We start from the raw sequence: 230,686 nt of genomic DNA, 5'->3' as shown, positions 1-230,686 counted from the left end.
CAAAAGCCATAAACAGGCCAACAGCAAAAGCACCTGCCGCAGAACGGCGATTTAGGCACCACAAATTGGGGTTGTATAAAACGTTACCAAACACTTTCAATGCTTTTTGACGTTTTATCAGCTCATGGTCTGGCATGAAGCGTTTGATCAGCTTTCTTGGCATAGGACAACATGACTCTCTTAGGTAACAATTGGTTCTTGGCTTCGTTCTCAGCGACCCTTATCTCGGCGAATTATTGGCCGATCATGCCTTCCTGGCGGTGGTTATTGCTAATCGTGATTGCCATCTTATTAATTATGAGACTGAAAAGGTGGCGGAGCTCACTCGGTATTGGCTTGGCGCTTGTGGTTGCGATTTGTTCGGGAAATCTAATCCAGCGGAAAGCGGACACCCTGTTTCAGGCAGGGGGGAATATTATCATAAATGGGCAAGTTGACAGCCCCTTTAAACAAATAAGTCACGGCTATGAAGGTATTATTTATATTACGCACATTAATGGTCAACCTCTGCGATTTTTTGATCGGCCAAGAATTCGCCTGATTGCGCCAATTTTGCTCACTCAGAATGATGTCTTTGCAGGCTGGGTAAACATCAAACCCATTTATGGACTGTTGAACCAAGCTGGATTTGATAGTGAAACGTTCGCTCTCAGCCAACAAGTCTTAGCCAGAGCGACACTCGATCCACAGCATTCGTGGCGGGTTACTTCGGCCTACTCGGTAAGGCTGGCGCTGATTGAAAAAGTCTCCCTGCAATTGGCGGAGGCATCGCACTCAGCTTTGCTGATGGCACTCAGTTTTGGCGTGCGTGACCAGATCGAAGCTGAACAGTGGCAGCAGCTCAAACAGAGCGGATTGATTCATCTTCTTTCGATCTCTGGTCTACATATTGGTATGGCGTTTGGATGTGGCTATTGGCTCGGACATTGGATGCGGGCAGGGCAAAGACCGCTTCTTTTCGTGCCGACCATGCTCGGTTTGGTGTTTGCTTGGGCTTATGCTTGGTTGGCCGGCTTTACCCTACCGACTCAGCGAGCGCTGATTTTTTGTCTCTTGATGGCATCGTTTTCGCTGATGAACTGGCAGATAAGTCGTTGGAGTACCTTACTTTGGGTGCTGGCATGCTGTCTGGTGTTATCGCCTTTTTCCCCGCTATCTTCCAGTTTCTGGCTATCTTTTCTCGCCGTCGGTGCCGTTTTTCTCACCATCAACCGAGGCCATTTTCATGCATCATGGCGAAAAAGAGTAACAAACCTGCTACTCACGCAAGCCTTGTTACTACTCTTTCTCGCGCCAGTGACTGGGCACTTCTTTTCCGGTTTTAGCTTTGCAGCGCTGATATACAACTTAGTGTTTATCCCGTGGTTTACGCTGGCGGTGGTTCCTTTGGTGTTGGCTGGTTTGTTGTTTTCGGCCTTGTCTTTGTCAAGCGTCGCCACGCTCATTTGGCAACTGGCAGATTGGTCTTTACAACCGCTCAGCATGCTATTGCCTTATGCACGTCACGGCTGGTGGCCACTCACCGACGGGCAGATCGCCGTGATTACCCTTTTGGCTCTGCTGATCCTGTACGGACGCCTGTTTACGCCCAGTTTTGCGTTGACTGTATTTGGGATAAGCATTGCGATGACGATAGGTTATCGCCAGCAGGGTGAGGTCCGTATTGATCTATTGGATGTCGGCCATGGTTTGGCGGTATTGATTGAGAAAAATGATCACTTGCTGCTTTATGATACTGGCAAAGGTTGGTTTGACGGCAGTATTGCTCAGCAGGTCATTGAACCGGTGATGCTTAAACGGGGGCATCGCGGCTTGGACGGTTTAATTCTTAGCCACCTAGACAATGACCACGCTGGAGGGAAAGCGTATGTCGAGGCCATGCTATCTCCGAAATGGCGCATGAGCAGTTCGCAGCAAGAGCACTATTTACCCTGTCTTCGCGGTGAGCAGCATGAATGGCAAGGGATGAAGCTTGAAGTACTGTGGCCACCGAAACTGGTTAAACGGGCCTATAACCCTCACTCGTGCGTAATTCGGCTCAGCGATTGGGAAAATCAGTTTTCAATCTTACTCACGGGGGACATTGATGCCGTTGCCGAGTGGATCTTGGCTCGAGAGCCTGAAAAGGTGCGAAGCGATATTATGTTGGTTCCGCATCATGGCAGTTTAACCTCGTCCTCACCCGATTTTGTCGCCGCCGTAACGCCGCAGTTGGCGTTGGCTTCTCTTGCTAAAGGCAACCAGTGGGGCATGCCGAGAAAAGAGGTGTTACGCACTTATCAGCAACACGAGGTACGCTGGTTAGATACCGGAGAAGAAGGGCAGATTACCGTTTTGGTTCACCAAGGTCGTTGGTCAGTAAAAACGCTGCGTAGCAATAGTTTGCAGCCTTGGTATAGGCAGATGCTACGGAACCAAGTAGAATGACCGCTTGATTAAAGAAAAGAATCTCTTATCTATGTCGATTACAGCAGATGAATCAACTTGGCGCACTTTTAAGCGTCTGTGGACTTTTATCCGTCTTTATAAATCTGGATTAGCCGTTGCCGTCGTTGCACTGGTGATTAATGCCGTTTCTGATACCTACATGGTTTCTTTGCTCAAACCGCTTCTTGATGAAGGGTTTGGCAGTGCCGAATCAGACTTCCTTCGTACCTTGCCATTGATTATTTTCGCCATGATGTTCATTCGTGGTGTCAGCAGTTTTATCTCTGCGTATTGCTTGAGTTGGGTCTCTGGGAACGTGGTGATGCAAATCCGTCGCATGGTATTTAACCACTATATGCAAATGCCGGTCTCGTTTTTCGACCGTGAGAAATCGGGTAGTCTGCTGTCACGCATTACTTACGATTCAGAGCAAGTCTCTGCTGCAACCAGTCAGGCCTTGGTGAGCATCGTGCGCGAGGGAGCCAGCATTATTGGCTTGTTAGTACTGATGTTCTACAACAGCTGGCAGCTTTCTCTGGTGTTGATTTTAGTTGCCCCTGTTGTGGCATGGGGGATCGGCGTGGTGTCTAAGCGCTTTCGTAAGATCTCCAAAAATATGCAAACCATTATGGGCGTTGTTACCAGCGCAGCGGAACAGATGCTCAAAGGGCATAAAGTGGTGCTGAGTTATGGTGGTCAGGATGTAGAAAAGCAGCGCTTTGATAAAGTCAGCAACCAAATGCGTCAGCAGAGCATGAAGCTCGTCACGGCGCAAGCGGCCGCTAACCCGATCATTCAGATGATTGCATCGGTTGCCATTGTTGTGGTGCTTTATTTGGCGAGCGTTGACTCAATAAAAGAGCAACTGACGCCCGGGACTTTCACCGTGGTTTTCTCTGCGATGTTTGGTCTCATGCGCCCGTTAAAAGCGCTGACAAGTGTCACTTCGCAGTTCCAACGTGGTATGGCCGCGGCGCAGACGCTGTTTGCGTTGGTGGATATTGAACCGGAGAAAAACCACGGGACTCATACGGTAGAGCGTGCCGAAGGGGTAGTAGCGGTAAAAGATATCTCGTTTACTTATCAAGGCACGGAAAAACCGGCGCTGCAGCACGTCTCTTTTGATATACCGAAAGGCAAAACGGTGGCGTTGGTGGGCCGTTCTGGTTCAGGCAAAAGTACCATAGCGAATCTGTTCACCCGTTTTTACGATGTCGACGAAGGCGCAATCGAGCTGGATGGCGTTGATATTCGTGACTACGAACTGAAAAATTTACGTACTCACTTTGCTCTAGTATCACAAAATGTTCACCTGTTTAACGATACCTTGGCGAACAATATTGCCTATGCCGCGGAAGATAAGTATACCCGCGCGGATATTGAACGTGCGGCTGAATTGGCTCATGCGATGGAGTTTATCTCCAAAATGGAGCATGGGCTAGATACAGTTATCGGTGAAAATGGCGCCAGCTTGTCTGGGGGGCAGCGTCAACGGGTTGCGATCGCTCGGGCATTGCTGCGAGATGCGCCAGTACTGATCCTCGATGAAGCGACTTCTGCTTTGGATACCGAATCGGAAAGGGCAATTCAATCCGCATTAGATGAGTTACAAAAAGACAAAACCGTCTTGGTCATTGCGCACCGTCTGTCAACCATTGAACAAGCAGACCAAATCTTAGTGGTCGATGACGGAACCATTATCGAACGAGGCTCGCACGCTGAGCTGATCGCCAAAGATGGCGCTTATGCCCAGTTGCATAAGATTCAGTTTGGTGACTCCTAGTGGTCGAAAAAATTTGGTTTGAGAACCATCCGATCAAATATCTATTGTGGCCGCTGTTGTGGCCACTCTCTTTGCTGTTTGGTGTTATCAGCCGTTGTAAGAAACAGGCCTATCTGCACGGCAAAAGGGCTGCCTATAGAGCACCCGTGCCAGTCGTCGTCGTGGGCAATATTACGGCTGGCGGCAATGGTAAGACTCCAGTGGTGGTTTGGCTGGTGGAAGCGTTGCAGCAACAGGGTTTCAAACCCGGTGTTGTTTCACGCGGCTATGGCGCCAAAGCGCCAAGCTATCCCTTGCTCGTCGATGAAACGACTTTAACTGCACATTGTGGTGACGAACCCAAGCTGATTTTCCAACGCACTGGTGCTCCTGTGGCGGTTGACCCCAATCGCCCTCAGGCAGTAAAAGCGCTTCTAAGCCAAGAGGTGGATGTCATTATCACCGATGATGGCTTGCAACATTATGCCTTACAGCGTGACGTTGAAATCGTCGTGGTTGATGGGCTCCGACGCTTTGGCTCAAAGCAGTTGATTCCACTTGGCCCACTACGCGAACCCGTTTCACGCCTACTTAGTGTCGATTTTGTCATCACCAATGGTGGCAAGCCCCATCCAGGTGAAATTGGCATGACGTTGGTGCCGGGAAAAGCCATTAACTTGCTTACAGGAGAGCAGGTAGAAGTGCAATCGCTAGCCGCTCTGGTCGCTTTTGCTGGCATTGGTCATCCGCCGCGTTTTTTTGTCACGTTAGAGCAGTTAGGCGCTAAATTGGTGGCTATCCAAGAGTTTGCTGATCACCAAGATTTTGAGCAGAAAGCGTTGGATAAACTGGTTATTCAGGGTGAAAACGTCATAATGACAGAAAAAGATGCGGTCAAGTGCCGCCAATTTGCCCAGAAGAATTGGTGGTATTTACCGGTATCGGCGCAGTTTGATTTGCACAAAGAACAACAGATTTTACAAAGAATAACAGAGGTTATAAGAAAGTATGGATCACCGTCTGCTTGAGATTGTTGCGTGCCCAGTATGCAAAGGAAAATTAACATTCGATAAAGATAATCAGGAGTTGATCTGTAAGCTCGATCGTCTCGCCTACCCAATTAAAGAGGGCATTCCTGTATTACTTGAGCCAGAGGCTCGCAGTATGGCCATGGACGAGGGGCGCTAATGTCATTCACGGTTGTTATTCCTGCTCGTTACCAGTCTAGTCGTCTGCCGGGCAAGCCACTGGCGGATATTGCCGGTAAACCAATGGTTCAGTGGGTTTACGAACAAGCGATCCAAGCAGGTGCGCAAGATGTGATTATTGCGACCGACGATGAGCGTGTTGCTGATGCCGTTGTTGCTTTCGGTGGTAAAGTTTGCATGACGTCACCGAATCATGAATCGGGTACAGAGCGTCTTGCGGAAGTGGTGAAAAGCATGGGGATTGCCGATGATCACATTATTGTGAATGTGCAGGGTGACGAGCCGCTGATTCCACCAGCGATCATTCGTCAAGTGGCGGATAATTTAGCCGCGAGCACTGCGCCTATGGCGACTCTTGGCGTGGCGATAACCAACGAAGAGGAAGTGTTCAATCCCAATGCGGTGAAGGTCGTAACAGACAAAGAAGGCTATGCGCTTTATTTTAGTCGCGCAACCATTCCTTGGGATCGCGATGCGTATGCGCGCGGTGAAAAACTGTCGCCTCAAGCATTGATGCGTCACATTGGCATCTACGCTTACCGCGCAGGTTTTATCAATACCTACGTTAACTGGCAACCAAGTTCATTGGAAAAGATCGAGTGCCTTGAGCAACTTCGCGTGCTCTGGTACGGCGAAAAAATTCATGTTGCACTGGCAAAAGAAGCGCCACCTGCGGGCGTGGATACCCCCGCGGATCTTGAACTTGTAAGGCATATTGTTAGCCAAGCAAACAAGTAAAATCAAAAAAGCCTAATGTGCATTACGTTAGGCTTTTTGTTATGGTCGTCGCTCTTTTGGCTATGCTAAGTGGAAAGGAAACAGGAAGTGTCGCAACAAGTAGAGCATTTGCATGCACCCACTTAGAATCAAACGCCCATCTCGTCATGCTTCGGTCATCGCCCTTAGCATGTTTGCTTTACTCAATGTGACCAGCTTTGTGTCAGCTCTCGGCGTCGAAGATCAAATTGACGTATTCACCGAATCGGCTTATTTCTGCATCTTACTTTACATCCGTATTGCACTTTCACCATCGATTTGTGATTACAAACTGATCGTTTGGGGCGTCAATCTGGTTCTCGCTGTCGCGATGTACGATACCTTGACTGAAATCCGAATTCTGGCTGACTGGAGTCACGATTATGCGTTGCTAGACAACGTAATCGAGCAAGGTGGTATGTTCATCGCGGTTTCCTTGATCGCACTGGGAATTGCCAGGGCCATGCGTGCCAAAGATTATGAGATAGTACGAGATGAACTGACTGGGCTTTACAATCGACGCTATTTAGATAGTTTTAGCGATGAAGATCTCTCCTTGATTTATATCGATCTTAATGGCTTAAAAGAGATTAACGATACTCAAGGCCATGCTAAAGGTGATGAACTGATCGTCCGTTTTGCCAATAAATTGTCGCATGTGGTTGAAGAAGATGAATTTGCTTTTCGGGTGGGAGGCGACGAATTTATTCTTTTGCTCGACCCGCAAAGAGTTGACCAAGTGATGAATCATCTCCAGGCACTGGCTTTCGCAGCAAAAATCGCCTTCTCTTTTGGTATTTCGTACGTAAATGAAGGCAACATTAGTCAGCGAGTTCGTTTAGCCGATGAGCGCATGTATCAAATGAAACGTAACCTTGATTGACAGACACGAGTGACGCTGGGGGAAAATAACACCCGCCCCAACATAGCGGGTGTTAAGTAGATTACTGATCGCACAGTGTCCCTTGTGCCTATTCTTTGGCGGGACACGTGGCCAGAACTTCGCGATGCCCGGACTCTTTTACTTCTTCCAAAATGACTTCAAATCCCCAAATTCGGTATAAGTGTTTTAGCACTTCTTCATAGCTTTTATCCAGCGGGATCCGATTGTGCGGCACATATTGCAGTGTCAGCGAACGGTCACCACGCACATCGACATTGAAGACCTGAATGTTGGGCTCTAGGTTCGACAGATTATACTGTGCGGCCAAGGCTTCTCTGATTTTTCGATATCCGCTATCGTCATGAATCGCATTCACCTCAATAAAGTTTTTACGGTCGTCATCTTGAATAGCAAACAGTTTAAAATCGCGGATGATTTTAGGCGACAAGTATTGGCTGATAAAACTCTCGTCTTTAAAGTTATGCATTGCAAAATGAACGGCGTCTAGCCAGTTGCTGCCAGCGAGTTCCGGGAACCACTCACGGTCTTCATCGGTGGGTTCTTCACAGATACGTTTGATGTCTCTGAACATGGCAAACCCGAGTGCATACGGATTGATACCACTGAAATATGGGCTGTTATAGGAGGGTTGAGCGACCACACTGGTATGACTGTGCAAAAATTCCAGAATGAATTTATCGGACACTAGCCCCTCGTCGTAAAGATGATTCAAAATCGTGTAGTGCCAGAAAGTTGCCCAGCCTTCGTTCATCACTTGAGTCTGTTTTTGCGGATAAAAGTATTGGCTGATTTTTCTCACGATACGCACGATTTCACGCTGCCACGGCTCAAGCAATGGCGCATGCTTTTCAATAAAGTAGAGGATGTTTTCCTGCGGCTCACTGGGGAATCGAATCTGATTGCGCTCTTCTTTGGCTTTTGCTTTCGGCACAGTGCGCCACAGTTCATTGACCTGTGATTGCAAGTACGCTTCACGTTCTTCTTGGCGGGCTTTCTCTTCGTTGATCGAAATCTTCTCTGGCCGTTTGTAACGATCAACGCCAAAATTCATCAGGGCATGGCAGGAATCGAGCAGTTTTTCCACTTCGGTTTCACCATACTTGATTTCGCACTCAGCAATGTAATTTTTGGCAAAGAGTAAGTAGTCAATGATAGAACTGGCGTCGGTCCAGGTTTGAAATAGATAATTGCCCTTAAAGAAGGAGTTATGCCCATAACAAGCGTGCGCCATGACCAAGGCCTGCATGGTGACGGTGTTCTCTTCCATCAAGTAGGCGATGCAAGGGTTGGAGTTGATCACAATCTCATAGGCTAAGCCCATTTGTCCGTGTTTGTAATTTTGCTCAGTTTGAATAAACTTTTTACCAAACGACCAGTGGTTGTAGTTTATCGGCATACCGATGCTTGAATAAGCATCCATCATTTGCTCTGAGGTGATCACCTCGATCTGGTTAGGGTAAGTGTCCAGACGATAGTGCTCTGCAACCCGCTTTATCTCTTGATGGTATTGATCCAGCAGTTCGAAAGTCCAGTCAGGGCCATCTGGTAAGGTTTTACGCTTTTGCTTAGTTTTGGTTGTCATGCGCAGTCCTCCTATGCAGTCTCTTTCTGGAACAGCTCTCTAAATACCGGGAAGATATCTTCTACTGAGCGGATATTCTTCATCGCAAAGTTGTTGAAGCTTTCTTCTAATTTTTCATATTCGTGCCAAAGAGTTTGGTGAGAACGACGTGTAATCTCAATATAAGCGTAGTACTGGCAGTTAGGCAGTAACTTGTTGGTTAACAGTTCACGACAGCGTGGAGAGTCGTCCGCCCAGTTATCGCCGTCTGAAGCTTGTGCCGCGTAAACGTTCCATTCCCCAACGGGATAGCGTTGCTTAACAATGTCATCCATCAACTTGAGAGCACTGGAAACAATGGTCCCTCCAGTCTCCTGAGAGTAGAAAAACTCATGCTCATCCACCTCTTTGGCCTGTGTGTGGTGACGAATAAAGACCACTTCAACATTCTCATAAGTGCGAGTTAAGAACAGATAAAGCAGTACATAAAAGCGCTTTGCGATGTCCTTAGTCGCTTGATCCATTGAGCCTGAAACGTCCATCAGACAGAACATGACGGCCTGGCTCGAGGGCACGGGTTTTTTCTCATAATTCTTAAAACGCAGATCAAAGGTGTCAATAAAAGGGACCGCATCGATGCGCTTTCGCAACTCTTCAATTTCTTGTTTAATGCGCATCTCTTCCAGTTTTTGCGCCGGTTCCCTATTTTGGATGCGTTCTAGTTCCTCTTCCAATTCTTGCATTAGGCGCTTTTTGCCAGCGGTCATCGCGGTGCGACGAGCTAAAGACTGTTGCAGAGAACGAACAACAGAGATGTTGGATGGAATGCCAGCAGTTTGAAAACCTGCTCGGTGCTTTTTCCATTCGGTGATTTTATTGACTTGGTTTTTCTTCAGGTTGGGCAGCGCCAGATCTTCAAACAGAATGTCGAGATACTCGTCTTTTGAGATCTGAAAGACGAAATCATCTTGCCCCTCACCGTCCGCGCTTGCGTCGCCTTCACCAGAACCGCCACCGCCTTGCCCACCTTTGGGGCGTTCGATCTTATCGCCAGTGATAAACTGGTCGTTTCCCGGGTGTACACGCTCGCGTAATCCGCCTTTCCCCTGATGAAAAATAGGTTCCTTGATATCTTTGTGCGGAATGGCAACATCTTCACCGGTCTCGGTATTGGTGATCGAGCGGCGATTTACTGCATCCGCAACAGACTCTTTGATTTGCTCTTTGTAGCGTCTCAAGAAGCGCTGTCTGTTGACAGCGCTCTTATTCTTGCCATTGAGCCTCCGGTCGATAAATTGCGCCATGAAATTCCCCTCTTCATGTTCCACAAGACCTAACTCATTTCTCAAGGTTAGGACGATTTACGTACACGCAGGTACCACTCGGAAAGCAGGCGTACTTGTTTCTCGGTGTAGCCTTTTTCCATCATACGAGCTACGAAGTCATCGTGTTTCTTCTGATCGTCAGAAGAGGTTTTCGCGTTGAAAGAGATAACCGGAAGCAGATCTTCTGTGTTGGAGAACATTTTCTTCTCGATGACGGTGCGCAGTTTTTCGTAGCTGGTCCAAACCGGATTTTGCCCATTGTTATTTGCTCGGGCACGCAGCACAAAGTTCACAATCTCATTGCGGAAATCTTTCGGATTGGAAATGCCCGCGGTTTTCTCGATTTTTTCCAACTCGCCATTCAGAGCAGAGCGGTCGAATAACTGGCCAGTTTCCGGATCACGGTACTCTTGATCTTGAATCCAGAAATCGGCGTAGGTGACGTAACGATCAAAGATATTCTGGCCATATTCAGAGTAAGACTCGAGGTAGGCAGTTTGAATTTCTTTGCCAATGAACTCCACGTAGCGCGGTACGAGGTAGCCTTTGAGAAACTCTAGGTAGCGATCAGCCGTATCTTGTGGGAACTGCTCCCGTTCGACTTGCTGCTCAATCACATAGAAGAGATGAACAGGGTTTGCCGCCACTTCGGTATGGTCAAAGTTAAACACACGCGAGAGGATCTTAAAGGCGAAACGGGTTGAAAGGCCTTTCATCCCTTCGTCGACACCAGCGTAGTCACGATATTCTTGATAACTCTTCGCTTTTGGATCGGTATCTTTTAAGGTTTCACCGTCATAGACGCGCATTTTTGAGTAAATCGACGAGTTTTCTGGCTCTTTCAGACGAGAAAGAATACTGAATTGGGCCAGTAAATCGAGCGTGCTTGGTGAACAAGGTGCTTTGGAAAGTTCTGAGTGCTCAAGGAGTTTCTGGTAGATTTTGACTTCTTCTGAAACACGCAAACAGTAAGGGACTTTGACGATATAAACCCGATCGAGGAATGCTTCGTTGTTTTTGTTGTTTCTAAAGGTTTGCCATTCCGATTCGTTTGAGTGGGCGAGAATCATGCCATCAAATGGAATCGCTGACAGCCCTTCAGTGCCGTTAAAGTTCCCTTCTTGGGTCGCGGTCAAAAGTGGATGCAGCACTTTGATAGGTGCTTTAAACATCTCGACGAACTCCATCAAACCCTGGTTCGCTTTACACAACGCACCTGAGTAGCTGTAAGCATCCGGATCGTCTTGCGAATAATGTTCAAGACGACGAATATCGACTTTACCAACCAAAGAGGAAATGTCTTGGTTGTTCTCATCGCCCGGTTCGGTTTTGGCAATGCCAATTTGGTCGAGAATGGAAGGACGCACTTTCAGCACTTTAAATTTGCTGATATCCCCCCCGAATTCGTGCAAGCGTTTTGCCGCCCAAGGCGACATGATGGAGCGTAAGTAGCGTTTTTCAATGCCATACTCCTGCTGTAGGATATCGCCGTCTTCATTGACATCAAACAAACAGAAAGGATGGTCGTTGACCGGGCTACGTTGCCCGTTTGCGCTCAAGACGTAAATGGGCATTTGCTGCATCAAGGCCTTGAGTTTTTCCGCCAGTGAAGATTTACCACCGCCGACCGGACCGAGCAAATAGAGGATCTGTTTGCGTTCTTCTAACCCTTGCGCAGCGTGTTTTAGGTAAGAGACGATCTGCTCGATCGCGTCTTCCATGCCATAAAAATCTTTAAACGTTTTGTAGCGTGAGATGACACGGTTAGAAAATAGTCTGCTGAGGCGAGGATGATGTGAAGTGTCGATCAGCTCTGGCTCTCCAATCGCCATAAGAAGTCGTTCTGCTGCATTTGCATAGGCACTTTTGTCATCTTTGCACAGCGCAAGGAAGTCTTGTATCGACATCTCTTCGTCTTTTGCTGCTTCATAGCGAGCTTGATAGTGGTCAAAAATACTCATGTCACATTCCCCTTCTTATTCAGTCTGCTGACGAACGTTGGCAAATATCGTCCCTTCTCAAGGATAAGCCTAGACCGCGATTTGCAATTTTGCTTAACAATTATGTGTTTATTTAAAAAAATACTTGTTGAGATGCGGGGTTGATCGCCTCTTTCCATGGCGCTCAAATAGATTGAATTCAGGAATAATATGCCTTTCTCTATGTGGCATTTGTGGTGAAAATGAGTTTAATATGAAGAGCAATTTAATATGAAGAGCAATTTAGTATGAAGAGCAAAAAGCGACGTTTTAAGCCAACTAGAATAGAGAGGAAATGTTTCTTGATGGTAAAGGCAAAGGAAAGTGGCTAAAGAAACAAGGCCGGCCTATTCGCCAGCCTTGGAGGAAACGGTTTGAGTTCGCTTATGCACTGAAGATTTGGCGCAGCTCCGTGGCAGACAGATGGTACTGGCGAGGACATTTTTTCCAGCTCGCCAGCATTCGGCGGTATTTTTCCAACATCGGCATTTGACTGTTGAAATGGTGGTCTGCTTTATCAAATTGAGGATACAAGCCTTCGGAGTCGACTAAGAAACGCACGTAGTGGACCAATTGAGCTTCTGAAGCGATGTCGAAACCTAGGAACTGTAGTCGACGCTGATCCACCTCTGCACGTTCGCTATCAGAGAGCATTTTGTTGGATTCCTGCATGGCGTGATACATCTCCATAATGTCGATCACTTCTTTGCAGTGTGATTCCGAAATACAGCCAAAATCTTTGTTTAACTCGCGCATTTGTAGCTCATAACCGCGTTCAATAATGGTTTTTAAACGTTGGTATTTTGCCGCATTGGTTGGGTCGAGCTGTGACATGAGTTTGTACTGATTTGATAGGATCAAACGCTGTGTGTTTGACATTTCCATGGTGACCTCACTGAAGATAATTTTATTGTGTTGTTGCAGTTAGGTTAGCGGAACATCACACGATGAAACATGATCTCAATACAGATTTAATTCGAAAAGTACAAATTATGTTTGTCGATTTGTTCAGTGTTTGTGGTAATGGTTGAAAATGTAATCATGGTCGGAGAAGACCCTTAACCACTCAGGCTTGAACACACAAAGTACGGCAAGTGACATGCCATTTAGCAAGGCTTCTGGAAAGGCGAGCAGAGGGACCAAAATGAAATAGTTGTCCCAAATGGTTTGCCAATCATAATGACCAGACCAAAGGTGGTAGAGCGCGTTAACCATCAAATGCAAGCTGCCAGTGATAGCCGCATTGAGAAAACCAGCGATAAAAATAAAGACAAAGATATTGCGTGGCAGGTAGTGGTAACTTAGGCAAAAAATCAGATAAGAAATGGTGATAGGAAACAGCACTGACAGCGTTAGGTATTCGGGAATGGCTGAAAGTGGCATGTCACTGGTTAAGGCTAGCCCGAAGGTGACAGGTAGACAAATCAGAAAAGCCATTCGCCAACCGAACATCATGGTCAGAGTGGTGAGAGCGAGAAAATGAACCTGCAGCCCATCTTTGATCCCAGCTTGTGTGCGCCAGAGCAAAAACAGGATAAAAATAACGGCAAAAGTGAGATGTTGAAAACTCTTTTCATTGAGCAGCTTAGGCAAAACAACGCGCTTGAAATCTGCCCAGCAGAAACGCCAGCCAATCAAAATCGTTAGGCCTGAGCAGAAAAGAGTGAATACATCCATGTACTAAAATCCGTGAGAAAGGAATGTCTGTGCGGCGTTAGTATTTAACGTTGCTGTGGTATTGAGACAAAATGGCCACCATCGCATCCATCGTCTCTTTCGGCGGTGGATTGACCCCTTCCAGAGGATAATCTTGTCCCATCGCTTCCCATTTGTGCGCGCCGAGTTTGTGGTAGGGCAATAGCTCTACTTTCTCAATATTGTCCATGTCTTTGATAAAGGCACCAAGCATGTGTGCGGCTTCAGGATCATCGGTATACCCGGGTACGATAACGTAACGGATCCAAGTCTTTTGGCCGATTTTGTGCAGGTAGCGGGCGAAATCCAGCGTGCGTTTGTTCGATACGCCGATGAAATCGTGGTGAATTTCATCTTTCATGTGTTTAATGTCCAACATCACCAAATCGGTGGCGTCCAGCACCTCATCAATAACTTCCGTATGTTTGCGCACATAACCGTTGGTATCTAAGCAAGTGTGAATACCTTCCGCTTTAGCCGCACGGAAAAAGTCGCGCACAAACTCAGGTTGCAACATGGCTTCGCCACCTGAACAAGTAATGCCACCGCCAGAAGCGTTCATAAAATGTCGGTAGGATTTTGCCTCGCGGATGATCTCTTCCACAGAGACTTCTTTACCAATGTGAGTGTCCCATGTGTCACGGTTGTGGCAATACTTACAGCGCATTAAACAACCTTGCATAAAGACAATAAAGCGAATACCAGGGCCGTCTACGGTACCGCAGGATTCAAATGAGTGAATACGACCAGTTGTTGACATGAGTTGCTCTCAATTCTTACCAAATTCTGGCTGTCATTTTATTACAAAAACTAGGGTTAAAACAGTCTTAGTCGGGAAGTGCGCATGGCAGCAAATTTGCTTCATGAAGATGACAGTTTGCGGAATTGTTATTATGTTATAAAAGTAACCGCTTTTGGGTGTAAAAATAAACAACTATGCTGTAGGGATGTAAACCATGAATACGCTTGCGCTTTCTCAAAAACACAAGATTCTGTCGTTTTTGAGTGTACTTATTTTGGGATTTGTTGCTCTTGCTTTTTACACGTCCAAACAACTTGGCTCAATGACGGAACAGTATGCGAAAAGCAGTCTAGTTTCCGAGGGGGCCAGACAAATCGCCAAAACTCAGGTTGAACTGCTTTTGTTGTCGGGGAAACTGCGTCAAATGAGCTTAAGTCAGGTGGCTGAAATCCGCGCGGATGTACAGGCGCTGAATAAAAATGTTCAAGGTGCGAGCGATACGCTCAGTCAATTTGCACTGAATTCACAAGCCGGCTCGATGAAAACGGCGATTCAAGAGTTTGAGCAATCGCTGACCCCTTGGTTGGAACTACGCTCTGAAGTTGGTTTTTCCGTCGATGAAGGCAAACTTGGGCGAATGAAAGAGTTAGCTAAAATCATTGAAGCAAAAATCGCGGAAACGGGGATGGTGACCATCAACTCGGATTTTCAAGAGATGATTAAGACTCAGCAGAATTACTTGTTGCAAGCAAATGAACAAAACTTAAAGCTGTTTAACCGCTCTATGGCTATGTTTGTCAATGTTTCTAACAGCTACGGTATGTTGGACTTGTATGAGAAAGAGATAAACGAGTTCAAAACCACTTTTGCAAGAGTCAGTGAACTGTTGCAGCAACTAAGCTCGATTGAGCAGCAACTTGCGTCCACTCAGCAGGCCTCTTTACAGCAGATCCAACAAGCGTCTGAAACGTTAAGTGGCATGGCATCCGAGTATCAAAAGAGAGCCGCTAACTATTCTGACAGCACCAAATGGTCGGTGTTGATTGCGTCCGGCGCATTGGCTCTGTTGACCGTCCTTATTTTTGTTAACTTAAGTGCATCTTTGACAAAAGCACTCGATAGAATTAGCCAGATGATCCAAGCGATTGCGCAAGGCGATTTGTCTCGACGTTTGGAAACTAGCCAAAACAGCCAAGATGAATTTAACCTGCTCTCTCAGGCGGTGAACAAAAGCTGTGAGAATTTGGGTGAACTGGTTTCTGGCGTACAGCAGAGCAGTTTATCTCTTGCCAATTACGCGGGCGAACTGAGAACTGGTTTGGATAATCTTGTTCGCCATCAAGCGGACATCATGGGACAAACGCAGTTGATCGCCTCTGCTACCGAGGAAGTCAGCGTTACAACTAGCGAAGTTTCCAGCTCGCTCGAATTTGTTTCTGAGATCAGTAAAGCCTCAAACCAAGCGGCGGAAGAAGGCGGAAAAGTGATTGCAGAAGCGATCGGTTCTCTTGAGCAGGTGGCAGACATTCTGCACTCTGCCTCTGGACACATTACCCAGCTTGAAGAAGCTTCGGCGAAAATAGATTCTGTGATGGATATCATCAATGGCATTGCAGAGCAAACGAATCTGTTGGCGCTCAATGCCGCGATTGAAGCTGCTCGCGCTGGTGAGCAAGGGAGAGGTTTTGCGGTGGTGGCTGATGAGGTACGAAGCCTTGCGGTAAGAACCGTTGATGCCGTCAGCGAAATTTCGGGCACGATTGAGACGATGAAAAACGAAAGTGCTGAGGTTATTCAGTACATCAGCAACTCAGGCAAAACCATAGAGAAAGGGCAGCAGAAAGGACACGAAGCGATCAACGCGCTCAAACACATCACCGACAAAGCCGATGAGGCCAGCCAGCAAACCGAAGTGATCTTTAGTTCGATGAAAGAGCTGGCGACGACCAGTCAATCCATGGCCGATAGCATGACCCAAATCTCCCATGCGATGCGAGAGCTGGAGACCAATAACCAAGAGTTGCGGGAAGTGAGTAAACTGGTTGACAGCCACTCCCGCACACTTAGTAACGAATGCCAGAATTTTAAAATTTGAGCTTAGAAAAAGGCGTACATAGAAAGTGCGCCATTTCCATAGATGGTGTGAGGCGACTCCATGTAGTCTGGTGTTTTCACTGCCAATGTGAAGCTAAAACCCAAGGTGCGATTGTACATGGCGATCCCCGCAACCGCAGTGCTTTGCCAGGGTTGTAGTGTGACATCGAACGCTTCACTTGGCTCCGGAATGCCTGAACGCTCACCCTCAATACTCAGATCATTGAAACGGTATCGACCAGTAATACCAGAGAAGAGAAACCAGCCAGACGAGGTGTTGCCCATCATGCCGGCGTTAAATGGCCGCTCCACACTGATGTCGGCCGCTCCCATAGACTGGCTGAGCTCCGAGCCATAACGGAACATTATCCCCGCAGAGAGATCACTGCGAAAGTTGCTGGCGTTCACCTCAACTAGATTAGAGATTTCCCACTCTTTGCTGTCCTGAAGTGGTTCACGCAGTAAGTTATCGAAACGTTTATAACCAACCCCGACAGTAAACTGATTATCGACTTGATACTCCCATCCTTTGGGTTCAGTCGAGCCGGTAATGCTATGCACTAGGCGCTGCGCTTTTTCCGATAAAGCGTGCTCGCCTGTGGTTCCAAGCGTTAGGTTATAGCGAACAGATTGCTGCGGATTCAGACTGAGGTAATTGATTTCGGTATGAAAAAAACCAGCGTAGGGGCGATCATTGGCGATCGGCTCTGTGGCACCAATGTCTGATGGCGTCCACATTTTGTGGCCGATTAACCACTCAAATTTATCAATTGAACTAGCATACTTCTCCGACATACTCATCCAAGCATACTGACTCTCGCGGCTTAACGCTGGTGTGGTATAGGAGAGAAAGAGGCCATTGGTATAGTCTTGATCGACGCCGAAAATGCCATCGTTGTCGAGACTAAACGAGAAAGTGGAGTTGACGGAAGCGAGAGCCGTTGGAGAGAGTAGTCCAAGCGCAAGGTAAGTAAGTAATTTCATAATGTCACAACAGTTTTTCGCCTCATAATACTGCAATATCCAGCTATCTCCCAGAGTTAGCTTGCCTGTTGGTAGAATTCGTAACCAAAAACAAAAAGCCGGCGCATAGTGCGCCGGCTTGGATGTCACATTGAAATCTTATAGAGATTCAGTGAAAGTACGAGCGATAACGTCTTGCTGCTGTTCCGCAGTCAGAGAGTTAAAGCGAACTGCGTATCCAGATACACGGATAGTTAGCTGAGGGTACTTCTCTGGGTGCTTCACTGCATCAAGCAGAGTGTCACGGTTTAGAACGTTAACGTTCAGGTGTTGACCACCCTCGATGCCTGCTTCGTGATGGAAGTAACCATCCATCAGACCAGCCAGGTTAGCACGCTGTGAGTTCTCATCTTTACCCAGTGCATTTGGCACGATAGAGAAGGTATAAGAAATACCATCTTTCGCGTGAGCAAATGGCAGTTTACCGACTGAAGTCAGAGATGCGACCGCACCTTTTTCGTCACGACCGTGCATTGGGTTTGCACCTGGTGCAAATGGAGCACCTGCACGACGACCGTCTGGCGTGTTACCTGTCTTCTTACCGTATACCACGTTTGATGTGATAGTTAGGATAGACTGAGTAGGAACAGCATCACGGTAAGTCTTAAGCTTACGGATCTTGTTCATGAACACTTCAACAAGTTCACAAGCGATGTCATCAACGCGAGCATCGTTGTTACCAAATTTAGGGTAATCACCTTCGATTTCGAAGTCGATTGCTACGCCATCTTCGTCACGGATTGGTTTCACTTTCGCGTACTTGATTGCAGAAAGTGAGTCAGCTGCGATAGAGAGACCTGCGATACCACATGCCATTGTACGGTATACGTCACGGTCGTGTAGTGCCATTAGTGCAGACTCGTAGCTGTACTTGTCGTGCATGAAGTGGATTGCGTTTAGTGCAGCAACGTACTGCTTAGCTAGCCAATCCATGAAGTGGTCTAGGCTGCTCCACACTTCGTCGAAGTCTAGTACTTCTGAAGTGATCTTAGGCATTACTGGGCCAACTTGCATTTTCAGCTTCTCATCAACACCACCGTTGATTGCGTAAAGCATCGTTTTCGCTAGGTTAGCACGAGCACCAAAGAACTGCATTTGTTTACCAACAACCATTGGAGATACACAACATGCGATGGCGTAGTCGTCAGACTTCATGTCTGGACGCATTAAGTCGTCGTTTTCGTACTGGATTGAAGAAGTATCGATAGATACCTTCGCACAGAACTTCTTGAAGCCTTCAGGTAGCTGCTCAGACCAAAGAACCGTGATGTTTGGCTCTGGAGAAGGACCCATAGTGTATAGAGAGTTGAGGAAACGGAAGTTTGAACGCGTTACTAGCGTACGACCGTCAAGACCCATACCACCCATAGATTCTGTTGCCCAGATTGGGTCACCAGAGAATAGATCATCGTACTCAGGAGTACGTAGGAAACGAACCATACGCAGCTTCATAACGAAGTGGTCGATCATTTCTTGTGCTTCATCTTCAGTGATCTTGCCTGCTTTCATGTCGCGCTCAATGTACACGTCTAAGAAAGTAGAAGTACGACCTAGAGACATCGCCGCGCCGTTTTGAGACTTAACTGCCGCTAGGTAGCCAAAGTAAGTCCACTGGATCGCTTCTTGCGCGGTTTCTGCTGGGCGAGAAATATCGTAACCGTATTTCGCTGCCATTTTTTTCATTTGGCCTAGAGCACGGTGTTGCTCAGCGATCTCTTCACGAAGCTGCATGGTCATTTGCAGATCTTCGCCATTTTCGAATTTTCCTTGCAGAGAAGTAAACTGAGCCAGTTTGTCCTTCATTAGGAAGTCGATACCGTATAGGGCAACACGACGGTAGTCACCGATGATACGACCACGGCCGTAAGCATCTGGAAGACCAGTCAGAACACCAGACTTACGACAAGCTAGGATATCTGGAGTGTAGATATCGAACACGCCAGCGTTGTGCGTTTTGCGGTATTCTGTGTAGATTTTAGAGATTTGAGGATCGAGTTCACGGCCGTAAACTTTACAAGAACCTTCAACCATGCGGATACCACCGTTAGGGATGATCGCACGTTTCAGAGGAGCGTCAGTTTGTAGACCAACGATCTTTTCAATATCTTTGTTGATGTAGCCTGCATCGTGAGCAGTGATGGTAGAGATAAGAGAAGTGTCGAAGTCAACAGGAGCGTGTGTTGAGTTTTCCTGTCTGATGCCTTCCATTACCTTGTCCCAAAGCGCTTTAGTCGCTTCAGTACCTTCAGAAACTAGGAAAGATTCGTCGCCTTCGTACGGAGTGTAGTTCTTCTGAATGAAATCACGAACGTTTACTTCGTTTTGCCACTCACCTGCCGCAAAACCTTCCCAAGCTTTAGCAAATTGCTCTGCCATGACATACCTACCTTTTTAGTAGAAAAAACACGTACTGCTGTGACTGTTGAGCCAGCCATCCTCTTGTAGAAGAGGCCCAGTACACTCTTATTAATAACAATATCTATCGGTTTTTGAGTTCGCTAGAAAACGATAGATATTGTCACTGTTTTTGTTGGGTATCTTGATGACTTGGCTTTAGGTTAAGCTAAAAAATTTTTGCAAACCTTAAACTAAATCAATAAATACTCAAAAAACTCAATAAAATTTGGGTGGTGACCAGCACCACCCACACTTTATTTTAATCTTACAGCCAAGCTTTGATGCCATACTGGCTTTCTAGCATACCCACTGCAAGCATAGCAACCAGACAGATAATCAGTACGCCTCCAGGGATCACGACTTTGTCAACAAAAGAGAGTTTAGACGCACGCTTTTTGTCACCAATCAGGCCATTGTTGTCCAGAAGCATAGTCAACGCCCAAGCCAGCACAGGGTTAACCACCGCAGAACCGAAGATACAGATACCCGCAGCTTGTGAATCTTTGGTGTCTCTCACCATCTGCATACCTGCTTCAAGCAGCGGTAGGAACACACCCACGAGAAGTGCGCAGCGCATCACAGGTGGCCATACTGCAACGTCCATTGGGAATCCAAGAACGGCGATAGTCATAACCAAAGTACCCAGGATGATCGCGCCGGCAGGGATTGGACGTTTTGCAATCGCTGCTGGAATCATGTACGTCCCCCAAGACGAAGTGATGTTGCCGCCGCCCAGTGCAGTACCAACCATCTGGCGGATAGAACACATGGTCATGGTGTCGTCCACATCCATCAGTACTTTTTCTGTCTTCTTAGGATAGTTCAATTCTTGGAAAATACGGTGGCCAAGGAAATCTGGAGACCACATCGCTACCGCTAGAATCGCAAATGGCAGAGAAGCAATAAAGTGCTGCAGATTTGGCAAGCCAAGTTGCCAGCCAGTCTCAGTGCTACCCCACCAGTAAATTGGGTTTAGGTTAGGTAGGCCCATCTGGGTTTCAAACTTCAGATCAAAACCCGCGCCTAGCGCAAGTGCAATCACCAAGCCAGTCAACGCGCAGACAGGAATGGCTAACCAACGTAGGTTGAGTTTAGCGAGCAGCGCGTAGATAACGATGTTAATGCCAAGTACTACCAAGCCAATGTAACCTAGGCTACCCGCCGCAATGTCTGCGGATTGCAAGCCGACGGCCCATTCTTGGATTGATGTGATTTGGCTCATGGTTCCGGTGAAACCGAGGAAGATCAACAAACCGCCAGCGGTGCCTTCCGAAGTGAGATTGACCAGCTTAGAACCGCCTTTGAAGTAGCTCAGAAGCAGACCAAAAACGCCGAGTAACAATGCCAATGCAAGAGGGTGCGCACCGGCAAGAGCAATCGCGCCGATAAGAGGAATCATTGGGCCGTGGTTACCGGCTAGGTTGGCTCGCGGATTGACAAAGCCAGAAGCGATCACACAGAAGAACAGGGCAGGGAACAACATTTCTACACGAGCAACTTCGATAGCGAATTCTTTACCTAAGTTGATGTGATCCCAAGCTTGAGTTAGGCCATCAGCCCAAGACATCATCACCGCTGAGTACATCGCGATGATGCCGATAGTGCCTGCGAGTGCTGGAACAAGGTCTTCAAGTTCAAAACGGAAGTCACGACCAGGAAGGTTTAGACCGAAGCGACGTGGCTTCATGATCTGCAGTTCGTGGTCTAGATAGTCTGAGCGGCTGGCAAATTCAGACGCGGGACGATGAAGCTCTTGATAGCTCTTTGTCTCGATATCTGAATCAGAGTGCACTTTATTCACTGCGTCTGACATAGATTCCTCATATATTTAAAAAGTTAGTAATTCTTTCTCAATTCCACACGCCGGCTTTTTTGCAGGCCGTTTATGCTAGCTATTATTCACTTAATTGTTGCACGAGTACTACGTGCCTAAGCATAGCTAAGTTTTTAATCAATGATGGCTTGAAAGCAGCCTCATCTTTGCCGCGAGTCTAACAAGTTAACCCTTTAGGATGATTGATTTAGATCACTGAAAGAATTGATGTGAAAGAAAACTACGGAAAGTATCTCAGTTGCGAAAAAACCATGCTTTTTATATGTAATTTGCTTTCATAAGTTACGTTTTTTAGAAAATTTGAAACAAATATGCATCAAGGTGAGCTTGTTTGTTCACAAATCAGACATTGAAGTGCAAGAAGTTGGCGCTAATTTTGCTATTGTTCGTTGAGTGACGTTTAATTGGCGAAACTTTGCCGTATCAGGAAGAGAATATGAAGAATCTAAAACTATTGCCGCTTGTAGCGATGATCTCTGGCGTATTGGTTGGCTGCGGCGGTGGAGGCGGTGGAGGCGGTGGCGGTGGTACACCAGTCGCTACGTATACTTGGCAAGTTGTTGATGTTTACAAAGAAGAACGTTCAAAAGTCTTAACTGGATGTGCAATATTTGCCAATATGAGCGACGGTAGTGGAGATGTCATTGCGTCGCGCGTCGCAAATAGGGACTATCGTATTCTTTTTCACAACTCAGATGGTTCGGTTGTGATAGACAAGACTATTGAAGGGGCAGACCTTCCCTCATCAGGAATTATTACGTTTAAAGAAAGCGATGTTCCTGACGGAGGTTATGTTGCGTTAGAAGAGCTCGATGGACGATCGATAGGACAACGGGATAGCTATATGTTTGGTGTCCACAAGAGCCTACTCCAAAATATGACGTTAGCGATTAGTTCGCCTCAAACAAATAATAGCTGTTACAAAGGTGAGCAAGAGCCGAAAGATTCAACGAAGAATGACGCAGTTATCGCTGTTACAGCAAACGGAAATCCAGCTTTCTTTATGACAAGCTCGTCAGAGTCTAATACTAAAGGTGGTACTCAGCCTGTAGGTCTTTCTGTTCATTCAGGAATTCCATCAGTAGAGAAGAAATTGGTTACTGCGTTTTCACAGTACTCAAACAGTGAAGCCAATAATCTAACGCAATATGCGATTGTGCCTGTCAACGCGGTATATGACGTGACCAATCCCCCAACCAATCCACCTGTTTCCATTCTAAGTGACAACCACATAGTCTCAACTGGCTTTACAGCGACAGATCTGAATCTTAGCAACAGCGGTGTAGAAGTTGTTTTGAGCGGGGGTGTTTACCAATGGCAACCCCTTTTTGATTCTAGTATTACGTATTCTATAGCTAAATCTGAAGTGGACTTGTCTAGCTGGAGCTTTCGTCTCAACGGAACCACGCCTGATATCAGTGGAAGTTGGATATATACGGCACAAAAAGTGGCTGATGGTAATGACGTCAATATTTCATATCCTAACGTTCACGATTTTTCTACGACGACGATCGGAGCATGTGGAAACAGTTATTGTGTCAATTCAGTAGGTTATTCCCCTTCTGACTTCCAAGTCCAGAGAACTGCTATTCGTTCAAAGACTGATGCTGATAGAGACTTTTTCCAAACAGTTTATTCAATACCATCGCGGTCTCAGGTGATCTTAAAGAGTCCTAGTGAGCAAATAGTGCCAAAAGCGACGGATAGAGTTGAAATCCAAGTTGTAGATTCTAATGCGTCTCTGCGCGATAAAGCTAAGTTTACGATGGCTTTAGGGATGAACCTGCAAAACTTAGGAACAGACACAACTTTCAAAGATTTCAACGGTGTTGTCATGTTACCTAGTGAGCAACTTAAATATAAGAAGCTGATGATGAGCCAAAACTACCAAGCCTTATCAAACAAAGTAAATTAAGTGCATTTGTTGCACTAGTTAACGAAAATCAAACACAAACTAGCCTCCATCTCGGAGGCTTTTTTTACTCTCTATGCAGGCTAAAAAGAATAATTTGCTAAATGGTGAATAAAAATACATTATTCATTTCTATTTATTCGAATTTTTCAGGTTAATAAATTGTTGCAGGTAAATTGATAGAATGCTAGCTTGTAACTCAATAAGAGGGCGGAATGCCCCGGCAGTGACAAAAAATACAGGGAGTAGAAGCGCATGCAAGATGTACCAGCGCTGGACATTAAACAACTGCACAAAACGTTTGGTCAGAACGAAGTGCTCAAGGGTATTTCACTTTCTGCGCATAAAGGGGATGTCATTTCTATCATCGGCTCTTCCGGTTCCGGTAAGAGTACTTTTCTAAGATGCATTAATTTGCTTGAAACGCCAACCGCAGGGGAGATTTGGGTTAACGGCGAATTGATCCAGATGAAAAACAACCGTGCAGGCGAATCTGTCCCAGCCAATGAGAAACAAGTGCAACGTATCCGTTCACGTTTAGCCATGGTTTTTCAAGGGTTCAATTTATGGTCACACATGACAGTGCTGGAAAATGTGATTGAAGCGCCTGTGCATGTGCTTGGTGTGCCAAAAGCGCAGGCGATAGAAAATGCAGAAATACTGCTGAAGAAAGTCGGCCTGTATGAACGCAAAGATTACTACCCGGGGCATTTGTCTGGTGGTCAACAGCAGCGTGCCGCGATTGCTCGCGCTCTAGCGGTGGAACCAGAAGTGATGCTGTTTGATGAACCGACTTCCGCGCTCGACCCAGAACTGGTCGGCGAAGTATTAGGGGTAATGCGAGATTTGGCCGCGGAAGGGCGAACCATGCTCGTCGTGACGCACGAGATGGCGTTTGCTCGTGATGTGTCAAACCACGTGATGTTCCTTCATCAAGGGCTGGTGGAAGAACAGGGGAACCCAGCTAAACTGTTTACAAACCCAGATTCAGAACGGTTAAAACAGTTTATCTCGTCAATTTATTAAAGGTTTTGCTTGCTAATTGAAGCAAGAAAGATAGTGGTTGCTAGAACCTAGAACCTAGAACCTAGAACCTAGAACCTAGAACCTAGAACCTAGAACCTAGAACCTAGAACCTAGAACCTAGAACCTAGAACCTAGAACCTAGAACCTAGAACCTAGAACCTAAACACAACATCGCAACATAAAGAAAACAATCACAGGAGTATGGATATGAAAAAGTGGTTACTCGCAGCAACTTTGGCCGCGACAGCGGTATCGGGTATCGCACAAGCGAAGGATTGGAAAACCGTGCGTTTCGGTATTGAAGGGGCTTATCCTCCGTTTAGCTGGACAGAAGCCGATGGTTCTCTGAAGGGGTTTGACGTGGATATGGCAAATGCGCTGTGTAAAGAGATGCAGGTGGAGTGCAAAATTGTTCCGCAAGATTGGGATGGAATTATTCCTTCGCTGCTTGCTCGTAAATATGACGCGATTATTGCGGCGATGTCGATTACCGAAGAGCGTAAAAAGAAAGTCGATTTCACCGGCAAGTATGCGCAAATTCCCAACAAGTTTATTGCCAAAAAAGGTGCAGGTTTAGATTTCGCTAGCCTAGACGGGGTGAAAATTGGCGTGCAACGCGCAACCACTCACGACAAATACCTCACTGATAATTACGGCAGTAAAGTGGATATCGTCCGTTACGGTTCATTCGATGAGGCGTATCTGGATCTGGCCAATGGCCGTGTAGCGGCGGTACTGGGTGACGCGTCGGCACTTGAAGAAGGTGTGCTGAACAAACCGGGCGGTGACGCTTATGAGTTTGTCGGCCCGTCGCTGACAGATCCAAAATGGTTTGGTGAAGGTATGGGCATCGCTGTACGTAAACAAGACAAAGATCTCACTAAGAAACTAGACGCCGCTATCGTCTCTCTGCGTGAGAAAGGTGTTTATCAGCAAATTGCAGCCAAGTACTTCAAGTACGATGTTTATGGTAACTAATACCAGCCGATAACACTGCTCCCTGATTGCCGGTTCGTTCCTGGATGTACCCGGCAATCAGGACTCTGGATTCTAGGGATTAGGAACTCACCTATGCTGGATTTACAAGGATATGAAGCCTCAATTCTAAAAGGGGCGCTGCTCACTATTGAAGTGGCACTACTCTCCGTGCTCTTAGCGATGATACTTGGCATGCTAGGTGCCTTGGCGAAAATGGCCCCGTATCGCTGGGCAAGAGCAATCGCGACACTCTACACCACCATCATTCGCGGTATTCCCGATCTGGTTCTGATGATGTTGATCTTCTTCGGTGGACAGATCTTTCTCAATAATTCCCTTTACGCCATCAACGAATGGCTCAATGGCTGGTTTGCCTCCAGCGATCCGAACCACGAATGGGTCTCCTACGTCCCTGATTACTTAGATGTCAGCCCGTTTATTGCGGGTGTGCTAACCATTGGATTTATTTTTGGCGCCTACATGGCCGAGACATTTCGCGGTGCCATCATGGCGGTGGATAAAGGTGAGCTCGAAGCCGCCAAAGCCTACGGCATGAGCGCAACCTTGGCATTTCGCCGCATCTTGTTGCCACAAATGATCCGTCACGCACTGCCCGGTTTTGGCAATAACTGGCTGGTGTTGCTAAAAACCACCGCTCTGGTGTCGATTATCGGTTTGGAAGACATGGTGCGCATGAGCTCTCTCGCCGCGGGATCAACAAAGATGCCGTTTACTTTCTACATGGCGGTGGCGATTATTTTCTTGTTCTTTACCAGTGTTTCAACCGGATTGTTGAAAATTGTCGAACGTAAATTCAGCATTCATGCGAGGTAGAATATGGATTTCTCTTTAATCGTAGACAGTTTTCCCGTTTATCTTGAGGGGCTGTGGAACACCGTGTGGCTGGTTTCTCTCTCGCTGGTGATTGGCTTGAGCTTGGCTATCCCACTTGCGGTGGCAAGAAACAGCCATAACCCATTGTTGCGCTTGCCAACTTGGGGTTATATCTACTTTTTCCGCGGTACGCCGCTCTTGGTGCAGCTTTACTTGATCTACTACGGAATGGATCAGTTTTTCCCAGTCAAAGGGACGTTGTGGGAATACGCTTGGTTCTGTGCACTGGTCGCCTTTGTGCTCAACACCTCGGCTTATACCGCCGAGATCATTCGCGGTGCGATCAACGGCTTGCCGAAAGGCGAAGTCGAAGCGGCAAAGGCGTATGGCATGAGCACATGGAAAACCTATCGTCGAGTGATTCTACCGAGTGCTTTGCGACGCGCACTACCGGCTTACAGCAACGAAGTGATTTTCATGCTGCATGGCAGTGCCGTGGCGGGGATTGTCACCATCATGGATTTGACTGGCGCGGCGCGTCTGGTCAACTCGCGCTATTACGCACCGTTTGAGTCGTTTTTGACCGCAGGCTTTTTCTACATGATGCTGACGTTTTGTATTTTGTGGTGTTTTAAAAATGCCGAAAAACGCTTTTTGGCCTATTTACGGCCATTGAGTTAAGAGTTTGAAAACGGCGCTTGTAAGTGCCGTTTATTTATTCTGGTTACACTGGCCCTAAACATCGGGCCTTGGTCAGAGACTATTTGGTTACCTCAAATACGTGATACTGCACCAACGAGTTTGCCAACCGATGATCAATGTTGATGGCACGACAGCTTGGCCACGCTAGTGCTCAATAGAAAGAGAAGCAAGAGGGAGCCGTTGGGCTCCCTCGTTGTTATTCATCACTTGGAATCAGTTAAACACCGCCCAAATTGGCGCATGATCTGACGGTTTATCGATACCGCGCAGCTCATAGTCGACATCCGATTCCACACAACTGCTGGCGAGGGAAGGCGTTGCTAAGATCACGTCGATACGCAGACCGCGATTATCATCAAATCCGCGTGAGCGATAGTCGAACCAAGAGAACTTGTCGTTGACAGCTGGGTGAAGTCGACGGAATGTGTCTTCCAATCCCCAATCGAGCAAGGTTTTTAGCCATTCGCGCTCTTCTGGTTGGAAAGAGCACTTGCCTGTTTTTAGCCAGCGCTTGCGGTTAACTTCACCGATGCCGATGTCAGCGTCAATCGGACTGATGTTGATATCCCCCATAACGATCAGTTTTTCGTCGGTATTGTGGTGGGCGTTTAAGTAGCCCATGAGATCTTGATAAAACTGGCGTTTGTAAGGAAATTTAGTCTCGTGTTCAACGTTGTCCCCTTGCGGAAAGTAACCGTTGAGAATGGTGACTTTTTCGCCATTTTCATGCAAAAAAGTGCCGATAATCATACGCTTTTGGTGATCATCATTGTCCGTTGGAAAGCCTTTTTGCACCGACAGCGGTTCTTGTTTACACAGCAGAGCCACACCGTAGTGCGCTTTCTGTCCATGAAAATAGACTTTGTAGCCCATGGCCTCAATATCGGCGACCGGGAAGGCTTCGTCGTGTACCTTAATCTCTTGCAGACCGATGACATCGGGCTGGTGTTTATCGATAAGGGCTTGCAGTTGATGGAGGCGGGCACGCAAGCCATTGATATTAAAGCTGACTACTTTCATTGTTGTTCCTGATTCGCTTGTTTTATCTGATGTTACCACTGATACTTTCGACATCAAGTCATGTGTCGGTTTGAACGCCACTTTTCTCTGTCGCTCCCTTACGGGACACAATTGTGTAACAAATGTAATTGATATTGAGGTCGGTTATGCTTTAATGAAACCGAAATAAACCATTTCCTTCCCTCCATTGTTTGCGAATAAGGATGTAGTATGCGAACTCTTTCTGTGCAGTGGAAAATTACCCTGCTGTCCGGTGTCTGCTTGTTGCTCACCTCTCTCTCTTTAATCGGCCTTTCGGTCTATAACGCGATTACCAATCAGCAAGTGCTCAAAGCGCAAAGCAGTTTATCGGTGAGTGAAAAATCGGAGCAATTGGTTCAAACCCGTGCACTACTCAATGCCACCGAGGTGTCGGAATACCTCACGGAATCTCTATACCGCGCTGAGATGCTGGCGGCGAACGCCCTCTTTTATAAGACCAACACCGAAGAAAATTTTGGAGAAAGTGAAGCGCTGCGTACCGCGTTAGATGAAATGGTGCGTAAATCAGTCATCAATTTTAAAACCATGCAAGGCGCGTATTTGGTTTTCAAACCTAACATGCTTGATGGTGAAGATGCGAACTACGTCAATGCTGAGTACGTCGGTTCCAATGAAAAAGGGCAGTTTGCTCCTTATTGGAAGCTTGCCGCGAATGGTGAGAATGTGTTGGCCAATGTTCTGTCAGAGAAGGTGCTCAGCGCCGATGAAAACAGTGAGCGCTTTTTGTGTCCACTCAATTCTGATGCACCATGTATCACCTCGCCAAGAATGGAAAGCTCACAAGAAGGGAACTTCCTTACCACCTCCATTTCGGTGCCGATTCTTCTGGATGGAACATCGATTGGTTTTATGGGCATTGATGTTCGTTTAGATCCTCTGCAACAAATCGCCAATGACTCTGACGCCAGTCTGTTTGGTGGAGCAGGACGCGTGAGCATGGTAAGTTTGGATGGCACCTTGCTCGCCAGTGATGATGCCGACAAGCCAGTCGGACAGCCATTTTCCAGCCAATACGTTTCTGCCAATTTGCTCACAGATCTGCTTTATGGCGGCGAGGCACAAACAAATTGGAGCGAAGACAGCCAGTGGTTGATTGTGTTTGCGCCGTTGACGATTGCAAACCAAACGTGGGGCGTGATTTTTGAGATGCCACGATCGGCGGTATTGGCAGACGCCGTTACTTTGGATGAGATGATCAGCCAGAAAGTATCCGAAGGCATCAAGTTTGAACTGCTGGTGGGTTTATCACTGGTCATCTTAGGTTTATTGACGGTTGCATTCGCCGCTTCACGTCTCGTGCAACCGATCAAGTCGGTGGCGATGAGATTGGAAGATATCGCCTCGGGTGAGGGAGATCTCACTCAGCGTCTCGAAGTGAAAAGCGGTGATGAGATAGGCCAACTGGCCGGCAGTTTTAATGCCTTTTTAGAAAAGCTACAGCGGACGATTCGTCACATAGTGCAAACCTCTGAACAGCTAGCCGAGCAGACGCAGGGCGCAATGCGGGCGGCGGTTGAAACACGTTCAAGCAGCGAGTCGCAATTTCGTGAAGTCGATTTAGTGGCGACAGCCGCAGAGCAAATGACGCAAACCGCAGGCTTGGTGGTGCACAATGCCGAAATCGCCGTAGACGCGGCCAATCGGGCCAGTGAATCAACCAGTAATGGTCAGCAGGTGATCGAACGCTCGGAGCAGGAGATGGGGAAACTGGTAGAGCGGATGATGCAGGCTGTGCCGGTTGTTGAGGAGCTGGCGCGCAACAATGGCAATATCACCGAAATTTTGACCGTGATTGAGGGCATCTCAGAGCAAACGAATCTACTGGCCTTGAATGCGGCGATTGAAGCGGCTAGGGCGGGAGACCAAGGGCGGGGCTTCGCTGTCGTTGCCGATGAGGTGCGCAATTTAGCCAGCCGAACGCACGACTCGGTGGGCGAGATCCGCCAAGTGATTGAGCAAGTACAAACGGGCACGACGGCGGTTGTTACGACCATTACCCAAGCCAATGAGCTGGCGCGTGAAACCTCAGTGCAAGTGAAAAATGCCGTGGTTGAACTGCAAAGCGTGTTTGAGTCGATTGCCGCGATCAACGATATGAATAGCCAAATCGTTAAAGCGGCTGAAGAGCAGCAACAAGTCTCGGCAGAAGTGAATCAAAACGTGGCCAATATCCGCGATCTCAGCGGACAAATTTTATCTCAGGCGGGGGAATCCGAGGCCGCAGGGGCATTGATGGAAGATCTTTCCCGTCAGCAGCAAAAGTTGATGTCGCAGTTTAAAGTTTAACGATCAAGCGAGGTGGAGCTTACTCTCCCTCGCGTTTATCGCTGCTAAGCCTGCTGGGTTTGCAGCTTACGCTCGATATCCTGTTGAACGATTTTCAGTGCCGCTAGAGCGATTTCCGGAGCAATTTCGTTACTTTCTAATAAGTAGATCAGGTCAACCGCCAGTTTGATCTCTTCAGGTGCCTGTTCAAGGGGGAGATTAGTATTGCTCATTGGTTGTCTTTCTCTTGGTCAGTTATCTGATTTTCAATCTTCAATATTGCGGCTTGGCAACGTGATAGACGCTGCTCCGCCACCAGTAACGCTTGCTGCGCTTGCGCTCTGCCTGGAGCTGAGGCCATAGCCAGCGCACGTTGCTTTTCCGTCACTAACTCTCGCAATCTCCGTCTCCATTCTTGATGCTGAGCTAACTCTTGGTAAAGGAGGTTGATGGGCTTACGAGAATAGCTCATCGGTGCTATTTCATCTTTGCGAGTGACAGTATCAGCAAGAAGTTCACGTGATATCGCGGCAAGTTGGGTCAGTAGTCGTTCTGAGAGAAACTGTGCCCGCTGGGAGGTTAGCATCTGTTCATTTTGCTCGCGAATCAGAGTCTCTAGCGTCGCTTCGGCTTCTTCGACACAATGTGTGAGCAAGTGTGCACGGCAGCTAAACAGCCGTTCATCAAACAGTGGGGCGTGATGTTCGCCACGCAGACGATCAAGCTCGATAGCCTGCACGGCCATCTGTTCAAGTTTTCCTGCCACTTCCTTTAACGTCATAAGCTAACAAACCACGCGTCATAGGCGAGTTTAATTGCCAAAATGCTGACCACAGTGACAAACACCGGACGAATAAATTTTGCGCCAAAGTGAATAGCCGAGTGGGCACCAACAAACGCACCGGCCATGAGACAAACGCCCATAATCAGGCCCAACCCCCAATTAATATGACCCAGCATGGCGAAAGTCACCAAAGAGGTCAAATTGCTGGTGAAGTTCATTGCTTTGGCAAGCCCAGAGGCCAACAGAATATTGAGTCTGTAAAGCGCCATGGAGCTGACTGTCCAAAAAGCGCCTGTTCCAGGCCCCGCCACGCCATCATAAAAACCAAGTACGAATCCTTGCCCATACTGCTTCTTATTGAGCATAGGGCAGGGGGCAGGGGTTGCGCTGTTGCGGTTGGCATCAGGCGTTTTGTGCCAAATGGTATACAAGGCGGCAGCAAGAATGATCAGCGGTAGAATTTTTTCTAGCCAATCAGTACTGATGGCATCAACGACGAGGGTACCTAAAGTTGCACCCAATAGAGTCGCTATAAAGGCTCTTAGCCAACATCGCGGCTTAAAGAGACGTTTTCGATAATAAGTAAAAGCGGCCGTCGAAGAGGCGAAGGTTGCCGCCAGCTTATTGGTGCCCAGCGCTATGTGCGGCGGGAGCCCAAGAGAAAGCAGCGCCGGGACAGTAAGCATGCCGCCCCCGCCAGCCACCGCGTCAATAAATCCTGCGACAAAGGCCACCAAGGCCAGCACCGCAAGCACGGTGGGATCCAAAAATTCCATAGGGTCTTTTACTCATCTTTTTTATTTTGTTTGTCATGCAGCAAGTATGGTTACTGATCTTTATTCAATAACTCGTTTAAAAGGTGGTAGAGAATCAAGCAACGCTTTGCCATAACGCTTAGAGACGATCCGTCTATCAAGGATGGTGACTGTACCAGAATCCCGCTCTTTGCGCAGCAATCGGCCAACCGATTGAATTAACTTCTTACTCGCCTCCGGAACCGTGATCTGCATAAATGGGTTGCCGCCACGAGATTCTATGTATTCTGAATGCGCTTGTTCAACGGGTGACGTTGGCACGGCAAACGGTATCTTGGTAATCACTAGATTCGAAAGCAGCTCTCCCGGCAGATCAAGCCCTTCCGAAAAGCTGCCCGTGCCAAAAAGAATGCTGGTTTTACCTGACTCAACCAACTTTTTATGTTTTTTTAGAATCTCATTGCGTGAGCTGGAGCCTTGAACTTGCAGTGCCCAACCCTGTTTTACAAACAAGGATTCGAGATTTTCAGCCACTTGATTCATCTGCTTATAAGAAGAGAATAAAACCAGATTCGCCTGTTTGTCTTTTAAATACTTAGGCAAAATTTCGCTAAGATATTCCGTAAACTGCGGGGCTTGTGGTTCATAGCGAGTCGCTGGAACAATCAGTTCAGCTTGGTTTTGGTAATCAAATGGAGAAGCCAGTGCCAGAAATTGGGTGCCGGAGTCTGGGCTTTGATCGATGCCTGCTTGAAAACAGAAGTATTGGAATGAGTTCAGCGCTCGCATAGTGGCAGAAACCAATACCGCACCGACGCAGCGACTCCAAAGCTGCTTCTCAAGCTGCCAGCCCACTTCCAATGGGGAAACACTAACAATGAAATCGCCTTCACGATCTGGGTGGACTTCCAACCATCGCGCAAGTGGTGCACCTTTCTCACGTGTTGGCTCGGCCATGAGCTTCCAAACTTGGGCGAGATTCTCTGTCCGTTGAATATAAAAGCCGAGCTCTGCCAAGGCAGGTTCGGCCAGTTTTGCCGAAAGTTCGCCATCTTTAACTCGCTCAGCGATAAGATCGGCGATTTTGGCAACGGATTGATTGGCTTTTTGACTAAAGGTTTTAAGTTCTTTCGACTGCTCTTCCAACCAACTTGGTAAGATGCCGTGTTCAAAACGATAGATACCATCAATAAAATGGCTCGCATCAAACTGTTTGACCAGTTGGCTTAAACTCGGAATCAGGATCTGTATTGCTTGCTGAAGCTCGTTGTGAAATCGACCGACTCTTTTTTCATCCGCCAAAGAGGTCAGTTTTGTCACCGACTGGTTAAGGCGCTCTAACCATGTCGCGGCCCCCTTCAAGCTTGCGGCGGCAGAGGCATGGTCTCGTGCAACATGGGGCAAATGGTGTGCTTCGTCGAACACATAAATCGTGTTTTCAGGTTCAGGTAAAATCACTCCGCCACCGAGATCGGCATCGGCCATTACAAGGCTATGGTTGGCAATAATGACGTCGTTTTTTTCCAGCTCAGAACGGGCTTTTTGAAACGGGCACTGGCGATGGGCCGATAAACTATTGTTACAGCTATGCTTATCGCTAACGATACTTTGCCAGAGCGAATCGTCTATTGGTTTGGGCCAACTGTCTCTGTCGCCATCCCATTTCCCCTCAGCCAAGCAGCGGAACATGATCTCAAGAAGTTCAATGTCCTTTTTCTTTGGTTTACTTTCAAACATCGCCAACTGACTTCCGTTCGATCCACTGGCCGCTGCAAGTTTCTCTGCGCAGCAGTAGCGTTGGCGGCCCTTCGCTAATATGAAGGAAAAGTTCTGATCCGAAATACGCCTAAAAAGTGGTAAGTCTTTATTGATGAGTTGTTCTTGTAAGGCAACGGTGGCGGTCGAAATGACCACCTTTCGGTTATTCATCACCGCAACGGGAATAGTGGCCATCAAATATGATAACGATTTACCAATCCCCGTTCCGGCTTCCGCCACGATGATACGATTAGACTTGTGATAGCTTCCACAAAGTGTTTTTGCAATTTCTGCAACGAGGTAGTTTTGTGCCCGTCGAGGGATGAAGTTTTCCAGTTGAAATTGCAGGTTTTGATAACTAGTGCGTATGGATTTTTGTATTTTACTGGTTAGCATACTGTGACCTGTGTTCAGACCAACGGATAGTAGCACACATCTCTAATAGAGTCGCACTTCACGAAATTCGCTGCTTTTGGAGCAAATGTCGATCTTCTTCACAAAAAAAAACTGAACCTTCATAAACTTATAATTAATTTGTCTAACAAAAAATATAAATCTCCATTTCTGGTGTTTTTGTCGAATGATAGCCTGACTTTATTGTTATAGATGTTAATATTTGGTTTTTTATTCCAAATTTATTGGCTATTTCAAACGTTGGTGATACAGGGTAAAGGCTTAGAACTGCCTCGAAAAACAATCACAAAAATATGTAAAATATTGATTTTTATTGTTATTCATTTTTGTTGATGATTTTTTGTAGTGGATTTGACAGGCAGAATAATCTTTTGCAATCTAGCTTATGAAATTTACAGATGCCGACCATGGGCTTGCTTAGGTCGGCATCAATTACAAAAGGGAATCGGGCAAGGATATCCCAAACTAAGAAAAGGCAGTGGATTAATTATGAAAAAGACTCTAGTAGCACTAGCTGTTCTAGTAGCAGCAGGTTCTGTAAATGCAGCTGAAGTATTCAAGTCTGACGAAGGTTCTGTAGATTTCTACGGTCAACTACGTCAAGAACTGAAAAAGAATGACGACAACGATGCGACACTGAAATCGGGTTCTTCTCGCGCTGGTGTTAAAGTGAACTACAAGGCGTCTGACGACCTTAGTGTTCTTGGCCTGATTGAGTTCAATATCAACGACACTGCTGCATTCACAACTCGTAAGCACACAGTCGGCCTAAGTGGTGATTTTGGTACAGTAACGGTTGGTAAAGACAGCATCCTGACTGATGATGTGTGGGGCGTTGAAAACTCATACTTCTACGGTGGTACCAGTGTTCTGCCAGAAGCGGATGGTTTCGGCGTAAACTGGCTACAACAAGCAATGGTTAAATACGTTCTTGAAGCTGAAGCTGGTTGGTTGAAAGCAGCGTACTCTTACGACAACGGTGATGCTAACCCAACTACATTTGAAGTCTTTGCAGGAACAACGTTTGATGCTATCTCTGTATACGGTGGTTTAGGCTTAATTACTGACAAAACTACTTCAACTACCGGCTATAGCACTACAATCGATCCTAAGACAGGTATGGGTACTGCTATCAAATCTACTAAAGACAGCGAAATCAAGCATGTAATGCTGACTGTTTCCTATGCTGCGGACAAGTTTGATGTTGGTGCAACTTACTGGCACGCAGAGAATGAAAACAAAAAAGCGAACTACACGCTGAAGACTGACTCTCTAGTTGTTGCTGGTTCATACATGGCCGCTGATAAGACCAAACTTTACGGTGGTTATGAGTTTGTTGGTGACTACCAAGCAGCAGATAAAGACTTCACCAACCTATACGCTGGTGTTGAGTACAAACTGTCTGGTTGGGCTCGTGTGTATGCAGAGCTCGCACTGCAAGATGATGACAACAAAGCAGATAAAGAAAACAACTACGGTATCGGCGCTCGCGTATACTGGTAAGATTGTTTAGTTAGTTTAGTGAAAGCCCAGTGTATACTGGGCTTTTTGTTTTGGAGGTTTGAATGTTTTATCGGTCATTCGCAATGCTAGTAGCATTAGTTTCGTTTAATTGTTTTAGTAGCGTGCAGCTCCGTGTTCCTGATAGTGTTGATTTGCTTTCTGTTAATATGAGCGAACCAACAACTGAAGGGGGGCTTTTTTCCAGTTTCAAAACTATACAGCTAGAAAATGGTATCAACCAAATTGTATTCCAGTATAAACCCTCCTACGACGTGAAAGACGAAGTACGCAAGGTGTATAGTGACGTTATCATTGCTTCGTTTAGTGCCGAAAATGAAACGTTAACATTGTCAGTGCCAAAGTTTAGGAGCTACAAGCTTGCAAAAGAGAGCATCTCTCCATTGCAATGGGAATTGCTAAATAGTCATGATCAGGTTGTTTCTGTGGCAGAAGATGTACTCCAGTCGGATGGGATTCAATTGGGTCGAGATTATTCCGAGGAGGCTAAGAACTACAACATCGCTGGGGGGATAGCCAGTGTTGCTGTTACGTATGTGACGGCAAACCAGCATCAGCAGTCAGTCGTTAACCCCAAGCTAGTGAATAAACAACAAGCGGTAACGCAGAATGGTACAGACAGTACAGTGCTGGATATTATGAAAGCCACGTATCAAAAAGCATCACCGAAAGATCAAGAAGCTTTCAAAAAGTGGCTATTAGCACAGTAGTCTCTTAACTCTTGGATAGTTCAGTCCACTCTCCAGGCTGTAATTCACCCAGTGTCATCTCACCGATTGAGTAACGAATTAGACGCAGTGTCGGAAAGCCAATATGTGCCGTCATGCGTCTGACTTGTCGGTTGCGTCCTTCGATGATGGTAATCGCCAGCCAAGTGGTAGGAATCGAGGCTCGAAAGCGCACAGGGGGATGTCTTTCCCACAACTGAGGCTCTTGCATAATCTCTACTTTGGCGGGTAAGGTCATCCCATCTTTAAGTTCAATGCCTTGGCGAAGAGGTTCGAGTTGTTCCTCTGTCGGAGCGCCTTCTACTTGTACCCAATAGGTTTTCGGCGATTTCGATTGCGGTTGAGTTAACTTGGCTTGTAAGATCCCATCGTTAGTGAGAACCATCAGCCCTTCACTGTCCCTGTCAAGTCGACCCGCGGCATACACCTCTTTAATCGGGATGTAGTCAGCGAGCGTTTTTCTTCCGTCTCCGTCGGTAAATTGACTCAGAGTGTCAAAAGGCTTGTTAAACAAAATCACTTTGCGTTCGGTAGTTTTTAGTGCGCCTTGAGTCTTTTTACCCGAACGACGCTGTTTCAATGAATCAACTGCCATGCCTTTCTTGGAGTGTTTAAATCGCGATTCTGCCCGTTCACCCTTAGAGTGAGATGAATGACGACTTGAACGGAATGACATGTTAACCACCTTGCAAAAATGTAAATGAACTGTGTGTATAAGTTCCAACTTATCCTGAAATCAGCTATGATTTGCGCGCCTTAGACTAGCAAAAGCGTCAGAATGATAGACTAATTCGCGCGATTTGTTTAATTATAAACGTGCACTCATGGATTTAGAGCGACAAACTCAAATGAGCATTTTCGAAAAGAACAATAGAGTGCCAAACGGCGATTTGTACTTGGGGAGATACTGATACTCAGTTTAGTGCAAAGCGCGTCAATTCCACACGCCATGGCTCACTGTGGCGTACCGAAATATAGGGAAATTTCATGCCTACAGAAAAACCTACAATCGTCTATACCATTACCGATGAAGCACCAGCACTAGCAACCTATTCTCTGTTGCCTATCATCCAGTCGTTTACCGCATCGTCGGGTATTAATGTTGAAACCCGAGACATCTCTTTGGCTGGACGCATCATTGCAAACTTCCCTGAGCATTTAAAAGCCGAGCAGCAAATCGGCGATGCACTGACAGAGCTAGGCGAACTGGCACAAACAGCAGAAGCAAACATCATCAAGCTGCCCAATATTTCTGCTTCGATTCCTCAACTGAAAGCTGCGATTAAAGAGTTGCAGGACAAGGGTTATGATCTGCCAAATTACCCTGAAGAGCCAAGCACATACGAAGAAGAAGCGATTAAAGCAACCTACGATAAAATCAAAGGTAGTGCTGTAAACCCAGTGCTTCGTGAGGGGAACTCCGATCGCCGTGCACCACTTTCGGTGAAGAACTACGCGAAAAAGAATCCACATTCAATGGGCGCATGGTCATCTGACTCAAAATCGCACGTTTCCAGCATGGACGAAAAAGATTTCTTCGGCACTGAAAAGTCGGTCACGGTGAATGGTGCAACCAAAGTAAAAATTGAGTTTGTTGGCCAAGATGGCAACAGCAAAGTGTTGAAAAAAGAGTTCGCACTGCAAGATAAAGAGATCATCGACAGTGCCGTACTGAGCAAAAATGCCCTAGTAACTTTTTTTGAAAGAGAGATCGCTGAGGCAAAAGCGCAAGATGTGCTCCTTTCGCTGCACATGAAAGCCACCATGATGAAGGTCTCCGACCCGGTTATTTTCGGCCATGCAGTGAAGGTGTACTACAAAGAGGTTTTCGATAAGTACGGAGAACTGTTTGCTCAGCTCGGTGTGGATGTGAACAACGGTTTAGGTGATGTTTACGCTAAGATCGCCTCTTTACCGAATGCGCAGAAAGAAGAGATTGAAGCTGCTATCGCAGCCGTTTACGAGAAACAACCTGCACTGGCTATGGTTGATTCGGATCGTGGCATTACCAACCTTCATGTACCAAGCGACGTCATTGTGGACGCTTCAATGCCAGCGATGCTGCGTGCTTCAGGGCAAATGTGGGGACCAGACGGCAAACAAAAAGATACTAAAGCGATGATCCCAGATCGTTGTTACGCTGGCGTATACCAAGCAGTCATTGATTTCTGTAAGCAGAATGGTGCGTTTGATCCTACGACAATGGGCAGTGTACCTAACGTCGGTTTGATGGCGCAGAAAGCGGAAGAATACGGCTCACACGACAAGACCTTTATTCTCGATGCAGCGGGTGTAGTACGTGTGGTTAACGAACAAGGTGTTGTGCTTCTTGAACAAGAGGTTGAGCAAGGCGATATCTTCCGTATGTGCCAAGTTAAAGACGCACCTATCCAAGATTGGGTGAAGTTAGCGGTCACACGTGCTCGCGCGACAGGCGTTCCAGCGGTCTTTTGGCTTGATCAAGCGCGTGCTCACGATGCAGAACTTATCAAGAAAGTGACTACCTACTTGGCAGAGCATGATACTCAAGGTTTGGAAATTAAGATCTTGTCGCCAGTAGAAGCTTGTCAGTTTTCGTTACTAAGAATGAAGGCGGGTCAAGATACCATCTCAGTCACGGGTAACGTGCTACGTGACTATCTAACGGACTTGTTCCCAATTCTAGAACTAGGTACTTCGGCGAAAATGCTCTCAATCGTCCCATTGATGAATGGTGGTGGCTTGTTTGAGACGGGCGCTGGCGGCTCAGCACCAAAACATGTGCAGCAAGTGCAAAAAGAGAACCACTTACGCTGGGATTCTTTGGGTGAGTTCCTCGCGCTGGCAGCATCGCTTGAGCATTTGAGTGTGGTCACTGGCAACAAAAAAGCACAAATTCTCGCCGATGCGTTAGACAAAGCGACGGGTGAGTTCCTTGATACCAACAAGTCGCCATCGCGCAAAGTGGGTGAACTTGATAACCGTGGCAGTCACTATTATCTTGCCGCTTATTGGGCGAAAGCACTCGCACAGCAAACGGCAGACGTTGAGTTAGCGACTGAATTCGCTCCGATTGCCAAGGTGTTAGCTGAGAAAGAAGAGCAAATAGTTTCTGAGTTAAATAGCGCGCAAGGTGTTCCAGGTGATTTAGGTGGTTACTATCTGTTTGATGAGAGTAAAACGTCGGCTCTAATGCGCCCTAGCCAAACGTTCAATAGTGTGATTGGTTGTTGAAGCATGACCTGTAGCCAATAAACTAAAAACCCGCTCAAATGAATGAGCGGGTTTTCTAATATTGGTCGAGCACTTAGAGAACCAGCAGTGCTGCAATAGCAAGTAAATTACTTGCTAGCGAGCGCCTCTAACGGTACGACGCTGCTTGCGTGGCACCCTTTAGGGCCTTTTTCTAACTCATATGCGACTTGTTGGCCTGCTTTCAGAGTACGATAACCGTCCATCTGAATAGTGGAGTAATGGGCAAAAATATCACCATCCTCTTCATCTGAACAAATAAACCCAAATCCTTTGGCGTTATTGAACCACTTTACTGTACCTGTAGCCATGCTATACATCCCTCATGCATTTTTGTTACTGATGTTGTTAAACCAATCTAAGCCCACTAAAGACAGATGGCTTATTTAGCGTTAACGCTAAATGTAAAAAATAATGGTGAATTTTTTCAAACTGATGTTGCAGGATTTGCGTTTTGCGAAACCAAACACAAAGTGAAGAAAAAATCACCACCACTCGACAATGTAGTCAATGATTGGCTCTAGTCAATAGTAAAAACGTATAAATAACAACAGAATTGCAAACAGGTCACCTTTATGGTTAACATTTTTGCAAATGTCTCGTGTTCAAAAACCGAGCAAAAACCGTATTTTGTGTTGACGGTTGCTTTTTTTATCATCAAACAGCTTGAGCTATCACGCCTCTCTTCTTCTTTTTATTTGCAGCGGTTCCAGAGGTGCATTAGTCTCTAAATAAGGAATACGAATTCGCACATCCTGACTTGCTACAACCGACTTGCAGCTTATGATAGAGTGTTTCAGGTGTCTGATTTCTTATAAAAGTTCCCAACGTTGTGTTTAGGTCATGAGTAAAAATTTTGAATGGGTCACTCCAGACTCAGATCTTCTGGAGTTAGAAAAAACCAAAATCCAACCACCAAAAATGTATAACGTGGTGTTAAATAACGATGATTACACGCCGATGGATTTCGTTATTGAGGTACTTGAGCGATTCTTTTCGCATGATCTGGATAAAGCGACGCAAATCATGCTCAAGGTCCATTATGAAGGAAAAGCAATTTGTGGCACGTATAGTGCAGAGATCGCTGAGACGAAAGTTGCGCAGGTTACGATGTACTCAAGGGAAAATGAGCATCCGCTTCTGTGCACCATGGAGCAAGCATAACAATAAGACTTGCTCGAGCAACCAAGTTGTTCTTACGGGAGGTACTTATGCTGAATAAAGAACTGGAGTCGAGCCTAAATGGCGCTTTTGCTCGTGCTCGTAACAAACGACATGAGTTCATGACTGTTGAACACCTCCTGCTGGCATTGCTAGAGAACGATGCTGCTAAGGAAGCCCTTATTGCTTGTAAAGCGGATCTAGACGCTTTACGCCATGAACTCGATATATTTATCGACCAAACTACACCCCTTATCCCTGAGAGCGATGAAACTCGCGAAACTCAACCTACTCTCAGTTTTCAACGGGTTTTGCAACGTGCCGTCTTCCATGTTCAATCATCAGGAAGAAGTGAAGTCACTGGGGCGAATGTGCTTGTCGCCATTTTTAGTGAGCAAGAGTCTCATGCCGCTTACTTGTTGAAGAAAAATGACATCTCTCGTCTGGATATTGTTAACTTTATATCCCATGGCATTACAAAAGCCACAGGGGCTAGTGATGATTCATCTTCGGATTCCTTTCACTCAGATAGCACGGAAGAAACTGGCTCCGATGAACGTCTCGAGAGTTTTGCCACCAATCTGAATCAGGTAGCGAAAGAAGGAAATATTGATCCACTGATTGGCCGAGATAAAGAGTTGGAACGAACCATTCAGGTGTTGTGCCGTCGTCGCAAGAATAATCCTTTGTTGGTTGGTGAAGCAGGGGTTGGTAAAACGGCCATTGCGGAAGGACTCGCTTGGCGAATCGTTGAAGGCACGGTGCCAGAAGTGATTCAAAACAGCGTGATTTATTCGTTGGATATTGGCTCCTTGCTAGCGGGCACCAAATATCGTGGTGATTTTGAAAAACGCTTCAAAACTATTTTAAAACAGCTTGAGCGTGAGAAAGACGCTATTCTGTTTATCGATGAAATACATACTATTATTGGCGCAGGTGCCGCTTCTGGTGGTCAGGTCGATGCGGCGAACTTAATTAAACCCTTGTTAAGTAGTGGAAAATTACGCTGTATTGGTTCGACAACTTACCAAGAATACAACAATATTTTTGAGAAAGAGCGTGCGCTTTCGCGTCGCTTCCAGAAGATTGATGTTGTTGAGCCATCGCTCGATGACACGACCAAGATCTTGATGGGCTTGAAAGCGAAATACGAAGCGCACCATGATGTTCGTTATACCAACAAAGCACTTCGAGCAGCGGTGGAATTGTCTGCCAAATACATCAACGAACGCCATTTGCCAGATAAAGCGATTGACGTGATCGACGAAGCTGGCGCGAGAAGTCGTTTAACACCAGCCAGCCGCCGTAAAAAGACGGTCGGTGTGGCCGATATCGAAGCCATGGTGGCGAAAATGGCTCGCATCCCCGAAAAGTCGGTCTCCTCATCGGATAAAGACATCCTAAAAAATCTGGATGATAAGATGAAGATGCTCGTGTTTGGTCAAGATGCTGCCATTGACGTGCTATGTGAAGCGATCAAACTGACTCGTGCAGGTCTCGGTGCCGATCACAAGCCAGTCGGCTCTTTCTTGTTCGCAGGCCCCACTGGTGTCGGTAAAACCGAAGTGACCGTACAGCTATCGAAACTTTTAGGGATCGAGCTGCTGCGTTTTGACATGTCAGAGTATGGTGAACGCCACTCAGTCAGTCGCCTAATCGGCGCGCCTCCGGGTTATGTAGGCTACGATCAGGGCGGCTTGTTAACGGATGCTGTGCTGAAACATCCTCACTCAGTGGTGTTGCTGGATGAGATTGAAAAAGCGCATCCAGATATCTTCAACTTGCTGCTGCAAGTCATGGATAACGGTACGCTGACGGACAACAATGGACGTAAAGCCGATTTTCGCAATGTCATCTTGGTCATGACGACAAACGCAGGTGTGGCTGAGACTGAGAAGAAGTCTATCGGTCTTATTCAACAGGATCATAGCCCTGATGCGATGTCGGAGATTAAGAAAGTCTTCACACCCGAATTTCGTAACCGTCTCGATAATATCATCTGGTTCAATAGCTTGGATGAAGCGATTATCCATCAGGTGGTCGACAAGTTCATCGTTGAGCTGCAGGTACAACTTGATGCACGCGGTGTCTCTTTGGAAGTCTCTGAAGATGCTCGTCATTGGCTGGCTAATAAAGGCTATGACAAAGCGATGGGGGCTCGCCCGATGGGACGGGTGATTCAAGACAAGCTGAAAAAGCCGCTGGCAAACGAGCTACTGTTTGGCTCGCTGATCGATGGTGGTACAGTGAAAGTAACGCTTGAGTCCGATGAACTTCAATTCGAGTACTTAACCACGCGAGAAGAAGCAGTTCATTAAGCGAAAGAGTAAGTTAACCAAGCAGGCTCCGGCATGCTTTTTCTTTGTTGTGGAATGTTGAAGAAGCGTTCACTACTGTGCATTAGACAAACAAACTGTGCATTAGATAAACAAAAAGCGGAGCTTCTGGCTCCGCTTTTTGTTTGTATCCGATAATCGTGATTAACGGGCACGGAAGACGATGCGGCCTTTGGATAGGTCGTATGGAGTCATCTCTACAGTTACTTTGTCACCCGTAAGGATACGGATGTAGTTCTTACGCATCTTGCCGGAAATGTGCGCAGTAACAACGTGGCCGTTTTCTAGCTCAACACGAAACATAGTGTTAGGTAGAGTATCAAGGACGGTACCCTGCATCTCAATTACGTCTTCTTTAGCCATTTAATCCTCTTAGAAACTTGGCGATTTTTTAACGGGCTAATTCTGCCGTCAAAAAGCAAATATGTAAACTTGGGCCGTATTCTACCCTTGCCAACGCTGATTTACTAGTTTTTGGTGACGCTCAAAACGAACTTTATAGTTCATCGCTTCGCATTCATCAATCTGATAACCAAGGTAGAGCCACTGTTTATGTTCCTGCTGACAGTACTCAAGCTGAAATAAAACCGCAAGGGTGCCAAGGGAAAGTGGATAATCGGGATCAAAAAAGGTGTAAAAGGCGCTAGCGCACTGCTCCATGATGTCGGTAACCGCAATGGCTAGGAGCCGTTCTCCTTCATAAATATGAAGATACTGGGTGGTAACCCACTGACTGCGGGAGAAGTGGGCGAAATCCTTTTTCTGTGGCGGATACATAGTCCCGTGTTTGTGACGAGCGGTAATGTAGCGGCTATACAAACTAAACCAGTTACTATCCATGGATTTTTTTAGGCACCAGCTCAGTTTTCGGGACTTTTTCCTCAAGCGTTTCTGGCTTTTCGACAGCACGAAATCGGGGATCGCAACACGAATAGGCTTGCACGCTTGGCAAAGATCGCAGTGTGGCTTGTAAATCGTGTCACCACTGCGGCGAAAACCGTTTGCTAGCAATACTTCGTAGCTTTCTGCGGAGTGCATTTCTGGCTCTAAGGCGACAGCGACACGTTCTTGACGCTCTGGCAGATAACTGCAGGGATGGTTGTCTGTGAGCCCTATTTTTATTTGGTGAATATCTGAACTCATTTATCGGGTTCCTCCAACCATTGTGGCAAAAAACAATTTGCTGCAAGCGACTGTTTCTTTAAGCATAGCAGGCGTTTTAGAAATTCCTCGCGGTGAAGACTAAAAGCGCCGAGTGAGCGAAGGTGAGGGTTCATTACCTGGCAGTCAATCAATTTGCCGTGATGACGGGCGAAATGGTGACAGAAATACCACAGGGCAATTTTGGACGCGTTGCTGCGAGTGCTAAACATGGATTCACCACAAAAAAGCTGTCCCACTGAAATACCATAGAAACCGCCGATCAGTTGGTCATCTGACCAAACCTCTACCGAGTGACAAGCACCTTGGTGACTAAGTTGCGTATACGCCTCGCGCATTTCTGCGTTAAGCCAAGTTTCATCAACGGCGCGAGTGGTGCCACATAGGTCGATAACCTGTTCTGTCGCCTGATTGATACTGACGTGGTAAGCGGCTTTTCTCTGGAATTTTCTCAGGCTTTTGGCCGGAGAGAAGGTCTCTGGGTCAAACACCGCTCGTGGAGAGGGGCTCCACCACAGAATGGGTTCACCTGGGCCATACCAAGGGAAAATACCGTGCTGATAAGCATTAAGGAGTCGTTGTGGTTGCAGGTCACCACCAAAAGCTAACAACCCATTTGGGTCAGCAAGTGCACTCTGTGCTGGAGGAAAGTCTAAACTTTTTGTGTCGAGTTCGGTCAGATAAATAGCCATAAACGGTGTGTCATCAGAAGTTGGGGGTCGGTTATGCAAAAATGGTTATGGTGTCTATTCTTCTTTCCTTTGTTGGTAAATGCGTCCTATGAGAGGAATGTAGCAAAGCCCGTGAACAAAGTCATATATGGTGAGGTGCAATCCGTTCGTTACATCACGCATCAGGAGGTAAAACGTTCACAAGGTAATGGCTGGAAGACGCTGCTAGGAGCAACCATTGGCGGGTTAGTGGGTAATCAGTTTGGCGGCGGCAGTGGCAAGGAGGTGGCGACTGCGGTTGGAGCACTGGCGGGCGCGGCAATTGCACATAATCAGAGTCGTAGTGAATACCAAGTGGACTACCAGTTGGTTGAACTGCTGATTCAAAGCGAGCAAGGTGTTTTGATCAATGTTATTCAGGATGTTGATAAAAACATGCTTTTCAATCCGGGAGCGAAGGTGAGAATTCTCTATTTTGACCAAGGTGTGCGGGTAGATCTGGCGATGTAAGAATGAGTATTTATTCACGGCTTAGCACTGGTTTTATGCGGGCTTTTTGGTTAGTCTGAATCCACGAAGAATAAAGTGATGCTCTCAGTTGAAGGCAACTGAAGCTCAAGGATCGTCTCAATTAATGGAAAGCCTTACGTTACAACCAATTAAGAAAGTTAATGGTGAAGTGAACCTGCCGGGTTCTAAAAGTGTTTCAAACCGCGCGCTTCTACTCGCCGCGCTTGCGCAGGGGACAACCAGACTAACCAACCTGCTTGATAGTGATGATATTCGTCATATGCTCAATGCGTTGAGCAAGCTTGGCGTCGATTACCAACTCTCCGACGACAAAACCGTTTGTACTGTGAATGGATTGGGGCGCCCATTTACGGTGACAGAGGCAACAGAGTTGTTTTTGGGTAATGCTGGCACGGCGATGCGTCCACTTGCCGCCGCTTTGTGTCTAGGTCAAGGTGAGTATGTACTTACTGGCGAACCCCGTATGAAAGAGCGTCCCATTGGTCATTTAGTGGACGCGCTTCGAGCGGCGGGAGCCGATATTCAGTATTTGGAGAATGAACACTTTCCACCGCTCAAAATTAAGGCGACTGGATTGAAAGCAGGGACAGTCAGCATTGATGGCTCTATTTCCAGCCAGTTTTTGACGGCTTTTTTAATGTCAGCGCCGTTAGCTGACGGTGAAGTGATCATCAAGATTGTAGGTGAGCTGGTTTCTAAACCGTACATCGACATCACTTTGCACATCATGCAACAATTTGGTGTGCAGGTGATCAACAAGGAATACCAAGAGTTTGTTATTCCAGCGGGGCAAAAATACCTGGCGCCGGGGGATTTCTTGGTCGAGGGCGATGCTTCTTCTGCTTCGTACTTTCTGGCTGCCGCCGCGATAAAAGGTGGAGAGATTAAAGTCACGGGCATCGGTAAAAATAGTATTCAAGGTGACATTCAGTTTGCGCACGCGTTGGAAAAAATGGGCGCGGAAATTGAGTGGGGCGACGACTATGTGATTTCACGCGTGGGTCAATTGAAAGGCATTGATATGGATTACAATCATATCCCTGATGCGGCTATGACCATCGCCACCACTGCGCTGTTTGCACAAGGGACGACGGCGATTCGTAACGTTTACAATTGGCGAGTAAAGGAAACGGATCGTCTTGCCGCCATGGCAACAGAGCTGCGTAAAGTGGGGGCGGAAGTCGAAGAGGGCGAAGACTACCTGATCGTTAAACCCACCAAGCAACTCAAGCATGCGGCGATTGATACTTATGATGACCATCGAATGGCGATGTGTTTTTCTCTTGTGGCTCTCAGCGACACGCCTGTGACGATCAATGATCCTAAATGTACCTCGAAAACGTTCCCAGATTACTTCGATAAGTTGGCGCAATTAAGCGAACTGGCGTAAAGCCGCCGGGAAGAGGTTTTGTCATTTCTAAAAACAGAGCCTTGGTTTAAACGCCAAGGCTCATTGTTATTTTATTTGAGGGTGAATTTTTTTGACAACTCGTGCGCTAAGTATTTGAACATATTAAATACAGCGGTCGTTTGCGGTGTTGGTAGGCCATCTGAGTCTAAAAAATACTCTCCCTTGAAGACCAAAACGTCTTCTTTTTCTTCCACACTTGTTGCGCGCATGCCTGCAAAATAGTCTTCATGTTCCTGAATTAAGTGATTTGCGATGAGTAGCAGCTCGAATTCTGAAATGGGTTTCTTCTCGGTCATTTAGTTTTATCTCTTGGGAAACAGCAATGTGAATAGTCTAGAGTGTGCTGAAACGATTTCAACGTTTATTCCGAACGAGGATGGCCAATAGTGGTAAAGAACATGGCTCTTACAAGCAAGGTTTTGTGATGTGCAACATAAAAATCACTTTTATATTCGCATAGCTATTTATCAACTGCTTAGTATACGGACCTAAATTTAGGCACTTGTCGATTCTGTTGTGCCCAGAGCGATGGCGACCAATTGTCGACCAATCGGATCTGAAATGTAAAAAAGCAGTTGATCTTCTTTTGATATCGCACAATAGTAAAAAAAGAAGTTTCATAATGGTACAGCGTACCGATTGTTGTTAGCTATCACTGACAATAATGACATCATTTTTAAGGGCGTTAGAGTCAATATGGGTAAATCTCTCGTTATAGTGGAGTCGCCAGCCAAGGCTAAAACGATCAATAAGTATCTTGGGAAAGACTTTGTCGTGAAGTCCAGTGTCGGTCACGTGCGTGATCTACCAACTGCAGGACAAAGTACGGGTGAAAAAGCGGCTGCCATTTCAACCAAAGGCATGAGCGCAGAAGAGAAAGCTCGTATTAAGCAAGAGAAAGATCGTAAATCGTTGATCAAAAAGATGGGGATTGACCCATATCACGATTGGGAAGCGAATTATCAGATCCTTCCAGGCAAAGAAAAAGTGGTGAGCGAACTACAGAAGCTCGCGAAAGATGCTGACTTTGTCTATCTCGCAACCGATTTGGACCGCGAAGGGGAAGCTATTGCGTGGCATCTTCGTGAGATCATCGGTGGTGATGAAGCGCGTTACAAACGAGTGGTGTTTAACGAGATTACCAAGAATGCGATTCAGCAGGCGTTCCAGCGACCTGGTGAGTTGAATATGGATGGCGTAAATGCCCAGCAAGCTCGACGTTTTATGGACCGAGTGGTGGGCTTTATGGTTTCGCCATTACTGTGGAAAAAAGTCGCTCGAGGCTTATCCGCTGGCCGAGTTCAATCGGTAGCGGTGAAATTGCTGGTAGAACGTGAACGTGAAATCAAAGCGTTTGTCCCCGAAGAGTTCTGGGATCTGCATGCGAATACCATGACCGCAGATTCGACCGCGTTCAAGCTGTTGGTGGCGCAAAAAGCTGGCGATACTTTCCGTCCTGTGAACGAAGCGGAAACACAAGCTGCGATGGCCGTTTTGCAAAAAGCCCAATTGGAAGTTTGCAAGCGTGAAGATCGTCCAACAAGGAGCAAGCCATCCGCACCTTTCATCACCTCCACCTTGCAGCAAGCAGCGAGCACGCGCTTAGGTTACGGGGTAAAGAAGACCATGATGCTCGCGCAGCGTTTGTACGAAGCGGGCTACATTACCTACATGCGTACCGACTCGACCAACCTAAGTAGTGAAGCCGTTGAGGCCGTGCGCGGTTACATCGTATCTCAGTTTGGTGAACGTTATTTGCCAGCCAATCCGCTGGTTTACGGTAGCAAGCAAGGGGCTCAAGAGGCGCACGAAGCGATACGCCCATCCGATGTTCAGATTAAATCTGATGATTTAGAAGGGGTTGATAGTGATGCGCATAAACTCTATTCGTTGATCTGGAACCAATTTGTCGCCTGCCAAATGACAGAAGCGGAGTACGATTCTACTACCGTGAGTGTCAAAGCGGCAGAATACACGTTGAAAGCCAAAGGGCGCATTCTCAAATTTGATGGTTGGACACGCGTACAAAGACCGTTGGGTAAGAATGAAGACACAATTTTACCCGCGGTTCAAGTGGGTGAAAAACTGACGCTCGAATCTCTTGATCCGAAACAACACTTCACTAAGCCACCTGCGCGGTTTACCGAAGCGGCGCTAGTGAAAGAACTTGAGAAGAGAGGCATTGGCCGTCCATCAACCTATGCATCGATCATTTCAACGATTCAAGATCGCGGCTACGTCAAAGTGGATCAACGTCGTTTCTATGCAGAGAAAATGGGTGAAATTGTCACCGATCGCTTGGATGAAAGCTTCAACGATTTGATGAACTATGATTTCACCGCTCGTATGGAAGAAAAGCTTGACCAAATTGCCGAAGGTGATGTGCAGTGGAAAGCGGTGCTTGATCACTTCTTCTCTGATTTCACCCAAGATCTTGAGAAAGCAGAGCAAGAAGAAGATGAAGGCGGTATGAAGCTGAACCATATCGTGATGACCGATATTCAGTGTCCGACCTGTTCGCGCCCCATGGGGATACGTACCGCTTCAACAGGTGTCTTTTTAGGCTGCTCAGGCTATGCACTTCCGCCAAAAGAGCGTTGCAAAACGACCATAAATCTCGGTGATGAAGACGGCATTATCAACGTTCTTGAAGAGGATGTGGAAACTGCTGCACTGCGCGCGAAGAAACGTTGCCCGATTTGTGAGACGGCAATGGACGCGTATCTGATTGATGATAAGCGTAAAATGCACGTATGTGGTAACAACCCTAACTGCGAAGGCTACCTCGTTGAATACGGTGAGTTCAAAGTAAAAGGGTATGATGGCCCAGTGGTTGAGTGCGATAAATGTGGGTCTGATATGGTGCTGAAAAATGGCCGTTTCGGGAAATACATGGATTGCACCAGTGAAAGTTGCAAAAATACGCGTAAGATCCTGAAAAATGGTGAAGTCGCACCACCGAAAGAAGAGCCAGTACATTTCCCTGAGTTACCTTGTAGTACCTCAGATGCTTACTTTGTGCTGCGTGATGGTGCGTCGGGTCTGTTCATGGCGGCGAGCAATTTCCCTAAATCTCGTGAGACGAGAGCCCCATTGGTTTCTGAATTAGCGCGTTTTGTTGAGCGCTTACCCGAGAAATATCAATACTTGGCGACGGCACCGACGCATGATCCCGATGGCTTAGAAGCGGTAGTGCGTTTTAGTCGTAAAAGCAAAGAAAATTACGTTCGAACGGAAGTGGACGGTAAACCGACCGGATGGACTGCGCTCTACGAAAACGGGAAATGGGATATTTCCGATAAGCGTAAAAAAACTAAGTAAGTCGATCGTCGGTTGAATGAGAAAATTAAAGAGCAGCATTGCTGCTCTTTTTCGTTTCAACTCTGTTTCCTGCTCACAACGTGCACAACATCCTGTGTGTCTTGTTGTGCTAGCCATTCTCTGCTTGCTCGCTGTCATTTCTTTTTAACACCGATTTCTTATCTTGTTCATCATCGAGTAAACCGCTAGGTGTCGGTAATCTGTAAGTCAATTGTTCCATTTGTGTAACTAAACACTCGTTTGAGTGTGACTTAGCTAACGTCTTCCCAACGAAACGGTTGTACTGTACACACAATACCGCTTTTGAAATTGTATTTTACCGGCAATCAGATACCTTATACAAAAGCATGAAATAGGTATGTAACCCTTGAGCTTATTGATAAGAATGAATGATAAAGCTCAGGAAAAATAAATTTAAAACAAATAATTACGCTCAGTTACTCCCCCCATAGACTATTTAAGTAACTGGGCCATCTTTCCAGACTATAACGAAATGGAGAACAACGAATGGCTGGTGTTTTGGGAATGATTCTTGCTGGCGGTGAAGGCTCAAGATTACGTCCGTTGACGGAATCGAGAAGTAAGCCTTCCGTCCCTTTTGGCGGTAGCTATCGTCTTATCGATTTTGCGTTAAACAACTTCGTTAACGCCGATCTGATGCGTATCTACGTACTGACTCAATTTAAATCACAATCTCTTTTCCATCATTTGAAGAAAGGGTGGAATATCAACGGTATTACGGATCGTTTTATCGACCCGATCCCTGCACAAATGCGGACAGGGAAACGTTGGTACGAAGGAACGGCAGACGCGATCTACCAGAACTTACGTTTTATGGAGCTTTCTGAGCCTGATCAAGTGTGTATCTTTGGTTCAGATCACATCTACAAAATGGACATCAAGCAGATGCTTGATTACCACAAAGAGAAAAAAGCTTCGTTAACGGTTTCGGCATTACGCATGCCTCTTTCTGAAGCGTCACAATTCGGAGTCATCGAAGTGGATGCCGACGGTCGTATGGTTGGATTCCAAGAAAAACCACAGAACCCGAAATCAATACCTGGTGATCCTGATCATGCATTGGTTTCAATGGGGAACTATGTGTTTGAAGCAAAAGTGCTGTTCTCTGAACTGATTGAAGATGCCGATGATGAAGAGTCATCGCACGATTTTGGTAAAGACATTATTCCGAAAATGTTCCCACGTGGTGATGTATTCGTCTATGACTTTAGCTTAAACCGTATTCCTGGTGAAAAAGAACAAGTGTACTGGCGAGATGTAGGCACTATTGACTCTTACTGGCAAGCGCATATGGATCTTTTGAAACATGACGCGCCGTTTTCTTTGTATAACCGTAAATGGCCGATGCACACCTATCACCCGCCACTTCCACCAGCGACGTTTACCGACTCTGCTAATGGCCGTGTGCAGATCATTGATAGTCTAGTCAGCAATGGTAGCTATGTGCGCGGTTCGAGAATTGAAAAATCTGTATTAGGTTTTCGCAGCAACATCGCTTCAGCATGTGACATTAGTGAATGTATCCTGTTAGGTGATGTGAAAATCGGCGAAGGTTGCGTACTACGCCGCGTTATCATGGATAAAGAGGTTGACGTAGCGCCTGGTACGCAGATTGGGGTGAATCTGCAAGAAGATAAGAAACACTTCCACGTGTCGGAAGAGGGTATTGTGGTGATTCCAAAAGGAGCTCGTGTTGGCTACTAGCAACTTGTCTGTTTTGTTTGTTGCTTCCGAGGCCGAAGGGTTGATCAAGAGCGGTGGCTTGGCGGATGTCGCCAAGGCACTGCCAGAAACCTTGGTTGAACTTGAGCAAGACGCGAGGCTGGTTATTCCTGCCTATACAGCGATAAATGGTCTTTCTGACGATGAAGTCGTGTTGGAGAGTCAGTTGGATTTCTGGCCCCATACCTCTTATCAAGTTAAGATGCGTATGTTAGGTGATCTCCCCGTCTATCTGATTGCGTGTGCAGCGTATTTTGATCGACCAGCCATGTATGCGGAAAACAATCAGTCTTATGCAGATAATGGCGAGCGCTTTGCCTTTTTCAGTGCTGCCTGTTTGGACATGTTGCCTAAGATCGGTTTTCGTCCACACATAGTGCACGCCAATGACTGGCATACTGGCTTAGTCCCGTTTCTGCTCAAATATCGTTACGCCAACAACGAGTTTTTCGCCGAAACACGCAGCGTCTTGTCTATCCATAACGCCGTGTTTAAAGGTGTTTTTAGTTATCAAGAACTTCAGTGCTTACCTGAGTTCCATAGCCGATATGTCCCTGAAGTGGCGGTAAGTGCGACTCACATCACGATGCTCAAAGCGGGAGTGATGACCGCAGATAAGATCAATGCGGTCAGCCCTACCTATGCAGAAGAGCTTAAAACCGAACTGGGTAGCCATGGCATGGCTTGGGAGTTTCAATATCGCGCAGCAGATTTGGTGGGTATCCTCAATGGCTGTGACTATTCGGCTTGGAATCCTCAGACAGACGCCTTTCTGCCGACGCGCTATGAAGCGACCTTGCACAGCATGGAGCAAGGCAAACGCGACTGTAAAGCGGCACTGCAACAACAAGTTGGGCTTCCCGTCAAAGATGTGGCGATGTTTGGCATGGTGTGTCGGTTGACGCATCAAAAAGGGGTGCACTATCTGCTGCCGATCCTGAGTGAGTTTTTAAAGCATGAAGCTCAATTAGTGATTGTCGGTACTGGTGATCCACTACTGGCGATGGAACTCAGAGATGTAGCTGCGCGTTTTGCTGATAAGCTTGTCTTTGTTGAAGCATACGATAACCAGCTTGCGCACTTGGTTGAAGCGGCTGCAGATTTCTTTCTAATGCCTTCTGAGTTTGAACCATGTGGTTTAAATCAGATCTACAGCATGGCGTATGGCACCTTACCAATCGTTCGTGGTGTGGGGGGGTTGAAAGACAGTGTGAATGATTACGACGCAAATCCTGCTGATGCAACCGGAATTGTTTTCCAAGATCCAACCCCTCAAGCTCTGTTGATCAGTATGCAGCGCGCGTTGCTTCTCTATGCGCAAAATCTAGCGGAAGTCCGCCGAGTACAAGTGCAAGCGATGCAGCAAGACTTTTGCTGGAGCAAAGCTGCTCAGCAATATTTAAATCTGTACAAAGCGGCGCTCAGGATTGGTTAACAAAGCGAAAAATTGAGTCAAAGGCACGGTTTTACGTGCCTTTTGCTTTTTTTATTCCAGCGCAAATCGCTATTGAGTCTTTTTATGGTAGGATTTCAGCCCTATATTTAGCTAAGAGTGAATGAGCGGTATAATCCATGCCTCAAACGTTACTGTTTCATAAAACCTATTTACATCCAACCAGTCAGGAGTGGGTGGTTTTTGTCCATGGCGCTGGAGGCAGCTCCTCAATATGGTTTAAACAGATCAAAGCGTATAAGCAACATTTCAATCTGCTATTGGTGGACTTAAGGGGACACGGAAAATCGAATCAGTTGTTTAAAGAGCTGATGAGCAGCCGCTACACGTTTAAAGCGGTGACGCACGATATTCTTCAGGTGCTAGATCATCTTAAAATCCACTCAGCCCATTTTGTCGGTATGTCTCTTGGCACCATTATTGTTAGAAATCTTGCGGAGATGGCAAGTGAACGCGTGAAATCGATGGTACTTGGTGGCGCTATTACTCGCTTAGATGCCCGCTCGCAGTTTTTGGTATCACTTGGCAATGTGGGTAAGCACATTCTCCCTTACATGTGGCTATATAAACTGTTCGCCTATATCGTCATGCCGCAAAAGAACCAGCAAGAATCCCGACACCTATTTATCCGTGAAGCAAAGAAATTGTGTCAAAAGGAGTTCAAGCGTTGGTTTATTCTGGCGGCGGAAGTTAACCCTCTGATGCGCTACTTCAAAGAAAGAGAACTGCCAATTCCAACGCTCTATTTGATGGGTGATAAAGATTACATGTTTATCAAACCAGTAAAAGAGATGGTTGCGGTTCATAAACAGAGTGAACTGTTGGAGATCCGAGATTGTGGGCATGTTTGCAACGTTGAACGCCCAGAAGAGTTTAATCGCTATTCAATCAATTTTATTCGCAGACAAATTCAAATTTAATCTATGTTTAACTGCTGGTGTCATGTTCGCCACAACACCAGCAGAGAGCAAATTGGCCCTCATTTTCCTCACCGCAGTTTGAACAGTACCAATGAGTAGCAACGCAGGGCTTCTGCAAGTACTCACTCACGATTTTCAGTGCTGCCTGGTATTGCTGAGGCTCATGTAGCCAAATATAGGGGTCACTCTCGCTGGTCGCGGGTAGCTCGCCTTTCAAGCCGAATAGCCCCTCTCCGTGTACTTCACACCTGATATTCTCATTTCGCAACAGTTGACAGACGATATGCGCCTCGACAGGGGAATTGGCAGTAAATACACGCATGACTTACCGTTCACTCTGTACAGTAGACTGAGGGCGATATTTGTTCATCAACCATTTCACTACGATAGGAAAAAGCCCGAGTAATAGAAACGACAGCAAAACGGCAGGCGAAACGATCCCAGAGAGTGAATCGATCTCGGCGATTTGTGTCCCCGCGTTGAGATAGACAACGGTGCCGGGTAGCATGCCAACTTGACTGGTTAAGTAAAAGCGACTGGCTGTCATTTTACTTAGCCCCATCAGAAGGTTAATCAGAAAAAAAGGAAACACAGGGATAAGTCGAAGTGATAGAAGATAGAAAGATCCATCTCGCCCAACACCTTGATTAATGGCTTGTAACTTGTCAGCAAATTTCTTTTGCACCCACTCTCTGAGCAAATATCGACTGCTTAAAAAAGCTAATGTAGCGCCTACCGTGCTCGCGAAAGAGACGAGCAGTAAACTAAACCAAAACCCGAACAAGGCAGCACCGAGTAAGGTAACGACAGTGGCGCCGGGGATGGAGAAAGCAGTCAGAGCGACGTATAGGACAAAGTAACTGATTGCGGCCGTTAGCCAGTGTTGGCTGATATAGTCGCTAAGGAGCTGCTGTTGAGCTTTGGCATTTTCTAAAGTGAGGTAGGGAGCAAAATGGTAGACCAAAATAGCCATCACACTGACTAAAATAAGGCCAAAAAGCATTTTTCTATTCATCGCATTTTTCCAAGTTTAATTCTCTAATCTAAGACAGGGAAAAGCACAAAAAAATTTCAGGCAAGGCGAAAAAAACTAAGCAGAGTAAAGAGGAAGCGGAGTAAAGAAAAGCCACTTCGTTGCAGAGGTGGCTTTCAGAAACTTACTCAAGCTTAAGAGGAAAGCTTATTAACTAACTCATCTCGGCGTTTTTGAGGGATGACGCTCCAGTGAGTTCCATTGATAGCGCCTTCTAACGCCCACAACAGCTCAAGGCTAACACTTCCACTGTGCGTGTTTTTGATCGCTTCATAAGCCCCAACAGAACCGTGCATTTCCAACTGCTCAACCGTTTCAATACCTGCTTTTTTCAGCATGCGCTCAGTCGCCAGCCTTAGATTTGGCAAATCTTTCAGACGATCGGGTTTGGCAACGGCTTGAAGCTCTTTCTCTTTTCGGGCGCTGTCCAAAGCTTGTCTTGCGACGCTCATCAGTGCAGTCTTGTTATCCCAAAGGGAATCGGTTACCGCGTAGTATTTGGTAACAACAGGGAAGCCACGTTTTTTGTAAACATAAGGCTTAAGGCCCTGTTTTTCGAACAATGAGGTTGTGTTTTGATCCGCGCGAATATGAAGCTGATCTTTGACGACCAATGCAAACATGGTCTCATCTGCAAAAAGGCCGAATCCGCCAAACATAGAGCGAGATTTTATCGCACCAAGTTGCTCAAAAAGCTTCATTGAATCTTTGAGTATCGGTTTATCCATGATGTGTTATCTCGGTGTAATTATAATTACGCCACCCATAAATCAGGTCCGAGAGATTAGCAAACCAATGCATACAAGATGTCATTAGAGAGTCAACTCAATGTAATGCATTTTTGCCATCGGGAACCCCGCTACCTACCAAACAACATTTGGTTTAGGCCGGAGGCTTTGCGTCCCACCTTTTCAGATGGTTTGCCCTGTGCGTGACAGCTAAAGGATACGATTTCTATTGGACTAACATCACATTTTAGAATTAAAAGTGTGATCTTGGTTCAGGTAATAGTTTGCGGAAAATGAGCCAAAACTCGTGTACGAAAATATCTTGTTATTTGTCACAATAATGATTTTGTTTTGACACAAAAAAATAGACGCCGAATAGCGTCTATTTTTTAACAATGTCAGTTCAGTTTTTTAACTGTGTCGCGAATAACGATTTCTGGATGCATCTCAAAAATGCGTTTATCGTGCTCTTTGTCTTTAATGCGCTCAAGTAGAATTTCAAATGCATTTTTACCGACACGACGTTTTGGTTGGTGAATGGTGGTAAGCGGCGGAGAGAAGTACTCGGCCAGTTCAATATTGTCGTAACCGATCACCGACATGTCTTCAGGAATACGGATACCGAGCTGTTGCAAACGGCTCATTAGGCCAAGTGCCATGGTGTCGTTAAAGCAGAAAATGGCCGTTGGACGATCGTCCCAAGAGGCGATCTTATCAGCGACCAATACGGCTGTATCACATTCAAAGTTACCTTCTAAGATCCAATCTTGATTGACCGCTAGGTTTGCCTCTGCCATTGCGCGTTTAAAACCAAGAATTCGCTCCTGACACGCGGCTTTTTCGAAATGACCGCTCAGGCAGGCAATTTTGCTGTGACCGTTATCAATCAGATATTTGGTTGCGAGATAGCCACCTTCTTCTGAGTTGTCGATGATCTTGTCGGCTTGCGAGCTAATCGGGCCCCAGTCCATGATTACTTTTGGAATATCGGCGTGTCTATCGAGCATTTCACGCAGCTCTTCGGTCAAATCTGAACACATCACCAAGATACCGTCGACGCGTTTTTCAGCCAGCATGCGGATATAGTCGCGCTGCTTTTCATAGATGCCACCAGTGTTACATAGAATCAAGGTATAGCCTTGGCGGTAGCAGTAGCTTTCTACGCCGTCAATCACTTCAGAGAAAAAGAGATTGGTTGACTGAGTAACGAGCATGCCAATAGTACGAGTCGTATTGCATTTCAAGCTGCGTGCGACGGCGCTAGGCGCGTAATTGAGTTCATCCACCGCCTTCATCACTTTTTCTTGCGTTGTTTCTGCAACAAAGCGGGTTTTATTGATCACGTGTGAAACTGTCGTGGTTGATACGCCGGCTAAACGTGCGACATCTTTAATTGTGGCCATAATTTTGTCCTGTCCAAGGTTACCGCGGGGAACATTGAGCCGGGTAACGCTCTTGCTACCTTTCTTCGAATCGGTCTTGAACATGGAGAGACCCAAGAAAAGCAGCAGCTTAGCTAAAAAAACACAAAAACCGCTGTTTTTCAGCGGTTTGCATTAAATTCATATTTTATCGTTTGCGGTCTCAATTTTATATCGAGATACGTCAGCAGGCAACCAGCTCAGCACGCGAATATTGTATCCGTGTTCACACTTTATTGGTTAATCTTCAGTCGAGTGATTGCTCTATTGATAGGCCTGTAATTATTATCCAAGTAAATAGTCACTGTCCAGTTTACAAAATGCAATTAATAGTTTTGCAACGCTGGTGTAGAAGTCAAACTGGTCGTGTTGAAGACACTGCTGGTGAAATTGCGGCAGCCAAGACAGCAGCATATCTTCAATGAACTGTTGCTGCTTGGCAAAGGCGGCTTCCATATGGCGCTCTTGCTCCAGCTCATTCGAACGGATAATCAGATGGCCTAAAAAATCCAGTTGAATAGCGAGATGATCCGCAGGTTCATTGAGAGTGTCGCTCACTCTCACGCCGTGCTCTGTCATCAGCTTTTCCATCATTCTGGCTGGTTCGGCGTTGAGTAACCCTGATTGGTCGAGGTAAACGGAAGCGTAGGGTAGAGCGCCATGTTTTGCGCTTTTCAGAAACAGATCGCAAAAGTCTGCGGCCAGTTCAAGTTGAGCATCTTTACGCTCAAGCAGTTTATTCAACGTTTGTACCAGTTGCTGCACTTCAACCCGCAAACGGTCATTTTCTGCTAAACCACAAAGAAATGAGCGAATCTCTGCGCTGTGATATTTGTCCAGTTCCACTTGGCTCAACTCTTTGGCGAAAAGGCTTGAAAGCCACCAGTAAATTTCGGCACGCTTTTCGTTGAAGGCTTTGATCTCTTGCATTTTCTTTGTGCTCCTCAAGGTTTCTCTTATTAGTTTAACCAATAAAAATGAACAGCGGTCACCCTGATTATTAATGGATTATTTAATTATATGTCGGCTTGTAAATGGGTGAAAAATAAGCTTGTCTTGAATCAATAAAAGCCGAGATTATTGTGCTAACTTTGCTCTGACGCTAGAAATGTGACTGTTTATGAATAGAATGAATCGGCGTAGAGAAGAATGACAGAAAGTGGTGTAAATGAGCTATCACGTATTAGTCGTAGAAGATGATGTAGTGACACGAGCCAAATTGGTGGGTTACTTCCAAAATGAAGGATATACCGTCAGTGAAGCAGAGAGCGGCGTAGAAATGCGTGAGGTATTGAACAGCCAAACCATCGATTTGGTGATGTTGGACATTAATCTCACTGGAGAAGATGGCTTGCTTTTGACGCGGGAACTGCGTGGCCAATCGGATATCGGCATCATATTAGTAACAGGCCGCACGGATAGCATAGACAAAATTGTCGGTTTGGAGATGGGCGCGGATGATTACGTGACCAAACCGTTTGAGTTAAGAGAGCTGCTAGTTCGGGTGAAAAACCTCTTGTGGCGGATGTCGTTAACCGATACGGCTAAGCAAAAAGGGCGTGCTGACGAACAGGAGCAGCACGTTGTGCGCTTTGCAGATTGGACGTTTGACATTCATCGTCGTGCATTGAGCCGCAATGGCGAACCGGTAAAATTAACCAAGGCCGAATATGAGTTATTGGTGGCACTCTCGTCGTACCCAAATCAGGTGTTAAGCCGTGAGCGTATTCTAAACATGATTAGCCATCGCGTTGATGCGCCCAATGATCGCACCATCGATGTGTTGATTCGCCGCATGCGTGCCAAAATGGAGTTTGACCCGAAGAACCCGCAAATTTTTGTCACGGTTCACGGAGAAGGCTATATGTTTGCAGGGGATTAAGAGCCATAAATGCGCCAAAGCAGAGCGCTTGATCTCAATGTCGAACAATAAAAAACGAGCTGCGCAGACAGCTCGTTTTTTATGGATAGAATTTTATTTTCAAGCAGGACTTTTCGCGGCGACTTTTTCGTTGTTGGGAGTGGTGGTCAACAAGTCGCGCAAAGATTGCCAAATGAGACCCAAGGTTTCATACCAATAGCGTTCGGTCTGCTCTAAATAGAGCGCTTTCGGCGCGTATTTGTCCCAAGCCTGAGTGATCTCTTTTTGCGCCAAATAGTTGGTTGGTGCTGGCAAAGGGGTTAAGCCTGCATCGTTAAACTCTTTCAAAGCTCGGTTCATATGGCTAGCTGAGGTAACCAGCACCAACTGCTTCTGCCGAACAAAAGCGGCAGCCTGACGCGCTTCTTCCCAAGTATCTTTGGCATCTTCCAATAAGATAATATCGGATTTCGCTACCCCCAGCGCTAAAGCGACGTTTGCCATCATCCGGGCATGACTAATTTCAGAGCCGCCAGCGTAACCAGACAAAATCATTTTTGCCCCAGGGTACATGCGCAAAATACGAATACCTTCAGCAAGGCGCATCAATGCGGTGCGACTGAGTTCAGAGGTCGGAGGAATTTGGTCGTCCACCACATGACCATTACCCAATACCATCACATAATCGACACTTTGTACTTCAGGTAAAAAAACCGAGTATTGGCGCTCTAAAGGCATTAAAAGTTTGCTGGCAACGGGTTGGAATGAAACCAGAAAAATACCGATAAAAGAGAATAAAATGACAAAGCAACCTGTTTTTTGCCTGGTGGTAAACATAATCAACATCAGGCCGAGCAGGCCGATGATGAGTAGTGCAGGCAAAGGCATGAGAAGCGCCGATACCGCTTTTTTCAGCTCAAACATACAGAAATAGTCCGAAAAAACATCACTTGACAGTAAAAAAGAGAGAATCCCTCTTTATTCCTGCTTTCCTTATGACAGAATAGCAGCACGATTCGATATGATAACCCAAGCCGCAGTGAACCAAGACCGTAATTTCGACGATATTGCCCACAAATTTGCAAAAAATATTTACGGATCAGATAAAGGAGAGATCCGCCAAGTGATTGTTTGGGAAGACCTTGAACGGGTTTTAACCGCAATCGATGGTGACAAGAAGGCGCTGACTATTCTCGATGCGGGTGGTGGCTTAGCGCAAATGTCGCAAAAGCTTGCTAAGCTCGGACATCAGGTCGCGTTATGTGATCTATCTTCTGAAATGCTGCAATTGGCTGAACAGGATATTGCAAAAAACGGTTTGCTTGCGCAGTATCGCCTGATCCATTCTCCGGTGCAGTCCATCGCTGAACATTTGGATCAGCCAATAGATTTATTGCTGTTTCACGCGGTGATGGAGTGGTTAGCCGATCCGAAAAGCGCGTTAGAGACACTGCTTGCGCAAGTGAAACCGGGCGGGGCGGCATCCATCATGTTCTATAACCATCATGGCTTGGTTTATAAAAATGTGGTGTGCGGCAATATTCCGCATGTTTTACAAGGCATGCCACATCGAAAACGCTTTAAACTGCAACCGCAGCAAGGTCTGGATCCACAACAGGTTTATCAGTGGATTGAAGACGCAGGATTTGAGATTGGTGGAAAATCCGGTATTCGCTGTTTTAGCGACTACATAGGTAACCGGCAGAATATGGGTGACTACCAGTATGAAGACGTGTTGGCACTGGAAAGGCAATTGTGCCGACAAGAACCATACCTCTCGCTAGGCCGATACATCCATGTATGGGCGAAAAAGAAAGAAAAGCAGGAATAACAATGAGTGAGACAACTCTCAATGCTGCAGAGCAACCAATCGATGAATTGGTGAGCTGGGTTAAGCAGCACGATTTCTCATTGAACCTGACCACAGAACGTCTGGCATTTTTGATAGCCATCGCGGTGTTAAGTAACGAAAGGTTTGATGAAGAGTTGGGTGAAGGTGAATTGCATGATGCATTTACTATCGTCACTCGATTATTTGAAGAAACAGGCGAGGCGTCGGCGTTTCGAGCCAACAACGCAATTAACGAACTGGTTAAACAGCGCCTTATTAGCCGATTTACCAGTGAAGTGACCGAGGGAGCCAGTATCTATCGTTTGTCACCACTGGCGATAGGCATCACTGACTATTACGTCCGTCACCGCGAATTTTCCAAACTTCGCCTCTCGATTCAGCTCTCTATGGTGGCTGGTGAAATGGCCAGAGCCATTGACGCCGCTCAGAAGGGGGGAACCGCAGGGCATTGGAAGAAAAATGTCTACGGGGTGCTCAAGTACTCGGTCGGTGAGATTTTTGATCAGATCGATCTCAACCAGCGTGTGATGGATGAACAGCAGCAATCGGTTAAACAGCAGATTGCCGACTTGCTCAACAAAGACTGGCGTGATGCGATCAACAACTGTGAGTCTCTGCTGTCTGAAACCTCCAATACACTCAAAGAGTTACAAGATACGCTACAAGCGGCAGGCGACGAGCTACAAACGCAGATTTTGGATATCCAAGAGCTGGTTTATGGCGATCCTGAACTGGAGTTTATTGAGGAGACGCTGTTTGGTTTGCAGATGAAGCTTGATCGCATCGTCAGTTGGGGACAGCAGGCGATTGATTTGTGGATCGGCTATGACCGCCACGTGCACAAGTTCATCCGTACGGCTATCGATATGGATAAGAACCGCGCCTTTAGTTCGCGCCTACGCCAATCGGTGAAGGACTACTTTGATCTGCCTTGGTATCTCACCTATGCCGATGCAGAGCGCCTGAGCGATCTTCGCGATGAAGCGCTGATGCTGCGTGATGAAGAAGTCACCGGACAAGTCCCCACAGAAGTGGAATATGAAGAGTTTCAACAAGTCAATGATGAGCTTGCTGAGCGCATTGGCGGCATGCTTAAAGCGCATAAAGAGCAGGGCAGACCGATTGATCTCGGCACAGTACTGCGCGATTACCTCGCGCAACACCCTCAGACTCATCATTTTGATTTAGCACGAATGGTTATCGACCAAGCGGTCCGTCTTGGTTATTCCGAGTCGGATTATCAGGCGATTCAGCCCGATTGGCAGGCGATCAACGATTTTGGTGCAAAGGTACAAGCAAATGTCATCGACCGATATTAATGAATACATGCCAGAGAATCTGGCCAAAGCGATTTGTAACCCGCTTTTTCCCGCTTTAGATAGCATGCTGCGTGCAGGCCGTCACATCTCCAGCGAAGATCTGGATAACCACGCGCTACTTTGTGACTTTGAAGTCGAGCTATCGTCTTTTTATCAGCGTTACAACACCGAGCTGGTGAAAGCGCCCGAAGGCTTTTTCTATCTGCGTCCGCGCTCGACCTCGCTGATTGGCCGCAGTGTTTTGTCTGAACTGGACATGCTGGTGGGCAAAGTGCTCTGTTTTCTTTATCTCAGCCCAGAACGTTTGGCGCACGAAGGCATCTTCACCAATCAAGAACTGTACGAAGAGCTGCTAGCGTTGGCAGATGAGAAGAAGCTGATGAAGTTGGTCACTAATCGCGCTTCGGGCTCTGATCTTGATCGCGAAAAGCTGTTTGAGAAAGTGCGCACCTCACTTCGTCGTCTGCGCCGTCTTGGTATGATCATCCATATCGGTGATACCGGTAAGTTCAGCATCAGTGAAGCGGTATTCCGCTTTGGCGCTGACGTTCGCCTTGGCGATGACATGCGTGAAGCGCAGCTTCGCCTCATCCGTGACGGTGAAGCGGTGGTGCACACCAAAGAGCCAACACAAGGCAGCTTATTGGCTGATGAAGACGATAGTGAATTTAACGAGCAAGCAGAATTAGAGGGTGAAGCATGATTGAAAGAGGTAAGTATCAATCGCTGACCATGGTCAACTGGAACGGCTTCTTTGCTCGTACTTTTGATATCGATGGTCTGGTGACGACTCTCTCGGGCGGCAACGGCGCGGGTAAATCGACCACCATGGCGGCATTTATCACCGCTTTGATCCCTGACCAAAGCTTGTTGCATTTTCGCAATACCACTGAAGCAGGGAGTAGCCAAGCTTCACGTGACAAAGGTCTCTACGGTAAATTGCAGCCAGGTGCCTGCTATGCGGCGCTGGATGTGGTGAACTCGCGCAATCAACGTTTGCTGTTTGCAGTGAAACTGCAGCAAGTGGCAGGTCGCGATAAAAAAGTCGACATCAAACCGTTTGTGATTCAAGGCTTGCCGAGCCATGTGAAGCCGACCGATGTGCTGATCGAAACCGTTTCGTCAACTCAGGCTCGCGTGCGCCAATTGAATGACGTGAAAGAGTGTGTCGGCCAATTTGAAGGCGCACATTTTAAATCGTTCCCATCGATTGTCGATTATCACTCGCAAATGTTTGAGTTTGGCGTAATCCCGAAAAAGCTGCGTAACTCGAGCGACCGCTCTAAGTTCTACCGCCTGATTGAAGCCTCGCTTTATGGTGGTATCTCAAGCGCAATCACCCGCTCTTTGCGCGATTATCTCTTACCGCAAAACGGTGGGGTGAAAAAAGCCTTCCAAGACATGGAATCGGCTCTGCGCGAAAACCGCATGACGCTGGAAGCGATAAAAACCACGCAGGCGGATCGTGATCTGTTCAAACACCTGATCACCGAATCAACCAATTACGTGGCTGCTGATTACATGCGCCACGCCAACGATCGCCGCAACAAGTTAGAACAAACACTTTCTCTGCGCTCTGAGCTGTTTGGCTCACGCGAAATGCTGATTGAGCAAAATAGCTTACTGACTCGCGTTCAGGAAGAGCTGGCGCTGTTGATCGAGTCGGAATCAGCATTAGAACAAGATTATCAAGCGGCGTCGGATCACTTGCAGTTGGTACAAAACGCCTTGCGTCAACAAGAGAAGATCGAGCGTTACCAAGAAGATCTTGAAGAACTGAACGAGCGTCTCGAAGAGCAGAGCATGGTCGTTGAGGAAGCGCAAGAGCGCGTATTGATGGTCGAAGAGCAAGCGACGGTTGCCGAAGAAGAGGTCGACAGCCTCAAGACTCAGCTCGCTGACTATCAGCAGGCGCTGGATGTGCAACAAACGCGCGCGCTTCAATACCAGCAAGCGGTGCAAGCGCTGGAAAAAGCCAAACTGCTGCTTGGCAATGATGAACTGAGCGCGGAAAGTGCACCGTCATTGGTTGCACAGCTCAAAGAGAGCGAAGCGCAGCAAACCCAAGCCCTATTAGCGCTTAAACATAAACTGGATATGTCTTCGGCCGCTGCGCAGCAGTTTGAAACGGCGCTCAAGTGGTTACAAAGTATCACCGGCCCCGTTGAGCGTGCGTCAGCAGCAGAGAAAGCTCGCAGCGTCATGCAACAAGCGCGTGAGGCGCAGCAGTTGCTGAGCAATGAATCGCAGTGGCGCGCACAGCATCGTGATTTGGAACGTAGCCTGAACGCACAGCGTCAAGCCCGAGAAATGGCGGATGAATATCGCAAGCAGCACAATGTCTCGCTAAGCGATGAACTGGTGTTCGAGCAGGAGCGTGAGCGTCACCACGAGCTGATTGATTCTCTGGAGATGAGCTTAGAAGAAGCCCGTGAACAGCGCAGTGAGCAGCGCCGTCTTGAACAAGACACCCGCGCTGAGATCGAACATTTGCAAGCGCTCGCGCCGAGTTGGATTGCGGCCAATGATGCGCTGGCGAAACTCCGAGAGCAAAGTGGCGCCGAGCTTGCCGACAGCCAATCGGTAATGTCACAGATGCAGATGGTGCTCGAGCGCGAAAAAACGCTGTCAGTGAGCAAAGACAAATTGGCAGAGCGACGCGCCAAACTAGAAAGCGAGATTGGGCGTTTGGCATCGCCGGGCGGCTCGAACGATCCGCGCTTGAAAGGTCTAGCAGATACGCTTGGCGGGGTCCTGCTATCGGAGATTTACGATGACATCACCATCGATGATGCGCCGTACTTTAGTGCCATGTACGGCCCAGCGCGTCATGCCATCGTGGTGTCTGATCTGTCCGGTATCGAAGAGAAATTAGTTGAGCTCGACGACTGTCCCGAAGATCTCTACATCATTGAAGGAGATATCGACGCCTTTGATGACAGTTCATTCAACGCCGAAGAGCTGCATGGTGCGGTATGCGTGCGCTTGAATGAGCGTCAAATGCGTTACTCGCGCTTACCGGAAATTCCACTGTTCGGCCGTGCGGCGCGTGAGCAGCGTTTAGAATTGCTGCGAAGCGAGCGTGAAGAGGTGGTTGAGCAGCATGCTAAAGCGGCGTTTGATGCGCAGAAAATGCAGCGTCTGTTCCAAGCCTTCAACCAGTTTGTTGCTGAACATATCCAAGTTGCGTTTGCCGCTGACCCTGAGCTGGCGCTGAGTAAAGCGCGTGATACGCACAACCAGTTGACTCGCACCTTAAGCGAGTTAGAAGGCAAAGAGCAACAATATCGCGCGCAGATCAGTAGCAGTAAGCAAGCCTTGGTGCTACTAGACAAACTTGCGCCGAACATGCGATTGGTTGACGACGAGACGATCGAAGCGCGCTTTGCCGAAGTTGAAGCGCAAATCAGCCAACTTACTCAAGCGAAAGCCTTTATCAGCGAGCATGGAAAATCGGTCGCGGAACTGGAAAAAATGGCGTCGGTGTTGGAGGCTGATCCAGAGCAGTTTGACGCGCTTGAGGCCCAGGTTGCGCGCGCCGATCTCGCTCTGCAAGATCTGAAAAAGCAGATTTTTGCGCTGTCGGATCTGGTGGAACGTCGCCACTACTTTGCTTATTCCGATTCGGTTGCTCTGCTTAACCAAGGCAGCGAGTTCAGTGAACAGCTTCGCGCCAAGTTGGTGGAAGCGGAGCGCAGCCGTACACGTTATCGCGAAGCGCTGAAACAAGCCCAAGGGCAAATGAATCAGTACAATCAGGTGCTGGCTTCACTTAAGAGTTCGTATCAAGCCAAACTGGAAACGGTACAAGAGTTTAAGCAAGAGTTGGCAGAGTTTGGTGTGCATGCCGATGACGGCGCGCAAGAGCGAGCCATTCGTCGTCGTGATGAACTGCATGAGCGCCTGCACACTTCGCGCAGTCGCAAGAGCGAATACGAGCGCACCATCACCTCGACCGAGCTTGAAATGAAAGGCCTCGCCAAGCGTCTGAAAAAAGTGCAGAAAGATTACAGCGATCTGCGCACTTTTGTTGTGGCCGCCAAAGCAGGTTGGTGCTCGGTATTGCGTTTAGCACGCGAAAACGACGTTGAACGTCGTCTGCACAAACGTGAGCTCGCTTACCTTTCGGCCGATGAGCTGCGCTCAATGTCGGATAAATCGCTCGGCGCGTTGCGTTTAGCGGTGGCGAATAATGACGATCTGCGTGACGCGCTGCGTTTGTCGGAAGATAACTCGCGTCCAGAACGCAAAGTCCTGTTCTACATTGCGGTGTATCAGCATCTGCGTGAGCGCATCCGCCAAGACATCATCCGTACCGATGATCCGGTGGAAGCGATTGAAGAGATGGAAGTGGAACTGGCTCGTTTGACTGAAGAATTGACGCTGCGCGAAAACCGCCTAGCGATCAGTTCGGAATCGGCCGCGAGTATCATCCAGAAAACCATTCAGCGTGAGCAAAATCGTATCCGCATGCTTAACCAAGGCTTGTCCAACATCGCCTTTGGTCAGGTGAAAGGGGTGCGACTGAATGTCAAAGTGCGGGAAAGCCATGAACTGTTACTGAACGGTTTGGCAGCGCAGCAAGAACAGCACAAAGATCTGTTTGAATCGCCGCGTTACACCTTCTCGGAAGCGATGGCGAAACTGTTCCAACGCGTTAATCCACACATTGATATGGGCCAACGCTCGCCGCAAGTCCTTGGTGAAGAACTGCTCGATTACCGCAATTACCTCGAGTTGAGCATTGAGGTCAACCGTGGTTCAGATGGTTGGTTACAGGCCGAATCGGGCGCGCTATCGACCGGTGAAGCGATCGGTACTGGTCAGTCGATTTTGCTGATGGTGGTGCAAAGTTGGGAAGAAGAGTCGCGTCGTTTGCGCAGCAAAGACATTGTCCCTTGTCGCTTGCTGTTCCTAGATGAAGCCGCGCGTCTCGATGCGAAATCGATCTCGACGCTGTTCGAGCTGTGTGATCGTCTCGACATGCAACTCTTGATCGCCGCGCCTGAGAACATCAGCCCGGAGAAAGGCACAACCTACAAACTGGTGCGCAAAGTGTTTAAAGATCATGAACACGTGCACGTGGTTGGACTGCGCGGATTTGGTCAAGAGAAGAAGCCAAAGAGCGAGGCTCAGGAGCTGCTGGAAGCGTTCTAATCCTTCCAATGTAAGTTAAACACCCGCCCGATATGGCGGGTGTTTTTGATTTTGGCCGAAATTAAAAGCAAAAAATGCCGATCATCACCGCATGTTCGCTACCAATTGCAACTGTTCGTTATGTGAACGGGATGTTAATATAAACCAGCGATGACAGAGGAAGATGCAATGAATGCACTGGTGAAACCTGAAACGGAAATCCATCTTGAAGCAACACCCGCTCAGGCAGTCAATGAGCTTGAGTCTTGGTTTGATGCGCTCAAACGCGCTTATCAGCAAGATCCAATGCCAAGCTTTAGCCAAAGAAAGCAGTGGTTGCTGGCGCTGAAAAAACAGTTAAGCCGCTATCAAGACCTCCTTGCGCAGGCGATGAGTGACGATTTTGCTGGCCGCAGCGTGACCGAGTCGAAAATGGCTGACGTACTCGCGCCGATTTTAGACATCAACCACGTTGTGCGCCATTTAAAAGGTTGGATGAAAGTGCGCCGCCGTGCCACAGAGCTGATGTTTAAGGGCAATAAACTTGAGTTGCGTTATCAGCCCAAAGGGGTGGTCGGGATCATTTGCCCGTGGAATTTTCCGATTTATCTTTCTGTTGGGCCACTTATCACCGCCTTGGCGGCAGGCAATCGCTGCATGATAAAAATGCCGCCAAACTGCCCGAGAACCAGCCAAATCTTAAGGCAGATGTTGAGTGAAATTTTCCCGCAAGACTTGGTTTGTGTGGTGGATGGCACTCACCCTCAAGCGATGCAGATCTCTCACCTTCCGTTTGACCATTTGGTGTTTACCGGATCGCCAGCCAGCGGACGGGTTATCATGGCGAATGCGGCTGCCAATCTCACCCCAGTGACTTTGGAGCTCGGTGGTAAATCGCCAGCCATTGTGCTGGAGGATTTTGATATCAATCAGGCGGCGCAGCGTATCGCCCATGGCAAAGGGTTTAATGCAGGGCAGATTTGCATCGCACCTGACTACGCCTTTGTACCGCAAGCGAAAGTGGCCGCGTTTGTGACGGCACTGAAACAAGCGCACAGCAAAATGTATCACCAGCTTTCTGGTAATCAGGATTACACCTCGCTGGTGGATGAGGCGCAATACCAACGTTTTCATGAGCTTCTGGCGGATGCCCGTGAAAAAGGCGCAGAGATAACACAATGTCTTGAGTATGGCGATGGCAGACAGACGCCGCTTTATGTGGCGACGCAACTAACGCCACAGATGCGCATTTGTCAGGAAGAGATTTTTGGTCCACTGCTTCCCGTGCACGGCTATCAAAATGTGGACGAGGTGATTGACTATATCAACCAACGTCCACGGCCGCTGGCTTGTTACCTCTTTAGCCACGATGAGGCTCAGCGCGAGCAAATCCTAGAGAAGACCCATAGCGGCGGCGTCACCATCAACGATTGGGGCTGGCATGTGATGAACCATTCGGTGCCGTTTGGCGGGATTGGCAATTCCGGCATCGGTAACTATCACGGTGAAGAAGGGTTTCGTGAGCTAAGCCATGCGCGCAGCGTTTTGCTGATGCGAGATTGGTTCCCGATCAGTCTGTTTTCCCCACCCTATGGCCGTTTGATTCAAAAGCTGGTTCTTAGGCTGTTTGTCGGCAAGGCCGATAAGCATTTATAAGGTCGATGGCTGATGTGACTTGTCCGCTTGCATCTTAGCCCAGTCGAAAACAGCCAGTCGAAAACAGCCAGTCGAAAACAGCCAGCCGAAAACAGCCAGCCGAAAACAGAAAGTGAGATAGGCAGAAAAAGGCCCACATTGGTTGTGGGCCGTTGTAGCGACTAATCGCGTGATTTGATTACGCTGAACTGCCGAACAGAGTAGGCGACACGCTCTGCCGGTGTTGGATACGTGAGCTGAGTACCTAAATTTTCAATATGGTGCAGCCTTGGTAGCAAGCCGCAGCCATTGGCTATCTGAATTGCTAACCCCGGACGAGCGTTGAGCTCCAGCACCATCGGTCCTTCTTCTTTATCCAACACCATGTCGGTGCCAATATAGCCAAGCCCGGTCATTTCCCATGCGCTGGCGGCCAATGTGAGTAAACGCTCCCAATGGGGGACCTGTAGCGTTGCCAGCTCTTTGCCGGTATCTGGGTGATGGGTGACCGGCTGGTTAAATTGCACCGCGCGCACCGCTTTACCTGTCGCAATGTCGATACCCACTCCGACAGCGCCTTGGTGCAAGTTGGCTTTGCCATCGGATGCGGCCGTCGAGCAGCGCATCATCGCCATGATCGGATAGCCTTTGAAGACAATAATGCGCACATCCGGTACCCCTTCAAAACTGAAACCGTCGAAACAGTCATCAAATTTGATGAGGTTTTCCACCACCGCAACGTCGTTTTTTCCGCCCAGAGAAAAGAGTCCGGCCAGTGTATTACTTAAATGGCGCTCGACTTCCTCTTTATTGATGGTGGCCCCAGAGGGTTTGGTATACACGCCATCTTTGTGCGAAGTGACCACCAAAATGCCTTTACCCCCGCTGCCACGCGCTGGTTTGATAACAAAGCCAGGCCAGCTTTTGACCATCTCATGAATGGTTTTAACTTCAACTTGATTGCTGATCACACCAATCAATTGCGGCACCGTACACCCAGCGCGCTGGGCGATGATTTTGGTTTGCAGCTTGTCATCCACCAAAGGGTATTTTGAACGATCGTTATAGCGCCCAATGTAGCTATGGTTGCGCTTGTTCATACCCATAATGCCTTTGCGGCGCAGCTTAAACGGCGAGGTGTAGTTGGACAAAATCGATAGCATCAATTAGTCCTCCACCAGAGGCTTGAAGCGGCGCAACTCGGTGATACGGTAACCTGTGTAAGTACCCAACAGCAAAATAGCGGCAAGAACGATCAACTGTAGGCCGATAAAATTAAAGGTCAGATGCTGCACATAGCTGTTGGTCATACCAAGGTAGACCAATACGGCGGTAAAGAGCGAGCCACCACCTTGCAAGATAACCTCTTTGGCGCCTTCCTCTTCCCACAGAATGGACATACGTTCAATAGTCCAAGACAAGATAATCATCGGGAAGAAGGTGATTGAAAGCCCTTCTGTCAAACCGATCTTAAACGCCACCACGGTAAAAATGGAGATGATTAAGATCACCGTTATGATCACCGCCGATATCCGTGCGACCAACAGTAGGTTGAGCTTGGACAGATAGCTGCGGATGATTAAACCGGTGCCGACGATCAGCAAAAAGCCGACAATGCCTGTGACCAGTTGCGTCTGTACGAACGCCACTGCGATAAGTACTGGCATAAAGGTGCCGGAGGTTTTCAGGCCGATAATCACCCTGAGGAAAACGACAATCAGCGCGCCAATCGGGATCAACATGATGGTTTTAAACATCGCCTGCTCTTCAAGCGGCAAGCTGTGAATAGAAAGGTTTAGCAACCCATCAGCTTCAACCTTGTTGTTGGTCGCTTGCTGCGGAGAGATGTCCTGAGCAATCATCGAAAAGTGCACTTGGCTGTTCTGACCGCCCATCAAATCTAACAAAGAGATGTTGGATTCATCCCAAACCAGTAGGTTGGCCGATGTCGCGTGTTGCACTGAATTGGGTGAAAACAGCACCCAATCTTGGCCATTCCATACTTGGACCATCGGTTGAATCATTTGGCGGCGACGCCCATCTTCGAGCTCGATGACGCCGACAATTTTGCTCTGTACTTCGGCACTCGAAAGCAGTTTATATAACGTCGTGGTTTTGTCTTGGTTGTTGAGCAGCAGTGCCGCACTTTGGCTATCGGGATCATTGAGCGTTTTGATCAGTTCACGCGTAAACGTCACGTTGTCTGAAGAACGGCTCATTGCTTGATTGATCAATGCATCGGCCGCGGTTTGCTCGGGGCTGGTAAACGTGGGCTTTTCGATGGTTTCTGCCGGAGGGTTCGGCGTGGCTTTGGCGTGCGGGTCAACCAAAAACTGGGTTTTGTAATAAATCGTCTGTGCGCCAGAAGCTTTGCGAATCGACCACTCTGCGCGGCGGCCTGAATCCGTATTAACGTAGGAAACACCGTAACCCGGCGAGGAGGCCGTTTCACTAATCAAGGTAAAACCGTTTTGCGTATTTGGAGCGGCAAGAGAGGCTTTTACCTCCTGGCCTTGCGCGTTAAATTCAATTCGCGCCTCAATATCCCAAATTTGCCGGCTTTCGCCAGGAGTCCAAGGAACACCATAAGTCTGGTGTCTAAAAACGCTTAAAGTCACGCCGGCGACAATAAGCAAGACAATGGATAGGTAAAAAGGAACTCGGGAAGTCATAGTCTACCTTATTTCTTATTTGTTTCGCTCTGAATGTACGCGCGACTGACGTCCACCAGAGCGATATCGCGAATAAACTCGCGGCCAAGCAGGACCGGATGGCTCATCTGTGAGCGGTCTGCCAATGTAAATTGTGCTTTTTCATGAATCGCCCCCACTTTCACCCACAGCTCAACGACCGCGCGGCGTTCGGTTTCATCATTGGTGGACTGACGGATTTTGACGAAGCGAATAATCGGCGCTTCAATCCAATTTTCCTCGGTTGCGGGTTGGGTGCTGTCGGCGAGATGAAAACGTACCCACTGCTTGCTATTGCGCTCAAAGATTTCAATGTCAACTGCATTGAGTGAAGAGGTTGCCGCACCTGTATCCACGCGCGCATCAAAAGACTGTTTAATCGAATCAATCGTCACTTTTTCAATCGCACCGAGGACTATCTCCGCTTTGGTTGGTACGTGCTTGACTGTAACCACTTCGGGCTTGGCAACTTTAGGCGCAGGAACGGTAATTGGTGCTTGAGGTTGCGGCATTCCCGCGATTTTTTTCTCTAATTCGAGGATTTTATTTTCCAAGCTTTCGATGTAATCGGATTGGTTGGATGATTGCAGAGTCAGGTTTTCGATTCGGTTGCTGATACGCGCTTCAGAATTGTGCAGGGCGGAGAGCATTTGTTGTTGATGTTGCTCGCTGTTGGTTAAAGTGCAGCCAGATAACAGAACAAAAGCGAACGCTGGCGTCAATCTTAGTAACATTGAATGCCTTATGGTTATGAGGATTAAGTAATTGTATTTGTGAGTGTAGCTCAATAAAAAGGATGCGTGAAGCATCCTCGTGTAAGGGTATGGTGATACTCAAAATTCTGAGTCAAGAGAGTGTCAATTATGGTTTCTTCGCAATCAACACGGCGCGGCGCGGCGCTGGATAGCCTTCAACCGTTTTGCTCGGATCGCTCGAGTCCAGATAATCTGGCAGTGAATTGTGAGTCATCCAATCGGTGCTACGTTGCTCTCCAATCGAGGTGACATTTTCATCGACAATGCGTACTTGTTCAAAGCCGACCAACTCCAGCCACACTTTCAATGCGCGCGCAGAAGGGAAAAAGTAGACGTTGCGCATTTGCGCGTAGCGCTCTTTCGGTACCAAGACAGCGTTTTCATCGCCCTCGATGACCAGTGTTTCCAAAATCAACTCACCACCGGAAACGAGCTGATCCTTCAGTTGAATCAGATGATCGAGCGGTGAACGGCGATGGTAGAGCACACCCATACTGAACACGGTATCAAAGGCTTGCAACTTTGGCAGTTGCTCAATACCAAGTGGCAAAAGGTGAGCGCGTTGATCTCCACCCATCAGCTTGCGAATCGCTTCAAACTGAATCAAAAACAGATGGGAAGGATCAATCCCCACGCACAGACGTGCCCCTTCGCCCAACATGCGCCACATGTGATAACCGTTACCGCAACCGACATCAAGCACGCTGCGGTTTTTCAGTGGGGAAATATGGGGGAGAACACGATCCCATTTCCAATCACTGCGCCACTCGGTATCGATATGAATACCGTGCACATGGTATGGCCCCTTGCGCCAAGGGTGGAAAGTGCGCAGTAAGCTTTCGAGCTTTTTAAGCTCACCAATGGGCATAGGTTGGTGATTTGAAATGGTCACCGATTGTTTGATATCGATGTTGTCCGGCGTGTCGGCAGAGATTTTGTTGAGTGCACGTAACCAGCGATCAAAATCACCGTGCTCCGCATTTTGCCAATCTGTCAGTTGCTGTGGCAGTACATTGAGCCAAGGTTGCAGACGAGTGTCTTGAGCAATAAGTTGATAAAAATTTGCAAAGTTAAACATGGTTAATTGATCACTGTTGGTAAAGTCATTTTTAGTTGTGAGTTTGAATGGCAAAGCCGACCGCTATGGCACGTGGTGACTATTTGATGGCAAACATTGAGCCAAAGTTAAAGCATTGAAACCACACTTCGAAACTGGAGAAGCCAATTTCAGCGAAACGTGCTTTGTGCACTGCGATAGAATCTGGGCGCATCACATTTTCAATGGCACTGCGTTTTTGGCTGATTTCTAGTTCGCTGTAGCCGTTGGCGCGTTTGAAGTCATGGTGCAAGTCGATCAGCAGTTCGTTCGAGACTTTGTCTTCAAACACGTATTTTTCTGACAAGATCAAAATGCCGCTTGGGCGCAGCCCCTGATAGATTTTTTCCAGTAGCGCTCTTCTGTCTGCGGGAATGAGAAATTGCAAAGTGAAGTTAAGCACCACCACAGAGGCATTTTCAATATCAATATCGCGAATGTCCGCTTCAATGACTTCAACTGGCGTATCGCTGCGATACGCGTTGATGTGCAGTTTACAACGCTCTACCATCGCAGGTGAGTTATCGACCGCAATGATTTGACACCCTTCTTGTTTGATGTGGCGACGCATTGACACAGTCGCGGCCCCCAGTGAGCAGCCCAGATCATACACCTTGCTGTGCGGTTTGACGAAGCGCTCAGCCAACATGCCGATGGCAGAGATGATGTTGCTGTAACCTGGCACCGAGCGTTGGATCATGTCCGGGAAGACTTCCGCAACCCGCTCATCAAAGGTGAAATCCCCAATTTTATCGATTGGAGCCGAAAAAATAGTGTCTGGATTGCTTTTGGGGTTCATAACCATTCTCTGCATACAACTGGCCTACAACGACGCAGGCACTAAAAAGGCGCGTATTTTAGGGGAAATTGGCTCGTGTGTCATGTTTTGCCGTGCCCTGTTTAGAACATCGATATTTGCGATTGGTTGTCGTTTGCTGGAAAATTTGCCAAATCAGGTAATTGCACCATTTGCTGCAACTGTTGGTAGAGTTTCAGCGCGAGCTCGGGCGCTAAGATGTTATCGGGCGTATGGATCATCAAATAGGGCTGTTTTTCTTCACTTATCCACTGTGGAAGCTTTGTCAGCCAAGGCTGAAAAAAGGGCAGATTCGCCTCAAGATCTGGATGGCCAATAAAACGGATCATCGGATGATGGGCGGTGGAAATCGCGTGCACAGGGACGCGCGGCTTTTTCTGCTGTGCATCAATGATGACATCGCTGGTGGGAGCAGCGGCAAAAACCGGACGGCTATCCATGATAATGCGATTAATGCCTGCCTCAATTAACCAGTGGTTGAGGCGTTTTTCATCATCACCTTTGGCAAAAAAGGCCGGATGGCGGACTTCCACGCTAAGTGGAAAATCACGCGGGAAAAGCTGACAAAAGCGTTGCAGCCTGGGCAAATATTCGGGAGCAAAGGCGGCAGGCAATTGAATCGTCCATTGACCGATGCGTGCATGCAAAGGGGCCATAATGTGCAGAAAATCCGCCAGCATTGCTTGGCAGCCTTGCAGCATTTGTTGATGGGTAATCGCTTTGGGCAATTTGAAGGTAAAGCGAAATTCATCGTGTGTCGCCGCATCCCAATTGATTACCGTAGATGTGTTAGGCGTGGCATAAAAGGTGGTGTTGCCCTCGACGGTATGAAAGACTTGCGCATACTTTTCCAACCGCTGTGCAGGCTTAGTGCCGGAGCCATAAAAGCTCTGTTGCCACTGGTTGTGCGACCACATCGTTAAGCCGAGTCGAATAGGGAGTTTATTCATCATTTACTTTGCTCTAATTCCACCTGATTACTTTACGGTAGTTTTGCCCCAATAGGTACTTTCACGCTATAATTGCGACCCATTTTCCTGCTTTGCTGTGCTTTTGAACAGTTGTTGTATTAAAAAGCGCCAATGCATGATAAAACGCAATAAATTGTATTCTGACTAGTCGATTTTCTTAGACTTTCAGCGTATAAATGGACCTTTGCTCTGCGGAGAAATTCACCGGCGGAGTCGTTATCAATTTAAGAGAGATTGGGAATTTCATTATGCGTACCCATTACTGTGGTCACCTGAACAAGTCCCTTGCAGGACAAACTGTAGAGCTATGCGGCTGGGTTAACCGCCGTCGTGATTTAGGCGGTCTGATTTTTATCGATATGCGAGATCGCGAAGGTGTCGTTCAGGTAGTCGTCGATCCGGATATGGCGGACGCGTACGAGATCGCAAGCCAACTGCGTAATGAATTCTGTATCAAACTCACGGGTGAAGTTCGTGCGCGCCCAGAAAGCCAAATCAATGCGGAGATGGCAACGGGGGAAGTGGAAATCTTGGCCAAAGGCCTTGAAATCATTAACCGTTCTGACGTTTTGCCATTGGACTTCAACCAGAAGAACTCTGAAGAGCAACGTCTGAAATATCGCTATTTGGACCTGCGTCGTCCAGAAATGAGCGATCGCATTAAACTGCGTGCTAAAGCGTCTAGCTTTGTTCGTCGTTTTCTCGATACCAATGGTTTCCTCGACATCGAAACTCCAGTGTTGACTAAAGCAACACCAGAAGGTGCGCGTGACTACTTGGTGCCAAGCCGAGTACACAAAGGCAGTTTCTATGCGCTGCCTCAATCGCCACAGTTGTTTAAACAACTGCTGATGATGTCTGGTTTTGACCGCTACTACCAAATCGTCAAATGTTTCCGTGACGAAGATTTGCGTGCAGACCGTCAGCCTGAATTTACTCAGATCGATATTGAAACGTCATTCATGACGTCAGACCAAGTGCGTGCCATTACAGAGAAAATGATCCGTGAAATGTGGCTGGAGTTGCTGAATGTTGACTTGGGCGAGTTCCCAGTGATGCCTTACAGCGAAGCGATGCGCCGTTTTGGTAGTGATAAGCCAGACCTACGTAACCCGATGGAATTGGTTGACGTTGCTGATCTGCTGAAAGAGGTTGATTTCAAAGTCTTCTCTGGCCCGGCGAACGATGAAAAAGGTCGTGTCGCAGTTCTGCGTGTTCCTGGCGGTGCGGCTTTGACGCGTAAACAAATCGATGAATACACGTCGTTTGTGGCGATCTACGGTGCGAAAGGCTTGGCATGGCTGAAAGTCAATGATCTTGCCGCTGGCATGGAAGGCATTCAGTCACCAGTGGCCAAATTCCTTTCTGATGACATCGTGGCTGCGATCATTGAGCGTTCAGGTGCGCAATCTGGCGATATCATTCTGTTTGGCGCCGATAAAGCCAACGTGGTTGCCGAAGCGATGGGCGCGTTGCGTCTGAAAGTGGGTAAAGATCTTGCTATCACTAACGAGTCCGCTTGGGCGCCGTTGTGGGTGGTGGATTTCCCAATGTTTGAAAGCGATGGTGAAGGTAATGTTGCAGCGATGCACCACCCATTTACCTCGCCGCTCAACATGACGCCAGAAGAGCTGAAAGCTAACCCAGAAGGTGCGTTATCTAATGCATACGACATGGTTCTAAACGGCTACGAAGTGGGTGGCGGTTCGGTGCGTATTCATGATGCGAAAATGCAATCAGCGGTGTTTGATCTGCTGGGTATTGAAGCCGAAGAGCAGAAAATCAAATTTGGCTTCCTTCTGGATGCGTTGAAATTTGGTACACCGCCTCACGCAGGTTTGGCGTTTGGTCTCGATCGTCTGGTGATGTTGCTGTGTGGCACTGAAAATATCCGTGACGTGATTGCCTTCCCGAAAACTACGGCGGCAGCGTGTCTGATGACCGATGCGCCAAGCCTTGCGAATTCGGCAGCGTTGGAAGAGCTGGCGATTTCGGTTACGCTAGCAAAAGAAAAAAGCGCTGAGTAAGCGTTAAGTTTGTGAAAAAACTCCCGCCTTTGCGGGAGTTTTTGTTTTCACACTGGAGCCATCTTTTCTAAGATGAAGCCAGTTATTCACATGACAAAAATAAAGTGGGAAGGTCATGTCTATTATTCTTGGGATCGATCCGGGTTCGCGTGTCACGGGATACGGTGTGATTCGTCAGAACGGCCGCCACCTTTACTACCTTGGCAGCGGCTGTATTCGCACTTCGGGAAAAGATCTGCCCGGTCGGCTGAAACAGATCTACGCTGGAGTAAGCGAAATCATCACTCAGTTCCAACCGGATGCTTTTGCGATTGAACAAGTCTTTATGGCAAAAAACGCCGATTCTGCGCTGAAACTGGGTCAAGCTCGGGGGAGTGCGATCGTGGCCGCGGTGAATGCAGAGCTACCAGTGTATGAGTACGCTGCGCGTCTCATTAAGCAGGCCGTGGTGGGCAATGGTGGGGCAGACAAGGTGCAAGTTCAGCACATGGTGCAGCATATGCTCAAGTTACCCGCCAAGCCGCAGGCCGATGCGGCGGATGCGTTGGGGGTGGCGATTTGTCATGCCAATACCAATAAGACCTTGATTGCATTAGCAGGCCAAGCAACCAGTGCCAAAAAAGGTCGTTATCGCTGATAGCCAAGCGATGCAGAAAAATGAGACAGCCGAAACAGAATCAAAAATGAGATTTGTTATCCAAATGTTACGTAGATATAGTGGTCGGAGGTCATAACAGTTTCGATCAGGAAGATTGAGCATGAATCCAGCCACCTTATGGCGTCAGTTTTTTGTTCCCTCGCAAAGCGAGTGGACAAGCGCTCAGCAGCGGCAAGCTGACATCTTATCCCTCTTTACGTTCATCGCGTTTCTCGTTGGTGTTTACAGCTTAATCAAGTGGAGTAAACACGGCAGCGAAAGTCTTGTCACCACGTCAATCGCGTTAATTGTACTCGAGTTGCTGGCTGCATTTTGCCTCAAATGGTTTAAGAATCCGACCTTAGCCCTCAACTTGGGATTTGTCGGTATGACGCTGCATGCGCTCAACATCATCTATCAAAGCGGTGGCGTGGTGGATTCGACCCAGACCTATTGGGTCCCTCTGCTGGTGGTGGCTTTTTTCCTTTCAGCGACACGTGTCATGGCACTCACCTGGAGTGGTATCGTCATCGCGATTTCCGCCATCATGACTTATCAACATATCGCTGGGAGCTCCTTTCCCCATTTAACTTTATCCGCTGGTGAAACACGTGTAGAGATTTGGTCGGGAACCATTTTGCCGCTGGTGGTGATTTGTATTGCCCAGGCGTTTACCGCCCGACAGCGTGACAACGCGATTGAAGGGGCTGAACGCGCGAAAGTGCAAAGTGAAGCGGTGGCCTTGCAAGCGAAGGAGGGTGAACAAAACCTGTCGACTGTGTTGGCGCATGCCACCACCAATGCCAATCAACTGAACACTGTCTCTCAAGCGCTGGAAAGCCAATCGACGACGCTCGATAGCCAAGTCACTCAACTTAACCTCAACTGTGAGTCGCAAGCCAGTGCCGCAGAGCAAATGAGCCAGCAGGTACACCAAATGGCGCAGGGGGTTGAGGAATCGGGCCGTTTCGTGCAAGAGCTGCGGCAAAAGAGTGAGCTGGTACATCATCAGGCAGAAAAAAGTTCAGAGCTGCTTAATGCCTCGACAGAGGCGATCAGCCAGATCTTAGAAAGCCACGAACAGATCATGAAAGTGGCGGATTTGATCACCTCAGTTGCGGAGCAAACCAATCTATTGGCGTTGAATGCGGCGATTGAGGCGGCGAGAGCGGGTGAGCAAGGCCGCGGATTCGCTGTGGTTGCCGATCAGGTACGTGAACTCTCTTCGCAAAGCAGCCACTCGGCTGTTGAGATCCGAAATTTGCTTGATCGCAGTGAGCAGGAAGTGAAGCATGGGCAGCATGTGATTCACTCCAGTGCCGAGCGAATGAGTGAGATCATCGAACAAGTGACAACGATTTCCTCTGACGTTAACAGCTTGGCCGATATCATGAGTCAGCAAATGACGGCGCTTAACGAGTTGGATCAAGCCAGTAGCGAAGTCGCGTCAGGCGTAGTGAACACGAAAAGTATCTCTGAAATTGTCGCGGCGAATGGCACGCAACTAAGGCAGCAAGTTGACACGGTTCGTCAGTTAACATCCCAGTTAGAACAAGTCGTCTCAAAAATCTGAACGCTCCCCAATAAAGAACTGGATGTCTATCCAGTTCTTTATTATTCTGTCGCAAATTCATTTCCAAAGAGTATTTAACGTGATCGGACGTCTTCGCGGCATTTTGCTGGAAAAACAACCTCCTGAAGTTTTGATAGAAGTTAACGGTATCGGCTATGAAGTGCAGATGCCGATGAGCTGTTTCTACGAGTTGCCTCATGTGGGTGAAGAAGCCGTGATTTATACTCATTTTGTGGTGAGAGAAGATGCGCAGCTGTTGTATGGTTTTAACACGGTCAAAGAGCGTGCTTTGTTCCGTGAAGTGATTAAAGCCAATGGCGTAGGGCCAAAACTGGGTCTGGCCATTTTGTCCGGCATGACGGCCAGCCAATTTGTCGCATCGGTTGAGCGCGAAGATATCTCGACCCTTGTGAAGCTGCCAGGTGTTGGCAAGAAAACCGCAGAGCGATTAGTGGTTGAGATGAAAGATCGTCTCAAAGGTTGGGGTGCAGGCGATCTCTTTACCCCGTTTACGGATGTCGCACCAGCAGACAACGGCGCGACGGCAAGCAACAATGCCGAAGAAGAAGCGGTGAGCGCGTTGTTAGCGCTGGGTTACAAACCTGTTCAAGCGTCGAAAGTGGTCGCGCAAGTGGCTAAGCCGGACATGACCAGTGAGCAGGTGATCCGCGAAGCGCTGAAATCCATGGTCTAATGGTGCTATAAAGGTATTGATATGATTGAAGCAGATCGCTTAATTGCACCGGAAAACCCTACATTTCGTGACGAAGATGTGATTGATCGTGCCATTCGTCCGAAAAAACTGGCTGATTACCAAGGCCAAGATCACGTGCGTGACCAGATGGAAATCTTTATCAAAGCGGCCCAGTTGCGCAGTGAAGCGTTGGATCATTTGTTGATTTTTGGTCCTCCAGGCTTGGGGAAAACCACCTTGGCTAACATCGTCGCCAACGAAATGGGCGTCAGCATTCGTACGACTTCTGGGCCAGTGTTAGAAAAAGCGGGGGATTTAGCCGCGCTACTGACCAATCTCGAAGAGAATGATGTGCTATTTATTGATGAAATTCACCGTCTTAGCCCAATGGTTGAAGAGGTGCTCTATCCGGCGATGGAAGATTATCAACTCGACATCATGATCGGTGAAGGACCTGCGGCGCGTTCGATCAAAATCGATCTGCCGCCTTTTACTCTGATTGGCGCGACCACGCGAGCGGGCTCCCTTACCTCGCCGCTACGCGATCGCTTCGGTATTACTCAGCGTCTGGAGTACTACAACATTCCTGACTTGCAAAATATCGTGCAGCGCAGTGCCAGTTGTTTGAATCTCTCAATGGATGCAGAAGGTGCGCTGGAAGTGGCGCGCCGCGCACGTGGTACTCCTCGTATTGCCAACCGTTTGTTAAGACGTGTACGAGATTATGCCGAAGTGAAAGGTGATGGGCACATTTCAGCTGAGGTTGCTGATCTTGCGTTGAACATGCTGGATGTCGATTCGCAGGGCTTCGACTATATGGATAGAAAACTGTTGCTCGCTATCATGGAGAAATTCTCTGGCGGCCCCGTCGGGCTAGACAATATGGCTGCTGCGATAGGGGAAGAAAAGGATACGATTGAAGATGTGCTTGAGCCGTATCTCATTCAACAAGGTTATTTACAAAGAACACCACGAGGGCGGATCGCTACAGACAGAGCTTATCTCCATTTCGGAATAGAAAAATAAGTTTTCAGAGCCAGATCGCGAGATCTGGCTCTCTACTTAATGTGACTTTTGTCACGTTATTAAAAATCTCACTACCACTTCCTAGGTAAGAAAAAGTGGTCAAATGTTAATCCTTGGTGTTACTTATTTTCCCTTTGATTCTCTATGGTTACCTTCATTTAACAAATCCTCTATCTGAGAGTTGATTTAGATCAGTTTGATGCTTTTTTGTTCAGAAATGAGCCAATTATATTGATTTGGATCAACGCAGAATCTCCCTATAAATTTTTTGAAACAAGATGGGTTTAGCAGTAGTATTAGCTGTAGCTATATTAGCTGACGCTTAACAATTAACTAACCAATACGGTACATTTTTGCAACAAACACTTGTTTGATTTAAACAAGTACCAAGCTTTCTCAACACTGGTGAGTTGTAAAATGTAGAGAGTGTCATTCAGCCGACACATAGGAGTTGCTATGATTGACGTAGTTGATCTATCGCGGTTGCAGTTTGCACTAACAGCGATGTATCACTTCCTGTTCGTACCTCTGACTCTGGGCATGGCTTTTCTTTTAGCCATCATGGAATCACTGTACGTAATGACCGATAAGCAGATCTATAAGGACATGACAAAGTTCTGGGGTAAGCTGTTCGGAATTAACTTTGCTCTTGGTGTGGCGACTGGCCTAACCATGGAGTTCCAGTTCGGTACCAACTGGTCTTACTATTCGCACTACGTAGGTGACATTTTTGGCGCACCTCTCGCGATAGAAGCCCTGATTGCCTTCTTCTTAGAATCCACTTTTGTTGGTCTTTTCTTCTTCGGTTGGGATCGTCTATCGAAACGTCAACACCTTGCGGTAACTTGGCTAGTTGCGCTGGGTTCTAACTTCTCTGCATTGTGGATTCTGGTGGCGAATGGCTGGATGCAAAATCCAGTAGGTGCAGAGTTCAATTTCGAAACCATGCGTATGGAGATGGTGAGTTTTGCCGAAGTGGTACTTAACCCGGTAGCGCAAGTGAAATTCGTCCATACCGTGGCTTCTGGTTACACCACTGGCGCAATGTTCATCTTGGGTATCAGTGCTTACTACTTGCTTAAGGGCCGAGATATCGCTTTTGCTCGCCGCTCTTTTGCTATTGCCGCTTCATTTGGTATGGCCGCTATTCTCTCTGTTATCGTGCTTGGTGATGAATCAGGCTATGAGCTTGGTGAAGTGCAGAAAGTGAAACTAGCCGCTGTTGAAGCCGAGTGGCACACAGAGCCAGCGCCTGCCGCTTTCACGCTGTTTGGTCTGCCGAATCAGGATGCGATGCATACTGATTACGCCATCAAGATCCCTTATGTGATGGGTATTATTGCCACGCGTTCATTTGATGAACAAGTGACGGGTTTGCGCGATCTGCGTGATCAGCACGTTGACCGCATTCGTAACGGCATGTACGCCTATGAACTATTGGAAAAACTGCGCGCTGGCGATAAATCACCTGCCAACATGGCGGCTTTTGATGAGGTCAAAGGTGACTTAGGTTATGGCTTGTTGCTGAAACGCTACACAGACAAAGTGACCGATGCGACAGAAGAGCAGATCCAAGCGGCTGCGGATGATTCTATTCCAACGGTTTGGCCACTGTTCTGGTCATTCCGCATCATGGTTGCTTGTGGTTTCATTATGTTGTTCGTGTTTGGTGCCGCGTTTGTACAAACTTGTCGTCAAAAGATCGAACAAAAGCAATGGATACTCAAAGCGGCGCTATTCAGTATTCCACTTCCTTGGATCGCAGTCGAAGCAGGCTGGTTTGTTGCTGAATTTGGTCGTCAGCCTTGGGCCGTCGGCGAAATCTTACCTGTCAATGTGGCAGCCTCTGCGCTGAGCGCTGGCGAAATTTGGACATCGTTGTTCGCTATTTTAGCGCTTTATACCGTGTTCTTAATCGCAGAAGTTTACCTCATGGTGAAGTTTGCCCGTAAAGGCCCAAGCAGCCTGAAAACAGGTCGTTATCACTTCGAACAAAATGCAGACTCTGTTGCAGACAAAGTCAGTCGTCAGGTCGAAGCGTAAGGTCAAGGAGATACAAGATGTTTGATTACGAAATCTTGCGATTAATCTGGTGGGTACTGATCGGTGTACTACTCGTTGGTTTCGCAATTACCGATGGATTCGATATGGGGGTGGGTGCGCTCGTCCCTGTGATTGGTAAAAATGACAATGAACGCCGCGTGATGATCAACTCGATCGCGCCACACTGGGATGGTAACCAAGTTTGGCTTATCACCGCAGGTGGTGCCCTGTTTGCCGCTTGGCCACTGGTTTACGCGACATCGTTCTCTGGTTTCTACTTAGCGATGATCGTGACGCTGGCCGCGCTATGGCTGCGTCCGATTGGTCTCGATTACCGCTCAAAAATTGAAGATGCCAAATGGCGCAACACTTGGGATATCTGTATCTCGATCAGTGGTTTTGTGCCGCCTGTCATTTTTGGTGTGGCGTTTGGTAACTTACTGCAAGGCGTGCCATTCCAACTGAGTGAATTCTTGATGCCAACCTATCATGGCTCATTCTTTGGTCTGCTGAACCCGTTTGCATTGCTTTGTGGTTTGGTGAGCTTGTTTATGATCCTGATGCAAGGCGCGACTTGGCTGCAAATGAAAACCACAGATGCGGTTCACGTTCGTGCACGCAATGTTGCACAACTGACTGGTATGCTGACAGCGCTTGCTTTCGTGGCAGCAGGCTTTTGGGTCCAGAGCATTGACGGTTACGTCATTGTTGGCAGCATCGATACCATGGCCGCATCAAACCCCCTAAACAAAGAAGTGGTTCGTCAAGCGGGTGCTTGGATGAACAATTTTGAAGCTTATCCACTGCTATGGGCTGCACCAGCTCTCGGTGTAGTGATGCCGCTGTTGGCGGTGATTGCTTCTCGTCTTGAAAAAGGGGCGTTGGCTTTCTTAGCTTCAAGCCTAGGAAATGCGGGTGTGATTTTTACGGCTGGATTTGCCATGTTCCCATTCATCATGCCATCGGATCTGATGCCAAGTCACAGCTTGACGATGTGGGATGCGACTTCATCTGAGTTGACACTGAATTTGATGACGGGCGTTGCCTTTGTGATGGTGCCGATCATTTTGGCCTACACTGCGTGGTCTTACTACAAAATGTTTGGCCGCTTAGACAGCAAGTTCATTGAAGACAACAAAAACTCACTTTACTAAGGAGCAAAGACTATGTGGTATTTCGCATGGATTCTCGGTGTACTGCTTGCGTGTGCATTTGGCATCATCAACGCTCTTTGGCTAGAGCATTCAGAAATGATGGACAAAGACAGTGAATAAACTAGCAGAACAGATCGCGACACTGCATGAACCGTTCGACAGAACGTGGCTGAAAGCATTCACGCTAGTACTCGGGTTTGTTCATGTTGGTTTAGTGATGTGGGAGCCTCACGCCTACGCAACTGCAATCGGCGGTTTTAATGTGCTGATTGGCCCAGCGCTCATTTGGGCGGTGTGTTCGAGCATGGTGTATGGTGTTGGGTTTACGCCGAAAAATTGGTATTGGCAGCTATTGTTCAGCCCCTATTTTTCAATCCCAATTCTGCTGTTTTTAACCGCTTTACACATTTTGTAACCAAGATGGTTAATAATTGAGCCAGGCCAAGTGCCTGGCTTTTTATTTTCTCCACACAATTCAAAAAAAGGCAGGCGTGTGGTACCAATTTATGTGACTTAAGTTATAGTAATCGCTTTGATCCATGCACTGAATCGGTACGACATTGAACAGCAATAACCACGCTTTTACTTGGCCAGTGACGGTTTATTATGAAGATACGGACGCAGGAGGGGTGGTTTATCATGCCAACTACCTCAAGTTTTTCGAACGCGCTCGAACAGAATTACTGCGCTCGGCTGGGATTTCACAAGATGCGCTACTGAAACAAAATATCGGTTTTGTGGTCCGACATATGGATATCGATTTTATACATGCCGCCAGACTCGATGAAAAGTTGACCGTACGAAGCAAAATTGGCGAATTTAAGCGCGTTTCGATGACCTTTTGTCAAGAGTTGGTCAATGAAGAAGGGCGGTTGTTGTGTAAAGCAACAGTTAAGGTAGCATGTATCGACAATTTAAAAATGAAACCTTTTGCCATTCCCACGTCTATTATTGCGGAGTTAACAAATAGTGACTGCTGATATTTCTATCTTAGATCTTTTTCTACAAGCGAGCCTGTTGGTTAAGTTGGTCATGTTAACTTTGCTTGGTATGTCAGTCGTCTCTTGGGCCATGATCATCAAGCGCAGCAAGGTGTTGTCGAAGGCGAGCAAAGACGCCGAAGAGTTTGAAGACAAATTTTGGTCTGGTATCGACCTTTCTCAGCTTTATCAGCAAGTGAAAGCCAGAAAAGAGAACCTCTCTGGCGCAGAAGAGATTTTTTATGCCGGTTTTACCGAGTTTGCTCGATTACGTAAAACCAATGCCAATTCACCGGCTTATGTCATGGAAGGGACGGGCAGAGCAATGCGTGTGGCCGTTTCCCGTGAGGTGGATGATTTAGAAAACAGTCTGCCATTTTTGGCAACGGTTGGCTCAATCAGCCCTTACATTGGCCTATTTGGTACCGTTTGGGGCATCATGCACGCCTTTATTGCGCTAGGTGAAGTTAAACAAGCCACCCTTTCCATGGTAGCGCCTGGTATCGCTGAGGCTTTGATTGCCACGGCTATGGGCTTGTTTGCCGCTATTCCTGCTGTTATGGCCTATAACCGTTTGAGCAATAAAGTGACGAAGCTGGAGCACAACTACGCCACCTTCTCAGAAGAGTTCCACAGTATTTTGCACCGTCAAGCCATGGCAGGTAGCCACTGATGGCGGGTTATCAACCGAAAAAGCGCAAGATGACTGCGGAGATCAACGTGGTGCCGTATATCGACGTCATGTTGGTTTTGCTGATCATCTTTATGGCGACCGCTCCTTTTGTAACTCAAGGGGTGGATGTTGAGCTGCCGAAAACCTCCACCGCACAGTCTATGGAACAGATGGCTGGTGAAAGTAACAGCAGTTTTATCATCATCGAAGTTGATAAAGACGGCAACTTAGGGTTGAGTGTCAATAATGATGAGGTGCAACGTGGTCTATCGTTGGCCGACGTTATTTTGCGAGTTAAAGCAGAGCTTTCTCTCAAACCTGATTCGCCTATTGCTGTTGGTGGTGACGCCGCAACACCGTACGCGGAGATTGTGTTATTGCTCGATGAACTCAGTAAAGCCGGCATCCCCAAAGTTGGCCTGCTAACCGACATAGAATAAGTCAGACGCGATCATGAGAGAAAAGAAAAATAAAAAGAATGATTTCGTAGTCCCCATTGTGGTCTCACTACTCCTGCATGTCGCCTTAGTCGTTGCTTTGCTTTGGAGCACCGATTTTAATATGCCTAAACCGCAAGCTTCCGGGCAAATGGTACAGGCTGTGGTGATTGACCCTAAGTTGGTACAGCAGCAAGCGAATGAAATCCGTCAGCAGCGGGAAAAAGCAGCGAAGAAAGAACAAGAGCGGCTGGACAAGTTGCGCCGTGAAGCGGAACAGTTGGAAAAGAACCGCAAAGCAGACGAAGAGCAACTGCGTAAGTTAAAAGAGCAGCAAGTTCGAGAGGCGAAAGCGGCACGTGAAGCAGAAGAGACGCGCAAAAAGAGAGAGCAAGAGCAAAAAGTCGCAGAAGAGAAGGTGCGACAGGAAAAAGATCGTGCCGCTAAGCTAGAAGCTGAGCGGAAAGTGAAAGAAGAGGCGATTAAAAAAGCCGAACAAGAGCGCGTTGCGAAAGAAGCGGCTGCCGCTAAAGCCGAACAAGAGCGTCTAGCAAACGAAAAAGCGGCGAGAGAAGCCGAAGAAAAGGCTCTCCGTGAGCGCGAAGCTGCGCAAAAAGCAGAGCAAGAGCGGATTGCTCAACAAAAAGCCGCTGCAGAGGCAGCGGAAAAGGCGCGCAAAGAGAAAGCACGTTTGCAGCAGTTGGAAAAAGAACTCAAAGAAAAAAAAGAAAAAGAAGCAGCGCTCAATGATATTTATTCTGGGCTAGAGACGGAAGCGAGTCATAACAATGCCGCAAAAAGTCAGTTTGTCACTGACGAGAAAAATCGATACGGACAAATATATCAGCAGCTAATTCAGCAGAAGCTGATAAAGGATGAATACTTACTGGGAAAGTCTTGTCGAGTTAATATTACTCTGATCCCGACCGGAGTGGATGCGATTGTCAGTTCAGTAAGTGTTCTTGAAGGTGATAGCCGCGTTTGTACGGCAGCAAAGAGCGCGATTGCTCAGGTCGGCAATTTCCCTATGCCAGAAGATGAAGCAGTCAGAAAAGAGCTGCGAACTATTAACCTCACTGTTGCTTTAGAATAAAAGGATTATGACGTGATGAAACGCCTTTTACTGGGTTTAGTACTGCTGGTCAGTAGTGCCACAAATATAGCTCATGCAGCCTTGGAGCTGATCATTACTGACGGTATCGATTCGGCAAGGCCTATCGCTATTGTTCCGTTTAAATGGCAAGGGAAAGCCGCACTTCCAGCCGATGTCTCCGCGGTGATTGCGTCCGATCTGCAACGTAGCGGTAAGTTTAGCCCAATCGCAACCAATAAAATGCCCCAGACTCCTTACAACGAATCTGAGGTTAACTTTGACGCGTGGACGGCTTTAGGCGTTGATACGCTGGTGACTGGCAGCATTAGCCAAAATGAGAAAGGTGAGTATGTCGTCCGCTATCAATTGATTGATGTCGTGCGTGGCATGCTTACCAAAGGCCAAAGCCGGGCATTGGAGGATGGCCAACTCGTGCTATCAAAAGATCATGTGCTGTTTACTAAAGTCGCAACCGTCGAAGGGGAACGTCTGCGCGAATACGCCCATCGTATCTCCGACTTGGTCTATGAGCGTTTAACCGGAGAGCGCGGTGCATTTTTGACTCGCATAGCGTATGTGGTGGTCAATGACAACGACAAATTCCCCTACCAACTGAGAATCTCAGATTACGATGGTTTTAATGAACGTTTGGTGTTGCGCTCAAAGCAACCACTGATGTCACCAGCTTGGTCTCCTGATGGTCGACAGCTGGCTTATGTGAGCTTTCAAAATGGTCAGGCGGAAATCTTCATACTGAATATTTATACTGGTGAACATGAGAAACTAACATCATATCCACGTCATAATGGTGCGCCACGCTTCTCTCCAGATGGGAGTCAATTGGCGCTTGTCTTGTCCAAAACGGGCTCTTTACAGCTCTACACGCTGGACTTAAAAACTCGCCAGTTAACCCAAATAACGCGGGATAGATCAAATAATACGGAGCCATTCTGGCATCCTGATGGCAAATCGCTCATCTTTACTTCGGATCGGGGTGGTAAACCACAGATATATAGAGTAAATTTGAGCGACGGGTCGACTAGCCGTCTTACTTGGCAAGGTAGCCAGAACTTGGGTGGACAGATTACTCCGGACGGAAGATTCCTGATCATGGTTAATCGTAGCGAATCCGGCTTTAATCTGGCCAAACAGGATTTGGAAACGGGTGCGGTTCAAGTATTGACCAAAACCTTACTTGACGAGTCACCGAGTATTGCGCCGAATGGAGGTATGGTGATTTATAGCTCCATTTACGATAAGAAAAATGTACTGTCGATGGTGTCTATCGATGGTCGCTTTAAAGCTAGATTACCGGCAACGAATGGGCGTGTCAGAGCTCCCGCATGGTCTCCGTTTTTGTAGCAACTAAGTTTGATTAATAAAGGAAAATAAGATGCAACTTAACAAGGTTCTTAAAGGGCTTCTAATCGCACTCCCAGTAATGGCTGTTACAGCGTGTAGCTCAAGTGATGACGCAGCGTCTAACGCTGGCACCAGCACTGAAACTAACCAAACAACGTCTGGTGGTTCAGCGACGACTGGTGGTACTGATACCACAGTGATCACGCCGATCAACCAAAACGGTCAGCTATCTGAGCAAGAGCTTAAAGAACAGACTCTGCGTGAAACTCAAACCGTTTACTTCGCGTTTGATAACGCAACTATCTCAAGTGACTACGAAGAGATGCTAGCGGCGCACGCGGCGTACCTAAGCAAAAACCCGTCTCTGAAAGTGACTATCGAAGGTCACGCCGACGAGCGTGGTACACCTGAGTACAACATCGCGCTGGGTGAGCGCCGTGCACAAGCTGTAGCGAAATACCTGCAAGCGATGGGCGTTCAAGCGGATCAAATCTCTATCGTGAGCTACGGCGAAGAGAAACCTCTTCTTCTTGGTCAAACCGAAGAAATCTACGCGAAAAACCGTCGCGCAGTATTGGTTTACTAATTGAGGGAATGCCTCATGTTCAGTAACACTAAGCGAGCGGTTACGCTTACGTTACTGGCAAGTGCAGCGAATATTGCATTCGCTGCACCAGCCCCAGTATCTGATCTCAATAGCGAGCCCGTGACAGCGTCTGTTGTCAACGCTAGCCCATCTGCCGTTAACGCTGCTCCCGAAACGGATGTTCAGCGTCTTGAGCGTCTTCTGCAAAATCGAAATCGAGTTCAACTGCAGATGCAGCAACAAATCGATCAAATGTCGCTAGAAATCGCTGAGTTGCGTGGCAAACTTGAGCGCAATAGCTACGATATGCAGCAAATGCTGGAAAGACAGCGTGAACTGTTCATCGAGTTGGATCGCGTACGGGGCGAAATTAAGTCCGTAGGGAATACGAGCGTACCAGCGGCCGATGTGGATTCGGGTGCAGATAAAGGTGTGTACAGTACCAACGTGGATGAACAGACCGCATATCAAAATGCAGTTGACATGATTTTGAAAAAGCGCGATTACGCTGGTGCGATTGCTGCATTTATTCAGTTTCAAAAAGATTTCCCAAGTTCGAGTTATGCTGCGAATGCAAGCTATTGGCTAGGTCAGCTTTATTTTGCGCAAAAGCAGGATAAAGAGGCGGCGAAGAGTTTTGCTGAGGTTGTTACCTACCGTGATTCCAACAAGCGTGCTGACGCTTTGGTCAAGCTGGGTGATATTGCGGCTCGCAACAACAATCAGGCGGAAGCGAAGAAGTTTTATCAGCAGGCGATTGACGAACATCCCGGTAGTGCTTCGGCCAAGGTCGCTAAATCAAAATTGCAAGAATAAGGAGCTCAGGCTCCTTATTTTTTGCCAGTTTTCTGCATGCTATGGCTTTTGCATCTTCTATTCGCTTGAGGTTACAATACGCGAACTATAGGAAGTTGCGTAGAGCACGAGCAATGAGCCACATTTTAGACAAGATTGACACGGTTTATCCTTTCCCTCCAAAGCCTATCCCTTTGACGCAGGAACAAAAAGAGCAACATCTTTCCAACATCAAGGCATTGTTGAAAGAGAAAGATGCCGTTCTGATTGCCCATTATTACACTGATCCTGAAATTCAAGCCCTCGCGGAAGAAACGGGTGGCTTTGTCGGCGACTCTCTGGAGATGGCCAAGTTTGGTAACCGCCACCCAGCGAGCACCTTGATTATTGCTGGTGTGCGCTTTATGGGTGAATCGGCAAAAATCCTCACCCCAGAGAAACGTATTTTGATGCCGACATTGGAAGCCGAATGTTCTTTGGATCTGGGTTGTCCTGCTGACAAGTTCACGGCGTTTTGTGACGCGCATCCAGACCATACGGTCGTGGTGTATGCCAACACGTCTGCTGCGGTGAAAGCGCGAGCTGACTGGGTGGTGACGTCCAGTATTGCACTTGAAATTGTCGAGCATTTGGACGCCGAAGATAAGCCGATCATTTGGGGACCAGATCGCCACTTGGGCTCTTACATCGCAAAGAAAACTGGTGCTGACATGCTACTTTGGCAAGGTGAATGTGTCGTGCATGATGAGTTCTCTGCCGATGCGTTACGCAAAATGAAAGCAGTTTATCCCGATGCCGCTATTTTGGTGCATCCCGAATCGCCAGCCAGTGTGGTTGAACTGGCCGATGCCGTGGGTTCAACCAGCCAACTGATCAAAGCGGCCAAGGCATTACCTCAGCAGAAGATGATCGTCGCGACCGACAAAGGCATTTTCTTTAAAATGCAGCAGCTCGTGCCAGAGAAGGAGCTGATTGAAGCGCCGACAGCCGGTGCCGGCGCAACATGTCGCAGTTGTGCCCATTGCCCTTGGATGGCGATGAATGGCCTGCAAGCCATTGAGACCGCTTTGCGTGATGGTGGTGAACGACATGAGATTTTTGTAGATGAAGAATTGCGTGTTAAGTCTTTGATTCCATTAAACCGTATGTTGGACTTTGCCGAAAGATTGAACATGCAGGTAAAAGGAAACGCCTAATACTGCGCACAAGATCACAAAATGGAAACCAGCCTAACCGGCTGGTTTTTTTATCTCAAATAATTGGCTTATATTCAGCACCCTGATGAATAAAGGGGTTCACTATGTCGATTTGGCTGGTGCTAAAAAAGTGGTTTCAAACCCATGTATTTAGGCTAAGCAACCGCAATTTACTGTTACTGGTTGGCGTGTACCTGAGCCTTTGCTGGGGACTATTACGTTGGGCTGGTGAGGATGCGATTACCCGTGATCTCTCGGTATTTGTTTACTATTTGATGGTGACGGCATCGACAGTGGGGTATGGCGACTTATCACCCAGCACCACTTTTGGTCGCTGGGTTGTGGTTCTCGTTGTTATTCCAGGTGGATTGAGTCTGTTTGCTGCGTTACTCAGTCGTATCGCGGCTGGGGCGATTGATTACTGGCGTGCTGGCGTCTTGGGTAAAAGGAGAGTTCGAGTGGAAAATCATATTCTTTTATTAGGCTGGAATAACCAGCGAACGATTCATTTGATCCGCATGCTGCAACATGAAGAAGCGGGTAAGCGGCCGATTGTGCTCTGTAGCCGTTCAGACATTGAGAACCCATTACCCGGCGAGATAGGTTTTGTCAAAGTGACCAGCTATACCGATGGTCAAGAGATGAACAACGCCAACGTGGAGCAAGCGAGTTGCATCATCGTCGATACCCAGCAAGATGACATTACCCTGTCCGCCGCGCTCTATTGTGCGAGCGTCAACCCGAACGCCCATTTGGTGGCCTATTTCAAAGATGATGCGCTTGGCCGTTTGCTTAGCCAGCACTGCCCAACCGCAGAATGCATTCCTGCGGTGGGTGCGGAAATGCTGGCCAAGGCGGCCGTTGACCCTGGCTCTAGCACTTTGCATCAAGAGCTACTCGCATCGACCAGAGGGATGACGCAATACTCAGTGTTGTACCCGAAAACGCAACCTGAAACCAATGTCGCCAGTGTGTTCACCTTTATTAAGCAACAGCATCAGGCAACGCTAATTGCCGTTGATGTCGGCCAAGGGATTGAACTCAATCCACCACTCAACAAGCGCATTCCATCCGGCAGCAAGCTCTTTTACATTGCAGACGAGCGGGTGGAGTCGTTCCACTGGAAAACAATGAATCAATTAAGGTAAACATCTAGGTAAAATCATGGACATGCTCTCTAAGTTGTTGGCAGGATTCCCCAACTTTCTCCTCTATTTTTCACTGTCGTTGGCTTTTGTGCTGGCTTTTAAATTTATCTATGTCCGACTGACACCATATGACGAGTGGACGCTGATAAAAGATCATAAAAACACCGCTGCGGCGATCGCCCTTAGCGGCGCGTTTTTGGGGTACTGCTTGGCCATCTCAGGCGCGGCGAAAAACTCGCTCAACATTGCTGACTTTGCCGTTTGGGGCGTTGTTGCCTTGATGGCGCAATTGGTCGCGTTTGCCATCGTTCGTTTGGTGTTATTGCCGCGCATCGGTGAGCGAATTGAGAACGATGAAGTGCCAGCGGGCATTGTTCTGGCAACGGTTTCGGTGTCTGTGGGTGTACTCAATGCTGCGTGCATGTCTTACTAGGAGTCGAGATGAAACGCAGTTCTAACGTGAAAAAATCGTCTTTTGAGAAGGTCATGCCTGCCCTTCCTTATCTTCTCTTTGGTGGTGTCGCTGCCTACTCATTCTATGAGCCCAAGACAGAAGGCTATATTTACCGAGACAGCGAACAGTGCAAAAGAAACCACGCCAGCTATTCAGAGCAGTGCGAACTGGCCTACAAAGAGGCAGTCGCGCGCGCGGAGTTCAGTGCGCCGCGCTATCAATCAGAAAGTGAATGTAAAAGAGAGTTTGGCTATGATTCTGATGACTGCTACTACAGCAGCACCTACCACTCTTATATGCCACGCATGAGCAGCTTCTTTTACACACGAGACACCAGCGGTTTAAAGTCTCGCTCAAACGCCTTTTTCTCTGAGCCGCTCTACCGCTATCGTAGTGGTTACTACTCTGGCAGTGGTGTTTCTTATGGTACGAAATTGGGCCAAGCGATGAAAATCAACACCAGCTCGATTAAGTCAAGCGGCGGCACGATAGGCAAAGTGATGTCGCGCGGCGGGTTTGGTAAATCGGTCTCTATCAGTCGAGGCGGCTAAATGTTTCGTCGCGAAATAAAAGAACGTGAAGATTGGCGCGCACTTGCCGAGCGCTACGGCTTTGGCTTTCATACCATGTACGGACAGCCCTATTGGGATGAATCGGCCTACTATCAATTTAATTTGCAGCAGATTGAACACGATCTCGAAGCGCCGACGGAAGAGATCCACCAAATGTGCCTGTCCATCGTCGACAAAGTGGTGCATGACGAAGTGCTTCTGGCTCGTTTTGCCATACCCGAAACGATGTGGGAGGCGGTGCGCCGTTCATGGTTGATGCAAGAACCATCGCTTTACTCACGGCTTGATTTCGCCTATTCAGGCAACGGCCCAGCCAAGTTATACGAGAACAATGCCGACACCCCGACATCGCTGTTTGAAACGGCCTTTTGGCAGTGGATATGGTTGGAAGATGTGGTGAGTCGAGGCGTGATTTCTCGACGCGCCGACCAGTTCAACATCTTACAAGACTATCTCATCGAACGGTTAGCCCATATTGCCCGTTTGCAGCCGGGGCAAACCTTGTACTTCAGTTGCTGTAAGGAGACTGAAGAAGACCGGGCGACCGTGCAGTATCTTGAGGATTGTGCAAGAGAAGCCAGACTTTCCACTGCGTTTGTCTATATCGAAGACATTGGTGTCGATGAAGAAGGGCAATTTGTCGATCTCGAGAATCGGGTTATTCGCTGGATGTTCAAACTCTACCCTTGGGAAGAGATGTTCCATGATGAGTACAGCCAGTTTCTCACCACGTCGAAAATCAATTGGTTGGAGCCGATGTGGAAGTCGGTATTGTCGAATAAAGCGTTGTTGCCCTTGCTATGGCAAGAGTTCGAGGGGCATCCCAACCTTCTGCCGGCCTATTTTGCCGATGATACAAAAGCGAGCGCATTGAGTGATTTTGTGCGCAAGCCCTTGTTTTCTCGTGAAGGAGCGAACATTGAGATCGTACGTAATGGGAAATCTCGTCATAAAACCGACGGGCCGTATGGGGAAGGGCGTTTTATTGTCCAACAATATTGCCCGTTGCCAAAGTTTGCTGATAACCACACCTTAATCGGTAGTTGGTTAGTCAACGACAAAGCGGCGGGTATTTCGATTCGTGAAGATTCAAGTTTGATCACTCAAGACTTGGCTCGTTACCTGCCGCACGTGATCGTGTAACGTCCTGTCAGCAAAAGGCACCGAGGCCGCCCTTGTGGGTTTTCTCCTCAGTGCCTTTTCTTTTTCGCGAGTTATCTTGCTATTGCATCTTCATCATGGCAGGCGGTATTAGTGAGTGTGAGTATGCACATGGCCCGCTTCTTCAATCGCCATCTCGACTTCGATACTGCCCGCTTTTTTAAACGTCAGCGTCATCGGGAAGCGTTCGCCTTTCTTATAGCTCTGGCTTGGTTTGAAGATCATCAGGTGATAGCTGCCGGGTTCGAACATCACGCTTTGCATGCTGCCGACGCGAACCGCGTCAATTTTCTTCATCTGCATCATACCGTCAGCCATTTCATGAGTATGAATTTCCACTCGCTCAGCGATTGGGGTTGACGCGCTGAGCAAGAAGTCGTCGCTAGTTGCGTTGTTCTTCAATTGGAAAAAGCCAGCAATCACCGTCGCCGTTGGTGGCGCTTCACGGCTCCAAGGGTGATCGATTTGTATGCTGCCTTGATGGTAGTCATGGGCAAAAACGCTGCTAGCGGCCAAGGACAGCAGTGTGATGAGCAATGTGTGGATGGTTTTTTTCATCTTAATTTACCTTGTGGTTTTTCTTGGTTTACCAGTTCAGGTTGCCCTGATACACCAGCCAAAATGCGTTTTGGCTAAGGTGAGTGATTTCTTCGTAGTTACCTTGTAAGCGCAGCGTTTGCGCTGGCGCAAAATGCCAGTTGAGCACCGCGCTAATGCGTTGAGGACGCAAACCTTCGGCATTGAGCGCTTGACTAAATTCACTGCTCTCTCTGCTGACTTGGTTGTCGCTGATGAGAGCGTCGTAACGCAGCGCCAGTTCAAACGTCTCTCTTTGCCAAACAATCTGCGAGCTCACCCCATACTGAAAGGCATCGAGGTCGGTTTGCATCTGCTGAGAGTCGCTAAGACGGGCATCGATTTGTTGCCCCATCCATTGCGCTTCAATGCTAAATTGTTGCCACTGCCATTGAGCGCCGAGAGCAACCAAGGTGGTGGTGCCATCAAAGATAATCGCGCTGCTCGTGGTCGTATGGCTATGACCTTGGTTGGTTTGTGCGCCGCGTTGGGTTGCATCGAAGTGTGCCAGCGAGCCGACGACTCGCCACGAATGCGCTTGTTTAAAACCTTGCCATTGATAGCTCAAGCCAAGCGCTGCGGGTGTACTTTCGCTTGCATCCGCTTGGGCGGGGTAGCCATTGCCACGACCAACCCAAGCGGTAAGATCATGCATACCACTGGCGTAGGTGAGCTTGATGCTGTCGTCTTGATACTGGTTGGCGAGAAATGCTTGCTGTGACAACGATGCATCGACAAATCGCCAGTCGTGCTCATGCACGTCATTGTACAAACCAATGGGCGACAGTTGACGGCCTAAACGTAAGGTCCAGTTTTGTCCGAGATGAGGTTGTAACCAGACCTCTTCGACCTCGACATTCTCTCCGTGGTGGCTACCGAGGATGATTTTTCCGGCTAACACTTGCGGCCAAATGGCTAATAGCCCCAGCTCACCGTGCATCAATTGCACGCCTTGCTCTTGGTGCGCCGCACCTGCGCTGTTCAAAATACCCGGGATAGCAAATTGCTGATCGCGACTTTGATGGTAGTAGCCGAGTTGAGCGAACACGTTGCTTTTTACTTCAATGTTTGACTCATGGTTCGGGTTGGCATAGGCAATATGGCTAGAGAGCAAACTAACTGCCGTGAGTGTGAAAGCGTGTTTCATTGGTTATTCTCCGGCAAAAATGGGTTGGCATAGCGCGGGTTGCGAACAAAGGCTTCATCGTTGAGCGCCCCCAAAAAGGCCAGTACGTCCTGCTTCTCTTGCGGACTCAGAGTAAAACCATTGACAAACTCACTTTTGTTAGGGTTGAGTCGCCCATCGCCTTGGTAGAAACCGCTTTCGATATGACGACCGCCTGCGGCGTAAAAATCCAGCACTTCAGAGAGCGTGGCGATGCTGCCGTCGTGCATGTATGGCGCGGTATAAGCAAGGTTGCGTAGCGTGGGCGGGCGAAATTTGCCTTTGTCCACTGCGTTTGCTGTCACTGTATACAGGCCATTGTCTTGCGCTGGATAGCTGCCTTGCTCATCTAAGTTGTACAGGCCGGTGTTAAAAAATGGGCGACTGACAAATACCGTATCGGCGTGCAAGGTCGAATCGCTGAAATTAAAGCCGCTGTGACAATGAAAGCACTCCATCTTTTCGCTGTTGAACAGTGCCTGACCGCGTAGGGCCGCACTGCTCATCGTCCCTTGATCAAAATCGCTCTCTTTGGAGATCAAGGCGCGGTTAAACACCGCCAGCGCTTTGATGATGTTGGGCAAAGTCACGGGTTGCTGCTCGTTCGGAAACGCTTGGTTAAACAGCGTCTGATATCGGGGATCTTGCTCAAAGCGTTGTAAAATCTCGTCACGATTCGCATCGTTAATCCCCATCTCAACCGGAAACTCACCAAACAGCGGGATCACCAGTTGTTGCTCTATGGTGTGCAACACCGGATTGGCCCAAGTGTAGGAGGCGTTGTAAGCCACATTGGTTAGCGTTTGCGAGTTGCGGTGGAGCACCTCGCCGGTCGAACCGGTTGGAACCGCCAGCCCATCGGTAAACGCGAGCGCCTGCTGATGGCAAGATTCACACGCAAAGGTCTGATTGCCCGATAAACGCTTGTCGTAGAACAGGTGTCGTCCCAACTGGAATTTTTCTTCACTGGCCGGGTTATCGTTTGGCTCTCTCGGCATGGGAAGAGAGCCCGTTTGAAAGTCAAAACCACTGTGGTTGGTTGAACCCGCCGCAGTGACTTCGTAGCTTGATTCGCCGTCACAGCCCGTTACTGATGTCAGCACGAGCAGTGTCAGCAAACCACTCTTGAGGTTTGCTGACATCGGTATTACTCCACGCTCACCCAAGATTGTGAAGTCGAGCAGTTGCCTGCAATGCACTCACCAGTGATGAGATCCAACCCTAAGTTATCAAACACGCCTTGGCAATCAGGGTCGCTGCTCGCCGACATACAGCCCAATGGCGTTGCATCCGTATTTTTAGAAATATCGCTGTTGGCGACCAGTTTTTGATAATCGAACACCACCTTGTTGGTGGCTAGGTTGAAGTTATCCAACTGATATTGTGGGCGGTTCGGGCGAGAGCCTGCGCAGTCGACGACTTCTGCGTTGGCATCGGTCACTTCACAGCCTGTGGTGCCAAGGTGGATGTTCCAACCCGCCACATCCATGCGTAAATGTTTGTGCCCTTTTTGCCAGCTCCAGTTCATCCCCGTGACATCAAGAGGAGAGACAGCATCATCACCGTCAATGCCGTAGTGGTTGAGATCTGCTGGCACGCCGAGGGTAAAACGAAGGCTTGTGTATTTGCCTTGTGGAACTTTGCCGCGAATCGTGTGGTTGGTGTCTGGATTGCCGTTAGCACAGCTGTCCGAGCCCGTTTCAAAATCCAGCAGGGCGACATTTTGATACTGCCATTTGCCGTCTTGGGTAAGTTCGACGGATACCGCTTCGCCTTGTTCGTTGATCAGAGTAACTTCAGAGATATACACACGAACATCGCTAAAAGTGGGTTGGCTGTTGGCTGTGCCTACGACACTGTTGTTCATCGCTTCGCAGCGAATTTCTTCATTGCCGACTCGTGCCGCAAACTGAATTGCTACCTCTTGGCTGGTTTTGCTATCGGTGTTACTTGCCCCCGCACTGCTGTTGTCACTGCCGCCACATGCGGCCAATAAGCTACAAAGAGTGATAGATACGAATGTTTTAGCGCTTAATGATGGGTTAAACATGATTCTTCCTTCTGAATTTTTAGTTAGCGCGCGCCGTTTAACGGATAGCATTAACGGATAGCAAACAGCACGCGCGCACCATCCCGTTAAGGGTGGCGTTTTTTTATGTTGAGCGTGAATGACTCAGCTGAGCCGATGGCTCAGAGATCAGGCGAAGAAAGAGTGCGGTGGAGATTGCTTCGGGGCGATGGAGAGATACACCTTTTGTAAACAAAGAAGGTGTTGATAGAAGATACGTGTTGGGGCGGGGCGAGACAGCCACGCCAAGATGACGGCTAAGCAGAGAACGGCTAGGCTTAAAGAAAACTGGCATGCTTTGAGCAGTGGGCAGTGAAATTTAAGGTTTTCATGGCCGCTGTCCGCATTGGGTACTTCGAGGTTGTTGGCTTCAATCAGTTCACTGATATCCACCCACTTAAAGCCTTGCGCGGTACATAGCAGCACTTTGCCGCCTTGGCTGTCTGATAGCCAGTTCTGTCGATTAACTTGAGAAGGGTTGAGCGCCATGGTCGCCAACAGATAAATCTGAAACAACAAAGCAATAATGACGTAAAACGCCACTACTTTTTGTTTGGTTTGCGGATTTATGCGTAGGTACATTGCAACATAGGGTTAACCGAAATTGGCACGGATACTAACAAATAACCGCTAGAGATGTAATGCTATTTTTACCAGCTGGTAGAATTTATGTGATTGTTATTGCGTTTGATTATGAAAAACGAGCTGGATATGTGTAATGTGTTGGCTAAAGCCGATCAACAAGAAATGGGTAAAACAAACAGGCATGCACGGCGAGTGAGGTGCCACTCGCCGCAGGAAGAGGATTTATTGCTGCTCAGCGAGCATCACACCACGTTGGGTTAGGCCGCAAAGCATCACCGGCATGGCGTTAAAGATCTCCGCAAACTGCTCAAGCCCTTCAAAGCCTTGTTCGCTCAATGTCGCAATGGTGGTTTCTGGGTCGTAAAGCATCGTTAAAGAGAGCAACACACCGCCGAGTAGGGCATTTTCCTCACTCTCTTCAGGCATTAAGGTTTCCCAATCATCGCGCGCCAGTTGCCAGCCTTGCAGTACACCTTCACAAAAGTCGCGAGTGGCTTCGTTAACGATTTCCGCTTCATCCAACTTGCAGCTTTCTGGCCACTGCCAAGAGCCATCAAGTAGCGCTGGACGCGCCTGATTCCAAAGTTGCACTACCGCATCAATGTAGGCTTCAAGCTGTTCACCGTCGGAAAAAGGTGCGGTTTCTTCACCTCCCCATAAGAAAGGCAGCCATTCATGTGGGTCGAGGATATTGGGCGCTGCCGCCATTGAAGTGACAAAGCCCTGCGTTTTAGCAAGATTGAGCAGCTTACCGTCTAATTCCTCAAGGGAAAGAATGTCAAATAACGTCAAAATAGAATACCTTGGATGTTAAGGGCGAGTGAATGGGCGGATCTTACCAATCTCGGCCGCCATTAAAAAGGGCAGAACGCCAGTTTCAGTGATTGTCGGTCTTTTCCGCAGTTTCGTTGTAGGGAAGAAAAGTAAGTCATTGATCCCTGTACCTTGAGCGGTGCCGGGTATGGTAATACACTAAAGTGAGCTAACAGGGAACGCTGTCATCGTATGGAAATTCGCTCATCACTTCGCAACAAAAGCATTCTCGCCTTGAGTTTGTACCTCTGTTTTTTCCTCGCCATCATCGGCAGCGTCACCTATTTTGTGGTTGAGCCTTTAGTGCGCAGCAAAATCGAGCAGAATCTGGATTTGAGAACCGAGCTGCTTGCCGCGCAAATTGAAGGGCCGCTCAATAGCTCGCTCGGGTTACTCGACAGCCTCGTTGGTTTCGCTCAAGGTAATCCACCGCCATCGCAACTTTCCCGTGGTATAGCCAATATCATCGCTGCCAGCGGCAATATTATCTCCAGTGGTGGACTTTGGCCTGAACCGGAACTCAACCAAGCGAAACCAGTCTATCGAAGCTTGTTTTTTAATAAAACCAAGCAAGGTGGTGTCGATCAGGTGCATCTGTATAACAACCCGGAATCCGATGGCTATCATCTTCAGCCTTGGTATCAGTCCGTTGCCAATCAACCTTCAGGCCAACTAAGTTGGTCGCAGGTGTATATCGATCCTTATACGCAAGTGCAGATGATCACGGCGTCGAAACCTTATTACCTTGATGGGCAGTTTGCTGGGGTGGCAACGGTTGATCTCTCCTTGCAAGCACTATTTGATTTTATCCGCAAACATACCGAGATTTACCAACTTGGGGTCACCATCAGTGCATTAAACGGCAGCTTGATCACCGAGCACAACTACACTCTTGTTCGAGGCCGTTACGTTAGCCAGATTGAACTCAGCGATTTTCATTGGCAAATGAAAGTAGTGAGTGCCCGCCAGCGAATAAGTGATGAAGTGTTCAATAAAGTGCTACGGGTGGAATGGGGTATTTTGCCTTTCTTACTCATCTGCGTTTTAGCAGGTTACTACTTGCTCAACCGTTATTTGATTGAACCGATCATCACGATTGCGCAAAGCGTGGACAACTCAAAAACCGGCGGTATCGTTGATATCGATTATCAAAGCGATGACGAGATCAAACATCTGATCGATGCGTTTAACGAGAAAACCGTCTATCTAGAGGCAGAAAAAGTCAAAGCACAAGCGTCAACCAATGCCAAAACCGCCTTTTTGGCCACATTGTCGCACGAAATTCGTACGCCCATGAATGGCGTGTTGGGCACGGCGCAGTTGTTGCTGAAAACCCCATTGACCGAAGAACAGAAAAAGCACCTAAAAACGCTATACGATTCCGGTGATCACATGATGACTTTGCTCAACGAGATCTTGGATTACTCCAAAATCGAGCAAGGACACATGGAATTTGATCTCGCCCCATTCCCGTTTGACTCCATTATTGGCAGCGTAAACAGCATCTACTACACCTTGTGTGCGGAAAAAGGACTGCAATTTCGCGTCTATTCACAGGTTGCCAGAGATCGTTGGTACCATGCAGACCGTGCACGCCTGCGGCAAATACTATTCAACTTACTCAATAATGCGGTGAAGTTTACTTCCCACGGTGTGGTTGAAGTCTACTTGGAAGAAGTGTTCAAAGGAGGGCAGAACTACCTTGTGATTAAAGTTAAAGACACAGGGATAGGTATTCCTATTGCAGCACAAAAACGTATTTTCCGCCCGTTTGAACAAGCAGAATCCTCGACCACCCGACGCTATGGCGGTACTGGCCTTGGTCTGGCAATCGTTAAAAAAATCGTTGAAAAGTTAGGTGGTAAAATTAGCGTTTCCAGTCAAGAAGGGCTTGGCAGTTGCTTTAACGTCGAGTTGCCAGTGCAGGTGTGTGACGTTGGCAGTGTCGAGCAAGAGCCAAATTATCATCTCGATTATCAAGGTTTGACCGTTCTGATTGTTGAAGACAACCGCACCAATGCCATCATTCTTGAAACGTTTATGCGCAACAAAGGCTTTATTCCCACTTGCGTCGAAAACGGCCAAGAAGCGTTGGATCTGTTACCACATCAATCATTCGACTTGATCTTGATGGACAATCACATGCCCGTACTGGATGGCATTGAAACCATTCGCGCCATTCGTGCCATGCCAAACTCGATTAACCAAGTCTTGATCTTCGGTTGCACTGCCGATGTGTTCAAAGAAACACGTGTTTGTATGTGTGAAGCTGGTGCCAATCACATCATCGCCAAACCGATTGTAGAGAAAGAGCTCGATGATGCGTTGTTTCGGTACGCAGACTTGCTCTACCAATACCGTCGTGAGGCATAAAAGGTCTTCTTTCTCTTCTAACAGTAAAGACACTTATGTAGTTAAATTACATCTCATAGATCATTGAAATGAGGTTTTATCCATTTTTGGTGACTTTATCTACATTTGGTGCGTTTTTTGGTCATAAATTTACAACTCAATTTCAAATACGGTATCTAAAACTACAAATTATTTGCTCTAATAGCGCCATGAACTGCTCTGGTTTTTACATCCAGTTCATGATGTCGTTAAATTGCCATTTTTATAGTTATATATTTTAGAGGACGTAAATGAAATCTCGTGCGCCATTTTGTATCCGTCATGCAGCAGCAGATACTTTTGCTATGGTGGTTTTTTGCTTTATCTCAGGGATGATTATCGAGATTCTGATTTCTGGAATGACCTTCCAGCAATCATTGGCATCACGAACGTTGTCGATTCCGGTCAACATCGCCATCGCTTGGCCTTATGGTCTATTCCGAGATTGGGTACTTCGCCAAGGTGCGCGAATTTCGACTGGCGGTTTGATGAAAAACGTCTCCGACTTAGTGGCCTACGTACTTTTTCAATCTCCCGTCTATGCGGGTATTCTGCTGGCGGTTGGTGCCTCGACAGAGCAGATCATTACAGCCGTGACCAGTAACGCCATCATTTCCTGCGGCATGGGCGTGCTCTATGGTTACTTTTTGGATATGTGTCGCCGCTGGTTCAAGGTTCCGGGGTACTATCAACAAGCTTAGTTGCTGGTAGAGTGCGCGATTTAGTCAATAACTGACCAACTGAACCGTTTGGGGCGCTTTTTTTCAAAACTTGGCTTGACCAAGCCTAAGATAATCATTAAATTAGCGCCTCGTTGATAGGGGAAACCCAACAACAATTCGGTGAGTTGTCCGAGTGGCTGAAGGAGCACGCCTGGAAAGTGTGTATACGGCAACGTATCGAGAGTTCGAATCTCTCACTCACCGCCACATTCAAGTCTAAAGACGTCCTAGGGCGTCTTTTTTCTTATCTAAAATTCCTAAAAATCAATAAGTTATGGTCCGTATTCTTCCGGGTTCATCCAACCAAATCCACTGTTTCAAGTAATACCCAAAGTAATACCCAAGCCGTTTTTCTGATGCTAGTATTACTTTAGAACACAATTCTGGTATTACTTTTAGCCCTTTCTTATGGTGATATTTTAAAGCTAACTCTTTGTTTTAATTTTGAAATGATGGGGGTAAGTAATACCGAGATTTTGAGGTTCTTCTGCGTTGTTCAGGTATTACTTGAGGGATAAATGATGGCCTATAAATTGACAGCAAGACAGGTACAAAGCGCAAAACCTAAGGACAAGGTTTATCGATTATCGGATGGAGGCAATTTGTACTTTTGTGTACGGCCCAATAATTCCAGATCTTGGCAATTTCGCTATACAAGGCCAGGACAAGATAAAGTGACTTACCTATCTTTCGGCACTTACCCTGATATGAGTTTGGCGGAAGCGCGAGATAAAGCCTTAGAGTCACGAAAGATGCTTGCAGAAGGTATCGATCCTCAGTTAGCGAGAGAAGAACAAAAAGCCAAAGCGATTCTCGAGCAAAATGCGACTTTCCAGTTTGTTGCTGAACAATGGAAAGCGACGAAAGAGGGAAGAATCAAAGAAAAGACATTGCTTGGCAATTGGCGCAAGCTTGAACTGTACGCATTTCCAAAGTTGGGCTCCATGCCCGTCAATAAAATTTCCGCACCGCTTGCAATTTCCGCTCTTCGTCCTGTAGAAGAGCAGGGCTTACTTGAAACAGTGAAGCGAACCGCTCAGTTAATGAACGAGGTCATGAATTACGCTGTTAACAGTGGTGTAATTCATGCTAATCCTTTGTCAGGTATTCGAGATGTGTTCAAAAAGCACAAAGTGGTCCATATGAAAGCACTACAGCCTCATGAGATGCATGAGCTGATTCGAACAGTCGCCACTGCAAACATCCAGCGTGTCACGCGCTTTCTTATTGAGTGGCAATTGCACACCATGGTTCGGCCCAACGAGGCTTCTGGCGCTCGTTGGGAAGAAATAGACATAGCAAATAAGCTTTGGATTATCCCCAAAGAGCGCATGAAAATGAATCGAGAGCATGCCGTCCCGCTCACTGAGCAAACGCTCGCTATACTTGAAGCTATCAAACCAATCAGCGGACATCGAGAATACATTTTCCCCTCTAGCCGTAATCCCAAGGTACCAACGGACTCCGAAACGGCGAACAAAGCGTTGGGGAGAATGGGATTTAAAGACCGAACGACTGCCCATGGTTTGCGCGCATTAGCTAGTACGACACTCAATGAGAAAGGCTTTGACCCTGATGTGATTGAGGCAGCATTGGCGCATACCGACAAAAACCAAATTCGTAAAGCCTACAATCGCAGTGATTATCTGGAGGCGCGGCGAAAGTTAATGTGCTGGTGGAGCGAACACATCGAGAAATCAAGTTATGGAAGCTATAGCGTTATAGGAAAAGACTATTTAAGAACGGTCAATGTAAGATAAATTTGCCTGGACAAGGATGAGGTGATTTTATAACACGTTAACACGTTAACACGTTAACACGTTAACACGTTAACACGTTAACACGTTAACACGTTAACACGTTAACACGTTATTATTATGATACGGCAATATAGTAATCGTGTAACATGTTATAAGTGTTATTTTTTCGTTGATCTCTTAGTATTAATTAGAATAGATTTTACTTCCTGAATTTTAAATAAGGAAAGTAAGCTTATGTCTCAAAGAAAACATTCTAGTTCTGGTGAATATAGGGAAATGAAATTGTTCCCCCTGCCTTATTTTTCATTGGATATGGCAGCTGAACAATTGGACGTCCCGGTTCGGTTTTTCGAAGAGGCTGTAAGATGTGCTTTGGTCCGACCATGTGTGTTAGTTGATGATATTAAACCACAAAAGTCGTTTTCAATCTTAACTGGGAATAAAGAAATCCTAGAAAGTGCTGAAGCCTACTGTCCTTCAGGACTGTCTCAATCCGACTTGTCTCGTCAGCACTCTCCATTGATTCGTCCTAGGCTCTCAAACATTGATGACTATCTTTCCAGCTCTGCATCGCAGCTTAATGTCACTTATTTCGAACCCTATTCTGAGGGAGAAGCAGGTGTCGAGGGATATTTAATGGGTTTTTGGCAAATCGAAAGCGTTGACGATGCTATTAGGCTGTTATCCTCTCTGGATGAAATTGATATTGAAGTTGTTCCGTATATTGATGATTGTTGGTATCAAGATAGACCAATAGATAAAGCACAAATAACGATATTAGGTTTTCCTGTGACAGTGAGTGCTAAGAATATTGTTATTAGCTATAAGGATGTAAAAAAAATATTAGATGCATATCAAAAAGGTGTTCCTATCGATCAACGAACTCTATACGGCTTAGCCAAAAAGCAGACAGAAGTAAAAGAACCAGTTGCTAGAGCTTCACAAAAAATGATGGCGGTATTATGTGCTGTGATCGCTACTCACCCTAAGCTTGGCCCTAGTTGTTTTGACAAAAAGGTGAACTTGCATGAAATACTTTCTGCTCATTTTGCATGTGAGGGAATATCCCTTGGTTTATTCGAACCTGATCCGAGCACCGTGCGCAGATGGAAGCAAATTATAGACTTCGAGAAAGCAATTCTGCGTAAATAAGAAGTAACATTCTAGCACCACTGCGCGCGCATCTAGCTCACATGCGCGCGCATGTTTACCTAATGCGCACCATTCCAATCCCTTCCGGATTAATCTCATTCCGTCCTGAGAACAACGAAAAAGGAAATCAGTGAATGAAGATTATTCGTCTTAAAGAAGTTATGTCCATTACCGGCTTATCACGTTCGACTATTTATGAGCGTATATCGGTGGGAGAGTTTCCTCCTAGTGTGAGTCTAGGTGGTTCCGCCGTTGGTTGGTTGGAGTCTGAAGTACATGCGTGGATTGAAAAGCGAGTTACTGAGCGAGATGAACGTCTAAGTCAACCTACTTATCGCAAGCGGGGGTAGTTATGAATGTAAGCCGCGAGATATTAACCACTAAGCAAGTATGCGCAATGACCAATCGCTCGGTATCGACAATTAACCGATGGTGGAAAGAGAGGCGCTTCCCGAAACCATTACAGTATCAGGGGAGATCTTACGGTTGGGATTCAGATAAGGTGAAAGCATGGTTTGAGAGTCAATTTGACGCAAAATGACGCTGTTTGCGTCATTCTGCTCACTTTTGAAGTATCAATACCCAGTTTTGTTGAGCTAAATTTAGACCTTATTGCATCGCCCATCCCTTATGAGACGAGGGGTTCGGTATAGAAGGTAAAGCAACGGGAACTGGGTATTTCATATTATCTCCCGTTATTCTTAATACCCTTATCAATAATCCTTGTATGAGAAAAAACCAGTCAACTTCACCATACTATCGTTATTTAGATAGTGTGTACCATGTGAATGCAGGGGAAGGTAAGCCAATCTTCACTCATCAAATGGGCAAGATGATAGAACAACTCGAGATCATGCTGGGTCATCATCGGAAAGTCTTGGTAGTCAGATTCGATTTACATCTCCCCAGTCACGGTCACTCAACAGACAATCAGGTGATGTCGATGTTTCTCAATCACATTCGATATCGAGTCAAGAAGAGATATAAAATGGTGCGTCTAGGCTACGCGTGGTGTCGAGAGCGGAACCATGCTTCAGCTCAGCACTATCACGTTGCTCTCTTGCTAAATGGCTCTCAAATACAATATCCAGATAAACTGCTTAGTCTGCTTACACAGTGGTGGGGGACGGTATCAGACGGAGGTCATTTATTTATACCGGAGAATTGTTATTACCTAGTCAGTCGTCAGAGCGACGGGCGAGTGAAAAGGGATGCAATTTACCGTTTGTCTTACCTTGCTAAAGTGAATAGTAAACAAAGTCGAGAAGGGTTCGCCAATGATTACGGTACCAGTCGGCTAAAAATGGAAAGTGATCAATAAAAGTGATCAGTAAAAGTGATCACTAGCGCTGATCACTTTTACTGATCATGTTTTATTTACTTTATATTCAGTTAGTTAATGAGAATTGCGCATGTTGACCGTTGCGTTTCAAGAATTGACTAGGAGCCATCGCCTTTCTATGTTTGCAAAAAAACGGCCATTTTCAGGCGCTTTTCGACCCACAAAGTGGTGGTGAAAGTTTAATTTATTGCATTCACTTGGGGATTTGTCTCATCAAATATGCAACTTTAGGCGGATATAGGCAGGTACGGCTAGTAACGCCTCTCTGTCTGTGGCTGCAAGAAAATCCAGGTACTCCCGCAACTCACCGTCGGTAACACTTTCAAGCTCTTCATAGCTTACACCGAGCAACCTAGCACCATGCATCAATCCATTAAGGTATTGTTTACGTTCGTTTTTGCTTTGTTCATCTTGAGCATCCATCCGGTGGTACTCATGTAAGATTTTTTTCAAATAATCCAAGAAATCGGTTGAGTCCATAATGACTTCCTTTCCCTAATCGCAATTGAATACTGCTCAGCCACCAGCGAGACACAAACGGTCTCTGGGCATCACTTCTCATCCGGTTTGTTTCGGTACACTTGCCAACTGCTTGGTATTACACTAATCCAGTTATCACGAACGTAGTTATCATGGTCTTCTGCAGAGCCTTCAGGGTACCGTTGATAGAACTCTTCAGTGAGCTTGAAGTAAAGAGACCACTTTCGAAGTATGTAATTGTCTGCGTATCCCAAGTGTTTGGCGGCAGCGAGATTACCATGTGCAAATCGGCATACTGGGTTGGGATTACCGCGATTACCTTTTACAAAGCGGCCTTTGGCATCACGTTCGGGCATAATCATTCCTTGTCGAAATAGACAGTTCGTAAAGTATCCACCACAGGTTATCAGTGACCTAGCGAACAATGCAAACACTAGGCGCTCATAACAACAGTAGATAGTTTCTTTAGATCTCAATCACTAACCATCATACTTAGTCATGTAAACTAGGTTTCACTAATCGATATTGTATCACGCTCATAAAGCTATAAATCAGATGTCAAAATTACTTCTTAGACCTCATTTTCTTGCTAGATTGTTCGGAGCAACATCCTTTATCGAAATTTACGATGAAGGCATAACATTTGTAGGTAAACATGAGGCTGGCCACTTTTCATGGCAACAAATTGACTCCCCACCCAAGGTAAATCTTGGTTTAACCGGTGGCTCTATCACGTTCTCCGTAAACCACAAAAACTACACTGTCTCGGCTTTAAGCTACGCTGCTACTCGCAAGCACCAGCATAATCTATTCGCATTCTGGGCGAACCAAAATGCCGAATACCTTGCCAGTTTTGTTCGCGATGTTGAACTTCATTGTCAGAGGGCTTATCTAAAAGATTCATCTCGTGAGTCAATCCAAGCCAGAGCGCAGAAAGAAGCCCAGAGGTGGTCCGGTTGGCAATCGGCAAAAGGCCTCAATGCCGCTGTTACTGGCGTGGCTCTATGCGTTCAAGAGTTCAGTAATTGGAGTGATGAGCAAGTTGCCTCGATTAGAGAGAGGTTCGTGACAAACCAGCTTAATCAATACAAGCCATTTTTTGATGAAGTTGAGTCGAACCCTCTTACCGATAAACAACGCATCGCTTGTGTCACTGATAATGACAATAATCTACTGCTAGCAGGCGCTGGGACTGGAAAAACAAGTGTAATGGTTGGCCGAACGGGTTATTTGGTGAAAAGTGGCAAAGCAAAGCCTGAGGATATTTTGTTGCTTGCTTTTGGCGCGAAAGCGGCAGAAGAGATGGATGAGCGTATAAAGCAACGGCTCGGGTTCGATTCTGTGCGGGCCAGCACCTTTCACAGTTTGGGATTGAAGATCATAGCAGAGGTGGAAGGTCATGTACCCAAACTTTGCCCCTTCGAGTTAGACGCCAAAATCAAAGCGCTCTGGATGCATAAAACATTAGAAGCTTTGATGCATGATGCTCACTATCGTCGACAGCTTTTGGAGTATTTCAGTGCTTACTACTATGTCGATAAAAGCCCGTTTCAGTTCAACAGTTATGGTGACTATTTACGTTATTTAAATGATAACGACATACAAACCATCAAAGGTGAGGCGGTGAAGAGCTGTGGTGAAATGGTCATTGCCAACTGGCTCTATCGCCATGGCCTGAACTACCAATATGAAGCAAATTATCGTTTTGATGTCAGTACACAAGAGTACCGACAATATCAACCCGATTTCTACTTACCAGACTATGACATATATATTGAATACTACGGCATAGACAAGGATGGAAACACGGCGCCGTGGATTGATAGAGAAAAGTACCATCGCGGCATAGAATGGAAGCGCGCGACTCATGAAAAGTATCAGACGGGTTATATTGAGTTGTTCTACCACCAACATAGTGATGGCATTATGCTTCCTTCGCTTGAGAATCAGCTCAGAGATAGGAACGTCGAGCTTTCTCCGATTTCTCAAGCAGAGCAGTTAGCGAAGCTTGAAGAACTAGGACAAGTCACGCAACTGGCGAAGTTGCTTGGTATGCTGGTGGATATGTACAAAGCATCGTGTTTAGATCAAGTAGCGTTAGATACGCTGATTGCACAGTCAGTCGATCCTAAACAAACGGCCAAAGCCTTTGGTTTGCTAATGCCGCTTTACACGAAGTATGAGCACTATTTACAACAAGAGAAGCTGATTGATTTCAATGACATGATTGTCAAAGCGTTGCACTATATTCAGTCAGGGCAGTTCAGGCCCAATTGGAAATATATTCTGGTCGATGAGTTTCAAGATATTTCTGAACCACGAGCTCGGTTGGTAAAAGCTTTGCGAGATACCTGCACAGGTTGTTCACTTTTCTGTGTAGGAGATGATTGGCAAGCTATCTACCGTTTTACGGGGGCAGATGTGAAGTTAACCACTCATTTTTCAAACTATTTTGGCCCCACATCCCAAACTCATTTGGATTTAACCTTTCGGTTTAATAGTTCGATTGGTGATGTCGCATCTCGGTTTGTTACCCAAAATCCAGTGCAGATTCGCAAAATCATACGGTCGCTCAATCAAGTTAATCAACCTGCCGTTTCTTTACTTCGTCAAGGTCAAACCGAGCCAGGAGTAAATCCTCTCGAGAAGGCTCTTGAGGCAATCGCTTATCGGGTCAAGAGTTCAGGAAAGTTCACGCAGAATAAAGTCTATCTTTTAGCGCGCTTTTGGCATCAAATGCCTCGCAGTCAGGAGCTTTTGGCCTACCGTAAACAGTTCACTTCACTCAATATAGAATGGTACTCCTTCCACGCATCAAAAGGTAAAGAAGCAGACTATGTTGTTATTCTTGGGCTGACATCTGGTACTAACGGTTTCCCATCTAAGAAAGTCACACCGCCTCTTCTCGATGCACTATTACCCAAGGGAGACAGTTATGAGTTTGCCGAGGAGCGCAGGTTATTCTATGTGGCTATCACTCGTGCTCGCCACCGAGCGTATTTACTTGCAGATATGACCGATGTCAGTGAGTTTGTTGTTGAGCTACTTGAGTCAAAATACCCGATAGAAACGGACGAATTTGAAACCTCTTTCGTGCAGAAGCTTTTTGAACAAATTTCATGTCGCCGATGTAAAGCTGGGACGCTGCAGGAGAGGGTCAGCGAGTTCGGAAAATTCTACTCATGTTCTTTGTATCCACGGTGTAAACACAAAGAAACACCGTGTGACTGCTGTGGCCAGCCAATGAGTTGCAGCAAAAAGCAAGGCTATCAAGTCTGCATTAATGACGCGTGTGGTGCTGTTCGTCCACTCTGCCAACGCTGTGGAAGTGAAATGAAGCTACGAGATGGCAAATATGGTCCATTCTGGAGCTGTACCAATTATCGCCAAGGTGCCGATTTGAACTGTGGATATAAGTTACAAGTGACAAGTAATTCATAGCGATGCCAAACAAGTTCAGTGAGCATCAATCGGCCAAGTGCACGAACCTCGTTTCAGTGGCAATACCGACAATCCTGTCATTCTAAGACGGATGTCAAGCTATTTTACATGTTTATATACTCAGTATTTACCTGTCGCCATTAAGTAGACATTATGAGTTTAGTTTCAATCTATGCATAGTCTTGGTGAATCAAAGTCTAGAACTTTGTGGATAAGGTAGAGAGATGGTTTCCCCTAAAAGTCTTGTTTTTCAATTACACCGTCACTGGGAAGTGGTTGAGCAGTTAACCCGGCTTTCACGAGAGTTCCCTGCATTTGAGCTCCGTATCCTCGAACAAGTGATAAACCAGTACAAAAACAAAGATGCAGATACTAACAGCGTGCTGACGAGTCTTATCAACGCGGACATCTTGCAGCCTATCTGCCGAAGTAGTGACTATCAGCTCAACACGCTGGTGATGGATTTTGTACGTGGATTGACTCATGAGCATGAGCTTGGTTTGTCCGCGGTACTTAAAGCTCGCGTTGAGGCTATCAAAAACGCCACCAGCCAAGTACTAAAGGGACTTGAAGATACCGATAATGATTTACTCCGTTCAGGCGCTAACCAACTGTCAGAGCTGACGAGAAAGATTGCTCAACAATTAACACAAGACAAGCAAGCCATTTTTGACATTGCTGAAGCGGCTAAATCAGCAGACACCAGTGTGCCAATTGAACGCCGCTATCGTGAAGTACTAGAAGTGTACGACCAATACGTTGAACCCATGAATGAAATGATGGATAGCGGTCTTGGAGGCAGTTTCTACCCATTGTTGGAAAAAGCAGAAGAAGCACTAGACAAAGCCGTTGATACGCTGGCTATTCGCGGCTCTTTGTATCAACAAAGGTTAGCAATGCGTCAGATTGCTTATCAAGTCAAAGATCTTCGTTACCAAGGGCGGGTCATCGCTCAGCAATGTGCAGATACCTTGTTACCGCTGAGAGAGGAAGCGAGGCTACATAACCAGCTTTCTGCTGTGATTAGCAAGCAAATAAGCCAAGTTCGTAAGAAAGGCCTAGTTCGAGGGTTAAATGCAGTCGGCTTACCATTATGGAAAGCCAGTCGTACCAGTAAAATTCAGATTGGGAACGAAGTGCGTGAACTGATGGCTGAATTTTTGAGTTTTGAACCCAATTCAATTCCTTTTCCGGATGAAGAAGAGCTCTCTGATAGCCTCTTAGTGAATTGGATCGATGAGCAGCGATTGCGTGAACAACTTTCAGCAGCATTGCCGGTTGAGAATCTCATGACTTGGTTAACGACACACTATCGCTATTTACCTGATACGGAATTACTCCGTCTCTATCATGAACTGGTGCGAGAACCACAATGGCAAAGCTTGTTGAGCACAAATCCTTGTACCACAACGCTCAGTACCGTCTCTGTCACTTATCATCCTCATCAACTAACGACCTTGACTCGCTCAACAAGTGCAAAGGATATGGATAATGCAAAATAGCAAACTCGACTTAACTGAGCTGACACATCTCACAGAACTGTTCAACTTATTCAATTCAGGTCGGCACCTGAACCGTTCGACAGATGCAGCCCTGTGGTATGAACTCGAACAGAAATCGGAACAGTATCGACATCTATTTTCTAACCTAGGGTTTGAGCTACGTATCGATGGCCGTGGTTTTGCTTGGTTTCATGACGATGAAGGGAATCAAAACATCAACAAGCAATCGCGACAGTTGGCGCTTTTGCTGATGGTGATTTTTGACTACCAAGCGGACAATGGTCGCTCTTTGAGTCAGTTTTATCAGTGGACCATTAACAATAAAGTGCTAAATGAGGTCTATGAAAAGCATCAAGGATTGTTGGATGCAGAAGAGTTAGATCAAGGGGGATTGGTAAGAGTCCTCGAAAATGCGGTGCGAAAAGGCTTTGCGATTCAAGAAAACAACCACTGGCGCTTATTGCCTTCGGTATATCGTTACTTAGACCACTTTGAGGCGATTACCGAACAAGCCTCTGTTAGCGATGGAGTCACGGATGAGGAGGATGAATCATGCTAAATTACGGCTTCCAACGTCTCGCATTAATTGGCAGTGCTGGATATCAGCGAGCAGAGCTGCCACTGGATGATTCTGTGTCATTAATCGCACCAAATAATCACGGTAAAACCAGTTTAATCAACGCCCTCCAGTTTCTACTGATCATTGACCAAAGAAAAATGGACTTTGGCTCTCATAGCGTCGAAAAAGCACGTCGTTTCTATTTCCCAAACAACAGCGCATACATCCTGCTTGAAGTCATACTTCCTCAAACCGGAACCGTTGTTTTCGGCTGCGTAGGTAAAGGCGTAGGCCACGATTATGAATACTTTGCCTACAAAGGAGAATTAAACCTAGATGATTACCGTTTGGCGGATGGTCATATTGTTACTCAACCCAAACTGGTTAACCATCTAGCTAGCCACCAGCACAGGGTCTATCAATACAATGAAAGAGATTTTCGTCATTTGATTTACGGTGGTGCAAAGAGTAAGAAGACCAATGATCTCGACTTTACGGTATTCAAGCTTGAACACGGAAGCGATGCACGCTCTTACCAGCAAGTGCTCACCAAAACGCTTAGATTGGATAAGCTCAATTCCAGTGATGTAAAAGAGTACTTACTCAAGATATTTAGCCGTGAGCTGCCTAATGCGAGTATCGATTTTAAGCAAGAATGGGAGAAGGCATTTCAAGATATCAACTTAGAGCGGGAGCAATATCTAGCGGCGGTGAATAATCTTGCGACCATTGAAGAGCTGGAACATAAGTTTCAACGTACATTGTCCCTAAGAGGCAAAATTGCGTCGGCACAACCCAAAGTGAACCAATTATTGCAAGATTGGCACGGACACGTTCAAACAACGAGAGAAAAATTATCAGCACAAAAGCATCAGCTTGAAGAAGAACAAAATGAGTTACATCACCAAGATATTGCTCGTGCTGAAGCACGCAGTGGGTTAAACAACAAGCTCGCGGATCTAAAACGTACCGAAGAGCAGTACCAAGAGCTTCAAGCTCGCTTTGCGTTGATTCCGAATCACGCCTATTTAGAGAGCCAGCTCAATCTAGCAAAACAAAGTTATGAAGAACAGGCCGCGCTATGTATTCAATCGCAACGCTCTTCTTCATCAGATTTAGCCAGGCAGTTAAAAGAACGGACAGAAAAACGCCAAAGGTTGGAAACGCAGCGGCAAACCCTAGACAATAATTTGTACCTTCATCTCTCCAAATTGCTCACAGCGCATGAGCTAGAAAAACTGAACAAAGTACTGAGTCAGCAAGTGATGCAGCGTTCACCTTCGCACTATTCACTCGATATCAATCAGCTTCGAGACGTGCTGAGTGGTGAAGCGGCCCCGACGCTCACTCTTTCTGGTTTAACCATATCCCTTGATGAGCTCATTCCTCAACATGTTCAAAAGACCGAACAAGAGCTGGTGGAAGAGCTAGATAGTGTTAATCAGCAGATAAATAGCCTCACAGAACTGCTAGAGGTCAGTCAGCAAAGGGATTTGGCGGAAAAGAAAAAGAACGAGTTACACCGAGCCGTGAAAGAGTGTGAAAGGGCGCTCATCGATTATCAGCAACTTGAGCAACTCACCGCGAATCAGTCTCAACGTAGAGAAGAAAAAGCCAAGATCGAGCAAGAGATCACAGCGATTAATCATGCTTTAGCCAGTGCGAAAGACCGCTATCAAGCGCTGAAAGAACAAATCAACAAGACTTCGGAAAAGCTCAGTAAGTTAACTTCAGATAATAACCGTGTTGAGTCGCTCAAAGAGCAAAGAATGGATGATCAATCCCTGTTTACGGCGCTATCGGAACAACCTCATACCCCATGGATAGCGACCGAAGAATGGAGCTTGGAGTTTCTCCCCATTCGTCTTGAACAGTTCATCAACGATTGCCGGGAACTGGATAACCTTTCTAAAGAGCTACGCCAAATGAAAAATGAGTTGGCTCAGAAAGGGCTCACAAAGTTTCAAATGGCACCCACTCAAGACGAAGAGCTAAAAGGCATCATTCAATTTAGCCATTGTTTGGATGCCGAAAAGCAAGCGTTAGAGAGAAAAGCACGTTCTGCGGTGGTTAATGTGACAGCGAGCTTAAGGGAGTTACGCAGTGGTCTGCTTGCTTTGCAAAGTAAAATGAAAGAGTTCAATCGGCTAATCAGTCACAGACAGCTATCTGATTTGAAAACCTTCAAAATCGAACCTGTCGAGGAAAGCTTGCTTGTGAATGCGATGAATGTGTTGATACAGCAAGCAGAGCAGACAGATTCGGGGCAAAGTTTCGATTTGTTCGATCAAACGAGCATTTTAGATGATGCAGATCTAGAGCGGGCGAAAAATACGTTAATTGAAGAGGGCAATGCTCGCCAAGGATTAAGAGTCGCAGACTTATTCAGGCTTGAGTTTGTCGTGGCAAAGCAGGGGCAGCAGCAAGAGTCTTTTGAAGATATTGATAGCGCAGCGTCTAATGGCACGGTATTGATGGCAAAGTTAGTCACCGGCCTTGCCATGCTGCACCTAATGCAAGACAAACGTCACCAAATGAAAGCGGTCTGTTATTTGGACGAGGCGTTAGCATTGGATACCAAGAACCAAGCCAACTTAATCGAGATAGCCGAGCAATTTGGCTTCGCGTTAATTTTTGCCTCGCCGGCACCGTTAACCACCGCTCGGTATTGTGTGCCAATTCACCAAGTAAATGGTAAAAACGTCATAAGCCGTCATAGCTGGCAGCTATTGTCGCCCATCGAAAGTCGTATGGTGACTCAGCCAATCGCGGAGACATCACAATGAGCCAGCCATTGATTGCCGCCTTAAAACGGCTCATGAATGCACATCCAGAGGCGATTGCAGCGAGCACAATGACGACTGCGCAGAAAAGGCAACTCGACGAATTTTGCCGAAAGACTCACAGCGTACGAATGACGCCTAGCGGCAGAGGCGTTGCCTACCGCATTGAAGACTTAGCCGTCGTGACCGTGACTCTACAGCAATTGTCGCCACATCAAGACTTACCATTGTCGATTCCGCCAAGAGCCGCGAACATCGCCAGCACTCGAAGCAGTAAACAGGGAAGAATCACCCACGATGTTACTCATGTATTCATTAAGACCCAAGCTCAGCCGAACTGGTTTGACGGAGATAGGCCAACAGAACAGTTACAACGGGCGAGCGAAGAGTTTGGCGTTGCCGCGCTAGAAATCGGCGGCGACAAAAATCATTCACTGTATAGCGAACATCCTATCTGGCTTGTGGAGAACCAAGATCTGTTTGATAGGCTTGATTGGCTGCCGACTTCGGAGCCCACCAGCGTAATTTGGTATCGTGGCCAACTGCACAATAAGTTGATCGATTGGCTGGCAGCCCCGCAGCGGTCGCCATTCATCTATTTATTTGCTGATTATGATGGAGTAGGGCTGAACAATTACCGCCGCTTAAAAGAGCGGCTCGGAGAGAGAGCCACTTTTTGGCTGATGCCGAATTGGCGCGCCTTATTAACTCGCTATGGCCAAAATAAACTCTGGATTGATACTGCACGAGAGTTTGAATCCTTTGAGCGTAATGCTGGCCAATGGCTCGAACAGGAAAATGAGTTAAAAGCACTTGTACAAGCAATGAAGAGGCAGGGGTTGGCCTTAGAACAAGAAGTGGTTTGGCTAAATAGTGCGCTTTAACTGAGTAATACCGACAAGTTCAGCATTTTTGAGCAGAGATTAAGCGCACAATCTCATAACCATACCTAGAACATTGCCCACGGATCTGTTTTTTCATATTCTCTCACCAAGAAATTTTTCGACTTTATCGTGTAGAGCTAACATGTTGGAAATGTAGCTTAATTTTCATCCAGTGAAATTGATAACCACGATTTTAAAACGCAATCTTGGTTGATAATGATCAAAATTTATACGGTGTCGGCATCCTTGAGCTTGGTTTCGATGACGGTATAGCATAGGAAATAATATGAATAATGTAGAACAGCAGTTCCTAAATGAACTCGACGATAAGCTTTGGAAATCAGCAGAAAGATTACGTAATGCTTTAGACGCCGCCAACTATAAACACGTCGTACTAGGGATCATCTTTCTAAAGTATGTGTCAGACGCTTTTGAAGAGCGCCAACAAGAACTGCGCACTTTGTTTACCGAAGACAGCAGCGACGACAATATTTATTACATGCCTCGTGAAGATTACGACTCTGACGAAGAATACAACGAAGCAGTCAATGCAGAGTTAGAACTGCACGAATACTACCAAGAGAAAAACGTGTTCTGGGTGCCCAAGCAGTCGCGCTGGGAGTTTCTGAAAAGCACCGCAGCAAGGTCCATCGGCGATGACATTGAGTTAGAGAATGGCGAAACCTTCAAGCTTACCTCTATATCTAAGCTAATCGACAATGCCTTAGAAGCCATTGAAACGTATAAAATCGACGACAGGCTGGCAAATCCTAAGCTAAGGGGCGTATTGCCACGTATTGGCCGTTTTGAAGTCGACAATTACAACCTTACTGAGCTCATCAATAAGTTTTCCGATACCAGCTTCCGCAACCCCGAGTACAACGGCGAAAAGTTAGATTTGCACAGCAAAGATATTTTGGGCCATGTCTATGAGTACTTCTTAGGGCAATTCGCTTTAGCCGAAGGCAAACAGGGTGGCCAATATTACACCCCCAAAAGCATCGTTACCCTGATCGTTGAAATGCTTCAGCCTTATCAAGGCCGAGTCTATGACCCGGCAATGGGGGCGGGTGGCTTCTTTGTGAGTAACGATAAGTTTATTGAAGCGCATGCCGCTGATAAACATTACAACGCAGCAGAGCAGCGCAAACATATTTCTGTTTATGGCCAAGAAAGTAACCCAACGACTTGGAAGCTCGCTGCCATGAATATGGCTATTCGCGGCATTGACTTTAACTTCGGAAAAAAGAACGCCGATACCTTCTTAGATGATCAACACCCCGACCTGCGTGCAGACTTTGTGATGGCCAACCCGCCGTTTAATATCAAAGACTGGTGGCACGCCAAACTTGAGGGCGATATTCGCTGGAAATATGGCACACCGCCGCAAGGCAATGCCAACTATGGTTGGATACAGCACATGCTGCACCACCTGAACGATAACGGCTCAATGGGCTTATTACTCGCTAATGGTTCTATGAGTTCCAATACCAACAACGAAGGTGAGATCCGTAAAGCGCTGATCGAGGCTGATCTAGTTGAATGTATGGTGGCACTACCAGGCCAGCTATTCACCAATACCCAAATCCCTGCCTGTATTTGGTTTTTAACCAAAAACAAGAAAGGCGGCAGCTCAGCAACACAGAAAGGCAAGCGTGATCGCCGTGGTGAAACCCTATTTATTGATGCGCGCAACCTTGGCTTTATGAAAGACCGCGTACTGCGCGACTTTACCAGCGATGATATTGCCAAAATCGCCGATGTTTTTCACGCTTGGCAATCTGGAACAGGCTACGAAGACGAAAAAGGCTTTTGCTTTAGCGCCAAACTTGAAGACATGCAAAAGCACGATTACGTACTAACGCCAGGGCGCTACGTGGGCGCAGCCGATGCCGAGGAAGACAGCGAGCCATTCGCCGATAAAATGCAGCGCTTAACCGCGCAATTAAAAGCGCAGTTTGAAGAGTCTGACCGATTAGAAAAGGCGATTAAGGAAAATCTGGCGGGGATTGGTTATGAGCTCTGAGCTGTCAACGCTTGAACAACAGCTTTCCCCCCTGTTTGAACGAGTAGTGAGCATACTTGAACAGGCGCGTAGCAATGTCGTTCGTTCCGTCAACCACAATACCGTACTGGCCAATTGGCTGATAGGGCGAGAAATTGTCCTGCAATTACAACAAGGTCAACAAAGAGCAGAATACGGCAAACAAGTGATCGAAGCCTTGTCAGCCCGTTTAAATCGCAATTATGGCAAAGGGTTTTCGGCCACCAATCTTTGGTACTTCCGCCAATTTTATTTAACCTACCCAAACAGAATACCGATCCCTCACCCAACGGGTGGAGAATCTACCCAGTTGCTCGCCATTACCCACCCAGCGGGTGGAGAAAATGCGTTTTCGGCAAAGCTGTCATGGTCGCATTATCGCGCCTTAATGAAGGTGAAAGACGCCCAAGCGCGTGACTTTTATGAGCAAGAAGCCGCAGAGTCTGGCTGGGATAAGCGCGATTTAGAGCGGCAAATAAATTCGCAATATTACCAGCGCATACTGGCCAGCCAAAACCCTAACGCCTTAATTACGCAAGGGCGAAAGCAAATCACCTCAGCCACCCCAGCCATTGAAGTGCTTAAAAACCCGTATGTATTAGAGTTTTTAGGGTTGCCAGAATTACCACAATTACACGAATCGCACCTAGAAAGCGCCATAATGACTCAGCTACAAGTTTTTTTACTGGAGCTCGGCCAAGGCTTTGCTTTTGTAGCTAGGCAAAAACGCCTACAGTTTGAAGATAAAGACTTATTCGTAGACTTGGTGTTTTACCACTGCATTTTAAAATGCTACGTACTCATTGATTTAAAAATGACCGAACTTACCCATGCCGATGTAGGGCAAATGGACGGCTATATTCGTTTATTTGACGACCAATACACCAGCGAAGGCGACAACCCAACCATTGGCCTGATTCTCTGCGCTGAAAAAAACGAAGCCGTGGCCAAATACTCGGTACTCAATGATCGCAAACAGATTTTTGCCTCAAAATATATGCTGCACCTGCCTACAGAGCAACAACTGCAACAGGAAATTCAACGCGAACTCAAGCTGATTGAAAACTTACAAGGAGAGCAGAATGAAGGTAATTAAGCAGAGCTTAGGGTTTGAGTTAGAAAAAGCGTTTGAGGATAATTTAGTGGGGATTGGTTATGAGTTCTAATTGGCCTCTTAAAAAAATTTCTGATGTTGCATATTTTCGGAACAATAAACGCATACCACTAAAAAGTTTAGATAGAGCTAAACGACAAGGTGAATTTCCCTACTATGGGGCATCCGGTATCGTTGACTATATTGATGATTACGTATTTGATGGTTCTTATTTATTAATCTCTGAAGATGGAGAAAACCTTAGAACAAGGAAAACACCAATTGCTTTTCAAGCTCACGGTAAGTTCTGGGTAAATAACCACGCGCACATACTGGAAGAAAAAGAAGAGGGAATCTTAGATTACTTAGAGTACTATTTTTCAACTTTAGACCTTACCCCATACATAACAGGTGCGGTACAGCCTAAGTTAAACAAAGCTAACTTAGACACAATTGGAATACCAATTCCGCCTAAAGATGAGCGTAGATCGATCAACCGAACCCTTAACCATCTTAGAGATAAAATTGAACTAAACACCCAAACCAACCAAACCCTAGAACAAATGGCGCAAGCCATCTTCAAAAGCTGGTTTGTCGATTTTGATCCCGTCAAAGCCAAGATTGAAGCGTTAGCAGCGGGTGGTAACGCTGACGATGCAGAACTCGCTGCAATGAGTGTAATTTCTGCCAAAACTGTTGATGAACTGAACAGCTTAAAGGCCAGCAATCCCGAGGCATTTAACAAACTCGCCCAAACCGCCGCGCTGTTTCCTGCAGCAATGCAAGACTCTGAACTTGGTGAGATACCGGAGGGGTGGGAGGTTGGAAAGCTAGCAAATATTATTGACTTTAATCCTCGGCGCACCCTCAAAAAGGGTACATTGGCTCCATATCTTGATATGAAAAATGTTCCAACAACTGGCCACCTTGCTATAGAGGTTGTTGATAGAGAAATGGCTAGTGGGACTAAGTTTGTAAACGGTGACACATTATTAGCACGAATTACGCCCTGTCTAGAAAATGGCAAAACTGCTTATGTTGATTTTTTAAAAGACAATCAAGTGGGTTGGGGTTCCACTGAGTACATTGTAATGAGACCAAAGGAAGGCTACCCAACATCCATAGGATATTTGCTAGCTCGAGATACTAATTTCAGGCAGCAGGCAATTCAAACTATGACTGGAACAAGTGGTCGTCAAAGAGCTGACGCAAAAGCCTTAGCCGAAACTGCTTGGCTTATCTATCCCAAAGAGCTCGTGAGGGCATTTGACAAAACGGCGAAAGGATATTTAAGTCTTGCCAAAATTAATGGTGATGAATCGAAATCGCTATCAGAGATTAGAGACGCTCTTCTTCCTAAACTCTTGTCAGGCGAATTAGTTGGGGAATAACAATGGACTATTTAATTCCTCAGTTTCATGACTACCTCAATGAAGATGGTGAGGTCGATGTAGCAGGATATACATTTTCTCGTGACAACATCCTCAAGGAGCTTGAGGAGGAAGGTTATAAAGAAGCCTTTGCCGATTGGTTGCAGCAGCGACAGATAGAAAATCTAAGTCGGGCTGATGAAATACTTAATTTGCATGACAATCGCGCACGCTTTAACAGGCTTAAAGAAATATACGCTCGAGGCGCAGTTATTCCTTTTGTTGGTGCTGGTATGTCAATGCCAAGTAACTACCCTGGCTGGACAAAGTTTCTTTATCAAGTGCTAGATGAAACAAAAGTCAGTAAAGTGGATTTTGATGAGGCGATAGCAAAAGGACAGTACGAAGAAGCGGCGCAAATGCTTAGTGATGCTTTACCAGCGGGCTGCTTTCTTGAACATGTAGAAAATGCATTCGGCGGGAATCAAGATATTTATGGAGTTGTTCAACGCTTGCCGCAAATATTCAAACAAGCAGTGGTAACAACCAATTTTGATAACGTGCTAAATCGTTGCTACGAAAACGCTAACTTTAACTTTGATGAGGAGTTACTTGGCCCAAATGCTGAAGATCTACCAAGGGCTTTGGGAGAAAACAGACGAGTTCTGGTAAAGCTGCATGGCAAAGCAAACTCCTCCCGCAATCGCATACTAACCAAAGACGAATATGACAAGCACTATCAAAATGAGCAGGCATTAGAATCTGTCATAGAGGCGATCAGCAATCGTACACTATTGTTTTTGGGTTGTAGCCTGACCGTCGACCGAACGATTCAATGCTTAAAGCGTATTATTGGTAATAAAGATCCTGAAAATGTGCCTCGTCACTATGCTTTCTTAAAGCTCAATGAGGGTGAAGATAGGATTGCAAGAAAAAATCAATTAGGTGAGGCAAATATTTTTCCTATTTGGTATACCGATGATCATGATGAATCATTAGAAGCCTTACTGGAAAAACTCACAGAGGGAGTAAATCAATGAACGAAGAACAACTCGAAAGCCTCTGTTTAGACTGGTTCCGCGAAGGTGGCTGGGATGTTTTGTATGGCCCTGATATTGCGCCAGATAGCGACAACCCACTGCGTAATGACTACGTGCAAGTGGTATTGGATGGTCAACTTCGAGCGGTATTTGAAACGATCAATAAACACCTTCCTGCCGCACAGATAGACCATTGCTATGAGCAGTTTAAAGCGATAATTTTAAAGCCAGAAAGCTTGGATTTAGTCACCAATAACCGCGCATTTCACCGATTGTTATTGGAAGGCGTGCCGGTTGAACACAAAAAGGATGATGGAGAGTCTGTTTCCGATCATGCTTTTATCATTGATTTCGATAACCTAAGCAACAACACCTTTTCAGTCGTCAATCAGTTCACCATTACAGGCACTAAACAGCCACGCAGACCTGATGTTATTTGTTTTATCAACGGCTTGCCAATTGCTGTGCTTGAGCTGAAAAGCCCAAGCGATGAAAACGCCGATATTTGGGATGCCTTTAATCAGCTGCAAACCTATAAAGATGAGATTTCTGATCTGTTTGTTTTCAATGAGGCGTTAGTCGTCAGTGATGGTTATACCACTCGGGTAGGCTCACTAACGGCCAACCAAGAGCGGTTTATGCCTTGGCGCACGATTAAAAATGAAGATGATAAACCGCTACTGGAGTGGCAGCTAGAAACCATGGTTCGCGGTTTCTTTGACCGCGAGTTGCTGCTGGATTACATACGATTTTTTGTATTGTTTGAAACAGACGGTGAGACGATCATCAAAAAGATTGCCGGTTACCACCAGTTTCATGCCGTGCGTGAAGCGGTAAAGGCCACGGTCATTGCGGCGCAGCACATCGATGGTGTAACTGAGAAAAGGGCAACTTATGCTGATGAAGTTGTACCTGGCAGTAAAAAAGCCGGTGTGGTTTGGCATACTCAAGGCAGCGGCAAAAGTATTTCAATGTGTTGCTATGCCGGTATGTTACTTCAGCAAAAGGCTATGAATAACCCAACGCTGATAGTCGTTACCGACCGCAACGACTTAGATGGCCAGCTGTTTGCCACGTTCTGTAATGCCGTGGAGCTGTTAAAGCAAACCCCTGTGCAAGCCAGCGACCGTGACGCGCTGCGCCAATTACTGGCAGAGCGTGAATCGGGCGGTATTATTTTTACTACAGTGCAAAAGTTTGCGCTTCTGGATGATGAAAATCACCACCCAGTATTGAATGGCCGACACAATATAGTTGTTATCTCGGATGAAGCACACCGCAGTCAATATGGCCTTAAAGCAACACTGAGTGCCGATGGCCAATATAAGTTTGGTTATGCCAAGCATATGCGCGATGCCATTCCGTATGCTTCTTTTATTGGTTTTACTGGCACACCTATTTCAATCGATGACAAAGACACCCGCGCTGTATTTGGTGGTTATGTGTCTATCTACGACATTCAAGATGCCGTAGATGATGGCGCAACTGTGCCTATTTATTATGAGTCACGCCTTGCCAAGCTTGATTTGAACCACGCTGAAATCGCCGAGTTGTCCGCTCAAGTTGATGAAGTGGTCGAGGATGAAGAGGACGTTAGCAACCGTGAGAAAACCAAAGGGGAATGGAGCCGTCTTGAAAAGCTTGTTGGTGCGACGCCTAGATTAAGCCAAGTTGCGGCGGACTTGATCGAGCACTTTGAGACACGCAATGCCACTATGGATGGTAAAGCCATGATAGTGGCCATGAGCCGTGATATCTGTGCCCACCTCTACAATGAGATTATTGCATTGCGCCCCGAATGGCATTCGGATGACCCTGAAAAAGGGGCGATTAAAATTGTGATGACGGGCAGTGCATCAGATAAGCCATTGTTGCAACCGCATATCTACAACAAGAAAACCAAAAAACGTTTAGAAAAGCGCTTTAAAGATATGAATGATCCACTGAAGCTCGTCATTGTCAGGGACATGTGGTTAACGGGGTTTGATGCGCCTTGTTGTCATACCATGTATATCGATAAGCCGATGAAAGGCCATAACCTGATGCAGGCAATTGCTCGGGTTAACCGCGTGTTTAAAAACAAGCCTGGCGGTCTAGTCGTTGATTACATCGGTATAGCCAATGAGCTTAAGCAAGCTTTAAAAACCTATACAGACTCTAAAGGTAAAGGCGAGCCAACACTCAATGCAGAAGAAGCGTTTTCCATTCTTTTAGAAAAAATGGATGCTATCCGTGGCATGTTCGGTAAAACACCAAAATCCGATGGTTTGGACATATCGGGGTATGAAACACAAGCGCACAAACTATTGGTGCCTGCCGCTAACTATGTGCTCGGCTTAGACGATGGTAAAAAGCGTTTCTTAGACTTAGTGTTGGCAGCGACGAAATCTTACTCACTATGCAGTACGTTGGATGAGGCTAAAGAGCTAAGGAAAGAAATCGCCTTTTATTCAGCCATTAAGGCCGCTATCAGCAAATTTACCAGCGTAGATAGAAAGCGCACTCAGATCGATAAGAACTCGGCACTGAAACAGATTCTAGATAATGCAGTGATAGCCGAAGGCGTTGCTGACGTGTTTGCACTTTGTGGCTTGGACAAGCCCAATATTGGCTTGCTATCGGATGAGTTTTTAGAAGACGTGCGACAGATGCCGGAGCGCAACTTAGCCATTGAGTTACTTGAAAAATTACTCAAGGACGACATTAAGGCGAAAACACGTAATAACGTTGTGCAAGAGAAAAGATTTGCTGAACGCTTGCAAGAAACGCTTAGAAAGTACAATAACCGCGCCATTGAAACAGCTCAGGTCATTGAAGAACTTATTCAAATGGCCAAAGAGTTTCAGCAAGAAATGATGCGCGAGGCTGAACTGGGGTTAAATCCAGATGAAATCGCGTTTTATGATGCACTAGCCAACAACGAAAGCGCAGTGCGTGATCTTGGTGATAAGGTCCTAAAACAGATTGCCGTCGAAATCACAGACAAACTCAGAAAATCGACCACGGTTGACTGGCAAGTTCGTGACAGTGTTCGCGCTAGATTAAAAATACTCGTACGCCGTACTTTACAACGCTGGAAATATCCACCAGACAAAGCCGCTGAAGCTGTCGAGCTTATTTTGAAGCAGGCTGAGACGTTGTCTAATTCATGGACGAAATGACTTTCAACTGCTTAGCTTAGTCCAGGTAACGGAGAGGCTGCCTTTGGCGGCCTCTTCTATATGCTCGCTCCACCAGCACATCATTGGCTTTCTAATCCGTGTGGTTATAAGTACTGAGAACTTAGTTTATCATCGACGTGAGCTAGGGTCTTTTCTACCGAGTTAGAATCAAAACCTTGCTCGTTGAGTAGAGGGTATGACAAAGGACGTAAATATACTCAGCGGACAAAAGTAGAAGATTTTCCGGTCACCGCATTAGATAAATGAGCGAGAGCAGATGGTGCGAAGAATTGAAAGTTTGGTGTGAAACACGAGCTACGTCTTAATTCACCCGAAGTAGAACAAACCAAAGCACGGATGGAGCAAACACAATGAACGCTAACACAACTCGTGACATCGATATTGTTGAGCTGATGGCGCTGTGCGAAACCAGTACATTGCAAAAAGGTATCCAGCTTTCACGCAGTGGCGCGGTGCGCAAACTTACCATGATGGGAAATACCGCTACCGCACAGGTGAAAGGCAGCAACGTCTATCAAGTGAGTCTCGATTTCACGGGTGATTTGGTTGCTGCGTGCACCTGCCCAGCTGCGCAATATCAACGCTTGTGCAAGCACAGTGTGGCAGTGGCGATGTCTCTCATAGAACAGCCACAGCTCAATCAAGAGAGTGAGCGAGAGACAATCAAAAAACACCTGCAAAGCCTCGGTGAAGAGACTAGGCTAGAGATGCTGCTTGATTACCTAGAAGAAGACGAATACGCATGGAATGCGCTACTCACGAAAATCGAAATACGTGAAAAGCCAGCGGTGTACGGTGAGTTGAAAAAGTTAGTTACCCAAGCCTTACCACGAGAACAGTTGTGGGATTGGCGAGAGAGCCATGCCTATTTTCATTCAGCAGAAGACCAGTTGAGCATGATCATTGAGTCGATGCAAAGCCTTGATACAGAGCAGCAGTGGAAGCTCATCAATTACCTTGTGGAAAGGCTGAATAAGGTACTCGAACAGATCGATGATTCAAGTGGCGATCGTTTTGGCATTGAAAGCCTAATTAATGAGCACATGCCTAACATGCTGGCAAAACTTAATTGGAGTGAGCAAGAAAAAGCGCATTGGATGTTTGAGCGTTTAACCCAGCATGAGTTTGATGTGTTCCCGTCGATTGAAGAGGATTTTGCCGTGGTGTGGCAAAACAACACGCACTTCCTCGATTTATGTCGACAAGCGATTGAACAAGCTTCACCAGATGAGAGTGGTTGGAATTTAAGATCATGGGCCAATCCACTCATTAAACAAAGCCCAAATTGGCGTGATGTGGTGGCCATTAAGCAAAAAATAGCGCGAACGTGCCGAGACTTCTTAGAAATTGTTGAGATGTATATCGACAACCAAGCGCTATTAGAAGCCGAGTTTTGGTTGGCGAAAGCGCGCAAAATTGCGAGCGAGTATGAACGGCAAGCGTGTGATCAGGCGCAGTTCCGCCTTTATGTTGAGCTTGGTGAAATTAAATCCGCTTGGTCGCTGGCCAATCGCCTATTAGAAGGATCACCCAGTTTTCAGCGTTATAAAGATATGGTTCAGTTTAAAGCGAATTACTCAGTGGATGACGTTGAGTTTCTTTCCCGTGTTGAGCAGTTGTTTAAGAATTCCTATCGGCTGCCAGGCCCATTTAACCGTGTGTCTGAACAAACCGATGCCTTGGTGCTTTTCTATATCGACAACCAGCAATTTGACCAAGCGTGTGAATGGGTGGCAAGCAATAAAGTGTCCACCAATGCGTTGCTAACATTGGCTGATCTTGTGGTGCATGATAAGCCAAACCATGCACTCAGCTACTACCTTCGCGTTGTCACGTTGCAGATTGAGCAGACGAGCAATGAAGCCTATGCCACAGCGTTAACGCTTTTACAAAAAATCGAAGAATTGCTTAAATCGCACCCTACGGAGTTGGCGCAGTTCTATGTTGAAATAGCTTCGTTGGCACAAAGTTATAAACGTAAGCGCAATATGCTGACGTTGTTAAAACAACACTACGCCGCCTATTTATAACCTGTTGATATAGGAAAGGCTTTAAATCGCCTACTTGCATTCCAACAAAGAGACGATCACCTAGGAGGTTCATTTGAATCATCGAGTTGTGTTTACCGGTGGACCCGGGGCGGGCAAAACCTCCGTTATCGAATATCTCAATAACTTAGGTTACCCAAGCGCCCCCGAAGTGGGGCGAAAAGTCATCCAAGCACAAATGCAAGCTCAAGGTAGCGCGTTACCTTGGTTGGACAAATTGGCCTTTCGCGACCAAATGGTGGCTGAAGAAATCAAACACTATGACGACTTTGGGCATGCGGTAACCACTTTTTATGATAGAAGCATTATTGACTGCTATGGCTACAGTAAGCTTGAAAACTTACCCATTTCGACGCTTTTATCCACGAAATGTTGTGAGTTGAGGTATGACCGTAAGGTGTTTATTTTCCCGCCGTGGGAATCGATCTATAAAAATGATCGAGAGCGAAAGCAAGATTTTAAAGAAGCCGTTGCTACGTATCGCGAAATGGTGAGTGCCTACACGCAGTTTGGTTACGATTTGCTTGAAGTGCCGATGGTCTCCGTTCGAGAGCGAGCGGAATTTATTTTAAACAACCTCAAACCCTAATCTTTAGTATGGCGTTATGCCTTGGGGAGAAGATGGATAAGCTCATTGCCCTCATCAAAGAAGACCGAATGAGAACAGAGGCGTTAGGCCATGTGGCCGAGTTATCATTGCCTCAGTGCTATATCGCCGCAGGCTTTGTGCGAAATTTGGTGTGGGATTCATTACACGGTTTCGTCACTCCCTTGAATGATGTTGATGTGATCTACTTTGATCCCACAGAGTCTAACCCCGATGCTTATCTGCAATATGAAGCGCATTTGAAGGCGCGTATGCCGCAGTTCAATTGGCAGGTTCGCAATCAAGCCAAAATGCATCTTCGTAACGGTGATGAGCCGTATCAAAGCGCGGTAGACGCCATGCGTTATTGGCCAGAGAAAGAAACGGCGGTGGCCGTTCGGCAAGTGGCGGCAGATCACTATGAATGTGTTTCGGCTTTTGGGCTTGAATCTCTATTTCGTGGGTATATCACGCACAATCCAAAGCGTTGTTTGGCAACGTTTGAACACCGCGTCACTTCAAAAGGATGGGGGGCCCGCTGGCCTAAATTAGTGGTGATGTCGTAACAACAAGGTGCTGCTTGGGCTTGCCTTTACCGTGATGCTGCTGACTCTGAATCTGCATCAATCATTTCTATCAATTCATGGAGTGGAGAGAATAATGGAAGCAAAAGAGGTCGTTTTAGCCTATTGGCAGGCGATGAAAAGCAGTGATTTTGCCAAAGCCAGTGAATATACCCAGTAGACAAAATTGCAGATTTTCCGATCAATGCTGTAGAAAAGTGAGCAAAGAAAAGAAAGTGATGCTTATAGAGGTAAAAAACTTCAGGAAATCTTCTTAACATCATGGTTTTTATGACGATTTTTTCACAGTAATTAATGTGATTTAGGTTCTATTTTTCATAGTTTTCTCAAAGTAATACCAGAAGTAATACTTTTTGATCTTCGATTCAATAATTGTTATTAAAATCAATGAATTGATGGATTAATCCTGCTGTCTCACTCGCCACATTCTAAAAAAAGACGTCCTAAGGCGTCTTTTTTTACGCCTTAAGATTATCAAAATCAATGAGTTATGTCCGAAAGTGTCTAGTGTTGTTCTACACTATCCGCGATTTAGGTGTAGTTTAGATAGTATGAAGGTTCTTTTATCTATCTAACAACATACACTCCGCACTTCGGTTTACGCTTAGAGTCTCATCCATTTATGACGATTGTGGCTTGGTATCAAGTCACAATCGCCAGATATGTTCATATTAAGTGCCACAAGCCTAATTTGTCCTACATGGCCTAGTAAAACAAACAACGGAACACGCTTTGGTTACTCAGTAATAATATTTTTCAGCCTCGCAAATGTCTTCATCGAATCGTTAGCGGGCATTAACTCGTAATCTGGGTTATTCGCTTTTAACCAGTAGCGCCCTTGTGCATCCTTCTGTACGACACGCAACAGATACTGATTCTCGCCCGAGCTATCTTGGATTTCGATTGCCATGGTGTTGCCAGTGATGGAGCCAGCGGATATTGGCGTCACAAACTCGAGTAACAGCAAATCGCCATCTAATATGGGTGTTTTGCCCCCGTTCATGGAATTGCCAGAGGCTCTGGCTAAGAAATGTTTTTGAGGATTGAGGTTAGCCATATCAACGGGCATGTGTTCAACCTCTTCATGGGAGCCAGTCTTAAAATGACCACAAGCAATCTTGAGGTTTGGGTAGTAGGGCAACAAGGTTCCTTCATTGGCTGCCTCTGCTGGAGTGATCGGTTGTGCCACTGCTTGATGGGTCTGTTTAGGTGGCCTGTCTGAATACTGAGCAAGTTGTAGGTCAACGAGCTCTTTGACAAAGTCATGGAACGCTTGCAAGTGCGGCGGGGCAACATCAAGGTCTGCTTTGAGCTTTCCGTCGACAAGCTTAAACCAAGCGCGACTCTTGGTTTTGTTTTCACCTAAAAACGCCTTGATAGGGTTACCGCGCCAATATTTTAGCCATGCCGGAGAATCTGCGCTTAGGCGTAGGTTGTCCTCTGACAGATCGGATGCCTTTAGCTTGGGATAACGAGAGAGTACGTGCCAACTTTTACTAGCGAGCACTTCGATACTCGGGGCATCTCTGAACCCATCTAGCTCGAGGTAGGCTTCAAGTAATATCGCTTTAAAACTCTTGGTCATGCTCGCTTTTTGGATGGCGTTGGCAAAGAAGTCACGATGCTCGCGAACGAGGTAATCTAACTCCGGATCCTTGTCCATACTTGCGACCAGCACTAGCCAACTGCCGTACTGCCTGTTCACTTTGGCAAGGTCGTAACCCGCTCGGTAATACTCGACCGCACGAGGGCGATGGCCCAAGTGATTGGTCAAATCTTCAAACTCTTCTTGAGCTGAATAGCGAAGCTGCTTGGTCAGCGTTTGCCAAAAGTCGATGATTTGCGGATCAATGTTGGTAAAACAACCTTTGCCTAACTCGGGCCGTGTTTGTGACTTTCCACTCAGTTGTTCAAGTGAGCTTGATGCGCTGATCCCTAAAATGTCTTTCTTGTTCAAAAACGAGCGATGGTTGCCAATGAAATCCAACACCACCAAGTGTGATTTGTTCTTGTGACGACGAAGTCCTCGGCCCAATTGCTGAATGAAAACGATGTTGGATTCAGTTGGGCGCAGCATTAACACAGTATCGATTGAGGGCAAATCTGTCCCTTCATTGAACAGATCAACCGAGAAGAGAACGTGTATTTCTCCTTTATCCAGCATACTTAACGCTTCATTACGACGAACGGAGGAATCACTGTGTACAGAAAGCGCCTTCAAGCCTTGATCGGCAAAAGTTTGATTGAACTGCTGCGCCATAAAATCAGCGTGCTTTTTGGATACACAAAACGCCAAGGTGCGAGTTTGTTGCCTGTTTTGCCAATGTTTGAAAATATGTTTGGCACGTCGTGTGGTTGCAAATTGGGCGTCAAGGGCGGTGGGGTCAAACTTACCATTTCGCCATGGGATCTCTTGGTAATCGACCGAGTCATCCCAAATGCCGTAGTAGTGAAAAGGCACCAGAATTTCATCATCGATACCATGCACCAAGTTACGTTCAAAGACTAAGTTGTCGTGGCAAAGTGAGAGGATGTTCGCTTGGTCTGTCCGTTCTGGAGTCGCTGTAAGCCCAAGTAAAAATTTAGGCTCGAAGTAATTGAGAATATTGAGATAGGTTTTGGCGCTGGCATGATGAAACTCATCCACCACGATGTAATCAAAATGGTCGGGCGAAAAGTGTTTGAGGTGTGCTGCTTTACCCAAAGTTTGCACTGAGGCAAACAGCATCTCTTTACTTTTTTCTTTGCTCTTACCGTGATAGTAGCCTGCGGATTTTTGCGGCCAAAGTTTCGCGAAAGTCATCAGTGCTTGAGTCAGGATTTCTTCGCGGTGAGCAACGAACAGAACGCGTTTCGCTTCCAGTTGTTTGGCATCAAACGCAGATAACCACGTTTTCCCCATGCCAGTGCCCATCACGACCAATCCACGCACATTACCTTTTTGACGAGTCTCGCTGAGTCGTTGCAATGCTTCTAACTGTGCAGAGTGGGGCGAATACTCTTCGTCATCCAGTAGCGTCGTATCACCGACGGCTGAAAGCTTGGGTGGTGTTCTTCTTTTGATGTAGCTGTCAATCCATTCATCCGTCAGCAATATGGCAGATGGATGATGAAACAGTTTGTCAAACTGGGGTCGGATATTGTGAAACTGCACTGCTTGAGGGGAGTTGTCTGGCTGCTGATAATCTAAACGCAGGCACCACTCATGGGCATCGGTGAGTGCGGTTCTACTGATGTTGTTAGAGCCAACAAACGCGGTTCCTTGGCAAATGGACCGAGCTTCGTCACTGCGAACAAAGATGTACGATTTGAGGTGGAAACTATGGTTATTGGTTTCAAAAATCTTAATTTCTCTCTCATCCCCTTCTAGTTCGATCAGAGAGCGCAACGCAATAGGATGAGTAATGTGCAGGTAATCTGACGTAAGGATGCGCAGCTTTAAGGGCCGCTGGTGTGACTTTTTACGTTCAATCGCCTCGTGAATGCTTGGCAGAAGCAAATCTAGGCCAGAGGGTTGAATAAAAGAGACGGCAATCTCGATTTCGGTTGCGTGGTTGATAGCATGGATCAACTGCGGCAGCAGAGGATCTTCGCCACCAGTGGTCAATAGGTTGTCTTTAAGAGTAAGCGACTGATGTGACATCTACCGTTTCCTAACTATCGTCTAACCAGGATGGCGTTGAGCCATTGTTCCGATTCTCGACCCGGTCTTACGTCTGAAGTTACCCAAGTTTGCTGGATCGCTAAAGGCGATGCAGTGAGTGTTGCTTGCAGCTTATTCTCATCCATATCGGTAAAAAAACGTCCGTTGCGTATATGAGCCGTCTGACCATATTTGAATGAGCAGTAAAAGATACCCTGCGGTTTTAATAGCTGGCTGAGTGTGAAAAAGGTTGCCGCTAACTCGTGGTCTGGCACATGCAGCAAAGAGGCGCACGCCCAAATGCCATCAAAGCTGTTGGGCTCAGCGTGGAAGGTATCAAACTTGGCATGGATGACGTTTTGTTCTAGATGGCGAGAAGCGAGTGCAACCAAGGCTTGATTGGCGTCGAACGCCGTCACTTTAAAGCCGAGCGCTTTGAAATGTTTGGCATCACGGCCAGAGCCACAACCCGCATCAAGAATCGCACCATTCGGATTTAGATGAGGAAGAAACTGGTCGTATAACTTCTGAACATCGACGCTTACGGTCGACTCGAAGAAAGATTGAGCGTTCTCAGTGTAATATTGGTCGGTGATGTTCATAGAGCGGACTGTCATCGCAATGAAAGTGGTTATTTTGCACTATCTGCTCTGTTTCTTCTAGGTACTACTGCCGGTTGCGTGAGATTAAGCTATTGATTATCTTTAAGAGAAATCAATAGGTGTTATTTCAGCTAGCCTTTAGCCAAGGCTCCCTTTTTCGGTTTTATGCTGCTCAATGGCTTGCCACGAGGAAGGCTCTCCTTCCAGTGTTAGCGGATACACCACTTTATCCGGTTTAGCATAACTGAGGCGATGCAATCGCTGCGTTGAGTGATAGCTATCGAGCCCGGAAATGGTGACGAGATCGAGCGATTCTATATCGACATAACCATCTGGCATCATGGCTTTTTGTGCTAGCCAAAGACGGTCAATTTCACCAATCACAAGCACGGTCTGATTCGCCGCAATCGTGATGCGCTCAACCAAACGCATGCCCATTTTCAAACGGCTCTGCTGCACAAACGGTGCAGGAAAGTCGGGGTCGTATTGAGCGCAAAGCCCAACCATATCAAATTCTGATTGGTTTTTTTCATACCGAGCGGAGGTTTGGTGTGCTTGCAGGGCAATATCAGCCGAAACGGCATTAATGGTGTAATAGCCGCTGCTAATAATATTCTCTAGGGTATGTCGCTCAACAGAATGTGGGCGAGAGATAAAGCCAATCAGAGCAGGTGAGGAGCCTAAATGAATCACAGAACTGACGATAGAGAGATTCTCGTTTCCCTCGGCGTCTACTGTACCAATCAAGTTTGCGCTTTTATAGCCAACCACCGAATTGATCAGTTTGACGCGGCTAAGTTGGTCCATGCTTTTGATATCGTGTTGATTTAGCATCATAAGTTGATTATGCACCCTAAACAGGAGCGACCCTGCTGCACTTGAGCAGAGTCGCAGTTCATCCTTTTGGTTATTTTGGCATGATCACAGTATCAATCACGTGGATGACGCCGTTGCTCGCTTTCACATCGGTTGCCACCACATTCGCATTGTCGACCATGACTTTACCGCCATAAACCTTAATCATCACATCTTGGCCTTGTACTGTTGTGGCTTTACCTAGCTTAATCACATCGGCTGCCATCACTTTGCCCGGCACAACATGGTAGGTCAAAATGGCCACCAGCTTGTCTTTGTTTTCTGGCTTGAGCAGCATTTCCACAGTGCCTTCTGGCAATTTGGCAAACGCCTCATCCGTCGGGGCAAATACGGTAAACGGGCCGTCACCTTTCAGTGTTTCAACCAAGCCAGCCGCTTTCACCGCAGCGACCAAGGTCGTAAAGGAACCATTTGCAACCGCGACATCAACAATATCGGTTTTCTTCATTCCATGATTGTGAGCTTGGGCCGATGACAGCATAACAAGGCTAGCCAACAAGGTGGTCATAGTAACTAACATGCGTTTTAACATACGTACTTTCCTCTGTCATGATTTTGCAAACGTTGGTTTCTATTCAATCGATGGAGTTGTACGACAACACTCTTTTAACCGATCAATTGATCGTTTTAGATAAAGTGGCGGTATCTATTCTCGACCATCAGCGAAGGAGCAAAAAATGGCCATCTCATTAACCTGAACTCTGGATAAGAAACTGAGCTAGCAGAGGAACTAATTGCTCGTTCCCTGATCTGATCATTCGACCAAAAGGAACAGATACCTCCAAGGAACGAGCATGGACAAATTAATTGAAACCTTCTGTGATGGCGATGATTTCTGTCAGTTGTTTATTGAGCCGTGGCAACAGCAACTCATCGAAATCGGTGAACTCAAGCGCCGTAGAGCCTGTAAGCTATCTCCAGCTGAGATAATGACCATCCTTATTCACTTTCACCAATCCCACTATCGAGATTTCAAGAGTGACTATTTGCTCTATGTGTGCCGTAATCTGACCAAATACTTTCCAAACCTTTTAAGTTACACGAGATTCCTTGGTATGACGGCTAGCGTAGTCGTGCCAATGTGCAGTTATCTGACATCAAAGCTAGGTAAGCCTACGGGTATACAGTTTGTAGACTCGACCAAGATTGAGGTTTGCCACATCATTCGAGCCAAAAGAAATAAAGTGTTTGAAGGTGTTGCCTGCCATGGAAAGGGGACGATGGACTGGTCTTTCGGCTTCAAACTTCATCTGATCATCAATCACCTAGGTTCCACCAACAGCGGGAAAACGTCATTGCGAGAAATCGTGCTCGATGACGACCGAGAGCTTAGTACAGGATTTAGGGTTGTTTATATGGGAACGAGCGTAATAAATTGTGTTTGATAGCAGCAATAAGCAGAGGTTTTTACGCGCCGCTTACTGCCACTGATTAGTTAGACTTTATCTTGTGGCTACCATTATCTCTTGCCGCTACTTTTTCTTGAACTGTAGAGCTAATTTAACTAACTCATTCAATTTTAATGACAAAGTGTCCATGCCGGTGACATTGCTGCCAGCCAATGCGGCGTTGTTTTGCGACAATGAGGTAATTGACTGAACGCTTTGACTCATCTGAACTGCAACGGTAGACAGCTCTTCGACAGAGCTGGCGACTTGGTGATTGCGATCATTAATACTGACCACCATATGAAGAGCATCACTCATCGCTTGACCAGAAGCCGTTGCGGTTTCTACACATTGTATTGACAGCTGTTTGCCTGTTTGAATACTGCTAACTGCATCTAAGGTTCCTTGTTGGATCTCATTGATAACGGTCTGAATTTCCGTTGTTGAGATCTGTGTACGTTGAGCCAGAGCTCTCACTTCATCGGCCACTACTGCAAAGCCACGCCCTTGTTCACCTGCGCGAGCCGCTTCGATTGCTGCGTTGAGCGCCAGTAAATTGGTTTGCTCCGCAATACCACGGATCACTTCCGATACCGCCCCTACTTTCTTGCCGTGATGTTCTAAATCCGTGATCACTTTCGCCGCACTTTCTAATTGAACCGCCAATTTTTCAATCGCATTGATGGTTTGGTTTACCGAATCCATGCCAAGTTGGCTGGCCGCTTGGGCATTTGCAGCCAATTCGGAAGCGGATTGAGTGTTACGGCTCATATCTTCAGCGGTTTCACTCATCTCGTGAACTGCGGCGGCGACTTGCTCGCTTTCACAGGCCTGTGCATCCAAGTTATTTAATGTGATTCGTGATGACTGGCGAGTATCTTCCGCCATGCTCGAGAGTTGACTCCCGCTATCCATGATCCGATTGATCACCGCATTGAGTTGACAGCTTTTCATTTGAAAAGCCATTTCAATTTCCGCAAGATCGTCCTGATGACCTGTGTAGATATATTGCATCATCGGATTGTCGTAGCATTTGCGTGCCGTAGCAGTTAAGGCTTCCAAACGGCGTGTCAGCAAATATAAACAGGCAATGATTGCACCCGCACATAAGCCCATGGCAATCCCTGAACCAATCCACAGAGATGAAATATAGCCTATAAGAGTGAGCAGCAATGTTGCTATGCTTGTTCGTTGAAATAGGCTTAGCCTAGGTAAGCGCATGATAAGTGGTGTTTTTTCATCTTTTAATTGCTGATAAACTTGCTCTGCTCTCTCTACGTGTTCTCGATTAGGGTAAGAACGTACCGATTGGTACTCAACGATTTTACCCTTCTCTTTAATTGGGCTAACAAAAGCATTTACCCAATAATGGTCGCCATTTTTACAGCGGTTTTTGACCATGCCCATCCAAGAGTTGCCTTGTTTTAGGTGGCTCCACATATTGTCAAAAGCTTGGCTTGGCATATCGGGATGGCGCACGAGATTATGGGGTTGACCAACGAGTTCATCGATGGTGAACCCCGAAACTTGGCAAAATTCAGGGCTAGCATAGGTGATAATGCTGCTTGGTTGAGTGGTGGAAAGTAAATTGTAATGAGGTGGAAATTGCACCTCTTTATTGGTGATCGGCTGATTGATACGCATAACAGAACCCCATAGTGTAATTATCTAAAAATGCCAACCCAATAATGTCTCATAAGTGAGATCTAGCTATTTATTGTCACCATTTAACTATAGATGAAAATTAATTAATCAAAATCAATTTTTGCGCAAGTTGATCAAACCGACTTTCAGCCGCTAATTCAGCCGCTAATTTAGCCATAAACTGCCTTACACAACTTACCTCATAACCAGAGTAGCTGTGTTTGCTGCTCTTAAAGCCCTGCAGTGAATGGTTGAGGTCTGACATACTGTTGAGGTTTGTCATCTCCTAGAAGAGCCGTCATTGTGAGAGCATGATTGTCGGTGTCATTCGTTGCGCGTTTATCACCTTAGCTACGAAAACTCATCAAGAGTCGGAAGAGTTCAACGCCTGGAGAGAATGATATTGCTCAAGCAAAGAGAGCCACTGTGCATTGACGAGTATGGCGCCCTTGACTGTGATAGTATGAGTTCGACAAAAATTATCTCCCCGCTGCAGTGCAACACTGGCCGAGTTGGTTATCTTCTTTGTCCTTGAAGTTACAGCGGGATGGCTGGCTTTCGTTCACCGAGTCGCCAGCCCGGCCCAATAACATAAGTCAGTTTATTATCATGGAAATAATCAGAGCCATTGTTACTCCGAATGACTAGACCGAATTTCATAGAGAACTCTTCAATGAACCAACAAGTTAATAACCCGCTGCACGGCTTAAGCCTAGAAAAAATCGTTACCCGCTTAGTAGAGCACTATGGTTGGAGTGGCTTACATCAGCGCATCAACATCAACTGCTTTGCCAGCGATCCATCGATGAAATCCTCGCTCAAGTTTTTGCGTAAAACGCAATGGGCGCGCGATAAGGTTGAGGTGCTGTATATCTCCACCTTTAGCTAATCACTCGTTCCATGAAGTCGCGAGCTTTTTATTTAAAGCGTGATCAGAGTACTCCGAGCTGACGTAAAACTCTGCATAAATATACCCAAACTGCTTGAAGCTGTACCTCCAAGTAGTTTGGGTATCACGGATAACCACCACAAACCGACGGATAACCGAACCCTATGAATAGCCCATCCTTAGTGATTTTTTACGATGGACAATGCCCGCTCTGTTGTAACGAGATGCGCGCATTAAAAGCGCAGGATAGCCAAGCGCGGATTATGCTGGTGGATGTGTATGATACGGATGCGATGTGCCGCTACCCATCGATCGACAAACAACACGCCTTGTCTATCTTGCACGGTATCGATCAGCAAGGCCAACCGTTGTATGGTTTAGATGTGACTGTGCTGGCGTGGCGTTTGGTCAATCGACATCGCTGGCTTTTCATCACTCGTCTGCCGATTTTAAAAGGGATCAGTGACCGCATTTATCTGCTGTTTGCCAAACACAGAATGCGCATCTCGCGCTGGTTTGGACAAACCAACTGCCAAGATGGTATGTGCCAAAAGAAAATAGAGTAGAGACATTGAATTTTTAGCATGCCATGTCGCAACCGTGATCATCAACCTAGCAAAACTCGTGGTCAAGTGACGGAATTAATGTTTGAGGCAACCTGTAATCAAGCCTGTGCTGCAATTATGGTCGATGAAAGTAAAGCGCTCAAAAGTTATGTGAAGTTAAGGTTGTTAGAAAAAAATTATGAAGAAACTAGAAAAGCAGCAGCTGGTGGTAACCAACCAAACTTAAACTTAAATAAAGTGCGTGAAATTGCTATTAATTTACCGTCTATAAATGAACAAACCGAAATCGTTCGCCTGGTCGATCAATACTTCGCTTTTGCCGACAGCATCGAAGCGCAAGTGAAAAAAGCCCAAGCGTGGGGGGATAACCTCACGCAAAGTATTTTGGCCAAGGCCTTCCGCGGTGAGCTGGTGGAGCAAGACCCAAGAAAAGCTGCTTGAGCGCATTGCCCAAGCGCGCACTGAGGCCGAGCAACTGGCGAAAGCGGCGAAAAAGACCGCAAAGCAGGCCGTAAAACAAGGATAAACTAATCGAATAATATTGTGCTACCAGACGTTATTGTTTTTGTTAAAGCCGATGCCGAAACAATACACAACAGAATTAAAGCCAGAGAAGGTCAGATTCAATGGTACGGTGATGCAGTCACGCAAAATCATTGTGTGGAATCGGCCTACAAGACGATTTTTAACTGGTTTGATATTCCGATTATTGAGATTGATACATCAGAAAAGCTTGCGTTATCGGTGGAAGAAACTTACCCGATAATGAAGGAGCAGATTGATTGCGTTGTTTATAATTAAGGCTTCAAGTACGCCATAGTTTTAAAAAAAAAGAGTCATTGATTTTCCACAATAATGTAGCAGGGTACAAAGTCTCTGCTACATAAATGTGTGTTTGTTGTCCTAAAACATGAAGAAAATAACGTCATATCCTTCCGTGTGTATTGTTTGCCCGATTTCAGATAATAACTGCGAGAATCATGAGTTGAGCTAAAAAGAGTCATCTTTGAGCTTGATTAAGTAGCGGTTGTTTTAGTTGATAGGCTCGTTTATTGAGACAGCAATTTGGGATACTTTTTGCCCTGCCAAATTGGTCATACTGACGCCATGTTCATTAATGGTGCCTATCATGCCACTCAAACATCCCATCTCTTTGCGGACAGTGATTCGGTTTCATCCCTTAAAAGTTGCCGTGACTTGGCTCATGGTGCTGGCGGAAAACGTCATGCTCGTTTTGCTGCCACTGTTTATCGGTTACGCCATTGATGGTGTATTAAACCAACACTATCCCCCTTTGATGCTGCTGGCGCTGCTGCTTTTGGTGGTGGTGCTCATTAGTGTTGCACGGCGTTTTTACGACACTCGAGTGTATGGTTCGATTCGGGTCAAGCTGGCCAATCTTGTTGAGCGCAATTTGCGTGATTTGCCTATTTCCACCAAAGACGCACGCTTGACCATGTCCCGCGAGCTGGTGGATTTCCTCGAGAAAGATTTGCCCTCCTTACTGACGGCGGTTGTGCAGCTTGTCGCGACGCTGGTGATTCTCTCTACGTTCCATTTTTCTTTGGCACTTTGCATGCTCTTTTCTGGGTTACTGATGCTGGTTATCTATGGTGCGTTCCACCGCACGTTTACCCAACTCAACGGCCAGTTTAACGACCAAGTCGAGCAGCAGGTTAAGTTGCTCAGCGGGGTTCGCCTGTCTGCGCTCAGGGGGCACTTTGAACGTTTAAAGCAGTGCGAAATCAAGCTGTCGGATACCGAGGCGGTGGTGTACGGCCTGATCTTTATGACCTTGTTTGGTGCGGTCATCGCGAACTTATGGATGGTGAGCTTACTGGTTGAACCGAGCGCAGGCCAAGTGTTCTCGATTGTGACTTACTCACTTGAGTTTGTCGAAACCGCAGTTATGTTGCCCATCACTTTGCAGACCCTTTCGCGTTTGACGGAGATAAGTCAGCGCCTCAATTACAACGCCCTGCCACAAAAGGAGATGCCCTATGAAATTTAGAAAACCGCTCTCAGTGCTGGTTGGTTTGGCGGCGATTTTGCTTGCCTTGGTGGTGGTGGACGAACTGGCCCCTGAACCGAACGACGCGGCAGAAAAACAGGCACTACTTAGCCCAGTGTCGGTTTTGGAAGTGACTCCGTCACCTCATCCATCGAGGTTAACGCTATTGGGGATAACCGCAGCGCGTTGGCCAGTACAGCTGAAAGCCTCCAGCAGTGCGCAATTAAAATGGTTGGATGAGCGGATTGAACCGGGGAGTTTGGTTAAACAGGGGCAGGTGTTAGCCAGGCTAGATACCGCCGCGGCGAATGCAACGCTAGCGCAATCGTTGAGTGTTGTGAAACAAGCCGAACTGGAGTTGCAGCAGGCTCTGCATGAACAAACGGTGGCGCTAAAAATGTTGAACAGCAAAACCAGTTCCTCCTTTGCTCGTCGAGAACCCCAAGTGCTGGCGGCGCAAGCCAACCTCACTCAAGCCAAACAAGCCCATGTAAGCGCGCAGAAATTATTGGAAGAGTCGGTGATCACCGCGCCGTTTGATGCGGTGATCATCAAGCGTCATATCAGCCCCAGAGCGTGGATCGAAGCGGGGCAAGTGACGTTTGAACTCGCGGCCAGCGACTCCATTGACGTTGAGTTACCCATTTCAGAAATACACTGGCAGCAAGTTCAAACGGCACTCACGGAGCCGAGTATTAGCGTGGTGAACCGTGCCGGCCACCGCTGGCCTGCTCAGGTTCGCTATGTCTCTCCGTTGGTGGATACCAGCACTCGTCAAAGGCAGGTGGTGCTCGCGGTTCAATCTCCCTATCAAAACAAAGCGAAGTTGTATCCCAACCAACAAGTTCAGGCGGAGATCGACTTAGGCTTGAGTGAGAATGTGGTTAGCGTCCCGTTAAGCGCAATGACTCGAGACGGGTATGTCTGGACGCTAGACAGCCGCGATCGTTTACGTAAAGAGCCTGTCACCTTAATCGGGCAAGGGCATCAGCAGCTCAACATTCGATTTGATGAGCAAAGTGCGCAGGTGCGTCGAGTGGTGCAATACCCGCTCGCGTCGATGCTAAGTGGCAAACAGGTCGCGCCAGTGGCTTCTGAAAACGACCCTGACACAATGATGGTTGGGCGCGTTGCTTCAGAACCATTGAGCTTAGAGAAGCAAACGTCACTCAGTGCGGAAGCGATGATAAGTCAGGAGTCGAACAAATGAGTTGGATGACCAAGTGGTTTATTACCAATCCTGTTGCAGCCAACTTATTGATGATGGCGATTGTCTTGAGCGGTGCGCTCGCGTTTGGGCAACTGCGCGTTGAGTCGTTCCCACAAATCGCCCCATCGTCCATCAGCATTACGGTGGCGTATCCTGGCGGGACGGCGCAACAGATAGACGAGAGCGTGACACAACGCATTGAAGAGTCGATCAGCGGCATTGCCGGTATCAAGCAGATCACCAGTCAGTCGAGTGCCGGTCTTTCGCAAGTGATTGTGCGCAAAACCAGCACTACGGAGTTAGATTCGCTGTTGGATGATATTCGTAACCAAGTTAATGCGATTAATGGTTTTCCGGTGCAAGCGGAAAAGCCACAAGTGGTGCGCAACGATTTTACCAATTTGGCGGCGTTTGTGGTGGTGTCGGGGCCAAGAACGGATGACGAGTTGCAACCCATTGCCCAGCAGCTTGAGCAGGCGTTAAAAAAGCACCCACGCATTTCAAAGGTTTCAAATTGGGGAACCCGAACCTCACAGCTCATCGTCGAGCCTGATCCCGAACAACTTAAGGCATTAGGATTGAGCTTGGAAACGTTAGCCAATTTAGTTGAACAAAGTTCACTTGAGGCGCGAAGCGGTGAACTCATTAGTGATGTGGGGCGAATCGTGATTCGTGGCGACGGTTATGCGGATGATTTGCAGAAGTTGAAGCAACTGGTGGTGATGTCTGGCAGCAGTGGCAAAATACGCTTAGGTGACATCGCTAAGATAAGCCGAGGCTATCAATACAGTGGTGCCATTGTGCGAAATAATGGTGCGAATGCCATCGCGCTTTTGGTGAGCACCAGCCAAACCGACAACCTGCTTAAAGTGAGTGAGGCGATAGAAGAGACGCTCAATGTTCAGCGAGAAATCATACCGTCGGACATCACCTTGAACACCATGGCGGATATGGCACCCTACATTGAAGACCAGTTGTTTCGTCTAAGTGAAAATGCGTGGCAAGGTCTACTGATTGTCGTCGTTTTATTGGGGATTTTCCTCGAAATCCGACTCGCTTTTTGGGTGGCCATGGGTATCCCCATTGCGCTTGCTGGAACGCTTGCGGCCATGCAGTGGTTTGACTACAGCATCAATGACATCACCTTGTTTGGCTTCATCTTGGTACTCGGTGTGCTGGTGGACGATGCGGTGGTGGTGGGAGAAGCGATCCACGAAAAGCGAGCGAGCCATCTCAGTGGCAAAAACGCGGCGTGGCAGGGCGTGCATTCTGTCTCCGTGGCCACCTTTTTTGGTGTGCTGACGACGATCGCGGCGTTTTCGCCGATGTTGTGGATCAATAATGAGCTGGCCAAAGTGTTTGCTGGGTTCTCGGCGGTGGTGATCTTGGCGTTAATCTTTTCGCTTATCGAAAGCAAATTCATTCTGCCATCACACTTGGCCGAGCTCTCGAGCCAATCCCCATCACTCGGTGTTGTTGGCAAGGTCCAAGCCTTCGCTCAAGGTGGCTTGCAGCGATTTAATATCAAGCTATACCAACCGACGCTAGAATTTGCGCTGCGCTACAAAGTGGCGTTCTTGCTCGGTTTTGTCGCCACTCTCATCTTGGCTTACGGGATGTGGTTCAACGGCACCATTCGCAGTGCATTGTTCCCTGAAATCCCGGGCCGTTACCTCAGCGCAGTGATTGAGCTGGAAGATGGGGCACCTTTGCCTTTGCAGCGCAAAGCTTTGCTGCAAGTGGAGCAGGCGATGTCGCGGGTGGAGCAAAGTGTCATGGTCGATTATCCGCTGCAACAGAAGCCCGTTGTCAACTTGCTGGCATGGTCTGACGGACAGGGTGACATTGAAGTGACGGCGGAGCTGACCAGCGAATCGCTCAGTGTGTTGCCAGGCAATGGGTTGCTGACACGATGGCGAGAAAGCACTGGGCAGATCGAGGGCGCGTATTCCGTCAAGTTTAGCGCGGCAGAGGAGCCTGCCGGAGGCACATTCCTAACCATCTCGAGTGATGACCGCGAGCTCGCAGCGCGTGTAAGTAAGCAGTTGAAGAACGCGCTGTCGTCATTGCAAGGGGTATCGGATGTGTACGACGATGGCCAAAATGACGTGCCACAAGTCCGTTTGGTATTGAACCTCTATGGCCAGCAACTTGGGCTAACGCAAGCGAAACTGGCGCAACTTGCCGGAGAAGCGTTTGGTGAAAGAGAAATGCACCGCCTGTTGGACAATGGGCGAGAGACCAAAGTGTTACTGCAATACCCTCGTGATCAGCGTAAAACCTTGGCTCAGTTGCAGCAAACGCTCATCCTGCTACCCACAGGTGGCAGTGTGATGCTCGGTGATATCGCCGAGTTGCATCATGAGCAAGAACCTCAAGTGCTGTACCGCCGCAACCGAGAGCAAGTCATCAATCTCTATTGGCAACAAAATCGCAATCTGCAATCACCCGAGCAAACCCGAGAGCAGCTCCAGCAGACGATCAATGCCCTTCATCAGCAATACCCAAACGTGACCATCAAAGCGGGCGGTGAGTTTGAAGAAATAGGGGAGGTCTCAGCGGGTTTTCAATCGGCGTTGATACTGACGCTACTGATGATCTACATCTTATTGGCGGTGCCGTTGAGATCGTACTGGCAGCCGATGATCATTATGGCCGTGATCCCGTTTGGCTTTGCGGGGTCGATTTTTGGCCACTATCTGATGGGCTTGCCCATCAGCATCTTGTCCATGTTTGGCATGATGGCCATGACCGGTATCGTGATCAATGACTCCTTGGTTCTGATCACCCGCTTTAATCAGGAATACCGCCAAGGTGTTCCGTTGCAGCAGGCGTTAGTCACGGCTGGGACGAGCCGTTTGAGAGCGATTTTTCTCACCACCATCACCACCGTGTGTGGCTTGTTACCTTTGCTCAGTGAAAGCGCGGAGCAGGCTCAGTATTTAAAGCCCGCAGCGGTATCCTTAGTGTTTGGTGAGCTGTTTGCTACTGCCGTGACGCTGATTCTTATTCCGGTACTGTTGGGGCTGTTTTGCCGCAAACCTCCCATCGTTGAGCCGGAATCACTGGAAGTGCTGTCCGTGGAGCATTCGTGATTGATTTTATAAAAAACACGGCACATAGTGAGTGCAATTATTCCAAGCGCAACGATGCCATGATGCCCGAAAACCAACCCGTTTTTCAGCTCGTCCCTGAAATCGCCTTACTCGAATCGTTACCAGCGCACCTGAAAAAGCGCTTCACGCACGCGCTTCACTTGATGCATCAAGAGTGGGGCGAGCGTCGAACGTGGGAAGAAATCGCGACGAAAAGCGCTATTTCTCCCTATCATTTTCATCGTCAATTTACCGAGTTGTTTAACGAAACGCCTGGGCAGTATCTCAGTCGAGTTCGGTTGCAAGTGGCGGTTGGCCTGCTACTAAGCGACGAGCAGTGGAGCGTGATTGACATCGCGCTGTACTGCGGTTTTTCATCATCCCAGTCGTTGGCTAAGGCATTGAAGCGCGAGCTTGGGGTGACTGCCAAACAGATTCGAAACATGGGTTCCCAAGCGACCCCCAAGGAGACACTGGATTTCATCCAGCGACTAGCGCATCCGGGGATGCAGGCGTCGATGGAAAAAGAGCTGGCGCAAGCGATGCCAACCGAACTCGTTTGGTATCCGCAGCGGGGCATGCAAAAACTCAAATTGGAGACGGCAGATTGGGACAGTGTGTTTGAGTTGTATGGTGAGAAGTCAACACATTTGATGAGCACGTTACCGCTCAAACAACTGGAGAAGGCGTGGGATGAGATTGACGCGGAAATTGGTAACTGGCAGGTGGCCAAAGCGCGTTACGATCGAATAATTCCGGAAGGATACTACTTATGCAGCGAGGTCTATCTCGCTTCCGATGTCGCGTACAGCACCGCGTTAGATGCGTTGTTTGATGCGGCGGAAAAACAGGGTTTGCCGCTGGATCTCAATGGCTACTTGGTGGAGATGATTCGCCATGTCGATACATCGGAGTTTGAAGGGGTAACCTTCTCATTCCAGTTACCTGTGTTGGTCTAGGCGGCAGGCAACTGTTTCTCTCACTCAATCCCTCTTGAACCTGTTTACAATTGAGCAAACACGGACACATTTTGTTCCCATCACCGTGGAACAATCCCACCACAAAGTCATTGAAGCACACCGTTGGGCTCGTGATGAGTGGATGGTGGCAATCTTAAATCAAGAAGGGATAAAGTGTGAAAACGGACCTAGTTACGGTTACATCGCTATTTATGGCATTCGCCGCTCAGTGTGCGGGTTTGTTTTTCTGGCGCCAAGGCTAGTAAACGTGCTCGGCACGGCGTTGAGTTACTCGGGCATTATCGAGTAGCACAGGTTTTAAGTGGTTTTAAGTCGTGGCGTAATGCCCATTCATGACTGTCTAATAACGTTGTTTTACTGATGTTGTCGGTAAAGGCAGAAAACGGACAGCTAGTGCCTTGCGACGCGCATAACGTCGGCTCGCATCCGTCGGGCGATGGATGCGAGCCGCTGCTTATTTTTCTTCGAGCAGATATTCGTAGCGTTGATCGGTGAGTGTTTTCATGAAGGCGACTAACGCGTCCACTTGCTTATCGGTCAAAGCGCGCGATTGAAACTTTGCTTCGGTGAGCGCTAGGTTTTTATCAACCTCAGGTGCTCGCCAAGGTTGGCCTGTTTCCGGGTTAATCGTGCGGGTTGAGTTATTATATTTGTCGTAAAACAGCACCACAGTACGCAAGTCTTTAAACACGCCGTTGTGCATATAGGGGCCAGTCACGGCCACGTTGCGCAGTGTCGGCACTTTAAACTTGCCAGCTTGCGCTTCATCGTCGATGCGCGGGTGCTCAAGCAGCCCTTTGTCAATGTGCTCCGCGCCTAGGCCGTTGACCTTACGCACCGCCGTATTCACCGGAACCCCTAAGTTGTGGTACTCATAGTTGCTAAATGTCTCCCCTTGGCTGTTTGGAAAGGCTTTTAGCTGGTGGCATGCGTTGCAATTGGTGAACTGCTGAGAAAAGAACAGCGCCTCACCCAACGACTCTTGCTGAGTCAGTTCGACTTCATTGCGCAGATAGCGGTCGTATTTAGAATCAAAGGGCGAAAAAAAGTCGGTTTTTTCAAACGCGGCAATACTTTCTGTCATGGCAAGATAGGCGGCGTCGGTGTCTGACCATATCGCGTCACCAAATAAAGCCGTGAACCCTTGCACGTAGGCACGGTTTTCCTTGAGCCTATCGACCACGGCTTGTTTGTTGGGCATGCCCATTTCAAGTGGATTTAAAGGGGGGCCACCAGCTTGACCAGCCAAATCGCGCTCTCTGCCATCATGGAAGAGCCCGCCTTTAAATTCACCCGCATCATTACGGGTTATGCGAGGGATTTTATTGGCGTAAGAGGCAGTTGGCGTATTGCGGTCACCAAACGACACGCCATCGTCGCCTTTTGAGACCATTCCCTTCAGCTCTGACGCTCTGTTGTCAATAAAAGCATGGTTCGGATTGTGGCAAGTGGCACAAGATTGCGTTCGATTTTGCGAGAGATTGACATCAAAAAACAACATCTGCCCGAGTTGCTCCTTGGTCATGGTTGAACCATCGCTGGCTGCAATAGGGTAAGCATGAAGTAACGTAACAAGACCTAGCCATAACGCTGTGGGTTTGGACAAAATAACCTCCGTGGTAAGAATGCCCAAGCAGTTGGGCTGTCATAGGTGGCGAAGATTATACCTCAAGCACGCGACTAACGAATACTGGATGAAGTCCTCGTATAAGGAAATGATGACAATGAAGGATAGAGGTTCACTCGCGAAGTTTTTATATTTGAATCAGTTTCTTATGTTTGGAGTGGATAAGAGCCAATGGGTTATTGCTGTCCGGCATGCGAGTGGGGTCGCATCCAGCCTTCAAACAGTGAAGGTGGAATTGCAACGCTCGGCATGTTGATGCTTAAGTTGGTACTACCAAAAGCGGATGTACGCTCTGCGTAAGGCGATTGCGCATCACTTGTTTCTAAACACAGAATCATGGACTGGGAGAGAATAATGCAAGCAAAAGAGGTCGTTTAGCCTTCTAGGTGGCGATGAAATGTAAGGATTTTGCGAAAGCCAGTGAATGGTTGAGTTTGGATTTTGAGGGCTTTTGCCCCCATCGGGTGAACGGAATCGAGGCGCTAAATCGTACATTGAAATATTGGCAGCCTAAGGCGCTCAAAAAAGCTCAGCATGGCAACATACTGAGCTTTTTACGTTTTTATAGGTCAAGCCGTTCTCGTTACACTTTGAAGAAGGCCACTTCCTGTTTGAGATGGTTGGAAAGGGCATTCAAGTTCTGGCTGGCGACTTGGTTGTTCTCCATTAAGCGAATGGATTCGTTCGACATACTGGAGATTTGTTGCATGGCGACGACTAACTCGCGAACCACTTCCACTTGCTCATCGGTGGCAATGACAACGTCACGCACTCGATTGAGTGAGTCCTGAGACTGCTGCTCAATGCTCACCAGCAGCTGGCTTGCTTCCGCGGTATTTTTCTGGCAACTCTCGACTTTAGGTTGTGTGTTCTCCATGGCGGTCACGCTCGCCACAGTCTGGGCCTGCACTTCTTTGAGCATCGCTTCAATTTGTGTTGTCGCTTCGCCAGTGCGTTTGGCTAGGTTTCTCACTTCATCGGCTACCACGGCAAAACCTCGTCCGGATTCACCTGCACGTGCTGCTTCTATTGCCGCATTGAGCGCAAGCAAGTTGGTTTGCTCTGAAATACCGCTGATCATATTGACGATTCCACCGATATCGCGCGTTTTTGCCTCAAGTTGTTTGACCTGAGCCACGGTGTCATTGACCGCTGTGGTGACAGAAAGCATTTGTTCTGCAACCGCCGCTATGCGAACGCGACCATCGCGCGCATTGTCCGATGTGTTGACCGAGTTTTGCTCTGTAAGGCTGACCACTTTGGCGATGTCATCAATACTCGCGTGCATGGTTTCTAACTGAGCTGCCATATTCTGAGTCAGAATAGCCTGCTGCTGCGCTGAATCAAACACCGAGCTAGAGCCGCTAGAAACGGCTTCTACTTGGGTTGCCAACTGCTCTGATGCGCGGCGGATATTGAGCACAATCGAGCTCAGTTTGTCGGACATCTGTGACAGAGAATAGAGAATGCTACCGCGTTCACTGGGTTCATAGTGCTGAGTGAGTTCGCCGCTGGCCATTAACTGAATCGCATTTTGCGCCACATACGGTTCGCTGCCTAAGGAAAGACGAAAACTGCGTTCGATCATAAAACCCACCAGTGCGGAGATCACAACCGCGATACCGCTTAAAGCCAGCATCAGGCTTTGAAATCCATTGGCTTGTGCTCGCGCTATCGGTGTTAGTTGCTGATTGAGTGATTCTTGATAATCAATAAATTCATTGATTGCCTGTAACCAGTTGGCGAAATTTGGCCGAACCTTATCCAGCAGGAGCGGCGTGACGTCTTCACCGTTCGATTTTTTCACAATCACTTCTTGCACCAGAGGTAGAGTCTTGGCTTGTATTTCATCAATTCGTCGCAGAATGTCTCTTTCCATCGCTGAAAACGGAACGCCGTCAGACATCATACGTTGCATGTTTTGCTCAGATTGTTGGTAGAAGCTTTCCAAATGGCGAATATCATCCTCAAACAGACCAATTTCCTCAGAGCTTCGCGCCATCGCTATATCACGAATCGCAATCGCTCGGTCATGAACACTGCCTCGATAGTTGATGGCGTAGCGCTGCTTCACGGAGTTGATGTCGGTCACCTCCTCTAAGCTCATGTCGATAAAATTGACTTTTTGAATACCAATGATGGTCAGTACGCCCATCAGAGCGACTAACGTACCAAAGCCTAGAGCCAAACGCGTCCTTACTTTTAACTTTGCGAGGTATTGCATTTCATTCTCCTGATAGCAAACGAAATGGTTGGGGGCGTCCCCCGAACCTATGTTTTTTGGTTTTTTAGAAAGTAGATAGACCTTGTTTTACTTAAAAAATGATAAGCAACGAGTTAAGGGCAGATTGGTCACAACAAAGCCAAAATTGGCTTTCAGCTTTCAATAGCGAGAGAGTGTTGTGGTTTCACCAGCGTATCTTTGCAAAGAGTGGACGGGCATGTCCAATCACTTGCCTCGATTGGATTAATTGGTGTAATCAATGGTAACGAACTTAATGATTCAACTCTCTTGTGTATGGCTCGCGCCGTAAGTTACCAAGGAAGCTCCTTGCCATCATAGGCATAAAATCCGCCGCTTTGTTCAGGCGTTGCCGCTGCAATCAAGCCAATCAAATCGTGCGCAACACAGGCGGGGCTGAACAGTTTCTCTGGGGCGACATTGCTGTGAAACGGCGCAGAGAGTTTGGTGTCGGTTGTGCCGGGATGCAGTGCCAATACCACGCCTTTTTTCAGTGAACGTTGCCATTCAATCGCTAATGTTTTCAGCAGCATATTGAGCGCCGCTTTCGAGGCGCGATAGCTGTACCAACCGCCGAGTTGGTTATCACTGATACTGCCGACCTTGGCGGAAAGCGTGGCAAACTTGCCCGCTTCACTCTGCTTCAGTTTGGCGGTGAAATGCTTGGCAAGCAGTAGGCTAGGCAAGGCATTGTGGGTCAGGTTGTAGAGGAAAAAATCCGCATCTAAGGCATTGAGGTTCTTTTCTGGTCCTTTACTTGCCGTATGCAGTACGCCGACACAGTTGATAAGCCAATCGATTTGGCTAAATTGCTCACTCAGGGCTTGTACCTGCGCTTCTTGGGTGGCATCGAGTGCGTGCCAAGTCAGCCGCGGGTGCTGCCACGTCGGCGTAGTACTATGGTAAGTCGCATGCACGTTGGCCTTACTAAACCGGTTCAGCGCTTCTTGCACCATCGCCAAACCAATACCGCCGCTGCCACCGATGATCACGATATTCATGATGAGCTTTCCTTATTTTGAGGATGATGGATAAGAAGAGACGCGTTGGCGGCGATTGGCCAGTCAACCATATCGACACTATCAAGCGTCAAATTTTCCAGAGCATTTAGCTTGCCACACTCCGTTCCGCACCATTTGGCAACGAATTCGCCCTTTGGATCGTAAGTGTGCGCCTGTTTGGCGAGGTTGAATTGCCGCGAGCCGCGTGGATCGGCTCCGACTCCCGCCAAATATTGCCAGTTGCCCCAGTTGGATCCGACATCGTAATCCATCAACTGAGTTTCAAAATAAGCGGCACCATAGCGCCAATCTAAGCCTAGTTCGTTGACTAGGCAACTGGCGACTAACTGTCGACCACGGTTGGACATGTAACCCGTTTGATTCAGTTGCCGCATACAGGCATTCACAATGGGGAAAGGCGTTACTCCGTGCTTCCACTGTAAAAAGCGCTGCGCATAGAAACTGGTGAGCGGTTTTTTCTCGCCAATCCCAGAGAAGCGAAACAGTTTTGCGCCATAGCGCCGCGCGTACCAGTAAAAATATTCACGCCACAGTAACTCAAAGAAAATCCAGTAGGTGGAATCGTTCGCGCCATGTACAGCTTCATAACGCTGCAACATGGCATAAATGGTTTTTGGCGAAACCGCGCCGAGCGCGAGCCAAGGCGAAAACTTAGTGGAATAATCCATGCCGTCTAACCCATTGCGCGTCTCTTTATAGCGACTGGGGAGCATGGAGGAGAAATAGTGTTGGCAATGCGTCAGCCCTGCTTGCTCACCACCGATAAAGGCGCTGTGATTCGGCTCGGCAACAATGTCCAGCAAAGGCAACTGCCAGCCTTGCTCAAGGGGTGGTAAAACACGCGGATAACCCATCGGCGCAGAGAGGGAGAGCGTTTCTACTTGCTTGCGAAATTGGGTAAAGGTGCTCGGTAGCGCCTCAAGTGCAAACGGCAACTGCGGCTCACTCAATAAGCTGCGCAGAGCTTGCTGGTGGATGAGCACAGAAGGAAAGTCCTGATGAATGCGCGCGATAGCTTGGCGTTCATCTGAGCCCGCCACTGCATCCACATAAATATCCGTAATCTCGACTTGAGCCAGTAGATGGCGCAGCGCCTGATAGGGCAAAAGTGGCGTCACCCAAAGCTTTTGGCCTAGCGTACTGAGCGAATGATCTAAGTCAGCCAAGGTTTGGTTGAGAAACCTTTTTTTGGCTTCGCCCCATTGTGTTTGCTGGGCGTAGCGCGCCAAAAATGGCGTAAGCGAGGGATAACAGTACAAACAGATCAAGCGATCTACTTGCTGTGCGGCTTGCTCAAGTAGCGGGTTATCGTTCACTCGTAAATCGTTGGTAAACCAGTACAGGCCAATTTTTTTACTCACGCTATCTTCTCTTGAAATTGCTTACTTAATCTGATTTTTACGTATCTGGCTCTTTATCGATCAAGACAATATGTGGAGAATTTTTCCGCTACATTCTTCTCGTTCTTACCCATCTATTGGTGGTCTTTGGAGCCTATTATGTTGATCAGACGCAAAAAAACCAAGCGACTTAACCTCGCTTGGTTTTGATTAATAGCTCACTTGGTTTTGATTAATAGCGCGCTTGGCTGTGATTAATAGAACGTGGGTAGGGCTCTTATTGGCGTCGTGATCGGCGCAGCCACATCATAGCCAATAAAGCCAATCCGGAGCCGAGCCCTAAACTACCCGCGTCACTACTATTATTGCTGCGAATGAGATCCAGCGTTTCTTGCAGGATATCGGTGAGCAATTGACGATGTTTTAGCTCAGTGAGACTCACGTGGCTATCACTCTGTTTACTGTTTTGACTGCGGTGGTACACCAATCGAACTTTGTTACTCGCACTATACATTTCAAGCGAATAACTGCCTTTACTCAGTATTTCATTGGTATAGCCGAAGAATACTTTCTCTTTTTTACCGTTTAAGTAAACCGTTAATGAATCTAACCCGCCATCGGACTGGATCCAGTAATTAAATGAAAACTCACCTCTTGGCAGGTTATCAAGCACTAACTCAGAGGTTTGATTGGCTTCTAGGTCAGTTGCACTGTGTAACACCTTGCTATCAACTTGCCAGCGATGATTGTTTTCGTAAGCGCTGTGATTGGGTAGTGCCTTGAGGTAGCTTTTTACTTCGTTAGAGGCGGGCTGAAGCGCATGATAATCTAACCACGCGGCGACTTTTCCTTCTTTTAGGTCACTTGATTCAAACTCAAGCAACACACGACCGAGTGTGTACTCAACAATGCTGTAATCCACTTCAATTTGGCAGTGCTCGCCGGGAGAGAGGTGGCCTGAACAAGTGTCGTTAGCAGGGTCGATAATGGTTAACAAAGTGTTTCCGTTGACCGTCGCTTGAGGATTTTTCAGCTCAATACTTTTGTTGGATTGATTGGTAAAGGTAAAAATGTGCTTGCGGTTCGCTGCAAGGCCTATGATGCCAATGTTTTTACTTTGACGATAAGAAAGACCCGCGGTGCGATCCTCAATCCAATTCTGATAGTCACTCACCTTGGTATAGACTCCGGGGTTAAGACCGCAGCCGACGCCCCAACTGACAATACCCATCTGTTTAAGGCCGTTGGTGGCGTCATACATAATCGGACCGCCGCTGTCACCTTGGCAGCTGTCAACACCGATTTCACCAGCGCAAAATACGTGGTCACCAAGATTTTTGTAGCTACTGTTCGATGCTTTGCATTTTGCCAGAGATACGAAGGGCACGGATGCTTGATGAAGCACTCTTGGGTTGTCGCTGCTGACCTTTTTCACCGGGTCATAATGACGGCTACCAAAGCCGATCACATTCAATGAGAGATTTTCGTTTAGCTCATTAAAATCATCGCTTTTTGCCACGGTGAGTAAAGGATTATTGATGGCACGAGTTAATTCTAAAATGGCGATATCGTCGCCATCAAAGGCCGTTTGGTAATTTTGATGGAGATAAATCTGTTTTATCCCGACTCTAACCGCAGAAGATAAGTCATCAAAATTGTAGGCATTCACCACCGCCTGTACGTCGGAAGCGAGCGTTTGTCTATCAACGCAATGCGCGGCGGTTAAAACATATTGATTGGCGATGAGGCTGCCACCGCAAAATGGCTGAGTTGCGCCGTTTCGGGTTAAGGCGACCATAAATGGCCATGCGTTAGGTTGCGCTCTATCACCGCCGATCACTCGAGCTGTGATATCAGATTCCATTCCAGAAGCAGTAAAAGAAGAAAACAGCAGTAACGTTCCAAATGCTGTCGATAGAAGGTTGTGCTTCATAGATACCTCAAAAGAACCCACAGTCATTCGTGGGAACGGTACCATACCAGATTTGAATAAATAGTAAACAAAAATGTGGTAAATAGGATTTGTTTAATATAAATGCTATTGCATATGAGTTGTTTGCATTTTGTTTGAATAAAGAAACTGCGGTGAAGATCGCCAAAACGTGACAATTTGTGATTATGATTTAGAAAATTAACGCCATTTAATAGTTTGAATGTTGTAAATTGCATACTCGGTAATATTCACTATAATTCGTTATTATTTCTGTCAATATACGATGCTAACGTATATGAAATTTCTCTCAATTGTCTCAAATTAAGGAAGATACATGTTGAGTGCGTGGATCGCAAAATGGTTAGAGCTGCGCGTCGATGACGAACGCTACAAGGATTACTCTTTTCTGGTCATTTCCTTGATGATTCTCGGTTTCACCAATCTATTCTTTCTCTACTACAATATCTTTGTCATACCCAACACGCCAATGCGTAACACCTTGGCCATCGGTATGGTCTCGTGTGTGATCAGTTTGCTGCTGATGAAAGAGTGTCGAGCGCCAAAGATTGCGGCGTTTATCATGCAGTTAAACATGACCCTTTCGAGTATGTCGATTATCGTTCAGGAAGGGCACCACGAACTTTCCATTGCCTTCATCTTTATCACCCCGATGCTTTCTATGCTGATTTTGGGTTACAAGCTAGGTGCTTGGTTTAGCGGCATTACATACCTTATCACTGCCTCTTATGTACTAACGACGATGGACTCTTGGCAGCCCGCCTACTTTGAAACCATCAGTTTTATCCATTTCACTACGATATTTGCCTTTTTGTTTTTTGTCGGCTTTTTTTACGACCATAGTCGTCGTCAGTTATTGGAATCTCTGCGTAAATCGAACCAAAAACTGCAAGACTTAGCGACCCAAGATCAACTGACGGGTTTGGCAAATCGTCGCTGTTTGGATGATTTTTTGCACAATGTACAGCAAACACGTTGGATCGCCATGATTGATGTGGATGACTTCAAACAGATCAATGACCTGTTGGGTCATGATGTGGGCGATTGCGTATTAATCAATCTTGCGCGTTGTTTGCAGCAAGCGGCTGAGCCTCGGGATCTGGTTGGTCGCTGGGGTGGGGAAGAGTTTCTCTTCTCGATTGACGCCGACAGTGAACAAGCGGCGCAGGAGAAAGTACAACGCCTGCTTGATGGCATCGCCTGTTTTGATTTTGCTATTGAGCGGCCAGTCACCGTCAGTATCGGATTAGCGCTTCATCAACCGGGTCAGCATCGTAGCGCGCTGCTGCATGCTGATGAAGCGCTGTATCTCGCCAAAGCGTCGGGCAAAAATCAGTTTTGCCTTGCGACTGAGAAGTTTGACTATGCGGTATGAAGTGGATTGCTAACCACGGGCGTCATCTTGTTGGTGACATCGCCCATCACTTGTGCCGCTCTAAAGGTGGCGTCCAAACAGATCGACTGTGCTTGTTCAAGCGATTTAGGAAACTCCACCCAGACAGTTTGAATAGCGTCGTTGCTTTGTAAGTAGTAGCGCTTAGTTCTGCAATCGCTGATGTTGGTCCATAGAGTGAATGAGTTGAAGGTGATGCCTGCTTTTTTCTCCAATTGCTCTTCAAGATTGTTAGGATGCAGCGCTTCAAACCCTTGCGGAACTTTACATGGGGAAATCATCGCCGCCACCTGAGCAACACGATCAACCTGAGTTAAATTCTCGTTTTGCAGCAACCGATAGTAGCTAGCACGCTCGAATCTTTGTACCGAGGTATGTCCGCCTGGCGCAGTAAATACAGGATTTAGATTCGCTGTCTTGGTTTTGTTCCACTGATAGCGCCAGTACGTATCGAGATTGAGCTGAGTCTGATAATCGGGCTCATTAGTCATCACGGTAAAGTCGCGATGATGATAAATGGTCAGTTTGCCGTCATGAATTTCCAAAATGGCTGAATCACCATGCTGGTCAGAAATCGCTGCATGAACCTGCGCGGGGGCATTGGGATCACCGGGCACGCCGCCGCCGAAAAAGCAGATCTCCATACCCGGTTCTGGGAACGAGAAATAGCTCACCGCTTCTCGAACAGACGCGAAACAATCCAGCATAAATTGTCCCCAACGTAGAACACTCAAGCCTTTTTGCTCGTCACTGAGTGACCCTTGGTGAAAGGTGCAGTTCGTGTCGTATAACACGTTGGCAACGAAGCCTTTTTCATTCATACCATCACAAAATCCAAAGCCATCTTCGTCATCGCCTAGCAAGGTGGCGATGCTTGCATATTTTGCCTGCCATTTGAGCACTTGCTTTTTCATCAGCCCTTCTTTTTTGCGTTCGGCCTTGCTCATACCGACTGCGTTGCCGCCACTTGGGGTCAGGAGCAGTGTGGCATCAAGGTGAAACTCCCAATCCATGTTGCGAGCAACGGCGACCTGTTTGTTATCCATATTGTTGAGAATTCGTGTGCACATAGTGTTGTTATGTCCTTTGTGTTGTTTTTGCAAAAGTTGCCCAGCTTGACGCGCCAGCACCAATCGATAAGGTTGTATGCGCTTGGCTGAGCAATAGATGTAGCAGAATGTCATGGGATTTGGCGGGATGATATATTTAAAATGAGAGTTGTGCTTATTTTTTGGTGTGAAATTCTACTGTCATATTAAGTGGTTAACTTGTGCGGCGAGTTTAGTCAGGCTGCTTTGCAGCAAAAGAGTAAGTGTGATCTGTTATGAGTAAAAAAATTCATTCTTCCGATTCGACCATTATCAAGCTCTTACAACAGCGAGGTTTGATAAAAAGCGAAGCCGTTGCAAGGCTCAAGCAGGATGTCTATCGCTTGCATCCCGAAGAGGTGACGAAAGTGAAGAATTATGCCGAGCATTTTGGCATCCATGCGAAGGAAAAGCTCATCGATGAAATTCTGGATCTGCGCCGAGATGCGTTAATTCATCGTCTGTCGCGTGAAAGTGAAGGCGTCCAAACCACCCCTAAAAGGCGACTGACGCCGGTTGAGTGAGGGCTGACAGTCTTGATGCATCAGCGTTAGAGCATCGGCAAAGCGCTTTTGCCAGTGTTCTGGTAATGGCTGGAGTAGGGCAATTTCTGGCACAAGGTTAACACAATACAAAAGCAGCCTCCTTGCTGCGGCTCGCTATTCACACGCCTGGGTCATTGAGCTTGTGCAACTTGGCCAAGCCAAGTGTCGAGGGTGTCGAAAAACTCGCGGGCATACGCCTCGTCGCCATACCAATAGAGCTTGATGAGAAACCAAGTCCCCGGCGTCTGGGTATTGAATGTCGGATGTTTGAGTAAACTGTGTGTGGCGTTGGCAATCCGCTTGATGGTCAGGCTGTTTTGCCCTTGAAATAGTTTGCTCAGTAGCCGATGGGTGTGGTTGATATCCACGTTGAGGTCCTGCTCTCCCAGTAAGATGAGCCCGGGTTTTGTCAGGTTTTGGTAATCATTGCTCGCATCAGCAAAAGCGTTCAGTTTGGCAAAGTGAAAGCGCTCTTCACTCATCAAGTTGGGCTGGTTGGCGTACTGCGCTGTGTAATCGGCGTAGCTGGGACTAGCTTGCCAAAAAGCAATCTCTTGCAAATGGTGCTGATAAGCCTTGGCGATGTCGCTTTCGCTTGCACCACTCGCTTCTAAGCGTGTTTTCGTTAAGTACCAGCTTTGTTGCAACCAATTGATGGCAAAGCCGACGCCGATGAAAAAATCCACCTCATCATTGCTCTTTGCGACAGCTGGCACCACCCATCCCGCTTGGCTAAAGCCTATTAAGCCAAGGCTTTTGGCTTGGTGACGGAAATGGTTTTTGACAAACGCGATGGCGTCGTGAACTTCTTGCTGGCGATCCTGCATTGATTGGTTAAGCCAATTGCCCGTCGAGTTGCCGACGCCCGGTTTGTCCCAGCTAAACACCGCATAGCCGTTGTTAATCAGCCGCTGCCAAATTGGCTCATAATAGCCGTAGGCGTCATAGCTGAGCGCTCCGTCACCGTGTACAAAAAGAATCACCCCTTTGCTTTCGGTTGGCTTTTCGGCTGATATATAAACGCCGGCAAGGGTATTGCTGCCACTTTGAAAGTGAATGATCTGCTCTTTGGCGTGTAAAGGAAAACTCACGCTCAAACAGAGCAACAAATTGAAGAGAGCTTTTGTCAGGGTTTTCATCGTCAATTCTCCATATCACTTAAATAGCGCTGCTCTTTGCGCTGTCACCTAAGTTTAAATTTGCTTCTAACCGCGCAGACGCAACCGCCTTTTTATCCGGCTTAGGGTTGGTCAGTCAGGCATCTTTCACCGAAACGGGCACAAAGCGCAGTGTGATGGCGTAACGAAATATCATGGTTGAACCCACTAATTTAAGTGGGTTCAGTATTGATGAAGTGGGCGAAGAATAAGTGTCCCAGTTTGCTGTTTTGCGCTAATCAGGCCGTCAAAACAGCAAACGGTTTAGTGGCAGCCGTTTAAGCCACTTCGGGGATCGGCTTGGCGGGCGCTTCTGGATCGGGCTCTTTTTGGATTGCGGGCACTTGGCCATCGCCCACTGCACTGAGGTAACAGCCGCTCAGTTTGACCGCCAAATAAAGATCGGCACGCAGCAGGATTCCGCCTTCACTGGTGCTGATGCCCGTGAGTTCACACCAGTTACGCAGGCTGCGTTTTCGCCCGGCGAGCACCAAACGGATGCCGCGCTGCTTTAATATTGCATGCACATCCGAGAGCATCGCCATCACACTCAAATCGAGGTGGGTAAAACAGGAAACGGCGTCCACCACCACACAGCCCACATCGCCGCTGTTTTTCTCCGTGCACTCCAGCAGCCGACGTTTAAAGTAGGGCGCGTTAAAGTAGGTCAGTGGCGAGTTGAAACGGTAGATCACCATGCCGGGGATAGGGTTGGCTTTGCCCGTGCTGTCGATGGTGCGGATGGTGCCTTCTTCGTCTAGGCCGAGCTCTTGGTCGCTTGGGCGCATCACAATGCGCAAAAACTGGAATAAGCCGAGTAACACCGCCAAGGTGATACCGGGGATCACACCGACTATTAACACCGCAATAAAAGTGACGCTGGCGAGATAAAACGCGTCTTTGTCCCGCTTTCTCAATGTCCAAATGCCTTTGAGATCGAGCAGTGACAGCGAAGCGATCACTAACACGACACCTAAAGCCGCAATTGGGATATATTGCAGTGGCTGGTAGGCAAACACGGCGATGATGGCAATGACGGTGGCGGCGATGATTGACACCAGTTGCGATTTGCCGCCGTTGGCATCGTTAACCGCGGTGCGTGAGTCCGCGCCGCTGATGGCAAAACCCTGTGAGAACGCTGACGCAATATTGGCAAAACCCAAGGCGCGAAATTCTTTATCTGCATCAATGTCGTAGCCATTTTTGGCGGCAAAGCTGCGCGCGGTGAGCATCATGCTGACAAAGCTGACCATGGCTAAGTTCAGCGCTGGCACCACCAGTTCGCGGCTCACGCCAATGTCAAATTGCGGGGTTTGAAAATCAGGGAAACCACCTTGCGTTACGCCAACCACGCTCACCCCCATGCTGTCCAGATGGAGAAACCACACCGCTGCGGTCGTGACCACAATTGCCAGCATCGCCGCAGGCCAACCCGGGCGAAAACGTTTGGTCAGCAGGTACAAAAAGAGGGTAGTTGCACTCATTGCCAGTGTTGGCCAATGAAGTTCGCTCAGCAATTTTGGCGCTTCCCATAGCCGTTCCAAAAGGTAGCGCTGCTCAAACTTGAGGCCGAGAACTTTGGCAAATTGGCCAACGATAATGGTCAGCGCGACGCCGTTAAGCAGGCCAAGCAATATCGGCCGAGAGAGAAAATCCGCGAGAATGCCGAGTTTAAGACGACTGGCCAAAACGCACCAGATGCCCGTCATCGCCGTCATGGTCATTACCAATTGCCAGTGTTTGGTGGAATCGCCTGCGGCCAGTGGGGTGACGACCGCGGCAATCACGGCGCAGGTGGCGGCATCTGGGCCGACAATCAACTGTCTCGATGTGCCCATCAAGGCATAAACCAGCATGGGTAATACGCATGAATAGAGGCCAACAATGGCGGAGACGCCAGTCAACTGCGCATAGGCGATGGCAACTGGCAGTGCGACCGCGACGACAGAAAGTGCCGCGCGCAGATCGGCGGTGAACCAATCGCGCTGATACTGTTTAAGCTGAAGTAACCCCGGGAACCACTGCTGTAATATTCTCGCTTTCAACGAACGCTGCCTCCCAATCAATCGTTAAGTTACTGTAAAGCATACATCAATTGACTGTAACATTCGTGCCATTTTCCAAACGCAGCGAAATTTATTTATCGCCCCATTTGCGCTGATAACGGGGCAGCATAGTTTCGTTCCCGAGCAACCCGCCTTGGTGCAGGTAAATGAGCGTTTTGTCGGGGTGATTGGCTAGCCAAGGGCTTAAACATTGCCACATGAGGGGATCGTAAAGCAGATCGAACTCAATATCGGTTTCGTCTAAAAGCGCTTGCCAAGTTCGGTAGTCCTCATGATATAGCTTGCCGAAATGGTGTTTACGCGGCGCAGTCAGGATGGTCGGATAGTCTTGCTCTCCAAGCTGAGCAAACTGCTCAATCAGGTAGCGCTCTCCGCCAACGCAAGCACAGGTCAACACTTCGATGCCATGTGGCTTGAGGTATTTGTGCAGGTAGAGAGCGGTGGTGCCAGTGCCAGAGGGAAGTGCCACGACGAATGACTGCTGGCTGGCAAAGCGTGTCCAGTCGAGGATTTCGCGGGCCAGCTCTTTAACGCCTTGTTCGGCCAAGGTAAAACGCCCGCCTTCGGGCACCAGATAGCACGTTTCGTTTGGTTGGCGCACTTTTTCAATGTACTCGCTCGGGTGCATTCCCGCAGCGAGTTTGCCCACTTCAATGATGTTCGCGCCCAGCTCCAGCGCACCGCGATAATTGCCCATCGGCCGCTGTTTGAGCCAGCTAGGCAGATGGTCGACATAAAACTCCAGTTGCCAACCTTTGATACGCGCCAGCGCCGCCAAAGAGTAGAGTGAATTCGCTTGGGCGGATCCGTAACTGATTAGCGTACGCACTTGTGGCAGCTCTTGGGTGAGTAGGGCGCTGAACTTGCGCGCTTTGTTGCCGGAAAAGTGCGAATGCAGCAGATCGTCTCGTTTAAGGAAAAAGGTGCGATTTGCAAACCGATGTTGCGTGATGGGGCTATTGTTGAGTTTCATAGCGGTGAGTACGGGTTAAGTTGTTGGCTTGAGGAACAAAATCGCCATCCGAGTGGGATGGCGATTGAACATGGGCGTCGATTAGCGCTGCGCTGCGCGCTGTCTGTTTGGCCCATTGCTTGCAGAGCGGCCTCGATTTTGTCCGCCAGCGGGTTTCTGAGCGCCATGCTTTTTCTGCCCACCTTCGCTGCGCGCGTTACCACTGGCGGTGTTCGACGCTGGGCGCGGTTGGTTGCCACGCGCCGCTTTGTCTCCCGGGAATCCCGGTTGTGTGCTGGTGTGCTTAGTGGCAAAGCGGTTTGAACCGTGGCGGCCCGATTTACGACGCTGTGCTGGCGTTCTGGAATCCATATCTTCCGCCGGCACCAGACAACCCGGCTTGTCGCCAATCAAATACTTTTTACCCATATTGATCAAGGCTTCTCGGATCATTGGCCAGTTTGCCGGATCATGATAGCGCAACAGCGCTTTATGCAAGCGACGCTGACGTTCCCCTTTTGCCACAGTCACTTCTTCACGCTGTTTGTACTTAACGCGCTTAAGCGGGTTGGTTTCGGAGTAGTACATCGACGTGGCGTTACACATCGGCGATGGGTAGAAGTTCTGCACTTGGTCACACTCGTAGTCGTGCTTTTTCAGCCACAACGCCAAGTTCAGCATGTCTTCATCAGTGGTGCCGGGGTGCGCGGAAATAAAGTAAGGGATCAGATACTGCTTTTTCCCAGCTTCTTTACTGTACTTCTCGAACATCTCTTTAAAGCGATCGTAGGCGCCCATTCCCGGTTTCATCATCAGGTTCAGTGGGCCTTTTTCGGTGTGCTCAGGTGCAATCTTCAGATAGCCACCGACGTGGTGCGTTACCAGCTCTTTAACGTATTCAGGCGACTCAATCGCCAAATCGTAACGTACGCCGGAGGCGATCATCACCTTCTTGATCCCGTCAACTTGGCGTGCCGCACGATAGAGATCAATAGTGTGTTTGTGATCGGTATTGAGCTTGTGACAAATACCCGGGAAGACGCACGACGGACGGCGGCAGTTGATCTCCGCTTTCGGATCACTACAACCCAAGCGGTACATGTTGGCCGTTGGGCCGCCAAGGTCAGAAATAGTGCCGGTAAAGCCCGGAACTTTGTCGCGGATCTCTTCCAGTTCGTTCAAAATCGACTCTTGCGAACGGTTTTGGATAATGCGCCCTTCGTGCTCGGTGATTGAGCAGAAAGAACAGCCGCCAAAACAGCCGCGCATGATGTTGACCGAAGTTTTGATCATGTCATACGCAGGGATTTTTGCGTTGCCATATTTTGGATGCGGCACACGGGCGTACGACAGCCCAAATACGTAGTCCATCTCTTCGGTTGAGAGTGGGATTGGCGCTTGGTTGACCCACAATTCACGATCGCCATGACGCTGGATAAGCGCACGGCCAGAATAAGGGTTGGTTTCTAAGTGCAAAATACGGCTAGCGTGTGCGTATAAGATTCGATCGTTTTGCAGTTTTTCGTAGTTCGGCAGACGCACCGCAGTGGTGGCAGCGTCATGACGTGAGGGACGAATTGTAATCGGCTGCGCTTTTGGCTCTTCGTCTTTTTTGGTTTCGCACTGCGTTTCGACCTCGTAAGGGTTTGGCGGAATAAACGCCTCCTTACGCGGTTTTTCAATTCGAGAAGAGTCAATAATGGTGTAGCCTTCGGGCTCCGCAGCGAGGTTGACTGCAGTGCCGCGAATGTTGGTCATCTGGGCAATGGATTCGCCGTTTGCCAGACGATGCGCCACTTCAACCAGAGCTCGCTCGGCGTTACCAAACAGCAAAATATCGGCTTTGGCGTCGAGCAGCACTGAGCGGCGAACTTTGTCAGACCAATAATCATAGTGCGCGACGCGGCGCAGGCTGGCTTCAATCCCGCCGAGTACAATCGGTACCTCTTTGTAAGCTTCACGACAGCGCTGCGAGTAAACTAAAGTCGCGCGATCCGGGCGTTTTCCACCTTCGTTATTGGGGGTATAGGCATCATCGTGGCGCAGTTTTTTGTCAGCGGTGTAACGGTTGATCATTGAATCCATGTTGCCCGCGGTCACGCCAAAAAACAGGTTCGGTTTACCAAGCGCCATGAAGTCGGTTTTATCTTGCCATTGCGGCTGGGCAATGATGCCTACGCGAAATCCTTGCGCTTCCAGTAAACGGCCGATGATCGCCATACCAAAACTTGGATGGTCGACATACGCATCACCCGTGACGATGATGATGTCACAGCTATCCCAACCCAGAGCGTCCATCTCCTTTTTACTGGTGGGTAAAAATGGAGCGGTACCGAAGCACTCCGCCCAGTATTTTTTATATTGATGAATTGGTGTGATATCGCTGTACATAAAATAACCTCAGATTTCGCGAGCGCGAATTATAGCGGCTCGTGTGATCAGTATCCACCTCAACATGACCCCAGATTTCACGTGTGTTTAAGTTCGTTTAGCCTTGCTGAAGAGAATTTGCAGGCCGAGTCAAGGTTAGATTGCAAACGGTGGAATATACTTATGAAACAAGAATGATATTGAAGAATAGTTTTGCTGTTATGGATGACCTCACGCAGAAAAAATCGGTAGCTGAGCCGATTTCACAACCGCTCAAGCCTTGGAACCACATCATTGACTGGCGGATCGACACCTCAGAACAAACCTTTCATTGTGAGGCCGAATGTTGTGCTTGGTTTGGCTTTGACTTAAGCCCAGTGCCTTTGAGCCGATTGATTCAGTCTGTTGCTACAGAACAGAAAAAGCGGGTGATTGAGACCTTCAAGCAAGTCCTTACCTCGGGCAAGGAACAGTTTTTACGCTGCCCGATATTGCTACCCAATCACGCTTTTAGTTTGGTTGAGCTGTATGTGGAAAAAATCTCTGCCCATGAACTGCAAGGAACGCTGACACCGCTGTTTACCGTCACCAGTCAGGAAGAGGTGGCGCAGGTGCTCTACTCGGTGTTTGAAAACGCGCACCACGGAATTTTAGTGACTGATGAAGAGACGCGCATTCTCGCCTGCAATCGCTATTTTGAGCGTGTCACGGGGTATCTGCGCAGTGAGCTCGCAGGCTTGAAAACCAGTATCTTTAACGCAGATAAACATTCGGACAGTTACTATCAGGCGCTGTGGCAAAACTTGGCTGAGCATGGTTATTGGACTGGAACCATACTGACACGCACCGCCTCTGGTGAAAACTTGCCGCAAGAGCTAACCATTCAGCGCGTCAGCGTCGGGAACGGACGCAAATTCTATCTTGGACTTAGCACCGATCTGTCGGCCCATTTCGAGCGAATCAATGATAACGAGCACGGCGGGGTGGATCTGCTCACTCAACTGCCAGCCAAAGATCGTTTTCTCTCCTTGTTAGAAGGTTTGTGCCGAAAACGCAGTAAGGTCTCAGATACAGGCTGTATTTTGTTGGCCATCCAGCCCAATTTTGCTGAGCAAGAGCTGCCAGATATCAAAAGAGCATTTGCCAACTATTTGCAGCAACAGACCAACGCAGTACTGAGCGGCTATATCGGGCACAACAAATTTGCTGTTTGTTTGGAGTTTCACCATCCGCAGCGTATTCAGAAAATCCGAGCTATCCGCCGGGCGATCAAACTGTTTTTCCACGCGTTCAAAGCGGCCGATTTACCGTTGGCACAAGCGCTGTCTTCTGGACGAACAGGGGTCTCCGTGTTGGGACTGGATGCAAAAACCTCGCGCACCTTGTTCTCGCATGCCAATCAAGCGCTACTCGAAATGCATTCCGGGCAGCAGAATCACATCAGCTTTTATGACCATCAGATGCATGTGCAGATCGATAAGAAAAAGCGTCTGGAAGAACTGCTGATTCGCTGTGTAAAAGAGGGAAAGCTTGAAGTGCACTACCAGCCGATTGTCAACATTCACCAATGGCGAGTCGAAAAGTTCGAAGCGCTGTGCCGTTTTCCGCCATCGCTCAGTGCAGAAGCGTCGGTGCAAGAGCTCATTACTATTGCTGAAGATTTGGAAATGATTGAAACCTTGGACCAACAGGTGGCAAGTCAAGCACTGCGTGATTTACCGAAACTGCAAGCACTGTTTGGTGAGCAGGTAGGCATTTCGTTCAATCGCTCTGTTCACTCTTCGGTGAGCGTGGATGCCATTCTTGATCAAAGCGCTTTTCTGATTGATGAAAGTGGCGTTGCACCGCACAGTGTGACACTGGAAATTACTGAAAGTGCCTATTTTGAAAGTGAAGAGCGCCACCATCACGCGCTGAACGTATTGCGTGATGCTGGGGTGACGTTAGCCGTAGACGATTTTGGCACGGGTTATTCCTCGCTCAGTTATCTCAAAGCGTGCCATTTTGATATTTTGAAAATTGACCGCATATTCGTCAGCGAGATTAAGTGTTGCTCGAATCAATACCGCATCGTGCGATCGTTGACGGAGCTATCTCATCAGCTCGGCCTTAAGGTGATTGCCGAAGGCGTAGAAACTGAAGAAGAACTGGAGATTATCAGCAGCATTGGTGTTGATAGTGTACAGGGATTTTTGTTTTCCAAACCTCGTTCGTTACAAAGCCTGCAAGATGGGGCGTTCGATCTACAACTTTTGCACCAGTACCGTAATAAGTTCGGTGCGAAAGGGGTGATCGCTGAGCTGGCGACTCCCGCGACACCGCATCTTGATCCCGGAGAGCCCATTTCCTTGGCGCACGAGTATCTTACGAAGGAGGATCTTAACATCTTGCCAGTGGTTGATGAGAAAGAGTGCGTTGGTTTTGTGGATCGTGAAGCAATGAACCTTCATTTAACCCCACACATGGGCACGGACACCGAAAGCATGAAAGAGGCCTCGCTGTGGAACAAACGCGTGAATCAAGTGATGGTAACCGCGTTTGAAGAGGTGCATTGGCAAACGCAGCTCAGCGCTTTGCCGAGTGTGATTAACCAGACCGAAGCGTTTCCCTGGATTTTGGTCGATGACCAAGGGCACTACAAAGGCTTGGTGGAAATGCATACAATACTCAAGTATTTAACCCAGCAAAACGTGTATCAATAGTTTGTTTCATCGCCGCCGAGCTATCGATTGCCGTTATTCAGCGCTTTCGGTATCATCCGGGCTCGGTTTACAGTCAAGTTTAACGCTCATGGTCCAGTTTCTACTCTCTTCATTTGCACCCATGTTGCTTGGTGCACAGTTGGTTCTCACTCTCGTGCTGGTAAAAGGCGACATTTGCCCGGGGCAGCGTGGTCGTATTCACAAAGTGTTGCCCGCTCTGGGGCTGATGTGGATGGCGGTTTCCTCGCTGGAAATCGCGGCGTTTTTAGTGGTGTTTGCCATTTTCTACTTTTATTCCAAAGTGCAGACAGGCAAAACGCGTCAAGAAGGGCCGCTTTGGGTACTGTATCTGGCTGACGGTTTAGCCCTCTCTTTTGTTGCTTTGCAAGCAGTAAAACAGTCTCATTGGAGCGCCGCGCTAGTCACGGTTCTCCTAACGGTATTACTGGGCGCTATTTTTACTCATCTGCTGTTGGTGATTGCTCGCTCACGTTTGCAGGCTTTTCATCGCATTTTGCCTTTTAGTGGCATTATCGCGGCGATGTTGACGGCGCTGGCGCTGCTGGCCGTGGCGTCAGGGTTTGGTGCTGAGCAATTAGAGCAAGTCACACCATTAATGCTGGCCAGCCTCGTACTGATGATCGTGGGGGTGGTTATGTGGTGTTGGCATATTTTCTCTGGCAAAGCCGCGCACAAGATTCAATTAGCCATTGCGTGGTTGATGCTGTTGGCATCGGCAAGTTGCATGCACATGCTGTTTAGTCTCCCTGCCTGATAGCGCGACAACATTTAGATCTTCTTCACTTTTTATCTACGGATTTGTGGCTACGCTTACTACTTGAGGTACTCAAAAAAGGAGCGTAGCCATGGATTTGAGCAATGTAGAGCGCTTAGACAGTATTATTCTGCTGGGGATCGTCAATGAAAAGTTGCGCCTAGAATGTGACAGTTTTGACGATCTGGTGAGCACGTATGAAATGGACGTTGAACAGGTGATCGGCAAGTTAGATGTGCTTGGTTATCAATACGATCCACTGACCAATCAGTTTAAATCATACTCACGCTGAGCATTTTTTAAGCCATCTTGATACCATCAAGGTGGCTTTTGCATTGCTGGCGTGCGGTGGCAAAAAACGCTTGCAGATAGCGCTTCTCTTTGTCGCTATTGCGCGTTGCGGCAAACAGGCGGCGCCACAAGCCCTTGCCCAGCGGGATGCTGGTAATGAGCCCTTGCCGGGAAAATTCGCTAATCGCCCAGTTTGGCAGCGCAGCCACTCCCAGACCCGCCGACACCATCTGCACCAACATCAATGTGTTATCCGCTTGCTTCCATTTCGCTGGCTCTACTCCAGCGGGAGCCAGAAAGTGTTTGACCACATCTAAGCGCTGCTTTTGGACCGGGTAAGTCAGCATGGTTTGATCAGCCAGATCGCTTGGTTCTAAGCGTGTTTTATTCGCCAATGGGTGACTGGTGGCGGTGATAAGTCGCATCTCAAAATCAAACAGAGGCTCATAATGGACTTCACCGCGCGGTTGAATGTCTGAAGTGATCACCAAATCCAATTCGCCCGCCATCAGCGCAGGTAAAGGTTCAAAACCAAAACCCGATGAGAAATCGAGAGTCACGCTCGGCCAAGTGAGTTGATACTCTTTCAGAGCGGGCATGAGCCATTGAAAACAGGAGTGGCACTCGATCGCCATATGTAAACGGCCATTCACATCCTCTTTTAAGCTAGCGAGCTCGTTTTCCGCTCGGGCAAGCTTGGGCAAAACCTCGTCGGCGACGCGTAGCAAAATTTCCCCTTCCGAGGTGAATTTCACCGGGCGTGTTTTACGCAAAAATAACTGCCCGCCGATCCTTGCCTCAAGATCTTTGATCTGATGGGAGAGAGCGGACTGAGTGAGGTGCAGCGCCGTTGCCGTCGCAGTGAGTGAGCCAGTATCGCGTAGCGATGTCAGGGTTTTTAGGTGTTTCAACTCGATCATGAATCCCTCTCATCTTCCTTGCTGTATGCATGAGTCTTTGTAACTTACCTGGATTTTTTGGAGCTGTAAACATCTAGACGTCTATTTGTTTTGTGCTGACGTTTGAGCGCATCATGAATTTTTTTAATAAACAAGTTGAATATTTGACGCTTGTTCCATGGTGGGATTGGCGAGATAGTTTAGCCATCTGGACATCCTGATGGGATGCAAAGCAAATTGTCGAACAAATATAAACTGTCCATCAAATACTAATAGACCAAGCATAGAAAAAGGAATAAGACCATGACGACCACAACGCACATCCTCGGCTACCCGCGTATCGGTGAAAAACGAGAACTCAAGTTTGCACAAGAAAAGTACTGGCGTGGAGAGATTGACCAAACCGAGTTGAAGAAAGTCGGCGCTCATTTACGCCAGCAGAACTGGCAAGTGCAAAAAGAGGCAGGGTTGAGCTACGCCACGGCGGGTGATTTTGCTTGGTATGACCATGTGCTGACCACCACGCTGCTGCTTGGTCATGTGCCGAAACGCCATCGTCATGGCTTTCCTGATCTCGATACCTTGTTTCGTGTTGGCCGCGGTCAGTCCCAGTCTGATTGCGGCTGTCATGGCGCAGCAGCATCGGACATGACCAAATGGTTTAATACTAACTATCACTATATCGTTCCGGAATTTAGCCGCGATGATACCTTTGAGGTGAGCTGGCCACAGCTGTTTGAAGAGGTCAGTGAAGCGGTTCAAGCGGGGCATAACGTTAAACCAGCGCTGCTTGGCCCTCTAAGCTACCTCTATTTGGGTAAAGAAGTGGAAGAAGGCTTTGACCGCCTGACGCTGCTTCCCCGTCTGCTCAGTGCTTATCAGGCGATTTTGGCCAAGCTGGCAAAACAAGGGGTGACATGGGTACAAATTGACGAGCCGATTCTGGCACTTGAGCTGGAAAAGCCGTGGCTAGATGCCTTCAAGTTGGCCTATCAAGTGATCCGTGGTGAGGTCAAAGTACTGCTGACGACTTATTTCGATGCCGTGACCGATTGCTTAGAGCGTGTTGTGGAACTTGACGTGGACGGTTTACATATCGACCTTGCAGCGGCACCAGAGCAACTGGATGAGGTGCTTGCGGTATTGCCTCCGCATTGGGTGCTGTCTGTCGGAGTGGTGAATGGCCGCAACGTGTGGCGCTCGGATCTTGCGGCGCAATATCAACGCTTGTTACCTGTGAAGGCACTGCTTGGTGAACGTTTGTGGGTCGCGAGTTCCTGTTCACTGCTGCACAGCCCGGTAGATTTAGATCTTGAATCAGCCCTTAGCGAAGAAGTACACAGCTGGTTTGCGTTTGCCAAGCAGAAAGTGTCGGAAGTGGTGCTGCTTGGCCGAGCCTTGGACGGGAACGAGGACGCGATTGCGCAATGTGCGGTGTATAGCCAACCGATTCAAGCGCGCAAGTCAGCAAGTCATGTTCATAAGCCGCAGGTACAAGCCCGTGTGAATGCGATTTCGCCCGCGTTTGCTAAGCGCAGTGCCCCTTATGTGCAGCGATCCGCGCATCAGGCAGAAGTGCTGAAACTGCCGCTGTTACCAACCACCACGATCGGTTCCTTCCCACAAACGGCAGAGATCCGGGTTCAGCGCAGTGCCTACCGCGCAGGCCAGTTGTCGCAGGCCGAGTACACCCAAGCGCTGAAAGAGCACATTGCCGACGCCGTGAAACGACAGGAAGCGTTGGATCTGGACGTGTTGGTGCATGGTGAAGCAGAACGCAACGACATGGTGGAATACTTTGCTGAAAACCTGGCAGGCTTTCAAACCACTCAGTTTGGCTGGGTACAAAGCTACGGCTCGCGCTGCGTGAAACCGGCCATCGTGGTCGCGGACATCGAACGTGAGCAACCCATTACGGTGGAGTGGTCCAAGTACGCGCAATCACTGACTTCAAAACAGATGAAAGGCATGTTGACGGGCCCAGTGACGATTCTGTGCTGGACCTTCCCACGTGAAGACATCAGCCGCAAAGCGATCGCCCAGCAACTGGCTTTGGCGCTTCGTGATGAGGTGTCGGATCTGCAAGATGCAGGCATCAACATCATTCAAATTGATGAGCCAGCGATTCGCGAAGGGTTGCCATTGAAGAAACGCGATCATCAGGCGTATCTAGATTGGGCGGTCGAAGCGTTTCGCATTGCAGCGGCCAGTGCCAAGCCAGAAACGCAGATTCATACCCACATGTGCTACAGCGAGTTCAACGAAATTATTGAATCGGTCGCAGCACTGGATGCTGATGTCATCACCATTGAAACCTCGCGTTCAAATATGGAACTGCTTAAAGCGTTTGAAGAGTTCAACTATCCCAATGAAATTGGCCCGGGTGTGTATGACATTCACTCACCGAACATTCCGACAGAGGAGTGGATTGTGGATTTGATTCAAAAAGCGGCGCAGAAAATTCCGGTCAAGCGTTTGTGGGTGAACCCAGATTGCGGTTTGAAAACGCGCAACTGGCCTGAGACCGAAGCGGCATTGGCGAATCTCGTTGCGGCGGCAAAAACATTACGCAAGTCGCTGACAGAAGCATAGAGCTAAAAAGAGCAGGGGATTGATTCAGTCAATCCCCTGTGAGTTTCACCTGGCGTGAGAAGCTACTTTGCCGCGCAGGTTTGCGCATTGACTAATTGGTCGGCGACCAATTGACCCCGAGAGTTGCGGATCTTGATGCGATACATCAGGCCCAAATCTAATTGGCTGCGAATTTCGTCGTTGCTACAGTAGCTATGGATGCTATTCGCCAGTACCTGCTCGGTTGGTTTGGCGCCCTGCGCATCGCTGTTGTAAATCATCATCATCTCAATCACGCTTTTGTTGGCTGAAATGCGCATGATTTTTAACGGACCATGTTCCAGTGGTAACCCTGCCGAGAGCATACCAGCACGATTGGAAGCCATCAGTTCCAATTGACGCTCTCTGTCGTCATTTGAAGAGCAGCCTGCTAACGCAGAGAAAGCGAGAGCAGCGCAGATAATTTGCTTAAACATTTAGAAGACTTTTTTGAATGGTTTGACTATGACTTTAGCATAAACGCCAGCTTCGATGTACGGATCAGCATCTGCCCAAGATTGTGCTTCTTGCAGTGAAGCAAATTCAGCGATGACGGTCGAGCCAGTAAATCCTGCTTCACCCGGGTTCTCAGAATCAATGGCTGGCATTGGACCTGCCGTAAGCAAGCGTCCTTCATTTTGAAGCTGTTGCAAACGAGCAAGATGTTGAGGGCGAACGCTCGAGCGCTTTTCTAATGAATTGTCTACATCCTGAGAAAAAATAACGTACCACATGGTTGATTCCTTCCGTATTTCAAGGTGAATTTGCGCTTAATCTACCGCAGTTTGCTTGGTCCAGACAGAGAAATTCGACGTTTTGTGAAACGGTGCGACAATTCTACCTTCTTAACGTACGGGTCGCGGTTTGCCTTCGCCGTCAATTGCGACGTAGTTGAAGGTGGCATTACACACCATGAAGCGATCTTCCACACCGTGGGCGCGGATAGGTTTGACCCACAATTCGAGATCAATCGACATTGAAGTGCGACCAATTTTGGTGCACTCGCCATAGCAGCACACCACGTCTCCTACTTTGACTGGCTTTTTGAAGATGATATCGGAGACCGATACAGTAACGATTCGCCCAGAAGAGATCTCTTTGGCGAGAATGCCACCCGCAAGATCGAGTTGTGACATGATCCAGCCACCAAAAATATCACCGTTGGCATTGGTATCAGCCGGCATTGCAAGGGTTCTTAGCAGTAGTTGACCCTTTGGAGAGTTGTATTCCTGACTCATTTTGACATCCGCAACAAACAAAACAGCGACCAAGTGGGTCGCTGTAAGAATAAGTGGCGATTATAGCAAATAATCTGGATTATTCATCGCTTGTGATGTCCGATGACTGGTTTTTATCCTCTTTTGGCATCTGCTTGTAGATGTATATACCAGTCAAAACCGTGAATCCCAATGTGGCGGCCAGCAGACCAAACACTTTAAAGTTCACCCAAGCATCCAGTGGTAGCTCGTAAGCAACGTAAACGTTGAGGCCGGCACAGAAGGAGAAGAAGGCAACCCATGCCCAGTTGATGTTGCTCCACACGCGATCCGGTAGCGTGAGTTCTTTGCCGAGCATGCCTTTGATCGCCGATTTACCCATAGCGTGGCTAACCGCTAAGCCAATGGCAAACACAACGTAAACAATCGTCACTTTCCATTTTATGAAGTTGTCGTCGTGCAAAAAGATGGTCATGCCGCCAAAGACGGCCACCATAAGAAAAGTGATCAACTGCATCTTTTCTACTTTCTTGTATAGCACGTAAGTAACAACCACTTGCACCGCAGTTGCGGCAATCAGAGCCCCAGTCGCGGTATAGATGTCGTACATCTTATAAAGAGCAAAAAAGATAATCAGTGGAATAAAATCAAGAATTTGCTTCATGAGGCAAAGAATTTCCTATTTATTGAATTGTCCACAGTCTATCTAAAACTGACCCAATGTGAAGAGGTCGAGACAAATGGATACAAAATTGGTTAGGCAAACAGCGTATCGGCGGCTTGCGAGTATCAAAGGGAATGTGCTGTGGTCGCTTAGTTGTAGTAAGCCCCCGATTGATATTCGCTGATGACTTGTTTCATATCGGCTAAGTAGCCTTCACTACGCAAGTTATCGACGGTGTCACGCAGCTCTTCATCGGTCATGGCAAAACAGGTGGATTTGCCCGTGGTAAGGTTGAGGTAGTGGTGGTATTCATCCTCGCTGAAGTGGCCGAAGCGGTCTAAAAGCAGAGCTTTAAAACCATGATGAATCAAACCGTAGTAAGTGCGTCTGTGTAAGCTCATGACAAAAATCCTCATGTTCGCTTCAAGAGGTCAAAATGTAAAACCATTGACACTTCTCTGAGTGAGAAATTTCTTGCAATAGTAGTGCCATGAATGAAACACACTGATCCATAAAGAGATGCAGGGGAAAAACAAAAAGGAGTGACAAAAATATCACTCCTTTTCTCTGCATATTTGCAATTTGAGATCGTTTTGCGGTGCGCGAATTACGCTTCTTGCTTCTGCATTTCCGCTTCGCTGGCTTCTTCTTCGATCAGCGCATCAACGATAACGGCACAGGCAGCATCGCCAGTAATGTTAAGTGCGGTGCGGATCATATCGAAGATACGGTCAAGAGCGAACAAAAGTGGCAGACCTTCGATTGGAATGCCAGCCGCCAGCAAAACTGCCACGACAAGGAAAGATGGACCAGGAACGCCCGCTTGACCAACTGCGCCTAGGGTCGCAGTAATGATGATCGCAATGTATGCGCCCATGCCAAGATCGATGTTAAACAGCTGTGCAAAGAAGATAGCGACCAAACCGTAGTAAATCGCATTACCAGACATGTTGATAGTTGCACCCAGCGGCAAAACGAATGAGGCGGTTGAGTTACGCACGCCAAGTTCTTTTTCTACTGTGTCCATGGTGACAGGCAGTGTTGCCATGGAAGATGCGGTAGACAGTGCCACGGCTTGCGGCTTTTTCATCGCTAGAATGAACTTCTTCGCCGAGGTTTTGGTGAACAGTTGGATCATCAGTGGGTAGGCGACGAAGCCGAAGATCAGGATAGCAGCAACGTAGACCACGAACAGTTTGAACACCACCATAAGTGCGCCAAAGCCGAATGTGCCGACCGCTTCCGCCATCAGACCAAACACGCCGATAGGAGCAATGATCATCACTTTGTTGATCATCCACACCATAGCGTCAACGATGCAGTTTACGCCGTTGATGATAGGCTCACGTTTTGCTTGAGGCTGCTTAGCGATTGCAATGCCAAAGAACATGCAAAAGACAAGGATCTGTAGAATGTTGGCTTCGTTCAGTGATTGGAAAACGTTGGTTGGGATCATACCTGTAACGGTTGCCCAGAAAGTAGGGAGTTCACCTTTAGAAGCGTATTCGGCTGAGAACATGCTCTCGATGCCTGAAACGTCGATACCCGCGCCTGGTTGGAAAACTTCGCCCATCACTAACGCCAGCGCAACGGCAAGTGCAGAAGTGATACCAAAGTAGCTTAAGGTCACCAAGCCCACTTTTCCTGCGGACTGGCTGTTACCAAGACCAGCGGCGCCAGAAATCAGAGCAACCGCCACTAGAGGGATAACCAGCATCTTGATCAAGTTGATAAAAATAGCACCCAATGGAGCAAAAGCTGACGCGCTGTCACCCATGAAGGCACCAACGGCAGTACCTGCAATCATGGCGATGACAACTTGTACGCCAATGTTGTTTAGCAAACTCTTTTCTTTTAACACTTCCATAACCTCTGTGCTAACAAAATTTAAAATTCCAGTGTTACCATCTGAACAAAAACTGTTCTTTGGATAAATATTTCGAGAAGCTTTTTACACGTTAATTTCACATTTATCAAGATGAGTCATTTTTAAATGTTGCGTTTAACGACAACTTTATTGATTAGTGACAACTTTTTGACCAATAGCAAACGTTTGCTATTGGCTGTTTCTATAAAACGGCGGGATTTTATTGAGGATTTACTGTTTATTGCGCAATGGGAGTGGCGGTGGTGAATGTTAACAAAAAGATCGATTCCCTACTGAAAATAAGAAATCGATCCCATAGAGGTCGGCGTGTCTAACACGTCATTTTTGCGTTGCAGATTTCATTGTTGAAACAAAATTGCTGAGGTTATTTAACATTTTGTCGGGGTTTGACACGTCAGCCTCAATGATTTTGACCACAGCCGAGCCGGAAATCGCCCCCGCTGCGCCAGCATCAATCGCTTGTTTGACTTGCGCGGGCTCAGAAATGCCGAATCCGAGTAGGGCTGGTGGCGCGTTGAACTGGGTGAGTTTCGCCAGCATATCATCAACAGGCATATTTGCTTTGGTTTCCGCACCGGTAACACCTGCACGTGAGAGCAAGTAGGTATAACCGCCGCCCAATTTCGCAACCTCTTTAAGCGTCTCATCACTGGCCGTTGGTGGTGCGATGAAAATCGGATGCACACCAAATTTTTTCGCGGCGGCGACGAACTCGGCGCTTTCGTTGGTGGGAACATCGGCGATCAGCACAGAATCAATTCCCGCCTTGGCACAGCGTTGATAGAAATCTTCAATCCCTCGCGAGTACACCAGATTGGCGTACATCAGCAGCCCAATCGGCAACTGCGGATACTGGGCGCGGATTTGGCCAATCAGTTCGAAGCAGATGTCCGGCGTCGCGCCCGAGTCCAATGCACGGATATTCGCCCCTTGAATGGTTGGGCCGTCGGCCAATGGGTCGGAAAAAGGAATGCCGAGTTCCAAAGCGTCAGCACCTGCTTCGACCAAGGCCTGCATGATGCGCAGTGACTGCTCAGGATTGGGATCGCAAACCGTTACGAACGGAACAAATGCGCCTTGTTGTTTCTCTGCCAGACGCTCGAACATGGCTTGATAACGGTCCATCAGATTGCTCCTTTTTCTTCTAAAATAGCATGTACAGTAAAGATGTCTTTATCGCCGCGACCCGACAGGTTCACTACCAGCAGTTGCTCCTTGTCAGGATTGTTGCGTGCCATTTTCAGGGCATGAGCGAGTGCATGCGAAGATTCGAGTGCGGGAATGATCCCTTCGCTGCGAGCCAACTCTTGGAACGCATCGAGTGCTTCATCGTCGGTAATGCTGTCGTACTCCGCGCGGCCAATGGCATTGAGATGCGCATGCTGAGGGCCGACAGAAGGGAAATCTAGGCCGGCAGAAACAGAGTAAGACTCCTCCACTTGGCCGTTTTCGTCTTGCATGAGTGGTGCTTTCATGCCAAAGAAGATCCCGGTTTTGCCGTGTTTGAGCGGCGCGCCGTGTTGGTCAGTATCAATCCCTTTGCCCGCAGGCTCAACACCAATCAAACGTACCGACTCTTCTTCGATAAAATCAGCAAACATGCCGATGGCGTTGGAGCCGCCGCCCACACAGGCAATCACCGCATCAGGCAAGCGACCTTCCCGCGCTAGGATCTGGTTTTTGGTCTCTTCGCCAATCATACGCTGAAACTCACGCACTATGGTTGGAAATGGGTGAGGGCCCGCTGCTGTGCCGAGAAGGTAATGCGCGGTTTCATAGCTGCCGGACCAGTCGCGTAGCGCCTCGTTACAGGCGTCTTTTAATGTGGCGGATCCAGAGTGCACTGGAATGACTTTGGCTCCCATCAATTTCATTCGAAACACGTTCGGGCTTTGGCGCTCCACATCTTTTGCACCCATGTAAACGCGGCATTTCAGGCCAAGCAGTGCACAAGCTAATGCCGTTGCCACACCGTGTTGCCCTGCGCCAGTTTCTGCGATGATTTCGTGTTTGCCCATGCGCTTGGCAAGCAGCGCTTGGCCGAGCACTTGGTTGGTTTTGTGCGCGCCGCCATGCAGTAGATCTTCGCGCTTGAGATAGAGTTTGGTCTTGGTGCCTTTGGTAAGGTTACGCGTTAAGGTAAGCGCGGTCGGGCGGCCCGCATACTCTTGCAGCAAGCCCATAAACTCACTGCGAAACGCGTCATCTTCTTGCGCATCAATGAAAGCCTGTTCAAGCTGCTCCAAAGCTGGGACCAGAATTTGCGGAACGTACTGACCGCCGTATTCGCCAAAGTAGGCATTCAGTTTTGCCATGGTGTTCATCCTTCTCGTCAATTTTTAGTAGTTGCGGATCGCAGCAAACGCTTGTTGCAACTTCTGTGTATCTTTTTTACCCGGTGCGCTTTCGACACCGGAGTTGAAATCCAATCCTAGGCAACCGAGTGAAGCCGCTTGCTTTGCATTATCTGCGTTCAAGCCACCCGCGAGCATCACCTTGCTCGGGTCGCCAATCAAAGTCCAGTCAAACGCTTGGCCTGTGCCACCGCTTTGGTTGCCGACTTGGGCATCGAAAAGATGTCTGTCGATATGTTGGGTGAGGCGCTGTGGAGTGTGTTCGGTCACGCCGTAGGCTTTCCAAATCGCGATATGTTCGGCGAGCAGGCTACGCAACTGCGTCACATAGTGTTGATCTTCTTCGCCATGCAGCTGCACTGCGGCAAGGCCGAGTGAGCTGGCGGTTTGCGCCACAAATTCAAGCGATTGATTTTGGAAAACGCCGACGTAACGTAGTGGCGCGCCACTCATGACCAAGCGTGCGCTGTCGATATCCACCACACGTTTTGATTGCTCAGCGAAAATCAGCCCGCCAAAAACAGCCCCCGCATGGTACGCTTTGGCTGCGTCGTCTGGCTGAGTCAGCCCGCACACTTTATTCTCACCTAACGTCACTTTGCGCACCGCCAGTTCAAGATTTTCCTCGGCCATTAGAGAGCTGCCAATTAAGAAACCATCGGCAAACTGAGCCAGATCGCGCACTTGCTGGTGGGTGTAGATCCCCGATTCAGAGATGACAACCGCATTGGGCGCCAGTTTGCGCAGGGTAGGTGCGAGTAATTTGGTGCGATTCAGATCAGTGGTCAAATCACGCAGGTTACGGTTGTTGATGCCTATGACTTTTGCCCCTAAGTTGACCGCGCGGGCTAACTCTTCCTCATTGCTGATTTCGGTCAGCACGCCCATATTGAGTTGGTGGGCAACGTTTGCCAGCGTTTGGTACTGCTCATCATCCAAAACGGACAACATCAGCAAAATTGCATCCGCTTGGTAGTGTCTTGCCAGCATGACCTGATATGGGTCGAGCATAAAATCTTTACACAGTACGGGCTGTTTCACTTGCTTGCGTACTTGCGGCAGGAAGTCAAAACTCCCTTGGAAATATTTCTCATCGGTTAGGACGGAAATGGCGTCTGCATGTCGGTTATACACCGAGGCGATGTAATCCAAATCAAACTCTTGACGAATAAGCCCTTTCGATGGAGATGCTTTTTTGCACTCAGTGATGAACACTGTTTTGCCGGTGGACAGTGCTTGATAAAAGCTGCGATCGGAAGGGATGAGATCCGCTTCGAAGGTATTTAAAGGTTGCTGCTGTTTACGTAAAGCAACCCATTGATATTTATCGCGTACAATCTTTGCCAGCACTTCGGCCATTTGCGCTTCTTGCACCGATACGTGCTCGGACAGTTTTTCGCTCATCTCTTTTTCCTTTCAGGCGTGTGCCGCGAGTTGTTCAACCAGTTGGTAGGCTTTTCCTGAGTTCATCACTTCAATCGCTTGCTGAGTGTTAGCTTTGAGATCTTCATGACCAAACAGACGCATCAGCAGTGCGACGTTAACCGCGACAGCACCAAGTTGCGCTTCGCTCCCTTTGCCTGTCAAGAGGTGCGTAATGATGGCGCGGTTTTCTTGCGGATCGCCGCCCTTAATCGCCTCTAGTGGGTGTGTTTGCAAGCCAAAATCGGCGGGCGTGAGGGTGTATTCATGGATTTTGCCATCTTTGATTTCCGCAACCGTGGTTTCGCCGTGGATCGCCACTTCATCCAGCCCGCTGCCATGTACCACCGCCGCGCGCTTCATGCCCATTTTCAACATGGTTTGTGCAATCGGCTTGACCAGCTCTTGGCTGTACACGCCCATCAGTTCGATGTTGGGCCGCGCCGGATTAATCAGTGGGCCGAGGATATTGAAAATCGTACGGGTTTTCATGGTTTGGCGCACAGGCATCGCATGGCGGACACCGCTGTGATACTGCGGCGCGAACAAAAAGGCGACGCCAATCTCATCCATCGCTCGGCGGGTATCTTCGGCGCTCATCGCCAAATTGATGCCAAAGGAGTCAAGCAGATCGGAAGATCCCGATTTGCTCGACACACTGCGATTGCCGTGTTTGGCAATTTTCAGCCCGCACGCCGCCGCCACAAATGCCGCTGTGGTGGAGATGTTGATGGTGTTGTGCCCATCGCCACCGGTACCGACGATATCAGCAAAGTCGTAATCTGGACGAGGGAAAGGGTTAGCGTTGGCCAATAAGGCTTTGGCGGCGCCAGCGATCTCATCTGGCGTTTCGCCTTTGATTTTCAATGCGGTGAGCGCTGATGCCATCAAAATCGGGTCCAACTCACCGCGAATGATAGTATCAAACAGCTGCTGACTCTCTTGCTCACTCAGCGACTGCTGCTGATAAAGTTTGTTGATGATAGTTTGCATAATGTCTCTCCCTGTCCTTACGCTAGCGCCCAGTCAATGGCATTGGCGAGCAGTGTCGCGCCGTAAGTGGTCATGATCGATTCTGGGTGAAATTGAAAGCCGCACACCTTGTCTTGCTCATTCACTACCGACATGACCAAGCCGTCCACTTCCGCAGTGACGGTTAAGCTCTCGGGCACTTGTGTGGCGACTAAAGAGTGGTAGCGAGCAATCGCGAGAGGCGAAGGCAAAGTAGAATAAATCGCGTGACCTTGGTGCGCCATCATCGACACTTTGCCGTGAATGATCTCACCCGCACCAGCAACGGTACCGCCATACGCCTCTACGATGGCCTGATGACCAAGACAGATGCCAATCACCGGCACTTTGCCTTTCACGCGTTGAATCAGCTCCGGCATCGAGCCCGCTTCTGACGGAGCGCCCGGGCCCGGTGAGAGAAGTACCACAGGTTGTTCGAGCTTGGCGATGGCTTGCTCAATCACCTTCGCAGGGATGTGGTTGCGGTAAATGGTTACCTTATGGCCAAGTGAGCGGAATTGATCCACTAGGTTGTAGGTGAACGAATCGAAGTTGTCGATAAATACGATGTCAGCCATGTCCGTTACTCCTTATGTGCTTTCTGGATGGCAGAAATAACGGCCTGCGCCTTGCCGCGCGTCTCATCGGCTTCGGCTTGTGGGTCGGAGTCAAATACCACACCCGCGCCCGCTTGCACTTGAGCGATGCCATTTTCGACGTAAGCTGAGCGGATCACGATGCAGGTGTCCAAGGTGCCTTCACCCGTTAGGTAACCGACCGCACCGCCGTAACTGCCACGACGAGCGCCTTCAACATCGCGGATAAGCTGCATCGCGCGAATTTTTGGCGCGCCAGTCAGAGTACCCATATTCATGCAAGCTTGGTAGGCGTGCAGCGCATCCAGATCTGCGCGAAGTTGTCCTACTACACGTGAGACCAAATGCATTACATGGCTGTAGCGGTCGACTTTGAGCAAATCGGCAACATGGCGAGTGCCCGCTTGCGAGATTCGTGCGACGTCATTGCGCGCAAGATCCACCAGCATCATATGCTCGGCGTTCTCTTTTTTATCGGAGCGCAATTCCAGCTCGATACGGCTGTCGAGATCAAAATCAACCTCACCATTTGCTCGTTTGCCGCGACGGCGGGTCCCCGCAATCGGATAGATTTCCACTTGGTTGGTGTCTGTTTCGTATTTCAGCGCGCTTTCTGGTGACGCGCCAAATAAGGTAAACAGCTCATCTTGCATGTAGAACATGTAAGGGCTTGGATTGCTCAGCTTCAACTCTTTATACGCCGCCAGCGGTGAAGGGCAGGGAAGAGTAAAGCGGCGTGATGGCACCACTTGGAAGATGTCGCCTTTGACCACGTACTGTTTGAGATCGCGGACGATTTGGCAAAAAGCCTCATCGCTGACACTCGGAGTGGCATCCACTTGCGAAAGTTTCACCGCTTGAGGCAGAGTTTTTGGGGCGGCGCAGAGTGTACTGATTTGTTCAATGCGTGTTTCGAGTACGGATTTTTGCTCTGTGTTGGCAAAGAGTGTTGCTTGCAGATGACAGCTTTCCGTTTGGTGATCGACCACCAGCAGTGTCTCTGCGACATAAAAAACGTAGTCTGGGCATCTGTTCGTGGCGCAGGCGTTACCCAAAGGTTCAAAACTGGCCACCAGATCATAAGCAAACAGACCGCCCATAAACAGCACATGTTTGTCATGACTACTTAAATCAAAGCTGTGCTGAATTAAACGCAGCGCGTCAAAGCTAGATGCTTCGCGCAGACGGGAATCTTCGTCTAAGGTATTGTCGGAGTCGCTGAAGGTTAACGTCAGTGTTTGTCCGTCGAATTGGTGCTTGATCTCAGGTTGGATATTACGCAGTAAATGCGCTAGCAGATGACGACCGTTATCCGTGAGCGCGTTGCAGGTCACCGTTTGCCCGTAGCAGACAATACGCAAGGCGGAATCGACAATTAGCAGGCTCTTGAGATCCCGCTTCGAATCAATCTCGGCGGATTCGAGCAACAAGCTGTCCGTCTTGCTTTCGCATAAGGTGTGGAACAGACGGGTTGGGTCTTGTGTGTATGGGACCGATGCCGTAATCACATCTAACTTGCCCAAGGTTTTGATCTTAATGGCCTTGTTCACAAGACCTCCTTATTATTTCAAATCTGTTCTAGCTTCCTGTTGTACATACTCGCACAAAGCAAACGTTCACCCAACGCACAATTTCGTCAATCTGGTGGATATTTAATCGGTTGAACGTGAGTTATACAACAAAACAAAAAGCCCGCTGTTTAGGCGGGCTTCGTATCATGAGTGTCCTCAATTAAAAGTACACGTTTGCCCACCAAGAACTTGTCCAGATGCGCCACCAAGCCAACTCAGCTGCATTCGATTTCTCGTCATGCAGAGCAAGTTTCGCTTTTTGCTTTTGGTTAAGTTCTTGTAACATAGTCGGCCTTACAGTCAGGTACTTTGTATTTGTGTACTAGTTAACTAGTGCAAGGGTAAAAAGTCAACCCCCAAGAAGCAAATATATGAGAATAGATTTACACAGCCATACCACCGCCTCTGATGGCAGGCTCACGCCAGCGCAGTTGATTGATCGCGCAATCAGCTTTGAGCTGGATGTTTTAGCTGTTACCGATCATGATACCGTGGAAGCGCTGGAGGAGATTCACCGTTATGTGGCGCAGAATCAATTGCCGCTCTCCATCATTAACGGCATCGAAATTTCGACTGTGTGGCAAAACAAAGATATCCATATTGTTGGTTTGAATATCGATCCTCAAAATGCTCAACTAAGCCAACTGATCGCTCAGCAACAGGCGTATCGAGTCGCTCGCTCTGAAATGATCGCGCAGCGCCTTGCTAAAGCAACGCGAGAAGGAGTGCTTGAAGAGGTCAGAGCGATTGCCGATGGTGCGCCAGTGACTCGCGCCCATTTTGCCAAATGGTTGGTGGATAACGGTTTTGCAAAAAATATGCAGCAGGTGTTTAAAAAATACCTGACGCGCAACAATCCCGGTTACGTGCCGCCGAATTGGTGTTCAATGGCTGATGCCGTCGGCGCGATCCATGCCGCGGGGGGCTTGGCCGTGCTGGCTCATCCGGGGCGTTATGATCTGACGGCCAAGTGGCTAAAACGGTTGTTGCAAGCGTTTGTCGAGGCCGGTGGCGATGCCATGGAGGTTGCCCAGCCACAACAATCGCAACAAGAAAGACGCACGTTGGCGGATTATGCTATACAATACAAACTATTAGCTTCCCAAGGCAGTGATTTTCACTATCCCTCCCCGTGGATGGAATTGGGAAGAAACCTCTGGTTGCCCTCCGGCGTAGAACCAGTTTGGAAAGATTGGGGTTTAGAGTCCGCTCCTTTGGAGCAAGCACAAACATCCACACTCCAGTCTTATAGAGCCGAGAGGCTCGATAATGAGGAATTACAATGAGCCAGTTTTTTTACGTTCATCCAGAAAACCCCCAGGCTCGCTTGATCAATCAAGCCGTAGCAATCATTCGTAATGGTGGTGTGGTGGTTTACCCGACCGATTCCGGTTATGCACTTGGTTGTCAACTGGAAAACAAACAAGCACTAGAGCGAATTTGTCAGATCCGCCGACTGGATGAAAAACACAACTTCACCCTGTTATGCCGTGATTTGTCGGAGTTGTCGCTGTACGCTCGTGTTGATAACACCGCATTTCGTTTGCTAAAGAACAACACGCCGGGCGCGTACACTTTTATCTTCAAAGGAACAAAAGAAGTGCCTCGTCGTTTGATGAACGCCAAGCGTAAAACCATCGGCATTCGTGTGCCAGATAACCGCATTGCACTCGATCTTTTGGAAGCGATGGGTGAGCCGTTGATGTCAACTTCCTTGATTTTGCCGGGTAATAACTATACCGAGTCGGACCCCGATGAGATCCGTGACAAACTCGAGCATGCGGTGGATGTGATTCTCAACGGTGGTTATCTGGGCGAGCAGCCAACCACGGTGATTGACTTTAGCGAAGGTGAGGCGGTTATTGCTCGTCTTGGCGCGGGTGACCCAGCCCCATTTGAGTAAGCCGACACGAGAAAAATCTGTTTAAGATAAAGGAGCCAAGTGCTCCTTTTTTATTAATATTCATCAAGTTGTTATTATAAAGTTAACTGTCACCATCGACAGTGCTACTGGGTGATTTTTAGCGAGAATTTTTCCATGATTCGCCCGATGACGAAGTGCGGAGAGCTTACATTGCGGATTTATTTCCCGTATAATTGCCGCCCCCGATTCCGAGCTTCGGGTAGATAACTAAGTCTGGTCTATGCTTGGTAAGACTACGACGTCTGAGAAGACGACACATAGGTAGATAAATGAACGAAAAATTACAGAAAGTTTTAGCGCGAGCCGGTCACGGTTCACGTCGCGAATTGGAAGCATTAATCAAATCAGGACGTGTAAGTGTAAACGGTGTTGTTGCGAAACTGGGTGAGCGACTGGAAGACGAAAATGCGGTTGTGCGCATCGATGGTCATGTTGTGTCGGTTAAGGCACAAGAGGAAGTGATCTGTCGAGTGCTGGCGTATTACAAGCCGGAAGGTGAACTCTGTACCCGCCACGACCCAGAAGGTCGTCGTACTGTATTTGATCGTCTACCTAAGATCCGAGGTTCACGTTGGATTTCTGTTGGTCGATTGGACGCGAACACATCCGGTCTGCTGTTGTTCACCACCGACGGTGAACTGGCAAACCGTTTGATGCACCCAAGCCGTCAAGTTGAGCGTGAATACCTAGTTCGAGTGTTTGGTGAAGTGAACGAGCACAAAGTACGCAACTTAGTTAATGGTGTACAACTAGAAGATGGCCTCGCTCGCTTTGAAGACGTTGTCTATACGGGCGGTGAGGGGATGAACCACACCTTCTATGTGGTGATTAACGAAGGTCGTAATCGTGAAGTTCGTCGTTTGTGGGAATCACAAGATTGTACGGTAAGCCGTCTGAAACGCGTGCGCTACGGTGACATCTATCTGGATAAGAAATTGCCTCGCGGTGGTTGGATGGAGCTGGAACTGAAAGACGTCAACTACCTGCGCGAACTGGTTGAACTGCGCCCAGAAAAAGAGACGATGATTGAACTGAACAGCTCATCGCGTAAACGTGACCGTGCCCGCAGCCAAAAAATCCGTCGTGCGGTGAAGCGTCATGAAGAGCGAGTGAGTACGCCAAAAGGTCGCAGCAATAATCCGTCACGTCGCAAGCCCGCGACTAACAAAACAAGTACTGCAAACACGCCAAACGCACGTCCATCTCGCAGCAATACTCAGCGCTAAGTGCTTAAAAGTGATAGCAAAATAGATAGTAAAAAGGCTTGCCAGTGGCAAGCCTTTTTTATCGCGGTTAATCGCGTTTCCACCGAATGTGGCAGAATTTCTGATCGGGATCTCGGCTAATCAGCATTCTGGCGAACACATCGTCCAAGACATCGTTCTCTTCGTTGACTAAACCGATAAGCACTTCTGCGTAGATTTCGTCATCGACATCAAAGCCAACGTGGGAAGGCCAATCGCTCGCGACATCAACCAGCTCAGCCGCACCACGATCATCGAATTGCGCGGTGAACAAGATCACGTCAGCAGGCTCCAAGTTATCTGCAGCCATCTCTAGAAAGATATCGTACGCGGCATCAATCGCATCGTCGTAAGAAATCAGATCCGTCATGCTTACGCTCGGCTCATGTATTTGCGTTCTGCGGTGTTGATGATCACACGATCACCCGTCGCAATGTACTCTGGCACCTGTACAATAAGGCCAGTACTAAGACGAGCAGGTTTGGTACGAGCAGAGGCAGAAGCGCCCTTGATCGATGGGTCGGTCTCTTCAATAACCAACTCAACAGAAGAAGGCAGCTCTATGCCTACCGCGTCGCCGTTGACGAGGATTACGTGGATGCCTTGAGTTTCTTCGTTGATGAACAGCAGATCGTCTTCAATGTCAGCGTGTTTGAACACATACTGAGAGTAGTCGACGTTGTCCATGAAGATGTAGTCATCGCCATCGATGTAAGAGAAAGAAACCGCGTGTTTGTTCATTTCAACGGTTTCTACCACGTCGTCTGACTTGTAACGCTCTTCTACGCGAGCACCAGTTGTTAGGTCTGTACAACGCATTTTATAGATTTTTGAACCGCCACGGCCACCAGGGGTTGTCACTTCAATATCTTTAACTAGAAGAGTCTTACCGTTAGATTCGATTGCAAAACCTTTCTTAATTTCACTTGCCTTTGGCATATCTGTTCCTATTGCGTTTTTTAAGAGTTACTCAAAATCGCTGAATTATATACTCAACTCCTGCTAACTTGCGAGTACCAAGAAAAATTACTTCATCACACGGTTTTCGCTCTTAATCGCGCTTAGCTTTGGCGACGTTGTATTGCGCTTGATTCCGTGGGCTAACTGGGCGAAGATTGCCTAAACATCATAATTATCAAGAATCTAAACTGGTTATGACCTTACCTGTAATCGATCCAAAAACACCTTTTCAACCTGAATTTCAACCAGTTATCAATGATGTATTGATGTGTCTCAAAGGTGGTCTCGGAGAAAATCTGCACAGTGTTTATGTTTACGGCAGTGTGGCACGCAAAACAGCCATCGCAGGTTTGTCTAACTTGGATCTTGTGGTAGTGACTCACCGCCCATTTACGGCAAGTCGTGCCACGGTTCTCAATACCCTAAAATGGCGTGTGCAAAAGGGCTTTCCTCAAGTGATCGGCGTGGCGGTAAAAACTGCCGAGGTGAAAGACATTGCGTCACTTGATAGCCTGTTCACTTGGGGGTTTATGCTTAAACACTGCTGTGTCTGCGTTTATGGCAATGATTTAGCGGAGTGTTTTGGCGAGTATGTTCCGAGTTGGGAAATTGCCAAGCACTGGAACATGGACGTGGAAGATTGGCTGGCGGTCTATCGCAATAAAATTGTCCGTGCCAATACGTCTGAATTGCTGGTGATAAATCAGAAAATCATCGCCAAGAAGCTGCTGCGAGCCAGTTATTCGTTGATCATGCATAAAGACCAACAATGGTTTGATGATCCGATCGAGTGTGGAAAACACTTTGTGCAATATCATCCAGAAAAATCGGTTGAGATCCGTCGTCTGACGATTTTGCTGTCTGGCAAACTCATAGAAAAGCGTTCGGTGATTGGTTTGTTAGACAGTTTTGGCGATTGGCTTGTGAAGCACTATCAGAAAACTGAATTTAAAATCGGCTAATTGATCGCATTGTCACTAGAGTCGATACCGAATCATCCTGCTTGTGCTAACTTTAATTGGTAAAAGACAATTTTCAGGTGAGCATATGGATAAGCAAGCGGCTGCGCCATTGTATTGGCTCGGATCTGGTTTGAAAAAACGGCTTAAGTCGCTCTCACTATCCTTATTGGCGGTTAGAGAGGGAATGATTTGGCTGATCCCATGCCTGATGCTTTCTGCGTTTGCGCTTTTTTTTGCCAGCATTGGTGAGTTTTTCAGTGGAGGGAGGAGCTGGTGGATAGCCACCCTTTACGACATTCATAACGCTATCGCGACTTTTTTCCCCTACTTGATGACCGCGGCAATTTCTTACGTATTGGCGATGCAATGGAAACTTGCTCGTCCACCTATGGCGTTGTTATCCATGTTGTTTCTTTTGATTGTCAGCCAAATTGTGCCCGAAGAGCGCACGATGCAAATGTTTCATATCGTCATTGCCATTATTACTCCACTTTATGCTGTGCCGATCTTAGCCCGTTTGCAACATGTGCCACAATTGCGCATTACCTCTTCTGAAAGTGGCGGCAAGTTGGTCAAAGAGTCATTGAATTTGGTGTTTCCAGCCTTACTCACGGCCGCAATTGTGCTCACAATCAACTACCTGCTCTTTAGCTTGCTGAGCCTGACTGTCGCTTTTCAGCAGATCGGCCTAGATTACGCCAATGAACCGTATCAATTTGGTATGCTGTTCAGTGCGCTCAACTCAGGGCTGTGGTTTTTAGGGATCCATGGCTATTACTCTTTGCTACCGATGGTGGACCTGCTTCAGCAAGCCAGCCAACTCAACTATTCCACCTTTGTGGCTGGTGGGGAAGGCCAATACATGATGAACCTGTCTCTGATGGGGACGTTCGTTTTTATTGGTGGCAGTGGAGCGACACTCTCGCTGGTGGTGGCACTGTTACTGTTTTCTAAGCAAAAAAGTCACCGATTGATCGCCTTGGCATCGATCCCAATAGGGCTCATTAATGTCAATGAAATCTTGCTCTTTGGTCTGCCAATTATCTTGAACCCTAGGCTGTTTTTGCCCTTTTTGATCACGCCAGTGGTGAATGTGGTTGTTAGCATGCTTGCGGTGGAAAGTGGTTTTATTGCCGTTCCGAGTGCAAGTGTCCCTTTTAATGCCCCTATTCTTGTCAATGCGTGGTTAGCCACATCGGGAGATCTCAATGGGATTCTACTGCAACTGTTGAATATTCTGCTTGGTGTAGCGATTTATTACCCAGCAGTGCGAAGTCTGAATCGCTTGTATAGTAATCAGGCGATCAAAATTCATTTCCTCGATACGGTGTATGTACGCCGCCAAGAAGAAGCGGAAACGCTTAAAGAGGATCCCATTGCCACCGCCAATGACAGAGCGCGTCGTGACCGAGAAATCGAGAAAAAATTGGAACACATTGGCAGTAAAGAATTTTGCGTAGAGTACCAACCGCAAGTGTCGGCAGAAAATGGTCGCGTGGTTGGTTGTGAAGCCCTAATTCGAGCAACAGAGCCCGATGGCACATTGATTTATCCTGGTGCTTTTCTTCCTTGGCTCGAGGTGGCGGGGTTAATGAAAGAGGTGGATTTATGGGTGCTAAAAAAGGTGGTTTCCGATGTTCAGCAGTGGAATCGCAGTGAAATATACATCCCAGTCAGCATTAATATTACCCCTGATTTTTTGGTTGATCAGGAGTACATGGAAAAGTTGGAGTACATCATTGCGCCTGTGGCGTCACAAGTCCATATCGAGATCACAGAAGAAACGCTGTTGGTTGACGAGCAAATGCTGGCAATCTCGTTCAACCGCTTGCATCAGTTAGGCGTGGAAATATCGATAGACGACTTTGGTACCGGATTTTCATCGCTCTCTTATCTCAATCGCTTTGACGTTGATGCGATAAAGATTGACCGTTCGTTTGTTTTAGCGCTTGGTAATGAGAAGGGTAAGAAAGTCTTTATGAGTTTGCTGTCGGTCGCCGAGCAGCTCAAGTTAAAAGTCGTGGTGGAAGGGGTTGAATCGAAACAGCAGTTAGGCCACATTCCGATCCGCGATCATATTTCGGTGCAAGGATGGTACTATAGCCGCTCCCTGCAATACGTTGATTTTATTCACTACTGCAAAAAAGCGAACAATATCAAAAGCCTATAGACGTTGCTGACTAGAATAGCCCTAGTTGTGGCGCTGCGAGTTGGTCAAAATCCATGTCGATAAACGGGAGAATCGCATTTGCCACCGGTTTCAACTGTTTGTCGATATAATGCTGATAATCAACGGCGCTTGAGCGGTAATCTCTTGGCTCTGGGCCGTTGACCGTGATCAGATACTCAATCAACCCCTTGTTCTGGTACTGCAAAGGGCGGCCTAAACGGGCGTTCATCTCATCGGCAAGACGTGCTGCTCGAACTTGCGGTGGCACATTCTTTTGATATTCGTGTAATTTACGTCTTAACCGTTTTTGATAGACTAAATCGCAGTCAAAATCGCCATTTTGTGTTTGTTCTACGGTGTGGCGAACGTAGTCCGTCGGGTCTTCGCCATGAAATATCATCATGTAGAGCTGCTGCTGGAACTTTTGTGCTAGTGGCGTCCAGTCGGTTCGCGCACTCTCTAGCCCTTTGAATACAATGCTTTCGTTTTCTCTTTCACCGATCAGCCCTGCGTAGCGCTTTTTCGAGCCCGTTTCCGCGCCCCGAATGGTTGGCATGAGAAACTTGCGATAATGGGTTTCATATTCCAGCTCCAAAATCGAAGTGAGGTTGAATTCTTGCTGAAGATGTCGTTTCCACCACTGATTGATGTCCCGCACCAGCGATTGGCCAATCGCATCCGCTTGTTGTTGGCTATAAGCGCCATTGAGTGAAACAAAAGTAGAATCGGTATCGCCGTAAATCACCTGATAACCTTTTGCCTCAATCAACTTGCTGGTCTGTTTCATGATCTCGTGACCGCGCATGGTAATGCTAGACGCAAGCCGCGTATCAAAGAAGCGGCAACCCGAGGAGCCGAGCACACCATAAAAGGAGTTCATGATGATTTTAATCGCTTGGGAGAACGCCTTCTCATTGTTCTTTTTCGCTACATCACGAGCGGCCCAAAGTTGTTCGATCATCTCGGGCAAAAAATGTTGGCTACGATGAAATTGCCCCCCGCGAAAACCGGGTACGGCTTGATGTGCCTCTTTACCCATCTCGAGTTGTAAACCTTCGATAAGGCCGAGAGGATCAATGAGAAAGGAGCGGATGATGGATGGGTATAGGCTTTTAAAATCGAGCACCAGCACCGAATCATACAATCCGGGAAGCGAATCCATCACATACCCGCCAGGGCTAGCTACCCAATTCTCTGGTTGAAGGTTCGGGGCAATATAACCAGCGCGATGCAGTCGTGGCAAATACAAATTGGTAAATGCGGCCACCGAGCCGCCGACTCGATCCAGTTCCACGCCAGTAAGACGGGAGCGTTCGATGGCAAACTCAAGCAAGTGAGTGTGGGCAAAAATGCGATTCACCAAAACACAGTCTTGTAAGTTGTACTTGGCGAGCGAAGGCTTGTCTTCGCGAAACATGGTGTTGATTTCCGCCATGCGATCGTGAACATTGTGGATGGCTTTGCCTTCACCAAGCAGCTCTTGGGAAACGGATTCTAAAGACCAAGAACGGAAATGGTAGGTGGCCGTTTTGAGTGTATCGATGCCGTCTAGCACCACCCGACCGGGAATGGTGATGAAACTCTGCTGACTTTGCGTTGAAGAGCGAGAAAAACTGCTTTGGTTGCCGCGGCCCAAGGTGAGCTTTAGCTTGTGCCATTCAGCCCGTTTGTGCAGTAAACGAAAGTCAAAATCAATCACGTTCCAACCGATGATGACATCCGGATCGAACTGTTCAAACCAGCGAATTAGCCGCTCTAGCAACTGCTTCTCGTCATCTACCCACTCAATGGGCGTGTGTGAATCTTGAGCTTGGCCAATCATGATGACTCGGCTATCCATTGGACTGTCGAGGCCGATAGAGTAGAGGATGCCTTTTTCTGAACATTCAATATCCAGCGACACTACCGAAAGTGTTGGCACATAGTCGCCTTTGCGGCATTTGGCCTGTTTGACGCGAACAAACTTCTCCTGTGACTGGGGCTTGCCGACAAACTCCACCGATCCTTGAATGAAACGCTCCATCAGAAATCGGTCTGCGAGACGAACATCGGCCTCTAGCACGAGGATATCGTGTTGTTGCAGCCAAGCTGCGAGGCTAGTTGACTCTTTTATGGTGGCACAATAGCAGGCCGCCACAGGGTGGTACTCAAAGTTTTTCAGTGGTAGAGGAGTAAGCTGCGCGTGATGCCCGCCCTCCAGAAGCAAGTTTTCGATACGAGGCAGATCACTTTGCAGCACAAAGAACACCGGTTTTTCGCCTTCGATCAGCAGTTGGTGAGGGCCATGTGGCGTGCTCAGCCACAACTCAAGTTGAGTTGTGGCAAATTTATCGCGAGATTGGCGTGTTAGAACGAACCCAGGTGTGGTGGTCAAAATATCTGCCTGTAGATGCTATTGCTCTGCTGATGTTAGCAAAGTCTACAAAAGGTTCAGAACTTTATCGTCAGATAAGCCGTGATTGATGGATAATTGAACATTTACTCTATGATAAACATGATGTAGGTAAAATTACTGAGTATTGGTCATAACTAACAGTCTCCTTTTTAAAACAAAATTGGTAGAGTGACTCGCTATATTCGCGTCTGCATTGAATAAGTCCTTGCTAAAGTTTGCGATTAGGCACATATTCTTAGCAGGCATTTCTGAGGAAATGCGGTAGTATAGGCAAGCGTACTGATATCCACATTTATTGTGGGTGCAGAGCCATTGAATAGTGTGGAGATACAAGTTTGATCAATGTTTTCCTTGTAGATGATCACGAGCTGGTTCGCACAGGGATACGACGTATTATTGAAGACGTCCGTGGAATGAACGTAGCAGGAGAAGCTGATAGCGGTGAGAATGCAGTAAAATGGTGTCGCACGAATCATGCTGATGTCGTTTTAATGGATATGAACATGCCTGGAATTGGCGGCTTGGAAGCGACCAAGAAAATCCTGCGTGTTAATCCGGATGTAAAAATCATCGTCTTGACTGTTCATACGGAAAATCCGTTTCCAACTAAAGTGATGCAAGCCGGGGCCTCTGGCTATTTAACAAAAGGGGCTGGTCCTGATGAAATGGTCAATGCAATCCGCATTGTTAATAGTGGACAGCGTTATATTTCTCCGGAAATCGCACAGCAAATGGCATTGAGCCAGTTTTCGCCAGCGTCTGAAAATCCGTTTAAAGATTTATCAGAGCGTGAACTGCAAATCATGATGATGATCACTAAGGGACAAAAAGTCACCGACATCTCTGAGCAGTTGAACCTCAGCCCGAAAACGGTCAACAGCTATCGCTACCGTTTGTTTAACAAACTGGATATTAACGGTGACGTTGAATTGACGCACCTTGCCATCCGTCATGGAATGCTGGATACCGAGACTCTCTAGTTGTGACCCTTCCTTTCGACTCGGTATCTTTCCTTAAGACAGTGACTCATCAGCCCGGCGTTTATCGAATGTATAACGCCGACGCTGTGGTGATTTACGTCGGTAAAGCCAAAGATCTTAAAAAACGCCTCTCGAGTTATTTTCGTAAGAAAGTCGACAGTGAGAAAACGCGCGCGTTGGTCAGTAATATTGCTAAGATTGACGTCACGGTCACGCATACAGAGACAGAAGCGCTGATCCTTGAGCACAACTACATCAAGCAATACTTACCTAAATACAACGTGTTGCTGCGTGATGACAAGTCCTATCCTTATATCTATGTGAGTGGTCACAAACATCCTCGAGTTTCTCTGCATCGTGGTGCGAAAAAACGTAAAGGTGAATATTTTGGACCGTATCCTGACTCCGGAGCGGTAAGAGAAACGCTGCATCTATTGCAGAAAATTTTCCCGGTGCGTCAGTGTGAAGATACGGTTTATGCTAACCGTACTCGACCATGTCTGATGTATCAGATCGGCCGCTGTGCAGGGCCTTGCGTGAGCAGTGTGATTTCCGATCAAGAGTACGCTGACCTGGTGAATTATCTTCGCCTGTTTTTGCAAGGCAAAGATAATCAAGTACTTGAACTGCTGGTTAGCAAGATGGAAGACGCCAGTGTGGCACTGCGCTTTGAAGATGCTGCTCGTTTTCGCGACCAGATCCAAGCTATTCGTCGAGTGCAAGAGCAGCAATATGTCTCTGAAGACAGTATGGATGATATGGATGTCCTGGGTTTTGCCCAAGAAAATGGCATAGCTTGTATCCATATTTTGATGATTCGGCAGGGTAAAGTGCTGGGAAGTCGCAGCCATTTCCCGAAAATTCCACAAAACACCACAGCGCAAGAGGTATTTGATAGCTTCTTAAGCCAGTACTACCTTAGCCACAATGAAGCGCGAACCGTTCCGACGCGCATTATTCTCAATAAGGATCTGGCGGTGGATGTGGCGGCTATTCAGGAAGCGCTCAGTCAGGTTGCCGGGCGTAAAGTCACTTTTCATGCCAATCCAACTGGGGCGCGTAGCCGTTATCTAAAACTGGCTAATACCAATGCGCTGACTGCTATTACCACGCAAATCAATCACAAGATGACCATCAACCAGCGTTTCAAAGCACTGCGCGAAGTTTTGGGTAAAGAAACCATCCAAAGAATGGAGTGTTTTGACATTTCGCATACCATGGGGGAAAGCACCATCGCGTCGTGCGTGGTCTTCAACACTGAAGGGCCCGTCAAGCAAGAGTACCGCCGTTACAATATTAGCGGGATTACTGGTGGCGATGACTATGCCGCGATGGGGCAGGCTTTAGAGCGGCGTTATTCGAAACAACTCGACGTGGAAAAAATCCCTGATGTGATCTTTATCGACGGTGGTAAGGGACAGCTAAATCGTGCGCGTGAGATCATTGAACAGTATTGGGGCGATTGGCCCAAACGACCAGAAATGATAGGAATAGCGAAAGGCGTGACACGTAAACCGGGTTTAGAGACCTTAATTACCGTGTCAGGTGAGGAGTTTAACTTGCCAAGTGATGCGCCAGCTTTGCATTTGATTCAGCATATTCGTGATGAAAGTCATAACCATGCGATTGCGGGCCATAGAGCTAAGCGAGGAAAGACGCGTAAAACCAGTGCACTAGAGGGCATTGAAGGAGTTGGACCTAAACGACGCCAAGCATTACTGAAGTATATGGGCGGTTTACAAGAGCTTAAACGAGCCACTGTTGAAGAAATCGCCAAAGTTCCGGGGATTAGCCATTCTTTAGCAGAAATTATCTATCAAGCATTGAAACAATAGTGAAAATCCAGCACCATTAACGCGCAAAGTGTAAGAGAATAATAATATGCGTCTAAATATCCCTAACCTCCTGTCATTAATGAGATTATTTCTCATTCCGGTGTTCGTGGTTGTATTCTATCTTCCTTATTCATGGGCACCGTTTGCGGCAGCGATGGTCTTCTGGGTGGCGGGCTTTACCGATTGGCTCGATGGCATGCTGGCGAGAAAATTGGGCCAAACGTCTCGATTCGGTGCATTTATCGATCCGGTCGCAGACAAAGTGTTAGTCGCGACGGCGCTTATCCTTATCACTGAGCATTATCATACAATTTGGGTGACGATTCCGGCAGTCACGATGATTGCACGTGAAATTATTATTTCTGCCTTACGTGAGTGGATGGCGGAGATTGGCAAGAGGGCAAGTGTTGCTGTCTCTTGGATCGGCAAAGTGAAAACACTGTCACAGATGTTTGCCCTGTGGGTGTTGATTTGGCGCTATGATGACTGGATGATTTGGCTTGGTTATGCAGCGCTTTATATTGCGACATTCTTAACTTACTGGTCGATGGTGCAATACCTGATGGCGGCCAAAGATGACTTACTGAGTGAAGAGAATCACTGAATTTAAGAAAACGGGCGAAAGCCCGTTTTTTATATTTGAAAATAGCCATTCTGGCCCGTTTAAAGCACATTTGTGGTGAAGTCAAAAGCTCATTTTTAAAGACTAACTGCCTTTAAAATAAGCAATTTGCTGTGTTTCGCACACTTTCTGCTCAAACGATTCAAAAAAATAAAAATAGTGTTGACTCAGTGAGATGATTGCGTAGAATGCATCCCGTACCCAAGAGGGAGTTACCTCTTAAGGTTTGAAGGCGCGTTGGCAGAGTGGCTATGCAGCGGATTGCAAATCCGTGGACCTCGGTTCGACTCCGGGACGCGCCTCCATTTGCGACACTAGCTCAGTTGGTAGAGCGCAACCTTGCCAAGGTTGAGGTCACGAGTTCGAACCTCGTGTGTCGCTCCAAATTAAAAGATACGGCGAAAGCGGTATTTATAGATGGTGTCTCCATCGCAAAGATTTGCGTGCCCTGGTGGTGAAATCGGTAGACACAAGGGATTTAAAATCCCTCGACTTTCGAGTCGTGCCGGTTCAAGTCCGGCCCGGGGCACCATTAAAAGACAATATGCGACACTAGCTCAGTTGGTAGAGCGCAACCTTGCCAAGGTTGAGGTCACGAGTTCGAACCTCGTGTGTCGCTCCAAACATTGAACCCAGCAGAAATGCTGGGTTTTTTGTTTGTCTGTTTTCTTCGATTTATCTCTTCTGAAACATTAACTTGTCGACGGAAGCGGAAATTTGTTGGCAAAAAGGATTGCCTGTTGCTTTCTTATTATGATAAATTCGCGCGCAATCTCGGGCAGTAGTCCTGGGGGATACGCGTAGTGACCATTCAGGCTGATTGGGAAACTACGTAGGGTAGGTATCGGCAAAGCCTTTTGTCGATAGACGGGATACTAATGTTGCTTAAGCAGCGGCATGTAAATGGGAAACCCAACGTTGAACTTTTTTAATAATCTCACATTAATCAGCTTCATACTTCCTAAATGCCCTGTATTGCAAAACAGAAGCATTACCGAGCCTTGATTTTTAACACCGACATTTACCATTCGTCGTAATGGTCGCTATTCCGTACCCGTCTTTTTAGACCCAATCGGAAGGCTTGGTCATGTCCCAATCTCGTACTAAAAAGTTACACAGTGCGCAGGGGGCGAGAATCATTTTTTGTTTCAAGGGAAAATGTATGAGCACCGCCTTTGAAGTCGATACTAACGCTATCGCTACAATTTTTTCTTCCCAGGTTCCGATTGTTGAAGGAACTTACGATTTAACTCCGGATCAAGTACTGCTTGATCAAGCCGCGCACGAGTCTGAAGTTCGTTCATACCCTCGTCGTATCCCAATAGCGATTAAGCAAGCATTCGGCTGTTTAGTTGAGGATACTCGTGGTCAGATCTTTCTTGACTGTCTGGCGGGTGCGGGCACTTTGGCGCTGGGTTACAACCATCCAGAAATTAATCAAGCGCTAAAAGAGCAGTTGGACTCGGGTCTGCCATACCAAACACTGGATATCGCGACGACCGCAAAAACCAACTTTATCAAAACAGTAAAAAGTTTCTTGCCACAAGAGCTAGGTGATAACTGTGTCATTCAATTCTGTGGCCCGTCTGGTGCTGATGCCGTCGAAGCGGCTATCAAACTGGCGAAGCAGACGACAGGTCGCAACACCATGTTTGCTTTCCGTGGTGCTTACCACGGTATGACCAACGGCACAATGGGCATGATGGGTAACCTGAATACCAAAGCCCGCCGTACTGGTCTGATGTCTGATGTTCACTTTATGCCTTTCCCTTACAGCCTGCGCTGCCCGTTTGGTTTGGGTGGTGATGAGGGAGCGAAAGCAAGCATTCGTTATATTGAGCGTCTTCTCAATGATGATGAAGCGGGCATCATGAAGCCTGCAGCCATCATCGTTGAGCCGGTTCAAGGCGAAGGCGGTGTGATCCCTGCACCTGCATTTTGGCTGCGTGAACTACGCCGTCTCTGTGATGAACACGGCATGCTATTGATTTTCGATGAAATTCAATGCGGCGTGGGTAAGTCTGGCTACAATTTTGCGTTTGAAGAAGCTGGCATTGTGCCAGATGTTCTGTGCCTTTCTAAAGCAATTGGCGGCGGTCTGCCGATGTCTTTGCTGGTTATTAACAAGCAGCACGATACCTGGCGTCCTGGCGAGCACACGGGCACCTTCCGTGGTAACCAGCTCGCGATGGTTTCTGGCGCGAAAGCACTGGAAATCATTACTCGTGATAATCTGGTTGAACATGCCAACGTGGCGGGTCAATACCTGCGTCACGGCCTAGAGAAAATCCAACAACGTGTGAACTGTATCGCTGAGGTTCGCGGTAAAGGCTTGATGCTAGGTGTGGAAATTCGCAAGCCAGGCAGCGAACTCAACAAATTTGGTGAGCCTGTTTCGGATGGCAAGCTGACACTGGCGATTCAGCGTGCGGCGCTGGAGCGCGGCCTGATGGTTGAAAAAGGCGGTCGTGACGGCTCTGTGATTCGTTTCCTTCCACCGTTGATCATTTCTTTCGAGCAGATCGATTTTGCCCTGCGCGTGCTGGAAGAAGCGATTCTTGCTGCGGGCGGCGAACGTGTTGAAGCAGAGCAGAACCCAGAGTGGAAAAAACACTTCATCCACACTGGTGTCAATGGCAGCAAAGAGTTCGCCTCTGTGATGAACCACACCACAGAAGCAATGAAGTCGGTGTTTGAACAAGTCAGCGCCCCTTACTCAGGAATGGATCCGAAAGCACTTGAGCAAGCGATCTATGCCGTTGATCTAGACAACAAAAACGCTTCATTGAAAGCGGTGATTGACGAAACGGCGGAGCTGGTGGCGAAAAACTCGATTTTCACTCAGCATCCAGACTGTATCGCACACTTACACACGCCTCCTTTGATGCCAGCAGTGGCTGCTGAGAGCATGATTGCGGCGCTAAACCAATCCATGGACTCTTGGGATCAATCGTCTTCGGCAACGTATGTTGAGCAGAAAGTGATTGATTGGCTATGTGACAAATATGAGCTAGGCGAGAAGGCCGACGGCATCTTTACCAGTGGCGGTACGCAAAGTAACCAAATGGGTCTGATGTTGGCGCGCGACTGGATTGCCAACAAGCTGAGCAACCACTCCATCCAAAAGCTTGGCTTACCTGAGTATGCCGATAAACTGCGTATCGTTTGTTCGAAGAAATCGCACTTCACGGTACAAAAATCCGCTTCTTGGATGGGCCTAGGTGAAAAAGCAGTCCTGACCGTTGATGCACATCCAAACGGTACTATGGATGTCAGCAAGCTAGCTGAGGCGGTTGAACAAGCCAAAGCAGAAGGATTGATCCCATTTGCGGTGGTTGGTACGGCAGGTACCACCGACCACGGTGCTATTGACGATCTTAATGCGATTGCTGACGTGGCAGAGCTGCACGACATGTGGATGCACGTCGATGGCGCTTACGGTGGTGCGCTGATCCTCAGCAGCCAGAAACCGCGTCTAAAAGGCGTGGAGCGTGCGCAATCAGTGAGCGTGGATTTCCACAAATTGTTCTATCAAACAATTAGTTGTGGTGCGTTGTTGGTTAATGATAAGCAAAACTTCACTTTCTTGCTTCATCATGCCGACTACCTCAACCGCGAACATGATGAGTTGCCAAACTTGGTTGACAAATCAGTGGCAACAACAAAACGCTTTGATGCATTGAAAGTCTTTATGACTATGCAGAGCGTCGGTCCGAAAGCACTGGGTGCAATGTACGACCACATTCTAGCTCAGACACTGGAAGTGGCTGATCTAGTTCGTCACCATGAAGGCTTTGAGTTACTGGCAGAACCTTCGCTGTCCACCGTTCTATTCCGTGCAACCAACGGAACGGATCTGGATGAACTGAATAAAACGCTAAGACTGGAAGCATTGACTCGTGGTGTAGCGGTCCTGGGTGAAACGATTGTAGATGGTAAGACTGCTCTGAAGTTTACGATTCTTAACCCATGTCTGAAGATTTCAGATTTTGAAGCTTTACTATCTAAAATCAACACTCTAGCGGAAGAGCTAGCGCAATAAAGGTAACGGAAAACAATGGCAATTTTACAGATTGGTGCAGGCGGCGTAGGCTGGGTAATTGCACACAAAGCAGCACAAAACAACGATGTTCTGGGTGATATTACTATCGCTTCTCGCACGCTAGACAAATGCGAAAAGATCATTGAATCGATTCATGGTCGTAACAACCTGAAAGATTCGAGTAAGAAACTACAAGCTCGTGCTGTTAACGCTGATGATGTGGATGCACTGGTTGCACTAATCAAGGAAGTTCAACCTGATCTCGTTGTCAACGCTGGACCTCCTTGGGTAAACCTGACCATTATGGAAGCGTGTTACCAAGCGAAAGTCTCTTATCTTGATACGTCTGTGGCCGTCGACCTATGCAGCGAGGGGCAACAAGTCCCTGAAGCGTACGACGAACAGTGGAAATACCGTGCGAAGTTCGAAGAAGCGGGTATCACTGGCATTCTTGGTGTGGGTTTTGACCCGGGCGTGGTGTCGGTGTTTGCAGCCTACGCGGTGAAGCATCTGTTTGATGAAATCGACACCATTGACGTGATGGACATCAACGCTGGTGATCATGGTAAGAAATTCGCCACCAACTTCGACCCAGAAACAAACCTTTTGGAAATCCAAGGTGACTCGTTTTACTGGGAAAACGAAGAGTGGAAACGCGTACCATGCCACAGCCGTATGATGGAATTCGATTTTCCGAAATGTGGGAACTTCAAAGTGTACTCCATGGCACATGATGAAGTTCGCTCGATGAAAGAGTACATTCCGGCGAAACGCATCGAGTTCTGGATGGGCTTTGGTGACCGCTACCTGAACTACTTCAACTGTATGCGTGATATCGGCCTGCTCAGCCCAGAGCCGTTAACGCTGCAAGATGGCACTGTGGTTCAGCCGTTACAAGTTCTAAAAGCGATGCTGCCAGATCCGACATCTCTTGCACCGGGCTACACGGGGCTAACCTGTATTGGTACTTGGGTACAAGGTAAAAAGGATGGCAAACAGCGCAGCGTGTTTATCTACAACAATGCGGATCACGAAGTGGCTTACCAAGATGTGGAGCATCAAGCGATTGCTTACACCACAGGTGTGCCAGCGATCACCGCAGCGTTGCAGTTCTTCCGTGGTGAATGGGCGGACGCAGGTGTGTTCAACTTAGAACAGCTTGACCCAGATCCATTCCTCGAAACCATGCCAAGCATTGGTTTGAGCTGGGATGTTCAGGAACTGGTTCCTGGACAACCGACCATTCACACACTGAAATAAGTGTGCGTTAAGAATCTTCAGTAATGAACTCAAGCCGGTGCTTTGCGCCGGCTTTATTCCGTTAAAGTGATTGAACAATGAATAAAGAACAATTGAAGACGCCATTTTTCATGATTGACGAAGCGAAGTTGATCCGAAACTTGGAAATTGCCAAACAACTGAAAGAGATCTCAGGCGTTAAGCTCGTTCTCGCTCTGAAGTGTTTTTCCACTTGGGGTGTGTTTGACATCATCAAGCCTTATTTGGATGGCACGACCAGCTCTGGTCCGTTTGAAGTGAAACTTGGCTATGAGAAATTTGGCGGTGAAACGCACGCTTACAGCGTTGGCTACAGTGAAGAAGATGTGCGTGAAGTGGCCGATATGTGCGATAAGATCATCTTCAACTCGCAATCTCAGTTGGCGGCCTATCGTCACATTCTGGAAGGTAAAGCGTCGATTGGCCTGCGTCTTAATCCCGGTGTAAGCTACGCGGGGCAAGATCTGGCAAACCCAGCACGTCAATTCTCGCGACTCGGCGTACAAGCGGATCACATTGATTCGGCGGTATTTGAGAGCATCAATGGTGTTATGTTCCATATGAACTGTGAGAACAAAGATGTCGATGCGTTTATCGCTTTGTTGGATTCGATCTCACAGCGTTTCGGTCAATACCTAGACAAGCTTGATTGGGTCAGCATGGGCGGTGGTGTGTTCTTTACCTGGCCGGGTTATGATGTGGAAAAACTGGGCTTGGCACTTAAGGCATTTGCAGAAAAACACGGCGTGCAGATGTATCTGGAGCCGGGCGAAGCGATCATTACCAAAACAACCGATCTGGTGGTGACCGTGGTCGACATCGTTGAGAACGGTATGAAAACCGCTATCGTCGATTCAGCCACCGAAGCGCACCGTCTGGATACCTTGATTTACAAAGAGCCAGCGTCAGTGCTTGAGGCATCGGAAACGGGTTCACACGAGTACGTGATTGGTTCTTGCTCTTGTCTTGCTGGCGATCAGTTCTGTGTGGCTAAGTTCGATAAACCACTCGAAATTGGCCAACGACTGCACATTCTCGATAGTGCGGGTTACACCATGGTGAAATTGAATTGGTTCAACGGTCTGAAAATGCCTTCGGTTTACTGTGAGCGTACCAGTGGTGAGATCGAAAAACTCAACGAGTTTGGCTATGAAGATTTCAAGCGTTCTCTGTCGTTGTGGTCGGTGAGCTAACTGACTAACTAAGATAGATAGACCAAAAAGACAAAAGAGCAGCCGTTGAGCTGCTCTTTTTGTAGCAGGGTTATCAGAGAACGAAGTGCTTATGACTCTACTATGACCCGTGTATCTTCACTGAGTGATTCAAGCTCATTAGCAACGTCTTCAATGTCGACTTCAGCCGGTAATTTGATCGCAAGGTTTGCGGTAAACAGGCTCGAACTGACACCACCACCGCCAGCAATAAACACGCGTTGACAGTCCATATCGAGAATACTAATGCCTTGACTGTCTAGTACATGAGTGATCTCATTGACGATGCCCGCTCGGTCGTTGGAATCGACACGTAACTGATGGATCGTATCGCTTTTATTGGCTGTTAAATCCGTATCAACAAATTGCACAAGCAAATCAGCGTGAGCGGAAAAAGCCTCTTTGACCAAGGTTTCATTTTGTTTGGGTAACTCAACTTTGATCACTGCCGCCACTTGTTCTTCAATAAAGTTGACTTTGCTAATCAACCATTTACCACCATTTTCGTGCGTGATTGCCGCTAACTGTTTGATGGTCGTCGGTGACGCCTTGCCGATGAAACTCACGATGAATACACTGTTCATAATTTCCCCCTGATACATCAGACAACTCATTGATTCACAGAAATAATCCTTTTCAGATTCAGTGTAGAAGTTTTGCGAACCCACCTGATTTGATGGAGGTCATATTTTCCAACGAATGTGCCAAACCATCCTAAAAACTCTGTAAAAGAGCACAAAAAAGCGGCTCTTTAGCCGCTTTCTTGCAAAGTGTTTAGTTAAAACGTGACTTTAAAGTCCAGTCCATAAAACTGATTGTCGTAGGCGTAGCCCGCATCTAAAGCAAATTTCGCCGCGTCTTGATTGCCAAACCAAGGGTTGGAAGTGAAGTTCACGTCCGCGCTGCCGCCCCACAGATTCGACGCCCAGTGATGAATATGACCCACAGGGTTTAAGAAGAAAATTGAAACATCTCCCGCCAGTTTAGAACCGAGCACTTCACCACCATCGGCTACAATACTCTGTTCTGCCTCAAGCATCATTTCGCCGACGACAGCGCCAAAAAAGGGTGTAATAAAAATATCTTGCCAAGATGGCACTTCAGCAAACGCTTCTACACCATACTCCCAGAAAAAAGTCGACATAGTGGCTGAATAAAGAAATGACTCGAATTCGTTGTAGCCTGCGTGTCGAGCTGCCGTGTAGTACACGCCGCCAAAATAAGGGTGCATGATGTAGTTCAAGACGTGTTCATCCCTGTCCCATACTGGCCCAGAGGTGACGTTGTCTTTCCACTTACTTCCCAAGTTACTCAGATCTCGTGAGTCGTCATCCCATTTGGTGATACTTTGTGGCAATAAAGTCATTAAGCCAACAGTGGCGACGCTTAAACCCAAGATGGTGTAGGTTTGGCCCATCAGATAATCCCAGTCTTTATCTTGCGGGACGATCAAATACTTAGGCTGGGTGTCGGCATCGAGATCGAGCTTAAGCTCGCTCTCGTCCAGAGATAGGAGCTGGGCGTTGTTGAAGCTATACAAGCTATCGTTAACGCAGTACTCTTGAAGACAATCCGTTGCGTAGGTAGTTTCTGTGTGCTTACTGAAATCAAACTGACTGGCCTGGGCTGAAACAGAAGCGGTAAGAAGAAGTCCACTCAAAGCTTTTGTAAGAAGTAATGGCTTTGGCACGAATGTCTCCAGTTTCTTTTGTAAATAATCAAGCGCACGATTATCCCTGAATCTTCTGGGGATGCAAACACCTGTCACAAATTTATCCGAAACAAAGTGCAAGGCTTCGGGTCTAAGAAGAGAAAATTCATAGGGTTGCTTAACAAAGCAGCGAGAAAGAGGAAAAAGAACGTGAAAATTGCCATGTTGAGTACCGGTGAAGAAGTGCTTCACGGCGATATTGTCGACACTAACGCCGCTTGGCTCTCTAGCTACTTGTATGAGCATGGTTTCGCTATGGTGAAACGTGCCACGGTTGGCGACCAGCTATCTGCTCTTACTGAAGAGCTTATGATGTTGAGCTTCAATAATGATGTTGTGATTGTCAATGGCGGTTTAGGTCCCACTACGGACGATTTGAGTTCAGCCGCGGCGGCACAAGCGGCAGATTGTAAACTGGTCTTGTTCAAGGAGTGGTTGCAGCGCATGGAAGTGATGTATAGCCAGCGTGGCAGTAAAATGCCTGAAAGCAACTTGAAACAAGCCATGCTCCCTGAAATCGCACAAATCATTGATAACCCAGTCGGTACCGCCTGCGGGTTTAAAATGCTGATCAATGATGCGGTGTTTTATTTCACTCCCGGCGTACCTAAAGAGTTCAAGGTTATGGTGGAGCAACAAATTTTGCCTGATTTGCAGCGTGATTGGCCAAACAATGTCGCATTCCAGTGCAGCCGTTTGTACACCTTCGGCCTGTCGGAGTCAGCGATATCGGACAAGCTAGATAACTTGAAGCTACCCGCTGGCTATGACCTAGGTTACCGCTCTTACTTACCTTTCATTGAAGTGAAACTTTTTGGCCCTCAGGATGCTTTGGAAGAACGCGTCAGAGTGATGCAACTCATCTACAAGTTGCTTGAAGCGAATGTGGTGAGCGTTGATGAGCCAATGCTTGAACATTTAGGGCATCTATTAGTGGAGAAAGGTTTGACGCTAGCAACGGCAGAACAGTGCAGTTTCGGCTACCTCACCAGTTGGCTGCAAAGCGATGAACAGATCAGCCAGCAAAGTGGCCATAGTTGGATTTTATCGACCCGCGACAGTGAAACGATTGATCACAGCAACCCCCTGGCGGCCACCTTTGCATTAGCTGGGGCTACGCGAGAAAAATGCGCCACGGACATTGCGTTAGTCACGGGGCGGATGGAGGAAAATCGATTCACCATTGCACTTTCAGCACACGGTGGTGAGTGGGGGATGGTACTAGAGTTTAACCGTCCATATGGACGTAAAGAAGCGGTGAAAATCATCAGCGCCGCTGCCGCCGATTTGCTGCGTCGCTATTTAGAGCGTAAACCCATGTTTGGCGATTATTTTTCTCTGAAGAAAACCAAAGAGATGTTTTTACCAAGCAGTGTGGTGAAATAAGCACTGTTGGTCGTCATGTAAAAAAGAAGCCGGGTTTGTTCGCCCGGCTTATTATCGTTTTATTGCTGACCAATATCATAGTTGCTGAGAAGTTATGCTCAACTAGGCCCGTTTCTCTTTGAGACTGTAATTGACTTGACTCAGCACCACATCGGTCTTGGCCTTGCAAATGCAGGGCAGGATCTCGTTGCCTTGTGTGTAAGCCATGGCAAAACCAACATACTCGACTTCGCCGGCTTCGAGCTTGCAGCGACACGCACCGCAGTGACCATCACGGCAATTGTACTCCGGCAGCAGCCCTGCGCTTTCCATCGTCTCCAAAATCGTGTTGGAGCGGTTCGACTCGATGCAGACGAGTTTGTTGATTTTGATCCGCGCCATTAGAGTTCGAAGCCCTCGAAGTCGTCAATACTCACTTCGTTATCAATTTGGCCGACCAAGTAGGAGGAGATCTCCGCTTCTTGAGGGGCAACTTGCACGTTGTCAGAAGAGAGCCAAGCATTGATCCACGGAATAGGGTTCGACGTCGCTGCTGGGTAAGCAATCGGTAAACCTACCGCTTGCATGCGGATGTTGGTGATGTATTCCACATACTGGCAAAGAATATCTTTGTTTAGGCCGATCATTGAACCATCTTTGAACAGGTACTCCGCCCACTCTTTTTCTTGCTCAGCCGCTTCTTTGAAGAGATCAAAACACTCTTGTTTTGCTTCTTCGGCGATCTGTAGGAAGGCAAAATCATCTTGGCCATTGCGCAGCAGGTTGATCATGTGCTGCGTACCAGAAAGATGCAGCGCTTCGTCACGGGCAATCAGTTTGATGATCTTTGCATTGCCTTCCATCAGTTCGCGCTCGGCAAAAGCAAACGAGCAGGCAAAACTGACGTAGAAACGAATCGCTTCTAGCGCGTTAACCGACATCAAACACAGATAGAGTTTCTTTTTCAGATCATACAGGCTGACCTTGACGCTTTCGCTGTTGATGGTGTGCGTTCCTTCGCCATAACGGTGGTAGTCATTCGTCGCTTGGATAAGGTCGTCATAGAAATGCGCGATATCTTTGGCGCGCTTGAGAATGTGCTTGTTTTCTACAATATCATCGAAGACGATCGCCGGATCGTTGACGATGTTACGAATAATATGCGTGTAAGAACGAGAATGGATAGTCTCAGAGAACGACCAAGTCTCAATCCACGTTTCCAGCTCTGGTAGCGAAACCAGTGGCAATAGCGCGACGTTCGGGCTGCGGCCTTGGATCGAGTCCAGCAGGGTTTGGTACTTCAGGTTTGAGATGAAGATATGCTTTTCGTGATCGGGCAGTTTGTTGTAGTCGATGCGATCGCTTGACACATCCACTTCTTCAGGGCGCCAGAAGAAAGAAAGCTGCTTTTCGATCAGCTTTTCGAAGATCTCAAACTTCTGCTGATCGTAACGAGCAACGTTAACCGACTGTCCGAGGAACATTGGTTCTTTGAGTTGATCATTTTTTGTTTGGTTAAAAGTACTGTAAGCCATAGTGCCTCATTTCCTTTTATACCTCCCCCGTAAGGGAGGTACTCGATAATCTGTCTTTACGGTTTGTGTTTTTACGCGGGTTAGATCTTACAACCGCCGCCAGCACAATCGTCATCTTGTGGTTGAACCGCATCTTTTTGTTCGTCTTTTGCACCATCACGCGTGTTATGGTAGTAAAGCGTTTTAACACCAAACTTATAGGCAGTGAGCAGATCCTGCAGCAGTTTCTTCATTGGCACTTTGCCGCTGTCGTAACGCGATGGATCGTAGTTGGTGTTGGCAGAAATCGCTTGGTCAACAAACTTCTGCATGATGCCCACAAGGTGTAGGTAACCATCATTAGAACCAATGTTCCAAAGTAGCTCGTAGTTGTGTTTCAGCTCTGTGAAATCGGGTACAACCTGTTTCAAGATACCGTCTTTAGACGCTTTTACCGACACATAGCCACGTGGTGGTTCAATGCCGTTGGTTGCGTTAGAGATCTGAGAGGAAGTCTCAGAAGGCATCAGCGCTGTGAGCGTAGAGTTTCGCAAGCCATGCTCCATGATCTCCACGCGCAATGCATCCCAATCGTAATGCAAAGGCTCATCACAGATAAGGTCGATATCTTTCTTATAGGTATCGATCGGCAGCAAACCTTTGGCGTAGTTGGTTTCGTGGAACGACGGACACTTACCTTGTTCTTTGGCCAACGCCACAGAGGCTTTCAGTAGGTAGTACTGAATGGCTTCAAAAGTGCGGTGAGTCAAACTGTTGGCGCTACCATCGGAATATTTCACGCCATGTTTTGCCAAGTAGTATGCGTAGTTAATCACGCCCACGCCCAAAGTGCGGCGGTTCATGGTTGACTTGTAGGCCGCTGGTAGTGGGTAATCTTGATAATCCAGCAGCGCATCTAGCGCACGTACCACCAGATCAGACAGCTCTTCGAAATCATCCAGTGATTGAATCGCGCCGAGGTTAAATGCAGAGAGGGTACAAAGAGCGATCTCACCAGAGTCGTCTTCCACGTTGCTCAGCGGTTTGGTTGGCAGTGCGATTTCCAGACACAGGTTAGATTGGCGCACTGGCGCCACTTCGGCATCAAATGGGCTGTGTGTATTACAGTGGTCAACGTTTTGAATGTAGATACGGCCAGTTGAGGCGCGCTCTTGCATCAGCAAAGAGAACATCTCAATCGCTTTGACGGTGGTCTTCTTAATCGACGCATCGTTTTCGTATTTTACATACAAACGTTCGAATTCTGCCTGATCTTGGAAGAAAGCGTCGTAAAGCCCAGGAACATCGGATGGTGAGAACAGCGTAATATTGCCGCCTTCGACCAGGCGTTGATACATGAGTTTGTTCAACTGCACGCCGTAGTCCATATGGCGAACGCGGTTCTCTTCGACACCACGGTTGTTTTTCAGCACCAGCAGAGACTGCGCTTCACCATGCCAAAGCGGGTAGAATACCGTCGCCGCACCGCCGCGCACGCCACCTTGTGAACAACATTTTACCGCAGTCTGGAAGTACTTGTAGAACGGGATACAACCCGTATGGAATGCTTCACCGCCACGAATTTCAGAACCTAGCGCGCGGATACGACCTGCGTTGATGCCAATGCCTGCACGTTGAGAAACGTAACGCACAATGGAGCTTGCGGTCGCGTTGATTGAGTCTAGGCTGTCACCACATTCAATCAGTACACATGAGCTGAACTGACGAGTTGGGGTGCGCACGCCCGACATGATAGGCGTAGGCAGCGAAATCTTAAACGTCGACGTCGCATCGTAGAAACGTTTGATATAAGACAAACGGGTCTCGTGGGGGTATTTAGCGAACAAGCAGGCTGCGACCAAAATGTACAGGAACTGTGCACTTTCGTAGATCTGGCCTGTTACGCGGTTTTGTACGAAGTACTTACCTTCGAGCTGTTTTACCGCCGCGTAAGAGAAATCGAGATCACGTTTATGATCGATGTAGCTATCCAGCTCGGTGAGTTCTGCTTGGGTATAATCTTGCAGAATGTGCTTGTCATACTTACCCAGTTCAACCATGCGAGTTACGTGGTCAATCAGCGTTGGTGGCTCATACTGGCCATACGCTTTCTTACGCAGGTGGAACACCGCTAGGCGAGCCGCGAGGTATTGGTAGTCTGGCGTCTCTTCGGAGATCAGATCCGCAGCAGATTTGATAATAGTTTCATGAATATCAGACGTGGTGATGCCGTCGTAAAACTGGATGTGCGCACGCAACTCGACTTGAGAGACAGAGACGTTTTGCAGGCCTTCTGCAGCCCAAGCAATCACGCGGTGGATCTTTTCCAGATCAATATTTTCTTTACGGCCATCACGCTTGGTGACGGTAAGTTGTTGGTTCATTCTGCTTTATTTCCCTAAGAAAACTGATTAAAGCCGCATTTTTGAATCTTTATTCTGAAACGATTGTAAATATCGTTACGGCCTTGTGATCAAAGTCTATCTATACATTGTAGTACAAACACAACATATAGGGGCACTACTGTTTGCGGGTAACAAGATAGTGCTATTGGCAGGTCATTTCAAGTTATAGCCTTGGGATGACTTGTGGATAAGTGGCGAAATCGAAAAAAACAGTAAGTAAACACTTACCGATGACAAAAGAGCTCAATTGAGTAGAGAAAAATGACAATTTTGGATCGGTTTAATCTTAACCGTCAGCAAAAATATTTTTCTTGATCTTTCAGTCATTTTGTAAGCCAAAACTGGATTGTATAAATTGGAAGCAAAAGCACAAAAATAGCGCAAGGAGCAACTAAAACAGGCAGTAGTTTTATGCTACTGCCGATGAAGTTAGAGCGATATCGAGATCAGAATTTTTGCGTGTGGACAATGTAGTTGACGTCAACATTGCGTCCGAGCTTGTAGCGGTCGGTTAACGGGTTGTAGTGCAGACCTGTGATGCCTTGCTCACAGAGATCGGTTTGGTCAATCATCTTGATGAGCTCTGAAGGACGAATGAATTTTTCGTGGTCATGTGTGCCCTCAGGGACGATCTTCAGCAGTTTTTCCGCACCGACAATCGCGAACAAATAAGATTTGAGATTGCGGTTGAGTGTCGAGAAGAACACGTGGCCACCGGGTTTAACCAATTCCGCGCAAGACTGAATCACCGACAAAGGGTCCGGCACGTGTTCTAGCATCTCCATGCAGGTCACCACATCATATTCGCCGGCATGCTGCTCGGCGTGATCTTCAATGGTGCTTTGCAAGTAAGTCAGTTTCGTGCCCGTTTCCAAAGCGTGTAAACGGGCTACTTCTAGCGGCTCTTTGCCCATGTCTAAGCCAGTGACAATCGCACCTTCACGAGCCATGCTTTCTGCCAAAATGCCGCCGCCGCAGCCAACATCCAATACCTTCTTGGCAAACAAACCTTGCGCCTTTTCGAGCACGTAGTCGAGACGCAGAGGATTGATCTGGTGGAGCGGTTTAAACTCGCCCTCTAAGTCCCACCAACGGGAAGCCATCTCTTCAAACTTTCTGATTTCATTTGGGTCAACGTTTTGTGTTTTACTCATATGCTTCGTCCGCGCTGTGTCTGCATCCGTGAAAAGATGGCGCATTATAACGCCATCGCTCTTTTCCTCCATAGGGAAAGGCGTTTTTGGTAGAACCTGGCTAAATAATCACCTGTTATCAGCGTGATAGAAAAAGAATGTGCAATTTCTCAGCAATTGATTCACAACCAACCTCACAACCTGATAAAAGGAAAGGGAAAGTGATGCCGCAAAGGGGAATTGTGTGTTATATTTTTGCACCTTAAACGTATTGTACATACGATCAGAAAATAGAGGGATAATGGCTCTATGAGCGATCTAGCTAAAGAGATCACGCCCGTAAACATTGAAGATGAGCTGAGAGGTTCATACCTAGACTACGCGATGTCCGTTATCGTGGGTCGTGCTCTTCCAGATGTGCGTGATGGCCTAAAACCAGTACACCGCCGCGTATTGTTCGCGATGAGTGTGCTAGGCAATGACTGGAATAAACCATATAAAAAATCTGCCCGTGTAGTCGGCGACGTAATCGGTAAATATCACCCACATGGTGACAGTGCGGTATACGATACAATTGTTCGTATGGCACAGCCGTTTTCGCTTCGTTATATGCTGGTCGATGGCCAAGGTAACTTTGGTTCGATCGATGGTGACTCCGCGGCAGCAATGCGTTATACCGAAGTTCGTATGGCGAAAATCGCTCATGAACTTCTAGCAGACCTAGATAAAGAAACCGTGGATTATGTGGCCAACTACGATGGCACAGAACAGATCCCAGCGGTGCTTCCAACCAAAATTCCAAACCTGCTGGTCAACGGTTCGTCCGGTATCGCAGTAGGTATGGCGACCAACATTCCTCCGCACAACTTGACGGAAGTGATTGATGGCTGCCTTGCATACATCAATAACGAAGCCATCACCATTGATGAGCTGATGGATTACATTCCAGGTCCAGATTTCCCTACGGCTGCGCTGATTAGTGGACGTAAAGGCATTATTGACGCGTACAAAACGGGACGCGGCAAAATCTACATGCGTTCGAAAGCGGATATCGAAGTCGAGAAAAATGGTAAAGAAACCATCATCGTGACTGAGATCCCATATCAAGTGAACAAAGCTCGTTTGATCGAAAAGATCGCTGAGCTAGTGAAAGAGAAAAAAGTCGAAGGCATCAGTGCTCTGCGTGATGAGTCTGATAAAGACGGCATGCGTATCGTGATTGAATGTAAACGTGATGCGGTTGGCGAAGTGGTTCTCAACAACCTTTACGCACAAACTCAGCTGCAAACGACATTCGGCATCAACATGGTTGCTCTGGATAATGGTCAACCTAAGCTATTCAACTTGAAAGAAATGTTGAAGTGCTTTGTTGATCACCGCCGTGAAGTGGTGACGCGTCGTACTATTTTTGAACTGCGTAGAGCTCGTGATCGTGCACATATTCTTGAAGCACTGGCCCTCGCGCTAGCCAACATTGATGAAATCATCGAATTGATTCGCCGCGCGGCAACGCCAGCAGAAGCAAAAGAGGGCTTGATTGCTCGTGGTTGGGATTTAGGTAACGTCGCGTCAATGCTTGAACGTGCTGGCACCGATGCGGCTCGTCCTGAATGGCTTGAACCAGAATACGGTATCCGTGATGGCAAATATTTCTTAACCGAGCAACAAGCCCAAGCAATTCTTGAGCTTCGTCTGCATAGATTGACAGGTTTAGAGCACGAAAAAATTCTTGATGAGTACAAAGCTCTTCTGGAAGAAATCGCTGAACTGATGCATATCCTTGCCAGCACTGAACGTTTGATGGAAGTGATCCGCGAAGAGCTTGAAACTGTTCGTGATGCATTTGGTGACGCACGACGTACTGAAATTACCGCGGCAACTCACGATATCGACATGGAAGAGCTGATTGCTCGTGAAGATGTGGTTGTGACTTTGTCGCACGAAGGCTATGTGAAGTATCAGCTACTGAGCGACTACGAAGCACAGCGTCGTGGTGGTAAAGGTAAGAGCGCAACGAAGATGAAGGATGAAGACTATATCGAGCGTCTTCTGGTTGCGAATACGCATGACAACATCCTATGCTTCTCCACTCGTGGTAAAACTTATCGCTTGAAAGTGTATCAATTGCCTCTTGCAAGCCGTACGGCTCGTGGTAAGCCAATTGTTAACTTGTTGCCGCTGGAAGAAAATGAACGTATTACCGCAATTCTGCCGGTCACTGAGTTCAGCGCAGACAAATACATCTTCATGGCGACTGGAGACGGCACGGTTAAGAAGACCTCGCTTGATCAGTTCTCTAATGTTCGTGCAAACGGTCTTATCGCACTTAACCTACGTGATGATGATTCACTGATTGGCGTGGATATCACTGACGGCGAAAGCGAAATTATGCTGTTCTCTAAATTCGGCAAAGTGGTTCGCTTTAAAGAATCAGAAGAAACCGCGGTTGTGGATGAAAACGGTCAACCTGTGCTGGATGAACATGGTCAACCAGAGATCAAGTTCAAAGGCGTAAGACCAATGGGCCGTACTGCCGCGGGTGTACGAGGTATGAAACTGGCCGATGGCGACCAAGTGGTATCACTCATCGTACCTAAAACGGAAGGTGACGTGCTAACCGTCACTGAAAATGGTTACGGTAAGCGTACCAGCCTGTCTGAATACCCAACCAAGGGGCGTGGTACTCAGGGCGTGGTTTCGATCAAAGTCTCTGAGCGCAATGGTAGCGTTGTCGGTGCGGTTCAAGTTGACGAAGGCGACGAGTTCATGATGATCACAGATGCTGGTACATTAGTGCGTACTCGCGTTGCAGAAGTGAGCCAAGTTGGCCGTAATACGCAAGGCGTGACATTAATCCGTACCGCAGAAGATGAGTTGGTGGTTGGTCTACAGCGTATTGAAGAAGTCGAAGAGGTGGAATTGCTAGAAGGCGATGAAGCGCAAGAGACCGATGTCGTTGTCGATGAGGCTCAAGACGAGCAGGAATAGCATGCTTTCTTCTTGAAAAAGCAAGCGTATGTTGATAAGAGCCGGGTAGTTTTCTATCCGGCTTTTTAATTTCTGCTCCTATTTTCCAGCGAAAAGTAAACTGCCTGGCAAAATATAGTTATGCAATTAGATGCTTTAACTCGATTTTGGAACCGAACCCAGCAATTACCACATTTCTTGAGCTTAAAACCGCTCGTTCGCCTGCCTATCTGGTAACCTGCGCACTTATAGGAAAAAGCAGTAAGAGAAAGTGACTGCTTTTGCGTAGGAGACATACACATGGAATTGCAAGCTGCTTCCTCACTATCAACCTATCTGGCAGCGATGATGGCACTGCTGATTGGTTATCCTTTTGGTTTGGTCGGGGTCAAACTAGCAAACAGTGGCTGTCGTTTAGCTAAACAGAAGTGGGTTAATCGCTTTAATTACTTTTTTGCTCTGATTTTGTTGATCTTTATGATCGCGCATATTCATAGCGATACTTTTTTAGCCATTGAGCTTTTGCAATTGTTTAAACCAGAGTAAGCCAAAAACGCTATTTTATTGGATCGAGAAAGATCTTATTTGATGATCCAATCCGATTTTCTGCGCTAAATAAGAAATACAATAAGGAAATAACGAGAAAAGATCTTTCTATTCGATAGAAATGATCGATTCTTCGCGCCTTCTTGATCATAAAATAGGACTTAGGAAAATAGAGTGATTGATCTTTCTTCGTCCAGTAAGGGGAGAAACAGGCAGCGCAAATAGAGCACTAGGCTTGCCTTTATTTGCTTGAATTAAATGACTTTTTCTCAATAGAATTGCTTTAGTAAAGTGCAGAGAAGCAACTCAAATGCCACTTGTGGCAATGAAATTTCTTTTGTCTGTGGAAATTATCTGAGAGTTGGATGCGATCTTTTCTTCAGTAAAAGATCAAAAATATCGCAAGCTAGATAGGGATCATATGAGGGGAAAATAAGATCAAGATCCAAGTTGAAAAATAATGTGATGACTATTCCATTGTCGATAATTAATTGTACAATTATCACGCAAGCTGTTATTATTTTTGAGAATTAACGATTTTATTTCTGGTAATAATACGTGTGCTGATAGGGTAATCGCAGTGGATGCAGTCAAAACTCAACTAAAAAAAGATTTCTATTCACAGATTTATTCTCTACAGTCTAGTGCTGTCTCTCAGTCGACTTCAACGTTAGCAGTATTAACGGAAGAAGAGCTCAGCGAGCTGGAAGCCGCTTGGATAGAGTTGGTGGTCTGGAAGAAAAACCAAACGCACTAATTGATTAAAAGATTAATTGATTAAAAGAAAGTAAGACATCAGATGAACCTCAAACCTTTGTTTGGGGTTTTTTTACGCCTAAGGGTTGCCACGAGGTTGAATTGTTATAATATAACAAAAAATTCATTTGTGATCCGTATGTTGAATTTCTCAGTATCAGACCTCATATTTGGCCTATAAGTGAGAGCAGATCATGTATGCAATATCAGATAGACAAAAATTAACAAATCAAGTGAGTGTAGGTATGGCGGAAGTTCGAGCCAGGGTCGATTTTAAAGTCGGCGCAAAAAGTGATATTGATGCGGAGATTTTATCGTTTCGCGGTCTTAACTCCGACAAAGAACATGTCGCGGTGATTTTTAAGTCAGCCGACAAGACTCAGTCGGTGCCATTGGTGAGAATGCACTCTGAGTGTCTGACGGGCGATGTATTCCACTCCTCGCGCTGTGATTGTGGTGAACAACTCGAAGAAACGATTACTCGCATGGGGCAATCTGGCGGGATTATCCTCTACTTGCGCCAAGAAGGACGCGGTATTGGTTTGTACAATAAAATTGATGCTTATTTGCTTCAAAGCCAAGGGATGAATACCTACGAAGCCAATAATCATTTAGGCTTTGGTGATGACTTGCGTGACTTCACTGAGGCGGCGCAAATGCTTGAGGCGCTTGGGGTGCAACAGATACGCTTAGTGACAAATAACCCGAAGAAAATCCGTGAATTGAAAGAATATGGCATTGAGATTGTTGAAGTGGTCAACACCTCTGCCCATATTAAAGATGGCAACGAAAACTACTTACGTGCCAAAGTATCGCATGGCAAACACAACCTTAAAGTTGATTGAGCCAAGAGTCGGTCATTGATTGATATCCAACTTTCTAACAAAAGCCTCACTGAATTGGGGCTTTTTTCGTTTCTGGCTTGCAAAAAAAATGTAAATTTGTATGATCAGCAACAAAAGTGCAAATGAGAATAGTTAGCACTACCAATAATATTAACAAATGCTCAACAAGGATGCTTTCAATGAATGCCAAGAATTTCTTGCTCCACTCTATTACCGCGTCAATCTTGCTTACCAGTGGCAGTGCGCTGGCGGCAAATGTCACTCAACAACAAGTCATTGAACACTATGCAGACATTGCGCACGCGGTTTTTGCCGATTCACTGACCACGGCACAACTACTTGAAAGAAAAGTAGAACAGTTCCTTTCTGCGCCGTCAGAAGCAAAACTCAACGAGGTAAAACAAGCTTGGTTTGCCGCGCGTGTTCCTTACCAGCAGTCAGAGGTATTTCGTTTTGGTAATGCAGTAGTGGATGACTGGGAAGGCCAGCTAAACGCTTGGCCACTTGACGAAGGTTTGATTGACTACGTAGCAGCGGATTACCAACATGAACTGGGTAATGAAGGTGCCAAAGCCAATATCGTAGCCAATACCACGCTGAAAATTGGCAACAGTACCTTGGATGCATCGAATATCACCCCAGAATTGATTGCAGATTTAAACGAAGTCGGTGGCTCTGAAGCAAACGTTGCGTCAGGTTACCACGCGATTGAATTCTTGCTTTGGGGACAAGATCTCAACGGCACTAACGCTGGAGCCGGTCAACGTGCGTACACAGACTTTGTTGTGGGTGAGGCATGCACCAACGGCAACTGTGACCGACGTGGTGCCTACTTAAAAGCCGCCGCGCAACTTCTGGTGCAAGATCTTGAGTGGATGGAAAAGCAGTGGTCTGCCGAAGGCAAAGGAAACTATCGCCAAGAGTTGCTTACAGATTCGAGCGACAATGGCCTACGTAAGATGCTGTTTGGTATGGGTTCCCTTTCTCTTGGTGAGCTAGCGGGCGAGCGTATGAAGGTGGCACTGGAAGCCAATTCTACCGAAGATGAGCACGACTGCTTCTCAGACAACACGCACAACTCGCATTACTACAATGAACAAGGTATCTACAACGTTTATACCGGGCGGTACAAACGCGCTGATGGTACGCTGCTCTCAGGTCCAAGCTTGCATGATCTGGTGAAGCAAAAAGATCCTCAAGCGGCAAAAGAGATCCAAAAGCAGTTTGATGTCACTCGTGCACAAGTCGGCAAGTTAGTGACTTCAGCAGAGAAAAATAATCAGCATTTTGATCAACTGATTGCGGCTGGTAACACGCAGGGCCATGCGTTAGTCAACGAAACCATCATGTCACTCGTGGCGCAAACCTCAGCCATTGAACGTGCGGCAGGCATTGTGGGTATTGACAGCCTCAACCCAGACACCGCTGATCACGAATTCTAATCAACACAGCATTATGTTTTTCAGGGCTCTTTGGAGCCCTTTGCTATTTAAGAATAACAACCTGTTTTTCAGGAAGTAATCGATGAAGCCTTATTTATTGAGCCTTTTGATGCTGGCCATTTCAGGCGCTGTGTTTGCAGATACCGAAAAATCGGGCGGCGACACCAGCGTAAGAAAAGAGGGGCCAAACGCTTTTTCCTTACCAGCGGCAAATTTGCCGATGAGCGAACGTCTGGATTTTAGTGTAGGAAACAGTTTCTTCCGCAATCCTTGGGTTCAAGCGCCTGCTTCAACGGACGCGAGAGATGGTCTCGGCCCGCTTTTTAACACTAATGGCTGCCAAAATTGCCATATCAAAGATGGCCGCGGCCACCCACCTGAAGCCAATGACTCGCATTCGGTCTCGATGCTGGTTAGGCTCAGCATTCCCGCACTGACGGATGAGCAAAAGCAAGCGCTGCTCAAAGGGGGAGTGGTCCCAGAGCCGACCTATGGCGATCAATTACAAGATTTTGCCTTGCCGGATCAAAAAGCAGAGGGCAAGATCATAGTCACCTATTCGCCCGTGCCAGTCAGGTTCCAAGATGGCAGTGAGGTGGTGCTGCGTAAACCCCATGTCACAATCGGCGAGTTGGGATACGGGGCAATGCATCCTGATGTCATGCTGTCTGCCCGAGTTGCGCCGCCCATGATCGGTCTTGGCTTGCTGGAAAGCATCCCGGAAGAGACACTGCGCCAATGGGCCGATCCGGATGACGCCAATCACGATGGCATCTCAGGTAAACTCAACCGAGTTTGGGATGTACAAAAGCAACATTTCGCCATTGGGCGCTTTGGTTGGAAGGCGGGGCAACCCAGTCTGATGCAGCAAAATGCCGCCGCGTTCAATGGAGACATCGGCTTGACCAGTCGTCTCTTTCCACAAGAAAACTGCACCGCAAAGCAAGCACTGTGTGAAACAATGCCAAACGGGGGGGAGCCAGAGGTTAGTGATAATATCCTCGCTTTTGTTGAATTTTATTCACAGCATCTCGCAGTCCCAGTACGAAGGAACTTACAAGATCCTCAGGTTCAGCAAGGTGCAGCTTTGTTTGAGCGAGTGGGTTGTCAGAGTTGCCATAAAAAGGATGTAAAGACAGCCAGACGACCGAATTTACCTGCCTTATCGCAGCAAACCATCCACCCATACAGCGATCTGCTACTGCACGATATGGGCGAAGGGCTGGCGGATAATCGCCCAGAGTTTCTGGCTAATGGCCGCGAATGGCGCACGCCGCCACTATGGGGGATTGGTTATACGCAAGAGGTCAATGGCCATACCTACTTCTTGCACGATGGCCGAGCTCGCAATCTACTTGAAGCCGTGTTGTGGCATGGCGGTGAAGCAGAAGCAGCGAAACAAAAAGTATTGGCGATGAGCAAAGCGGAGAGAGACGCTTTGATCGCTTTCCTCAAATCCTTATAGGAATCGTTATAGGAATTTTAGTGTGAAATATTCTTTAATTGCGTTCATGACGAGCTCGCTTGTCACCATGTCGGGATGTGAGTCGATCGACTCGCAGATGGAGAAGAAAGCGGAGCAAACGCATCATGCTAGCCAAGCGGTTTACGAAGTGGAGTTTGCCGCGGCTCAACAGTTTTATCGCCAAACCGAACTGCTCTCTCAATCGTTTGCTGATTATTGTTCTGCGCCGACGCAGGAAGCCAGCGAAGTGCGCCAGCAGTGGCATCAAACCATGCTCAGTTGGATGGCTCTGCAAGGTCAGGAAAGAGGCCCGGCGGCGGCACTGGAACAGAGCTGGAACGTACAGTTTTGGCCCGACAAGAAAAATACCACTGGAGTAAAGATGTCTGCCTTGACCCGCCGCGAGCAAAGTTGGTCGGTGGATGAGATAGCGGTACAAAGCGTGACTGTGCAGGGCTTGGGGGCGCTGGAATGGTTGCTCTACGACAGCCAATCTAACTTGACGCAAAATCCGCAGACTTGCGATACAGGCGTGGCGATTGCCGGTAATCTTAAGCGCAACGCAGCCAAAATCGCTACGGCTTGGCAAAGTAATCCGTGGGTGGCTTTGGACGATAAAGAGTGGCAGTCAGAATACATTTCGCTGCTGTCGAATCAGCTCGAATACGCGATGAAAAAAATGGCGCGTCCACTGGCAAACATTGGTCAGCCGCGACCTTATTTTGCGGAATCTTGGCGCTCTGAAACCTCGTTTTCTAACTTGAAAGCGAACATTGAGGCACTTCGTCAACTGTATGTTGCTCATGGGCATGGTTTGGATGCGATGCTGCGCGAGATGGACAAGCCGGATCTGGCAGATCGTGTACTGAATCAATTCGATACTATGCTGACCACTTGGCCGCAAGAGCGGAGCCTATTTAGTGCATTACCAACGAAGGAAGGCTATCGCCTCGCATTAGCGCAATATTATAAGCTCGAGCAGTTGAAGTACGTCATTCATGATGAAGTGGCGGTGGAATTGGGTGTAGTGATAGGGTTTAACGCAACAGATGGTGACTGATTTACAACGCAGAAGCCTGCTGAAAGCCGCTTTAGCAGGCATAGTAACGCCCGTGTTGCCTTTTGGCTGTGCGTCTCTGGCCACTTCAAAACCGGCCTTAATTGGCTGTGCCATTACTGGGCGCGAGCAGTTTAGTGCGGTGGTGGCGGATGAATATGGCTACCCTTTGCATCAATTGCCACTGCCGGCGCGCGGACATGGCGTGGCGACGAATCGGGCGGGGCACGCGGCGGTTTTTGCAAGGCGTCCGGGCAGTTTCTTCATGGTGTTCGATTATCAGAGCGGAGAAATGCGCCATCTTAGTTTGGCAGCAGAAAATCGTCACTATTATGGGCACGGCGTTTACTCTTTAGACGGAAACTACTTGTTTGCCACCGAAGGAGAGCGCGGCACCAGCCGTGGTATCATCGGTGTCTATGATGTGCAGCATAATTATCAGAAAGTCGACGAGCTGAGTGGGTTTGGCATTGGCCCGCACGAAGTGATCATCATGCCAGATAGCACCTTAGTGATCGGCGTTGGTGGCGTGCATACCAATGGACGTGAACCGCTCAACTTAGCGAGTATGCAACCCAGCCTCAGTTACTTAGCGCAAAACGGTGAATTGCTCGACCAAGTGACTTTAGCCGATCCCAAATTGAGCATTCGCCATCTTGCACATGATGGTCGCGATACGGTGCTTTGTGGTCAACAATATCGTGGTGAGCCAGACGAGTACCCGTCATTGTTGGCCATGCACACTCGCGGGTATGAGATGGTGTCGTTGTACGCCGAGTCAGAGCAGTGGGCGAGGTTTAATCACTATATTGCCAGTATTGCCGCCACGGCAGAGTGGATTCTTGCCACTTCACCGCCGGGCAATTGCTACGGTATCTGGTCCAAACAGAGTGGCAAACTGGTGGAGCTGGGGGCTTTGCCTGACGCGTCCGGTGTGGTTGTGTATCAAGATCAATTTCGTGTCAGTTCAGGCGCAGGCACAGTTGTGACCACTTCGGTTGAGCAAGGGCGAAGAGAAATCCAGTCGAATATTCAATGGGATAATCACTGGTCACAAATTGTTTAAAAAAAACTTCTCACTTTTGCGCTCGTAACCTCGACGATATTTGCCATACTTAGCCTATGGCAAATTTTGATTTTCTGGAGCGAAAAAGGTGTCTAAGTCGTTGATAGTTTTATTGCTAGCGTTTCTCGCTCCACCTTTGTGGGCATTAACCCAGCAGGAAGATGTCCATTGGCGTATTGAAAACTCCGCGGCTCTTGCTTATGTGCAATATCCTCATCAAGTGGAGCAGTTGTATCGAGAGCACGGGCACCAACGAATTTGGACGGATGCGAGAGCGATTGAGCAATTTGAATTTCAACTGGAATTGGTCAAAGCGGCCGGAGTGAGCTCTTATTTTGAACATCAAATCGCAAAACTCAATCGCTATAAAGCGCAGCAACAGTGGTTGGGTTATGACATTCTCGCCACCGACATCTTGCTTTCCTACCTGAGTTATCTCGACAAACTGACGCGCAATGGCAAAGATTGGCTGTTTTCTTCCCCGTTAAGTCAAAGTTTGCCAGCGCCTAATCCAAGGTCACTAAGCAATCTCGCACAAGAAATTCGTTCAGGCTCGCTTGCCGATTACATCGCCTCTTTGCGTTCTCCGTTGCAGCTCAACCCTCAATTTGAGCAGCGTTATCGCAAGTTATGGAATGTACAGCATCAAGTTACTACAGAGTACCGTCCACAAGGTCTGAAAAAAGTCGGTGACTCCCTTACGGATAAAGCCACTTTGCTCAGACGTTTGCAAATGGTCGGTGTTGATACCCATCAAAGCTCAGATGCTGATCCTCTCTATGATGCGGCGCTCGCTAAAGCCATCAAGCAATTTCAAAAGATGCATGGCCTCGCTCAGGACGGTGTGATAGGTCCTGCGACCATCAAATGGCTGAATGTTTCACCAGCACAACGTTTGCACTCGATGGCACTGAATGCAGAGCGTTCGCGCTTATGGCCGCAAGAGCGGGATTTGCTCATTCTGGTCAATGTGCCTGGCTATGAAATGCAATTTTGGTACAAGGGCGAGGAGGTATTCGAATCGAAAGTGGTGGTCGGAAAAATCAGCCGAAAAACACCGATCATGGAAGGGAAAATGGACGGTATCGTGCTTAACCCGGTGTGGAATGTGCCAAATAAAATTATGGTTAAAGACATTTTGCCTAAGCTGAAGCGCGACCAAAACTATCTTAAAAAACAAAATATTGAGATTTTGGAAGCGTGGGACTCAGAGACGGCCATCGACCCTGGAAGCATCGATTGGTCACGTGTTTCGCGACACAACTTCCCGTACAAAATGCGTCAGTTATCAGGCAACACAAACGCCTTAGGCTTGTATAAGTTTAACATTCCCAATAAACGGGCCATTTTTCTGCATGACACGCCTTCTAAGCGTCTGTTCTCCAGAGATAATCGAGCGTTTAGTTCCGGCTGCGTGCGGGTGGAAAATGCCGATCAATTTGCCCATTTATTACTGCAAACCCAAGGGCTAGAAGAAGAACTCACGCGACAATCTGCCTGGCAAGAGCCTAACAATATGATCCCGCTCAAGACTCGCGTGCCAGTACACATCATTTATCAAACGGTTTGGTTTGATGGTGAAGAGATCAATTATCGTGACGATATTTATCAATTCGATTTGATTCGCCAGCAGGGATGAAATTTGCCAGAAATTTACATACGTGGAAAAGATCAGTTACTTCAATCACTAACTCTCATCCCTGATGCAAATTGAACCCGTTGCTACCCAGAAAGCAATTTGACGCTGAGAAAGTCATTCGCTATGGTGCCCCGCTGTTACCAATAAGTGTGGGAATTTGAGTGAAGTCGAAATTTGAGCCGCTTTCGCGTCGGCGTTTTATCTGTATGGCGAGTGCGACTGTCGCAGCGGTTTCGTGCATGCCCAGTCGAGCATTTGCTTCGTTGCCTGATGCACCTCGGGAATTGGCAATGAACAATTTACACACGGGCGAGTGGTTGGAAAGTTGTTACTTCGATGGCGTGAGCTACGTTGAAGAAGAATTGGCCCGTCTTGACCATTTATGTCGGGACTTTCGCCAAAACGAAGCGCATCCGATGGACAGACGTCTGTTTGATCAACTCACGCAAATTCAAACTCTGATTGGCACACAAAACGAAGTGCAGATCATTTCGGGCTATCGTTCGCCCGTGACCAACGCGGCGCTAAGAGCTCGCTCTTCGGCGGTCGCTAAGAAAAGTTATCACATGCTGGGTAAAGCGATAGACTTTCGTATCGATGGCGTTGCCATCGCCACGGTCCATGAAGCCGCCTTAACGCTCAACGCGGGTGGTGTTGGTTACTATCCGCGCAGTGATTTTGTGCACATCGACACCGGGCCCGTTCGTCAATGGTAGCCGCTTCTTGTTTTTCCCTCCTTCAAGTGTCATAGTTCCGGCCAGATTTTCTTGGTCCGAGGTTAGTATGGCACTTAAATATCAGATTGTTCCCGTTACTCCTTTCGCGCAAAACTGCTCGATTGTCTGGTGCGATGAAGCCATGAAAGGCATCGTGATTGACCCAGGCGGCGATGAGAAACAACTGGCGGCACGTATCAAAGAGCTCGGCGTTGAGGTTGTGCAATTGGTTTTAACCCACGGTCATCTGGATCATGTTGGTGGTACGGAGCGTTTGTCTGAACTCTTAGGCCAAGTGGAAATCGTTGGCCCGCACAAAGCCGATAACTTCTGGCTGCAAGGTTTGGAACGGCAAAGCCAAATGTTCGGGTTTCCTTTGACACAAGCATTTGAACCGCATCAGTGGTTACAGGATGGTGACGAGATCCGCTTTGGGCACCAAGTGCTGCAAGTGCTGCATACTCCAGGTCATACACCGGGCCATGTGGTGCTGTTTAGCGAACAAGCTCGTCGCGCTTTCGTCGGCGATGTCCTGTTTAACGGCAGCATCGGCCGTACCGATTTCCCACAAGGGGATTTCAACACCTTGATCGCTTCGATTAAAAACAAGCTTTGGCCTTTAGGCAATGACGTGACGTTTATCCCGGGTCATGGACCAGAGTCAACCTTTGGCCATGAGCGCAAAACCAATCCATTCGTCGCTGACGAGATGCCGCTCTACTGACTCACTTAATCTGGTTCGGCGGCGGCTAAGTAGCGCCGAGCCAGGCCGACAAAATCGTCGGCTTCCCGGTCGAGATCTTGCGCCGAAATAAAAATGTCGTAATCAAAAAAACGCCGCTGATAACGCATGCGGTTGGCGAGCATGGCTTTTAATCCGGTATACAAACGCTCATCGCCAATGTGGACGGGATCTGAGTTGAGCACCATATCTTCAAACTGGTTTGTACACCGATGTTGATGTGCGCCCAAGTAAAGTAGGGCTCGTTGACTGAGGAGAATTTCGCTGGCGACTCGGGGACAAATCGCATCCAGATAGGGCGTATAGTTTTTGAGTTTAATGCCTATCCAAGGTAGCGGCTCATGCCAACCTTGTGTCTCAACAGTGCAGACGCCAATTTTTTCAATATTGCGCCATTTGACCACCCAACCGCCTTTAAACAGGTGTTGTTGGAAGTGAGTGGCAGTGAGGGTGTATTTCACTTGGCTGCGCAGCATTAAGTAGATGCCAAGTAAGGCTAGAAAAAGCAGCAGTGTGATGGCGACAAAAGCTTGTAACCAACTGGTAGAGAGGGACAAAAGCAGTAAAGCAGCGGCCAAGAATCCGCCAATCAAGCCCCGACCTTTATTTGAGTTGAGACTGAAATCGTAGTTGCACAATTGCAGCGTTTGCATACTCATCCCTTTGCATTTTTAGTGAATCTTACCACTGTATTTATACTCAGCACTCAATGCTTTGTACTTGTTTAAATTGTAGTCTTTCTGCCCAAACCACGCATTTTTCATGACCTTTCGCCGCTTAAGCCTACAAATTACCCCTGAAATTTGCTATAAAACGCGCTTCAAAATTTTCATCCCTGCTGACAAGCAGTGAACTGGAGACCAATTCAATGAGACTTTCTCATAAGCGTAACGTGCAGGCAAAACTGCAAAAACGCATTCAAGCCGCTGTAGCAAATTTGGCGACGGCACCGAGAAAAGCGAAGCCAGTGGCGAGCAAAGCAACGGTATCTGCGCTGGTTGCTGAAAAGAAGGTTGCCGCCAGCGAAGTGGCTGAAGTGAAAAACGTTGCCGTTTCAGCGGTGAAAAGCAACCTCACGTTGACCCCAAAACAGCAGCAAGTGCTGGATATAGTGACGGCCAATGTTGATGGCATCAATCCCAAAAGTATTGGTCTCGCCGCAGGGCAAGACGAAGCAAAAGCGGCTTCATGGGCCACTGGTGCGCTAAAAAAACTGCTTGAAGAAAATCTCGTCACCAAAGAGCAGCTAAGCGGTAACAAAGTGATCTACAAGCGCGCTTAACTTTACTTGGCAACATCTGCTTTGCCTCGGCTTGCCCGGGGCACTTTATCCCATCTCACCCAATCTTGCGTCTTCTCTGTTGCTCTTAACCAGCCTTGCTTGTCACACTTTTGCTAAAAACTGTTAATACTTGACTTGTTTTACTACGTAAGTATCCGTTCAGATCTAAATTTGTCGATGAATTTTTAATGTTTATATTAATCAAATAATTAAAGTGATATCTGATTTTGATCTTACGTATTAATACGTAATACCTTGGTCGAATTATCTCGCCAATCACGAGACAGCTTGCGTGTTCCTGCCGATTACATGTCGTTGGTTTTTGTTACATCTTTAACATGAATAACAAGTGTTCATTGATGTGACATACAATAAAACCAAGGACGTGAAACATGAGTCTTATCCAACAATCTCTAAAACGTGTGCTGAAAAGTACTGCCGTGGCGGCCGCTTTGGCACTGCTTGCGACATCGGCCAATGCGGCAGAAAAAGTGTACCGCCTGAAACTGGCAGAAACGTGGGGGCCTAACTTTCCCATCTTCGGTGATGCGACCAAAAATATGGCGAAAATGGCAGAAGAGATGTCCAACGGCCGCTTGCAGATCCGTATCGACTCTGCCAACAAGCACAAAGCACCGCTTGGCGTGTTCGACATGGTGAAATCAGGACAGTACGACATGGGGCACTCAGCGTCCTATTACTGGAAAGGCAAAGTACCGAACACGCTCTACTTTACGTCAATGCCGTTTGGTATGTTGCCGATGGAACAATACGCTTGGTTCTATTACGGCGGCGGTATGGAGTTGATGGAGAAGGTGTACGCGCCGCACAACATGCTGTCTTTCCCGGGGGGTAACACGGATACCCAAATGGGCGGCTGGTTCCAAAAAGAGATCAACTCGGTAGATGATCTGCAAGGGTTGAAGATGCGCATTCCCGGTTTTGCGGGCGAAATCTTAGCCGAGCTTGGCGCGAAACCGACCAACATTGCACCGGGTGAATTGTATACCTCACTTGAGCGTCGTACGATTGATGCGCTGGAGTGGGTCGGCCCATCACTGGATTTGCGCATGGGTTTTCACAAAATCGCCCCTTATTACTACACAGGTTGGCATGAGCCAGCTACGGAATTGCAGTTTTTGGTCAACCAACGTACTTGGGATGGGCTGCCTCAAGACTTGAAAGCGATTCTGCTGGTGGCAATGAAAACTGCGGCGTACGACATGTATACCCAATCCAAGCATGAAAATGGCAAAAACTGGGCATCGATCAAATTTGAATACCCGAATGTACAAGTGAAAGACTTCCCGCCTGCGGTGATGTCTGCGATGCGTGCAGCCAACGACAAGTTGCTAAAAGAGCATGCTGAGAAAGATGCACTGGCCAAAGAGATCCAAGAATCGCAAGCGGCTTATCTTAAGCAGGTTCGTCCTTGGACCGACATTTCTACCCGCGCGTACCTAAATGGTCAGGCGCAATAAAATTCGCCAGCGATTCTGGTGAGGAGCCCAAGAAAGCTCACTCTATCTTGAGATGAGCCGATAACAGAGCTCCGCTGGCTTGCCAAGCGGAGCCATTTTTCAAAATTCCATGGAGTAGGGAATGAGAAGTCTGATCTATATCGAACGTCTGTTTAACCGTTTCGGGGACTTCCTCGGATGGCTTGCCAGCATATTGTTTGTGGTTCTGCTCGCCAACGTGGTATACGACGTCATCATGCGTTATGCCTTTAACGATGTGTCCATCGCCTTTCAAGAGTTGGAATGGCACCTGTTTTCCGCTGTTTTCCTGCTGGGTATCCCTTATGCGCTAAAAGCGGGCGGGCATGTTCGCGTTGATCTCTTTTACGAAAATCTTTCTCATCGCGCGCAAGCGATCATTGACCTGCTGGGAACGGTCGTTTTCCTCATTCCGTTTTGTCTTCTAGTGACGTGGTTTGGTATCGACTTTGCCAAAGAGAGCTATGCATTAGGTGAAACCTCCGGCGATCCGGGTGGGCTGCCCTATCGCTGGATAATCAAAGCGATGATCCCACTCTCATTTGCCTTCATGACCATCAGTGGCGTCGGTTTGATGTTGCATTCGCTCAACAAGATCGTCAATCCGCACTTGTTGCACCTTTCCAAATCAGATAAGTCGTAGGAGCTCAGGATGATCGGAATTGTGATGTTTTTTGTCGCGCTGTTTGCGTTACTACTCGGCTTTCCTGTGGCGTTCACTTTTGGCGGTATCGCACTTTTATTTGGTGTGTGGGCGGAAGGAGTAGAGATCTTTGCCTTCATGCCATACCGCATTCAATCCATCATGGAAAACACCGTATTGATGGCCGTGCCACTGTTTGTCTTTATGGGCTTGGTGCTGCAAAAAACGCGTTTGGCGGAACAACTGCTGGAATCGATGGGGCGTCTTTTTGGCGGCGTGCGCGGTGGTATCGCGATTTCTACCGTGCTGGTGGGAACGCTGCTTGCGGCATCGACGGGAGTGGTTGGTGCGTCTGTGGTGGCAATGGGCCTTATTTCGTTACCTGTCATGCTCAAATACAACTATGACAAAGGGTTAGCGTGCGGAACTATCTGTGCGTCGGGCACTTTGGGGCAAATTATTCCGCCATCGATCGTATTGATTTTATTGGGTGATGTGCTCGGCGTGCCAGTTGGCGACTTGTTCCAAGCCGCCGTTTGGCCGGGGATTGTGCTGGTGGGCGTGTATGTGGTTTACATCCTTATTTACGCCAAACTTAATCCGCACGCAGCGCAGCCGATTGAACGTGATGAAACGATTAGCCGCCGTGAGGAAGTGATCAAAGCGCTCAAAGCGGTCATTCCACCCCTCGCGTTGATCGTGGTGGTTTTAGGTTCGATCTTTGCTGGTGTGGCGACACCAACCGAATCGGCGGCGCTAGGCGGCGCTGGTGCAATCGTTCTGTCACTGCTTTATCGCCAGTTCAGCTGGAAAATGGTGTACGAATCAGCGAAAGAGACGGTCAATGTGACCGCTATGGTATTTGCTATTTTGCTTGGCGCGACCGCGTTTTCTATGGCCTTTACCTACACCGGCGGCGACCTCTTAGTCGAGGAGTGGATGCTGAATATTCCCGGTGAGAAATGGGGCTTTTTGATCGTCACTATGCTGGTGATCTTAATCCTCGGATTCTTTATCGATTTCGTCGAGATCTGCTTCATTATTGTGCCCATTTTAGCGCCAGTGGCTGAGACGTTAGGCATCAACATGACTTGGTTTGCTATCCTGGTGGCGATGAATTTACAGACCTCCTTCCTGACCCCGCCGTTTGGTTTTAGCTTGTTCTATCTCAAAGGGGTGGCGCCAGCGGGGGTGACCACTCGGGATATTTATCGTGGTGTTGTACCGTTTATCGGCTTACAGATATTGGTGCTTGCCTCATTGCTGCTGTTCCCAGAATTTTATGGCATGGGCTAGGGCGCACAATAGTGAGGTAAATCTTGCTAGGTTTGAAACTTAGTTGCTAGAGTAAATGGCTGCCAAGGATGGGCAGCCATTGTTGTATAAGGACACGCTATGCCGCTGAAAATGAAGCTGATCTTGCTAACGCTGTTGCCGCTGCTGCTGGTTTCAGCGAGTATCAGTTGGATCTCCATCTATCAGGCAAAAACGTTAGGGCAAAAAGAGGTGGAGATATTTCGTCAAAGCCTGATCCAATCTCGTGAAAATGCGTTGCAAGACAGCGTGGATCTGGCGTTTGACGCAATTGGTTACATTCACAACGATGCTTCTCTGAGTGAGGAGCAAGCGCAGCAGAAAGTAAAAGCCATTTTGACTCGGTTGCGCTATGGTTCCGATGGCTATTTCTTTGCCTATGATAAGCAAGGAACCAACTTGGTTCATCCTATTCAGCCTGAGCTTGTAGGGCAAAATCTCCTCGATCTGCAAGATGAAAATGGTGATCATCTGATTGAAGCGCTGCTGTATCAAGCGCAAACGGGAGGCGGCTTTCATCAATATTTGTGGCAAAAGCCATCGACAGGTGAAACAGTGCCGAAACTCAGCTACGCGGCTTGGCTGAGTAAATGGGAGTGGATGATCGGCACCGGATTGTACATGGAAGACATTCGCCAAGAAGTGGCGCACATGCAGGCGGCGGTGAACAAAAACATCGAAACGACTTTTTTTTCTGTGGTAGTGATTTTATTGGTCACAGTGGCGGTGATCATTGTGTTGACCTTGGCGATCAACTTGCATGAGCATCGTCTCGCGGATAAGAATCTCAAAGAGCTGGCTCATAAAACCGTGATGTTTCAAGAAGATGAGAAGAAGCATCTCGCCCGTGAACTGCATGATGGCATTAACCAGTTACTGGTCTCAAGTAAATGTCACTTAGAGTTATTGAGTAACAAGATCGATCAACCTTCACTGCGCCAACATCTGGAAAAGTCTCAACAGTCACTGATGACGGCCATTAATGAAGTGCGGCACATTTCGCATCAATTACGCCCCAGTGCGTTAGATGACATTGGTCTTGAGGCTGCGTTGTCGAGTTTGTTACAAGATTTTCGCGCTCATTCGGGTATTGATATCGATATCCACTTTGATACGCAAGCGCATAAACTCAAATCAGAAGTGGCAACGACCTTGTACCGTGTCGCGCAAGAATCACTCAACAACATCGAAAAACACTCTGCGGCGCGTAAAGTGACAGTGAGCTTGCAGCAGATGGGCAACATACTGCAACTGCTGATCCGCGATGATGGCTGTGGTTTTGCTGTGGCAGATGCGCTGCGCAAACGAGGAATTGGCCTGAGGAACATGCGTGAACGGGTCGAGTTCTTAGGCGGCGATTTTGAACTGATGAGTGAACCCGGTTTTGGAACGGAAATTACCGTGTTACTGAATTTGGATGGATTAACCTATGGATAGACCGATTCGAATCGTGATCGTCGATGATCACCAAGTGGTGCTCGATGGTTTTATGGCTCGCTTAGAAATAGAACCCGATATTGAAGTGGTAGGAACGGCCAGCAATGGCTTAGAAGCGTTGGATGCCGTTCGTCGACACAAGCCCGACGTAGTGCTGATGGACATCAGCATGCCGATTATGAATGGCATTGAAGCCACTCGCTTGATCAAAGAAGAGTTTCCTGAGAGCAAGGTCTTGATGTTGACTATGCACGACAATCGAGAATACATCATGAAAGTGATGCAGGAGGGCGCGGTTGGCTACATGCTGAAAGAGATTTCGGCAGAGAAAATGGTGCAAGCGATCAAAACCGTCAATCAAGGTTCGACCTATTTTTGTGAGTCGGTGACACAAACCCTATTTACTCAGGAGATCGTCCCCGCAGCTCAACGCGTCAACCCGCTCAGTCGCCGTGAAGAGGCGGTACTCAAGCTGGTGGCACAGGGGCACAGCAGCAAAAAAATTGCGACCTTACTGGATATCAGCTATCGGACGGTGGAAACCCACCGCCACAATATCAAGCATAAGTTAGATCTGCACTCCACCGCGGAGTTGGCCAAATATGCGTTTGAGCAGGGTCTGGTGCAGTAAACGGGTCACTCTGGCTTGATGCTACCCAGTTCAAGAATGGGTGATACATCAATCTGCTCTGCGCTCATCATGCTGGAGATTCGCTGCACAGACGAAAGTAGTAGCGACTGCTCCCAATCTTCCAATTTCTGAAACTCAGAGATGAAATTTTCCTGCAATGGCATTGGCGCTTGCTTGAGAATGCGCTCTCCATCGCCGGTGAGATGGGCGTGCACTTTGCGTTTATCTTCTTTGCTGCGAACTCGCTCTACATACCCGTTTCTTTCCAAACGGTCCAAAATCGCGGTGGCGGTTGCTTGGCTCATATTGGTATGGTTGGCAAGCTGGCGAATGGTAACTTCGCCCAACTCCCTGATTGCACGCATCAAAATAAGCTGAGGGCCAGTCAGTCCAGAAATTTTATTGAGCTTCTTCGAATGTAAATCGATGGCGCGGATGATCTGTCTGATGGCGATGAGAACTTCTTCGTGTTTTTCCAAAATGTCTGCCCGTCGATGATTTGGCCCCAAAACTACCGCAATTTATCAGTGATTGAAAGCACTGCAAAGCGTCGACGCGGCTTGAATAGAGAAGTGGACCCCAATGGTTGGACGCATAAGCTCATTTCTTAAGTGGTTGACCCAGCTCATGCTGCGTATCTTTGCCTACCGAAGTAGGCCTCATCAGGAGTGAGGTTATTGAGTCCTTGATGGTTACGCTCTTCATTATAAAACACCATGTAGTTGCCGATTTCAAGCTCGGCTTCACGGGG

196 protein-coding genes, 5 tRNA genes, 3 pseudogenes, 1 riboswitch and 1 other annotated feature (1 of these 206 cut by a window edge) are annotated in these 230,686 nt (G+C 47.6%); of the genes and pseudogenes, 121 read left to right on the top strand and 83 right to left on the bottom strand.

Annotated elements, in window-relative coordinates:
• Nucleotides 1–163 carry the start of a DUF2062 domain-containing protein gene (locus UF06_RS02260; RefSeq protein WP_039445689.1) on the bottom strand. It extends 347 nt beyond the left edge of the window, so 163 of the gene's 510 nt are visible here — the first part of the coding sequence; it begins with the start codon at nt 161–163; its stop codon lies off the left edge, out of view.
• 389 nt (nt 164–552) lie between these two features.
• Between UF06_RS02260 and UF06_RS02255 the strand changes: the two genes are divergently transcribed.
• The 6 genes from UF06_RS02255 (at nt 553) to UF06_RS02230 (ending at nt 7,036) form a co-directional block, all read left to right on the top strand.
• Nucleotides 553–2,427: a DNA internalization-related competence protein ComEC/Rec2 gene (locus tag UF06_RS02255; protein ID WP_226972338.1), complete on the top strand. Its 1,875-nt coding sequence runs from the start codon at nt 553–555 to the stop codon at nt 2,425–2,427.
• A 31-nt stretch (nt 2,428–2,458) separates the two neighbouring features.
• Entirely contained in the window at nt 2,459–4,210 is a 1,752-nt protein-coding gene (msbA, locus tag UF06_RS02250; RefSeq protein ID WP_045568991.1) for a lipid A ABC transporter ATP-binding protein/permease MsbA, read from the top strand.
• Nucleotides 4,210–5,217 carry a tetraacyldisaccharide 4'-kinase gene (gene lpxK / locus UF06_RS02245; RefSeq protein WP_045568990.1) on the top strand — a complete coding sequence of 336 codons (1,008 nt, stop codon included), beginning with the start codon at nt 4,210–4,212 and terminating at the stop codon, nt 5,215–5,217. The genes msbA and lpxK overlap by 1 nt, the downstream gene beginning before the upstream one ends.
• A complete protein-coding gene (locus UF06_RS02240) occupies nt 5,198–5,377 on the top strand; it encodes a Trm112 family protein (RefSeq protein WP_039425205.1) in 180 nt (59 codons plus the stop codon). The genes lpxK and UF06_RS02240 overlap by 20 nt, the downstream gene beginning before the upstream one ends.
• Complete coding sequence (gene kdsB, locus UF06_RS02235; protein ID WP_045568989.1) at nt 5,377–6,135, top strand: 3-deoxy-manno-octulosonate cytidylyltransferase; 759 nt, start codon at nt 5,377–5,379, stop codon at nt 6,133–6,135. Before UF06_RS02240 ends, kdsB begins: the two co-directional genes overlap by 1 nt.
• Before the next feature lie 112 nt (nt 6,136–6,247).
• Nucleotides 6,248–7,036, top strand: a complete 789-nt coding sequence (locus tag UF06_RS02230; protein WP_045568988.1) for a GGDEF domain-containing protein — start codon at nt 6,248–6,250, stop codon at nt 7,034–7,036.
• A gap of 88 nt (nt 7,037–7,124) precedes the next feature.
• Here the strand turns inward: UF06_RS02230 and UF06_RS02225 are convergent, their stop codons facing one another.
• The 6 genes from UF06_RS02225 to pflA all read right to left on the bottom strand — a co-directional run bounded on the left by UF06_RS02225 (nt 7,125) and on the right by pflA (nt 14,377).
• On the bottom strand, nt 7,125–8,639 hold the full coding sequence (locus UF06_RS02225; protein WP_045568987.1) for a SpoVR family protein: 1,515 nt from the start codon (nt 8,637–8,639) through the stop codon (nt 7,125–7,127).
• 11 nt (nt 8,640–8,650) lie between these two features.
• Nucleotides 8,651–9,922 carry a YeaH/YhbH family protein gene (locus tag UF06_RS02220; protein ID WP_045568986.1) on the bottom strand — a complete coding sequence of 424 codons (1,272 nt, stop codon included), beginning with the start codon at nt 9,920–9,922 and terminating at the stop codon, nt 8,651–8,653.
• A 47-nt stretch (nt 9,923–9,969) separates the two neighbouring features.
• Nucleotides 9,970–11,904: a PrkA family serine protein kinase gene (locus UF06_RS02215; protein WP_045568985.1), complete on the bottom strand. Its 1,935-nt coding sequence runs from the start codon at nt 11,902–11,904 to the stop codon at nt 9,970–9,972.
• A gap of 402 nt (nt 11,905–12,306) precedes the next feature.
• Nucleotides 12,307–12,807, bottom strand: coding sequence for a YfbU family protein (locus UF06_RS02210; RefSeq protein ID WP_045568984.1), 501 nt, complete (start codon nt 12,805–12,807; stop codon nt 12,307–12,309).
• Nucleotides 12,808–12,930: 123 nt separating this feature from the next.
• Nucleotides 12,931–13,599 (bottom strand): energy-coupling factor ABC transporter permease, encoded by a 669-nt coding sequence (locus tag UF06_RS02205; protein ID WP_045568983.1) that lies wholly within the window; start codon nt 13,597–13,599, stop codon nt 12,931–12,933.
• 37 nt (nt 13,600–13,636) lie between these two features.
• A complete protein-coding gene (gene pflA, locus UF06_RS02200; RefSeq protein WP_039433121.1) occupies nt 13,637–14,377 on the bottom strand; it encodes a pyruvate formate lyase 1-activating protein in 741 nt (246 codons plus the stop codon).
• A 196-nt stretch (nt 14,378–14,573) separates the two neighbouring features.
• Between pflA and UF06_RS02195 the strand changes: the two genes are divergently transcribed.
• A complete protein-coding gene (locus tag UF06_RS02195; RefSeq protein ID WP_045568982.1) occupies nt 14,574–16,454 on the top strand; it encodes a methyl-accepting chemotaxis protein in 1,881 nt (626 codons plus the stop codon).
• Between the two features lie 2 nt (nt 16,455–16,456).
• On the opposite strand, the gene UF06_RS02190 is transcribed toward UF06_RS02195, so the two are convergent.
• The 3 genes from UF06_RS02190 to UF06_RS02180 all read right to left on the bottom strand — a co-directional run bounded on the left by UF06_RS02190 (nt 16,457) and on the right by UF06_RS02180 (nt 21,686).
• On the bottom strand, nt 16,457–17,437 hold the full coding sequence (locus UF06_RS02190) for a lipid A deacylase LpxR family protein (RefSeq protein ID WP_045568981.1): 981 nt from the start codon (nt 17,435–17,437) through the stop codon (nt 16,457–16,459).
• A gap of 138 nt (nt 17,438–17,575) precedes the next feature.
• Entirely contained in the window at nt 17,576–19,852 is a 2,277-nt protein-coding gene (gene pflB, locus UF06_RS02185) for a formate C-acetyltransferase (protein WP_045568980.1), read from the bottom strand.
• A 286-nt stretch (nt 19,853–20,138) separates the two neighbouring features.
• Nucleotides 20,139–21,686, bottom strand: coding sequence for a DUF3360 family protein (locus UF06_RS02180; protein WP_045568979.1), 1,548 nt, complete (start codon nt 21,684–21,686; stop codon nt 20,139–20,141).
• A gap of 457 nt (nt 21,687–22,143) precedes the next feature.
• On the opposite strand from UF06_RS02180, the gene UF06_RS02175 reads away from it, so the two are divergent.
• The 5 genes from UF06_RS02175 to UF06_RS02155 all read left to right on the top strand — a co-directional run bounded on the left by UF06_RS02175 (nt 22,144) and on the right by UF06_RS02155 (nt 27,138).
• A complete protein-coding gene (locus UF06_RS02175) occupies nt 22,144–23,622 on the top strand; it encodes a hypothetical protein (protein ID WP_045568978.1) in 1,479 nt (492 codons plus the stop codon).
• A gap of 252 nt (nt 23,623–23,874) precedes the next feature.
• Nucleotides 23,875–24,645 (top strand): ABC transporter ATP-binding protein, encoded by a 771-nt coding sequence (locus UF06_RS02170; protein WP_045568977.1) that lies wholly within the window; start codon nt 23,875–23,877, stop codon nt 24,643–24,645.
• Nucleotides 24,646–24,852: 207 nt separating this feature from the next.
• Nucleotides 24,853–25,623, top strand: a complete 771-nt coding sequence (locus tag UF06_RS02165; protein ID WP_319023908.1) for an ABC transporter substrate-binding protein — start codon at nt 24,853–24,855, stop codon at nt 25,621–25,623.
• Nucleotides 25,624–25,716: 93 nt separating this feature from the next.
• Nucleotides 25,717–26,457 (top strand): ABC transporter permease, encoded by a 741-nt coding sequence (locus UF06_RS02160; protein ID WP_039464556.1) that lies wholly within the window; start codon nt 25,717–25,719, stop codon nt 26,455–26,457.
• Between the two features lie 3 nt (nt 26,458–26,460).
• Nucleotides 26,461–27,138, top strand: a complete 678-nt coding sequence (locus UF06_RS02155) for an ABC transporter permease (RefSeq protein WP_045568975.1) — start codon at nt 26,461–26,463, stop codon at nt 27,136–27,138.
• 234 nt (nt 27,139–27,372) lie between these two features.
• Here UF06_RS02155 and xthA read toward each other — a convergent pair whose 3' ends face one another.
• A complete protein-coding gene (gene xthA, locus UF06_RS02150) occupies nt 27,373–28,179 on the bottom strand; it encodes an exodeoxyribonuclease III (RefSeq protein ID WP_045568974.1) in 807 nt (268 codons plus the stop codon).
• Nucleotides 28,180–28,389: 210 nt separating this feature from the next.
• Between xthA and UF06_RS02145 the strand changes: the two genes are divergently transcribed.
• Nucleotides 28,390–30,507: a methyl-accepting chemotaxis protein gene (locus UF06_RS02145; protein ID WP_045568973.1), complete on the top strand. Its 2,118-nt coding sequence runs from the start codon at nt 28,390–28,392 to the stop codon at nt 30,505–30,507.
• Between the two features lie 44 nt (nt 30,508–30,551).
• Here UF06_RS02145 and rsmS read toward each other — a convergent pair whose 3' ends face one another.
• The 4 genes from rsmS to dinG are packed head-to-tail and all read right to left on the bottom strand — an operon-like array spanning nt 30,552 to nt 34,179.
• Nucleotides 30,552–30,719 carry a pleiotropic regulatory protein RsmS gene (rsmS, locus tag UF06_RS02140; protein ID WP_045568972.1) on the bottom strand — a complete coding sequence of 56 codons (168 nt, stop codon included), beginning with the start codon at nt 30,717–30,719 and terminating at the stop codon, nt 30,552–30,554.
• Complete coding sequence (locus UF06_RS02135) at nt 30,716–31,267, bottom strand: primosomal replication protein (RefSeq protein ID WP_045568971.1); 552 nt, start codon at nt 31,265–31,267, stop codon at nt 30,716–30,718. Before UF06_RS02135 ends, rsmS begins: the two co-directional genes overlap by 4 nt.
• A complete protein-coding gene (locus tag UF06_RS02130; protein ID WP_045568970.1) occupies nt 31,264–32,046 on the bottom strand; it encodes a TSUP family transporter in 783 nt (260 codons plus the stop codon). Before UF06_RS02130 ends, UF06_RS02135 begins: the two co-directional genes overlap by 4 nt.
• Before the next feature lie 60 nt (nt 32,047–32,106).
• Nucleotides 32,107–34,179 carry an ATP-dependent DNA helicase DinG gene (gene dinG / locus UF06_RS02125; RefSeq protein ID WP_045568969.1) on the bottom strand — a complete coding sequence of 691 codons (2,073 nt, stop codon included), beginning with the start codon at nt 34,177–34,179 and terminating at the stop codon, nt 32,107–32,109.
• Between the two features lie 507 nt (nt 34,180–34,686).
• Here dinG and UF06_RS02120 point away from each other — a divergent pair.
• Nucleotides 34,687–35,700 (top strand): porin, encoded by a 1,014-nt coding sequence (locus UF06_RS02120; protein WP_045568968.1) that lies wholly within the window; start codon nt 34,687–34,689, stop codon nt 35,698–35,700.
• 83 nt (nt 35,701–35,783) lie between these two features.
• Nucleotides 35,784–36,428, top strand: coding sequence for a DUF2057 family protein (locus UF06_RS02115; protein ID WP_226972336.1), 645 nt, complete (start codon nt 35,784–35,786; stop codon nt 36,426–36,428).
• Between the two features lie 4 nt (nt 36,429–36,432).
• Here UF06_RS02115 and UF06_RS02110 read toward each other — a convergent pair whose 3' ends face one another.
• Nucleotides 36,433–37,122 carry a pseudouridine synthase gene (locus UF06_RS02110; RefSeq protein ID WP_045568966.1) on the bottom strand — a complete coding sequence of 230 codons (690 nt, stop codon included), beginning with the start codon at nt 37,120–37,122 and terminating at the stop codon, nt 36,433–36,435.
• Between the two features lie 311 nt (nt 37,123–37,433).
• Here UF06_RS02110 and UF06_RS02105 point away from each other — a divergent pair, with 311 nt between their 5' ends.
• Nucleotides 37,434–39,659: an NADP-dependent isocitrate dehydrogenase gene (locus tag UF06_RS02105; RefSeq protein WP_045568965.1), complete on the top strand. Its 2,226-nt coding sequence runs from the start codon at nt 37,434–37,436 to the stop codon at nt 39,657–39,659.
• A 107-nt stretch (nt 39,660–39,766) separates the two neighbouring features.
• Here UF06_RS02105 and cspD read toward each other — a convergent pair whose 3' ends face one another.
• Nucleotides 39,767–39,988 carry a cold shock domain-containing protein CspD gene (gene cspD, locus UF06_RS02100; protein WP_045568964.1) on the bottom strand — a complete coding sequence of 74 codons (222 nt, stop codon included), beginning with the start codon at nt 39,986–39,988 and terminating at the stop codon, nt 39,767–39,769.
• Between the two features lie 532 nt (nt 39,989–40,520).
• Here cspD and clpS point away from each other — a divergent pair.
• Together clpS and clpA are read left to right on the top strand one after the other, a co-directional pair.
• Complete coding sequence (clpS, locus tag UF06_RS02095; RefSeq protein WP_039425278.1) at nt 40,521–40,841, top strand: ATP-dependent Clp protease adapter ClpS; 321 nt, start codon at nt 40,521–40,523, stop codon at nt 40,839–40,841.
• 47 nt (nt 40,842–40,888) lie between these two features.
• Nucleotides 40,889–43,156 carry an ATP-dependent Clp protease ATP-binding subunit ClpA gene (gene clpA, locus UF06_RS02090; protein ID WP_045568963.1) on the top strand — a complete coding sequence of 756 codons (2,268 nt, stop codon included), beginning with the start codon at nt 40,889–40,891 and terminating at the stop codon, nt 43,154–43,156.
• Nucleotides 43,157–43,318: 162 nt separating this feature from the next.
• On the opposite strand, the gene infA is transcribed toward clpA, so the two are convergent.
• The 3 genes from infA to aat form a co-directional block, all read right to left on the bottom strand.
• Nucleotides 43,319–43,537, bottom strand: a complete 219-nt coding sequence (infA, locus tag UF06_RS02085; protein WP_001040192.1) for a translation initiation factor IF-1 — start codon at nt 43,535–43,537, stop codon at nt 43,319–43,321.
• Nucleotides 43,538–43,618: 81 nt separating this feature from the next.
• Entirely contained in the window at nt 43,619–44,317 is a 699-nt protein-coding gene (locus UF06_RS02080) for an arginyltransferase (RefSeq protein ID WP_045568962.1), read from the bottom strand.
• Nucleotides 44,314–45,027: a leucyl/phenylalanyl-tRNA--protein transferase gene (gene aat / locus UF06_RS02075; protein ID WP_045568961.1), complete on the bottom strand. Its 714-nt coding sequence runs from the start codon at nt 45,025–45,027 to the stop codon at nt 44,314–44,316. The genes UF06_RS02080 and aat overlap by 4 nt, the downstream gene beginning before the upstream one ends.
• Before the next feature lie 33 nt (nt 45,028–45,060).
• Here aat and UF06_RS02070 point away from each other — a divergent pair, with 33 nt between their 5' ends.
• Together UF06_RS02070 and aroA are read left to right on the top strand one after the other, a co-directional pair.
• Nucleotides 45,061–45,516, top strand: coding sequence for a glycine zipper 2TM domain-containing protein (locus tag UF06_RS02070; RefSeq protein ID WP_045568960.1), 456 nt, complete (start codon nt 45,061–45,063; stop codon nt 45,514–45,516).
• Between the two features lie 124 nt (nt 45,517–45,640).
• Complete coding sequence (aroA, locus tag UF06_RS02065; protein ID WP_045568959.1) at nt 45,641–46,927, top strand: 3-phosphoshikimate 1-carboxyvinyltransferase; 1,287 nt, start codon at nt 45,641–45,643, stop codon at nt 46,925–46,927.
• 71 nt (nt 46,928–46,998) lie between these two features.
• Here the strand turns inward: aroA and UF06_RS02060 are convergent, their stop codons facing one another.
• Nucleotides 46,999–47,244, bottom strand: a complete 246-nt coding sequence (locus UF06_RS02060; RefSeq protein ID WP_045568958.1) for a YciN family protein — start codon at nt 47,242–47,244, stop codon at nt 46,999–47,001.
• Between the two features lie 400 nt (nt 47,245–47,644).
• Between UF06_RS02060 and topA the strand changes: the two genes are divergently transcribed.
• The 4 genes from topA to UF06_RS02040 all read left to right on the top strand — a co-directional run bounded on the left by topA (nt 47,645) and on the right by UF06_RS02040 (nt 54,385).
• Complete coding sequence (gene topA, locus UF06_RS02055; protein ID WP_045568957.1) at nt 47,645–50,269, top strand: type I DNA topoisomerase; 2,625 nt, start codon at nt 47,645–47,647, stop codon at nt 50,267–50,269.
• Nucleotides 50,270–50,776: 507 nt separating this feature from the next.
• Nucleotides 50,777–51,994, top strand: a complete 1,218-nt coding sequence (glgC, locus tag UF06_RS02050) for a glucose-1-phosphate adenylyltransferase (RefSeq protein WP_045568956.1) — start codon at nt 50,777–50,779, stop codon at nt 51,992–51,994.
• Nucleotides 51,984–53,447: a glycogen synthase GlgA gene (gene glgA / locus UF06_RS02045; RefSeq protein ID WP_045568955.1), complete on the top strand. Its 1,464-nt coding sequence runs from the start codon at nt 51,984–51,986 to the stop codon at nt 53,445–53,447. Before glgC ends, glgA begins: the two co-directional genes overlap by 11 nt.
• Nucleotides 53,448–53,584: 137 nt before the next feature.
• On the top strand, nt 53,585–54,385 hold the full coding sequence (locus UF06_RS02040) for an alpha/beta hydrolase (protein WP_045568954.1): 801 nt from the start codon (nt 53,585–53,587) through the stop codon (nt 54,383–54,385).
• A 7-nt stretch (nt 54,386–54,392) separates the two neighbouring features.
• Here the strand turns inward: UF06_RS02040 and UF06_RS02035 are convergent, their stop codons facing one another.
• The 5 genes from UF06_RS02035 to torD form a co-directional block, all read right to left on the bottom strand.
• The gene (locus UF06_RS02035) at nt 54,393–54,707 is read right to left on the bottom strand and encodes a DUF2007 domain-containing protein (RefSeq protein WP_045568953.1); all 315 of its coding nucleotides are present in this window, start codon (nt 54,705–54,707) and stop codon (nt 54,393–54,395) included.
• A 3-nt stretch (nt 54,708–54,710) separates the two neighbouring features.
• Nucleotides 54,711–55,400: a TVP38/TMEM64 family protein gene (locus UF06_RS02030; RefSeq protein ID WP_045568952.1), complete on the bottom strand. Its 690-nt coding sequence runs from the start codon at nt 55,398–55,400 to the stop codon at nt 54,711–54,713.
• A 152-nt stretch (nt 55,401–55,552) separates the two neighbouring features.
• Nucleotides 55,553–56,146: a TfoX/Sxy family DNA transformation protein gene (locus tag UF06_RS02025; protein WP_039425463.1), complete on the bottom strand. Its 594-nt coding sequence runs from the start codon at nt 56,144–56,146 to the stop codon at nt 55,553–55,555.
• A 118-nt stretch (nt 56,147–56,264) separates the two neighbouring features.
• Nucleotides 56,265–56,353, bottom strand: a riboswitch (cyclic di-GMP riboswitch).
• A 191-nt stretch (nt 56,354–56,544) separates the two neighbouring features.
• Nucleotides 56,545–57,549, bottom strand: coding sequence for an HTH-type transcriptional repressor PurR (gene purR / locus UF06_RS02020; protein WP_045568951.1), 1,005 nt, complete (start codon nt 57,547–57,549; stop codon nt 56,545–56,547).
• Nucleotides 57,550–57,852: 303 nt separating this feature from the next.
• Nucleotides 57,853–58,497 (bottom strand): molecular chaperone TorD, encoded by a 645-nt coding sequence (torD, locus tag UF06_RS02015; protein WP_045568950.1) that lies wholly within the window; start codon nt 58,495–58,497, stop codon nt 57,853–57,855.
• A gap of 238 nt (nt 58,498–58,735) precedes the next feature.
• Here torD and torR point away from each other — a divergent pair, with 238 nt between their 5' ends.
• Nucleotides 58,736–59,449 (top strand): two-component system response regulator TorR, encoded by a 714-nt coding sequence (torR, locus tag UF06_RS02010; RefSeq protein WP_045568949.1) that lies wholly within the window; start codon nt 58,736–58,738, stop codon nt 59,447–59,449.
• Nucleotides 59,450–59,548: 99 nt separating this feature from the next.
• On the opposite strand, the gene elyC is transcribed toward torR, so the two are convergent.
• Nucleotides 59,549–60,352, bottom strand: a complete 804-nt coding sequence (gene elyC, locus UF06_RS02005) for an envelope biogenesis factor ElyC (RefSeq protein WP_045568948.1) — start codon at nt 60,350–60,352, stop codon at nt 59,549–59,551.
• A 97-nt stretch (nt 60,353–60,449) separates the two neighbouring features.
• Between elyC and cmoM the strand changes: the two genes are divergently transcribed.
• The 5 genes from cmoM (at nt 60,450) to UF06_RS01980 (ending at nt 69,391) form a co-directional block, all read left to right on the top strand.
• Nucleotides 60,450–61,259, top strand: coding sequence for a tRNA uridine 5-oxyacetic acid(34) methyltransferase CmoM (gene cmoM / locus UF06_RS02000; RefSeq protein WP_045568947.1), 810 nt, complete (start codon nt 60,450–60,452; stop codon nt 61,257–61,259).
• A gap of 2 nt (nt 61,260–61,261) precedes the next feature.
• Nucleotides 61,262–62,599: a chromosome partition protein MukF gene (gene mukF / locus UF06_RS01995; protein ID WP_045568946.1), complete on the top strand. Its 1,338-nt coding sequence runs from the start codon at nt 61,262–61,264 to the stop codon at nt 62,597–62,599.
• On the top strand, nt 62,580–63,302 hold the full coding sequence (mukE, locus tag UF06_RS01990; RefSeq protein WP_045568945.1) for a chromosome partition protein MukE: 723 nt from the start codon (nt 62,580–62,582) through the stop codon (nt 63,300–63,302). The genes mukF and mukE overlap by 20 nt, the downstream gene beginning before the upstream one ends.
• Nucleotides 63,299–67,756 (top strand): chromosome partition protein MukB, encoded by a 4,458-nt coding sequence (gene mukB / locus UF06_RS01985; protein ID WP_045568944.1) that lies wholly within the window; start codon nt 63,299–63,301, stop codon nt 67,754–67,756. The genes mukE and mukB overlap by 4 nt, the downstream gene beginning before the upstream one ends.
• Before the next feature lie 168 nt (nt 67,757–67,924).
• On the top strand, nt 67,925–69,391 hold the full coding sequence (locus tag UF06_RS01980) for a coniferyl aldehyde dehydrogenase (RefSeq protein WP_045568943.1): 1,467 nt from the start codon (nt 67,925–67,927) through the stop codon (nt 69,389–69,391).
• A gap of 161 nt (nt 69,392–69,552) precedes the next feature.
• Here the strand turns inward: UF06_RS01980 and UF06_RS01975 are convergent, their stop codons facing one another.
• The 6 genes from UF06_RS01975 to UF06_RS01950 form a co-directional block, all read right to left on the bottom strand.
• Entirely contained in the window at nt 69,553–70,533 is a 981-nt protein-coding gene (locus UF06_RS01975) for an alpha-L-glutamate ligase-like protein (RefSeq protein ID WP_045568942.1), read from the bottom strand.
• 3 nt (nt 70,534–70,536) lie between these two features.
• A complete protein-coding gene (locus UF06_RS01970) occupies nt 70,537–72,042 on the bottom strand; it encodes an inactive transglutaminase family protein (protein WP_045568941.1) in 1,506 nt (501 codons plus the stop codon).
• Between the two features lie 8 nt (nt 72,043–72,050).
• The gene (locus UF06_RS01965; protein ID WP_045568940.1) at nt 72,051–72,794 is read right to left on the bottom strand and encodes an ATP-dependent zinc protease; all 744 of its coding nucleotides are present in this window, start codon (nt 72,792–72,794) and stop codon (nt 72,051–72,053) included.
• Nucleotides 72,795–72,921: 127 nt separating this feature from the next.
• Nucleotides 72,922–73,893 (bottom strand): tRNA 5-methoxyuridine(34)/uridine 5-oxyacetic acid(34) synthase CmoB, encoded by a 972-nt coding sequence (gene cmoB / locus UF06_RS01960; RefSeq protein ID WP_045569025.1) that lies wholly within the window; start codon nt 73,891–73,893, stop codon nt 72,922–72,924.
• 79 nt (nt 73,894–73,972) lie between these two features.
• A complete protein-coding gene (cmoA, locus tag UF06_RS01955) occupies nt 73,973–74,710 on the bottom strand; it encodes a carboxy-S-adenosyl-L-methionine synthase CmoA (protein WP_045568939.1) in 738 nt (245 codons plus the stop codon).
• Nucleotides 74,711–74,811: 101 nt separating this feature from the next.
• Nucleotides 74,812–75,678: a DUF72 domain-containing protein gene (locus tag UF06_RS01950; RefSeq protein ID WP_045569024.1), complete on the bottom strand. Its 867-nt coding sequence runs from the start codon at nt 75,676–75,678 to the stop codon at nt 74,812–74,814.
• 269 nt (nt 75,679–75,947) lie between these two features.
• Here UF06_RS01950 and aspS point away from each other — a divergent pair, with 269 nt between their 5' ends.
• From aspS to UF06_RS01845, 21 genes are all read left to right on the top strand, one after another.
• A complete protein-coding gene (gene aspS, locus UF06_RS01945) occupies nt 75,948–77,726 on the top strand; it encodes an aspartate--tRNA ligase (RefSeq protein WP_045568938.1) in 1,779 nt (592 codons plus the stop codon).
• Nucleotides 77,727–77,841: 115 nt separating this feature from the next.
• On the top strand, nt 77,842–78,363 hold the full coding sequence (gene ruvC, locus UF06_RS01940; RefSeq protein WP_045568937.1) for a crossover junction endodeoxyribonuclease RuvC: 522 nt from the start codon (nt 77,842–77,844) through the stop codon (nt 78,361–78,363).
• Between the two features lie 121 nt (nt 78,364–78,484).
• A complete protein-coding gene (locus tag UF06_RS01935; protein WP_045568936.1) occupies nt 78,485–79,936 on the top strand; it encodes a methyl-accepting chemotaxis protein in 1,452 nt (483 codons plus the stop codon).
• A gap of 79 nt (nt 79,937–80,015) precedes the next feature.
• Nucleotides 80,016–80,630: a Holliday junction branch migration protein RuvA gene (gene ruvA, locus UF06_RS01930; RefSeq protein ID WP_045569023.1), complete on the top strand. Its 615-nt coding sequence runs from the start codon at nt 80,016–80,018 to the stop codon at nt 80,628–80,630.
• A 21-nt stretch (nt 80,631–80,651) separates the two neighbouring features.
• A complete protein-coding gene (ruvB, locus tag UF06_RS01925) occupies nt 80,652–81,656 on the top strand; it encodes a Holliday junction branch migration DNA helicase RuvB (protein WP_045568935.1) in 1,005 nt (334 codons plus the stop codon).
• A 456-nt stretch (nt 81,657–82,112) separates the two neighbouring features.
• On the top strand, nt 82,113–83,699 hold the full coding sequence (gene cydA / locus UF06_RS01920) for a cytochrome ubiquinol oxidase subunit I (protein WP_045568934.1): 1,587 nt from the start codon (nt 82,113–82,115) through the stop codon (nt 83,697–83,699).
• Nucleotides 83,700–83,716: 17 nt separating this feature from the next.
• Nucleotides 83,717–84,853, top strand: a complete 1,137-nt coding sequence (gene cydB, locus UF06_RS01915; protein ID WP_045568933.1) for a cytochrome d ubiquinol oxidase subunit II — start codon at nt 83,717–83,719, stop codon at nt 84,851–84,853.
• A gap of 12 nt (nt 84,854–84,865) precedes the next feature.
• Nucleotides 84,866–84,973 carry a cytochrome bd-I oxidase subunit CydX gene (gene cydX / locus UF06_RS23450; protein WP_000270284.1) on the top strand — a complete coding sequence of 36 codons (108 nt, stop codon included), beginning with the start codon at nt 84,866–84,868 and terminating at the stop codon, nt 84,971–84,973.
• Complete coding sequence (ybgE, locus tag UF06_RS01905) at nt 84,966–85,268, top strand: cyd operon protein YbgE (protein WP_039425557.1); 303 nt, start codon at nt 84,966–84,968, stop codon at nt 85,266–85,268. The genes cydX and ybgE overlap by 8 nt, the downstream gene beginning before the upstream one ends.
• 145 nt (nt 85,269–85,413) lie before the next feature.
• A complete protein-coding gene (ybgC, locus tag UF06_RS01900) occupies nt 85,414–85,833 on the top strand; it encodes a tol-pal system-associated acyl-CoA thioesterase (protein WP_045568932.1) in 420 nt (139 codons plus the stop codon).
• The gene (tolQ, locus tag UF06_RS01895) at nt 85,823–86,506 is read left to right on the top strand and encodes a protein TolQ (RefSeq protein WP_039425563.1); all 684 of its coding nucleotides are present in this window, start codon (nt 85,823–85,825) and stop codon (nt 86,504–86,506) included. The genes ybgC and tolQ overlap by 11 nt, the downstream gene beginning before the upstream one ends.
• Nucleotides 86,506–86,946, top strand: coding sequence for an ExbD/TolR family protein (locus UF06_RS01890; protein WP_045568931.1), 441 nt, complete (start codon nt 86,506–86,508; stop codon nt 86,944–86,946). The genes tolQ and UF06_RS01890 overlap by 1 nt, the downstream gene beginning before the upstream one ends.
• Nucleotides 86,947–86,959: 13 nt before the next feature.
• The gene (tolA, locus tag UF06_RS01885; protein WP_045568930.1) at nt 86,960–88,036 is read left to right on the top strand and encodes a cell envelope integrity protein TolA; all 1,077 of its coding nucleotides are present in this window, start codon (nt 86,960–86,962) and stop codon (nt 88,034–88,036) included.
• Between the two features lie 12 nt (nt 88,037–88,048).
• Nucleotides 88,049–89,398: a Tol-Pal system beta propeller repeat protein TolB gene (tolB, locus tag UF06_RS01880; RefSeq protein WP_039433163.1), complete on the top strand. Its 1,350-nt coding sequence runs from the start codon at nt 88,049–88,051 to the stop codon at nt 89,396–89,398.
• A gap of 31 nt (nt 89,399–89,429) precedes the next feature.
• Nucleotides 89,430–89,984, top strand: coding sequence for a peptidoglycan-associated lipoprotein Pal (gene pal, locus UF06_RS01875; protein ID WP_045568929.1), 555 nt, complete (start codon nt 89,430–89,432; stop codon nt 89,982–89,984).
• 15 nt (nt 89,985–89,999) lie between these two features.
• Complete coding sequence (gene ybgF / locus UF06_RS01870; RefSeq protein WP_045568928.1) at nt 90,000–90,800, top strand: tol-pal system protein YbgF; 801 nt, start codon at nt 90,000–90,002, stop codon at nt 90,798–90,800.
• Between the two features lie 113 nt (nt 90,801–90,913).
• Complete coding sequence (nadA, locus tag UF06_RS01865) at nt 90,914–91,975, top strand: quinolinate synthase NadA (protein WP_045568927.1); 1,062 nt, start codon at nt 90,914–90,916, stop codon at nt 91,973–91,975.
• 104 nt (nt 91,976–92,079) lie between these two features.
• Nucleotides 92,080–93,123, top strand: coding sequence for an ion channel (locus UF06_RS01860; protein WP_045568926.1), 1,044 nt, complete (start codon nt 92,080–92,082; stop codon nt 93,121–93,123).
• A 16-nt stretch (nt 93,124–93,139) separates the two neighbouring features.
• Nucleotides 93,140–93,556: a DUF350 domain-containing protein gene (locus UF06_RS01855; RefSeq protein WP_045568925.1), complete on the top strand. Its 417-nt coding sequence runs from the start codon at nt 93,140–93,142 to the stop codon at nt 93,554–93,556.
• A gap of 8 nt (nt 93,557–93,564) precedes the next feature.
• Nucleotides 93,565–94,128 (top strand): DUF1190 domain-containing protein, encoded by a 564-nt coding sequence (locus UF06_RS01850; protein ID WP_045568924.1) that lies wholly within the window; start codon nt 93,565–93,567, stop codon nt 94,126–94,128.
• On the top strand, nt 94,129–95,292 hold the full coding sequence (locus tag UF06_RS01845) for a glutathionylspermidine synthase family protein (protein ID WP_045568923.1): 1,164 nt from the start codon (nt 94,129–94,131) through the stop codon (nt 95,290–95,292).
• 108 nt (nt 95,293–95,400) lie between these two features.
• Here UF06_RS01845 and UF06_RS01840 read toward each other — a convergent pair whose 3' ends face one another.
• The 6 genes from UF06_RS01840 to UF06_RS01815 all read right to left on the bottom strand — a co-directional run bounded on the left by UF06_RS01840 (nt 95,401) and on the right by UF06_RS01815 (nt 100,496).
• A complete protein-coding gene (locus UF06_RS01840) occupies nt 95,401–95,868 on the bottom strand; it encodes a copper chaperone PCu(A)C (protein WP_045568922.1) in 468 nt (155 codons plus the stop codon).
• 28 nt (nt 95,869–95,896) lie between these two features.
• A complete protein-coding gene (locus UF06_RS01835; protein ID WP_045568921.1) occupies nt 95,897–97,033 on the bottom strand; it encodes a porin in 1,137 nt (378 codons plus the stop codon).
• Entirely contained in the window at nt 97,030–98,193 is a 1,164-nt protein-coding gene (locus tag UF06_RS01830) for a methanobactin export MATE transporter MbnM (protein ID WP_045568920.1), read from the bottom strand. The genes UF06_RS01835 and UF06_RS01830 overlap by 4 nt, the downstream gene beginning before the upstream one ends.
• A 5-nt stretch (nt 98,194–98,198) precedes the next feature.
• Nucleotides 98,199–99,101, bottom strand: a complete 903-nt coding sequence (locus tag UF06_RS01825) for an MbnP family copper-binding protein (RefSeq protein WP_045568919.1) — start codon at nt 99,099–99,101, stop codon at nt 98,199–98,201.
• A gap of 147 nt (nt 99,102–99,248) precedes the next feature.
• The gene (locus UF06_RS01820) at nt 99,249–99,701 is read right to left on the bottom strand and encodes a hypothetical protein (protein ID WP_045568918.1); all 453 of its coding nucleotides are present in this window, start codon (nt 99,699–99,701) and stop codon (nt 99,249–99,251) included.
• Nucleotides 99,702–99,926: 225 nt separating this feature from the next.
• Nucleotides 99,927–100,496 carry a YecA family protein gene (locus UF06_RS01815; RefSeq protein ID WP_045568917.1) on the bottom strand — a complete coding sequence of 190 codons (570 nt, stop codon included), beginning with the start codon at nt 100,494–100,496 and terminating at the stop codon, nt 99,927–99,929.
• 213 nt (nt 100,497–100,709) lie between these two features.
• Here UF06_RS01815 and UF06_RS01810 point away from each other — a divergent pair, with 213 nt between their 5' ends.
• From UF06_RS01810 to UF06_RS01780, 8 genes are all read left to right on the top strand, one after another.
• Complete coding sequence (locus UF06_RS01810; RefSeq protein WP_052702499.1) at nt 100,710–102,890, top strand: hybrid sensor histidine kinase/response regulator; 2,181 nt, start codon at nt 100,710–100,712, stop codon at nt 102,888–102,890.
• 269 nt (nt 102,891–103,159) lie between these two features.
• Nucleotides 103,160–103,609, top strand: coding sequence for an L-alanine exporter AlaE (locus UF06_RS01805; RefSeq protein WP_045568916.1), 450 nt, complete (start codon nt 103,160–103,162; stop codon nt 103,607–103,609).
• Nucleotides 103,610–103,749: 140 nt separating this feature from the next.
• Nucleotides 103,750–103,837 (top strand) — tRNA-Ser (locus tag UF06_RS01800).
• 314 nt (nt 103,838–104,151) lie between these two features.
• Nucleotides 104,152–105,390, top strand: a complete 1,239-nt coding sequence (locus tag UF06_RS01795) for a tyrosine-type recombinase/integrase (protein ID WP_045568915.1) — start codon at nt 104,152–104,154, stop codon at nt 105,388–105,390.
• Between the two features lie 234 nt (nt 105,391–105,624).
• Nucleotides 105,625–106,542, top strand: coding sequence for a hypothetical protein (locus UF06_RS01790; RefSeq protein WP_045568914.1), 918 nt, complete (start codon nt 105,625–105,627; stop codon nt 106,540–106,542).
• 134 nt (nt 106,543–106,676) lie between these two features.
• Nucleotides 106,677–106,892: an AlpA family transcriptional regulator gene (locus UF06_RS01785; protein ID WP_045568913.1), complete on the top strand. Its 216-nt coding sequence runs from the start codon at nt 106,677–106,679 to the stop codon at nt 106,890–106,892.
• 2 nt (nt 106,893–106,894) lie between these two features.
• The gene (locus tag UF06_RS23445; RefSeq protein WP_082069531.1) at nt 106,895–107,083 is read left to right on the top strand and encodes an AlpA family phage regulatory protein; all 189 of its coding nucleotides are present in this window, start codon (nt 106,895–106,897) and stop codon (nt 107,081–107,083) included.
• A gap of 186 nt (nt 107,084–107,269) precedes the next feature.
• On the top strand, nt 107,270–107,863 hold the full coding sequence (locus UF06_RS01780; protein ID WP_082069530.1) for an inovirus-type Gp2 protein: 594 nt from the start codon (nt 107,270–107,272) through the stop codon (nt 107,861–107,863).
• Nucleotides 107,864–108,097: 234 nt separating this feature from the next.
• Here the strand turns inward: UF06_RS01780 and UF06_RS01775 are convergent, their stop codons facing one another.
• Nucleotides 108,098–108,364: a hypothetical protein gene (locus UF06_RS01775; RefSeq protein WP_045568911.1), complete on the bottom strand. Its 267-nt coding sequence runs from the start codon at nt 108,362–108,364 to the stop codon at nt 108,098–108,100.
• A 71-nt stretch (nt 108,365–108,435) separates the two neighbouring features.
• Complete coding sequence (locus UF06_RS01770) at nt 108,436–108,720, bottom strand: hypothetical protein (RefSeq protein WP_045568910.1); 285 nt, start codon at nt 108,718–108,720, stop codon at nt 108,436–108,438.
• 199 nt (nt 108,721–108,919) lie between these two features.
• On the opposite strand from UF06_RS01770, the gene UF06_RS01765 reads away from it, so the two are divergent.
• From UF06_RS01765 to UF06_RS01720, 10 genes are all read left to right on the top strand, one after another.
• On the top strand, nt 108,920–111,805 hold the full coding sequence (locus UF06_RS01765) for a UvrD-helicase domain-containing protein (RefSeq protein ID WP_045568909.1): 2,886 nt from the start codon (nt 108,920–108,922) through the stop codon (nt 111,803–111,805).
• Nucleotides 111,806–112,029: 224 nt separating this feature from the next.
• Nucleotides 112,030–113,307 carry a hypothetical protein gene (locus UF06_RS01760; RefSeq protein ID WP_045568908.1) on the top strand — a complete coding sequence of 426 codons (1,278 nt, stop codon included), beginning with the start codon at nt 112,030–112,032 and terminating at the stop codon, nt 113,305–113,307.
• Entirely contained in the window at nt 113,297–113,866 is a 570-nt protein-coding gene (locus UF06_RS01755) for a hypothetical protein (protein ID WP_045568907.1), read from the top strand. Before UF06_RS01760 ends, UF06_RS01755 begins: the two co-directional genes overlap by 11 nt.
• Nucleotides 113,860–116,652, top strand: a complete 2,793-nt coding sequence (locus UF06_RS01750; protein WP_045568906.1) for a hypothetical protein — start codon at nt 113,860–113,862, stop codon at nt 116,650–116,652. Before UF06_RS01755 ends, UF06_RS01750 begins: the two co-directional genes overlap by 7 nt.
• Nucleotides 116,649–117,533 (top strand): DUF2220 family protein, encoded by an 885-nt coding sequence (locus UF06_RS01745; protein WP_045568905.1) that lies wholly within the window; start codon nt 116,649–116,651, stop codon nt 117,531–117,533. Before UF06_RS01750 ends, UF06_RS01745 begins: the two co-directional genes overlap by 4 nt.
• Nucleotides 117,534–117,819: 286 nt before the next feature.
• Nucleotides 117,820–119,559, top strand: a complete 1,740-nt coding sequence (locus UF06_RS01740; RefSeq protein ID WP_045568904.1) for a class I SAM-dependent DNA methyltransferase — start codon at nt 117,820–117,822, stop codon at nt 119,557–119,559.
• Nucleotides 119,549–120,673, top strand: coding sequence for a PDDEXK nuclease domain-containing protein (locus tag UF06_RS01735; protein WP_045568903.1), 1,125 nt, complete (start codon nt 119,549–119,551; stop codon nt 120,671–120,673). The genes UF06_RS01740 and UF06_RS01735 overlap by 11 nt, the downstream gene beginning before the upstream one ends.
• Before the next feature lie 59 nt (nt 120,674–120,732).
• Entirely contained in the window at nt 120,733–122,061 is a 1,329-nt protein-coding gene (locus tag UF06_RS01730; protein ID WP_045568902.1) for a restriction endonuclease subunit S, read from the top strand.
• Between the two features lie 2 nt (nt 122,062–122,063).
• Nucleotides 122,064–123,080: an SIR2 family protein gene (locus UF06_RS01725; RefSeq protein ID WP_045568901.1), complete on the top strand. Its 1,017-nt coding sequence runs from the start codon at nt 122,064–122,066 to the stop codon at nt 123,078–123,080.
• The gene (locus UF06_RS01720; RefSeq protein ID WP_045568900.1) at nt 123,077–126,241 is read left to right on the top strand and encodes a type I restriction endonuclease subunit R; all 3,165 of its coding nucleotides are present in this window, start codon (nt 123,077–123,079) and stop codon (nt 126,239–126,241) included. The genes UF06_RS01725 and UF06_RS01720 overlap by 4 nt, the downstream gene beginning before the upstream one ends.
• Here the strand turns inward: UF06_RS01720 and UF06_RS27340 are convergent.
• Nucleotides 126,222–126,453, bottom strand: a pseudogene (locus UF06_RS27340) (integrase); the annotation flags it as partial. The gene UF06_RS01720 and the pseudogene UF06_RS27340 sit on opposite strands and share 20 nt — an antisense overlap.
• A gap of 159 nt (nt 126,454–126,612) precedes the next feature.
• On the opposite strand from UF06_RS27340, the gene UF06_RS01715 reads away from it, so the two are divergent.
• The 3 genes from UF06_RS01715 (at nt 126,613) to UF06_RS01705 (ending at nt 129,462) form a co-directional block, all read left to right on the top strand.
• A complete protein-coding gene (locus UF06_RS01715; RefSeq protein WP_045568899.1) occupies nt 126,613–128,292 on the top strand; it encodes an SWIM zinc finger family protein in 1,680 nt (559 codons plus the stop codon).
• A 73-nt stretch (nt 128,293–128,365) separates the two neighbouring features.
• Entirely contained in the window at nt 128,366–128,899 is a 534-nt protein-coding gene (locus tag UF06_RS01710; protein ID WP_045568898.1) for an AAA family ATPase, read from the top strand.
• A gap of 32 nt (nt 128,900–128,931) precedes the next feature.
• Nucleotides 128,932–129,462 (top strand): nucleotidyltransferase family protein, encoded by a 531-nt coding sequence (locus tag UF06_RS01705; protein ID WP_045568897.1) that lies wholly within the window; start codon nt 128,932–128,934, stop codon nt 129,460–129,462.
• Between the two features lie 754 nt (nt 129,463–130,216).
• Here UF06_RS01705 and UF06_RS01700 read toward each other — a convergent pair.
• The 4 genes from UF06_RS01700 to UF06_RS01685 all read right to left on the bottom strand — a co-directional run bounded on the left by UF06_RS01700 (nt 130,217) and on the right by UF06_RS01685 (nt 135,133).
• Nucleotides 130,217–133,123, bottom strand: coding sequence for a DEAD/DEAH box helicase family protein (locus tag UF06_RS01700; protein ID WP_045568896.1), 2,907 nt, complete (start codon nt 133,121–133,123; stop codon nt 130,217–130,219).
• 14 nt (nt 133,124–133,137) lie between these two features.
• Nucleotides 133,138–133,719, bottom strand: coding sequence for a class I SAM-dependent methyltransferase (locus UF06_RS01695; protein ID WP_171816682.1), 582 nt, complete (start codon nt 133,717–133,719; stop codon nt 133,138–133,140).
• Between the two features lie 144 nt (nt 133,720–133,863).
• Entirely contained in the window at nt 133,864–134,562 is a 699-nt protein-coding gene (locus UF06_RS01690; protein WP_045568894.1) for a flavin reductase, read from the bottom strand.
• A 70-nt stretch (nt 134,563–134,632) separates the two neighbouring features.
• The gene (locus tag UF06_RS01685; RefSeq protein ID WP_045568893.1) at nt 134,633–135,133 is read right to left on the bottom strand and encodes a fasciclin domain-containing protein; all 501 of its coding nucleotides are present in this window, start codon (nt 135,131–135,133) and stop codon (nt 134,633–134,635) included.
• A 262-nt stretch (nt 135,134–135,395) separates the two neighbouring features.
• Here UF06_RS01685 and UF06_RS01680 point away from each other — a divergent pair, with 262 nt between their 5' ends.
• Nucleotides 135,396–135,986, top strand: a complete 591-nt coding sequence (locus UF06_RS01680; protein WP_052702497.1) for a transposase — start codon at nt 135,396–135,398, stop codon at nt 135,984–135,986.
• An 87-nt stretch (nt 135,987–136,073) separates the two neighbouring features.
• Here the strand turns inward: UF06_RS01680 and UF06_RS01675 are convergent, their stop codons facing one another.
• The gene (locus UF06_RS01675; RefSeq protein ID WP_045568892.1) at nt 136,074–137,633 is read right to left on the bottom strand and encodes a PAS domain-containing methyl-accepting chemotaxis protein; all 1,560 of its coding nucleotides are present in this window, start codon (nt 137,631–137,633) and stop codon (nt 136,074–136,076) included.
• Between the two features lie 673 nt (nt 137,634–138,306).
• On the opposite strand from UF06_RS01675, the gene UF06_RS01670 reads away from it, so the two are divergent.
• From UF06_RS01670 to UF06_RS01630, 9 genes and pseudogenes are all read left to right on the top strand, one after another.
• Nucleotides 138,307–138,522, top strand: coding sequence for a VF530 family DNA-binding protein (locus tag UF06_RS01670; protein ID WP_045568891.1), 216 nt, complete (start codon nt 138,307–138,309; stop codon nt 138,520–138,522).
• Nucleotides 138,523–138,686: 164 nt separating this feature from the next.
• The gene (locus UF06_RS01665; protein ID WP_045568890.1) at nt 138,687–139,088 is read left to right on the top strand and encodes a DCC1-like thiol-disulfide oxidoreductase family protein; all 402 of its coding nucleotides are present in this window, start codon (nt 138,687–138,689) and stop codon (nt 139,086–139,088) included.
• A gap of 114 nt (nt 139,089–139,202) precedes the next feature.
• A pseudogene (locus UF06_RS27055) lies at nt 139,203–139,614 on the top strand (restriction endonuclease subunit S); the annotation flags it as partial.
• A gap of 17 nt (nt 139,615–139,631) precedes the next feature.
• The gene (locus tag UF06_RS01655; RefSeq protein ID WP_052702495.1) at nt 139,632–139,889 is read left to right on the top strand and encodes a hypothetical protein; all 258 of its coding nucleotides are present in this window, start codon (nt 139,632–139,634) and stop codon (nt 139,887–139,889) included.
• A 328-nt stretch (nt 139,890–140,217) separates the two neighbouring features.
• Nucleotides 140,218–141,099 carry an ABC transporter six-transmembrane domain-containing protein gene (locus UF06_RS01650; protein ID WP_045568889.1) on the top strand — a complete coding sequence of 294 codons (882 nt, stop codon included), beginning with the start codon at nt 140,218–140,220 and terminating at the stop codon, nt 141,097–141,099.
• Complete coding sequence (locus tag UF06_RS01645) at nt 141,089–142,309, top strand: efflux RND transporter periplasmic adaptor subunit (RefSeq protein ID WP_045568888.1); 1,221 nt, start codon at nt 141,089–141,091, stop codon at nt 142,307–142,309. The genes UF06_RS01650 and UF06_RS01645 overlap by 11 nt, the downstream gene beginning before the upstream one ends.
• Nucleotides 142,306–145,404: an efflux RND transporter permease subunit gene (locus UF06_RS01640; RefSeq protein WP_045568887.1), complete on the top strand. Its 3,099-nt coding sequence runs from the start codon at nt 142,306–142,308 to the stop codon at nt 145,402–145,404. The genes UF06_RS01645 and UF06_RS01640 overlap by 4 nt, the downstream gene beginning before the upstream one ends.
• Before the next feature lie 59 nt (nt 145,405–145,463).
• Nucleotides 145,464–146,363 carry a helix-turn-helix transcriptional regulator gene (locus UF06_RS01635; protein ID WP_045569019.1) on the top strand — a complete coding sequence of 300 codons (900 nt, stop codon included), beginning with the start codon at nt 145,464–145,466 and terminating at the stop codon, nt 146,361–146,363.
• Between the two features lie 34 nt (nt 146,364–146,397).
• Complete coding sequence (locus UF06_RS01630; protein ID WP_139046243.1) at nt 146,398–146,673, top strand: hypothetical protein; 276 nt, start codon at nt 146,398–146,400, stop codon at nt 146,671–146,673.
• Between the two features lie 165 nt (nt 146,674–146,838).
• On the opposite strand, the gene UF06_RS01625 is transcribed toward UF06_RS01630, so the two are convergent.
• From UF06_RS01625 to UF06_RS01600, 5 genes are all read right to left on the bottom strand, one after another.
• Entirely contained in the window at nt 146,839–147,990 is a 1,152-nt protein-coding gene (locus tag UF06_RS01625) for a cytochrome c peroxidase (protein ID WP_052702492.1), read from the bottom strand.
• A 604-nt stretch (nt 147,991–148,594) separates the two neighbouring features.
• The gene (locus tag UF06_RS01615) at nt 148,595–150,235 is read right to left on the bottom strand and encodes a methyl-accepting chemotaxis protein (RefSeq protein ID WP_045568884.1); all 1,641 of its coding nucleotides are present in this window, start codon (nt 150,233–150,235) and stop codon (nt 148,595–148,597) included.
• Nucleotides 150,236–150,546: 311 nt separating this feature from the next.
• Nucleotides 150,547–151,254: an SDR family oxidoreductase gene (locus UF06_RS01610; protein ID WP_045568883.1), complete on the bottom strand. Its 708-nt coding sequence runs from the start codon at nt 151,252–151,254 to the stop codon at nt 150,547–150,549.
• The gene (locus UF06_RS01605) at nt 151,251–152,636 is read right to left on the bottom strand and encodes a DASH family cryptochrome (RefSeq protein ID WP_045568882.1); all 1,386 of its coding nucleotides are present in this window, start codon (nt 152,634–152,636) and stop codon (nt 151,251–151,253) included. Before UF06_RS01605 ends, UF06_RS01610 begins: the two co-directional genes overlap by 4 nt.
• 256 nt (nt 152,637–152,892) lie before the next feature.
• Nucleotides 152,893–154,548, bottom strand: a complete 1,656-nt coding sequence (locus tag UF06_RS01600) for a trypsin-like serine protease (protein WP_045568881.1) — start codon at nt 154,546–154,548, stop codon at nt 152,893–152,895.
• Between the two features lie 334 nt (nt 154,549–154,882).
• On the opposite strand from UF06_RS01600, the gene UF06_RS01595 reads away from it, so the two are divergent.
• Nucleotides 154,883–155,941, top strand: coding sequence for a GGDEF domain-containing protein (locus UF06_RS01595; protein WP_045568880.1), 1,059 nt, complete (start codon nt 154,883–154,885; stop codon nt 155,939–155,941).
• Here UF06_RS01595 and UF06_RS23120 read toward each other — a convergent pair.
• Entirely contained in the window at nt 155,929–157,029 is a 1,101-nt protein-coding gene (locus UF06_RS23120; protein ID WP_171816681.1) for a linear amide C-N hydrolase, read from the bottom strand. The two genes, UF06_RS01595 and UF06_RS23120, sit on opposite strands and share 13 nt — an antisense overlap.
• Before the next feature lie 254 nt (nt 157,030–157,283).
• Between UF06_RS23120 and UF06_RS01585 the strand changes: the two genes are divergently transcribed.
• The gene (locus tag UF06_RS01585; RefSeq protein ID WP_045568879.1) at nt 157,284–157,571 is read left to right on the top strand and encodes a hypothetical protein; all 288 of its coding nucleotides are present in this window, start codon (nt 157,284–157,286) and stop codon (nt 157,569–157,571) included.
• A gap of 152 nt (nt 157,572–157,723) precedes the next feature.
• Here the strand turns inward: UF06_RS01585 and UF06_RS01580 are convergent, their stop codons facing one another.
• From UF06_RS01580 to UF06_RS01565, 4 genes are all read right to left on the bottom strand, one after another.
• Entirely contained in the window at nt 157,724–158,731 is a 1,008-nt protein-coding gene (locus UF06_RS01580; protein ID WP_045568878.1) for an alpha/beta fold hydrolase, read from the bottom strand.
• 296 nt (nt 158,732–159,027) lie between these two features.
• Entirely contained in the window at nt 159,028–160,794 is a 1,767-nt protein-coding gene (locus UF06_RS01575) for a SulP family inorganic anion transporter (RefSeq protein WP_045568877.1), read from the bottom strand.
• Nucleotides 160,795–160,885: 91 nt separating this feature from the next.
• Nucleotides 160,886–161,788 carry a pyridoxal-phosphate dependent enzyme gene (locus tag UF06_RS01570; protein ID WP_045568876.1) on the bottom strand — a complete coding sequence of 301 codons (903 nt, stop codon included), beginning with the start codon at nt 161,786–161,788 and terminating at the stop codon, nt 160,886–160,888.
• A gap of 81 nt (nt 161,789–161,869) precedes the next feature.
• Nucleotides 161,870–164,158, bottom strand: coding sequence for a YgiQ family radical SAM protein (locus tag UF06_RS01565; protein WP_045568875.1), 2,289 nt, complete (start codon nt 164,156–164,158; stop codon nt 161,870–161,872).
• 173 nt (nt 164,159–164,331) lie between these two features.
• Here UF06_RS01565 and UF06_RS01560 point away from each other — a divergent pair, with 173 nt between their 5' ends.
• From UF06_RS01560 to UF06_RS01550, 3 genes are all read left to right on the top strand, one after another.
• A complete protein-coding gene (locus UF06_RS01560; RefSeq protein WP_226972118.1) occupies nt 164,332–166,839 on the top strand; it encodes an EAL domain-containing protein in 2,508 nt (835 codons plus the stop codon).
• Nucleotides 166,840–166,927: 88 nt separating this feature from the next.
• Nucleotides 166,928–167,614 carry a hypothetical protein gene (locus tag UF06_RS01555; protein ID WP_045568873.1) on the top strand — a complete coding sequence of 229 codons (687 nt, stop codon included), beginning with the start codon at nt 166,928–166,930 and terminating at the stop codon, nt 167,612–167,614.
• Nucleotides 167,615–167,705: 91 nt separating this feature from the next.
• Nucleotides 167,706–167,906: a DUF4250 domain-containing protein gene (locus UF06_RS01550; RefSeq protein WP_039433256.1), complete on the top strand. Its 201-nt coding sequence runs from the start codon at nt 167,706–167,708 to the stop codon at nt 167,904–167,906.
• 7 nt (nt 167,907–167,913) lie between these two features.
• On the opposite strand, the gene metR is transcribed toward UF06_RS01550, so the two are convergent.
• Nucleotides 167,914–168,825 carry an HTH-type transcriptional regulator MetR gene (gene metR / locus UF06_RS01545; protein WP_045568872.1) on the bottom strand — a complete coding sequence of 304 codons (912 nt, stop codon included), beginning with the start codon at nt 168,823–168,825 and terminating at the stop codon, nt 167,914–167,916.
• Nucleotides 168,826–169,107: 282 nt separating this feature from the next.
• On the opposite strand from metR, the gene metE reads away from it, so the two are divergent.
• A complete protein-coding gene (gene metE / locus UF06_RS01540) occupies nt 169,108–171,396 on the top strand; it encodes a 5-methyltetrahydropteroyltriglutamate--homocysteine S-methyltransferase (RefSeq protein WP_045568871.1) in 2,289 nt (762 codons plus the stop codon).
• A gap of 62 nt (nt 171,397–171,458) precedes the next feature.
• On the opposite strand, the gene UF06_RS01535 is transcribed toward metE, so the two are convergent.
• From UF06_RS01535 to UF06_RS01475, 13 genes are all read right to left on the bottom strand, one after another.
• Nucleotides 171,459–171,851 carry a GspS/AspS pilotin family protein gene (locus UF06_RS01535; protein ID WP_045568870.1) on the bottom strand — a complete coding sequence of 131 codons (393 nt, stop codon included), beginning with the start codon at nt 171,849–171,851 and terminating at the stop codon, nt 171,459–171,461.
• Nucleotides 171,852–172,148: a YciI family protein gene (locus tag UF06_RS01530; protein WP_045568869.1), complete on the bottom strand. Its 297-nt coding sequence runs from the start codon at nt 172,146–172,148 to the stop codon at nt 171,852–171,854. It abuts the gene before it with no gap.
• A 111-nt stretch (nt 172,149–172,259) separates the two neighbouring features.
• On the bottom strand, nt 172,260–172,652 hold the full coding sequence (gene yciA, locus UF06_RS01525) for an acyl-CoA thioester hydrolase YciA (protein ID WP_045568868.1): 393 nt from the start codon (nt 172,650–172,652) through the stop codon (nt 172,260–172,262).
• 79 nt (nt 172,653–172,731) lie between these two features.
• Entirely contained in the window at nt 172,732–173,295 is a 564-nt protein-coding gene (locus UF06_RS01520) for a septation protein A (RefSeq protein ID WP_045568867.1), read from the bottom strand.
• 149 nt (nt 173,296–173,444) lie between these two features.
• Nucleotides 173,445–173,696, bottom strand: a complete 252-nt coding sequence (locus UF06_RS01515) for a hypothetical protein (RefSeq protein ID WP_045568866.1) — start codon at nt 173,694–173,696, stop codon at nt 173,445–173,447.
• Nucleotides 173,697–173,902: 206 nt separating this feature from the next.
• Nucleotides 173,903–175,162: a dicarboxylate/amino acid:cation symporter gene (locus UF06_RS01510; RefSeq protein ID WP_039433269.1), complete on the bottom strand. Its 1,260-nt coding sequence runs from the start codon at nt 175,160–175,162 to the stop codon at nt 173,903–173,905.
• 339 nt (nt 175,163–175,501) lie between these two features.
• Nucleotides 175,502–176,308 (bottom strand): tryptophan synthase subunit alpha, encoded by an 807-nt coding sequence (trpA, locus tag UF06_RS01505; protein ID WP_045568865.1) that lies wholly within the window; start codon nt 176,306–176,308, stop codon nt 175,502–175,504.
• Nucleotides 176,308–177,498, bottom strand: a complete 1,191-nt coding sequence (trpB, locus tag UF06_RS01500) for a tryptophan synthase subunit beta (RefSeq protein ID WP_045568864.1) — start codon at nt 177,496–177,498, stop codon at nt 176,308–176,310. The genes trpA and trpB overlap by 1 nt, the downstream gene beginning before the upstream one ends.
• A 24-nt stretch (nt 177,499–177,522) precedes the next feature.
• A complete protein-coding gene (gene trpCF / locus UF06_RS01495; protein ID WP_045568863.1) occupies nt 177,523–178,941 on the bottom strand; it encodes a bifunctional indole-3-glycerol-phosphate synthase TrpC/phosphoribosylanthranilate isomerase TrpF in 1,419 nt (472 codons plus the stop codon).
• Between the two features lie 12 nt (nt 178,942–178,953).
• Nucleotides 178,954–179,952 (bottom strand): anthranilate phosphoribosyltransferase, encoded by a 999-nt coding sequence (trpD, locus tag UF06_RS01490; protein WP_045568862.1) that lies wholly within the window; start codon nt 179,950–179,952, stop codon nt 178,954–178,956.
• A 17-nt stretch (nt 179,953–179,969) separates the two neighbouring features.
• Entirely contained in the window at nt 179,970–180,548 is a 579-nt protein-coding gene (locus tag UF06_RS01485; protein ID WP_045568861.1) for an aminodeoxychorismate/anthranilate synthase component II, read from the bottom strand.
• Nucleotides 180,549–180,553: 5 nt separating this feature from the next.
• Nucleotides 180,554–182,116: an anthranilate synthase component 1 gene (locus UF06_RS01480; protein WP_045568860.1), complete on the bottom strand. Its 1,563-nt coding sequence runs from the start codon at nt 182,114–182,116 to the stop codon at nt 180,554–180,556.
• Between the two features lie 132 nt (nt 182,117–182,248).
• Nucleotides 182,249–182,351, bottom strand: a sequence feature (Trp leader region).
• Nucleotides 182,298–182,423, bottom strand: a complete 126-nt coding sequence (locus UF06_RS01475; protein ID WP_039425796.1) for a trp operon leader peptide — start codon at nt 182,421–182,423, stop codon at nt 182,298–182,300. (Overlaps the previous feature by 54 nt.)
• Before the next feature lie 85 nt (nt 182,424–182,508).
• On the opposite strand from UF06_RS01475, the gene UF06_RS01470 reads away from it, so the two are divergent.
• The 3 genes from UF06_RS01470 to rluB all read left to right on the top strand — a co-directional run bounded on the left by UF06_RS01470 (nt 182,509) and on the right by rluB (nt 185,287).
• The gene (locus tag UF06_RS01470) at nt 182,509–183,423 is read left to right on the top strand and encodes a PHP domain-containing protein (protein WP_045568859.1); all 915 of its coding nucleotides are present in this window, start codon (nt 182,509–182,511) and stop codon (nt 183,421–183,423) included.
• A complete protein-coding gene (locus UF06_RS01465; RefSeq protein WP_045568858.1) occupies nt 183,420–184,040 on the top strand; it encodes an L-threonylcarbamoyladenylate synthase in 621 nt (206 codons plus the stop codon). Before UF06_RS01470 ends, UF06_RS01465 begins: the two co-directional genes overlap by 4 nt.
• A gap of 290 nt (nt 184,041–184,330) precedes the next feature.
• Nucleotides 184,331–185,287, top strand: coding sequence for a 23S rRNA pseudouridine(2605) synthase RluB (gene rluB, locus UF06_RS01460; RefSeq protein WP_045568857.1), 957 nt, complete (start codon nt 184,331–184,333; stop codon nt 185,285–185,287).
• 67 nt (nt 185,288–185,354) lie between these two features.
• Here rluB and UF06_RS01455 read toward each other — a convergent pair whose 3' ends face one another.
• Together UF06_RS01455 and yeiP are read right to left on the bottom strand one after the other, a co-directional pair.
• Entirely contained in the window at nt 185,355–185,675 is a 321-nt protein-coding gene (locus UF06_RS01455) for an HI1450 family dsDNA-mimic protein (protein WP_045568856.1), read from the bottom strand.
• 2 nt (nt 185,676–185,677) lie between these two features.
• Entirely contained in the window at nt 185,678–186,244 is a 567-nt protein-coding gene (yeiP, locus tag UF06_RS01450; RefSeq protein WP_045568855.1) for an elongation factor P-like protein YeiP, read from the bottom strand.
• 215 nt (nt 186,245–186,459) lie between these two features.
• Between yeiP and UF06_RS01445 the strand changes: the two genes are divergently transcribed.
• Both UF06_RS01445 and UF06_RS01440 read left to right on the top strand, forming a co-directional pair.
• Nucleotides 186,460–187,227: a nucleotidyltransferase gene (locus UF06_RS01445; protein ID WP_045568854.1), complete on the top strand. Its 768-nt coding sequence runs from the start codon at nt 186,460–186,462 to the stop codon at nt 187,225–187,227.
• An 85-nt stretch (nt 187,228–187,312) separates the two neighbouring features.
• Complete coding sequence (locus tag UF06_RS01440) at nt 187,313–189,397, top strand: EAL domain-containing protein (protein WP_045568853.1); 2,085 nt, start codon at nt 187,313–187,315, stop codon at nt 189,395–189,397.
• Nucleotides 189,398–189,407: 10 nt separating this feature from the next.
• Here UF06_RS01440 and UF06_RS01435 read toward each other — a convergent pair whose 3' ends face one another.
• Nucleotides 189,408–191,771 (bottom strand): DNA polymerase II, encoded by a 2,364-nt coding sequence (locus tag UF06_RS01435; protein WP_045568852.1) that lies wholly within the window; start codon nt 191,769–191,771, stop codon nt 189,408–189,410.
• A gap of 356 nt (nt 191,772–192,127) precedes the next feature.
• On the opposite strand from UF06_RS01435, the gene uvrY reads away from it, so the two are divergent.
• From uvrY to nspC, 10 genes are all read left to right on the top strand, one after another.
• Nucleotides 192,128–192,772 carry a UvrY/SirA/GacA family response regulator transcription factor gene (gene uvrY, locus UF06_RS01430; protein ID WP_039425820.1) on the top strand — a complete coding sequence of 215 codons (645 nt, stop codon included), beginning with the start codon at nt 192,128–192,130 and terminating at the stop codon, nt 192,770–192,772.
• A gap of 2 nt (nt 192,773–192,774) precedes the next feature.
• Nucleotides 192,775–194,607 carry an excinuclease ABC subunit UvrC gene (gene uvrC, locus UF06_RS01425; protein ID WP_082069525.1) on the top strand — a complete coding sequence of 611 codons (1,833 nt, stop codon included), beginning with the start codon at nt 192,775–192,777 and terminating at the stop codon, nt 194,605–194,607.
• Between the two features lie 46 nt (nt 194,608–194,653).
• Nucleotides 194,654–195,211 carry a CDP-diacylglycerol--glycerol-3-phosphate 3-phosphatidyltransferase gene (gene pgsA / locus UF06_RS01420; RefSeq protein WP_039434394.1) on the top strand — a complete coding sequence of 186 codons (558 nt, stop codon included), beginning with the start codon at nt 194,654–194,656 and terminating at the stop codon, nt 195,209–195,211.
• 249 nt (nt 195,212–195,460) lie between these two features.
• Nucleotides 195,461–195,534 (top strand) — tRNA-Cys (locus tag UF06_RS01415).
• Nucleotides 195,535–195,537: 3 nt separating this feature from the next.
• Nucleotides 195,538–195,613 (top strand) — tRNA-Gly (locus UF06_RS01410).
• Nucleotides 195,614–195,674: 61 nt separating this feature from the next.
• Nucleotides 195,675–195,761, top strand: a tRNA-Leu gene (locus tag UF06_RS01405).
• Nucleotides 195,762–195,775: 14 nt separating this feature from the next.
• Nucleotides 195,776–195,851 (top strand) — tRNA-Gly (locus UF06_RS01400).
• Between the two features lie 540 nt (nt 195,852–196,391).
• A complete protein-coding gene (locus tag UF06_RS01395) occupies nt 196,392–199,271 on the top strand; it encodes a pyridoxal phosphate-dependent class III aminotransferase (RefSeq protein WP_045568850.1) in 2,880 nt (959 codons plus the stop codon).
• 15 nt (nt 199,272–199,286) lie between these two features.
• The gene (locus UF06_RS01390; RefSeq protein ID WP_045568849.1) at nt 199,287–200,531 is read left to right on the top strand and encodes a carboxynorspermidine synthase; all 1,245 of its coding nucleotides are present in this window, start codon (nt 199,287–199,289) and stop codon (nt 200,529–200,531) included.
• A 77-nt stretch (nt 200,532–200,608) separates the two neighbouring features.
• Complete coding sequence (gene nspC / locus UF06_RS01385) at nt 200,609–201,742, top strand: carboxynorspermidine decarboxylase (RefSeq protein ID WP_045568848.1); 1,134 nt, start codon at nt 200,609–200,611, stop codon at nt 201,740–201,742.
• A gap of 89 nt (nt 201,743–201,831) precedes the next feature.
• On the opposite strand, the gene UF06_RS01380 is transcribed toward nspC, so the two are convergent.
• Together UF06_RS01380 and UF06_RS01375 are read right to left on the bottom strand one after the other, a co-directional pair.
• Nucleotides 201,832–202,344: an ACT domain-containing protein gene (locus UF06_RS01380; protein WP_045569016.1), complete on the bottom strand. Its 513-nt coding sequence runs from the start codon at nt 202,342–202,344 to the stop codon at nt 201,832–201,834.
• Nucleotides 202,345–202,538: 194 nt separating this feature from the next.
• Nucleotides 202,539–203,450 (bottom strand): DUF3943 domain-containing protein, encoded by a 912-nt coding sequence (locus UF06_RS01375; RefSeq protein ID WP_045568847.1) that lies wholly within the window; start codon nt 203,448–203,450, stop codon nt 202,539–202,541.
• Between the two features lie 171 nt (nt 203,451–203,621).
• On the opposite strand from UF06_RS01375, the gene UF06_RS01370 reads away from it, so the two are divergent.
• Nucleotides 203,622–204,857: a CinA family nicotinamide mononucleotide deamidase-related protein gene (locus UF06_RS01370; protein WP_045568846.1), complete on the top strand. Its 1,236-nt coding sequence runs from the start codon at nt 203,622–203,624 to the stop codon at nt 204,855–204,857.
• Between the two features lie 102 nt (nt 204,858–204,959).
• Here the strand turns inward: UF06_RS01370 and yfaE are convergent, their stop codons facing one another.
• The 4 genes from yfaE to ubiG form a co-directional block, all read right to left on the bottom strand.
• Nucleotides 204,960–205,238, bottom strand: a complete 279-nt coding sequence (gene yfaE, locus UF06_RS01365) for a class I ribonucleotide reductase maintenance protein YfaE (protein ID WP_045568845.1) — start codon at nt 205,236–205,238, stop codon at nt 204,960–204,962.
• Nucleotides 205,238–206,371, bottom strand: coding sequence for a class Ia ribonucleoside-diphosphate reductase subunit beta (gene nrdB / locus UF06_RS01360; protein ID WP_045568844.1), 1,134 nt, complete (start codon nt 206,369–206,371; stop codon nt 205,238–205,240). Before nrdB ends, yfaE begins: the two co-directional genes overlap by 1 nt.
• Before the next feature lie 80 nt (nt 206,372–206,451).
• Nucleotides 206,452–208,734: a class 1a ribonucleoside-diphosphate reductase subunit alpha gene (gene nrdA / locus UF06_RS01355; protein ID WP_045568843.1), complete on the bottom strand. Its 2,283-nt coding sequence runs from the start codon at nt 208,732–208,734 to the stop codon at nt 206,452–206,454.
• A gap of 467 nt (nt 208,735–209,201) precedes the next feature.
• Nucleotides 209,202–209,909: a bifunctional 2-polyprenyl-6-hydroxyphenol methylase/3-demethylubiquinol 3-O-methyltransferase UbiG gene (ubiG, locus tag UF06_RS01350; protein ID WP_045569015.1), complete on the bottom strand. Its 708-nt coding sequence runs from the start codon at nt 209,907–209,909 to the stop codon at nt 209,202–209,204.
• 288 nt (nt 209,910–210,197) lie between these two features.
• Here ubiG and gyrA point away from each other — a divergent pair, with 288 nt between their 5' ends.
• The 11 genes from gyrA to UF06_RS01295 all read left to right on the top strand — a co-directional run bounded on the left by gyrA (nt 210,198) and on the right by UF06_RS01295 (nt 223,111).
• Nucleotides 210,198–212,876: a DNA topoisomerase (ATP-hydrolyzing) subunit A gene (gyrA, locus tag UF06_RS01345; RefSeq protein WP_045568842.1), complete on the top strand. Its 2,679-nt coding sequence runs from the start codon at nt 210,198–210,200 to the stop codon at nt 212,874–212,876.
• Between the two features lie 279 nt (nt 212,877–213,155).
• Nucleotides 213,156–213,401, top strand: a complete 246-nt coding sequence (locus UF06_RS01340) for a hypothetical protein (RefSeq protein ID WP_045568841.1) — start codon at nt 213,156–213,158, stop codon at nt 213,399–213,401.
• Nucleotides 213,402–213,981: 580 nt separating this feature from the next.
• Nucleotides 213,982–214,158, top strand: coding sequence for a hypothetical protein (locus UF06_RS26700; RefSeq protein WP_045568840.1), 177 nt, complete (start codon nt 213,982–213,984; stop codon nt 214,156–214,158).
• A gap of 193 nt (nt 214,159–214,351) precedes the next feature.
• The gene (ribA, locus tag UF06_RS01330; protein WP_045568839.1) at nt 214,352–215,002 is read left to right on the top strand and encodes a GTP cyclohydrolase II; all 651 of its coding nucleotides are present in this window, start codon (nt 214,352–214,354) and stop codon (nt 215,000–215,002) included.
• A gap of 179 nt (nt 215,003–215,181) precedes the next feature.
• Entirely contained in the window at nt 215,182–216,444 is a 1,263-nt protein-coding gene (locus UF06_RS01325; protein WP_045568838.1) for an imelysin family protein, read from the top strand.
• Between the two features lie 82 nt (nt 216,445–216,526).
• Entirely contained in the window at nt 216,527–217,909 is a 1,383-nt protein-coding gene (locus UF06_RS01320; RefSeq protein WP_045568837.1) for a di-heme oxidoredictase family protein, read from the top strand.
• Between the two features lie 22 nt (nt 217,910–217,931).
• A complete protein-coding gene (locus tag UF06_RS01315) occupies nt 217,932–218,969 on the top strand; it encodes an imelysin family protein (protein ID WP_045568836.1) in 1,038 nt (345 codons plus the stop codon).
• Nucleotides 218,959–220,032, top strand: coding sequence for a DUF1513 domain-containing protein (locus tag UF06_RS01310; RefSeq protein WP_045568835.1), 1,074 nt, complete (start codon nt 218,959–218,961; stop codon nt 220,030–220,032). The genes UF06_RS01315 and UF06_RS01310 overlap by 11 nt, the downstream gene beginning before the upstream one ends.
• Nucleotides 220,033–220,120: 88 nt before the next feature.
• Nucleotides 220,121–221,671 carry a L,D-transpeptidase family protein gene (locus UF06_RS01305; RefSeq protein WP_045568834.1) on the top strand — a complete coding sequence of 517 codons (1,551 nt, stop codon included), beginning with the start codon at nt 220,121–220,123 and terminating at the stop codon, nt 221,669–221,671.
• A 206-nt stretch (nt 221,672–221,877) separates the two neighbouring features.
• Nucleotides 221,878–222,387 carry a DUF882 domain-containing protein gene (locus tag UF06_RS01300; RefSeq protein WP_139046245.1) on the top strand — a complete coding sequence of 170 codons (510 nt, stop codon included), beginning with the start codon at nt 221,878–221,880 and terminating at the stop codon, nt 222,385–222,387.
• Between the two features lie 67 nt (nt 222,388–222,454).
• On the top strand, nt 222,455–223,111 hold the full coding sequence (locus UF06_RS01295) for an MBL fold metallo-hydrolase (RefSeq protein WP_045568832.1): 657 nt from the start codon (nt 222,455–222,457) through the stop codon (nt 223,109–223,111).
• Nucleotides 223,112–223,116: 5 nt separating this feature from the next.
• Here the strand turns inward: UF06_RS01295 and UF06_RS01290 are convergent, their stop codons facing one another.
• The gene (locus UF06_RS01290; protein WP_045568831.1) at nt 223,117–223,782 is read right to left on the bottom strand and encodes a DUF2982 domain-containing protein; all 666 of its coding nucleotides are present in this window, start codon (nt 223,780–223,782) and stop codon (nt 223,117–223,119) included.
• A gap of 215 nt (nt 223,783–223,997) precedes the next feature.
• Between UF06_RS01290 and UF06_RS01285 the strand changes: the two genes are divergently transcribed.
• The 6 genes from UF06_RS01285 to UF06_RS01260 all read left to right on the top strand — a co-directional run bounded on the left by UF06_RS01285 (nt 223,998) and on the right by UF06_RS01260 (nt 229,935).
• Nucleotides 223,998–224,411, top strand: coding sequence for a hypothetical protein (locus UF06_RS01285; protein WP_045568830.1), 414 nt, complete (start codon nt 223,998–224,000; stop codon nt 224,409–224,411).
• 392 nt (nt 224,412–224,803) lie between these two features.
• Nucleotides 224,804–225,892 carry a TRAP transporter substrate-binding protein gene (locus UF06_RS01280; protein WP_045568829.1) on the top strand — a complete coding sequence of 363 codons (1,089 nt, stop codon included), beginning with the start codon at nt 224,804–224,806 and terminating at the stop codon, nt 225,890–225,892.
• Nucleotides 225,893–226,013: 121 nt separating this feature from the next.
• The gene (locus UF06_RS25500; RefSeq protein WP_045568828.1) at nt 226,014–226,553 is read left to right on the top strand and encodes a TRAP transporter small permease subunit; all 540 of its coding nucleotides are present in this window, start codon (nt 226,014–226,016) and stop codon (nt 226,551–226,553) included.
• A 9-nt stretch (nt 226,554–226,562) separates the two neighbouring features.
• Nucleotides 226,563–227,849 carry a TRAP transporter large permease subunit gene (locus UF06_RS01270; protein ID WP_045568827.1) on the top strand — a complete coding sequence of 429 codons (1,287 nt, stop codon included), beginning with the start codon at nt 226,563–226,565 and terminating at the stop codon, nt 227,847–227,849.
• 99 nt (nt 227,850–227,948) lie between these two features.
• Entirely contained in the window at nt 227,949–229,304 is a 1,356-nt protein-coding gene (locus tag UF06_RS01265; RefSeq protein WP_045568826.1) for a cache domain-containing protein, read from the top strand.
• Nucleotides 229,297–229,935, top strand: a complete 639-nt coding sequence (locus tag UF06_RS01260) for a response regulator transcription factor (protein WP_045568825.1) — start codon at nt 229,297–229,299, stop codon at nt 229,933–229,935. The genes UF06_RS01265 and UF06_RS01260 overlap by 8 nt, the downstream gene beginning before the upstream one ends.
• 5 nt (nt 229,936–229,940) lie before the next feature.
• Here the strand turns inward: UF06_RS01260 and UF06_RS01255 are convergent, their stop codons facing one another.
• Both UF06_RS01255 and UF06_RS01250 read right to left on the bottom strand, forming a co-directional pair.
• Nucleotides 229,941–230,414: a MarR family transcriptional regulator gene (locus UF06_RS01255; RefSeq protein WP_045568824.1), complete on the bottom strand. Its 474-nt coding sequence runs from the start codon at nt 230,412–230,414 to the stop codon at nt 229,941–229,943.
• 146 nt (nt 230,415–230,560) lie between these two features.
• Nucleotides 230,561–230,686 (bottom strand): annotated as a pseudogene (locus UF06_RS01250) (IS3 family transposase); the annotation flags it as partial.

Source organism: Vibrio sp. S234-5, from assembly GCF_000960595.1.
Lineage (GTDB): Bacteria > Pseudomonadota > Gammaproteobacteria > Enterobacterales > Vibrionaceae > Vibrio.
Note: the sequence above shows the minus strand (reverse complement) of the source record. Positions and strands in the feature narration are given on the sequence as shown.

Coding starts and splice junctions, on each gene's coding strand:
- UF06_RS01830 (WP_045568920.1), bottom strand. CDS start 98,193: ATGTCAGCAAACCTCAAGAGTGGTTTGCTGACACTGCTCGTGCTGACA.
- cydA (WP_045568934.1), top strand. CDS start 82,113: ATGATTGACGTAGTTGATCTATCGCGGTTGCAGTTTGCACTAACAGCG.
- UF06_RS01555 (WP_045568873.1), top strand. CDS start 166,928: ATGGTCCAGTTTCTACTCTCTTCATTTGCACCCATGTTGCTTGGTGCA.
- UF06_RS01750 (WP_045568906.1), top strand. CDS start 113,860: ATGCTAAATTACGGCTTCCAACGTCTCGCATTAATTGGCAGTGCTGGA.
- UF06_RS01755 (WP_045568907.1), top strand. CDS start 113,297: ATGCAAAATAGCAAACTCGACTTAACTGAGCTGACACATCTCACAGAA.
- UF06_RS01805 (WP_045568916.1), top strand. CDS start 103,160: ATGAAATCTCGTGCGCCATTTTGTATCCGTCATGCAGCAGCAGATACT.
- UF06_RS02070 (WP_045568960.1), top strand. CDS start 45,061: ATGCAAAAATGGTTATGGTGTCTATTCTTCTTTCCTTTGTTGGTAAAT.
- rluB (WP_045568857.1), top strand. CDS start 184,331: ATGAACGAAAAATTACAGAAAGTTTTAGCGCGAGCCGGTCACGGTTCA.
- aroA (WP_045568959.1), top strand. CDS start 45,641: ATGGAAAGCCTTACGTTACAACCAATTAAGAAAGTTAATGGTGAAGTG.
- msbA (WP_045568991.1), top strand. CDS start 2,459: ATGTCGATTACAGCAGATGAATCAACTTGGCGCACTTTTAAGCGTCTG.
- UF06_RS01520 (WP_045568867.1), bottom strand. CDS start 173,295: ATGAAGCAAATTCTTGATTTTATTCCACTGATTATCTTTTTTGCTCTT.
- trpCF (WP_045568863.1), bottom strand. CDS start 178,941: ATGAGCGAAAAACTGTCCGAGCACGTATCGGTGCAAGAAGCGCAAATG.
- UF06_RS01395 (WP_045568850.1), top strand. CDS start 196,392: ATGAGCACCGCCTTTGAAGTCGATACTAACGCTATCGCTACAATTTTT.
- UF06_RS01640 (WP_045568887.1), top strand. CDS start 142,306: ATGAGTTGGATGACCAAGTGGTTTATTACCAATCCTGTTGCAGCCAAC.
- xthA (WP_045568974.1), bottom strand. CDS start 28,179: ATGAAAGTAGTCAGCTTTAATATCAATGGCTTGCGTGCCCGCCTCCAT.
- UF06_RS01970 (WP_045568941.1), bottom strand. CDS start 72,042: ATGACTTCCCGAGTTCCTTTTTACCTATCCATTGTCTTGCTTATTGTC.
- UF06_RS01340 (WP_045568841.1), top strand. CDS start 213,156: ATGGAATTGCAAGCTGCTTCCTCACTATCAACCTATCTGGCAGCGATG.
- yciA (WP_045568868.1), bottom strand. CDS start 172,652: ATGAGTCAGGAATACAACTCTCCAAAGGGTCAACTACTGCTAAGAACC.
- UF06_RS02030 (WP_045568952.1), bottom strand. CDS start 55,400: ATGAATAGAAAAATGCTTTTTGGCCTTATTTTAGTCAGTGTGATGGCT.
- UF06_RS01730 (WP_045568902.1), top strand. CDS start 120,733: ATGAGTTCTAATTGGCCTCTTAAAAAAATTTCTGATGTTGCATATTTT.
- UF06_RS01835 (WP_045568921.1), bottom strand. CDS start 97,033: ATGAAACACGCTTTCACACTCACGGCAGTTAGTTTGCTCTCTAGCCAT.
- ubiG (WP_045569015.1), bottom strand. CDS start 209,909: ATGAGTAAAACACAAAACGTTGACCCAAATGAAATCAGAAAGTTTGAA.
- torD (WP_045568950.1), bottom strand. CDS start 58,497: ATGCAAGAGATCAAAGCCTTCAACGAAAAGCGTGCCGAAATTTACTGG.
- UF06_RS01325 (WP_045568838.1), top strand. CDS start 215,182: ATGAATGCCAAGAATTTCTTGCTCCACTCTATTACCGCGTCAATCTTG.
- kdsB (WP_045568989.1), top strand. CDS start 5,377: ATGTCATTCACGGTTGTTATTCCTGCTCGTTACCAGTCTAGTCGTCTG.
- UF06_RS01665 (WP_045568890.1), top strand. CDS start 138,687: ATGAATAGCCCATCCTTAGTGATTTTTTACGATGGACAATGCCCGCTC.
- UF06_RS01795 (WP_045568915.1), top strand. CDS start 104,152: ATGGCCTATAAATTGACAGCAAGACAGGTACAAAGCGCAAAACCTAAG.
- UF06_RS01535 (WP_045568870.1), bottom strand. CDS start 171,851: ATGTTTAAGCAAATTATCTGCGCTGCTCTCGCTTTCTCTGCGTTAGCA.
- UF06_RS23120 (WP_171816681.1), bottom strand. CDS start 157,029: ATGTGCACACGAATTCTCAACAATATGGATAACAAACAGGTCGCCGTT.
- UF06_RS01720 (WP_045568900.1), top strand. CDS start 123,077: ATGAACGAAGAACAACTCGAAAGCCTCTGTTTAGACTGGTTCCGCGAA.
- cmoM (WP_045568947.1), top strand. CDS start 60,450: ATGATAACCCAAGCCGCAGTGAACCAAGACCGTAATTTCGACGATATT.
- UF06_RS02160 (WP_039464556.1), top strand. CDS start 25,717: ATGCTGGATTTACAAGGATATGAAGCCTCAATTCTAAAAGGGGCGCTG.
- UF06_RS01645 (WP_045568888.1), top strand. CDS start 141,089: ATGAAATTTAGAAAACCGCTCTCAGTGCTGGTTGGTTTGGCGGCGATT.
- UF06_RS01675 (WP_045568892.1), bottom strand. CDS start 137,633: ATGCGTATCAATCAGCCGATCACCAATAAAGAGGTGCAATTTCCACCT.
- UF06_RS01975 (WP_045568942.1), bottom strand. CDS start 70,533: ATGCTATCGATTTTGTCCAACTACACCTCGCCGTTTAAGCTGCGCCGC.
- UF06_RS01550 (WP_039433256.1), top strand. CDS start 167,706: ATGGATTTGAGCAATGTAGAGCGCTTAGACAGTATTATTCTGCTGGGG.
- aspS (WP_045568938.1), top strand. CDS start 75,948: ATGCGTACCCATTACTGTGGTCACCTGAACAAGTCCCTTGCAGGACAA.
- UF06_RS01565 (WP_045568875.1), bottom strand. CDS start 164,158: ATGTACAGCGATATCACACCAATTCATCAATATAAAAAATACTGGGCG.
- UF06_RS01295 (WP_045568832.1), top strand. CDS start 222,455: ATGGCACTTAAATATCAGATTGTTCCCGTTACTCCTTTCGCGCAAAAC.
- UF06_RS01595 (WP_045568880.1), top strand. CDS start 154,883: ATGTTGAGTGCGTGGATCGCAAAATGGTTAGAGCTGCGCGTCGATGAC.
- nrdB (WP_045568844.1), bottom strand. CDS start 206,371: ATGGCTTACAGTACTTTTAACCAAACAAAAAATGATCAACTCAAAGAA.
- UF06_RS02115 (WP_226972336.1), top strand. CDS start 35,784: ATGCTAGTAGCATTAGTTTCGTTTAATTGTTTTAGTAGCGTGCAGCTC.
- UF06_RS02135 (WP_045568971.1), bottom strand. CDS start 31,267: ATGACGTTAAAGGAAGTGGCAGGAAAACTTGAACAGATGGCCGTGCAG.
- UF06_RS01265 (WP_045568826.1), top strand. CDS start 227,949: ATGCCGCTGAAAATGAAGCTGATCTTGCTAACGCTGTTGCCGCTGCTG.
- UF06_RS01270 (WP_045568827.1), top strand. CDS start 226,563: ATGATCGGAATTGTGATGTTTTTTGTCGCGCTGTTTGCGTTACTACTC.
- glgC (WP_045568956.1), top strand. CDS start 50,777: ATGGCTGGTGTTTTGGGAATGATTCTTGCTGGCGGTGAAGGCTCAAGA.
- UF06_RS01770 (WP_045568910.1), bottom strand. CDS start 108,720: ATGCCCGAACGTGATGCCAAAGGCCGCTTTGTAAAAGGTAATCGCGGT.
- topA (WP_045568957.1), top strand. CDS start 47,645: ATGGGTAAATCTCTCGTTATAGTGGAGTCGCCAGCCAAGGCTAAAACG.
- UF06_RS01440 (WP_045568853.1), top strand. CDS start 187,313: ATGGATAAGCAAGCGGCTGCGCCATTGTATTGGCTCGGATCTGGTTTG.
- UF06_RS01950 (WP_045569024.1), bottom strand. CDS start 75,678: ATGAATAAACTCCCTATTCGACTCGGCTTAACGATGTGGTCGCACAAC.
- UF06_RS02210 (WP_045568984.1), bottom strand. CDS start 12,807: ATGGAAATGTCAAACACACAGCGTTTGATCCTATCAAATCAGTACAAA.
- trpB (WP_045568864.1), bottom strand. CDS start 177,498: ATGGCAAAACTGAATGCCTACTTTGGCGAATACGGCGGTCAGTACGTT.
- pflA (WP_039433121.1), bottom strand. CDS start 14,377: ATGTCAACAACTGGTCGTATTCACTCATTTGAATCCTGCGGTACCGTA.
- UF06_RS01680 (WP_052702497.1), top strand. CDS start 135,396: ATGGACAAATTAATTGAAACCTTCTGTGATGGCGATGATTTCTGTCAG.
- UF06_RS02165 (WP_319023908.1), top strand. CDS start 24,853: ATGAAAAAGTGGTTACTCGCAGCAACTTTGGCCGCGACAGCGGTATCG.
- UF06_RS01840 (WP_045568922.1), bottom strand. CDS start 95,868: ATGAAAAAAACCATCCACACATTGCTCATCACACTGCTGTCCTTGGCC.
- UF06_RS02190 (WP_045568981.1), bottom strand. CDS start 17,437: ATGAAATTACTTACTTACCTTGCGCTTGGACTACTCTCTCCAACGGCT.
- UF06_RS01850 (WP_045568924.1), top strand. CDS start 93,565: ATGAAACGCAGTTCTAACGTGAAAAAATCGTCTTTTGAGAAGGTCATG.
- UF06_RS01745 (WP_045568905.1), top strand. CDS start 116,649: ATGAGCCAGCCATTGATTGCCGCCTTAAAACGGCTCATGAATGCACAT.
- clpA (WP_045568963.1), top strand. CDS start 40,889: ATGCTGAATAAAGAACTGGAGTCGAGCCTAAATGGCGCTTTTGCTCGT.
- UF06_RS02155 (WP_045568975.1), top strand. CDS start 26,461: ATGGATTTCTCTTTAATCGTAGACAGTTTTCCCGTTTATCTTGAGGGG.
- UF06_RS01600 (WP_045568881.1), bottom strand. CDS start 154,548: ATGAAGCACAACCTTCTATCGACAGCATTTGGAACGTTACTGCTGTTT.
- tolA (WP_045568930.1), top strand. CDS start 86,960: ATGAGAGAAAAGAAAAATAAAAAGAATGATTTCGTAGTCCCCATTGTG.
- mukF (WP_045568946.1), top strand. CDS start 61,262: ATGAGTGAGACAACTCTCAATGCTGCAGAGCAACCAATCGATGAATTG.
- pflB (WP_045568980.1), bottom strand. CDS start 19,852: ATGGCAGAGCAATTTGCTAAAGCTTGGGAAGGTTTTGCGGCAGGTGAG.
- UF06_RS01980 (WP_045568943.1), top strand. CDS start 67,925: ATGAATGCACTGGTGAAACCTGAAACGGAAATCCATCTTGAAGCAACA.
- UF06_RS01300 (WP_139046245.1), top strand. CDS start 221,878: ATGGCGAGTGCGACTGTCGCAGCGGTTTCGTGCATGCCCAGTCGAGCA.
- UF06_RS02220 (WP_045568986.1), bottom strand. CDS start 9,922: ATGGCGCAATTTATCGACCGGAGGCTCAATGGCAAGAATAAGAGCGCT.
- UF06_RS01635 (WP_045569019.1), top strand. CDS start 145,464: ATGATGCCCGAAAACCAACCCGTTTTTCAGCTCGTCCCTGAAATCGCC.
- UF06_RS02105 (WP_045568965.1), top strand. CDS start 37,434: ATGCCTACAGAAAAACCTACAATCGTCTATACCATTACCGATGAAGCA.
- cspD (WP_045568964.1), bottom strand. CDS start 39,988: ATGGCTACAGGTACAGTAAAGTGGTTCAATAACGCCAAAGGATTTGGG.
- UF06_RS02175 (WP_045568978.1), top strand. CDS start 22,144: ATGAAGAATCTAAAACTATTGCCGCTTGTAGCGATGATCTCTGGCGTA.
- trpD (WP_045568862.1), bottom strand. CDS start 179,952: ATGCAAACTATCATCAACAAACTTTATCAGCAGCAGTCGCTGAGTGAG.
- UF06_RS01585 (WP_045568879.1), top strand. CDS start 157,284: ATGAGTAAAAAAATTCATTCTTCCGATTCGACCATTATCAAGCTCTTA.
- UF06_RS02195 (WP_045568982.1), top strand. CDS start 14,574: ATGAATACGCTTGCGCTTTCTCAAAAACACAAGATTCTGTCGTTTTTG.
- aat (WP_045568961.1), bottom strand. CDS start 45,027: ATGGCTATTTATCTGACCGAACTCGACACAAAAAGTTTAGACTTTCCT.
- UF06_RS01320 (WP_045568837.1), top strand. CDS start 216,527: ATGAAGCCTTATTTATTGAGCCTTTTGATGCTGGCCATTTCAGGCGCT.
- UF06_RS25500 (WP_045568828.1), top strand. CDS start 226,014: ATGAGAAGTCTGATCTATATCGAACGTCTGTTTAACCGTTTCGGGGAC.
- nadA (WP_045568927.1), top strand. CDS start 90,914: ATGAGCCACATTTTAGACAAGATTGACACGGTTTATCCTTTCCCTCCA.
- UF06_RS01685 (WP_045568893.1), bottom strand. CDS start 135,133: ATGTTAAAACGCATGTTAGTTACTATGACCACCTTGTTGGCTAGCCTT.
- UF06_RS01810 (WP_052702499.1), top strand. CDS start 100,710: ATGGAAATTCGCTCATCACTTCGCAACAAAAGCATTCTCGCCTTGAGT.
- ruvB (WP_045568935.1), top strand. CDS start 80,652: ATGATTGAAGCAGATCGCTTAATTGCACCGGAAAACCCTACATTTCGT.
- rsmS (WP_045568972.1), bottom strand. CDS start 30,719: ATGAGCAATACTAATCTCCCCCTTGAACAGGCACCTGAAGAGATCAAA.
- cmoA (WP_045568939.1), bottom strand. CDS start 74,710: ATGAACCCCAAAAGCAATCCAGACACTATTTTTTCGGCTCCAATCGAT.
- UF06_RS01890 (WP_045568931.1), top strand. CDS start 86,506: ATGGCGGGTTATCAACCGAAAAAGCGCAAGATGACTGCGGAGATCAAC.
- yeiP (WP_045568855.1), bottom strand. CDS start 186,244: ATGCCAAAGGCAAGTGAAATTAAGAAAGGTTTTGCAATCGAATCTAAC.
- UF06_RS01285 (WP_045568830.1), top strand. CDS start 223,998: ATGAGACTTTCTCATAAGCGTAACGTGCAGGCAAAACTGCAAAAACGC.
- UF06_RS01780 (WP_082069530.1), top strand. CDS start 107,270: ATGAGAAAAAACCAGTCAACTTCACCATACTATCGTTATTTAGATAGT.
- UF06_RS01825 (WP_045568919.1), bottom strand. CDS start 99,101: ATGTTTAACCCATCATTAAGCGCTAAAACATTCGTATCTATCACTCTT.
- UF06_RS01855 (WP_045568925.1), top strand. CDS start 93,140: ATGGACATGCTCTCTAAGTTGTTGGCAGGATTCCCCAACTTTCTCCTC.
- UF06_RS02180 (WP_045568979.1), bottom strand. CDS start 21,686: ATGTCAGACGCAGTGAATAAAGTGCACTCTGATTCAGATATCGAGACA.
- UF06_RS01740 (WP_045568904.1), top strand. CDS start 117,820: ATGAATAATGTAGAACAGCAGTTCCTAAATGAACTCGACGATAAGCTT.
- ybgF (WP_045568928.1), top strand. CDS start 90,000: ATGTTCAGTAACACTAAGCGAGCGGTTACGCTTACGTTACTGGCAAGT.
- UF06_RS01670 (WP_045568891.1), top strand. CDS start 138,307: ATGAACCAACAAGTTAATAACCCGCTGCACGGCTTAAGCCTAGAAAAA.
- UF06_RS01735 (WP_045568903.1), top strand. CDS start 119,549: ATGAGCTCTGAGCTGTCAACGCTTGAACAACAGCTTTCCCCCCTGTTT.
- UF06_RS01820 (WP_045568918.1), bottom strand. CDS start 99,701: ATGTACCTACGCATAAATCCGCAAACCAAACAAAAAGTAGTGGCGTTT.
- UF06_RS01785 (WP_045568913.1), top strand. CDS start 106,677: ATGAAGATTATTCGTCTTAAAGAAGTTATGTCCATTACCGGCTTATCA.
- cydB (WP_045568933.1), top strand. CDS start 83,717: ATGTTTGATTACGAAATCTTGCGATTAATCTGGTGGGTACTGATCGGT.
- UF06_RS02025 (WP_039425463.1), bottom strand. CDS start 56,146: ATGGATAAACCGATACTCAAAGATTCAATGAAGCTTTTTGAGCAACTT.
- UF06_RS23445 (WP_082069531.1), top strand. CDS start 106,895: ATGAATGTAAGCCGCGAGATATTAACCACTAAGCAAGTATGCGCAATG.
- UF06_RS01380 (WP_045569016.1), bottom strand. CDS start 202,344: ATGAACAGTGTATTCATCGTGAGTTTCATCGGCAAGGCGTCACCGACG.
- UF06_RS01775 (WP_045568911.1), bottom strand. CDS start 108,364: ATGGACTCAACCGATTTCTTGGATTATTTGAAAAAAATCTTACATGAG.
- nrdA (WP_045568843.1), bottom strand. CDS start 208,734: ATGAACCAACAACTTACCGTCACCAAGCGTGATGGCCGTAAAGAAAAT.
- UF06_RS01935 (WP_045568936.1), top strand. CDS start 78,485: ATGAATCCAGCCACCTTATGGCGTCAGTTTTTTGTTCCCTCGCAAAGC.
- nspC (WP_045568848.1), top strand. CDS start 200,609: ATGAATAAAGAACAATTGAAGACGCCATTTTTCATGATTGACGAAGCG.
- UF06_RS01700 (WP_045568896.1), bottom strand. CDS start 133,123: ATGTCACATCAGTCGCTTACTCTTAAAGACAACCTATTGACCACTGGT.
- UF06_RS01715 (WP_045568899.1), top strand. CDS start 126,613: ATGAACGCTAACACAACTCGTGACATCGATATTGTTGAGCTGATGGCG.
- UF06_RS02060 (WP_045568958.1), bottom strand. CDS start 47,244: ATGACCGAGAAGAAACCCATTTCAGAATTCGAGCTGCTACTCATCGCA.
- UF06_RS01790 (WP_045568914.1), top strand. CDS start 105,625: ATGTCTCAAAGAAAACATTCTAGTTCTGGTGAATATAGGGAAATGAAA.
- UF06_RS02145 (WP_045568973.1), top strand. CDS start 28,390: ATGCGAACTCTTTCTGTGCAGTGGAAAATTACCCTGCTGTCCGGTGTC.
- UF06_RS01485 (WP_045568861.1), bottom strand. CDS start 180,548: ATGGCTGACATCGTATTTATCGACAACTTCGATTCGTTCACCTACAAC.
- infA (WP_001040192.1), bottom strand. CDS start 43,537: ATGGCTAAAGAAGACGTAATTGAGATGCAGGGTACCGTCCTTGATACT.
- UF06_RS01845 (WP_045568923.1), top strand. CDS start 94,129: ATGTTTCGTCGCGAAATAAAAGAACGTGAAGATTGGCGCGCACTTGCC.
- elyC (WP_045568948.1), bottom strand. CDS start 60,352: ATGTTTGAGCTGAAAAAAGCGGTATCGGCGCTTCTCATGCCTTTGCCT.
- UF06_RS01570 (WP_045568876.1), bottom strand. CDS start 161,788: ATGAAACTCAACAATAGCCCCATCACGCAACATCGGTTTGCAAATCGC.
- mukE (WP_045568945.1), top strand. CDS start 62,580: ATGTCATCGACCGATATTAATGAATACATGCCAGAGAATCTGGCCAAA.
- metR (WP_045568872.1), bottom strand. CDS start 168,825: ATGATCGAGTTGAAACACCTAAAAACCCTGACATCGCTACGCGATACT.
- UF06_RS01260 (WP_045568825.1), top strand. CDS start 229,297: ATGGATAGACCGATTCGAATCGTGATCGTCGATGATCACCAAGTGGTG.
- UF06_RS01860 (WP_045568926.1), top strand. CDS start 92,080: ATGTCGATTTGGCTGGTGCTAAAAAAGTGGTTTCAAACCCATGTATTT.
- UF06_RS01610 (WP_045568883.1), bottom strand. CDS start 151,254: ATGAATATCGTGATCATCGGTGGCAGCGGCGGTATTGGTTTGGCGATG.
- UF06_RS01310 (WP_045568835.1), top strand. CDS start 218,959: ATGGTGACTGATTTACAACGCAGAAGCCTGCTGAAAGCCGCTTTAGCA.
- UF06_RS01515 (WP_045568866.1), bottom strand. CDS start 173,696: ATGAGCTTACACAGACGCACTTACTACGGTTTGATTCATCATGGTTTT.
- UF06_RS01615 (WP_045568884.1), bottom strand. CDS start 150,235: ATGCAATACCTCGCAAAGTTAAAAGTAAGGACGCGTTTGGCTCTAGGC.
- UF06_RS02040 (WP_045568954.1), top strand. CDS start 53,585: ATGCCTCAAACGTTACTGTTTCATAAAACCTATTTACATCCAACCAGT.
- ribA (WP_045568839.1), top strand. CDS start 214,352: ATGTATGCAATATCAGATAGACAAAAATTAACAAATCAAGTGAGTGTA.
- UF06_RS02170 (WP_045568977.1), top strand. CDS start 23,875: ATGCAAGATGTACCAGCGCTGGACATTAAACAACTGCACAAAACGTTT.
- UF06_RS02130 (WP_045568970.1), bottom strand. CDS start 32,046: ATGGAATTTTTGGATCCCACCGTGCTTGCGGTGCTGGCCTTGGTGGCC.
- metE (WP_045568871.1), top strand. CDS start 169,108: ATGACGACCACAACGCACATCCTCGGCTACCCGCGTATCGGTGAAAAA.
- UF06_RS01760 (WP_045568908.1), top strand. CDS start 112,030: ATGGTTTCCCCTAAAAGTCTTGTTTTTCAATTACACCGTCACTGGGAA.
- UF06_RS02240 (WP_039425205.1), top strand. CDS start 5,198: ATGGATCACCGTCTGCTTGAGATTGTTGCGTGCCCAGTATGCAAAGGA.
- UF06_RS01530 (WP_045568869.1), bottom strand. CDS start 172,148: ATGTGGTACGTTATTTTTTCTCAGGATGTAGACAATTCATTAGAAAAG.
- torR (WP_045568949.1), top strand. CDS start 58,736: ATGAGCTATCACGTATTAGTCGTAGAAGATGATGTAGTGACACGAGCC.
- UF06_RS01475 (WP_039425796.1), bottom strand. CDS start 182,423: ATGTTACAAGAACTTAACCAAAAGCAAAAAGCGAAACTTGCTCTGCAT.
- gyrA (WP_045568842.1), top strand. CDS start 210,198: ATGAGCGATCTAGCTAAAGAGATCACGCCCGTAAACATTGAAGATGAG.
- UF06_RS01705 (WP_045568897.1), top strand. CDS start 128,932: ATGGATAAGCTCATTGCCCTCATCAAAGAAGACCGAATGAGAACAGAG.
- UF06_RS01290 (WP_045568831.1), bottom strand. CDS start 223,782: ATGCAAACGCTGCAATTGTGCAACTACGATTTCAGTCTCAACTCAAAT.
- UF06_RS02035 (WP_045568953.1), bottom strand. CDS start 54,707: ATGCGTGTATTTACTGCCAATTCCCCTGTCGAGGCGCATATCGTCTGT.
- UF06_RS01390 (WP_045568849.1), top strand. CDS start 199,287: ATGGCAATTTTACAGATTGGTGCAGGCGGCGTAGGCTGGGTAATTGCA.
- UF06_RS02230 (WP_045568988.1), top strand. CDS start 6,248: ATGCACCCACTTAGAATCAAACGCCCATCTCGTCATGCTTCGGTCATC.
- UF06_RS02205 (WP_045568983.1), bottom strand. CDS start 13,599: ATGGATGTATTCACTCTTTTCTGCTCAGGCCTAACGATTTTGATTGGC.
- cydX (WP_000270284.1), top strand. CDS start 84,866: ATGTGGTATTTCGCATGGATTCTCGGTGTACTGCTTGCGTGTGCATTT.
- clpS (WP_039425278.1), top strand. CDS start 40,521: ATGAGTAAAAATTTTGAATGGGTCACTCCAGACTCAGATCTTCTGGAG.
- UF06_RS02120 (WP_045568968.1), top strand. CDS start 34,687: ATGAAAAAGACTCTAGTAGCACTAGCTGTTCTAGTAGCAGCAGGTTCT.
- ruvC (WP_045568937.1), top strand. CDS start 77,842: ATGTCTATTATTCTTGGGATCGATCCGGGTTCGCGTGTCACGGGATAC.
- mukB (WP_045568944.1), top strand. CDS start 63,299: ATGATTGAAAGAGGTAAGTATCAATCGCTGACCATGGTCAACTGGAAC.
- UF06_RS01580 (WP_045568878.1), bottom strand. CDS start 158,731: ATGAAAACCCTGACAAAAGCTCTCTTCAATTTGTTGCTCTGTTTGAGC.
- UF06_RS01465 (WP_045568858.1), top strand. CDS start 183,420: ATGAGCCAGTTTTTTTACGTTCATCCAGAAAACCCCCAGGCTCGCTTG.
- cmoB (WP_045569025.1), bottom strand. CDS start 73,893: ATGTTTAACTTTGCAAATTTTTATCAACTTATTGCTCAAGACACTCGT.
- UF06_RS01560 (WP_226972118.1), top strand. CDS start 164,332: ATGATATTGAAGAATAGTTTTGCTGTTATGGATGACCTCACGCAGAAA.
- trpA (WP_045568865.1), bottom strand. CDS start 176,308: ATGGACCGTTATCAAGCCATGTTCGAGCGTCTGGCAGAGAAACAACAA.
- yfaE (WP_045568845.1), bottom strand. CDS start 205,238: ATGGCGCGGATCAAAATCAACAAACTCGTCTGCATCGAGTCGAACCGC.
- UF06_RS01965 (WP_045568940.1), bottom strand. CDS start 72,794: ATGTTACTAAGATTGACGCCAGCGTTCGCTTTTGTTCTGTTATCTGGC.
- pal (WP_045568929.1), top strand. CDS start 89,430: ATGCAACTTAACAAGGTTCTTAAAGGGCTTCTAATCGCACTCCCAGTA.
- UF06_RS01765 (WP_045568909.1), top strand. CDS start 108,920: ATGTCAAAATTACTTCTTAGACCTCATTTTCTTGCTAGATTGTTCGGA.
- UF06_RS01690 (WP_045568894.1), bottom strand. CDS start 134,562: ATGATGCTAAATCAACACGATATCAAAAGCATGGACCAACTTAGCCGC.
- UF06_RS01470 (WP_045568859.1), top strand. CDS start 182,509: ATGAGAATAGATTTACACAGCCATACCACCGCCTCTGATGGCAGGCTC.
- UF06_RS01510 (WP_039433269.1), bottom strand. CDS start 175,162: ATGGAAGTGTTAAAAGAAAAGAGTTTGCTAAACAACATTGGCGTACAA.
- UF06_RS02080 (WP_045568962.1), bottom strand. CDS start 44,317: ATGAGTTCAGATATTCACCAAATAAAAATAGGGCTCACAGACAACCAT.
- purR (WP_045568951.1), bottom strand. CDS start 57,549: ATGGCCACAATTAAAGATGTCGCACGTTTAGCCGGCGTATCAACCACG.
- pgsA (WP_039434394.1), top strand. CDS start 194,654: ATGCGTCTAAATATCCCTAACCTCCTGTCATTAATGAGATTATTTCTC.
- UF06_RS02215 (WP_045568985.1), bottom strand. CDS start 11,904: ATGAGTATTTTTGACCACTATCAAGCTCGCTATGAAGCAGCAAAAGAC.
- UF06_RS02225 (WP_045568987.1), bottom strand. CDS start 8,639: ATGACAACCAAAACTAAGCAAAAGCGTAAAACCTTACCAGATGGCCCT.
- UF06_RS01445 (WP_045568854.1), top strand. CDS start 186,460: ATGACCTTACCTGTAATCGATCCAAAAACACCTTTTCAACCTGAATTT.
- dinG (WP_045568969.1), bottom strand. CDS start 34,179: ATGCTAACCAGTAAAATACAAAAATCCATACGCACTAGTTATCAAAAC.
- UF06_RS01725 (WP_045568901.1), top strand. CDS start 122,064: ATGGACTATTTAATTCCTCAGTTTCATGACTACCTCAATGAAGATGGT.
- UF06_RS01650 (WP_045568889.1), top strand. CDS start 140,218: ATGCCACTCAAACATCCCATCTCTTTGCGGACAGTGATTCGGTTTCAT.
- UF06_RS01455 (WP_045568856.1), bottom strand. CDS start 185,675: ATGACGGATCTGATTTCTTACGACGATGCGATTGATGCCGCGTACGAT.
- UF06_RS01280 (WP_045568829.1), top strand. CDS start 224,804: ATGAGTCTTATCCAACAATCTCTAAAACGTGTGCTGAAAAGTACTGCC.
- UF06_RS02110 (WP_045568966.1), bottom strand. CDS start 37,122: ATGTCATTCCGTTCAAGTCGTCATTCATCTCACTCTAAGGGTGAACGG.